Consider the following 230,686-nt stretch of genomic DNA (forward strand, 5'->3'; position numbering starts at 1 on the left):
GCCGATATGTCGATCCGCTTCCACCATGTTTTTTACTTCAATGTTGTCGAAGATAACAGGCAGTGGCAGATACCTTGGTACCGTATGGAATGCCTCAGCGAACAAATGAACAATCTCAGCGGCATACGTATTGACATGGGAGTGGCTTACGCCCCCCTTCAATTGCACGACTTCGACACCTTTAACCTGCTTCGGACGAAGTTGACGTGCTACAGCATGCATGGTTGTCCCCCAGGTCACCCCAATGATATCTGCATCCTGAACCGTCTCCTGAAGATAATCCGCTGCTCGTTTGCTGATATGCTTCTGTATTTCCTCATCACTCTTCAACGGGGCAAAACACACAAGTGCCGTATCCAGATCATATTTCGACTTAAGTTCTCCGGCAATGATATCGATATCCTCCAGCGGGTCCATAATTTCAATCCGGACGTATCCGCGATCTTTGGCGTACTGAAGTAACCTTGATACGGTTGGACGCGACACGCCCAACCTTGCGGCGATATCCTGCTGGCTATAATCGGACTGATAATACAATTTCGCTGCTTCAATGCTTAATCGTTGCTTCTCCAGGTCCATTCCCATGTGCGCTCATCTCACTCATCCTATTGTCTTTGGAAAATAAATACTCGTCCTGTATATTATACATGGATTGAGTATCTGGTCACTACATAGCATCCAATTCAGTATCATGATCAATCCATTCATATCCCTTTCTGACGTATAAAACGGGAGAAACGATGCATACTACTGCGGTCGCTTCATCGTTGCCAAGAATGCTTCACCCCATTAATCGCACAGAGAGGAAGAATTGTATGTCTACCTTATTGTATATTACTGCCCATCCTCATGATCATGAAACCTCCTTCAGCATGGCTACGGGCAAAGCATTTATTGATGCTTATCGTGAAAGTCACCCTTCTGATGAGGTTGTTCACCTCGATCTGTATCGTTCGGATATTCCGCATATCGACGCGGATGTCTTCAGTGGTTGGGGCAAACTGCAATCGGGCAGTGATCTGACTGCCGAAGAACAGACCAAAGTTAGCCGTTTGAATAAACTGTCGGATCAATTTGCCTCAGCAGATAAATATGTTTTTGTAACCCCAATGTGGAACTTCTCGTTCCCTCCAATTCTGAAGGCTTATGTCGACTCGATCTGCGTAGCTGGCAAAACATTTCGTTATACCGAACAAGGTCCTATTGGACTGTTGTCCGACAAAAAAGCGTTGCATATTCAGGCTCGCGGTGGCATTTATTCCGAAGGCCCAGCGGCTCAGATGGAATCCGGTCATCGTTATCTGAGTATTATCATGTCTTTCCTTGGCGTGCCGAAGCTTGATGGCATTTTTGTTGAGGGGCATAACCAGTATAAAGATCGAGCGGATGAAATCAAGCAACAGGCTATAGAGCAAGCACGCACTTTCGCAAAACAGTTTTAAGAGAGGTAGTTCAAAAAGTCCGCTTTTGATTACGAATGATGCCTAGTGGCATCATTAGCAGTGTAGTAAACAATTAAATTAGAGCAAAAATAAAACCCGCGTGCGACCTTGGGGATAATCCCAGGAAACACGCGGGTTTTCAATGTATAATCAACCTAGAGCTTATTGATGTCCAGCGCTGGCACGGCTCATGGTTTCAAGTTTACGTGTGATCGCATGACGGTCCACTTTTAATCCCCAGATCATTTCAATAATCTGCTCTTTCTCCTCAGGACTGTCAGCATGCTTCAGTTGCATTAACAGATCATGCATTTGTTCATTGATGCCTTCAAATTGAATCCATAAATCCTGTCTTACCTCTTTAGAATCCAGATGATGATTCGCGTCGACTTCTTCCTTCAATGCTTGCAGAATAGCATCTTTCCATTCGTCATCACCTAGCTGTTTCGCAATGTTCAGGAGATCCAGATAATCGTCAACAAGAAGTGAGTTCAATTCAGCATGTGTTTTCATCGTTTATTGCATCCCCTTTTCGTCTATTTACCAAGTATTATACTCGGTATTTCAGGATATGCAATAGCTGTCGGAAAAAGTTGATTTATGTAACCTGTCCCTTCAACCTGTGAACAAGCAAATTACACAAGACAAAACCGATCAAAACATATACACCGATCATCCCCACAATGCCTATCCATCCTAGATGACTGTAAAGTAGTCCACCTCCTGTTCCACTTACGCTTGAACCAAGATAGTAGAAAAATAAATATAACGCATTGGCCTGGGATTTGTGCTGATTAGCCACGAGTCCAACCCAACTGCTTGCGATGGAATGACCACCAAAGAAACCAAAGGCAAACAGGGCAAGTCCGATAATTTTGACCCAAAGCGCTGGATGAACGGTACAGACTGCACCCGCCAGAATAATGCCCAGCGCGATTCCAAGCACATGTGATCTACCGTAACGATCGGCAAGCCTGCCCATCCAGGTACTGCTCACTGTACCCATCAGATACACCACAAAAAGACTCCCAACGATGGACTGGCTAAGTTGATAGGGTTCTCCCGTTAATTCAAAACCGATATAGTTGAACAGGGTTACGAACCCCCCCATCAGGAGAAAACCGAGTCCATACAGGCATAACAGCCTTGGATTGCGACATTGTGACCACAAAAGAGGTATTGGATTTTTGAATCCGGGTGCAGCTTTGACAAAATGACGGGATGGCGGGATGACAAGCCAAAAAACAACTGCTGCACACAGTCCAAGAATACCAATGAAACCCACAGCAGCGCGCCAACTGAACCAATCTGTCACCACACCGCTGATGAAACGGCCAGCCATGCCTCCTATCGAATTGCCACTGATATATAGGCCCATGGCATAACCAAGACTTCTAGGTTCAATTTCTTCTGACAGATATGTCATGGCTATCGCTGGCAACCCTGCGAGTGCCACCCCCTGAAGAATACGAAGCAGAAGAAGTTCCGTATATCCCGAGCTGAACGCACTCAGCAAAGCAATCACAGAGGATATCACCAGCGCCGCTGTCATAATAAAACGTCTGCCCACAGAATCAGACAAAGACCCGATGAACAGCATCGTCAGTGCCATGGCGATCGTTGTTACCGATAACGTAAGACTGGCGTGTGCCGGTGTAATGGAAAATGTATCGCTAATGTCAGGCATCAGGGGTTGCAGACTGTAGAGCAAAGCAAAAGTGACAAAACCTCCGGCGAACAATGCAAGGCTAATGTTACGAAACGTCTTAGTTCCCTGCTGAATCATGGATGTTCCAACTTTCTCGGTAAGAAAGCTTCTTGGATCGGCTGTGGCCTGATCGCCGGTCAGTGAAGCCTTCCATTTATCGTTATTTAGTGAACAGTTTCCGCTCCATATGGGTCAGAAACTCATAACCATCTGGCGTTACAACAACGGTGTCCTCGATTTGGAATCCACCTGCACCAAGCTCGTAATAAGGCACCTCCACACATAACACCATACCGGGCTCCAGTACGCGATGGTCACCAGGAGAGAGCGTCATATCATCGTACAGTTCCAACCCGATGGCATGTCCGACATGCTGACGTCGATAATGCGGAATTCCCTCACGCTGCACACGAGACACTGCCGCATGGAATACTTCCGACGCCCTGACTCCAGGGCGCACGGTTTCAAGTGCCGTCTCCCATCCACTTTTGACTGCAGCAAAATGTTTTATCATCCAAGCGGTAGGCTCCCCTGCAACAACCGTGCGGCCCGTATCTCCCCAGTATCCTTCCAGCTGCAGGCAGAGGTCGAAACGAACCTGATCTCCGGTCTCAATCGTATGAAAATAATTTTCAATGAGTGGCAACGCACTACGTGGCCCTGCCCCTACCGCTGTCATTGCGGGAGTTCCACCTGCTCTCATCACAGCCATACGATAATGATCGGCAAGTTGCTTCTCATGAACACCTGCGGCAATCAGGTCAATTAGTTCCTGCTCAATCCGTTCATTTAATTGGGCAGCCTGACGCAGTTGCTCGATTTCAAAAGGTGTCTTAACCAGGCGGATTTCTCGGAACAACTTATATGCGGGTATTACCGGTCTGTCAGGAACCTCCTCCTTGATTCTCGTCAGAATGTCGGGTGCAATCCGCATCTCATCGATTCCAATCGGCTGATCTTCGATCTCAAGCTGTTTTAATGCTGCCTTGAGTGCTTCTGCCGGACCTGGATGAATAACCGTTGTTTGCAGGAGAGAATAGAACAGATCAATGTCGTCAGTGGAAGGTTTGCCTTCAATTGAACCTTCCACGAAGAAATCGCTGTAGGCAAATATATCTACCCCCGTAATACCGAACTGGGCCACAACGCCCAACCGATTCGTCGGAATGACGATACACGGCTTAGCAGATCTGTCGGCAGGTAAAATAGCATAAATCTGCATCGTCCAATTGCTTGCACGCAGCTGGGAACCGATGACATAATGAATGTTCTCCGGAGTAGTTGCGATCAGGGCGCTTAGCCCCTGAGCTTTCATCACTTCTTCCGCCCGGTCCCGGTTCAGACCTGAGCTATGGGATAGATGCTGTGAATTATTCATTTTGATCCAGACCTCCTTTTGTTTTCCTGCGACCAAACAAACTCTCAAGTCCTGGTACAGAGCGCAGCACTAGTTTAATCGTCATAAACAGAGCCAGCGCAAAAGCGATCAGAACTACAGACACCACGGCAATCGTTGGGTCCTGCCATTTCTCCATATACAGGAATAGCTGTATGGGCAACGTGTAGCTGTCCTGACGGAGCAACAGCAGTGCAGCCTCAACCTGATCGAAAGTGAAGACAAAAGCGATTGACCCTGACAGAAGCAGGGATAGTCGGAGCTGTGGAAGTGTAATCGTAAAAAAAATACGCATCGGCCCTGCGCCAAGGTCCGCGGCAGCTTCCCGATGAGCCGGGTGCAGATTGGCTAACGCACTGCCCACAAGAGTGAGCACAAATGGCAGCACAATGACCGCTTCACCCAAAATAAGTGCAAACAGTCCGCCTGCAATATGCATTTTCGAGAATAAAATCAGGTATGCGATACCCAGCGTAATTTTCGGCATAACCATCGGAGATACAAAAAATGCCCTTAAGATACCAGAGCCCGGGAAAGGGTATTGCACGATTGCTAGCGCAGCAAGTGTACCTGTAATCAACGCCAGCAGAACCGCCCCTGTAGAAGCAATGAGGCTGTTCTTGAATGCATCGAGAAACTGGGTCTGCTCACTCAGATTGGCATACCACTTCAAGGTCAGACCTTCTGGCGGGAATTTGCTGGCTGAACCTGAGCCTACAGATGTCAACATAATCATCAGCAGTGGCAGCAGCAAATAAATCGCTACGGCACCCACAAAGATATAGAGCAACAGCTTGGTGCCCCTATTCGACTTAACCATAAGCCTGACCTCCCTTACGGGAACGACGGAACATCAACGTTTCTGCTCCTTTATTCACAAGCAACGAGACAACAATGGAAGACACAAGTAAAAACAGGCTGGCAACCGCAGCCATCGGCCAGTTGGTGTCCAAGGTTCGCTGGTATATAAACACCGGAAGTGTCATGACTCTTCCGCCACCGATCAGTTGAGGTGTGGTGAATGCGGTGAGGCATAACGTGAACACAATCTGTACCCCGCTTGCAATACCTCTTGCCGATAAAGGCAGGGTAATGGTTAGGAAAGTTCTCCAGCTGCCCGCCCCCAGATCCTGAGCAGCTGCCTTTAAGGAAGCGTCACTTTGGGACAGTACATTCAGGATCGGAAAGACCATAAATGGCAGGAAAATATGGACAAGGGCCACAACAACACCTGTCTCGTTGTATATCATGCTGAATCCTTCCTCGGTAAGCCCCAACCGGATGAACAGCCAGTTCATGAAACCCTGTTTGGACAGCAACAGCTGCCATCCGTAAGAACGCACAACTGCACTGACCAGTAGCGGAAGAAACGTGAGCAGCAGCAACAATTGCTTCATGCCAGGCTTCTTTAGACCCGCAATGCAATAGGCCAGCGGATATGCAAGCAGAAGACTCCATAGCGTAACCTTGAAGGCAATGCGAAACGTTGTGCCAATCAACTTCCAATAATAAGGGTCGGACAGAAAAGCACGATAAGCTCCTAAATCCCAGCCCCGAATAAGCTTTCCATTCTCATACATATCAAAGCTATATCTGCCAAAGATCATCAACCCGCCCAGATACACGATGCCCATCAGAGCAAGCGCAGGCAACAGAAGCAGCAACCGGGTTACCCATGTGCGGTTTCCAAAGGAATACAGATTCACGATCCGTTCCGCGATCCGGTTCATATTCTTGCCCCCTGTACACGGTCATCAATGGGTTCGGATAACAAGAGCGCGTCCTCTGGGTCAAAGCCGATTTGTATTAGCTCACCTGGACTGTAACGTGAAGCTCCCCGCTGATGCAGCATACTGGCCTGAACTAGAAAACCCTCAGCAATTTGCACACTGTATCGAATATTTGCTCCGCCATACACCGCTTCAATCACATGTCCATCCAGCTTGTTCAGGCAGTGAGTTGCATCTTCTCCAAGTCGAATATACTCATTGCGGATCGATAAGGAATGTTGTGCTCCCGCTTTCGGTACAGCATTTCCATCACTGACTTTCACCAGTAATGGCTTGCCGAAGCATTCCACCCGAATTCCATTCACCTCATGTCCTAACACTTCCGTCTCAAAGAGATTGGTATCTCCAATAAACTTGGCTACGAAGCTATCAGCTGGTCTTTCATAGATTTCATCAGGGGTTGCATATTGAAGCAGCTTTCCGGCGCGCATGACGCCAATTCGGTCAGACATATTCATGGCTTCGCTCTGATCATGCGTTACAAAGATAAACGTTCCGCCAAATTCACGCTGTATCCGTTTCAGTTCGCGCTGCATATCGAGACGCAGCTGCATGTCCAATGCAGAGAGAGGTTCGTCAAGCAGCAGCACTTCCGGTCTGTTAATCAGTGCGCGAGCAATGGCGACGCGTTGGGCCTGACCCCCGGACAACTCGGATACAGCACGCCTGCCATAGTCTCCGAGCTGGACCAGATCAAGCATTTCACCTACCTGCCGTTGGATATCGGCTTTTGGTAACTTCTTCACCTTTAGCCCATACGCAATGTTGTTGAATACATCCATATGAGGGAACAGCGCAAGCTGCTGAAAAATCATGTTGCTGTTACGTCCATAGGCCGGAATGCCGGTAACATCCCGGCCTCCCAGCATAATGGTGCCCTGATCCGGTTGCTCAAGTCCGCCAAGCATGCGCAGCAGTGTTGTTTTGCCACAGCCACTCGGACCAAGCAAGGAAACGAATTCTCCCTTTTTCACTTGCAGTGTTACTTGATCAACGGCGACTCGTTCACCATAGGTCTTCGTGACTTCCTTTGTTTCAATGGATATGGTCTCTTGTCCACTGCTCATCTCTGATTCCCTCCCATCGATTCCGGGTCCAGAGCAGAACCCGGAATCGTTGTGTTTCTGGCAACAATCCTTTTTATTGAAGCTTTGTTTTCACGAGACGGTCCCATAGTTCTTTCCAGGAAGAACTGTTCTGTGCAAGCACATCCCAGTCTGGATTAATGCCGTTACTTTGCGTTTCGACGGAGAATGAAGGATCATCCTTGTACTTGTCCGGAACTGCAGCTGTCGTACTGGTTACTGGCGTACCCGTTGCTTCCGCGTATTGTGACAGCGCCTCTGCGCTCAACAATTCGTTAATAATTTCGTTTGCAACACGTGCCTGCTCAGGTGTCGAACCCTTCACGACCTGAAGTGTGTACGGGAAGGAGATGGCACCTTCACTCGGATATGCTACGGCCAGTGGAGAACCACCATCAATCCATGTCTGTGCAACCTGGGCACTGAATGGGGCAATGAGAGCATCACCTGACTCCAGAAGCGCCTTCAGCTGATCATTGGATGAAACCAATGTGCCAATCTGGTCACTGCGATCTGCCCAGAACTGGAAGGCTGGCTCGGGATTATCATAGGATGCGCCAATCTCCTGACCTTTGGTAGCAATCAGTGGAGAGATATAGGAATAGAACATGTAGTCCCAAAGCGCAGTTTTTCCTTTGAACTCCTCGTTATCCCATAGATCGTTCCAGCTGGTAGGCGGCGTTTTCACCAGGTCTTTGTTATACACCAGGGCAAAGCTCGAAACGCCCCAGACCACACCTTTATTATCAGGCTTGTGGAAGGATTCCGGGATATCCTTGATATTGGTCACGATACTTGTATCCAGCGGCTCCCACATGTCATCATTCAATCCTTTTGCCGTCGCATCTGCATTGAAGTAACCGAAGTTAACCACCGGATTGTTGGCATCAGCCTGCTTGCCTGCGACCATTTTTGGGTACATTACCGAATTGGAGGATTCCTCAAAGGTGACTTCAACGTTGGGATGTTCTTTCACATACTCGGCAACCACTTCTTTGGGTACAACATCCTGATTGGAGCCAGCCCAGATAAACATCGTCAGCTTAACTTTGTCTCCGCTTGCTCCTGAAGAGTCGCTCTCTCCGGCAGTATTACTTGAGCTGCCTGCTCCACCGCAGGCCGAAAGCACCAATATACCGGCCAGTGTCAGAGAGGCGAGGCTGAGAAAGCGTTTTTTATTGGATTTGAACATACAAATTCCCCCATCCATGTAGTTGGTTTTACCGATATGACAGAACTAGATAGTCTCCATACACTTGATCAATGCAACCCTATTTGCTGGCGTAAACCTTCCATAATGTCGGATATCTCCCGTGGATCTACAGACAGGGAATCCTTATACTTCTCCTCTACAACGCCCATGGTCTGACGCTTCAGGTAGTCTCTCAGTGCAAGCGGAGCATTCAGCAAGGCCTGATTTAGCGTTACCTGCATCTCATCGCTCCATATGTCTTCAAATTGCTCCCGCGCTTTGCCATAGGCGAATCCCTCCTGCTGGCGTGATCGCTTGGCTCGCATTTGTTCGGTTTTTCTCTCGTTCAGCTCCAGGCCGTCAATCACAACACCGTATAACTCAAGAGCTTTCTCCGTGGATATTAGCCCTCTTCTTACATCATCCAGAACTAGGCGTGGGTCACGTTCAAGTGGATCACCATATCCGCCTCCGCCTTGCGACAAGAACGTAACCGTTTCTCCAGGTTGAAGCAGCAGCTCATCAATTCTTCCCAGATGATGCTCACTTGCGCGCCCAGCATTAAGAATCGCTTCTCCATGTGAACCTACGCCACCACCGAGCCTGCCCCAAGGCTGGAACTCCATACGCTCCATGTTTCTGGCCGTCATCACCGTATCCGGTGTTAGAATTCTGACACATAAATCAATTCCGCTTCCGCCACGGAAGGTTCCTGCACCTGCCGAGTCGGCACGAAGACCATAATGTTCGATCAACACAGGCATCTCGGATTCTACCGTTTCCGCAGGAATATTCCGAAGATGACCGACCGCAAAATCCATGCCATCAATGCCGTCTTTCATCGGCCTAGCTCCCGAACCTCCGCAGATCGGCTGAATTACTCCCACCTTTTTCTTGCCATCGGATGCATCTGTCATCGCCATCATGACGATGCAGGCCTGTCCAGCTCCTGCAGCGGGAACCATACTGCCCTGAGCTTTCCCCAGTGCTCCCGTGATAACGTCCATCAGCCGAATAAAGGTCGCGGCGCGTGCCCCAACAGCTGCCATCGGCTCCGGGTTGAGTACGGAAGCAGGCGGCGCGTAATTTCGCACCATGCGGATCATGCCCGAATTCCACGGAATCGTTGGATCGAGCGTACGGAAATAACGAATAAGTGCGGGCACCAGCATATAATGCCCCTGTTGGTTGTGGGTAGGAATGTTGAAGGAAGCCCTGACCTGAGGATCGGTGCCGCTAAAGTCCAGATGAATGTCAGTGCCTGCGATCGTCATTTTGCAACGCAACCGGATAGGATAACCCCCTGGTCCTTTCTCCAGATAGTCCCAGAAGTCATAGGAACCGTCCGGGATATCCTGCACGATGGCACGTGCCTTCAGCTCGGCGTATTCCAGCAAATGTTCGATGCCCTGCTCGATTTTCTCCACACCATATCGTACAATGAGTTCCCCAAGCCGCTGCTCTCCCCGATTTAATGCAGCCATAAGCGCCTTGAGATCACCGAGATTTTGCTCCGGAATTCGGCTGTTGTCCAGAAACATGCGCAGGATCTGTTCGTTCAGAACACCAGCTTCATACAGCTTGACTGGTGCGATTCGAATGCCTTCCATATGAATATCGTAGGCGCTGGGAGATACGCTCCCCGGTACCTTGCCGCCCACATCGGATGAATGAACAAAGCACATGCCGTAAGCGATGATTCGCCCTTCGTGAAAATAAGGCTTGATGAGATGAATGTCTGGAAGGTGTGTGACCATGCCTTTAGTGGAATAAGGATCATTACATATGACGAGATCCCCTTCTTTCCAGTCTTCTATGCTGTTAATGGTCGTAGCAGCAGGGATGCCCAGAGACAGATTGTAACCCGTCTCCAGCGGTGACCCGAACGTTTCCCCGGATGGAGATAAGAGGTAGGTTCCAAAATCGCCCGTTTCTTTCACAAAAGCGGTGAATCCTGTGCGCAGAACAACATTCGCCATTTCTTCTACGGCAGCTTGAATTCGGTTGTTAAAAATCTCAAGAAAGACCTTGTCGCCGATCATGCTTCTACCTCCCCAATCACGTTCCCGTGGCCATCCCGGTATACTTTATATCCAGGCGGGATAAAGATCGTTGTATCATATTCCTCCACAATAATGGGCCCGGGGATGGGAGCATCCACCGATGGAATCTGTCCCCTTTTCAGTACCTTGGCTGTCTGCTGTACATGGTCAAAGGTTATGATCCGTTCTTCCGCTGTACTCTCATCGAATGGCAAATTTGCCGGATCTACCGTGTTATGGGTAGGCAAAACACCAACAATGGTCGCTCTCAGACTTACAAACATAACCTCTGCCTCTGGCTGACTGATGCCAAACACGTTTTGGTAAGACGTATGGAATTTAATCCCTGCCTTCTTGGGATCTTCAATTTCTTCCAATGTCAGCGTGACCTCTATATCAAAGGCCTGTCCCTCATATCGCATATCGGCACTGTATAGGCAATAAATATTGTCCAGCTTGACACCACCACGAGCTTCCTCAACGACCCAACTACGTCCCTGGTTTTCCAATTCAGTGAAAAGAGAGCTTAATTCACCAGACTCCAGAGTTTGGGTACTTTTGTGTAAAGTATGAACGAAATCATTGCGGAGATTGGCGACCGTGCAGCCCATGGCACACAGTGTTCCCGGAGATGGCGGGATCAGCACTCTGCCGATACCTACCTCGCGTGCCATCAGAAAAGCATGCATCGGGCCGGCTCCGCCATATGCGAGCAACGTAAAATCTCGAGGATCAACTCCCTTGCGGGCCATTAGAGGGGAAAACTGGGCATACATATTGGCGGTTGCCACATCGAGAATGGCTTGCGCAGTCTGTTCGGCATTCAGTCCAAGCTTCTCTCCCAGGTTGCCCAGAGTACGCTCTGCAAGTTCGGGATACAGACGCATTTGTCCGCCAAGGAAACGGTCAGCATGCAGGATACCAAGCTGTAGATAGGCATCTGTGGTTGTCGGCTCTTCTCCCCCGCGCTGATAACAGGCTGGACCGGGATTGGCTCCCGCGCTGCGCGGTCCAACCTTGAGTACGCCTACGGAATCGAGCCAGGCAATTGAACCACCACCTGCTCCTATAGCCGTTACATCAACAGCAGGAATGATGACAGGAAAATCTCCAACCTTGTTCTCAGATGAATAGGCCGGTTCTTTGTCAATGAGGGCAACGTCAACGCTTGTCCCACCCATGTCAAATGTGATGACCTGATGAATGCCAGCTCGTTCAGCGATATGGGTCGCGGCGATTACACCGGAAGCAGGCCCGGACAGAAGTGTACGTACCGGCTCATTAGCCGCTCTGGCAGCCGTCATAATTCCACCGTTAGACATGGTGGACAGCAAGTTGGCTTTGAGGCCGTATGCCTGAATCCCTTCTTGCAGACGCAGGAAGTAAGACCCCATCCGGTCACCTACATAAGCGTTCATGGCCGTTGCGAGTGTTCGTTCGAACTCACGCTGTTGTGGCCAGATGGCGCTGCTTCGGCAGATGAACAGTTGCGGATAACGTTCCCTGATCAGATCTTCGGCAAGCTTTTCATGAGCAGGATTCACATAAGCATGTAAAAAACTGATCGCCAAAGCAGTAACACCATCCTCCACCAGCTCATCCACCGCTTGCAGCAGCTGTTCCTGATTCAGTGGCTGAAGTATTCCCCCACTTGCAATCACCCGTTCATCAACTTCCTTGACACGATGTCTCGGTACTAACGCATCTGTTTTGTCACCGTATAGATTGGTTGTATCCTCAAGTCGCAACCGCCGGATTTCAAGAATGTCACGGAATCCTTTGGTCACCAACAGACCTGTAATTGCACCATTTCGTTCGATTAACGTGTTTACGCCAAGCGTGGTTCCATGCACAAATAGATCAATCTCACGAATGTTCACACCATTCGCCTTGAGTTGATCAAGTGCATTAAAAATCGCCTGTTCTGGAGCTGCTGCAATCGATGGCGTCTTGAGCGCCGTAACCACCCTGCCCTGATGGTCCATCACCAGCGCATCTGTGAAAGTACCTCCGATATCTATGCCTAAACGGTAGATCGTGTCCACAAGCTCAACTCCTTTATCACAGGGTCTCATTCTAAGGAATGTTATTGGTTTTGCATGGCGAAATAACGTTTGACATCATCAATCATTTGGTTGATATGATTCACCATTGCCGCTTCAGCCTGCTCCGGAGAGCCCGCTACAATAGCATCCAGAATCTGCTGATGATCCACAACTAATTCACTTCCTACTCTCCGGCGAATATACGCTGTCTCCAGAAAATCGCGGCTTGTCTCCCACACCAGTTCAACCGCATGCAGAAGAATTTGGTTTTGCGCAGCATAAGCCAGTAATCTGTGGAACTCCCGGTCCTCCTCGTATGGTATAATATTCTTGGAAAGCAATTCATGCTGGTTCGCAATCGATGCTTGCAACAGAACTATGTATTCTTTCGAGGCACGCTGTGCTGCCAGGGAAGCGATCTCCCGTTCAAGAGCCCTTCTGGCAACGAGAACATCCAACAGAGCCTTTTCCCCAGAATGGTTGAGCATCTGAATTAACTGTGAATTCACGCTTTTTTGCTGCAAATCTCTTTCCAACGTCTTCATTCGATCCAGACCTTGCTCGGTCAAAGTCCTTCCCTTGCGACCTTCCAGAACTGTAAAACCTTCAACATCCATCTCCATAAGTCTTCTTCCGATGGTTGCCTGACTCAGACCATACGTTTTGCCCAAAGTATGAACCAACGTACTGGCCCCGATGGGAGCGCTCGCGTCTCGAAGCTGCTTCAGCAGTTCGTATTCCAACTCCATTTCGTTTAGCTCAGGACCCACAACATTTCACCCCTCTTAGTTACTTAATTATTATCTAATTGACTTCTTCGTAGTTGTTACTCATTGATGATTAACGATAGTATAACTTCAAAACATCGCAATTTCAATAATTCTCATCAAATTAGTGAGATTTATTTTTTCAGCTAAATTCTGATCATTTCAAATTCAATATGAAGATTAAAAAAGAGCATTTCACATCCTTTATGCCAGTGTTTAACTGGCGGATGCAATCTGCCCTTAACGTAGGTAGCATTCTTTTAAAATCACGAATCAGTTATCAGGACTTGAGTTGTTGCAGCAACTGCACACGGTAGGCTTCACTTTCAAGGGATTGGATTTCCTTATATTCTTCAGCAGTTAACACTTTGGGTTCCCCCGCTGCCTTGGCGATCATATATACTTTTGCGCTCTCTTCCACCACCTGGGTGCGGTAATAGGCTTCGCGGAGGTTTTTACCGGTTGTGACCAATCCGTGATTGACGAGAATGAGTGCCGTATGTTCTTCTACCTTTGCTGAGACCGCATCCGCAAGAAGTTTCGTCGTTGGCAGAACATATGGAACGAACCCGATATCGCCCACCAATGCAGACTGATCAGGGAACAAGTGTGGCAATTCATCGAAAACAAGACTGAGTGCGATCGTATATGCCGGATGCGTATGCACAATGGCTTGGATATCAGGATTCACACGATAACTATACAGATGCATTAATACTTCGGAAGAAGGGCGTGTTGCTCCCGCACGAGTCTCTCCTGTCTCGATATCAATGGCGATCCATTCGTCAGGCTCCAGATCCTCAAGTGCATAACCACTCGGAGACAACAACATCGTTCCCCCAGAGCGAGCGCTCAGATTCCCACCGGGTCCTACCACTAGCCCTTGGGCAACTGCTCTGCAAGCATATTTCGTCAACTCTTCCCTTATTTGCTGTTCAGACATGTTGCTCACCACTCCTCATACTTTTCTTTTTAGCATTTTGCGTTAATGCTCATTGCATTGAATCTGTTCATTACCTTTTGATTTGATTCAGACTTTGGTAGTTTTCATAAGCTTCCTGCCACAGCTCTGTATCCTCAGGTTCGTAGGTCTCGGGGGAAAAGGAAGCAGCCATGACCTCCCGTACCTCGGCCAAGCTACTCACTTCACCATGTGCAAGGAATTGCAGCATGCAATTCCCGGCTGAAGTCGCCTCTGCCGGGCCTGCCACCACCGGGACACCGGCTGCATTGGCTGTAAACTGGCATAATAGTCGATTGTGTACACCGCCACCAACCATATGAATGACACGAGGTCTTGTACCTGTAATCAACTGCAGTTCATCCAGCGTCTGTCTGAATTCCAGTGCAAGACTTTCCAGAATACAGCGCACAATCGCTCCAGTCGTTTCAGGCACAGTCTGTCCGGTGAGACTGCATTGTTGCCGTATTCGTTCAGACATATTTCCTGGCGCCAAATACACGCCATCTCCCGGCGATACATAACTTTGATGCGGCGTTGCCAAGGTAGCCAATTGAATCAGTTCTTCATGTGTAAAAAGTTGATTCTCCCGCTCCCATTGCCGTTTGCATTCCTGTAGCAACCACAACCCTGAACGATTTTTCAGGGTGCGCACTTTCCCACTTACCGTCCCTTCATTGGTGAATCCCCATGCACGACTTCGGTCATCCAATACAGGTGCATCACGCTCCACCCCCATAAGAGACCAGGTACCACAGCTGATAAAAGCGAAATCTGAATCCATCGCAGGAATTGCTGCCAAGGCAGATGCGGTATCATGTGAGCCCACAGAGACTACCTGCATCGGTCCAGTCCGTAACTCCGCGCACAACTCATTTGTTAAATCGCCCAGCACGGTACCCGGTTGAATGAGCTTTGGAAATAATGTTTCCGGTATACCGAGACGCCCGATCAGATGTTCATTCCAACGCGCCTCGCCTGCATGCAACAGCCCGCTGGTACTTGCAATCGTATACTCACAAGCCTGCTGACCAGATAGATAATAGTGAAATAAATCCGGCATAAATAACATGCGCACATCCGGACGCAAAACTTCGGCCTGCTCTCGTACACTGCCTAGCAGTTGGAATACGGTATTGATCTGCTGCGGCAAAACGCCGGACATGGCATACAGTTCTTCTTCTTTCACAAGGTGCAGAACTTCTTCCATCCACTGTGCATTACGCGCTTCCCGGTAGTGACGTGGGTTCGAGCACAACCTTCCCGCACCATCCACCAGTCCATAGTCCACTCCCCACGTATCCACTGCTATAGAACGGACCGATGGAGAGATGCCTTGCGTCCCTTTCACAATGCCTTGTTTTAATTCATGAAAAAGTCGCAAGAAATCCCAATACAATCCGTCCCCCAGCTGCACGGGTTCGTTGTTGAATCGATGCACTTCTTGTAACGAGAGTCTGTTTCCATCAAAAGAACCCCAGACTACGCGTCCACTACCGGCGCCGTAATCGGCAGCAAGCACATGTGTTGCTTGATCGCCCATTCTTTCATGCCTCCTTAACTCTACGCGATATGCCGTATTCGAGTTCTGAACACAGCTTTCAAGAGAACGCCATGTTACCTCATTTCACAAGGAACATGGCGTTTGACAGGAATGAAACTTTATTTTAACGATACAACGGGCCAAACACACTGCAAGCACGGTAGTCTGCGCTCTCCGGCTCACTTGTACCGAACAATCCCCATGCACGCGGACGGAAAATTTCCGTTTCAGGTACATTATGCATATTGACCGGAATGCGAAGCATGGAAGCGAGCGTAATCAGATCAGCACCGATGTGTCCATGCGAGATGGAGCCATGGTTAGCGCCCCATTGGTTCATGACTTCGTATACGGAAGTAAACGCTCCCGATCCGGTTAGAACTGGTGCAAACCAGGTGGATGGCCAGGTTGGATCTGTCCGCTGATCCAGCGTATCATGCACATCTTCAGGCAGATCGACCGTGTAACCCTGAGCGATTTGCAACACGGGACCCAGTCCTTTGATCAGATTCAGACGTGTCATCGTTACAGGCATGCCACCTTTGGTCAGAAAATCCGCTGAATAGCCGCCCCCGCGGAAATATTCTACGGATGCCGGTCTCCACGATGTTGCTTTCAGACAGTCCTGAACTTCCTCATCTGTAATTTCCCAGAAAGGTTTGAGGACAGGCTTCCCGTCTCTGGACTGTTGTCCTGTGCCATCCAAAGCTGCGGAACCGGAGTTAATCAGATGCAGGATGCCATCCTTCGCGTTTCCTTCCAACTGGTGTCCCGTCACACGCTGTACTGAATCTGGACTCCAATACGTACGCACATCAGCAAAGATCTGTGCCGTATGTGTCAGCAGCGAACCAAACAACATGGACACTCCATTCAAGCTATCATTCTCTGTTGCAACCAGATAAGGCGCACGTTTGCCATTCCAGTCAAAGGAAGAGTTTAATATCGACTCCAGAAAATCTCCGTTCGGAGAATGATCCGTCCACTGCCGTTGTCCCTGGAAGCCGGATACAATCGCGTGGTGGCCCATCGATTCCTCTGTAAACCCAAGCTCTGCCAATCTTGGGTTGCCCACCATGAGGTCACGCACAATTTGGGTCATTTTCACAACCGTTTCCCATTCATACTCTTTGCGTTTACGATCTGTTTGCAGATGGGCAGCGTTGTTGTCCGGACCTTCGCTACAATTCTCCTTCACCCATGCCAGTGCGAGCTTATACTCCTCAGGGTCATAGATTTCTTCTTCGATACGACGAGTGAGTTCACTCATATCCACGTATTCATTGCGCATGCCCAGATACTCCTGGAAAAATGAATCGTTCACAATCGAGCCTGCGATCCCCATGGATACCGATCCAATGGACAGATACGCTTGCCCTTTCAAGGTAGCGGCTGCAAGCCCCGCACGGCTGAACCGGAGCAATTTCTCACGCACGTCATCGGGAATTGTTGTATCCCCGCCGTCTTGCACATCCTCTCCATAGATTCCAAAGGCCGGAATCCCCTTCTGTGCATGGGCAGAGAGAACTGCCGCCAGATAGACTGCACCTGGACGCTCAGTCCCGTTAAAACCCCAGATGGCTGTTGGAATGGATGGTGACATGTCCATCGTTTCCGTACCATAACACCAGCATGGTGTCACGGTGATCGTTACGCCAACGTTGGAACGGCTGAATAGTTCTGAGGCTGCGGCCGCTTCGGCCACTCCGCCAATACAGGTCTCGGCCACAACACACTCCACCGCGGAGCCGTCAGGATAACGCAGTTCGGCTGCAAGCAGTTCCGCAACAGATGTCGCCATCCGCATCGTTTGCTCTTCCAGTGACTCCCGAACACCCTTGCGTCTTCCATCAATCGTGGGACGAATACCAATCTTGGGGAAAGCCTGCTTATAACGATAATCCTGATGTGTCATACTGGAATGTCCTCCTTCAATTCGTTTCATAGAATTTGGGTTGAATTGAGAAACCTTCTGTCTGATTCATATGCATTGTTTGGAATGAGATAATGACGGAGATAGAACCGATACCCGGGTGGCACGCAAGAGTTGCATACACAGATTATCAAAAGCACTACTTGAGTGTTGAATGCGTTTACATATTTTAAAAATGACAATAAACCACTTCATTAATTAGCTATGTATGTAGTTCCTCTATTCGAGATAATGGAACGTGCATGAGCGAATTTAACAAAATGGTTTATGTAGTAAAGACGTTCAGAACCCTTTAGGGTTATCGGTAACCCTAACATAGCATGAGCCTATCTTGCTGTCAATTGGCATTATCCTATAGAATGGTAAGACTATGTTGCGGAAAGGTTAGATTCTAATGATTACCATTTACGATATTGCCAAAAAAGCCAACGTCTCCGCCATGACGGTCTCCAAGGTCATTAACCATACAGGCCGCATAAGTTCCGCGACACGTGAACGTGTGCAACAGGTGATCGACGAACTGGGTTACATCCCAAACTCCAATGCACGCAGCCTTGTGCTTCAACGAACGCAGATGCTCTCCCTTCTGATTACGGATATTACCAACCCTTTTTATACAACACTGGCGCGTGGTGCTGAAGATGCAGCCCATCTTCGGGGGTACCGTCTTTTATTTGGCAATAGTGACGAGGATTACAATAAGGAAAAGGATTACGTAGATGCGATTCTGTCTACTCGCGTGGATGGTGTACTCTATGCCCCGGCGGGAGATCGTTCTCTCCCTCATCTGAAACAATTGCAGGAACGTCACATTCCGTTTGTCTTTCTGGACCGCACCGTACCTGGCATTACGTCAGATATGATTGCCGGAGATAGCCGGGAAGGCGCGATTGAGCTGATCCGCTATCTGGTGCAATTGGGACACCGGCGCATTGCACTGGTCAATGGTTCTTCGGAGGTTTCTACCGCCAGACTGCGGGAGGAAGGATATGTAGCGGGTTTACGTGAGGCCGGAGCTGATATCGATCCCGAGCTTGTGCTTCGTACCGGGTACCGGGATTTCAGCGATGTAGAGGGACTGGATCGACTGCTTTCACAACCGGATCAACCAACAGCCATTTTTGCCGCCAACAACATGCTGGCGATTGGGGTCATCCGGCTTTTGCGCAAACGTGGACTTCGTGTGCCAGAAGACATCTCCGTCGTGTGTTTCGACGATCTGGATCTGGCTTCTGCTTTTGATCCTTTCCTGACTGTAGCTGCACAGCCCGCGTATGAATTTGGGTTTCAGGGCGTACAGATGCTGATTGACCGAATTGAGGGAAAAGCCCCTTCCGAAGCCCAAACCGTCATTCTACCGTCAGAACTGCGTATACGGGCTTCAGCTACTGCTCCACGTGAGCAAGAATAGAGTTAAGCACCAGAATTGACTAAATAAGTGGACCAAAAATTATTTACACTGACACTACGATAACAGAACAACCTTCCAATCGCTGTTATCCCCAGATTTTTTCATTCCCTTTTAAAGGGGAAATCCGGAGATAGCGTATGCTTCCGATGTAGCTTTCTTGCAGAAAGCTTGTAGGCGAACGCTTCGCTTTTTCAGGTTTTTTCTGTCCTCTCCGTTATCGTGTAAATGATTAGTCCCACTTATCTGGATTAGGTCCCGTTCAAATTAGAAAAATGTACAACATAAACAGGGTGCACCGGAGATTACCCTCTGGTTGCACCCTGTTTGATGTTCATTCGTTAGAATGACCCGTTTGTCCGGTCCGATTGGTTTGTCAGGTTCATTCAGGTTCGTCGTTTCATTCAGTTCCATCCATGCCGATATTTCTACCGCTCCGACTGTAATGCAAGAGCGACCTCACGAACGAGTCCCGGGAACCATTCCATCAGAGGTTCGAACGTATATCCCGCTTGTTCAGCTTTTGTCGTCTCCATCGTCCATGATTGCTCAATTCCGAAGGGTGACATGTCTTCTTTTACGGTTTCCGTGAGGATCTGGGACTGCATGCCCGTGACCGTCTCGATCAGATGAATCATGGCTGACAGCGTAATCGCGCCCTTGGAAGCTGCATTCACCGGACCGGTAATGGACGAATGTCCAAGCCAAGCGAGAAATCTTGCCGCTTCGGTGGAATTGATAAATCCAATCTCCGCTTCCGGATTTGGCATGCCGATCGGTTTTCCTTTTTGCACATGTTCAATATGAAAATGAAGTCTTCTCGTATAATCATCAATCCCGAGTACAATGGGAATGCGCATCGCCACAACCGGGAAATCCGCTTCCTGGAAAAATACAGCCTCCGCAAGCCGTTTGCCTTCTCCATACGAAAAATCGGCCGCACTCCCATACTGTAATGGATATGTATACGGGTCAAAATCCGTTTCCTTAAATCCAGGTCTTGGATCACCGTACACCGAGAGTGTGGATGTCAGAACGTATCTTTTGGTGCGACCTGCAAAAGCTTCACATGCCGCTTTCGCCGCATCTGGGGAATAACAGATATTGTCGTACACAACATCCCACATGTCTGTCTGCGCAACCTCTGCCAGTGATTCCGGGTCTTCACGATCCATCTTAATTCGATTCACTTCGGGACCGAAATCGACATCCGTTTTACCACGAGTTGCGACTGTGATCTGAGACTTCCCTTCCCACAGCAAGTGATCTACCAGACGTTTACCGAAAAAACGTGTACCCCCAAGTATAAGAACTTTATTCATCCGAAAAACCTCCTATCATGTTCGATTATGTTTAACAATTTGAAGCATGGTGTTAGCGTTCCGTTGAAACTCATATGAAGTTGGTTCTTCGGATACCGTGTACCCACGCTCTTCAAGTATTAATTTTAATTCATCCATGTGTTTGTAACGTTCGCCAGACAGATCCACTGTTGGAAAAATGCGAACCTCTCGTTTGGTCACACGCAGCAGTTCCATCACGGTTGCAACATGAAAATCAACATCCAATCGATCCGCATACGTAAACAGGAAATGGGCGGATAACGTCAGATCGAATTGTTCATCCGCAAAGGGTAGATCCGGGAGCACAGACGCCACATAACGGTCAGGAAACATTCTCATATCTGCGACGCAATCTGTAATGGCACGAGTTCGCTCTTCCTTTAACCCCTGGATTGATCCAAATTGATCCCACACATATATGCTTTGCACCGGTTCCATCTGTTTCATCGTATGCTCAATGTCCTGAAATCCCTTTACTTCAAGCTCGTCGATCTCATATTCGTAGGCCATATCCACGGCCATGGGGTTGGCACCCAAGTTGCGCGCCTGGCTACTAAATGAACAAGCACCGCCTGGACAATCCAGAATGGACTTGCCTGTAAGATCCTCCACCGTCAGGTTGAACATCTTCATATATTCCTCGAAGGTTCTTCCGATGAAAACAATCTGTGACAGTTCCAAACCACCAGAATCATTGGACTGCTGATCTTCTCCGCTGTTCTTCAGCTCATCTCTATTGTTGCTCTGCTCATCTCTTCTCATCTCGTCTCAGCTACCTTTCCTGCTCTTGAATCAATCGTTAGGGAACACAAGTCCAATCTGCTTCCGAATCTGATCCATGACCTGCATCGTAACATAAGAGCGTTCATACGTGTTCATGTCAGATTCCTTTTTGCCTTCATGAACCAGATTCACGAACTCCTCCACTTCATAATACATCGCCGGATGGTTTTGTTCGACTGTGAGCTGCTCCACCGTACCGTCATTGTATCGTATCTCTGCATGTTCTGGTGAGCCAATCTTGTCAATGATGATGCTGCCCAGTTCCCCCATAATTTCGCTTGGTACATGAGAATTGGAGATTTTGGAGTATGTAACGACCGCATCCATCCCATCATAGTCCAGCAGCACACTGCCCTGTCCATCCACGCCAGATTCCAGCATCATCGCTTGGGACTGAACCCGGTTAGGTGCACCAAACAACGTAATCAATGGGTAGAGACAATATACACCGAGATCCATTAACGCCCCATTAGCGAGTTCAGGCTTGAATGCGTTCAGGACAATCCCCTCTTTGTACTTGTCGTAACGCGAAGAATACTGAGAGTATCCTGCTACATATTTACGGACAGGACCGATTTTATGCAGGCTCTTCTGCACCATTTTGAACTGGGGAACAAGGGTCGATTTCATCGCTTCCATGAGCAGAACCTGATGTTCTCGTGCTGTATCGATAATACTCCGAACTTCGGCGCTATTTGCAGCCAGAGGTTTCTCGCACAATACGTGTTTACCGTTTCTCAGAAAAAGCTCAGCCTGCTCTGCATGAACCGTATTTGGTGTTGCAATGTAGACTGCATCAATCACATCACTTGCCGCCAACTCTTCCAGATCGGTGAAGCGGTGTTCAACATCATATTTATCTGCAAATGCGTTAGCCTTATCTTCAGTTCTTGAATACACGGCGGTTAATTTGAATCCTTCAACCTGTGCTGCGGCTTCCAGAAGCCTTTCCGTAATCCAGTTGGTACCCACTACGCCAAAACGAACCATGCCTACCTACCTCTTTCATCTATAAATTTCATTTGAGTTCTATATGAGTTCAACTAAAGAATATTTACACTTACCACTCCGATGACAGAACAACCTTCCGATCGCTGTTATCCCCAGATTTTTTTGATTCCGCTTATAATGGGGTAAATCCGGGGATAGCGTATGCTTCCGAAGCAGCTTTCTTTCAGAAAGCTTTTAGGCGAACGCTTCGCTTCTTCACGTTATTTCTGTCCTCTCCGTTCTCGTGTAGAAAGTTTTAGTTGAACCTATATAACCTTTATACCATCCTGTATATTGTAGCTCATATTTCGTTCAGATTGAAGGAAGGTACTTTATCCCAAATATCGATATCTTGCTTTTTAAGTTGAAACTTCGTCAATCGCTTGGAATCAGGGGTATAATTAAAGATGAGGTGATTACCGTGGAAAGTCCAGATCAAGATCGCATACTGCCCGAAGCTATAGATGAAAAATACTGGCATGCCATCATCCACAACGATAATTCTTATGATGGAACGTTCTTTTACGGCGTGCAGACAACGGGCATTTTCTGCCGACCTTCCTGTAAGTCCAGAGCACCCAAAGCTGAAAATGTGCTGATATTTCAACATGTTGAAGAAGCATTGGCACGAAGGTTCAGACCCTGCAAACGTTGTAAACCTACAGGCGAGCGGGTACCTGATCAGGAGTGGATATACGGGATCACGGATTACATCGAACATCATTATGCCGAACCTCTAACCTTGGATGTCCTTGCCACCGTAAGTCATGGCAGTCCTTATCATCTGCATCGTGTGTTTAAGAGGATTACAGGCCGCACACCGGTTCAATATATACAGGAAAAACGAATCACCGAAGCCCGGAAGTTGCTTGAACATACCAGACACACCGTCACCGAGATTGGCCGCCATGTCGGTATACCCAACTCAGCTTATTTCATTACTGTATTTCGCAAATATACAGGTCTCACACCTGCACATTACCGTGAAAGGCATGAGAACTTATGAAGACGAACCTTACTTACAAAGTACCCAAAACGTTACTCAACAAGGGGACAGGGTTCCTTAAAGGCTATACACATACGCTAAATCCTTACACAGGCTGCGCCTTTGGTTGTTCCTATTGTTATGTCAGACAGATGCCTGTCTCCTTGTTTCGCAAAGAGGATTGGGGAAGCTGGGTTGATGTGAAACAGGAGGCCTCCCAAGTGTTCGCAAGAGAATTGCAGCGTGCCCTGAGGAAAGGGAAAGTCACTCTTTTCATGTCATCCAGTACCGATCCATATCAACCCGCTGAGTACAAGGAGTGTATCACGCGTTCATTACTTGAAACGATGGTACAGCATCCACCCGATTTTGTATTAGTCCAGACCCGCAGTCCACTCGTTACACGGGATATAGATCTGCTACAGCAGTTAGGTGACCGGGTTCGGGTCAGCATGACGGTGGAGACGGATCTGGACGATATGCGCAAGCATTTCAGTCCTTCCGCTCCCCCGATTGCAGGCCGATTACGTGCACTGGAACAGTTGCGGGATGCCGGAATACCCACGCAGGTTGCGATTGCTCCCGTGTTACCCAGCAGTGAACAGTTTGCAGCCATCTTGAGACCTCTGGTTCAGCGTGTATGCATTGACGATTATTTCATGGGCGATGGTAGCGAGGGCAAGCGCACCCGTCGACTCGGTATGGAGTCGCTCTATCAGCAAGTAGGGATGGAGCACTGGTATCATCCAGATGCGTATCAGACTGTGGTTCAGCGGATGAAAGACTATTTTGCCGAGGATGAAATCTGGATCAGTCAGGCGGGATTTGAGCCCTAAATGGCTATATAAATTGAACTAAAGAATATTACACTGGACATTCCAATGACAGAACAACCTTCGATCCGCTGTTATCCCCAGATTTTTTTAATTAATAAAAAACAGCCCCTTTCCTGGTTTAAAGGAAAAGGGGCTGTTCGTCATGATATAAAGAATAATGGCTATCTTACTTATCCAATGTATACAATGGCAGGTCCACCGGCAATGCAGCCGGGCGCTGACAGGAGCTTTTCATCTGGTAGAACGTCTGCTCATCTGATGAATCGTGGAATGCCCACATGGCCTCAAGAACATGGTATGCCAATTCCCCGCTCGCCCGGTGTGCACGTCCGCTGTGGGCTGCATAGGCCATATCTGCCACACCGATGCCGCGTGTATTTTCCTGATATCCTGGGAGAAGTGGAACTTCCGTCCATTCATGTTCACCTAACAAACGGTAACGAACGGGACCGCCGAAGGTATTGGGGTCAGGTACCTGCAATGTACCGTGCGTGCCATATATCTCAATCGGTGGCAATGCACTTCCGCCAAATACGTCAAAACTCGTAATCAGTGTGCCAATGGCTCCCTGTTCAAACTGTAACAGACCGGTAACGTGAGTTGGAATTTCGACGGGAACCGTCTGGCCTCTCTTTTTCTCACTCGTAATCGTACGCTCTTCCATGGCTTTACCTGTCATGCCTGCGATCGACTTGATCGGGCCCATCAGTTGGATCAATGCCGTGAGGTAGTACGGACCCATGTCAAACATTGGCCCACCACCAGAGGCGTAATAAAACTCCGGATCAGGATGCCAGTGCTCATGACCACGGCTCATCATAAATGCGGTCGCCGCTACCGGCTTACCGATGACCCCTTCCTCAACCAATTGAAGTGAAGTCTGGATGCCTGAACCAAAGAACGTTTCTGGTGCACAGCCCACGAGCAATCCTTTACGCTTGGCTGTTTCGAGCACGGCCTGCCCTTCTTCACGGGTAACAGCGAGTGGTTTTTCTACATAAACATGTTTACCAGATTCAAGCGCACGCAAGCATACATCCGCATGAACGGAAGGAATGGTCAGGTTGATGATCAGCTCAATCTCGGGATCAGCCAAGATTTCGTCGACGCTGTATACGTTAGGCACGTTATAGGCTGCTGCCTGCTCCTCGGCACGTTTCCGGTCGAGATCCGCAACAGCAACAAGTTCCAGCACCTCGAACCGGTGACAGTTTTCCATATAAATTCCACTGATTTTACCGCAGCCAATAATGCCTACTTTCATTGTTTTCATACCTGGGGCTCCCTTCGCCGTGGATCAGAAATGGTTTATCCATTGAGGATGAATGGTTAACACTGAAGTTACGTTTGCAATCAAACTACAATCTCATTAGTTCTGGTTGTCCGCCATACCTGTGTACACTTCGGTTGCTGAACTTACTCGACTCTTGGCAAGTTCTTTACCTGCTGCTGTCCATTTGAATCCACTGCGCATCATTTCAGTCACGGGTTTCATGTCTACAATGTCTGAATGGTGTCCCAGTGAGTTGTAGAATACACGCCCAGCGCCCCAGCGTTTCGTCCAGACAACCGGCATATCTACCGGTCCATTCGCCGCATGCGGCCCTGTCACCACTGGAAAACGAGTTGTTGCCAGCACTTCCACTGCCGGGTCTACGTGCAGGTAGTACTGTTCACTTTTCACCTGAAAATCTTCAATATGATCCAATAACGGGCTAGAGCCACGCTTCATGTTCACCATATACTCCACACCATCATTGCCTGGATGAGCAACCCATTGTCCACCCGTCATAAACTGCCAGTCTACATTATTTCGGAAGGCATCACACATCCCGCCATGAAGACCAGCCAAGCCCACACCGCTCTGAACAGCCGCGGATACGTTATTGACGAGTTCTTGCTCAATCTGTCCCATCGTCCACAACGGCACGATCAGATCCAGACCCAGAAGCTTCTCTGCATCCGCATAAGAATCCAACGTATTTGAGACTTCAACCTCAAACTGCTCTTCCTTCAAAATACGCTCAAAAATCGCTGCTACCTGCTCCGGTTCATGTCCATCCCAGCCGCCCCATACAATCAGTGCTTTACTCATCGTTTATTCACTCGCTTTCGCCTAGTTTAGTTGTGTTCAACCCTATTCCTGACATCACTGTCTTGCTTGCTCACATCTCTTCAAGCGTCACCCAGCGCCGTTCTGTTACCGAACGTTCTACCGCTTCCAGTACAGCCTGACAAGCGACCCCATCGTGGAAACTCGGTGATGGTTGTCGTCCTTCAGAGATCGCTGTCACCAGCTCCAGCATTTCATGGGTGAACGTGTGCTCGAATCCAATCGTATGTCCGGCAGGCCACCAAGCTTCAGCATATTTATGTGCCGGATCGGTTGCCAGTACACGGCGGAATCCCTGTACGTCCTCTTCATCCTTTGTAAAGTACACTTCCAGTTCGTTCATCCGTTCAAAATCAAAGCGTACACTGCCGAGGCTGCCGTTAATCTCAAACGAGTTTGTACTACGATGCCCCGCTGCAAAACGTGTAGCCTCGAAGCTGCCCAGCGCACCTCCTGCGAATCGTGCCAAGAACAACGTCGCGTCGTCGACGGTCACTTCTCCTTTCGGTGCATCCGCATTTGAACTGCCCTTTGCACTCAGCCCGGTCATCTCGGCTGCAAGTGGTCGTTCTTTGATAAAAGTTTCGCTCATGCCGATAACTTCCTGGAATTCACCAACAAGGAAACGAGCCAGATCAATTAGATGCGCGCCCAGATCCCCATGGGAACCGGAACCAGCCACTTCTTTTTGCAAACGCCATACCAGCGGGAACGAAGGGTCCATGATCCAGTCCTGAAGGAAAAACGCACGGAAATGATAGATTTTACCCAATCGTCCGCTCTCTACCAGATCTTTGGCCAACTGCACCGCTGGTGAGAAACGATAGTTGAACCCGACCATATGGGCGACTCCAGCATCCTCTGCTGCCTGAAGCATCTCACGCGAATCCGCAAGCGACAGGGCAAGTGGTTTCTCACAAAACAGATGTTTGCCCTGACGAGCTGCTTCCAACGCAATTTCCTTGTGGGCATCACTTGGCGCGTTAATATCAATCAGATCAATATCATCCCGCTTCACTAGTTCACGCCAATCAGTCACACTCTCGGACCAGCCGAACTGACTTGCTGCCTCCTGCACTCCCTGCTCGTTACGTCCACAGATCACAGACATCTCAGGCTGCAGCGGAGCAGACGGGAAAAACATCGGCAGACTGCGATAGGCATTACTGTGGGCCTTCCCCATAAATTTGTATCCAACCATTCCGACACGAAGACGATTTGACATGATCATTTCCTCCTTTGGAATAATAAAAAGTCTTTCAATATGTGCACCAATAAACTATTGACGGATAGAAGAAGCACGGATGATCAGTTCGGTAGGCAGCAACGCTCTTGCTGATTCGGTTACCGCTACAACAGAGTTATTCGCTTTATGCGTGTCACCCACAGACCCATGCATAAGCTTTGATGCTGCAAGTTCACCCATCTCAAAAAACGGAACCCTGACGCTGCTCAGCGGCGGAACCGCCATCTCGGCGGCATCGGAGTCGTCATAACCCACAAATGCCGGAAAATCCTCCACCCGGATTCCCCGCTCACGCAAACCATGCATGACCCCAATAGCCATCCGGTCATTGGCCGCAAATACAGCATCAATCTCATGTAACCGATCTGCTACAATCGATGCCGCCTCAATGCCACTCCGTCTACTATAATTCCCCTCAAGCAATAGACTCGGGTCCAGCTCCATACCTGCTTCTTGTAAGCCAAGACGGACACCTTTCATTCGCTCCTGGCTGTTGGAATAGCTGTCCGGACCATTGAGAAAAGCGATTTTGCGATACCCTTGATCCGTAAGATGACGTATGGCAAGCCTGCTTCCTTCCACATGATCCGCATCCACTTCCGTGAACGATTGGCCCTCAAAATGCTGATTCATGACACAGAACGGGTGTCCTTCCCGGTGAAGCTGCTGCATAGCCGCCAGTTCTTCATGATCATCTCTGGCACCAAGGATAATGCAAGCGTCCACTTTCTGACGCCGGAACAGATCCGTATAATTCATTACTTCACCGGGTGTCCGGAACATAACCAGCAGGTCCATGCCATTGTCTCTGGCTTTGCTTCCAATCCCACTCAGCATTTCCGAGAAAAAATACGCCGAGAACAGATGCGCCTTCGGAACATAAGGCAATACTACGCCAAGGTTCCCGCTTTTACTTCTGGCAAAACTGCGAGCAAGAGCGCTGGGCACATAGCCTAACTGTTCGGAAGCTTCAAGAACCTTGCGGCGTGTCTCTTCTTTAATAGGACCTACCCCATTAAGCACCCGGGAGACCGTCGCCTCGGAAACACCCGCAAGATCAGCCACTTCTTTACGAGATGCCATGAATTTCACCCCCTTTTATATAAATTAAACTAAAGATTATTTACACGGGCACTACGATGACAGAACAACCTTCCAATCGCTGTTACCCCCAGATTTTTCGATTCCTTTTTATTAAAGGGGAAAATCCGGGGATAGCGTATGCTTCCGATGCAGCTTTCTTCCAGAAAGCTTTTAGGCGAACGCTTTGCTTTTTCAGGTTTTTTCTGTCCTCTCCGTTATCGTGCAAATGATTAGTTCAACATATATAGCTCATCATTTAATCATAAAATGGTTAAAAATCGATATTTATGTACGCGCGTACATTTTCTCATGCCATGTAACCGTTGTCAATGCTTTTAACATAAAAAATAATGAGGGCTTGGGTTAATCCAAGCCCTCATTATTATCTTGCCAGAGATGGTACTTTCATTGAATCCGTGCCCTGTAACCTTAGGGGTTCAAGGTACTTATCAAAGTCACTACAACGATTTCAGTTGATCCTATTTGTTCAATAATGGGGAGTGCAGCTCACAACGTCGTTGTAACGCCAAGATCAACGGAGGATTGACTAAACTCAGCCTGCTCCATTGTTTTCACATGACTGGGAATGCGATCCGAGGGTTCTGGCGTGGATTGGAGCTGTCTTACTTTGTGCAGCACTTCTTTGTTAGGCAGGAAGTGTTGGGAACGAATAAACCGAATTGTTTTGGTTTTGGCACGCATAACAATCGAATCCGTCTCGGCTCTATCATCCGCAAGATATCGTACCCCTCCCAAGATCTCACCTGGCGTCACACCTGTTGCGGCAAAAATGACATCCTCTGTGCCGATCATATCCTGCATCGTTAACACTTTGTAAGGATTATCAATTCCCATCTGCAAGCAGCGCTGGAATTCGTCTGCGTTGGCAGGCATCAGACGACCTTGAATCTCACCCCCAAGGCAAGATAGCGCTGCGGCAGCCAGCACACCTTCTGGCGCTCCTCCAGATCCGACATAGAGATCAATACCCGCCTCGGGGAAGGCCGGTGCCATCGCACCCGCAACATCACCGTCACTGAGGAACTTGATCCGCACGCCAACCTTGCGCAGGGTCTTAATTGTGCTCTCATGTCGTACACGATCCAGAATCATCACAGTGAGATCCGAGATGTTTTTGTTCAATGCGGCAGCGGCTTTCTCCAGTGTGACTTCAACCGGGTCTTCAATGCTAACTTTGCCTACAAGTGCAGGCCCTACCGCCAGTTTCTCCATATACATGTCCGGTGCGTGGAGCAGGTTACCTTTTCCCGCCACTGCAATAACCGATAGAGCGTTGTTTAGTCCTTTGGCCACGATTTCTGTACCTTCGAGCGGGTCTACAGCCACGTCAACCTCAGGCCCCTCAGCGTTGCCCACTTCCTCGCCGATGTACAACATGGGTGCTTCATCCATTTCTCCTTCACCGATTACCACCGTGCCGCGAATGGACACGGAATCGAACATGGCGCGCATGGCCAAAGTAGCCGCTTCATCTGCACTGTTCTTGTCGCCTCGTCCCATCCAGGGTGCTGAAGCTAACGCAGCCAATTCTGTTACTCTGACAATTTCCAACGCCAGTTCGCGTTCCATTTTTCCCACTTCCTTTCCAATTTCCAAAAGCATAACGTGAAAGCGGTACTAAATCCATCGCAAATCCATATGAAATTGATCTATAAAAGGCGTAGTAGCGCCTTTCGAACGCTTTATACCTTATTTATCCAATTAATATTTTGATCAATTTCACTTTTTTTTCGGCTGGTTTTAAGAGTCCAATCCTCCTGATTTATTACTTGAAATATTAATTTTATTTTCCATTTTCCGCTCTAAAACTAAATAATTCAACATGGTGGATTAACACGTCCGTTTCATGTGCAAAAAGTTCTTTTAACATGAGGTATATACAACTTATATACTGATTATTAAGAACGTAACGCTATCTAATAGCCTACAAACGAAAACGATTTTCGACTGGCTGCCCCAACGCAGAAATAAACTAATAAACTGCAATGATAATCCTTGAGATCAGCCTGCTCCCTTGACGGTTATTGAGCTAATTTATACAGTCAATTATGTATTAATCAGGCCTTTAACTTTTGCTAAAGCCATAGATGCAGCTTATGAGGGGCATCGAAAATAATAAGTTTACATAATATTTATTATGTATTATTTTTCGTCGATTTCTTCATTTAATGATTCAACGGTTCTGGCAAAACATAAAAAAGCCCGAAAGAATTCTGCTCAATAGCATTTTTCTTTCAAGCTTTTCCCTCGATGATCCAGTTACAGTAGCGTTTTGGTCATTATAAAATCAATCTGTTTCTCATCTCCCATGTAAAAAGCATGAGCTCCTGTCTGTACAAACCCCATCTTTTCATAAAATGCGATGGCATTTTCATTTTTCTCCCACACGCCTAACCATATATTCGTTTTGTGATGTTCTGTTGCCATCTCTATGGCTTTATGGAGTAGCACTTTACCAAGCCCATGTTTTTGGAACTCTTTCTTGATGTACACCCGCTCGATCTCAAGGGATTCCACGCCCATCTTCTCAGACTGAGCATCATTGATATTCACCTTCATGTACCCGGCAAGTTTATCGTTGACATAAATAAAAAGAAATTGTGAATCCACAATGGACAGTTCCGTTTCCAATTGCTCCCCATTAAACGCCTTTTCCAGATAAGCTTTCATATTTTCGGGTGAATTTTGCGCTTTAAACGTTTCATTAAACGTCTCATAACTAATCTCCTGTAGTTCACATACATGTTCAATGGTACATATCTCTATACGAATCGTCATCTATATTCACATTCCTTTAGCAAGTTAATCATGAATCATTTGTTGCAAATGCAATAAAAAAGGGCTACATTGAATTTAGCTTAATTTTGTTGTATTTGCAACATAATATAAAAAAAGAGGTTGAATGAATTTGAAATATGTACTTTTTGTCGCAGGTATTCTAATCTTAACACTTGGCATCTCCCTTACCATCCAATCTGAACTGGGCACCTCACCGTTTGATGCACTTCTGGTTGGGCTGTCCCATCATGTAGGGCTAAGTGTAGGTAGCTGGGAGGTCATCATTGCTTTCCTGTTAATTGGATGCAATTCGCTTTTGAAGCAGCATAAACCCGAGTTTATGGGGCTCGTCACCGCATTCATTACTGGTGTGGGGATTGATATATGGCTTTATGTATCTGATTCCTTGATCACACCCGAAGTTTGGTACAGCAAATTAATGACTTTTGTCATTGGTTTAGTGATTATAAGTATCGGCACGGCAATCTATTTACAGACCAATTTCGCACCCATTCCGATTGACCGCTTAACATTAATCCTGCATGAAATCACTCGAACTCCCTTATTTGTATCGAGAACATTGATTTACTTTGTATTTTTGATGCTGGCATTCCTGCTTGGTGGACCGATCGGGCTTGGTACATTATTAACCGTATGTTGTGCAGGTCTACTTCTTCAGTTCATCATGGGCCATACGAAAAGGATAATAGATCGCATATTGACAGACATGGATACATCGTCACACACTGAGCATGAAAAAGAACATTCGATCTAGCGAATGTACACCATCTACACCATAAAAAGGCTGGATCAGAGGTTCAATCCCTGATCCAGCCCATTAACCGTTCTCTCTTCCTTACGGCTCAATTCCCCACACAAGCTGACCGTTCACATACCCGGTAACCTTATCATGGTTTGCGAACTGACTACCAGATGCCTTGAACGAGTAATCGTTAGTCTGTGTGTAATTCGTCCAATTGTTTTTGGAAAAGCGTGCTTGAACCTCTGCGCTCTGGCCCGCATTCAGTGATCCCGCCGCACTTGTAAAGCCCACTTCAAGATAATGATCCGCACCGGCAACTGGAGTCGCCAGTTTAACGAATTGGCTGGTTACATTCGCACTACCCATACTGGCCCAGTCGGACCAGAAACTCTGAGCTTCCTCCCCGTCAATTGTATAGTAATACCGGATTTTTACATCACTTAACGGAATAGCCGAATTGCCTGAGTTGACCAACTTAAACTTGGGTGATACGCCGTTGGTCGATGCACTTGTATTGCCGTTAAAAGCTTGAATCGTCAAATCCCCTGCTGGCACAGTAACCGTGCTGTCTACCACATTCACCGTTAACACAGCGTTATTTCCTCCATTGAAGTGAAAGGTCAACACGTTCTGGCCCAGCGGAAGCGTGGCAAGATAGGATTTGTTCAGAACTACAGCAGAGCTGGATGCTGTATAATTCTGACCTGATACAAGCGTAACATTCCCCTTTGTGATGCTTGTAAGCTGACGGCCGTTTAAGGTGAGAGATACGGTAATATCCTGTGCGGGATTCATCGCTTTATCAAATGTTGCATTCACAGGTGAAATCACAGCATTTGTACTCGGTGTTGAATCCACGATTTTGACTTTTAACACAGGGTCCTGGCCTTGATTAAAATCCAGAACAATCGAATGCTCACCAACTGGCAGGGTTGCCAGATAAGCTTTTTTCAGCAGCAATGTGCTTCCGTTCAAGGTATAGTCTGTCGTTGCGGTCAATGCATTGTTGCCTGCCCGGAGAGCAGTTAGCATATTGCCGTTTGCATTCACGGTTACGGTTTTATCGCTTTGATTGGGTGTGTATTTGTCAAATTCAACGTTTCCAGGTGTGATGGATGCACTGGGGTTGGGATTGTTAACCTTTAGATTCGGCAGCTCATCCAACGTAATGACATAATCACTTTGATAAAGCGTTTTCAATGTTGCCGGGTAATTAAAAGCTGAACTCATCAGATGCTCGCCATACCAAGGGCAGAAGTACAGCCATCCTGATTTCTCCTCGGTCAGATTTTTCACGCTTGGAATCGTGTCGTTCTCCGTCATGGCTACCATTTTCGTACCACCTGTCAACTCAACAAGCTTATAGAAAATCGAGGTAATCGCATCCTCATTCGGTACGCCAGACAAACCGTCATAACGGTTGTAGATCGTATTGTATTTATCATATCCCACCAGATCTACCTGATCATCACCCGGATACCAGGCAGGAGAAGTGCTGTATACGTAGCTGTTGTATGTCCAGATCAGATTATGCAAGCCATACGTCTCGGTCAATTCGGTATATAGCAGATCCCATAGCTCTTTGTACACTTCTGCGCCTGCCGAAGCCCACCAGAACCATGCACCTTCCCCGTTCAGTCCGCCGTTGCCTTCTGCTTCATGATATGGACGGAACAGAACCGGCACGTTGTTGTCCTGCAAAATTAACAGTTGTTCTGCCAGATCCTCAATGGTCATCATCACGTATTGGTACTCTTTCGTACCGGGAATTACCGCATTGGCTGTATTAAAATTCGTTTCTGTTGGCTTGTAGGTAGCCTCTTTCCAATCCACAAAGTCCCCGAGCTCATACGTATTGAAATTACGAGGCACATTGATATGCCAGGAAGCTGTTGCAATACCTTCACGGTTATTCACCCAATCAATCATGCGATCGGTTGTACCGTCCTCCCAACCATACAACGGATTATAGTTCATCAGATCAAAGCCACGGATTGCCGGATACTTTCCGGTCAGATCATGAATCCATTCGAATTCAAGCTCCGAATCTCCGTCATTCCCACCTCCATAGATTTCTTGCTGACCAGAAATAATATTGTTTCCGTATACCTCCGTTAAATAATTCATCAAAATTTGAGTTTCCGGTGTAGCTTCAGGATCACTCAGAACTGGTTGTACATTCAAGGGGTCCAGATCCGCATAATCCACTGTGAAGGTGTCAAAATACGCGAAGCCCCATCCAGCCTTCAGCTCAATCGTGTTGGCACCCTGATTCAGCTTGTGAAAGCCAAAATCGAAGTCTGACCATGTTGTTGTGTAAGGCAGCATATACGCCCCTTTCGTAACACCATTTACGATTAAATTTTGTGACCTGCCATCTGCACTGAGCTCCTGCATATATCGTGTGGAGATCGCGTACATGCCGGTTTCCGGGACAGTAACTGTGAAGGTTAGTGTGCCAGAGTTCTGCATCCAGACAAATCCGGCCCCTGAGAATCCGGGCTTGGGTTGCCCATAGATTGAAGTAACCACTTGAAGATCCGGGGTGAGCTGCGCATCTTCGCTTTCGATGGTGAACAGTGGTGTGTCTGCATGAACGGGCGCTGTCATTAATCCAATCAGTAGGGCCAATGCCAGCATCATTGCGGTTGCCTTTTTGAGCAAATTTTTCATCAATTCCATCTTCCTTCCCAAGTGAAATATGATAATGAAATGTCAATGAACCCATTCATGATGGCGCTTTCATTTTAAACATAGCATGTGCATCAATTTTTGTAAATATATGGTGAATGAGAATGTTTGAAATTCTTTTGTACCAGTACTTTGAACGCCATTTGTCCATCGTCCTACCAATATTGAAGACAATTCGAAAACGATTCATTATCTAACCAGTTTCGGGCCTAAACTTCATCTCCCGTTAGATGAATGTACTTGGCAGAAAACCTACAAAAACAAAAAAAGCATTCCTGGATCGGATGCTTTTTCAAAGAACGTTTCTTCAATTCTCCTTGTTTTTTTGTCTACGTCCTGCGTCACGGCTCAACTAACGGTTTCCTCGGCAGACGTTTCCTTTACCACACAGCGTTCCCCTGCCTTGCGTACCGCCCGAATAATGCCACCGTAGCCGGTACAACGACACAAATTCCCACACAATCCCGTTTCAATCTGTTCTTGAGAAGGCTCAGGATGTGCATCCAGTAATGCCTTGGTTGAGATCACCATGCCCGGAGTGCAGTAGCCGCACTGGAAGCCACCTTCCTCCACAAAAGCCTGTTGAATCGGATGCAGAGTGCCTTTCTCCTCGCAATGCAGACCTTCAATCGTCATAATGTCACTGCCTTCACATTGATAAGCCATGACAAGACAGGAATTCACGGGCTCTCCATCCATCAGAACCATACATGCGCCGCAGCGACCAACTTCGCAGGATACTTTGGTACCCGTTAGTTGCAAATGAGTCCGAAGCACATCGACAAGTCGGGTCGTTTGCGCGATCTCAAGATGTTTCTCTTCGCCATTCACAACGGCTGTCCAGTGATTCTCAAGTGGTTTACTCATGATGGACTCACTCCTTCCTGCAAAGGTACATTCAAAGGTCTGACCAGTTGTTCCCTCGGTACAGGAAGACGGTTAACCCATACACCTGTCGCCTGATGAATTGCGGCTGTAATGGCTGGCGCAAGCGCTACGGAACCAATCTCACCAATCCCCCTCGGTCCAAACGCATCACCTTCGGGCAAGTCTTCAATAGCTTCAACCTCCAGATTGGTATGAATATCCTGAATGGTTGGGATCAGATACGTATCCAGATTAGTGGTTACATAACGGCTGTCCTGCATGACCGCATCCTCGGTCAACGTGAATCCAAGTGCCATGACACTGCCGCCTTCAATCTGTCCGATAAAGCCCATAGGGTTGATCACCGGGCCTGCCGCTACAACATGGCGTGTATCCAGCAACTTGGTTTCTCCGGTCAAAGTATTCACTTCCACCTCTGCCGCAACCGCCGCATACGTATACAAATAATGCCCGCCTACCACATTGTCAGGCGTAGTTGGGTAATCAAACTTTGTATCAAAAATCCATTCAGCGGCTTTGCCCTGCGTCGCGAGTTCAGCATACGAAACTATAAAGCCTGATTCTGATTCTACTTCTGAAGTTTCGGCAGGAAGCTGGCCTTTACGCCATATACCACCAGGCCCTGTCACCAGTTCATCTGCCGGAATGCCCGACATTTCAGACGCAACAGTGAGAACACGTGAACGAAATGGAGTCTGCAAACGTTGAAGAGCCATCCAGGCCATCGTTGTTGAACGTGAAGCTGTACTTGATCCGCTGTGTGGCACGCGATCCGTATCTCCAATGATGATACTGAGATCCGATGTACTGCATAGGAACAGATCACATAACATAATTTCCAGCGTTGCAATGAGCCCTTGACCGAATTCCTCGTAGCTGAACGCCACTTCAATCTTGCCTTCGTTATTCAGGGACAGACGACCTCCCGCAGGGTCCGGAATCCCGTATCCCAGCCCTGCACCGTGCATGGCGATGGCTGCTCCGACTCCACGCTTGATCCATGGCGGCAGAGCAGGATCTGCCGGGGGTTGCTGATGTTTTTGCCACAGTTCGGAGCGATCCAATGCCTCCCATACTTGGGACAGTCCATCCGTGACCAGAATCCGTTGATTCAGCGGTCCGGGATCATTCTTTTCCCGCATATTACGTCTGCGGAACTCCCAAGGGTCCATGTTCATGATTTCTGCAAGCCGATCCATCTGGCCTTCCATGGCAAAAATCGCCTGGTTCCCGCCAAATCCGCGAAACTCACCTGACAGCCCGTTATTGGTATACACAGACACACCTTCCACATCCACATGAGGGATGGCATAGGGTCCAAGGCAATGCTCAGTACAGAAGTTCAGCACCGGTGCACCCAGTGTGGCATACGCTCCCGTATCTGCTGTAATACGGACACGATGCGCTTGGATGATACCTTCTCGACTCATGCCAGTTTGCATTTCAATCTTCATTGGGTGCCGTTTCAATCCTGCATGTACAGATTCTTTACGTGAATTATGCATTTTCACAGGACGCCCGCATCTCAAGGCCAGCAGTGCACCATAGGGCTGTACGTTGAGTTCATCTTTTCCCCCAAATGAACCACCAATCGGTGAAGACACCACCCGGATATCTTCTTCAGGACAGCCAATAATGCGCGCAAGCTGCATCCGGTCTTTATAGCCATGTTGCGTTGCCGCGTATACATTCAGCCTTCCCTCTTCATCCGGGACAAACAGGCCACCTTCTGTCTCCATATACGCATGCATCTGGCGAGGCGTATAATACGTCTCAGTCACGATATGATCACAAGTGGCAAAGGCTTGCTCTGCGTCTCCACGTTTGATCTCCGTGCGATGCAGCACATTACCTGGACCGTGCTCATGCAGCTCTGGTGCGCCGGGAGCCAACGCAGCGTCTGTACTATTCAGCGGAGTGAGTTCCTCATACTCTACGCGAATCGCGTCCAGCGCAAGTGCCGCAAGTTCCGGAGAATCCGCAGCAACTGCTGCAATGGCGTCACCAACATAACGCACAATATCCTCGCAGAACACGGGCTGATCCGGGGTCGCAATACCAAAACGATTCAGACCAGGCACATCTTTGGAGGTCAAAACCGCATAGACACCTTCCAACGCCTCAGCTTCCGAAGTATCTATAGACAATATCCGTGCATAAGGATATTCGCTTCGCAATACTCTGCCATGAATCATGTCAGGTAGCGTCATATCCGTCAGATAATGAAGCTGGCCTGTTACTTTGGGTGCCCCATCTGGCCGCAGGTGCCAGCGTTTCCCGCTCTGTTTCCGATTCAGCAGCATGATCCCTCTCCCCCTGTGCTTGATCCCATCAATCTATTCGTGAAGTACCTCCCATAGCCCGGCGCCAAGCATGTTGGCTGCGGTCTGTTTGCGATAATGTTCTGTTGCAAATGCATCACCATAAGTCGTAAATTCGCTAGCCACTGCAGCTGCAAGAGTCGCGGCTTGCATGACAGTAGCTTCACTACCAAGAAGCTGTTGTTCCGACTCCAGAAGTCGCATCGCCATGCCTGAACCCCCGCCCGCAGCAATCGCAATCTTGGTCCAGCGGTTATCCGAATCAATCTCTCCATACAACGCAACCGTCACCAGCGATGCACTGAACGTCTCCCGTCGACCCAACTTGCGGTAAAAGGAAACTTCTCGTACAGCAGGCCTATGCCCACTGTCCACATTAAGCAGAGAGGACGGTATCATCGGGATATGAATCGAGATTAATACATCCCCTGGATTACGGCTGCCATCCCGTCCACCCTGAAGCCAGGAAGACACACTGCGGATCTCAATTCCGCTATCCGTCAACCAGTGCAGCTTCGCATCATATACAAGCAAAGCAGGCAGCGTATCCCCTACTCCGGACACAATATTCCCGCCAATGGTTGCCACATTACGAATGGAAGGGGCCGCAATTGCATTCACCGCTTCTTGCAGGATCGGCAGTTGATGCAGCAACGCTTGTGCAGCACATTCCTTTAATCGGGTCATTGCTCCAATGACAATCTCATCTCCAAGAATAGATATACCGCTCATTTCAGGAATACGAGCCAGGCTTATCATGTGTTCAGGCGCTGGAACCAAGCCGCCCTCCCACTGGGTTCGTAGCAATGTTCCACCTGCGGTGAAACAACATATCCCCTTGAGTCTACTTCTCAACGTGTGCAGTTCTTGCAGGTTCTCAGGTTGCCATACCGATGGCAATGCTCCAGAACCGTATGCCGGTGTTACCATCGCTGCATCCCCTTTCTCTCTCTTCCTTGGGCAGGAAATTCAACCGTCTGATCCAGATAATTCTTCAAATCATATGAGAGTTCAGCAGCAACGTCAATTACCTTCACATCGTTTTGGATAAATGTATAAAACCTGCGTTCTATTTGTGCTTGATGCATTATGATCTATCGAAAGCTAACACAGACTCTCTTTCATCACATGATAAAAGAAGACAAACAGGCCAACCAGACTGCCTGGCTGACCTGTTCATGTCATTAAATTAAACATAATTATTCATCTTCTCCTGTTCATGAGTCTGTCTGCTCCGATTCATATACATGATTCAAAATGCGTTCCAATTCCGGTTCTGTATCCGCATCCCAGAAACAGGACTCAGACAGTGGTACATGTACACCGGAATAGTTAGCGCTGCGCATAATCTTGCGTGCCCCCTCATCTCCATGCAGAGACAACAGAGGTCCGAACATATGGGAGCGAAAAGCAACGGGCGGCTTGCCTCCCTCACCGTCTGTAGCTGCGACATAGTCACACAGTTTGTGGGTAGCCAGTGCTGTGGTCACCCGATTAATATCCTGCGTTTGTAATAAAGGCTGATCACCCAGTAACATGAGAATGCCTTCCGGTTTGTACTCCATAGCCGACAATACGCCAGAATGAAGAGAACTGGCCATGCCGCAAGCATAGTCTGCACAGGCCACAATTCGAAGTCGTGCTGTGGCATGATAAGCATATGCGGCTGAATCAACCCATTTTATAGGCAGCCATGCCAATGAATCTTCCGGTTTGACTACACAGATCACTTGATCCAGCTCCGAATTCAGTGCAGCTTCCAGTGACCATGCAGCCAGTGACCTGCCGTCTGGCATGACAACCGAGAGTTTATCTCGACCAAGGCGACAACTCTTACCTGCCGCCAGAACTATGCCCGTCATTCGCATGTGCAACGCTCCCCTTCTGCCCGAACTCGGAACTTAAGGAAGAAACCTTATGTTTACATGCGATCAATTCCGCTGCAATGCTGATGGCGATCTGTTCCGGACCGTCCGCTCCGATGCTCAAACCAACGGGAGAATGCACATATTTCAACGGTGGTAAGCCCTCCAGTAGACGGGCTGTTCGTGTTTTGGAACCCATGATGCCAAGATAGGCATAATCACAGTCCACTAGCATCTCTAACAGTTCACGTTCGCGGGGGAAATTGTGACTCATCAGAATCAGATAATCTCCGTAGTTTATGTTTAACAGAGGCATGATCTCACGCGGGAAACCCAGCACAAGTTCGGTTCCTGGGAACCGGTCCGAGGTGCACAAGGACTCTCGCCAATCGGCTACCACTACACGGAATCCTGCAGACCAGGCGAGTCTGGCAACAGGAATAACATCATTCCCGGCTCCGATGATAACAAGGCGAGGTTTAGGTTTGTACAGCGAAGTGAGTTGTTGCGGAAGGTCCCAGGGATTCGTTGAAACCGTATCGTTTGTCGATATTTCAGCCTCAGCATCAGAGATATGTTGTGAATCACCGGATAGATGGGAAGATTGAGATCCATTTGACGTAGCAGGTACCACTTCAGGTACAAGCATAAGGTGAGGTATATCCGGAGAATGTTGTGTTGATCCCGTATGTTCATGCTTGGTATTTCCACTGCTATGCTGTACATTAACCTGCAATGAAGCTGGATTATAATCCGCCACGCGATCATGAGGAGGGACGAGCGAAGGACGCAAGATTGGCTGGCGCCCGGTACCCGCTGGTTCAATCCGTCTCAAGCCATATTGAACCCTTGTGTAATCATTTTGGAACGTTCGGGTTAACGCTGTTGAAACGCCGGATTGAAAACACTCATGCATCTTCTGTAACGTATGTCGGAGTTCACCACACACAGGTTCAAGCAGCACAACAACAAGTCCACCGCAGCCAACCGTCTCACCCCAGGACAGATCATCCTCGGGACGCATGTCGTACTCCGCAAATTCCATTTGCAGTGTATCCAGCACATGGCTTACCCGGGCCTGAAGATCACTCTCCAGGCATCCCGGACTGATACTGCCATACATTTGCCCATCCTCAGTCAACAGCATAGAGACTCCCTGCTTACGGTAAGCATGACCCTCTACCTTGATCGCTGTTGCGAGCACGCAGCGCGTATCACGGGCTGCGATTGCACACAGATCATGCATTTCCATATCGGTCTCCATCCTTTCTGGAATCGCATAAGTTTCCTTCGATCAGATGCGCTTCATCAATCTCGCAATGCTCTTATCCGACTCACGCAGCACAATGCCACGATCAATCGTCTGAATCTTACGATTTTTGAGTACAATGCTGCCATCGATAATAACGGTGTCCACACAGCTACGTGTTGCCGAATAGACCACGCGAGAATAGACATCTGTCTCATAGGAAGGGTACGTGTGGAAATCATCCAGATCCAGCAGCAGCATATCTGCCTTTTTGCCCACTTCGAGACTGCCAATTTCCTTCGACAAGCCGAGCACCTCTGCACCACCCATGGTAGCCATACGTAATACGGTCCGGGCATCCATCACCGTTGGACCATGAGGAATCTTCTGCATCAGAGCGGTGAGGCGCATTTCCTGAAACATATCCAGATTGTTGTTGCACGCGGCACCATCGGCCCCGATTCCAACCGCGATCTGACGATTCAGCAGATCTGGAATATCCGCTACCCCGGAGGAAAGTTTCATATTTGATCCTGGACAGTGAGTGACTTTGACACCACGTTTACGGATGATCTCTTTCTCTTCCTCACTTAGCCATACACAGTGGGCCAGCACCAATCTTGGGGTAGCCAGACCGATATGATCAAGGTATACAATGTTGCGCATTCCGCGTTCGTGTTCTACCAGTTCGATCTCTCCACGATTCTCGGAGGCATGGGTGTGGACTTTGACATGATATTTATTAGATAAGTCGCGCACCTCTACCAGCAATTCTTCGGTACACGATACAACGAAGCGTGGGCAGAAAGCATATTGAATGCGACCTCCGCCAAACCCGTTCCATTTCTCCAGCAGATCCACACTCTGTTGCAGCGAAGTTGCTGTATCCTCACGCAGGGGTTCCGGAACCTCGTCCCCATGATCCATCATCACCTTGCCAGAGATGACCCGGATGCCGCTCTGTGCCATCGCCTGAAACGCCGAGTCCGTGTGATGTACCGTCTCCATGTCCAGAATGGTCGTGGTTCCGCTGGAGATCAATTCGCCCAATCCGAGCATTGCAGAATAATAGACGGACTCCTCGTCATGTGCTGCTTCCAGCGGCCAGATACGTTGACGGAGCCAATCCATCAGTTCCAGATCGTCCGCACGTCCACGGAATAAGGTCTGACACAGATGAATGTGCGTCTGGATGAAGCCTGGCAACAACACTTTGCCGCGAGCATCAATGATTTGGTCAGCCTGAACGTCAATGTGATCTGCAATCTCCTTAATTTTGTTATCCTCGATTAACAGATCTCCAATGAACACTTCCTCTTCTGCATTCATCGTCACAAGCTGTGCGCCTTTCAGCAGGATTGTTCCCATGCCAATCTCCCCTATCTGTGTCTGTCTATATCGTTCAACTCATACCTATTTACACCTGCACGCCGATTACAGACTAACCTTCCGACCGCTGTTATCGTGTAAATATCTAGTTGAGTTTATAAGTGTTCTTATAGCTGTTACCACCCAATAGCCATGCCATCGCCTCTCGGATCTGCCGCGCCGCTAATCATGCCGTCCTCACGAATGACAATGCCTTGCGACTGTCCCATAATCCCATCCCACGGGGCTCTGGCTTCAACGTTGTGTCCCCACTGGGCAAGGGTTGCACATACGTCATCATGATATCGGTTCTCCACACGCATCGTATCACCTTCTTCACCCCAGGTACGTCCGTACACCCAACGCGGCAGGCTGATCGCTTCCTGAATGTTCAGCCCGTAATCTAGCACTCCGGTAAGCACCGATAATTGTGTTTGTGGCTGGCCTTCTCCTCCCTGCGTACCCACGAGCATATAAGGTTTACCATCTCGTGTAACGAGGCCCGGCATGAGGGTATGGAATGAGCGTTTATTCGGTTCCAGTACATTGGCATCTCTCGGATCTAAGGAGAAAAAAGATCCCCGGTTCTGCATGATAACCCCCGTATCCCCTGGTACATACGCTGCACCGAAGTCAAAATACAGGCTTTGAATGAAGGAAACGGCATTGCCTTCGCTATCAACAACCGCAGCATACGCCGTGTCCTGGCCTATTGTTTTAGACAAAAACGGTTGTGCCACAGGTGGAGCAGACTGAATCTCATTCCACAATTGGTCTCCGTAACTCTTGGATAACAGAAGATCCAGCGGAATGTCCCTGAAATCCGGGTCCGTCAGATAACGGTCACGATCACGAAACGCCTTTTTCACCACTTCCGCCATCAGATGATAGAATTCCGGTGAGGTACGTGCTACAGAGGACAGATCCGTATGCTCCAGCATATTTAACATCATCAGCATCGAGAATCCCTGCGAGTTGGGCGGCATCTGATGAACTTCATAGCCACGATACTCCGTGCTAACGGGTTTCACCCACTCGCCCCGATGCCCTGCAAAGTCTGCTGGTGCAAGCATGCCCCCATCCTCACGAATAGCCGAAGTCAGACGATCCGCAAGTTCTCCTGTATAAAAAGTATCTCGCCCTCCCGTCTGAATCAGACGAATGGAGGCAGCAAGATCAGGTTGGATCAGCAGCTCGCCCTCCTGCAAAAGTCTACCCAAAGGCGCAAATACCGCTCGCAGCGGTGTATGCCCCATAATGAAATCTTCATCCCTTTCCATCCACAGGCGGAGATTCCGGGATACAGGGCATCCTTTTTCCGCATACTGCGCGGCAGGTTCAAGCAGTTGCTCCCACGGTAACTTCCCGTATCGGGACCATACTTCCCACCAGGCATCCACCATTCCCGGAACCGTGATGGCACTAAGCGCACCACGCTGAGGGATCGCACTCATGCCCATCGCTTTGAACGTCTCCGCATGAATGCCTGCTGCTGAGCGACCACTTCCGTTATAAGCGGTAATCTCACCGCTGGCTCCGTCATGAATCAGGAAGAAGGCATCCCCGCCAAGTCCGGTCATATGCGGATATACCACACCTAGTGCTGCACTGACCGCAATAGCCGCATCATAAGCATTCCCGCCTTGCTGGAGGATGGAGCTTCCTACTGCACTCGCCAGATAATGAGGAGTGGTGACCATGACCTCCCTTGAGATTGGCATCTGGTTTAACATAAAGCGCCCTCCTTCCCTGCATACACATCCAATGCGGCCTGCACTGCTTCACCGGCAGGTAGTACATGACGATGACGGAGAAGAACAGCTTCCAGCGCTCCCAGCACATGAAGTACGTTCTTGCGTTGGCAGCTGAATCCCATTGTACCGATCCGCCAGATCTGCCCTTTCAACGGGCCGAATGAACTGGCAATCTCAATGCTGAAATCGTTCAGCAACATGCTGCGCACCGACTCACCATCAATCCCCTCCGGAATCGTGATACAAGTGACCACCGGAAGTTTACTGGACATATCCCCATACAACTGCAATCCCATTCCCTGAATTCCAGCGACCAACGCACGTTCATTGACCAGATGTCTCTTGAACCTGGCCTCCAAACCTTCTTGCAACAGAATACGTAATCCTTCGTGAAGACCATAGAGCATGGAGGTTGCCTCCGTATGGTGGTTCAGCCGGGCCGAACTCCAGTAATCCTGCAATTGGCTCAGGTCAAAATAATTGCTGGCAATGGTGCGGCCTTCTGCCCGCGCACTGGTTGCATCTCGGAGTCCGCGTTCAACTGTTTTGCGGCTCATCAGTTTCTGTTCCACACGACTGTTGTACGTGAGAGGTGCCATCCCTGAAGGAACGGACAGGCATTTCTGCGTGCCACCCATCACCGCATCCAGATGCCAGGCATCCGTCTCCACCGGAGTCCCGCCAATGGTTGCTACAGCATCCACGACGAGTAAGATATCAAGGTCGCGACAGGCTTTGCCAATCTCGGCAAGGGGCTGCATCTGACCGGTGGAAGTTTCACCGTGAACCATCGCAACCAGACTTGGTTTATGGGTATGAATCGCCTTGATCACCTCTTCCGGATCAAATACCGTTCCCCATTCCGTTTCAAAAAAGACAACCTCGGCACCGCAGCGTTCCGAGATTTCAACCAGCAGATGTCCGAATCGTCCGTAGATCGGGACGAGAACTTTGTCACCGGGCTGGATCAAACTGACCAACACAGCTTCAATGCCTGAACGGGATGTACCATCGACTGGATAACACCACTCGTTATCTGTCATATATAACTCACGCAGCATCGCCATCGTCTCGTTCATTAAGGATGTGAACTCCGGGTCAAACTGCCCCAGGATCGGAAAGGATAATGCTCTGAGTACACGTGGATCAACTTCAACCGGTCCCGGGGTCATAATGGTCCGCAAGGACGGAGATAACTCTTTATAGGTGGACATCTTCATTCAACTCCCGTAACCGTATTTATAGAGTAGCCGGACCAGAACCCGAAAACCGTGCATCAGGTCTGCCTCAGCTGTATATTCAAGTGGATTATGACTGATACCGTCCTGACTCGGTACAAATATCATGGCTGTTGGACAAGCCGGCTGAAAAATCTGCGAATCATGTCCCGCGCCGCTTGGCATTAGCCAATAGGACAACTGCTCCTGCTCACAGGTATCCTGAATGTCTGAGATCATCTCTGCATTCATAGGAATGGGTGTTACCGACAGATGTTCTTCCCAGTCCAGTCCGAGCTGCTGCTCGGCTGCGATTCGACTAAAAGCCCGAAGCATATCCTGCCAGCAGCGATCAATACTCTCCTGCCGGATATGGCGGATATCCAATGAAAACACCGCCCGTGCTGCAACCACATTCCCAACACCCGGATCGGCTGTGATTCGCCCAACCGTGGCTACCAGCGGTTCTCCTGCTTCCAATGCGATATTCCTTACTGCAGTAATCATCTCGGCTGCTCCGGCAAGTGCGTCTTTGCGCCAGGACATCGGTGTCGTTCCCGCGTGATTCGCTTCACCACATACAGTAATACTGAACCGCTTCTGACCTACAATGTCGGATACAACTCCGATCGAATGTCCGAGACGTTCCAGAACTTGACCTTGCTCAATGTGAAGCTCAATAAAGGCACCGTAATTTTTCGCGGCAGGTCTATATGCACTATCAGGTCCAAAACCCGCATCCCGGATCGCTTGTGCAAATGTAACGCCGTCTTGATCCTTCAAATGCTCTACGTCTTGGAGAGCTGTCATTCCTGTTATACTGCGTGAACCCCAATACGCAAAAGGGAATCGGCTTCCCTCTTCCTCACATAGGGATACCACTTGAAGTGTTCGCTTCGGTGCTCCAAAATGCTTCTGCAAATACTCCAAAGCAAGAACACCCGCCACCACACCGTAAGCACCATCATATTTCCCACCATACACCACGGTATCCATATGTGATCCGGTCACTATCGGTAATTCTTCAGTACCCGTCGCTGATTCCTCACCCTCGCCCTTCAGTGTGCCATACAGATTACCGGACTGGTCGAACTCGGGAGACAGCCCTTTCTCCTGCATTTTGGCAGCAAGAGCACCTTGTGCTTCACACCAAGCCGAATTATACAACAGTCGTGTGACGCCACCCTGTGCATCCGCACCATAGGTCGACAGCCAGTCAAGCATGGCTTGCAGCTCCACCTGTTCCACATCTGGCAAAGGAAGAGGTGCGTTATTTGTACCGGATGACCGGTATACTCCAGACTCATTCATGACGTCTCCTCCGTTCCCGCTTCGATGGGACTAGCAGAGTAAGCCGCAATGTGTTGCCCGATAGGCACAGGAGATAACCCGGATTCCGAGTTGTAAACGCGCTGACCACGGCAAAATACGTCTGCAATCTGACACTTAAATGTACGTCCCACATAAGGGCTCTGTTTATGCGTATAGAGAAGATCCTCCGTGTTCAGGATTGTGCTCTTCTCCCAGTCAATCAGGACCAGATCTGCATCTTTGCCAATGGCAATCTCCCCTTTACTCTCCAGACCAAGCCTTTTGGCAGGTTGCAAGGAGAGAACTCTTCCGAGCAAGGGGAGGTCGATATTACGCTGAAGATGTCCATCCTCCAGCATGATTAGCAGTGTGCTTTGTGCCCCGGATATACCGCCCCAGATTTCAAAGAAGTTATCAGATTGTTTCATGGATGGCGGACATGGAGAATGATCTGAGGCAATAACATCAACCAATCCTGAGGTCAGTGCATCCCATAACTGCTCCTGCTCGGAAGAGCTGCGAAGCGGTGGAGCACATTTCGCCACTGCACCCAATCGGACCACATCCTGCTCGGTCAGCGTCAGATAATGAGGGCAAGTCTCCGAAGTTACGTCTTGCCCACGCCGCTTGGCCTCTGCAATCAGATCTAGCGCTTCCCGGGTACTAATATGCACAAAATGCAGCGCACACCCAGTCTGTTCACCGTATTTCAACGCTCGCGCAACCGCGACGACTTCGGCTTCCACAGGACGGGACTGGACATAGTCCATCGGTTCCGTCTTTCCCTCAGCAATGCTTTTCGCGCCGAGTTCGGCAACGATGCCTTCGTCCTCTGCATGAAGTGCCAGCACACGTTTTAATGTTGCAAGTTCATGCATTCCGTCCAATAGCGTATGATCATCGGCTCTGGCAAAGATATCTTCCCCTTCGCCTCCCGGCTCGGACATAAATGCCTTGAATCCGGCAGCACCCAGCTGTGACACTGGAGCAAGTTCCTCACGGTTGCCGGGAACCAAGCCTCCCCAGAACGCATAATCAACATACGATTGGTTTGCCGCTGCTTTCATTTTCATTTCCCATGCTTCCGGCCTTGTGGTTGGCGGTACGCCGTTAAGTGGCATATCGACATAGGTGGTGATTCCCCCTGCGGCAAGGGCTGCCGAACCCGATCGGAACCCCTCCCAACTGGCGAGTCCAGGTTCATTGAAGTGTACATGAATGTCCACGACACCCGGCATCACTGTAAGCCCCTCAGCTTCTATGATGCAAGTCGCTTCACCAGCAGTCAGCCGCTTGGACAGTTCCGTTATTTTCTCACCCGTAATGCCAATATCCAGTTGCTCTACCCGATCTCTCAGCACCACCCGGGCCCCCCGGATGATGGTATCAAATGTTGTCATGTGGATGACCCTCCCCCCTGAATCAGAACCGGATGTGTGCATATTCAGCTTCCCCGGTATGTACTGTAACCTCCTGGAGCAATCAATAACGGAATATGGTAATGGCTTGAGGCATCAGATACGGCAAAACGAATCGGAACAATCGTCCATAATGCCTGCCCCAGCTCCTCCAACGAAAGCTGTGCGTAATAACTCTCGACATGGAATTGAAGCTCATATATCGCTGGCTCCAACTTGCCTCCATCCAGCAACGGTGCATTCAAACGTCCATCCGCATTGGTCACCGATTCAGCGACTTTTGTCTTGCTTTCCTGCTCTCCATCCCTCTTCAGGGTATACAGCTCGATCCGAACACCCGCAGCAGGGACGCCTTTGGATGTATCCAGCACATGTGTTGTAATTCGCCCACCAGATATCGACATTAGACGTCACCTTCTTTCCCGGAGTCTCGGCCGTCTGTTCCCAGATCATCCCTTGTCATCGAGAAACCCTGGAATCCATAAGGTGGTCTCGGCTCGGTAAATACTTTGCCTTCTCCCTCTTTCACTTCCTCCAGCACTGTCTCCCATGTCCGATTGTTGGATTCAAATGAAACCTCACTCAGTTGCTCAAATCGACTTAACAACCTTCGTCCAATCTGGTAGATCAGATGTTGAATGGAAGCGGATCGACACTCATGAAATACCGCAGCAGCCAAGTCTCTAACCTGTTCCGCCGCCACATACCGTCCACGCTGATCATCCATGCCATCTCTCGGATCTTCGTAACGCCAATTGATGTTCAGGAAAATAAATAACGGTCGATCCCATGTCTCTGGAAGAGTGGTATATTCATCCTGCATGAATCCGGCAAATTCACTGCCTTTGACCTTAATCAGTCTCAGATCCGCTAAACCACTGAAATGGTTGCTGAGTTCAATCGAGTCTCCTGTTCGTTCCGCTTCCACGGCAGCTGTCGCACGATCATTCTGCGAATAACGAAATACGAGTGCACTCGGTCGATAACTTCCTTCCAATCCAATGGGTATATCTTCAAAAGGAATCTGGTCCGCTGTCATCTGAACCTTGCTCATCTGCGGATACGTCTCCAGGAAACGCCGACTTACCAGCGCAAGAAATCCTTCCACCGTCGCCCCTGTGTAATCCGCTGCATGTTTGAGAATGAAATTTTTCATCGAATCGGTTGCGACCACCAGCGAATTATCCCCTTCTGCAAAAGAAGGCAAGAATTCATCCCCCTGCACAGCCACCTTGATGTTCAATCCAAACAGAATATTGCTGCGTCCCATGAACGGAGATTCCGGGATGGACTGTATACCCGTCAACGGTTTGGCGTAGGAACGGTACATCCACACATCCCCTTTGCCGTAATACATGGTCCGCTGCTGCACTGCGGCTGGCTTGCTCACGAACTCATGTTCATGACCGATCTGTGCAAGCCACTGCTCCAAACGAATGCCTGCAATTTTGAATACTTCCTTCAATGCAGTCTCGAATTCTTCTTCCCTGCCTCGGCGATGACGTTGCCTCATGGATTCAAGGATGGAGCTTGCGGTATGGCCTTTAACGGCCAATATGAAAGGAAAGCCAAATTGGCTTGTATATGCTTTGTTTAATTGTTGAAGTTCGTTGTATTGCTCTTGTGAGAGGGAATCAAGTCCTGCACCAGCCTGCTCCTGAACGGAGTTGCTGCTCATGCTGATTCGCGCTCCAAGATCCGGGTGATTTCGAAGTAACTGCAACTTCACCTGGTCATCCGATGCCTGAACCACGTTTTTCATCACTTTCATCATTTGTTCAAATGAATCGAAAGGTCTTAAAAGCCCGGCCCGCTCAGCCACCCATGGTGATTCCTCAAATAAGCCGCCAAACGTATGCACAAACTGTGTGATAGACCAGTTGTTAACAAGTTTAATTAAGTCGCTCATGTTAAAACCTCCGGTCTGTTGTGGATTATTGTTCTTCATTCTAAGTGTCGTTCAATGTCGCGACAACAATATTTACGCAATTTTGTAATATAACATAACATCAGAGTTGTGATTTGTTTGCTGTGCACGGGAAGATCAGCTTTTGTGGTCCTTAAACATGAAAGAACCGCACTCCATCAAGGGAATGCGGTTCTTGGGGGTCTGACCCGGTAGCATTGTCATGTTGCACAATGTGCGGTCTAAAGTTGAACATTGTGCGGTCTTGCAGCTGCTTTGTCCCGCACAAACTTGCGGAAGGTGAATACCAGCTTTAATTTAAGCAGATCATTCGTTTTCTTAAAGTCCATTTGCAGCAAGCTGCCAACTTTCTCCATCCGATAAGTGACCGTGTTGCGATGCACAAACAGCTGTTTGGCAGCTTCATTGATCAGTCCATCATTTTCTATAAAGGACTCCAATGTATTCATCAGCACCTGATTGGGATCACCGTCCCTGGCAAGTAGTGGTTCGAGTACTTTATTGCAGTAGTTCTCCATGATGTTATCCGGTACGTGTTGGAACACATAGGCAAATTCGAGCATTTCAAATTGCAACGCACGGTCTTTCATGCCGAATCGACGAGCCAGTTGTCGTGTATCCAGACACTCCTGGTATGCTTCACGGAGCGATTTGGGTTCATGTTTCATTTTGCTGATCCAGAAGCGTGGAGCCGGTGCCCCTTTTGCTTCTTGCGCTGCCAGAACATCACCGAAACGGCTTAACAGAAAACCTGACAGTTCCTCTCCATAATCTCGCCCTGTTGGACAGGTATAGATGGACAGAATGCCATCTTCGATCTGAAAATGCTGTGAGGCCGTGAATTGCATCAGCGGATTGTATTGCAACTCACGATGAATCTGTTTAAGCAGCTTACCCTCGGCAAACAGAGTCGGCTCAAGCGTGATCAACACGCACTGATAGGTTCCCTGGAACAGATGGATTCCTTTGTTTTCACTCAAGGTGGTCAATTCCTGAACAGTCATTTTGTTATCCAGATACTGTGAAAGCAGTGTACGCATCTCATCTTGCACGGTCGGATTAATATGCTCACGATAAGTCATATCCATATAAAATGCCAGTACATCGGCAGCCTGCTGGAACAGTTCTTCTTCTGCTCGAAGCGATAGGGCTGAATCGGTAAACACAAGCAACGATCCGTATTCTTCATCATTTTGCTTGATGGGTACGCGATGACAACTTCCCTGATTCCATTTCACTCGGTGCATGACGGATTTCCAAGGCCAGCCCTGTGTTACCGCATCTCCCGCAATGCCTTCACTGCCATAAAGCACATGCCCACGAGAACCAATAACGGCAAGCGGATAGTTCAACACTGTGGCAAGTTCTGCAAACACATTCCGGTGTGGCTGCTGTTGCAGTGCAAACTGCATTAATTTCTTCTGCTTCTGCACGACCTCATGCAGCAATCGGTTACTACGTTCATGTTCAGCCTTGAACAAGGCATTCATCTGGTCCGAGAAGGTGAATTGAAAAGGAAGTTCAAGTAATGGTAAACGAAGTCGATCAGCTTCCTCGACAATACCCTGGGGAATGGACTGCCAGAAACGTCCCAGCTTGATGCCGAGTCCTGCACAGCCACGTTCATTCAAGCGTCGCATCAAACGCAGTGCATCTGTTTCACTGTCTTTCATAATAAAAGCGGTGGTGAACAACATTTCTCCGGATTTGATCCAATCCGCGATATCAGGAGCGTCCATGACATTAACGGATTTCATCATCCGTGAAGTCCCTTCTCCACCCGCAACCAGTTTGGCCTCTGACAACGGGTATACCTGTAAAGCCTCTTTAACCGTAAGTTGCATGGACACTACCTCCCATATATATAACACGATATTATGTCATTCTGATTACTATAACTAAATTTCGCATTATTTTTCGAATTAAATCCATATTCAGTCGTTTAACTTTTATTGTTGTTAAGTATTATAACATCAATTTTCTAAATAAAGCTTACACGGCAAAAAAATAAAACCTATGACCTAATTACAGCGCAATTTCCTGTAATCGGCATAAGTTTTATAAGTTACTATGATCCACATAATGTTGAAGTAATCCATTTACACGATAACGGAGAGGGCAGAAAAAACCTGAAAAAGCGAAGCGTTCGCCTTTATCCCCGGATTTTCCCCTTTGAAAAAGGGAATCGAAAAAATCTGGGGATAACAGCGATTGGAGGGTTGTTCTGTCATCGTAGTGTCCGTGTAAATAATCTTTAGTTCAACTACAATCAGATTTCCATGGTTTCGGGATTCATCCATAATTTCATACGGGATAATACATCTTTGATATTCAGCGGTTTGCTGAGATAGTCCGAAGCACCTGCAGCAATACATTTCTCCCGATCCTCTTTCATGGCCTTGGCTGTCAGTGCAATAATCGGAAGCTGAGTCATGCCAAGCCGTTCACGGATCTGGCGAGTCGTCTCATAACCATCCAGTTCCGGCATCATAATATCCATCATGATAATATCAGGCTTGACTCCTCCACGCTCCAGCAATTCCAGACACTCGTACCCATTCTGAGCTGAAATGACATTCATGCCGTATTGCTCAAGAGCGTTAGCCAGCGCATATACATTTCGTATATCATCATCAACGACAAGCACTTGCCGACCACTGAGCAAAGACTCTTCCAGAGGTGTCAATAAAATATCCGATTGTTCGGAAGTCATTGAAGGAAGCTTATTAATCTCAGGTGCAGTGCTAGCCACCTCATTCAGGAACAACCGCGATACATTCATAGCCTCAGGTTCATCTCTTCGCAATGGCAGGAACAGCGTGAACACACTGCCATGTCCTTCACGACTTGTTGCCGAGATTGACCCCCCCAGCAAAGTTGCAAGCGATTGAGAGATCGACAGGCCAAGCCCTGTTCCGCCATATTTACGTGCCGTAGCCCCATCCGCCTGTTTGAATGCATCAAAGATCTGTAGAAGTTTGTTTTCCGCTATGCCAATCCCTGTGTCACTGACGGAGAAAGCAATCACGTCGGTCTCTTGGTCTTTCACCTCAGGATGAGCCAGACTCATTCTGGAGATCGTTAAGGCAACTTCACCCTCACTGGTGAACTTGAATGCGTTCGAGAGCAGATTTCGGAGAATCTGATGCATTCTCATCTCGTCAGTCACGATGGTTTCCGGTAAAGGACTTTGGAGCTGAATTCGGAAATCTATTTTTTTCTGCTCAGCTGTTTTCAGGAAATATTGATTCATGACTTCAGGCAGACTGCTCAGATAAACATCATCAAAATCCACTTCCATCTGCCCGGCCTCTACCTTGGATAAATCAAGAATATCATTAATCAGATTCAGCAGGTCTTTACCTGACTTGTGAATGACCGAAGCATAGTTCTGCTCTTCACTATTCAAGTGTTGATTTTTATTTTCAGACAAGATTTCGGATAAAATCAGCATGCTGTTGAGCGGTGTCCGCAGTTCATGAGACATGTTCGCCAAGAATTCGGATTTGTATCCCGAGCTTGTTCGTAACTGATCCGCCACAACTGCAAGTTCATTGGCTGATGTCTCAGCAGCACTCTTCTGTATTTCCAGGCGATCATTAAGCATATGAAGCTCTTCGGTCTGCATTTGCAGTTCTTCCGTCTGAGACAGCATCTCTTCGGTCTGAGCCTGAAGTTTCTCTGATTGTGCCTGTAGTTCTTCATTCAGAACTTGTGACTCATCATATAATTGCTGTAATTCCATGCGGGTGACGGTCGAGTGTAGTGAAACACCAAAAATGTCCGTCAGTTCTTGCATCAGCTTCATATCATTCTCTTGCAATGGCTTCATTGAAGCAAGCTCGATTACCGCAATCGTTCTGCCTTCGAACAGGATCGGTACTACAGTAAGTGATGTGGCAGATGTATACCCGAGCCCCGAAGAGATCCGGATATAGTTCTGCGGTAGATCATTCATGCGTAGAACTCGCTTCTCGACAGCACTTTGACCTACAAGCCCCTCACCCGGGGCAAGCGACACTTTACCGAGCGAACGTTCTTTCTCTCCATCCCCAGCATATGCAGCCACGCGCAGCAGTCGATTGTCTTTCCAGTAATATAAAACGCTATAGGGAACTTCAAACAACTTGGCAAGCTCGTTCAGGAACAAGCGGGACAATCCCTCCAGATTGGTCGGGTTCTGTAAGAGTGTGGCAATGCCTGTGATCTGGTCCTTGACCCGATTCTGTTCCTGTACTTCATCCAGTAATTTGTTGGTTTCGTGACCCAGGTCTCCTACTTCATCATGTGTCCGAACCTGGATCCGCTGCTTCAGGTTTCCACCTTTGGAGATATCACTGATGGTTTGCATAACATCTCGCAGCGTTTTGACGATATTTCCTGATATCACAATCGCAGCGGCAATGGATAATGCTGCAATAATACCCCACAGCGTGTACATAATCGTCAGTAGTGTGGAACTGCGTCTGGCAAGTTCAGTAACCCTCGCCTCGGTCAGAGCGATCTCTGTGTTACGGAAGGTTGTAAGTTGAGATCGCAGTAGATCAATTTCAGTTTTACCCGGATCAGATTGAAAGAATGCAACAACTTTCGCTTGATCCCCTTGCTTTTTCAAGTCCACCAACGGCTCCCCAGCAATCTCAATCCAGCGTGTAATATGAGCTTTGATGTTTTGCAGACTCTGCTGTTGTGAAGGATTATCGCTAATGAGAGCATTCAACTGATCATAGTTGGAACTCCACTGGGATAGGCCTTGGGAGTAAGGCTCCAAGTAACTTTCATTGCCTGTAATCATGAATCCACGCTGTCCTGTCTCCATGTTCAAGACATTTTTTTCAATCGCGTTGGTCAGATTATGTACTTCCAGATCATGATGGGAGATAAAATCATTTTCCTTCTGTAACACATTAATTTGGGCCGTCAGCACTAGCAGAACAGCACCAAACAAAAGCACAACCACAAGATAGCCCAATAAAATTTTGGAGCGTATCGTAAATCTTCTCGTTTTTGACAACGCGGAAACCTCCAAATATATACGAATCCATTCAATTAAATTAAAACGGTGCATATGTAGTTTATATGTATACGTATAGTCTGACAAGCTTTAAGTTCATCGATAAGCATAAGAAAAACGACCTACTTCAGCAGGTCGTCCTCATCATTGATCTATATTACTCATTTTAGCTTATTTTAGGCCTTTGGAGCGATCATTTTGGCTGGATCGACATATTGATCAAATTGCTCTTCGGTAAGCAGACCCGTTTGTAACGTCGCCTGTTTCAAAGACAAGCCTTCTTTATGTGCAAGCTTCGCAATTTTGGCTGCATTCTCATAACCAATATGCGGATTGAGCGCTGTAACCAGCATGAGTGAATTGTTCAGATTATGTTCAATCTGATCCAGGTTAGGCTCGATGCCTACGGCACACTTGTCATTAAACGCAATAATGGAGTCCGCCAGGAGTTGCACGGATTGTAAGAAGTTATAGATAATAACCGGTTTGAATACATTCAGTTCAAAATTACCCTGACTTGCCGCGAAACCAATCGCTGCATCATTACCCATGACCTGCGTAACCACCATAGTAATGGCCTCACTCTGCGTTGGGTTGACTTTACCCGGCATAATCGAGCTGCCTGGCTCATTCTCAGGAATACGGATCTCGCCCAATCCACTACGAGGCCCACTGGCCAACCAGCGGACATCATTGGCAATTTTCATCAAATCAGCTGCAAGCGCTTTAACCGCACCGTGCGCATATACAACTTCATCATGACTTGTAAGTGCGTGGAATTTGTTTGGTGCAGATACAAAATCTTTCCCCGTATGTTTGCCAATCTCCTTGGCAGTGAAGTCCCCAAAGTCCGGATGCGCATTAATGCCCGTTCCGACAGCTGTACCGCCGATTGCAAGCTCCTTCAGGTACTGTACACTTTCACGGATCATACGCTCACTCTTGCCCAGCATGGCTTCCCAACCACTGATCTCCTGACCAAGCGTAATTGGTGTTGCATCCTGGAGGTGGGTACGTCCAATCTTGATAATATCCTTGAATGCCTCCGACTTGTCTGCAAAAGTGGCTTTTAATACCGCAATGGCCGGCAAGAGTTGATCCTCAACAGCCAGAACACCTGCGACATGCAGAGCCGTTGGGAATGTATCGTTGGAGCTCTGGGACATGTTCACGTCATCATTCGGATGCAGACGCTCTTCCTTGCCCTTTTGCTCCAGCAGTTGGTTCCCCAGATTCGCAATCACTTCGTTCACGTTCATATTGGATTGTGTTCCGCTACCAGTCTGCCACACTACCAGTGGGAAATGGTCATCAATTCGGCCTGCAATAATCTCGTCTGCTGCATAAGCGATGGCATCGGACTTAGCCGCAGATAATTTACCTAATTTATGGTTACTGGCCGCAGCACTTTTTTTCAAAATGGCAAGGGCACGGATCACTTCCATCGGCATATGTTCACTGCCAATCGGGAAGTTCTCCTTGCTGCGCTGCGTCTGAGCTCCCCACAGCCTGTCGGCTGGTACTTTCATTTCGCCTAACGTATCTCTCTCAATGCGGTATTCCACTTGCTTGTCCTCCTCCAAAAAGATGGTTTGGGTCTCTACAAAGCTTGTGTATCTCGTCATATTATACATGATTTGCGAGCAGGTTTTCACCTTTTCGACAAAATTGTAAGCGTAGCGCAAAACGAGCGTGAATTATTTTTGTAATGCAATTGGATACAATCGGCTGCTTTGTTCGAATAGTTCACCTGGTTCCAGACCGACCAATCCGATTTCTTCTGCCGGGATGCCTTCAACATTAGGAGCGTTAACCAGGTTCATCTGTGGTTCAGGACAGAAGAATTCGCCACCCATGTTATTATTCCAGATCATCCAGTGCTTGTAGGATGTACCCACATCATATACCAGTTTGTCTCCAGTACGGTTGTCCGTAAGTTCCATATAGTTACGTCCATTCTGCGGTTCCGCAGTGTAATGGTTATCCATCGCTGCAAAGAACGGACTAACCCCGTCTTTCTTCAATTGTTCTTCCTCAGGTGTAAGCGGTTGAAATTGTCCTGTTGGCAGAGAACGCTCGTTCAATTCACGACGTTGTCCAATGGTAACTTTGGCCGTGTAATCCGAGGCTTGACTATCCGGTGCAAAAGGTACAGCAATTGCCGTATGGAATGCAAACAAATTCGGCATGTATTCCTTCCCGTTGTTGCGAACGATCAATTGTTGCTGAAGTCCTTGGCTACTCAATGAGTAACGAAGCGTCACCGTGAATGTAAACGGCAGGTACTGATGGAATGTATGTCCTTCTTTCACGTCCTGGCTAAGCAAGACATAGCTCTCTAGCTGGTCAGAACCATATCCCTCGACCTTCCACTCGGCATCATGCAAAAATCCATGCAAATGGTTACCTGTAGCCGGTTCGTTCACAGGCAACTGATAGACTTTACCATTCCAAGGGAAACGTCCATCCTCATAACGGTTCGGTGGAGAAAGAATCGGAATTCCATAGACCGCTGGTGCAGCCATAAACTCATCCATCTGATCCTGATTCGGCTCTCTCAAATAACGGAAACCCTTTTCTGTATCACGGAAAGCAACGAGGTTGGCACCCACGCTTGGAATAACTGCCGCTTCAAACTGATTAAAACGAAGCCAAATGGCCGGAATCCCTCCAAATTGTTCTTCAAATGCTGCATTTTGCTGTGTCATCGTTATATGTACCTCCTGCATACTAAGGTTATATTATACGGCTCGACTATATCATGCCCGAGCACAAAATACCAATCTATGATAGAGAACAAATTCATGATATAAAGACAAAAAAGACAGCTGCAATCCGCTGCGGCTGTCTCTGCTTGCTTTCATATGTTGGTTCAATTAATCCACATATTTGCCGTGATCCGGCACAGTGCTCTCTTCAAAGTCCAGATCAAGCCGCTTCAGGGATTCACTCAGCATATCTCCGCTCAAAGCATGCCCATGCCCGGTAATTGCAAGTTTCGGCTCCAGATGCCTTATATGCTGGACAGATTGATGAGCAGCCTGCCAATCGGTTGTAAAATAGGAAGGTGGGCCATGCAACTGTTTGTCCTGAAGCAACACACTCCACAGCGACTCCTGCTTCACTGTGATGATTGCGTCTCCCGCAATTAACAAACGGTCTGCTTCTCGAAACAGCGACACATGTCCAGGCGTATGACCTGGCGTGTGCACCCACTCCCATCCTGATAGACCTGGAACGGAATGATTTTTGGGTAAACTGAATATCCGATCATCCAGATTGATTGCCTCATTAGGATAAGCGAATGACAACCTGGACATTAGACCTCCACCTACAGAAGGGTCCGCTGGCGGGTAATCTTTTAATCCCGTTAAATACGGAATTTCAAGCGGATGAGCATACACTGGCACACCCCAGAATTGTTCCAGCTCAATAACGGTTCCTACATGGTCGAAGTGACCGTGTGTCAATATGATTGCAGATGGCGGACCTTGAAAACGTTCGCTTGCAACCTGAACAATATGATCTGTGAACCTCGCCATTCCGGTGTCCACGAGGACCCAGTTCCTGCTTCCTGGCTCTCCGATGAACACGACATTAACGAATAGTGTACGTAGACTGAGAATATCGGGCGCGACTTCTTCAAGTCCCGTCAACCCTTCTGTAATCAGATTGTCAGATGCCATTCACGGTTACCTCCCATTAGGCGGATTGTCTCTCTGGTTCCATCATCTCGTAGACTTCCCTTTTCTGGATCATCTATTCAACATTTCCAATAAAATAGACGGTATACACCCTGTTTCGGGCATACACCGTCTAGTATAGTCATCGACACAACACAATAGAACAAGAACATCTCGGCCAGTTAAGCCGGAAATGCCTCCAGAGCAGCATCGAGCAATTGATTGTACAGATCGTCATCATTCTCAAGCAGCTCGTCCATACGAAGTAACTCATCTTCATCTCCAGATTGCTCCGTGAAATGCAAGCTATAGTCCCAATCTTTTCCGTTCTTGCTCATGAAGGTAATTTCATATACTGACTTTTCGCCTTCTGTGCGGTAAACGGTATTTCCCACGTATCCTTTTTCACCTTCACGGCGCATTTCAGCACTTATAATTTCAATATTCACTATCATTCTCTCCTTTAATCTTTCATCTACAGTCGGTCTCCAACATTTCTGGTAAACCTAGTTTGGTAATTATTATTGGTTAATTGTACAATATATAACGTAGCAACGTATACCTTATTCAATGAAGGAACCATTCTGAGTCCTTACATAGTTGTAATGAGGATTATAATACGTGTTCAAAAGGTCCGTTATCAGTACCATAATAGCCAACAAGCTACGATATTATTATCACATTGGAGGAAAAAATAGCATGAATACTTTTGAAACGAATCTGCAGCAATATGCTGAACTGGCTGTACAAGTCGGTGTCAATGTCCATCCTGGACAGACACTTGTGGTTAACGCTCCAATCTCGGCAGCACATTTTGTACGACTGATTGTTAAAGCGGCTTACGGAAAAGGTGCGAAATTGGTCAAAGTAAACTGGAGTGATGAAACTGTTACACGTCTTCATTACGATCTTGCCCCTGATGAAGCCTTCTCCATTGAACCAAAATGGTTTGCAGCCGAAATGACTGAACTCGTTGAAGAAGGTGCCGCTATTCTGCACGTCATCGCTGAAAATCCGGATTTGCTGAACGGTGTAGCTCAGGAACGGATTGTTACCAGCCAAAAAGTGCGCGGCAAAGCGCTCGAAAAATATCGTTCTTATCAGATGGCTGACAAATTCAGCTGGTCTATCGTAGCCGTTCCTTCTCCTGAATGGGCAGCTAAAGTGTTCCCGGATCTGCCGGAAGCGCAACAAGTGGACCGCCTGTGGGATGTCATTTTCAAAACAGTACGGATCGGTGAACAGGATGCTGTTGCCGAATGGAAAACCCATTTGCAAAACCTGGATTCCCGCGCCGATCTGCTGAACAACAAGAAATACAAGAAGCTTCACTATACAGCTCCAGGCACAGACTTGACCATCGAACTTCCAGAAGGCCATATCTGGGTATCAGGTGGAAGTGTGAATGAGCAAGGACATGTCTTTATTGCCAATATGCCTACGGAAGAAGTATTCACGGCTCCGCTGAAAACGGGTGTTAACGGTACAGTGCGCAGCACGAAACCACTGAGCTACGGCGGCAACCTGATTGACGGTTTCTCACTAACATTCGAGAACGGCCGAATTGTTGACTATACCGCCGATCAAGGTCTCGATGCACTCAAAAACCTGATTGAGATGGATGAAGGTGCACACTATCTGGGTGAAGTTGCTCTCGTTCCACATCAGTCCCCAATTTCCGATACCAATATTTTGTTCTACAATACTTTGTTTGATGAAAATGCCTCCAACCATTTGGCGATTGGTAATGCCTATGCCTTCTGTCTGGAAGGTGGTAAAACGATGTCCAAAGAAGAGCTGATTGAACGTGGCATGAACTCAAGCCTCACTCATGTAGACTTCATGATTGGATCCGGAGAAATGAACATTCACGGCGTGACCTCCGAAGGCGCGGAAGAGCCGATCTTCCTGCAAGGAAACTGGGCATTTTAATCCCGTTTGATGTGATTTAGGAGAGAGGAGATTACTCCTCTCTTTTCCTGTGTCAACAGGTCAAAAATTCAACAATTGGAGGGAACTCATATGTTAAGTTTTGAACAAAAACTGGATCGTTACGCTGAACTGGCTGTAAGAGTAGGTGCTAACGTGCAACCAGGGCAAGTATTTGTCATCTCTGCTATGATTGATACCGCTGAATTCGTACGTTTGCTGGTACGTAAAGGATATGAAGCTGGAGCCAAGCAGGTGATTGTAAAATACGGAGATGAAACCGTCAATCGATTGCGGTTTGAGATGGCCCCTGAGGAATCCTTCCAAGAGCCGCCGAAATGGCATGCAGCGGAGCTTGAAGAATTGGCAGCCAATAATGCAGCCTTTCTGACCGTATTGTCATCCAGCCCTGACCTGATGAAAGGTATTGACCCTGAGCGGATCTCGACCCATCAGCGTACATTTGGTCAGGCGATGGCCAAGTACCGTCAGTATCAACAGGCGGATAAAATGAGCTGGACGGGTGTGGCTTGTCCTTCCCCCGATTGGGCAGCCAAAGTATTCCCGGATCTCCCGGCAGCTGAGCAGGTTAGCCAGTTGTGGGAAGCTATTTTTGCTGCGGTGAGAGCCGATCTTGAGGACCCCGTAGCGGCCTGGGAACAGCATATTGAACGACTGGATACCAAGGCTGTTGCACTGAATAACAAAAAGTATCAAGCATTACATTTCCTCTCTCCGGGGACGGATCTTACTGTAGAGCTTCCAGAAGGTCATATCTGGGCGCAGGCGGGTAGCGTGAATGAGCAAGGCACCCCTTTTGTTGCGAATATCCCGACAGAGGAAGTATTCACCGCTCCAGCCAAGCATGGCGTAAACGGCAAAGTGTCCAGCACCAAACCACTTAGCTATGGCGGCAGTATCATTGATCGTTTTTCACTCACATTCGAGAACGGACGTATCATTGATTTTCATGCTGAAGAAGGTCAGGATACGCTGGAAAGACTCATTTCCATGGATGAAGGATCTCATTACCTCGGCGAAGTCGCTTTGGTTCCCTTCCATTCACCGATCTCTGAGAGTGGTATCCTGTATTACACTACATTGTATGATGAGAATGCGTCTTGCCATCTTGCGATTGGCAGTTCCTATGCATTCAATATCGAAGGTGGCAAAACGATGTCTCCTGAAGAACTTGCAGCCCGTGGCATGAACACCAGCATCACCCATGTGGACTTCATGATGGGCTCTCCCGAGACGGACATCTACGGTATTACGGCAAACGGCGAACGTGAAGCCATCTTCCTTAAGGGAGACTGGGCATTCTAACTGATCACGGAGAGTTATCTCCTGTAATGTATACTCTCTGAACAGTCGAAAAGGCTGTCTTGCAACCATGTATTCATGGTTCGCGAGACGGCCTTTTATTAATTTTCAGTAAACTTTCCCGCATGTTATACACACTTCCCTCATCTGGTTTTTCCCGGACCAACCTCCCATTGTATCGTTTCCATATTATGTTGTAAAATGTAATGATACCAATGTTTGTGGATTGTTCACCAGAAAGGAGAACATCATGGCCAATCGGCTTCAGTTACTACTAGCCTCAGATTTCCATAATTTAGGCTCTGCACTTCAAGAAGAAGTGTATTATGAATATTATAATATGGTACATGGTCTTATCGTTTATATCATCAAGGAGCGTGCTGCAGCAGAAGATATTATTCAGGAAGCTTTTATCAAAATCATTAAAAACAAACCCATCTTTGAAGACGAGGTCAAACTGAAAGCCTGGCTCAAGGTCGTCACGCGGAACACAGCTATTAATTATCTGAGAAAAAATAAAAATAACCGTAACCAAGTGGATACGGATAGTGTTTTTATAGATATGGAGACGATGAATCAGACGGCAGCTTCCGTGGAAAGCATGGTAGAAACGCAGATGATGGAAGAGTCCATTGAATATTATCTCAGACAGCTCAAACCGGAATATCGTGTATTGGTGGAGTTACGGTGGAAAAAAGGTCTCTCCTACCGAGAAATGGCCGAACTGCTGGATACCTCCGAAGACATTGTGAAGCAACGCTTGTTCAGAGCCCGTGGCAGTATCAAGAAGAAATTACATAAGGAATGGGGTGGAAGCATTGAGCAAAGGCAAGTCCGATAAAAACGTGGAGCGATTCGATTCAGAGCTGGAAGACGAATATTTCGACGCTGCGTTTGACCTGGCTTTTGATGAAGCTTTCCATCAGGCCGTCTCTGCCCCTTCCGCCTCCCATACCGAATCCATGCAGCAATCCTGGCAGAAGGTACACAAGGAAATTAACAGAATCGGTTTACGTAAAAAAAGAATACGTACCTTGCGACTTTCAGTTGTCGTTGCGGCTTCCGTGACCATCGGGGCCGTTATTTTCAGCCTGCCGTCCGGTACGCAAGCGGTATCCCCATTTGTGCAATCCATCAAGGATTGGGGTAATGGCATGAAATCCATTGTCATCGAGGATCGCACGACCCATCTGGGGGCTGATCCGTCAACAGCCAAAACGCCTCCACCACCGGAAACCAGCTTAGACGACATTCTTAAAGTACAAGAAGAAGAGGCTCTTAATACACCTTCGTATGAGTTATCGAGCCATCTATTTCGTCCAGTACTTGTTACGGAAGAGATTGCACGCGAAGGGTTCATGGGTGACTTTCTGTTATCCAAGGCCATTCCCGAGCGATTCAACAAGGTCAAATTCGAACTCGTGCTCGATACTGAAAACCCTGTGAATCCAGACGATTATTATGAGTCCACACAAATGAGAGTTCAATATACCAGTGAAGGCAAGAGCATAGAGGATGAGATCATCCAGTTTGATTATGTCTATGTCATGCCTGGGGAGAAAATTGAAGGGGCCATGCTTCGTGATATGAGCACCGTAAAGCTAGCGGATGGCTCGGAAGCACTGATGTATATCGGCCCACCCTATAACTCCTTTCAGTGGATGATGGGTTCCAACAATATGAGTCTTTTTGGCACCCTTTCGGAAGAAGAAATGACTGCTATTGCCAACGATTTTCAAGAGCAGAAGTTTCCCGGCAGCACCCGTCGATAAGATCAGAATAACACGGTGCCAGAGACATGTTTGCTTGTTTCCGTGGTACTTCCATCATACGCTGTATGAATACTGGTAACGCGATAATAATATCCTGGCATAACGGTCCAATCCGATGCGGCATTAAGTAAGTTTGTATTCGTTGCATTGTTGGAATTCGTTTTAAAAGTTACCCATGCTGTTCCTGTCCAGCGCTCAAGTCGATAATCTACGGAAAGTGTCTTCATTGCTGTATATGTCATGGTCTTGGTATTGACGATAGCCGATAGTCCACCCCCAGGAATGAGTGCACCGACCGCTTGATAGATATGTCCAAGTTCTCGAGTGGTAGCAAGCGAATGGATGGATGGTTCTGGCGGTGGCGGAGCTGTAAGGGCACCAGAGGACACGTTGATCATCGGGCTTGCAACGGCTGGTTCGGACGTAGGTATAGCCAGGATTGTTGGCACCATTAACAAGGCAACAAAGGTTATTTTTAGCATAGATGCTGCACTCTTATTATTCATTTTCCGCATATTGATCCATCCTCCGCTTCCATACTTGATTTTGTGTAAGGGTATAAACGGACGGATCAGGTGACAGGTTTCAAAAAAAAATTAGACGCTCCGATGTTTCTGTCGGCAGCGTCTTTTGTCTTTGCATGCATCTCCAGCATGGTTGAAACCTAGATTATTCCAGCCCGTATGTATTGGGTAATGGATACACGAAACCATATTAACCAATAAGATTTGCAAATGAGGTATGTAACTTGAGTAAATTTCAATCCAAATCCAAAAGGCATCGTCACAGCTCCAATCCGAATGAACTACATATCGAAGTTTCCGGCTCGTTCAAACGTTGGCTTGTTATCTTGGTGAGTGCGCTTACCGCAGGGACCTTAATATATTTATTGGCTACAGCCCGTGAAAGCTGGATAAGTATGGGGATTGACCGCTATGTATTGCCCTTTATGATCTGGGGACTTGTACTGTCTCCCATCCTTGCTTTTCTTTTCCTCAAGCAGAGCGGTCGCACCCTCTCCCATGTCCAATTTTTACGTGTTTTCGGGATTGCTTTCTGCCTTCTGCCTCTGGTACTTCTGTTTTATGTGTTACCTGTAACATTTGGCATGGTGAATGATCACCTAACCCAGTATAAGCAAAATCCGGTGTTATCCACTACTAAGGTGGGGGACTACAATTCTTACGAGGTTACTTTCGTTGATATGTACGACATCATTACTATTAAAACACCAACAACAACCCAATCCACTCGAAAAAAGCTGAATATCCAGCATGATCTCGCTCCTGGAGAGAATGTTTACGTCACTTATAAGCGAATTGATATCAAAAATAGCTTTGTCACGGAGAACCGTTATGCTGATATTGTCATTCATGCACCCAAAGAATCATGAGTATGCAAAGAAGCTGTACGTTGACCATTACGTCACCATACAGCTTCATTCGTTACAATTTCGATCTGGCTACGCGCCTTCTTCTTCAACCAACAGTTCCAGCTTAATCACATTTACTCGGGAAATCCGCTTATGCTCTGTCTCTTGAATGACAAATACATAACCCCCATACTCAACCGATTGACCGACCTCAGGTGGAATGGCATCTACTCTGGAGTATAACCAGCCCCCGATTGTATCGTAATCGGCACGATCCATCTCCAGTCCAAATCGTTCGCTGACTTCTTCAATCAACATCAAACCATCAATGGAGTATTCCATCTCATCCACTTGCTCAATGGCAGGACGCTCTTGGTCGAACTCATCCTGAATCTCACCAACGATCTCTTCCATGATATCTTCAAGCGTGACAAGCCCGGAGGTTCCGCCATATTCATCAATCAGAATCGCAATCTGTGTCTTGCTACGCTGCATCCGCTTGAGCAGATCACTGATCAGGGTGGTATCTGGCACAGCCAGGATGGGCCGGATTACGGAGATGGTATCCGTAAGTTGGGATCGCATCAGATCCTTAATGTGAATAAAGCCGATAATATGATCCTTGTCTCCGTTATATACCGGATACCTTGTTCGCATACTTTCGCTGGCAATCTCCAGATTCTCCAGCATGGACTCATTGGCATTCAGACAGATCATTTCCGTCCGCGGAATCATAATTTCACGGGCGGTTGTATCCGTAAAATCAAATATATTATCAACAAGTGCTAATTCAGTGTTATCAATTAAACCGCTCTTATTGCTTTCTTTCATGAGAATACGTAATTCATCTTCACTATGCGCGTCGTCCATCTCCGAAGCTGGTGCCATTCGGAACAGTCTCAACAAGCCGTTAGCCATACCGTTCAGTGCCCATATGAATGGATACATTAACTTGTAGAAGAACGTTAGCAAAGCCGCAGACCACAACGTGATCGTCTCAGACTTTCGAATCGCCATCGTTTTGGGAGCAAGTTCTCCCAGTACAATGTGCAAGATCGTAATAATCACAAATGCAATGGCAATAGAGATTCCATGAACGTAGACTGGTCCCAGTCCAAATGCGGTAAACATGGGCTCTAACAGATGTGCAATTGCCGGTTCTCCCAGCCACCCGAGTCCCAGTGAAGCCAAAGTTATACCTAGTTGGCAAGCTGATAGATATGCATCCAGATTACGTACGATATTGGAAGCATAGATGGCATTTTTGTTGCCTGTTTCCACCAAAGCCTCAATCCGGCTTCCACGAACTTTCACCATCGCGAATTCCGCCGACACAAAGAAACCATTCATTAATACAAGTAAACCAATGATTACTAAATTTAAAATACTCGGTAAGGGGTCACTCAAATTTTCATCCTATTTGCCGTCATTCTTCGGCAAATAGGTCCACCTCCTTCGAAAATGTAGGATATTTGCCATTCTGCCGCTCATATGCAATTTCAACTTCCCAATGCTTCCACCTCCATCTTGTTCTGTCGAATAAAAAAGATATGCTTCTTTTATTATATAATTCTACACTACACAGTCAATCCGTGTCCTATGACAACGAAATGGCACAAACGCCTTATTTCTTTAACAAAAGTCTCAATTACGCTGTTTTTTTAACATTTCACAAACAATGATCTACCATAACCAAACCAAAGAGAGCATCCTCGCTCATGCTTCGACATGGCTGGATACTCTCTTTTTGCAATACTTTATTTTCTCAGATTCTATCCACTGATTACGATGTCGACTCAATCTCCACTACGGTTTCCGAAGCGGGGTTCCAGCGCCACTTGGCTTGTTTCCCGCTTGCGTTATGCAATCCACCGATCCAGAATTCATCCTGCTTCAGCAGTGCCCAATCGACTTCTTCATTCAACACCTGAATTCCGAGTTCCGTTAGCGACAGGACTCCGTCACGGAATTTTTCATCATGCTGCTTGAAATCAGGGAAAGTTGTTGCACCGCTCATCTGAAGTAAAGCATGAGGTCCTTCTGTCATCCGCTTCAGATGTGCCCAGTATTCAAGATCACCCATCCCGAGAATATGCAGCTTGTCCCCTACCTCGCGAAATAATGGATACGGATGCTCTACCCCTGCTCTAATGGTCTCCAGTGTGGTCTGCTCAATCAGCCCCAGACCGTTCGATACAGATGGCAGACGGGACAAATGTGCCTTAAAGGCAGCTTTCGCAAAGGGTAGTGCAGAAGTGTCTGCCTGCAAGTAATCCAGATGATGCCGGAAATCAGTCGACGTATAGGCTTCCCAGAACTGTGCACCGGCTTGTAACTCGTTTCTCTCAATCACATGCCAACTGCCGGACAGACGTTCAATCTGTGTGGAGGTAAGCTGTCCCAGTCCTCTAAAGTGCTCAATCTCTGGATACGAGTCAATACAGAGTAAATTCAGTTTCGTATTCTGGAGTGCTTGTCCTTTGAAATAATGCAATAGATAAGATAACATCGTCTGATCATAGAGATCGTATTCGAACCATAAGACAATTTCCTTGTATTGTTGAAACGAATTCAACTTACGTTCAAGTTCCTCAATCTTCAAGTATTCCGCCTGTGGAATGCCCAACTGCTGCTCTAACACCGATGCCCGAGTCTGCCGCTCCTTCGTATCTCCCATCTCTTTGGCTACCGGGCCGAACGTGTACAACTCTCTCCATACCAGGATGTCTCCCTGAATTCCACTCTCTCTTAAACGATTGGCAGCGTGATCCCCATTCATAATGTGTAACAATCCTTTTCCTCCTTCATACAAGTCACTGAATACAGAGACCAGATCCTTTACAGGCATAGAGCGCTTGAGTTTGGATCGGGCATCGAACAGTCTTTTCTTTAATGTAGGTACCTTGACCCCAAGGAAATCCGATATTTCCTTGAGCGAGTATCCTTCCAAATAAAACAGTTCAACAGCAATCCGCATCGATGATGGCAGTATTGCAATGGAATCACGCAGCGTACGACGCATTTCATTTTGCACCGCTTGTTTTTCCGGATTATGCGCCTGATCCTCTTCATGGAATACATGCTCCAGCTCCTGAACTGGAATCATGGTATGTTGCTTGCGTCTTAGCCAGCGATAACACTGCCTCTCCACGATCACCTTGAACCACCCGGGAAAAGCCTCAGGAGCTTCCAGCTTGGACAGATTGCCAAAGGCTTCAGTAAATGCTTCCTGTACGACATCTTCAGCCCAAAATGTATCCCCCAGTCGGTGATAGGCAACAGCAAGAGCCATCCCGCGATATTGAGACATCAGTTGTGCGTAAGCTTCAGGTTCGCCCTTCATCGCTCCTTCAATCCATGAATTCAATGCTATGGACTCCCTTCATATAAGCATGCTGCTTGTTCTATTCATGTATAAGTGCCATGTTATCGCCAAAAGGTTACGTATGACTCTAAACCTAGAGTAACCTTCGTATATATGTTTATGTAAAAAGCTGTCCTGTCTGCGGATTACCTCCACATTCAGGACAGCAAAGTGTATCAGTATGTGTTAGACATGTCAGTTATCAATCAACATGATGAGGTGCCAATGATTATCTGCTTGGAGCTTGCGGGTAATTGCCTACCACTCCTGGATATTGATACAACAACGGCTCATCAAATGTAGCATAGTCGAAGTTGACCATCAACAGCATGATCCGTCTTCCTGTCTTCGGGTCACTGATGATAATATGGTCACGGCCCGCTGCTTCAATAATACCTTGGAATATGCGAGCGTTCCATTCTTTATTGCCTTCATATGTCATGTAGAACGTACCGAATTTACCAAGGTTCAGACGTAAAATATTCTCAATGTATGACTGCTCAAACTGTGGAGCTGTTGTTGTAATCACTGCACCCGTTGGTGTCATTGGGCTTCCACTGGATACGAGTGGAGGTACACTTGTCGAGCTTGGTGATACCATCCCTGGCGTTGGTGACATGGCAGGCATTCCGTTACCAATTTTGTAAGACGTACCTTGAACCTGAGAATTGGCTTGTTGACCCAACACGGAATTCGATTGCTGACCCAGTGTTTGAGTCGTTGGTTGATAAGGCTGATTGATCATGGTGATTCCTCCCAAAATTTAATATACTTCCGGACAGTCATCGCCTGTCGGACTGAAGAAACAATGCGCTTTGAAACGTCCTGTATTTTGCTGGTCATACCACGTTGGTGGGCAGTCGCCCACAGGTCGGAAAAACCACAATGAATTGCTCGCTGGCCAGATGCGCTCTCCATTGATCACCCGTTGTGCGAGACGAATCTCGGACTGTCTTGCCCGTTGGTAAAAGTACCCCTTCTGTGTTGACTCGTAGCCTCCTGGATTCTGGAATACCATACGATTGATATCGCGAATATCCTTAAAATCCAGACAATCCACCAGCACCCGGTTCACACCTACATTGCCCACAAGCAACATACCCTGATCGCCGTCACCTTCAGCCTCTGCCCTCATGAGCCTAGCCAGCAGCTTGACGTCCTCTGAGTTGGCTTTAATAACAGCCATAGTCTGTTTCCTCCCTTGTTTCAGCTGTTCATCACCGTACATCGTATTGTGCAGGAGCCCATTCGGTGACACGATTCCATCTTTTTTCCATAAAAAAAAGCCCGGAACCTCACCCAAGGTGAAGTCCCGAAGCAACTCGTTTCTTATAATACTCGCCTGTTTAAGGCTTGGCTTCAATCCAATAATCGTAGGCATGAACAATGTTGCCTTGGTAAGCCTGATGTTCGGCCAGCAGATCCGGAAGCTTGGCAAGCTGAAGTTCCATCTCCGCTGCCCCTTTTTCATAAAAAGAAATATGAGGACCTTCATGGTTCTGCTTCATTTCTACCGAAATCATCAACCTTTTTCCCAAACGATCCGCGATCTCCATCTCCTGACTCACAACAGCAGCAATCCCATTGGAACCTTCGGCGTTGTTACGGAAAGCCATCAGCGACACATGATCGAGTGTACGGATCATAAACTCCGCTACAGATGTATCTTTTCCTGGCAACGCGAAGCTATCCAGCCATACAGCAAGGTCTGCGCTTGTTTCAAGATCACTGTCCTTCTTTGTTTCTTCCTGGAAAAATGTAATGTTGGCAGCCCATTCGGTCAATAAGGTGTCCCGACTATTCTCCCACTCTGGCAAAGTGTACGGCTCAATATCCAGATGGATGCCTTCAAATCGTTCATCCGGCTCGGATTCAGCATTATAGTTTTTCACATAATCAATCAACCGCTGAATGCGTGGACGATTCTCCTTTTTGCCCCAGATCGGGTGTCCACCCATCGCGTGGATCTCAATGCCCTGCGCTTTTGCCCGTTTCACAAAACTGCGATAACTGGAATAGGGTTGATCCAGGTCCAAACGGACATACAACCAGTTAATATTCTGCTCTCTAGCAAACGCTAGTATGTGCTCTCCCCCGTCATTCGTCACCTGAGAGGCCTCCCAGATATATGTTCCCCGAATCTCTGGCTGATTGGATGGAATCTCCGGTGATGGCAGTTCTGACGGCTCCAGTTGTCCCCAGTATACGATGTCATGTACAGCAGAACCGGCGTAAGAAGTATGTCCGCTGAATGCGGAGGCAACTTCTTCAATAACACTTTCCAGTTGTGCTGCACCTTTACCAGCAAATGTCGTGAACTCCTCGCCAGGCATGGGCTTGGTGTTCAACCCAACCGTGACGCTCACATTGCTAGCATCTGCCCAGTTCATTTCCTGTTCAATCAAACGTATGACACCATTGTTCCCTTGCGCATTATCACGGTAAGCGAGTAAAGTGACATGCTCCACTCGTTCAATGAACCAACGTGACAATGGTTCGTTATCTGCATCCTCAGAAACTCTATTTCCTGTGACGGTGTACGAATCCAGCCAAAATGGCAGGTCAATATTCACTGCAACTGCGCCATCCTGTCTCACTTGCTCAAATAACAGATTCATATTGGCTACCCAGGATTGCACCAGTGGCTTGGCATCTTCTTGCCAGGCTGGTAACACATAGGGCTTGATATCCAGATGTATGGCATCAAATTGCTCGTTGGGCTCAGCAGCTTGATTGTAATCACTTACCCACGACGCTAATCTGAGCATGGGGCCTTCACGGCCACTGAGTGCCCAGGATGGATCGCCTCCCAGCGCTTCAACCGCAATACCCGCACGGCTTGCTTTGGCTATAAACGTCTGGTATACCTCCTTGGACAGCGTCATGTCTACATTCACGTACAGCCTGTTTATCTTATGTTTAGCTGCATTGGCCAACAGCTCATCTCCGTTGCTAACAGACTGTGCCTGCCATACCCAGGCCGCCCGTATATCTGCGCCGTCTGCTTCAGCAGGTGACTCATTCCCTATCATTATCATCCCTCCGATCAGCAGTAACAGCCAAAATACCTTCCGGGATTGTTTCCCGAACATATACTCCCTCCATTCCTCTACTGTTGTAAAATCACATTTATTATAGCAACCGAGTTATTAAAAACAAATAAGCCCAAGTGCTTAACTTGGGCTTATTACTCTTATGTTGGAAAATCTTAGGGGTCGCCCGGCTCAATCCCGGTTCTAGTCCTCATATATCATTTTTCGGGTCATACCTCCATCAATAACGAGGTTGGTCCCTGTGACAAAGGTATTGCTTGGGTCAGATAAATATAAACAAGCACGGGAGATATCCGAAGGAACACCCACACGACCGGAGGGATGCTGTTCATGATCCTCCTTTTTCAATTTCTCCACGTCTCCTGTCTCAATCCATCCCGGACTGATACAATTGACCCGAATTTGGTCCTTGCCCAGTGAGACCGCCAGCGCATGCGTCAGAGCTACAATCGCTCCTTTGGATGCGGCATAAGCTTCGGTATCCGGTTCAGACATCAGTGCACGGGTAGAAGCCATGTTGATAATGGCACCTCCATGTTCATTGCTTTTCATATGTTTGGCTGCTTCCCGACTCGCCAAAAAGCAACTTCTCACATTGGTATTGAGCACATCATCCCATTCTTCCAGCGTTAATTCATAGGGGGACTTCCATTTTGCGAGTCCTGCATTATTCACCAGAACATCAATTTGTTTGAATTCTTCCACGGTTGTCCGAAAAAGATTCGTAATATCCTGCTCGCTCCGAACATCACATTGCACAAAAATGGCTTCTCCGCCTTCATTACGAATGGAAGCTGCGGCTGCGGCACCCTCGGCTTCCTTGTGATCGGCAAGTACAACTTTGGCTCCAGCGACCGCATAAGCCTCAGCCACACTTCGTCCTATTCCCTGAGCGGCCCCGGTTACAACAACGACCTGATCTGTAAATGACATATTGATTGCCTCCTCTATTGTAATGATCCTTCGATCATAATCTTATAAGCCTCTTCTTATATAAAAACACGTTAGGCCCATTAAGAAACGCTTGTCCAACAAATAATCAAAAAAAACTCACGCCATTCTGGCGTAAGCTGCTCAGTTTAACCACGTAGGCGTTCGGAATATACGCGATTATATCGCTCGAAGCCTACATAACGCGTTCCTTTGAACGAGAGCCGTCCTTCGTCCCCCTCAGCACACAAACCATACTCTTCGCCATTGACTCTGAATTCGAGCCGATCTCCACTTTCTACTTCAAAGGTGACGTAATATAACGTTCGTGCTGTACTGCCTGGTTCAGATTGCGACTGACTCATCTTCATCCGTCTGCTGGTGATTCGTGAAGGCACGGTCAATAGCGGCTCCGAGTTGTTGCGTCCCCACCTCCATACCTCCTTTCCCATCGACAGAAGGACTATACCTATAATCAGAACAAATACAACCGGAAAGACGGTTCCAAACAAATCAAACATCCAAGATGATTCAATGCCCATGTCTCTCCCTCCGTTCATACAACTTAGGACAGCCGGAGTCTTGACCCGTCTCCTGTAATGTATATGCACGTAAACAAAGAACTTGTTATCCGGATTGAAATCGAACGGTGTGAGGGGAAAACCCTCCGGCAGAATACCGAAGGGTTGCCTCATACGAAAATAAGTACTATTTCATTATCTAATATTCTACTGCCTAGCAACCATGTTTTACTTAAAGGTTGTTGCAAATCGTTGATCCGACAATATAACCTGATTAACCTGTCCCTCTTTTGTCAGCATGAACGATGCACGATAGATAGCCAAATCATCTTTTTCCGCTTGCAGCGACTTCTCATCCAGGAATGTTTCCTTCTGAATATGATAGGCATAATCGATATTACGTTCAGATTCGACCAAAACATGTTCCTTGCCATACAGATCGAGAATCTCTTGATGTGTCATCCCCGCCTCTGCCCCGCGAGCCGTCTTAAAGTACCCTTTCGAGTCCTTATTCAAGATGATACTAACGACTTTGGCATCCCTATAACCAATCGTGATCCCGTTATTGTATTGATAGGATTGACCCACACCGGTTGATGTTCCCTGACCGAGGATTTTCTCCGCTTCTTCCTGACTCATTCCATACGCAATCTTATCCTCACTGTCGGTTTTCGTCACAGCCAGATCCTGTTCTGAAAATTCGTTTGGATTGAATTTGCTATTGCTGCAAGCCGTGATCATGATTAATAATAATGCCGCAACAACCCATGTTATTTTTCTCCAGTGTCCATTCTTCATGTACTCACCTCTGAGGTTTTTCCAATATTTTATCATATTAACAACTGAAAAAATAATTAGTGGTGACGTTTTCACCATTCCTCACAAAACAAAAAGGGTATCCGATATGTAGTTACTCCTGTACCATTATCCGCTCCAACTGAGATAACAGCTTCAAGGAAATACTGTTATCTCAGTTCAAGCAAACCCATGTTACCATTGTGGATGCATATTTAATAAAGCTGAGGACAATTAGCCTAGCCTATTACCGGATTCACGCTAATTGTGTGATCACAAGATGTGCCGATACAGGTCTAGTTCCGCCTGCAAGTGGCGTAATTGTTAATGCAGTAGCATTACCAGCCGGGTTCCGCACGGTCAGAATAGAATTAATTACGGTTGTCTGCACCAAAGCCATACCAACAATCTGAGACGTTCCCGTTGCTCGCCCAACTACTGTGGGAGCCAGATCTGCCCCATTGAGGGTTAAGATTAGTTGACCCGCTTCATCGATGCTCACTTGGAACAAAATCTGATACGTACCAATAGCTGCCAGATTGAAGGAACTAGGACCCGTGCGTGAGATAGTTGTTCCACTTGTTGGCCCATCCTGAGGGAAGCTTACATCTGTACCGGGAGCAACCGTTGCTGCATTATCAGGTGGCATCAGCGCGAAAAAGTCAGCGAATCCCAGTACGCTTCCGGCTGCTCCTGTTGCACCTGTAGCTCCCGTGGCTCCAGCAGGACCCGCTACTCCTGTCGCACCTGTCGGGCCTACTGCTCCAGCAGTACCTGCCGCTCCTGTTGCACCGGCTGGGCCTGCCGGGCCTACTGCTCCAGCGGGTCCTACCGCTCCTGCTGCACCGGCCGGGCCTGCCGGGCCTACTGCTCCTGCAGCTCCTGTCGCACCCGTCGGCCCAACAGCTCCAGGAAAACCTTGAGGCCCAATTGCTCCAGCAGGTCCGGGATTACCTTGCGGACCTTGTGGCCCTACAGCCCCTGCTTCTCCCGGAATCCCCTGTGCTCCCATAGGTCCAGCAGGTCCGACCGGACCTTGAGAGCCTACCGCTCCAGCAGGACCAGGCTGTCCCTGAGGTCCTTGTGGTCCAGGTGGCCCCCCCGCTGGTCCTTGAGCTCCAGGTGGCCCTTCAACCCCTTGTCTACCTGGAATACCTTGTACGCCCTGTACGCCTTGTATACCTTGGGGTCCTGTTGGGCCAACAACAGTAGGGGTAGATATATTCACTTCTGGAGGCGGACATTTTACTCGAACAAACTTTTTGACCACTTTTAATCGGCGTTCTTTTCTTTTAACTTTACACGGATGTAATATTGCCTTTTTTCTCTTCATACGTTTCTTCACTTCTGAATGACTCACAGTGTGGACACCTCCCTATAGACATGGTTTAACGTACGTATGTAGATGAAAAGATGCGTGGACGAACAACCATTTTAACTAAAAAACTCCGCTAATTATCTGGTAAAACAATAAAATCAGTAGCAACTGCCTATACGTTTGATCTATTTTGTTCATAACCATTAATTGAGTCGAGCTGGTTTACGTAACGATAGTTGTTCAAAAAAACTCATGCCATTTGGGCATGAGTTGCTTGATTTAACCATGCAGACTTTCCGAATAAAGCAGATTAGTTCGTTTAAAGCAAATATATCTTGTCCCTTGAAAGAGGACCGTCTTAAATCTGCGTCGGATGGACGACGATATATGAATTTTGACAAAAGGGCAACCATGACCTCCATAACATGTTGAGTTCACTAATGCTGATTTTTCGATTGTAATATTCTTCATCACAATTAATCTTGTGGTCTAACGATTCTGCCAAGTAAAAATGTGTTTCATCATAGCCAACGACGGGAACAAAATGCAAATAACGTTGTTTGGGATGTACTCTAATAAATAAAATAACAGGCACACCCTGGCTGATCTGTCTTTTCAACGTATTCTCATTACCACGTAAGTACATTACCTGATATCCTAGCTTCCTAAAAAAAACAACGACCGCTTTGGGATATACGGTTCCATCCAGTAATTTGCGAGGATAGGTTTTATAAATCTTTGTTCCGTTGGACTCCACCCCGAAATGTCTCAAGACAAACGCACTGGAAAATGCAGCGCATTCGTAGTTTTTCTGAATATCCAACCGATTTGAAGATTGAATGTAATATGTGCTCGGCACATTGACTGTGTACATGCGATCTTTCTTAGGAAAACTGAAATACAGGGAGATCACCCAGAGAATAATCAACCAAAGTAATACATTGAGAAACAATTCGTGACCTCCTTCGTCTCATCAAGATGACGTACTCTACCGTTTAAGTATGCCATTCACTAGACAATAAACTATAAGTCACAATATTCTCATAATGATCATAGACCCATTGAGCTTCTCTGGATGTACCCTCATTTGTAAATCCGATTTTCTCAGGTATTGCTCTGCTTTTAAAATTGTTTTCTGCACATTGAATGATTACACGATTTAACTTCAACTCGTTAAAGAGATATTTAAGCAATTGTTCTATTGATTTGGTGATGATTCCTTTGCCCTGTGCTGACTCAGCTAAAAAATATCCAATGCTCGTTGCTCTATTGTTCCAATCAATATAATGCAATCCTAACATCCCAACCAATTGTCCATTGAACCATATTCCGGAATCAAAACCGTTCCTCTCTTCATAATTATGTGTCCATACTTCTATTACAGAATCTAAATCGCTGGGCGATTGTCGTTTATCAACCCAGAGTAACCACGCTCTCAAGTACTTTCTATTCTCATCAATTAAGGCATACAACTCATCTCTATCTCGAGATTGGATCAGCTTTAATACAATAGATTCATTCACTTGAAAAGGCAGCATCATGTTCCTCCACTCAATCTAACTATCAGGTTATTTTAGGTGTTCATTCCTCGCACCAGTTCTTTAAAACCCATTCTTTAACTTGTTCAGCTACTCCCACTGCTGTAAGTTCTGTCGTATCAATTGTTTGCATTGGCGGGTCAAACGCAGTTTCCGAATTCTGGAGTAACCAATTTGCAAAATTCTTGTGATCTTCAACCAGGTTCTCGTCTTAAACGCGTCTCGCGTGTAACATCGTCACAATGTAAATTCATATATAGAATTCGATCAACTCGATCTATGTAATCGGATGATGTAATATTTTCCGGCACCATCGTTCCGCATAAAACAGTCCCTCGTCCACTTAGCGATATGTTATACGCAATCCTCAACCAATTCTCTTTGGCAATCTGCCAATCCACGTTATCGATGATATCCATATCAAAGACGTCAAATTCGGGAAGTTGCTTGCGAACAAGCGAAGAGATCGTTGTTTTTCCTGTTCCACTTGCGCCTGTCACTACAAAAAGCGGTAATTTTCTCATAACAAGCCCCTTTAGTTAAAATAAATTTTGATTTATTACGTTCTCCATTGATCTGCTTTTAAGCCATAAATAATCCTGTTTAAATATGCACCATTAATATATTCGTAATCTCTTAATTCACCTTCACGTTGAAAGCCTAATTTTTCAGGAATTGCGCGGCTTTTGAAGTTGTCTGTTGCTATGCCAATTTCAACTTTATTTAATTCAAGTTCATCAAATGCGTGAGCAATTAACACTTTAATCGATTTTGTAATAAGTCCCCTACCCTCATATTCCTGACCTAGCCAATATCCTATTTCAGTCTTCTTGTTTTCTTGATCAATGTATAAGTATCCAATAGAACCAGCAAGCTCGTCTCCGCACCAGATTCCTAACCAATAACCATCATCTTGAGCATAGCGTATACGTGTTCCCTTGATGAAATTTCTTGAATCATCTTCTGTTAATGTCATACTGGGGAACTTCAACCACGCTCCTATATGATCCCTGTTTCGATCGATCAAATTATATAATTGGGGTGCATCTTTCATTGCCAATAGCGATATATAGGTAGCAGTATCCATTTGATATTTAAACATAACCCACTCTCCGATTCATTTCATTTAATCACCACTTATCTATCTTTGATAAGCTTTTCATAGCAAGTATGGAAGTAATATTAGAACCCCCCCTTGAATAAGGCCATATTCGGCTTTATTCCTAGACCCATGTCTATGATGAATCTGCGATCAAAGGTAATAATAGGGAGACACAATAATATGTACCACGCTTCTAGGGAACTTTTAAATATTATTCTTATCACTGAACTCAATGCAAAAAGGTTGCATCTCAGGGTTTAAGCAATATTCTATTCTTTCTCTGAAGTTTTTCCATTCGACTTTTAAAATGGCTTCTTCAATCGGAAAGAAACCAGACTCTAAGCTCTCCGTTGATGTGATTAATTCTCCTCCTAATGGTTTGGCTAGAAATAATGTGTTACATATTGAATTCTCGATATTTTGAAATATTCCACAGAATTTGATGATTTCGATGTCGATTCCGGACTCCTCTTTTGTTTCTCTGATTGCAGCTTGACTTAGAGATTCTCCTTCTTCCACTTGACCACCTGGCATTTCCCATCCTCTTCGTGGTCCTCTAATAAGTAATAATTCATTTTGTTCGTTGATCACAATTGCAGCGGCAGATAAGATATGTTTTGGAGGGCTCATTTATTCGACTCCTTCTAAAGAGATTGGATATGCGTTTGAGTAATATGATTTACAGCCATACTAAAAGAAATTATATATCCCGTCTTCATAATAACTGTATTCTTCATCCGTTATTCTTAACTTTCCGTACCCGTTATAAAATATTTCTCTATCTCTTTCATTATCAAACGCGTTCTGTTTCGGTCTAATGGCTAATGCTACATCATATCTTGGATCGCCATAAGCGGCACCTGCCCAGTCAATAACTCCAACAATATTGCAATCATTAACTAGCACATATCTATAGTAAAATCTCCATGAATGAAAGTGTTATCTATTGGTTTTGGTCTTGCTTCTTTCAACTGTTGAAGTAGTTCTGCTGATCCGTCTACAGCAAAGTGAGTAAGATTATATTCTGCTTTATTAAGCATTGTCTCTAACCAAGGAGTGTCATTGTTCAATAATTCAACAGGACAAGAGCATTCATGTATTTTCTTTAAACAAAGCCCAAAGTTAAAAATCGCTTTTTCTTTACTTTGGAGGTCAGGCATCGTAGAGAGAATTCTCTTAAACTTATTCCGTCGATATAATCCATCAGAAGCCATCTCGATGTGTCCTCAATATGAAATAAATATGCCTTTGGAACAGGGAGTCCCGTATGGTAAAGGTATTGGAGCACCTTATATTCATCTAATAACCATTCATTATAAAGATCGTTTTCTGTCTTCTTGATGACGTACTTTTGATCAAACGTATCCAGTATAGCCACAGTAGAAGTATGACCTTGCTTAGGAAAAGTGATTTTCTGGACTTCCCCTATATGTTCTTTTATTTCAATTGGGAGATCTTGAATATTCATAGTTTTATTCTTTCTGCTATTTCAGACCTTTATCACGAATTCCACATTTTGAGTGATTTACCTTAATTATTTATATAATAACCCATACTGCAATATTTGCGTAGTACATTTAAAAGCGCATACATTTCTCTCCAAATCAAAAAGAACCCTCCCGCAGGAGCGTTCTCTGTGAATGATCCGTGAATCATAAGCCTATGCGTACATCAAGTCCATAAACCCGCGAGTTACTTCTCCACCTTCGGCTGGTTCGGGCTGGTCTGCCTGAGCGTGTTCTGCCATGCAAGCCTTCACCGCTTCCTCTGTTGTACAACGATTGGCATCGTCACATGTGTAGCATAATTGAAGCATATATCTGGTTAAATCGTCCGCCTGCGTGAATTGAGTCTGACCGTTGGTTCTCATCTTCATCACTCCTTCTCTTGTTGAGTTAAATATATCACCTTTTAACAGATTAAATTGTGATTTATTTCACAAACTAAACAAAAAAAGAAAAGGAACCCTCTGGCTCCTCACTTTCCTTATCTATTCACATCTACAACACTCTACTTTTAAAGCACTTTCCAATGTACACCACCGTCCACCGTTTGCAATAACAACGATCTTTTAGCATCTGTATTTTCAACCAGTATCCAGCCAAGCTTGGAGGTAACCATCTGCATCTTCACAATTTCAGGATAGTCTTCGAGAATTTTCTCCAGTACACTACTTGAAGGAAGAGCGCTCCATGTTTTTCCCGCATCCTTGGTGTAGTAGGTTATGCCCTTTTGCATCGCCCAACCTTCTAAAGCGTTCAGAAATACCGGTGAAAGGTTACGATTCGGACCCGTTTGTTTGTTTAAAGTGAAATTGGACAGCTTCCAGCTCTTTCCTCCATCGGTGGTAAAGAATCCATTGAATGTCGTGCTCTCCCCTTGGGAACAGGACATTGATATCCAGGCTGACTGCGCTTCACGTCCAAAAAATTGTGGTGAACTAACACTGAAATTACCACACCCGTTGAATTTGTTTCGATCAAAAAAGGATGGTCCAGTATCCCAGTTCTCTCCGCCGTCTGATGTTACATACAACTTCGGTGTACCGAACTCAAGCGCTGTTAAGAAACCATGCTTTGGATCCGAGAAAGTCATCCCCGTTGTGTATCCACGTTTGGAAATCTCTTCTGCTTCCTGTTTGCCGTCTTCATCACTGGATGACATGCGGTTCCAAGTGATTCCACCGTCCTCGGTGAAGTAAAGTTTCTTGTCCTGTTTACCAATAGCGGTATCAACCGTGGTGAGAATCCAGCCTTTCTCAGGAGATACAAATGAGATCGCGGTCACTTTATCCGTTTTGGACAGAGAAGACAGGCTCCAAGTTACGCCCCCATTGTTGGTGCGAAGCACCATGGTATCTGTTCCACCCATGCCTTCACGAACAATCCAACCATGTGCACGATCTACAAAATAAATGCTTTGTCCATATTTAGGGTTAGCCGGAAATTGTACATTTTCCGAAGGTGAAATATTGGTCCAGGTCTTTCCCTGATCCTGAGTGTAGTACAGACGCAGCGCATTCCGCGTCACACCCCACGCCAATCCTCCGTTGTCATTGAGCAACTGAAAATCGGTCAAACGGGTCTGTATTTGGTACTTGGCCATATCTGCAGCTTCTGTACTGTTCACAGGGGGAACGACAGTTAATGTCTGCCCTGTATTCCCGGCGTCCTCCTGCTGCTGCGGAGGTTCTGCTACCGGAGGTTGATCTGAGTCGGTGCATGCAGCCAATAAAGCTGCTATACCTATAGACAGCAATGCTGTCTGCGCGATTTTAATCCATTGCGAACGCAAGTGGGTTCCACCTCTCTCATCCAATATACAGGCGCGCATGCCTGTCCTATGGCGTTTTATTTACGATTCATCAGAATCCACTGCTCCTATTCTACCACAAACCTTATGTAAAAGGCTCATTGGCTACGTATGCGCTGCCCGCTCCCTTTTTCCAGCTGATGCTCTAGGCTAGATGTCGCACATTTATTACCATTAATTTTATCCTAAACTGTTTTTCGACGGAATAATTGGTAAAAAGACATGAAATGTGAACTATTTTATAGACAACACTCGCTTTATACTCTCTAATCCCTTAATATGGATGGGAGTATAACCCAAAAAGGAGAGGATATGAACATGACAAATAGTGCAGCTCTGAAACCAAGTCGTGTCGTGATTGTAGGCATGGGTGCGGTGGGAACAACAACGGGATACACGCTAATGTTGAGACAGCGTTCGTCCGAGTTGGTATTTGTGGATGTGAATCATGATAAAGCAACAGGAGAAATGCTCGATATGAACCACGGTCTTCCATTTACGGGAGGCGTGAAAGTATGGGCTGGCGATTATTCCGACTGCAAAGATGCAGATATCATTATTATTACAGCGGGTGCTTCCCAGAAGCCGGGCGAAACCCGGATTGATCTGCTGAAGAAAAATGCAAGCATTTTCAAAGATATCATTGAACGTATTACTGAAGTGAATTCTCATGGTATTTTACTGATTGCAACCAATCCTGTAGATATTTTGTCCTATACTTCATGGAAACAAAGTGGATGGCCTGCTTCCCGTGTCATCGGTTCAGGTACATTGCTCGACAGCGCACGTTTCCGTTACCTGATTGGTAAGAATAAAGGGATCGACCCGCGTAGTATTCACGCACATATTATTGGTGAGCATGGAGATTCCGAAGTACCGGTATGGAGCCTGGCTAACGTTGCAGGAACAGATCTGGAATTGGATGAAGAAACACAACAGGATATCTTCGACCGTACCAAAAATGCAGCGTATGAGATTATTAATGCCAAAGGAGCAACTTCCTATGCAATCGCACTTGCTCTGGACCGCATTGTAGCTGCAATTCTCGGCAACGAAGGCTCCGTTCTGAACGTATCCACGTTGCTTGAAGATTACAATGGCGTATCGGATGTTTATCTGGGTGTTCCATGTGTAGTCGATCGCAACGGTGTGCGCGAGATTCTGCCTCTTCCGTTGAATGAATCCGAGAAAGTGGCTTTCCAGGCATCTGCTAACAAATTAAAAGAACAGATCGCTGGATTGGAGTAATCCACGTATAAAAAATAACCACCTGTATTCCTGTATTAAGGAGTATTCAGGTGGTTATTTTTTTTCTAATTTTTATTTAGTTTACATAACATTTATTCCGTCAATTCTAATCTTTGAACATTTTTTTGATTTCTGGATTTTGAATCATTCAATGTCTACAGCTACAGGGTATTACTAATTACTAATTACCAACTCTCAGTTACTCTAAATACCACATCAACTGTGTTCGAGCCTGGACCACCAATATTCGATACGGCTAAAGTTACAACCTGATTTTCCGGAAGAGTGAAATCCAAAAGTTCTGAAGAGGCCAATATTTTGGTATTCCCTGCTCCCCCTCCTGTAATGCCTTGAAACACCACTTCTCCACCTGTAATTGTTGTAGAGGTATTGTTGACTAGTAGTGCGGTCTCGCTATCAGGAATAATCGTTGTAGCTGTGGGAAAATTAACAAAAGCTCCATTTAACGTCCCTCCCACAAGCACTTGGTAACTTAGATCTACGGATGAAATAACATTGATTTCTTCCAAATTCACCTGAACCGAATTCGTTCTAGCCGAACCCGCTGGAAACACAGCTTTTCTTGTAAATGAAATTACGGGTGTTAACGTTGATGTAACATTTGTTATTCTTCTTCTTTCGGAAGTGACTCTATAGGTTGGTTCATATTTGCCGATAATACTATATTGTCTTCCACCCACAAATATACTATAAGCAGCACCGGTTCCATTATTAGCAACTTGTGCTCTTAACGGAAGATTTGGATCAACAAAGCTTGTTTGCCCTGTTGGGGAGAATCGATGAACGGTAATTACCTCTTGGGCTAACGTTACGGGATCAGGGATAACCACTCTAAATTCAATCACTCCGTAACCATACCATGTAAACACAATTTGGTATATGTTCCCTTTTGATAAGTTTAGTGTAGCTCCGCTTGGTCCTGTCCCGTTTAATGGATCTACATTCCATAAGCTTTGAGGAACTGTCGTATCAACTCCTGCTCTACGCACGGTTACAAACACCGTAGTACTGTTCACTCCAAAAAAGGCTCCGTTTTGAGTATCAAATAATCCCCATTGCGCCACTTGGTTACCTATTGGCAGAGAAGGAATTCGAACCCCTATCCCCGCCTCTCCTGCATAACCCGGTTCATATCGTCCTCGCAATACACTTTCTAAAATGGCTGAGTCTACGCCACTGGCAGTGTTGCTCAAATTATACTCAGTCGCGTTATTTGTAACCGTGCCAGCACCAGTAGTCGTAACTGCATCTCTAAGGATCGATAAACCATACACAGAGGTTAGCTCCACAATTGGAGTTTTTTGTGCTACACGCAACTCATCGAATTGCGAACTGACATTTGGCCCAATATTGGAGATGATAATATCTGACAATGTTTCTCCTCCTTTGCAGAAAGAGGGAGAAGAAGTAAATATTCTTCTCCCCGCTTTTATTAACTACCATTCTTCAGTGACACTAAAGGTTGCGGTGACAGAATTCGTACCACCACTTAAGTTAGCTACAGCCAGCGTGACAAATTCAGTGTCTGGTAATTGAAAATCCAATAATGACGCAGAAGCTAAAATTCTGGCACTGCCTTCTACGCCAGCTGCTAAGCCTTGTAGTAGTACCTGACCTCCAGTAATTGTCGTTAGCGTGCTATTTACTAACAGACCTGTCTCCGAGTTTGGAATATTCGTCGTTGCCGTTGGATACGTCGCAAAGGCTCCATTAATGGTTCCGCCTAATATGATCTGGTAGTATATATCGTCTGAGGTTACAAGGTCGATCCCTTCAAGTTTTACACTGACTGAATTCGTTCGGCCTGAACCTGCCGGGAAAGTTGCTTTTCTTTGGAAGGACAAAATTGGTGTAAGAGTCCCGGTTGCAGTTACGGTTCTTCTTTCAGAAGTAATTCTGAATACCGGACTATATCTGCCCACAATGCTATATTGTCTTCCTCCAACAAATAAATTAAGTGCAGATGCTGTTCCATTATTCGAGATTTCAGCACGAAGAGGAAGATTAGGGTCGGCCAAGCTTGTTTGCCCGCTTGGTGAGAATCGTTGAACGGTAATTACTTCCTGCGCTAAAGTCGTAGGATCAGGAATAACAACTCTAAACTCAATGACCCCATAACCGTACCAAGTAAATAAAATTTGAAATATATTCCCCTTAGCCAGACTAAGTGTAGCTCCGCTAGGACCGGTTCCATCTAATTTATCAACGTTCCAGGAAGCTTGAGGAATAATCGTGTCAGTTCCTGCTCTTCTGACTGCTACAAAAATTCCGTTTGCCACACTCTGGCCAAAAAACAAACCATTTTGGTCATCAAAAAGTCCCCATCTTACCACTTGTGTTCCTGTAGGGGCAACAGGCAATCGCACACCGATTCCCGCTTCTCCAGCATACCCTGACTCATACCTTCCCCGTTCTGAGCTTTGAAGTATTGCCGTATCTGCTCCAGATGCTGTCGTGGTTAGTTGAAACTCTGTGTTGTTGGTTCCAACCGTTGCAGCACCCAAAGTAGAGACGATGTCTCTTAGATTAGATAGGCCATATACCGAAGTTAATTCAATAATCGGTGTTTTTTCACTTGTTCTTAATTCACTAAATTCAGAACTAACATTTGGGCCTACTCCCACTATAGTTACGGTAGGGTCTACTGTACCAGTAGCTCCAGTTTCACCGGTTGCTCCAGTTACACCAGTATTTCCGGTTACACCAGTAACTCCAGTGACTCCTGTTGTACCAGTTACTCCAGTATCTCCAATTGCACCAGTCACTCCAGTCACTCCGGTAACTCCAGTTGCTCCAGTTACACCAGTTTCACCAGTTACTCCTGTTGCCCCAGTTGCTCCTGTGGCTCCAGTTTCTCCAGTTACTCCAGTGGTTCCTGTTGCTCCAGTTTCACCAGTTACTCCAGTAGCTCCAGTTACTCCGGTAACTCCAGTTACTCCAGTAGCTCCAGTTTCACCAGTTACTCCGGTTACACCAGTTACTCCAGTTACTCCAGTAACTCCGGTAACTCCAGTTACTCCAGTAACTCCGGTAACTCCAGTTACTCCTGTTGCCCCAGTTGCTCCTGTGGCTCCTGTTGCTCCAGTTACACCAGTTACTCCAGTAGCTCCAGTTACTCCGGTAACTCCAGTTACTCCTGTTGCCCCAGTTGCTCCTGTGGCTCCAGTTGCTCCGGTTACTCCAGTTACTCCAGTTGCTCCAGTTGCTCCAGTTTCACCAGTTACTCCAGTAGCTCCAGTTACTCCGGTAACTCCAGTTACTCCTGTTGCCCCAGTTGCTCCTGTGGCTCCAGTTGCTCCGGTTACTCCAGTTACTCCAGTTGCTCCAGTTGCTCCAGTTTCACCAGTTGCTCCAGTTGCTCCAGTTACTCCGGTAACTCCAGTTACTCCTGTTGCCCCAGTTGCTCCTGTGGCTCCTGTTGCTCCAGTTACTCCAGTGGTTCCAGTTGCTCCAGTTTCACCAGTTACTCCAGTAGCTCCAGTTACTCCGGTAACTCCAGTTACTCCTGTTGCCCCAGTTGCTCCTGTGGCTCCAGTTGCTCCGGTTACTCCAGTTACTCCAGTTGCTCCAGTTGCTCCAGTTTCACCAGTTACTCCGGTTACTCCAGTTACTCCGGTAACTCCAGTTACTCCTGTTGCCCCAGTTGCTCCTGTGGCTCCAGATTCTCCAGTGGTTCCTGTTGCTCCAGTTACACCAGTAACTCCAGTGACTCCAGTGACTCCTGTTGTACCAGTTACTCCTGTATCTCCAGTTGCCCCAGTCACTCCAGTCGCACCAATAACTCCAGTTACTCCAGTTACTCCGGTTACACCAGTTGCACCAGTCACCCCTGTAACTCCCGTGGACTCGTTTGCACCTAACAGTTCTGAAGATACAATACGATGGGGTGTTACAAGTTGCCCGGCAGAATTTTTTCCCCAAACTGATATTTCTACTTGCTGCTCTGCGAGACCACTTGTTGTAAAGATAAATTCAAATACATCCAGGTTTGCAAAGTAGTTCTTCGTTATTGCTTGATTCGGATTTATACTAATAAGTTCAAGTGCGTATAGAGTTCTGATTCCATTCAGATAATAACCTTGAATTAAGATACTCGCATTATTGACCAGATCTCTATTATCGATCTTAATCGTCAACTGTTGTGTTGGCCTTACGCCACTAACTGGATTATTCTCAATCGGTCCAGTTGATAAAGTAGCCATGTTATCCCCTCCCCTCACATGCAGTTTAATCTTTGGCATCCCCTAACTTCTTTACATAAAGTATTCCAATTCATGCCAGGGGTGAGAGGTATCGCATAATTCAGTATTTGAGAACTCAAAAAGCCTGTCACTTGGACAGGCTTCTCTAAATCTAATTATTCAATAGCTAATTGTTCAACCCAAATGCGGGAAGTTTAACGTCCAGCAGAGCCATAGCCTCTTCTTTCTCCCTACTGGTGACATGTGTATACACCGTTGTTGTTTGAATCGATGCATGACCGAGCAGCTCCTGCACCGTGCGCAGATCTGCTCCCCGCCGTAACATCATCGTTGCGAAGGAGTGACGTAGCTTATGACTGGAGTAGTTTTGACGTTGATTCGCCGGTGAATCCTGCTGGAAGCGTTCAAAGGTTTCCGTAGATATGAGCTGGATACTTCGAATCGACAGTCTCTTCCCTTTTTGCGAGACAAATAGTGCTTCCTCTTTCGGTCGCCAAGGATCCAGACGCTCAGCCATCGCTTGAGATAACACGTTTGCCACAGTCTCCGGTACAGGAAGCGAGCGCCATTTCCGACCTTTACCGAATACATCCAATGTACGCCGCTCCGCGTTATAGTCTTTGCAATCCAGAGCATGCACTTCTCCAACCCGTAATCCCATATATCCCATCAGCAGAAAAACAGCCAAATTACGTGTACGATACTTGCCTTCTACCGACTTCAGAAAACGTGTCAACCCACTTTCATCAAGGAAAACGGGCGCACGGTTTTTCTCGGTTTTGGATTTTTTGATCCCAAACGCCGGATTATTGGTTAACAATTCTAGTTCAATGAGGGACTTGTAAAAACAGTTCACCGCCGCATGTTTGCGATTTCTCGTGGCATCACTAACCCCACGCTCCCGCGCGCGGGACAGAAATGACAACACATGCAGCTTTTTGACCTGCTCCAGTGACTTTCCTTGAATGGAGACCAGGAATTCCACCACGTCACCCGTGTATGATTTTACCGTATGGCCTGTATATCCGGCGTCCTTCATCCATATGTGAAATGCTTCTAGCTCGTCCGCATATTGCTCCTGGATCTCCTCGGTCATCATCTGTCTACGTCACCTCGATTGGGTTAAAATTGACTAAGATTATTTACACGGGCACTGCGATGACAGAACAACACCTTCCAATCGCTGTTATCCCCAGATTTTTCTGATTCCCTTTTCTCAAGGGGAAAATCCGTGGATAAAGGCGAAGCGTATGCTTCCGAAGTAGCTTTCTTGCAGAAAGCTGTTAGCTTCGCTTTTTCAGGTTCTTTCTGTCCTCTCCGTTTTCGTTTAAATGATTAGTTCAATTTATATATTTATTATAAAACAGTGCTCTACGCTTCATCCACAATGACAACGTCAATCAGCGGAATGATCGCTTCGGGTTTGCCTTGACTACGGGTAAGTACAAACGATGGCAATGGATTCTCGTGCAGTCCATTCACGGATTCACAGATCTGAGTATACAGATCCATATGCAACGTCTCACCTTCACCAGCCACATCAATAACAGGCCAATCGTTCTGAACGCAAGCAGGCCAGTAAGCCAGTTCGTTCGCCGGCACAATGCTTAATTGTTGAATGGACGGATCAATACGGTAGATCCCTTGCCGTTCAGGTACATCGTCCAGCTTGTCCACAGCAAGTATTCGAGCAGACTGCTCATCTGGTGCAGAATAGAGTGAATAACACCACGGAGTCACGCCCCAGGCAATCGCCATCAGCCCCTTTTCCAGCAACGTATCCGACAGTTCCCCTTCCGCAAATTTTTCGATCAGATTATGGTTACCTGGTCCGATCAGTTCCTCCACACGCTCAGCGAGTCGAGGCAGGTCAGCGAGAATAAATCCTCCTCTCCCGTAGGAGTCAAACACATGATGGTTTCTGCTCCACACAGCTTGAGATGGTGAACTCAACGACGCTGCTTCTGCCGGGAAAAGCGATATATATACAGTGATAACTTGCGCGTACTTAACCATTGCAAGCTGTTCAGGTTCGAGTGCACCTTCAGCAATACGAGGTGTTTTCATATGCAGGGAGATTCGAAGTTCGTATTCCCCTTCTGCAAATGCTGACCAACCCAGATCAACAGGCTGTTCAACCCCCTCAATAGAAACAATGGAGATTGTGCTATCCGGTTTCAGGTTAACAGCATACTGCACGTATGCTAGCTCCTGACCATAGATGATATTGGCATCCTGACGATTGACGGGTGAATCCAACTGTTGTGCAATGACAGATACCTTACGTCCATCCTTCAGAAGGTGCTGCGGATCAATATCCAACTGCAATTCGTCTTCAATTCCTGGTTGTGAAACAAGTAATTTCGCCTCTGTGAGTACGGCTGAGTCAGCCAGAGCAAACCCAAAAGCTGCATTTTGATGATCTGAATTCGTATGTAATGGTGTGTTCATGATACATCCCCTCTCTTATGTCTGATGGCATGTCACATCCCCAAATATATTTCATATTTGTCTTAGCCGCAACCCCGACTCCTTGATTAAGTTGGTTACGCCCCTTATTACTTACCCATATATGAAGAAAATTCCAACCTTCCCCTGCTGTTATCATCCTTTATCTTTCTATATAAAAAAAATCCCCATCCCGCTTCGCCTAAGCGATACGAAATGAGGAAAAATGAAGATGTTCTCGGTTAAAGACTCGACTAATCTATTTATCCTTCGCTCTGAAAGCACTCGAGATGCGGCGTGCCGGATTCAGATGACTGTAATGCCGTCCATACGCAAAGTAAATGATCAATCCGATGATCAACCAAGCAAAAAACGTAATCCATGTCAGAACCGCAAGGCGTGTCATCAAGTATACACAACCCAACGCACTCAGAATCGGAATCAGTGGCACAAGTGGAACGCGGAATCCGCGTTTGAGATCCGGGTTATTTTTACGCAACACAATAATGCCCAGACTTACAACTGCAAAAGCAAACAACGTTCCGATGTTCGTAAGCTCCGCCAAATGTCCCAACGAAATGAACCCGGAGAACAGAGCCACGATAATGCCCGCAACCCATGTCCCTACAGCTGGTGTCTGACTCTTGCCACTAACTTTGGAAAAGACCGGAGACAGCAGTCCGTCACGAGACATGGAATAGAGCAAACGTGTCTGACCATACATCATGACCAGCAATACGGTCGTAATGCCGGCAATCGCTCCAAGAGATACAATCCAGGACAATCCCTTCAACTGGACAAATTCAAATGCAAACGCAACCGGATCACTTACATTCAACATGTTATACGGCACGATCCCTGTGAGGATCAACGATACAACAATGTAGAGAACAGTACAGATCGCCAGTGACGCAATAATCCCAATCGGCAAATCCCGTTGTGGCCGCTTAACCTCTTCTGCCGCAGTGGAGACCGCATCAAATCCGATGTAAGCAAAGAATACGGTTGCTGCTCCAGCTGTTACGCCTGAGATACCAAAAGGCAAAAATGGCTGCCAGTTGGTTGGCTCTACATAAAAGACACCTACACCAATAAAGATCAGCACGACAATAATCTTAATCGCAACCATAATTCCGTTCGCACGAGCAGCTTCCTTCACTCCTCGGGTAAGCAGGAAAGTAATAATTAACGTTATGACCGCAGCCATGATGTCAAAATAAGTCCCTTTTTCCGGGCTGAACGCACTCGTAAGCGCATGGGGTAACTCCAATCCAAATCCGGATAATAACGTTTGGAAATATCCAGACCATCCGCTGGCTACCGCTGCACTCGCGAATCCATACTCCAATATCAGATCCCATCCCAGAATCCAGGCAATCACTTCGCCAAAAGCCGTATAACTATACGTGTACGCACTACCCGATGCCGGTATGCTTGATGCAAATTCCGAGTAACACAATGCTGCAAATGCACATATGATACCTGCCAGCAAAAATGACAGTACAAGGCCCGGGCCAGCATACGTTGCGGCAGCTACACCGGTCAGCACAAAAATCCCGGTACCAATAATAGCTCCTACGCCAAGTGTGGTTAAGTCCAACGGACCAAGTGCCCGTTTCAATGCACTGTTGTTATCGCCCCCGGTGGCAATTGGTTTTTTACGAAATAATGAAGATCGTTGTTCGTTCTCACGCATAGTCATGTTCCTTTCGTCATGAATCTTGAATGTGCAATATGTGCTATGGATGTAGCAGAGATTGGATGGCTTCCCATCTGTTCTATGAAAAAGTCATTTGTTCTATCTTATCGATCACCTATAAAAACCTATCGAATTCTACACGTTATCGCGTTGCTTGGTTAAAATTATTTTTAAAGATCACTTATTTTGTTCTTTTTTCGCGAAAATTATCATGAACTGTTGCACGTGGATGAATATGAAAATGGATTTAAAACAAAACTGCGTATAATTTATATTATGCGCAGTTTTTATGAGCCTATTTTTACGTAAAAAATATCTTATATCCCTTGTTATCTGAAGTTAAGAGAAAGAGAGCTCTTTTCGTCTTTTTCTGCTGTCCCTTCCTACCTTATCCTGTCTAATTCGACGATATGCAGGCATGTAAAAGAGCCACATATCATTATGCGGCTCTTTATTTCTTACTATAGGTAGAGGTGTATATAAAAATACGAACTGACTTCATTTCAGGTTTTTATGAAAAAGTAAATTATGAAAAAGCGATTCTCTCCGCGTCCGACATCCGGTATTGGGATAACAAATAATCTTTGCTCTGCATCGCCGTATCCCGAATTGCGTCCAGATCAACATTCAACAGCTTACCCTCTCGCTTCACGAGTCTACCTGCCACAAAGACCGTATCCACATTGGATGGATTGGCAAATTGCACAACAGCGCCGATTGGATCATGAACGGGGAACATATTCAGATCGGTGGTACGAATCATGATCAGATCCGCTTCCTTCCCTGGGGTCAACGTACCCACCTTCTGCTCCAATCCCAATGCTTGGGCACCAGCTGAAGTAGCAAATCTCAGCACTTGGCTGGACTGCAAGTTCAACTCACCAGGCATCTCACCCTGCTGCAAAAGTTGTTCATTAGCTCTGGATCGTTCAGCCTGAAGTGCAAACTTCATCTGCGAGAACATATCTCCGCCTGTGGACGTCACTACATCTACACCAAGTGTAGGGGTTCCCCCATGTTCAAGAAAATAGCCGGTGGCTGGATATCCATGACCCATCATCATTTCAATCTCAGGTGTGACCGACAAGGAAGCGCCACTATCTGCCAGCATTTTGTATTCATCCATACCCATGGTGTTACCATGAACGATATTCACCCGTGGACTTAACAGTCCCGCTTCGTACAAGTGATTAATCGAGCGATCCACAGATCCCCAACTGCCAAATCCGGCATGCATGGAACAGATTGCATCCAGTTCTTGTGCTAGTTCGATCTCTTTCACGGTTGTATCCCAATGACTGAATTCTGGGCCACGAATGGCAAGCCCATAAGTAAGTAATTGATCCCGTGATGAAAAATAACGTTCTTTGACTCTTCTCACATCATTATTCGAATACGTGAGTTGACTATCCCGATTCCAGTAGTCCGTCTCACCAGGGACTCCATGAGCAAATACCGCCCGAATGCCAGCATCCTGAAGTCCGCGAATCAGTTCATCCGTATGGTCAGGGGAATACGGCATGCTCCAATCCATTACTGTCGTCACTCCTGCGTTAAGCGCTTCCAAGGAACCGAGCAGGTTGGCAATATAACTATCTTGTGGACGGAGCTTGCTTCCCATCGCACCATAATAGAGATTTTGCAAATAAACTGGTAACGACCAGTTGGTTCCCGCTGTTTTGACCAGTGATTCCCACATATGCCGATGCGTGTCCACCAGCCCAGGCATAATAATCATCGATGAAGCATCAATGACCTCCGCATCCGGAATATCCAGGTCGGGCTGGATCGCCATGATCAGCGAATCCTGAATCAGAACGTCCGCCCGCTTATACTGTCCAATTCGAGCATCCATCGACAACACACAGCCATTTTTCAACAGATAACTTGTCCGCACAAGACACATCTCCCATCTAATTTGGTTTGAAAGACGAACACATCCTGCTTACGAATCTGTACTGCTTCTGACTATTTTTTCGCTAGTATATATACATTATATAGTTATTGTTAGTATTTATCAATTTTGGGATTTGCGTTTCGCCCGAAATCTTCTAACCTTCATCAGATTGCCACACATCTTATCATCACAGTACTTCTGTGTTCTGCTTCGGGTATCATCATAGAACATCCAGCGACAATCCGAATTATCACAGACCCGAATCCTCCCCGCTTCTCCCTCCACCAAAGTCAAAGCAAAGTCAGCAGCCACCTCAGCCATAACCTGATGCCAATGTGCTTCTACAGTTACCAGTTGGAGTTTCAGTTCCTGATCAATTGTAGTCAAATTTCTTCTCACATGCCCTGCTTCCATAACGCCGTTCAACCATTGTTTTTCTATATCCGTTAGTGATGCTCCAGAAGACAACCGGGTTCCAAGAGCCATCAATTCTTTCCTGAAGTTTCTCATCGCCAACTCATCTTCCGGAGATGCAGGGACAGAGGCGTGAAGTTGCCATCGATCCAGAAAATCTTGCTGCCAGTTCGCCTTCCCGAGCCTGTCCTCCGATCGATCTCCCCCACGCCAGTCGTGATAATCGCTGTTTACAAAATCGGTCCATAACCTGTCCATATATACCTCCGTTCAGTGTAACCATCTAATTACATAAAGAAGGTTACAACTCATCTTTGATGTGTTATATTAAGTGTAACCTTATTAATCAGTTTTAGCTAGTTACATCACAAATCACAATTATACGCAAGGAGGAAAAGGCAATGACAAAAACAACAGCACTAGATGTGTTACTTATTCAAAAGGATGATACTTGGGATCAATGTAATTGGATTGTACCTTTGTCGAAATCCTTGGAGGGTCTTACAGCAGAACAAGCAGCCTGGATTCCACCTTCAGGGGGATTAAGCATCTGGCAGTTGGTTAACCATATGTATTATTACAACCATCGCTTATTATGTCGCATGCAAGGTAAGGAGCCTACCCTTCCTGCTGTAGACTCCAATGAATACACATTTGGGAATTCCGGAGATCCTACGGACGCAGTCGGATGGAATACACTGCTACAGGGTACAACTCGATTAGCCCAACAGTTGCGAGATCAATTAGCTGCACTACAAGAGTCAGATCTTGAAGCCGCATATATGGACTCCGAAGAGAAATGGGCACACGAACTGGCTCGCTGGGTACTCCATGATGCGTATCACGCAGGTCAAATCGTGCTCCTTCGCAGACAGCAAGGGAGCTGGAAAATCGTTTTCTAAAAAAAATGCTTGAACTGCTAGCGCTTACAGGAATAAGATGAACTTATTAATGTTACAGCTTGTTCAACACACTATATAATTGAATAGGATCTTCGGGGTAGGGTGCAATTCCCAACCGGCGGTGATGTTCTTCGGAACCAGCCCGCGACTCGCTAGTTGTTCTTAACGAAGGACATCTAGCGACTGACTTGGTGTGAATCCAAGGCCGACGGTACAGTCCGGATGAGAGAAGATCAACACATTGACATGCCGTTCACGGGAAGGCCTCTTTCCTGACGCATGTCCTTGGATGAGCCCCCGTTTATTTGGTATATACCAAAACGGGGGCTTTTGTCGATTTTGCCAACTGAAGATTCCGTGTTCTGACGAAGGAGTCCTGAATATGGAAAAGACATCAGCAGCATCACCTGTTTACCGCAAGGAACGAAGTAATACCGGATTCTGGCTTGTAGTTCTCGGCGCCGCCTTATGGGGTGTAGACCCACTCTTCCGCATTATTTTGCTAAACACGATGACATCCACGCAGATTGTACTGGTGGAACATATCATCGTCAGTCTTATTGCCATACCCGTGCTGTGGAAATTTCGGGCTGATCTGAAAAACCTGCGCGCTCGTCACTGGATTGCCGTGATCTTTATCTCATGGGGAGGATCAGCACTCGCAACGGTATTGTTCACCATGGCGCTTACACATAACGATCCGAATACGGTGCTATTATTGCAAAAAATGCAACCACTCTTCGCTATCGTGCTGGCTAAACTGTTATTGAAAGAAACATTACCACGTCGCTTCGGTGGATTGTTCTTCATAGCATTAGCAGGAACCTACCTGCTTACATTTGGCTTCACATTGCCATTAGGTAACTGGGACAACTGGATTCATGCTGGAAGCTTGTTATCCCTTGGGGCCGCTGCCTTATGGGGAGGTTCAACCGTTATGGGTCGATTGATGCTGGGGCAGGCGCGTTATGAAACGGTCACCTCCCTGCGCTTTGTCGTTGCTCTCCCGCTCCTGATCTTTATGACGTGGAACGAAGGTGCGGCATGGACGTTTCCATCCGGAACGGGTGAACAGACTGCTGTCATCCTCAACATTCTCGGTCAGGCATTGTTACCAGGTTTGCTCAGTCTTCTGTTGTATTACAAAGGTCTGTCGTCAACCAAAGCATCTGTTGCAACACTTGCAGAACTTAGCTTCCCGATGGCAGGTGTGTTGGTGAACTGGATTGCTTTCCGTACACTGATTACATGGGAGCAGCTGCTTGGTTTTATCCTGATCTGGGTGGCCCTCTTCGCCATTTCCAGACAACAGGAAAGATCATCAACTGCGGCCGATGCGGCTCCGAAGCTGCGTACAGAGTAAGTGGATTTATCTGAGGTTCACACATTAACCAATAGTCAAATATAAAAATAAAACCATTGCACATCACATTAGATGAGCAGTGGTTTTTTATTTCCATGACTCGATATTACTCCATCATTTTCTCAATTAGCAATATGAGCTATTAACCCTGTGCTTTATTTCTATATCGCAAATGCAAATGCCCCTCTTTTCCCTCTTCTCACATCGAATATCAAAATCATCGCGCTAAGTCTCTTCTATGTTTTGTCTTTTATCCAATCCGGTGGTACGATGACATATGGAATAAACAGATGAATTATATTCAGAGAGGAACGATTATGATGTCTTCATTCTCATATACCTCCTACGACGCCGTAGGTTTGGCTGAACTGATCCGATCCCGGGAAGTATCCCCGGTTGAAATGCTGGAAGCGGCGTTTGCACGCCTTGAAGAAGTGAATCCGCAACTTAATGCGGTTATTCGTACATATGAATCTCGCGCACGTGAGGAAGCCGGTTTGGTTCGCCCTGGAGAACAACCTTTTGCCGGTGTGCCCCTGCTCTTGAAAGATATTTCGCAATCCTTGGAAGGTGAATTTCTGACTTCAGGCTCCCGTTTGTTCAGCGAGCATCGTGCAATACGCAATTCCAATTTTGTCACTCGACTCCGTGATGCAGGCTTTATCTTCATAGGACATACCAATACGCCTGAATTTGGTTTGAAAAATATTACCGAGCCCCGTCTTCATGGTCCCACTCGCAATCCATGGAATATCAATCACTCCCCAGGTGGTTCAAGTGGTGGTGCCGCTGCCGCTGTAGCTTCAGGTATTGTTCCTCTTGCCGGAGCCAGTGACGGAGGAGGTTCGATTCGTATCCCGGCTTCCTTTAGCGGATTGTTTGGATTGAAGCCAACCCGCGGGCGCACACCTGTAGGACCGGGAGTTGGTCGTCAATGGCAAGGCGCATCGATTGATTTTGCCCTCTCTCGCTCGGTTCGGGACAGTGCTGCATTGCTTGATACGTTACAAGTCATTCAGCCCGAAGCTGCGTTCCATGCTCCACTCTTTCCAGGCAGTTACTTGGCTGATATGAGCTATCCACATCAACGCAAACTGAAAATTGCATACACAACGGATTCACCCGTGGGAACACCTGTCAGCGCAGAAGCCAAAGAGTCTGTATACAAACTCGTTCGCTGGTTGGAAGATCAAGGTCATCATGTTGAAGAAAAGCTGAGTCCGGTCAATGGAGTTCGGTTGATGGAGAATTATTACATGATGAACAGTGGTGAGATGGCCGCGATGATCTCTTCCATGGAACGATCCATGGGCCGGGCTCTGACCTCCGATGATATGGAGATCGAATCTTGGGTTCTGGCTGAAGCAGGCAAGAAGGTTTCCGCTGCGGAATTTGTACATAGCTTAGCTGAATGGGATGTAGCTGCAGCTCAGATGTCCACCTTATTTGAGCGTTATGACTTCTACGTCACACCCGTTAATGCTTTTCCTGCGCCTAAGATTGGTGAATTAACACCTCATGACGAACAGATCCGTAATCTGTTGCGAATTAGTGAATTGGACAAGACCCAGCAACAGCAACTCATCTATGAAATGTTTGAGCCAAGTCTTACGTTTACACCTTTCACCCAGCTTGCAAATCTGACAGGCCAGCCTGCGATAAGTGTACCTCTGCATATGACACCTGAAGGTTTGCCAATGGGTGTTCAAGTGATGGCAACCAAAGGACGCGAAGATTGGTTATTACATCTGGCTGCACAGCTTGAACAATCAGACCTCTGGATTGGGATGAAAGGTAATCCACTATTTCCAGCATAAAGACGTATTATGTGGTGTGTTAAATTTACCATTGGATGTTCCTGCCTGAGTACAGAGTGCATCGCCATAACAGTGCATGAAAGCTTCATCTGCTCCGCATACTGAAAGCAAACAGTAGCGGAGGAATGTGACAGATGAATACGAATCAGCGCCATAAACAGTCTTATCGTATCCCAGCCAAAACGGGTTATGCCTTGAAAGTAAGCAAAGGTTCTTTACTACGCATAACGGATTTGGAGGGACAGCAAGTCATTGATTTTGTGGCATACGATGCTACAGATGCTAACCATCGCTTGGACCCCGGCGTGACAATGGACGTATTGCGTACTTACCGAATTAAACCGGGACAGTTGGTGTATTCCAATCAATATCAACCTTTACTCAAGATTGTCCGTGACACCGTTGGGGTACATGATTTCTTCAACTCCGCTTGTCGTCCAGAGATGTATGAGGTGTTATACGACAAAAAGGATCACGCCAGTTGTTATCACAATCTGAACACGGCACTGGAACCCTTGGGGATTTTACCACCAGATCAACACTACCCATTTAACCTGTTTATGAAGTCCGTTGTAGACAGTGAAGGCAAAATTGATGTTGTAGCTCCCGACTCTCGAGCAGGTGATTATATCGAGATGGAGGCATTAATGGATCTCACAATTGGGCTCTCCGCCTGTCCTTGTGAAGAAAGCTCATGCAACGGCTACAACTGCACCCCAATTCAATTGGATGTGGAACTTTAACAGAATAACAAGGCCTTTACGCAATATGAGATAAAAGTAGTTTGTTCTAATTCACTCCTTGCGGGAATACGATGACTTGTACCCATTTTCTGTGACAACTGGTACAATTCATCGAACCCGTTAAGGAGTGAACGTGTTTATGTCTGTACTGTTCAGTTATATCATTCTGGGAATATCATTGTCCGCTCCAATTGGTCCGATTAACGCCGCCCAACTCGACCGTGGAGCCCGCCACGGTTTCATGCATGCCTGGATTCTAGGACTCGGCGCTATGTTTGCAGACTTGGTGTATATGCTGCTGATTTATTTTGGAGTTGCCCATTTTCTGGACACGCCGTTCATGCGCTCTTTTCTCTGGTCATTTGGCAGTTTTATTCTGATTTACACGGGAGTGGAAACGCTCTCGAAGCTGAAGCAAGGCATTCAAGGTACATCTACTGCGGAAGCGACTGTTCGGAAATCGTTTATATCCGGATTTTTGATGGCCCTGTCCAATCCACTGAATATTTTATTTTGGCTTGGGATCTACGGCTCTATTCTCGCGACAACTGTGAAGCATACGGACACGGCTCATTTGCTGCTCTACAGTTCAGGCATATTCATTGGTATTCTGGTGTGGGATGTCATTATGGCTGGCATGGCCAGTCGATTCCACAAACATAGCAGTGAGAATGTATTGCGCTGGATCTCTATCATTTCGGGAATCTGCCTGATCGGATTTGGTTTGTATTTTGGGTACGAAGCTGTACGTTCCATTTTTTTCTGACAACAAAATCAGGCTGGACAGTCACCCAACTTCCCCCACATTAATACTGTAACGGTATCATGTGGAATGGAGTTGGGAATCAATGGCGGAGCTGTATAGTGCCGACGAAATAAACACCTTGTTTGAGCGTCTTCCATCTTGGCAGCAGGACGCTTATTCGCAATTTGGTAAAATGATCGCCGACGAAGATAATACGTATCCATGTGTACCTGGACGAATGGGGTTTCTGTCAGGACATTTAAGGTATGGCTTTACGTGTGACCCCCGATCAGAACAGGCTGCCGAAGATATGGCGGATCTGCTTAGACAATATGGTCCTGTATCCAGAGACACCGGTCATTACGCTTCCATGGTGGTAATCTGTGAGACACCAAGCGATCTGAAAGATCACACAACGGTAGAGCAATATCAGACGTTATTCTGGCAAATGCTTAATCGGGTGACTTCACACGATACCGAGCCGTGGCCGGAACATATTTCAACGGATCCTCATGATTCAACATGGGAGTTTTGCTTTGGCGGAGAGCCTTACTTTTGTTTCTGTGCTACTCCTGCACATGAACTCCGAGCCAGCCGTCATTTTCCTTATCTGATGTTTGCTTTTCAACCGCGGTGGGTATTCGAATCCATTAATGACAACACCCCTCTTGGCCGTAAAATGAAAACCTTGATTCGCAAACGTCTCGCTGCGTATGATGCTGTACCTGCTCACCCTTCGCTGATGTGGTATGGTCAGCAGGATAATCTGGAATGGAAACAGTATTTCCTGCCTGATGATGAGCAGACACCTTCCAAATGTCCATTCATGCGGATGAAGCAAGCCCTAGGCAAGTTGACGAAATAATCTTAACGCACTCATTAATCTGTTGTACGACCTCCACAAAAGTTGCTGAGAGTTGCTTATGGTTTGGATGGCGCTGACTGCGGTGGTTTCGAGCCGCGTACCTTATGAACAACATACGTGATGATCCCAAGGAACACCAAAAGTCCCACACTTGCCAGCAGACCCGTTCTGCTGGCTTTTTCCATCGCTGTCCCAGCCACAGCAGCCACAATTAATACTATGGCAATCCACACTTTGATGCGATTCCACTTCACGGGCTTCATTTTCTTAATGTACGTGATGCAGATGAGTAGCCATGTATACATTAATACCAGACTACCTGCTGTCGTCACATATTCAAACAGACTCTTGGGCATCCATAATGCCATCAACGTAGACAGGAGTAATCCGGCCGCTGTGCAACACAATGCCTGAAGTGGCATGTCCTTTTTCCCCCAGGTCTTCGTGAACAGCTTTGGTGCATCTCCATCTTCTGCGAGTTTCACCAACATGGACGTAATGGCATATAACGAAGCCACCATCGTCGAGAATCCGGCTATAATCAGAATTCCATTGAGAATGTGGACCACAACGGTGAATCCAATAGTTGACATGGCTTTGACGAGCGGACTTTCATCTGGAGTTAACTGAGCTGAAGGCACAAGCAACAGGATCAACGCAATTGAAATCACATAGAGTGTACTCACCGATAACAGCATCACTCGACCTGATTTCACTGCATCTTTTGGTTCTTTCAGGTTAGCAGCCATCAAACCCATAACCTCGATCCCGGCAAAAGCAAAAAATGCATAGATGAAACCGGTCCATACCCCTTTACCTCCATGCGGGAACCATTCATTCTTCAATTGCTCTGGTGTCACTTTTACAGGTAACCAACCCAGACAAGCCGCTCCTGCTATAGCTATAAATGCAACCGTTGCAGCAAGTTTGATTACAGCAAGAATATTCTCCGTTTTGGTTAATCCCTTCGCTCCCAGTGCAGCAATGAACAGACCTATAGCGGCATAGATCGCGACAAATGCCCAAAGCGGAAACTTGGGAAACCAGAATTGAGAGAACAGCCCAAGTGCCGTTAATGAGCTGCCCATGATGAGCATTTCAGAGAACCAGTACATCCATCCACTACCAAAACCAGCCCAAGGTCCGAATGCTTCGCCCGCGTACGTTCGAAAAGCGCCTTCCTTAGGATCATCTGCGGTCATCTGTGCCAGCGCACCAAATACAAAGTAAGTACCTGCTGCCGCCAGCACCAACAATATAAGTACGGATATGCCGGCCCAATGGATCGCCAGACTGGTCCCTAGAAAAAATCCCGTTCCCAGTGTGCAACCCGCGCCAAACAAAGACAGGCTGACCCAACTTAGTTTTTCGTCGTCGTTTTTACGGTGTTGCTGACTTTTCATGAAGCTCCTCCTTCTGCCTTATCCCCTTACGATTTACAGGTCATGGAGGTTTTATGTCTGTATTGCCAAAAGAATTGTTATTGGTTTACATAATAATTAATATGTTAATATTATTCTGATAATGAATTTAAGCTGTATGCTTTTACGCATCATTCATAAAGATATATTCCCAATCCTATTTAAAATCCGCAAAAAAAGTATTGACTTAAATTGCTTAAAATGGTTTTCCTTTTAAACTTGGTGGTGCGTCAATGTGACTATATGAGAGATGGTAACTAGGGTGAGAAAATGATCTTTCTATTATGAATTTTTCATATGTTGAAATATTATAAAATAAGTCGTTATTTCTTTTGAATTGAACGTAGACTGCCTCTTTTTCGTATTTTTCGTATTATCTCAATAGCTTTATCGTTTTTTATAATTATAGTTGTTTTAAAGAAGGGCTAATTTCTAGGATTTTTCCTCTTTCATCCTCTTTTATCCTTTTTCACCTGTTTTCAGACTAGGCTGACGTATAGGCATAATTATCTAGTATTCTTAATAGTCTCTTTTCCAATCATTGTTGTGAATTTTTCATATGTTGAAAATATTTTATGTTGTCGTAAAAAAAGCCGCCATAATGGCGACTTCGCGAATATTTCCAAATTAAGTCCGGCCAGTCCAATCTGCTCCGGCGATTTCTTTCCATCGTGCTCTAATCTCATCATACAGTTCCTGCGGAAGTGGCCCTTTAGCCACAAGGTCGGCATTTTGCTGCCAGCGATTGGGCTTGGCTGTTCCTACAATAGCCGTATCTACACCTTCGGTACTTAGTGTAAATCGCAGTGCTGTCTCCACTGATGCCTGGGCATCTTCACCCAGAAAACCATAGTTAAGTTCGCTTAAGCGCTTCCAGTATATAAATGGATAAGCCTCTTCCGAAAGTGTTTCATACGTCCAGGCCGCATTGGCAATAGGTCTTTTCGCGATAACACCCATGTTTCTCTTTCTCGCCTCAGGCAACGTAAGATCAATTGCTTCCTGATCTGCGATATTTAATGAAGTCTCAAGGCTGTCAAATACTCCGGTCTGAATCGCATATAGCGCATCTGTTGTATCACCACTATATCCGATAAATCTGGTCTTTCCTGCTTCCTTGGCACGCTGTAGCACTTCGATTACTGCTCCTTGTCGGAGTACTTCTTCGGAGCAGCTATGCAAATGGATAACATCCACATAGTCCGTTTTCAGCCGCTTCAGACTACGGTCAATTGTTTGCTCCAGTACTTTGGCATCCCAATCCGGACCTTCGATCCCGGCAGCATGTCCACATTTGGTGAACAAATAGTAGTCATCACGTCGATGTGACAGCACCTCACCGATTAATTCCTCGCTGTCACCGTAACATTCAGCTGTGTCAATTACGTTTAATCCCGCATCCAGGGCACTATTCAGCAATGTCGCTACATCCGTTTTGGATACATTTTTGCCTATTTCCGCTCCGCCAAATCCAAGTGTACTTACGTTCATGCCAGTATTACCGTACTTGCGCGTTTCCATGGTTATCTTCCTCCAAGTTCAGTGAATTGGGTACAGATAAATAGAAATACAGATTAACTTTTTCCCTATGTTATTACCCAAGAGTTGGTTATGCCACCCACTTTTCCATTACAACCAACTTCATTTATTTAGAAGCCATAAATGGACATTCCACCGTCAACCAGTAACGTCTGACCCGTTATGTATCCGGCTGCATCCGATGCCAGGAACACGACCGGTCCTACCACTTCCTCCAGTTCTCCAACGCGCTGAAGCGGTGTGCGGCTTACAATTTCCTGCAAATACTGGGGATCATCCAGCAGTTTTTCAGTCAGAGGGGTTCGGAAATACCATGGCCCTACTGAATTGACACGGATTCCATACTTGCCCCATTCCAGTGCGAGCACTTTGGTCATATGAATTAACGCAGCTTTGGTCGCGCCATATACAACCCCTGTCCGCAAAGCCGTGTGACCGCCTACCGAAGAGATATTAATGATCTTCCCGGTCCCACGTTCTTTCATATGCTGACCCGCCAATTGCGAAGCGAAGAAAGCCGATTTTAAGTTTGTCTGCATGATGGTCTCCCACTGCTCGTCCGTCACTTCAAGTGCTGGAGTCCGTATGTTCATACCTGCGTTATTCACCAGAATGTCCAGACTACCCATCTCCGATATTGCCTCTTGAAACGTCTCTTCCATTTGTTCTCTTGATGTCACATCCGCCGTCAGAGCTAGCGCTTTACGCCCTGTCTGTTCATAGATATAGGCGGCTGTCTCCTCAATTTCTTTCATTGTTCGGGATACAAGTACAACGTCACTGCCTGACTGGGCAAGTCCAATCGCAATTGCTTTTCCGATCCCTCTCCCTGCACCTGTCACCAGTGCTGTCTGTCCATCGAGATGGAATGTGGGTACGTTCATATCACTCACTCCTTCATCAGATTTATAAGTTGAACTAAAGATTATTTACACTGACACTACGATGACAGAATAACCTTCCAATCGCTGTTATCCCCAGATTTTTTGATTCCCTTTTCTGAAGGGGAAAACCCGGGGATAAAGGCGAACGCTTCGCTTTTTCAGGTTTTTTCTGTCCTCTCCGTTATCGTGTAAATGATTAGTTCAACTTATATCGCAATCATGCAAATGCTTCTATATGTAGGTAAACCCTGATGGGAATCAGGTTACAAAATACTGGCTTGGATTGCCCAGTTCCGGATGGAACTTCTCTCGAAAACGGCCTCCGGTATAATCCCCTATAATTTTCCGCCAGAACGCTTGGGCAATGACATTGTTACGAACCTGGGTCACTTTCCATCTTCCTGGAAAACGTTTAAACAGCTCATAAGCTGCCCGAGTGCCCACCCCACTGCGCCGATATTTTTGCATTACAAAAAATTCAGTCAAATAGTAGTCGTTATCCTTACTTCCGGGCTCCAATTTCTCCACCAGAGCAAACCCTGCAGGTGCCCCATCACTTGTAATCAAAAAAGGAAACTTGCGGTCCTCTTCTGCCCAGAATGCCTCCAGACCGGGATATTCCGGAAAAATGCCGTTACTGTCTACATCAATATTCAGATATTTGGTAAAATCATATAGATAAAATTGCATTAAATGCCGAATCACCTGACTGCGTTCCCGGGGAACCAGTTCTATTTTCATATTCATCCGGTTCACCTCCTCTGCTCTACGTATACTGATTACTTTAAAGGTTTACGCGCCGAAGGGCAAGGAAGCATACCCTACTTACTGCCTGCTTTGGTGAACAAGCTGTGAGCATGTAAATTATGGTACACTAGAGCATAGAATACTAATTCATTAAATATTAATTTTATATGTTTTTCACATGGAGGTGTCGAACTTGACCAACGTGCAAAAAGAGATTGATCGACGCAAGCTGGATGACAAACTACCTTCCATGCCTTGGTTCGTTCAGCAATTCATGGACTACAAGCTGCCTGACCTGTCCCCCTCTACCCTGCTCGAATATCTGAGAGATTACGAAGCTTTCTTCGGTTGGTTGCGAGCAGAAGGGCTGTCCGAGGCAAGCTCTAATAAAGAAGTAACTTTGAAGGAACTGGAAGTCCTTCGCATGGATTCGGTTACCGCCTATAGGTTATTTCTCACAACCAAACGGGAAGGAACCAATTCCAGAATCACCGTCTCTCGCAAACTCTCTTCCCTTCGCTCCCTTTTTCATTACCTGAGCCAGATTGCGGAAGATGAAGACTTTTATCCTTTGCTGAAGCGGAACATTATGGCCAAAATCGAGATCAAGCGTACCCATAAACCCAAGGACACCGCTGCCAAACTCAAAGGTAAGATTCTGGAGGAAGAGGAACTGCTGGAATTTATCGGCTATATCCTTGAAGGTTACGCTGTTGATATGGAGAAGAACAAACAGGCACTGTACTCCCATGAAATCAACAAAGAACGGGACGCCTGTATTGCCAGCCTGATTCTGAATTCCGGCTTACGGGTGTCGGAAGTTGTGAACCTGAACGTCGATGATCTCGATCTGAACAACAAACTCCTGTATGTTTATCGTAAAGGTAACAATGATGAGACGTACAAAACACCCGTTTATTTCAGGGAACAAGCCAAGGACGAACTCGCAACTTATATGAACCTGCGGCAATCACGTTACCGTACGCCCAAGCGGGAGAAAGGTCTGTTCATTGCTTTGCGTAACGGAGATTCAGAAGGCAGTCGAATGACCAAAAGAGCGATTCAGGCCATGATCATGAAATACGCCAAGCGCTTTGGCAAACCCTACTTGACCGTGCACAAATTACGCCATTCATTTGCAACCGATTATTATTTGCAAAATGATATTTACAAAACGAAGGAGCAGCTTGGACACGCTTCTACGGAAACAACCGAGATCTATGCTCATCTTACCGACAAAACGATGTCCGAAGCCATCGAACGTCGTACTGATGACGGGATGTAACATCCCGAACAGAATAAAAGCAGCAAGCCACATCAAGGATTTCGATCCGAGAAAGGTCTGCTGCTTTTTTGTTTTTTTGCATCATTCAAGAAGAAAAGCATAAGTAGAAATGATTATAGTTTACATAATAAATATTACGTTATGTTTAAAAAAGAATCAATCACGCTCTCTATGCATTCAATCATGTGTAGCCACCATAATATCCCACTTCTTGACGTTTCCACGATTCGAATTCACGATTCTGCCTTCACTCGCTCTCAACCATCGCTAACAACGCTTTGGCTATATCCTCCGTTTCATGAACCGAGTACCATGTTATATCTCTGCTTACGGTGCTCCGCTCTATAAACTGCTCTGAAGGTAACCATGAGATCATACCCACTACCCCATCAAGCTGATCAACCAAGGTCAGATCTTTCTCTTCTCGAACCATCACGAATTTGGGATAAGAAGCATCCTTAAATCCTTCAATAACAATCCAATCATAACCGGACAGATGACTTAACATATCCTCCAGCTTGGTTGCCTGTCGCTCCATAATCGCAGTACGTTTTTCTGACATGACAACCACCGCCGAGGCCCCAGCCTCTCCAAATTGATACGAATCCGTTCCTTCTTGATCCATCTCAAAATGGTCATGTCCATCATGCTTAATCGCAGCTACCTTAAGTCCCAAGGAAGAAAAGTGCCCGATCAACGCGGCTGTCAGGGTTGTCTTGCCCGTGTTCTTGTATCCAACAATCTGTATGATATGTGGTTTTGTATCACTCATTGTAGTCATCTACCAACTACCTCACATGACCTGTGGGAAGTTTAATAATACGTACCTGCTCACCCGCAGGAATACCTTTTTTCTCAGGTGGAACAACAATCAGGCAATCACTGTCCTTAATGGTGATCATCACGCTGGATTCATCTACACGGGCGGCAGCCGGTATCGCGTACACCATGCCGTTGCGGATCTCTGTGCGTCCACGAACGAATCGTGTAAAATTGTTCACTTTGGTGTACTCTTCTTCCAAGATCGCAGTCCATTCTTCCAAATAAGGATGAGCATCCGCCTGCATGGAACGAATGGTTGGACGAACAAACAAACTAAAGCCCACAAAACAAGCCCCAGGGTTACCGGAAAGTGCAAATAGCAATTTATCTTTATATACAGCAGCTGTGGTCACACTGCCTGGTCGCATCGTCACTTTGTTAAACAACATCTCCACATGCTCTTCCAGCACAAGTTCGCCCATAATATCATAATCCCCGACGGATACACCACCTGTGGTCACCACGATATCATTATCTTGAATGGCTTCTTCCAGTTTGGCCCTTGCTGTATTCACATCGTCCGCAATAGAACCGTACATCACAGGCTCTCCACCTGCTTCAACAACCAGAGAGCGCAGCATGTAACTGTTGCTGTTTCGAATCCGACCTGGTTGCAATGGCTCATCTACATCAAGTAATTCCGTGCCGGTTGCGAATATCGCCACCTTTGGACGTTGAAATACGGGAACTTCTGCTATGCCAAAAGTAGCTAACACGGACTGCTCTCCTGCCCTGATGATCGTTCCTGCTTCGAGCAGTTGCTGTCCCTCTTGGACTTCCAGTCCAATTGGGGTGATGTTAGCACCCGACAATATGTGCCGTTTCAATGCAATCCATTGTTCTCCGTTCTCTACCTTGCTCTCGGTCATCTCCATCATGACTACCGCATCTGCACCTTCTGGAACCTGTGCACCGGTCATTATTCGAGCCGTCGTACCTGAAACAATGGTGTGGTCCGAGGTGTAGCCGCAAGGAATTTCATCAATTACTCGAAACCAAACTTGATGATCACTCGAAGCATCTATGGTATCTGTACTTATAATCGCGAATCCATCCATACCCGATCTCCGGAAGAATGGATACGGATGAGGTGCCTGAATGGTCTCTGCAAGTGTGCGGCCATGAGCAGATTCAAGATGAACTTTCTCTATGGAGCCAACAGTAACTCTTGCAGCTATTTTGGCCTGAGCATCCGGTACCTGTACAGCTGTACGATTGAATTTGGCAGTTGTCATATCATGTGAATGTGAGTTCATTTTCAAAAGTATTCTTACCTCCTAGAGACATAACATCTTTTAAGAAAGTGTAGCCCGAATACTGTAAGATAACAAGTGCATCACTTATTGAATCCTGTGACAAACTCTTATTTCTTACAGGTGTAACATTCCTTGACCTTTGTTCAACATGAAAGGCATCTTGTCTGCCCATAATATAATTGACAAAGGGAGGCGATGATCATGAGTAAACGATGTGAATTATGCGGAAGAGAACCTGTGAATACGACCGTTCATCATCTGACACCCAAAGAAATGGGAGGAACATTTCTGCCAACGGCCAACCTGTGCATCCCCTGTCACAAACAGATTCATTCGCTATACACTAATCGCGACATTGTAACGCTTGGACTCACGGACCTGCAATCCTTGAGACAGGATGAACGAATGATTCCATTTATCCGCTGGATTCGTAAACAGCCTGCTTCAACGATTCCCCGTGTGCGCAAATCCAATCATGTTCGAAAATCGTAAACCAAAAAGAACAGTTTCAAGGTCATGTGCCGACGAGGTGAATCCGCCTTCCCTTTTCACTGTTCTTAAATGAACTATGCGATTGGCAGCCATCCTTATGATTAGATGTTTATTATCTTCGCCTCTTAATTCGGCCGCCGCCCACTCTGGTTTTTGGTTTTTTGTAGGATTTCTTAGGTGAATCAAACAACCCGCCCAGGCCACCACTACTTTTGTTACGATCAATGGTTCCCTTGCTCTGATCCTTGTTGCGGTTGAATAATCCTCCGCCAGATCCCACGCTTGAATCTTTATCGCTTCCGCGCCTTGTAATCGTACCTTTCCGATCAACAGTAATAGGCGGAGCAAGCTTCTTGTCATTACTTGTTGGTGTACGATAAGATCCTGCACTCGGTTTATACGTATCTTTATTGGTATATCCTCGATAGTTGCCATAACCTCGCCCGCCAAAAGAATCGAACAGATTACCAATTAATGTAGCAGTGAGGTAACCTTGTAAAAAAGATGAATCGTAGTTCTGCCGAACATATTCCTTGGAGTCCACCTCAACCAATGTATCCTCCGGCTTGTTCGGGTCTTGTTGCAGGTGATAATACTCGTCCTGATACACGAGGAACATACGCTCTGTGTTCTCTGCCGAGATCTGATCCGGTTGCCGCTGGTCAGACAAATCCTGAGCCACTTCCGGAACGGTACGGTCCGAAGCCCGGTACACATAGGACGTTGAGTTACCACTCCCGTTAACCGATTCAAGCGGATATGTGTCCTGAACAGAAGGTGCTGCTCCGCACGCGGACAATAGAGACATCACAAGGCTGAGGACCAGCATTAATTTTAATCCATGTGCCAAGCGTTTTTTCATTGGAACCTCTCCTAGCTCGAACGAATCACTTTGATATCCGCAGGAAGAATGGACTCACCCTCATACAGTGTAAATCTTCTGTCTTGCCACTCCACCCGAAGAAGCATATTATCATCCGACTGATACTGCCATACCAATTGTTCTCCGGCCTGGCCATATGGAGTTCTACCTGCCGTTGATACCATGCCTCCATACTCTTCCTCCAGATGATATGCGCGTCCATCCAGGTCCAGCAATGTGGGCACCTCATCAGGTGCATCAAGCCTGCCATCAATTGGTGTATATAGAGCGTAACGTGTGAGTTCCCGTTCTTCGATATGCAAATATCGAAATGCGGTACCATCCTGCAGCGTGAGCACAACTGCATTTCGAGCACGATTTTGTACCCGACCAACAACTTCATAAGTGACCAGAGAAACCTCACAGATATCACCAGGTGCAAGCTGAAGCATCGTTTTCTCTGCCTGCGGTGGTTCAGGTTTCGTTAGTATTCCTTTAATTCGTTTCCATACACTCATGAGAATTACTCCTGTTCCTTATCTTATAAACAAGCTGCAATAATCAGTGCGCCCACGATATGTAAAGCGCCAGAGAACAACCCGTATCCTGTCTTCCCTTGCTGAATTCCCGTATCCAGATCCAGATTGGCCCATTTGCGAATCATAAAGTGTACAACACTCTCCAGAATCAACAAAATGATAAAGGATACAACGGAGACCAACAATGCTTCTCCAAGATGACCAGCCGTAGAAATGGACGTAGCGAGTACATACCCTTGTGCAAATAATTTCATCACCATACGTGTGGTTACTGCCATATTGCCAGCCTTAACTTCAGCAAAATCCTTATATTTCGTGAACAGTGAATCTACATACATCAAGACAAACAGCAAAACCGAACCAGAACCGGTCCAGACCAGCATCGCCAAAATATTCAAATCCATTTACACAGCCCCCACATATCAACATGAACCGCATTTAAAAGCGAAGGAGAAATACTCTTCTCCTCCGCTGGTTAACCCTGCTGACAACCAAGGTATTAGTTCTTATTATCGTACTGTTTCATCAATGCTGCGAGTTCGTCTTCAACAGCCTGATCTTTACCCAACTTCTCGAACTCTTCATCCAAAGACTTGCCTTTGGAAGACATTTCGTTGCTTGCTTCTGCCTGTGCTTCCATCTGCATCATTTTCTCTTCCATACGCTTCATACCAGCACTTGCAGTATCAGAGCCAAACCCATTCAACGCTTTGTTGATTTCCGTTTGGGCTTTTGCTGCATTGTAGCGGGCTACCAGTGTTTCGCGTTTGTTCTTCATTTGAGTCAGTTGCTTACGCATCTCGTCGAGCTTGCCACGCAGGTTATCTGCAGAAGCCTTGTTTTGGTCATAGCTGGTTTTGTACTCAGCCATCTTCTCTTCAGCGGCCTTTTTCTCTTCCAGAGCACGTCGAGCCAAATCCAGATTCTGAGCACGTGCCGCCGTATGCGCCTGCTCTTCACGTTTCTTCACAAGTGCTTCCTGCTCTTCGAATAACTGCTTGAACTTCTTCTCAATGGCGATCTGTTGAGCTACTGCTTTCTCCGCATCTTCCAGATCCTCTTGCATGTCACGGATATATTGGTCCGTCATCTTGATTGGATCTTCCGCCTTGTCAATAATGGCGTTAACGTTAGACATTGTTAAATCACGCAATCGTTTGAAAATGGACATTATGTTATTCCTCCTAGTCGATATTACATCGTATATAAACATACATACGTAACAATCTACAACTCGTTTCAATTTTAGCAAATAAAATCAAAACATGCGATTGCTCTTTATGTTAGGAAGATCTTTTATCGTTGTTCAGATGATCCTCCATCAGCCTCTCTGCAGTCTGCACGATTTCGTCGATCTGCATCCGCGTGATGGAATCAAAATGGATACCCATGATCACCGTAACGGTTACTTTCAGCTGCAGGGCAGCCTTTCGGGCAAGCCGCTCACACAGCTCTTGTTCCTTATGCCCAGGAATATGTACCGTCGTCCCGCTTACGCGCTCATGATCCACGTAGAACGTGGCTACGGCGCCAATATGCGCCTTTCCTCCGGTAACGAGAAAAACCTTATCCTCTCCTGCTTCAATCACCTGTAAACGTATGGATTTCAAATCATATGTACTCATATCCTATCCACCTATCCTTTTCTATATGTTATATATGGAGGAATTATGGCTGTCATAAGCTAAATCCGCAATGAAACTTCTCACACTACGCATATTTTATGGAACCCCCGGGCATACCAAGGAGAACGTCATTTTGGAAAAGGAGGCTGTTATTATGCGCGTACGCCTCATTATGCTGATGGTTATCGTTATTTTTCTCGGGGGATATCATGCTCCAGTTTCATCGCGGGATGTTTCAAGCCCGTCAATTGAATCAGTATCAGGTTCGGATTCTGCTGAAGAAGAACAACTGACATTGGGACAGTTACGTCAAAAATATGCCGATACGTTCAAAACCAATGGTCCTTCAACAAAGAAGGTTGCACTGACTTTTGATGATGTACCTGATCCACGGTTTACTCCACAAGTGCTGGATGTATTGAAGAAATACAATGTCAGAGCTACATTCTTCATCGTGGGTAGTCGTGCTGAGAAACATCCGGATCTGGTGAAACGCATCGTTAAGGAAGGGCATATGGTTGGTAATCACAGCTACAATCATCCTGAATTCAGTAAGCTGTCGATGAATGCCTTTCGCAAACAAATTTTACATACCGGGGATATTATTCGACATTTAGCGGGATATACGCCCAAGATGATTCGGCCGCCTTATGGAGACATTAATGAAGAACAGCTGCAATGGGCTGCTAGACAACACTATAGCATTGTGAACTGGAATGTTGACTCACTGGACTGGAAAGGCCTCTCCAAGGAAGAGGTGAAGGATAACATCCTATCTGCTGTGAAACCTGGCTCCATCGTTCTGCAACATGCAGGAGGCGGTGTGGGATCTAACCTGAACGGTACGATTGAGGCATTGCCTGAAATCATTGAAGAACTGCGTAACCGGGGATATGAACTGGTCACCTTGGACGAGATGTTGGGATTGCCAAAGGCCAAAGATTAGGATGACCGTGATAACAAATAAATGCGAATATTAAAAGGGTGCTGTTCAATCGCAGATTAGCGACTGGCAGACACCCTGTTTGAATTCATTTTAAATGTTATGATCTCTCTACTTCAGAATGTACAGCTCGATATCCTGAAAACCAAATGTGCTTACAGACTGTTTGCTACCCGGGATAAAGATATCAATCCGGTGACCCTTGATTGCACCGCCCACATCACGAGCTGTAGCTACAAAAGCCTGTTTTGGCAATCCCGGATGGCTGTGACCGGTTACCAGTACTTTGGTTCCGAGTGGAATCACACTTGGATCAACTGCGATCGTACCCAGTTCAAGATCATTGCCGAAGTAATCCACAGCACCCCATCCTCCATTTTCAGACGGATCTGCAGAGTATGCCGTTGCTTTTACGTTCACAGCTTTGCTGTAATCGAATGTTTTACCCCAAGCCTGAACAACTTTGTTATCTGTGTTAACGTCCAAGCTTGCTGTAGTAACAGTCTTCGCTTGGGTCTTGCTCTCCGTTGCCGCAGCTGCTGCTACATTGTTTGCCTTACCGGGAATCGTAATTTTCAAACCACCATAAATGTTGTAAGGCGAAATGTCGTTGTTCGCTTTAACCAACGTGTTGATTGCTACTCCATATTGTTTTGATAAGGTGTAGAAGGTATCCCCTTCTTTGGCCACATGAACTGAATCGGCGTGAGCCGGAACGGCTTGAATGAGCATTGCTGTTGTCAATAATGCTACTGCTGTTTTGGCTATACGTTTCTTGTTAATCATGGTCTTCCTCCCTCATTGTGCCTGCGAAGTTAGTTGTCGGATTCGGATGAGGAGCCCACCCTATAGGTTCTTCATTACATTTGAAACGTTATGTACCCCTAATTCACCCCAAGCAGTGTGCTGTAGATCTTCCCCCTGCACAATCTGCATCGTTACATCCCCCGCACTTCCTGTCCGGAAGTTTCGGCAGAGTTCAATATATCACAATTTTGTAACCTGAACTTGTAGTAATTCTTACCAAATGGTTTTAACATGTAAGCATATGTAAGAATACAGGATACTTTAGAAATGTTGGACGACCCGATTCCTTTACATTTGGTAACAGAAAAGTTACTTTTCAAATCTATAAGTGATTAATACGCACAAAAAAATAGCGTTACCGACTCGAAGTCAGTAACGCTATTTGACACTTCATTTAGAGTACTTTGGCAAGAAAATCACGTGTACGTGAATTTTTTGGAGCTCCAAATACCTCATCAGGTGTTCCCTCTTCCACAATAACCCCGCCATCCATGAACAGGATTCGGTCTCCCACTTCACGTGCAAAACCCATCTCATGTGTTACGATGACCATCGTCATCCCGCCTTCTGCAAGACGTTTCATGACATCCAGCACTTCGCCAACCATCTCGGGGTCCAGTGCCGAAGTAGGCTCGTCAAACAGCATCACATGCGGCTGCATGGCCAATGCTCTAGCAATGGCGATCCGCTGCTTCTGTCCACCGGACAGCTGATTCGGGAATGTATCTTTTTTATCGTACAAGCCCACGGTGTTAAGCAGATCAGCGGCAATTTTCTCCGCTTCCTGAGTGGATTGTTTCTTCACTTTAATCGGAGCAATCGTGATGTTTTGCTGTACCGTTTTGTGTGGGAACAGGTTGAAATGCTGGAACACCATGCCCATTTTCTCACGAGTTGCATTAATGTTGTGCTTGGGGTCCGTAATTGACACACCTTCAAAATCAATCTCTCCTGAGGTAGGCTGTTCCAGCAGATTCAGACAACGCAAGAAAGTACTTTTACCTGAACCGGAAGGACCGATGACCACGACAACCTCACCTTTGCCAATTGTCACGTTAATGCCCTTAAGCACATCGTTATTACCATAAGATTTGTGTAATTGTCTAACGTCTATCACTTGCACTCAACTTCCTTTCCAGTCGTCCCAGCAGCTTGGACAAAATGAACGTTAATACAAAGTAGATGGCTGCTGCAATCAAAAATGGACTCAAGCCTTGATACGTAATGTTTTTGACCACACTTGCCTGATACATAATGTCCACCATACCGATAACCGAGATAATGGAGGATTCCTTGATGATGGTAATGAATTCATTACCGATCGCAGGTAATACAGCTTTGAAGGCCTGTGGCAATATGATATAACGCATCGCATCGCCTCTTCCCATACCTAAGGAACGAGCTGCCTCCAACTGACCACGATCCACACCTTGGATACCTGCACGGAAAATCTCCGCCAGATAGGCACCACTATTGATTGAAAGTGTAATGATACCTGCCTGAAGTGCAGTAAAGTTAATGCCAAAGCTCAGAGAAAAACCATAGTAAATAATCATTAATTGTACCAGCATCGGTGTGCCACGAATCACTTCAACGTAAGCTGTACCAATCCAGCGCAAGATTGCGGCGTCATGCAAACGGAACAAACAGATGATCAATCCAATAATTACCCCGAAGATAACCCCAAGTGCAGACAACAGAAGTGTGTATCCTACACCTGTAGCATAGAAACTTTTGTACTCCCAGAATACTTGGAAAATATTTTGTGATTTGTTCGCTTTATCCGCCATCAAGAGGCTGGCGTCCGTCACCATCTGATTGATTTTATCTTCACTTTTCAGTCGCTCCAGTGTTCCATTTACTGCAGCTAGCAGCTCGGTATTACCTTTACGAATCCCGATTGCCGCTTCTGCTTGCTCTTCGTCCGGAACAGCAGCAGCAAGTCCAATGATATCGTCCAGATAACCTGCAGCAACGGTATCTTCAACGATTGCCGCGTCAATGCGTTTTGTTTGCAGTTGAAGCACAATATCCGAGATTTTATCCAGCGCAGTAAGCTTCGCTCCTGGAATACTCTGTCCGATCGTTTCCTGAATGGAGCCTTTCTGAACGCCAATCTTCGCATTTTCAAGTTCTGCCATGGTTGGATATTTGTCTTTATCCACATTGCGAACCATAATCACTTGTTTTGATTTATAATAGGTGTCGGAAAAATCGATACTTTTCTTCCGCTCATCCGTCGGCGTCATACCTGAAATCACCAGATCAACACGCCCGCTCTGCAATGAAGGCAGAAGACCGTCGAAGCCCATATCCTCAATCACAAGCTCAGCGCCAAGATCTTTGGCAATCTCTTTGGCGATCTCAATATCGAAGCCGACGATTTCATCTTTGCCATTAATCACTTTATGGAATTCGTATGGTGCAAAATCGGCACTTGTACCGAGCACCAGTTTTTTACTGCTTGAATTATCTGTAGTTCCACTTGCAAGTGCCACAGGAACGGCAGTCGTCAGTAGAACAACAAAGGTCAACAGCATCATGGTGTAACGACTTATTAATTTCAACCTTGTTCTCTCCCCTTACAATACTTTGTATGCTTCTCTCATGTTGATGACTGAGTCATTATAAAGTACAATGCATGATTATGCAATGCATTTTGACATTACAAATCTTGACTTGTTTCTGAAAAAATAAAGCAAACATGATATAATCAATGAATTATTTTCATTTTTGCATAAGGAGTTTACTAATGACATCTAACAAATCACAGATACTGACGGTTATTGATCAATATGCTTCCCGTTTTAAAGCCATTTCATCATATATCGGTGCCAATCCCGAACTGGGAAATGAAGAGTTCCTTGCTTCTGCTCGTCTAAAAGAAGAACTGGTCTACCACGGTTTCACTGTAGAGGCTCCAATCCTTGGACTGGAGACAGCCTTTATCGGAACCTATTCAGCCGCCAAACCCGGCCCTACCATTGCTTTATTGTGTGAATATGACGCCTTGCCGGAGATCGGTCACGCTTGTGGTCACCATCTGATCTGTATGATGAGTCTTGGAGCTGCTGTTGGGCTGAAATCCATTCTGGATGAAGTAGGTGGAACCATTAAAGTGTTTGGTACCCCTGCTGAAGAGACACGTGGTGCCAAAGTACCGATGGCGGAAGCAGGTTTGTTCGATGACTGTGATGTCGCTCTCATGGCGCATCCGTATTATGCCTACGAAAAGTCCGGCAGCTCACTGGCTATTGATGCTGTGCAATTTGAATTCCATGGCCGATCTTCACATGCTGCTGCAAGTCCGCACGAAGGTATTAATGCTCTTGATGCCGTCATTCAAACGTTTAACGGAATCAACGCATTCCGGCAACAAGTGAAAAGCACCGTTCGGATTCATGGTGTGATCAACAACGGAGGTCAGGCAGCAAATATCATTCCTGACTATGCTTCTGCGCAATTTTATGTACGTGCAGCAACTCGCAAAGAATTGAATATCCTCACAGAACGTGTGATTCAGATCGCTGAAGGCTCTGCTTTGCAGACAGGTTGCAAGCTCGTGACATCCAACTATGAAACGTCCTATGATGAGATGGTTACCAATGAAACATTCTCAGCTGCGTTTAGTCAAAATCTGATGGAACTTGGTATCCCGCAAGAAGAGATTGTGAGTGGTAATGATCACGGCTCTATGGACATCGGTAACGTTTCCCTGAAATGCCCTGCAATCCATCCCTACATTCGTGTTGTAGACGAGGTGCATACCCTGCACTCCATAGCCTTCCGTGACCTTGCATTACAGGAGCGCGCGCTGGATGGCATGATTCTGGGAGCAAAGGCACTTGCTTCAACAGCCTATGACGTACTGAGCCAGCCAGAGCTGCTTCAAACCATCCGCACGGAGTTCGAGCAAGCTATTCGCTAAAATTCACTTTCAACATGTTATATAGGGGTGCCCTGAACAATCTTGAATTCCAAGCTGTTCAGGGCACCCTTTTTCTAAATTAGCAGTAAGTATAATCAGCACAAAGCTGGAAATGCTGTGAAAGAAACCTTTGAAAACGATGAAAATAATACATTTTATTACAGTAAATGTGATTCTTTGCTGGCTAACTTGGTTAAATATAACTATAAGTACGTGTTCTAAAGACCGGTTTTCAGTACCGAGAAGATGGGATGAAGCTAGAAATGGAGTAGCGGAGCGTAGGCAAAACTACGTGAGCAACGGACATTTCGGCTGAATTCCATATTCGATGCCAATGATGCCGATAGGCATCACTTGTAATCAAAAGCGGGCTTTTGAACAACCTTTATAACTTATCCTATATTCAGGAGGTGCTGTCATGCTTATCGAAGCCATGTATCATGTTCCTCGTGACAAGTGGGCTTATGCCTATAATTCTTCTACCATACATCTGCGCGTACGAACCAAACGTAATGATGTGCAATACGTGACCGCACTGACCGGAGATAAGTACGATTGGAACGGAACGTACAAGGAAATTCAATTGGAGAAGGCTGCTTCTGATAACATGTTTGATTATTGGGAGGCTGCCGTCAAGCCACAATTCAAACGTCTCACCTATATATTTCGGATAACTGCCGGTTCAGAAGATGTTTTCCTAGCGGATAATGGAATTCATTATGAGACCCCCTATCCCACCGGAGGATATTATGAGTTCTCATATATACACGAAATCGATGTGTTTAAGGTGCCCGAGTGGGCCAAAGAAGCCGTCTTTTATCAGATCATGACGGAACGGTTTGCTAATGGAGATCCCAAGCTCAATCCACAAGAAACCCATGATTGGGGTGGCAAACCTGAGTTAGACAATTATTTTGGTGGAGATCTGCAAGGTGTGCTGGATCATCTGTATGACCTAACTGAACTTGGCGTGAACGCCATTTACTTTACCCCGTTATTCCAGGCCAATTCCTACCACAAATACGACACGATTGACTATAAAAAAGTCGACCCCCATTTCGGTGATAATGCCCTGCTCAAACAATTGACAGAAGAATGTCATCGCCTGGGTATCCGAGTAATGCTGGATGCTGTGTTTAACCATTGCAGTGAAGACTTCCCTCCTTTTCAAGACGTGCTCCATAATGGAAAAAACTCAAAGTATGCCGGTTGGTTCCACATCAATGAATACCCGGTTCAGATCAAGGACGGCATACCTACCTACGATACATTTGGTTTCTATGGCAACATGCCCAAGTTTAATACAGCCAACCCTGAGGTTAAGGCATATCTACTTGATGTAGCAGAGTACTGGATCAAGGAAATCAAGCTGGACGGCTGGCGGCTGGATGTAGCAAATGAAGTGGACAACCATTTCTGGCGTGATTTTCGCAAGGTTGTGAAAGCGGCGAATCCTGAAGCCTATATTGTTGGTGAAGTATGGAGCGACTCCTTGACCTGGCTTATGGGAGATCAATTCGATTCGGTCATGAATTATCCATTTGCTGACAAAGTGCTTCAGTTCTTTTGCGGTTCAATGGATGGTTATCATTTTGCCAACGAGATGGGTTCATTGATTATGCGATACCCACAACAAACGAATGAGGTCATCTTTAATATGCTGTGCAGCCATGATACCCCTCGCCTGCTCACCCGGTTAGGGGAAGACAAACGCCGATTAAAGTTGTCGGTTGTATTTCTTTTCACCTATATCGGTACACCTTGTATCTTCTACGGCGACGAAGTTGGGATTAGTGGTGATGCTGACCCGGATTGTCGAAAATGTATGGAATGGGACCCGGGCAAGCAAGACAGAGAATTGTATGATTTTTATCGTCTGATGATCGATTTACGCAAAAGCAATGAAGCGCTGCGCAAAGGACGCTTCCGTTTTCTCAAGGCTGATCCTAATGATCCTTGTATCGTGTACGAACGTGTAGATGACAACCTCCACTTTACCGTATGGATGAACAATACACCTCAAGAACGTACGCTTTCTCATCCCATGGAAACAAAAGACTGGAAGGATGCATTAACTGAAGAGCCTGTGTTTCCAACCGATGGAATGATGAATATTAAGCTTGACCCCTATGGGTACCGCATTTTGTACAGACAGATTGATCAGACAACCATCCAACACTACTGAGGTTTAAATTCAGCAGTCATATAAAAGAAAAACACTTCCACCGTCTCAGATGATACTTCATTCTGAACTTTGGAAGTGTTTTGTTTATTTGATTAAAAAAAGCCACAGCATAATTTGCTGCGACTTATTCAGGAGTGCATCAGTTCACAGGCTCAAGTGTGATCCGGCGATAAATGTCCATATATTCTTCAGCTGAGACGTTCCAGCTGTATTCTCCGCCCATTGCATTTTTCACAATTTTCTTCCAGTGTTCTGGCTGTTTGTAGATCTCCTCAGCACGCCGAATGGTATTCATCATGTCATGTGCATTAAAGCTTGTGAATGAGAAACCATTCCCTTCTCCAGTAAACTCATTGTATGCCTGCACAGTATCGTTCAGACCGCCTGTTTCCCTTACGAGAGGCACACTACCGTATCGCAGAGCTAGCAGCTGACTAATACCACAAGGTTCGAACCTCGATGGCATCAGGAAGATATCACTGCCTGCATAGAAACGGCGGGATAATCCATCGTTAAACGTGATCTGGGCAGACATTTTGAGCGGATAACGATTAGCGGCTTCACGGAACCAGTGTTCATACATAGGCTCTCCTGTTCCCAGTACCGCGAATTGAATGTCATCATAGTACAGCAATTCATCAAGGATACGGCAGACCAGATCAAGCCCCTTAGAGTCGACGAGTCTTGTCACCATCACCATGAGTGGTACATCAGGACGAACAGGAAGTCCAAGTTCCTTTTGCAGCTCAATTTTGTTCTCCGTTTTCTTGGACAGACTTGTTCTGTATTTCACTGGAATTTTGGTGTCCGTTGCCGGGTTGTAACTCTTGGTATCAATTCCGTTCACAATCCCGCTGAAACGATCTCCAAGTGAACTGAGCAGTCCGTCCAGGCCGTATCCATAATAAGACGTTTGCACTTCCTGTGCGTATGTTGGGCTTACGGTTGTCACATGGTCAGCATACACAATTCCTGCTTTCAAGAAATTTACATTACCATAATATTCGGCTCCATCCACGGTGAAATATCGATCGTCCAGCTCAAGGATTTCACTGAATAACTCATGCGGGAATACCCCTTGGTACAACAAGTTATGTATGGTGAATACCGTACGAATATCACTGTAGAATGAATCGTGTCTGTAATGGGCTTCAAGCACCAAAGGAATCATTCCTGCATGCCAGTCATGACTGTGCAGCACGTCAGGTTTGAACTCAATCTGTGGCAACACTTCGAGAACCGCACGGTTGAAGAAGGCGAAACGCTCGCCATCATCCATATACCCATACACCCCATCACGCCCAAAATAATACTCATTATCCACAAAATACACTGGAATTCCATCATGAACCAGCATTTCAATCCCACAATAGGGTCTGCGCCAGCCAAGAGGCACATCCGTTGTAATTACAGGCTGTAACGCGTCTTTATACTCATCGGGAATCCCCTTGTACTTAGGCATAATCACCCGCACATCTGCCCCGCTCTTCTTCAATGCAAACGGGAGAGCACCGATTACGTCAGCAAGGCCTCCTGTTTTGATAAATGGATGTACTTCAGCAGCAGCAAATAGAATATTCATGCCTTTGTCCTCCTCTTCGGTTTGAGCGTGTTGCTTTCATTTTTATTCTTCGTTTTTGAACTAACGGAAGTGATACTCGCAGGTGATTCATCCGTTTTCCGACGCGTGTTCTTTTTTAGAATCACAATGCTCAGCGGAGGCAATACCAATTCGAGACTATGTGGATGCCCATGAAAAGGAATCTTTTCGGTAGGCAGTTGCATATCATTAGTAATGCCTGAACCGCCGTAAACGGAATGGTCACTGTTCAGTACTTCGGTATACATACCGGGACGCATGACACCAATCCGGTAACGCTCCCGCTTGACCGGCTGAAAGTTAATGAGCACAAGGAGTGTATCCGCAGGTTTTTTTCCTTTGCGTACGTATGAAATGACACTCTGGTCCTGATCATCCGGAGTGATCCATTCATAACCGTCCAAGGAATGATCAAGCTCCCACAAAGCTTTTTCACTCAAGTAAAGGTTAGACAGCTCACGCTCAAACTTATGCAAATTGCGGTGACTGTCATAATCCAGCAAGAACCAATCCAGTTGATCCTCATCTTTCCATTCGATGAACTGGCCAAAGTCTCCACCCATAAACAACAGCTTTTTCCCTGGGAAAGTCATAAAATAGCCCAGAAAAGCACGCATGCCGGCAAATTTCTGCTCATAGGTTCCTGGCATCTTGTCGAGGAGCGACTTTTTGCCATGAACAACCTCGTCATGTGACAGAGGTAGCACATAATTTTCAGCAAAGGAGTATACGACCGGGAAAGTCAGCAAATGATGTTTGGAAGGACGCTCATGAAAATCAGATTCCATGTAATCAAGCGTATCGTTCATCCAGCCCATGTTCCATTTGTAATTGAAACCCAGACCACCTTCATCTACAGGTAAAGTCACCATTGGCCATGCACTGGATTCTTCAGCCATCATCAATGCATAAGGGAAATACTTGAACACCGTCTCATTCAGCTGCTGCAAAAAGGCTACAGCTTCCTTGTTCTCAAGACCACCTTCATCATTGGTACGATATTGTCCTGGCTGCTTTTCAAAGTCAAGCCGAAGCATACTCGTAACCGCATCAACACGGAGTCCGTCAAAATGATACATCTCCATCCAATATAACGCATTGGAGATCAGAAATGAACGAATCTCAGGTTTCGAGTAATCAAAGCTGAGTGTACCCCAGCCCGGCTTCTCTGCTAACATCGGATCTGCATACTCATACAAAGGCGTACCATCAAACATACGCAACCCATGAGCGTCTTTGGCAAAATGTGCAGGAACCCAATCCAGCAATACGCCAATTCCAGCCTGATGTAGTGTATCCACCAGGTACATCAGATCTTTTGGATGCCCATAACGACTGGTTGGCGCATAAAAGCCTGTGTTTTGGTATCCCCACGAAAGGTCATAGGGATGCTCACTGAGGGGCATCATCTCAACATGTGTATATTTCATTTCTAATAAGTAAGGAACGAGCAAATCAGCTATCTCGCGATAACTATAGAGGCTTCCATCTTCTTTGCGCTTCCAGGTTCCCATGTGCATTTCGTAAATATGTAGAGGTTTGTTATACATGGCACGTTGTTTGCGTCTCCAGGCTCCATCATTCCATTTATACCCTTCGATTGAACTGGTGACAGAAGCTGTCTGAGGTCGAACCTCCGCTTGAAACGCATATGGGTCCGCTTTGAGCAATTCTGTACCATCTTCCGTTAGTATACGGAACTTGTATAAAGTTCCTTCACTGATTTCCGGAAAAAAACGACTCCAAAATCCTGATTCGGGTATCTTATATAAAGGTTCCTTTTCGCCTTTCCATTCATTGCGGTCCAGAGCCAGTCCTACTTCTGCGGCATTTGGTGCCCATACGGTAAAGCGATACCCCTGACGGCCATCGCAAGTCTCAGGTTGCGCGCCCAACATTCGATAACTGTGATGAAGGTTACCTTCATGAAATAAATAAATATGCTCCGGCAATAAGTCCGGGTGTGCTAACGGTTGAATGGCCAAGAGATCACCTTCTTCTCAAGAAAATAGATATAACAGTTACCATTACCCCATTCTAGCCAAGTTGAAAAGAAAAATGCGGTGGTTTAGAAAATGTTGTCTTTTTTCTGAATTTTTACAGTAACAATAGTTTCATTTGCTCTACTTTGCGTTAATGATGTACTACAATGCACAATATTTTGGGAGGGAAACGATTATGTTTAATAAAGATTGCATCGCTATGCTGTTGGCGGGAGGAGAAGGGAAGCGATTAGCCCCTTTAACCTCGAGTATCGCAAAACCCGCTGTACCGTTTGGCGGGCACTACCGGATCATCGATTTTCCTCTCAGTAACTGCGTAAACTCAGGGATCGATACTGTAGGAGTATTGACGCAGTACCAAGCGGAATCGTTACACGATCATATCGGTGGAGGAGAACCATGGGGACATGGCAACTCAAGTGAGGCAGGAATTTCCTTACTTCCATCTTATCATACAGGAAATGACGAATACTTGGGAACGGCGGATGCTATTTATAAAAATATCGACTATATTGATCAACAAAACCCCGAAAATGTTCTAATTTTGTCGGGTGACCATATTTATCATATGAATTATCGTGATATGTTGGAGGCTCATCAGGCTAATAACGCAGCAGCAACGATTTCAGTTATGGAAGTTCCATGGGACGAAGCACATCGCTTTGGGATTATGGCTGCCGATGCTGATCTGCGTGTAACGGAGTTTGCCGAGAAACCGGCTGAACCAAAAAGTAATCTGGCTTCAATGGGCATTTACATGTTCAAATGGGAGTATCTGAAGCGCCATCTCTTGGAAGATGCTGCTAATCCTGAGTCCAGCCATGACTTCGGTAAAGATGTTATTCCACAGATGTTGAACGAAAACAATCCCCTCTTTGTCTATAACTTTAATGGGTATTGGAAAGATGTAGGTACAGTTAAAAGTCTGTGGGATGCACATATGGATCTGCTCTATAACGAGGAAGACTGGAGTCTGCAAAAAGAAAACTGGCCGATGTTTACTCGCGGCTGGCGCTCCAAGCCAAGTGCTTACAAAGCACGAAATACAAAGATCGAACATGTTACTTCCATGATTCACGACTCTTGTGCAATCGAAGGTCGTTCAGAACGTTCCGTTATCTTCTGCGGCGCAGAAGTGGGTAAAGGCTCTGAAGTTAAAGACAGTGTCGTTATGCCTAACGCACGCATAGGCCGTGGGGTTCACATCGAACGCGCCATCATCGGTGAAGGTGCAATAATCAAGGACGGTGCAATCGTTAAAGGTACGGCGGATGAAATTGTGGTCGTTGGACCTAACGAGATCGTCTCTGCCAAACCGGCTGTCCGTACGCAACCTGTTCGTATGTTGAAAGAAGTATATGAGAAAAGTGGGCGCTTGCGCGCTGGTGAACTTTCTTCATAATGAAGTAAACATAATATGAAAAAGGCGAGCCTCAGATGGCTCGCCTTTTTTGGTGTTGATATGGATGTTATAAAGCGTACATGCTCGAGCATCAGGTAGAAAAATCTCTTATCTTTTAAAACCTTAAGACTTTTCTAGATCCGATTTTGCCTCGCTTGCTGTTCGCTCATCTGTGACTTCAGCATCCCCAGATTGTGTTACAGATTCTTCTGGAACCATTTCCTCAGACACAGCCGGTAATGTAACCGTAACGGTTGTACCAGATCCAAGTTCACTCTGCATCGTGATCGTTCCCTCATGCAGTTCTACCAGTTCTTGTGTAATCGCAAGACCCAATCCCGTTCCCCCATTTTGATGATTTACTTGGAAGAAGCGGTCCCGTACTTTGATTAGGTGTTCTTCACTAATTCCGATACCGGTGTCCTGAACAGCTACAATGATCTGACCATTCTCCTCTTTGACGGACAAGAAGATCCAGGAATTCTCATGTGAAAATTTGATCGCATTATCCACAACGTTTAAGAAGACTTGTTTTAGTCTATTGCCGTCTCCATGGACATTATAAGCACGAGTCTCGTCCGTTTCCAACTTGAGATGGACCTGTTTTTGTTCCGCTTTGGCCCAGACATTCAACATCGTTTCCTGTACAATTTCACGAATGTTGACCGTTCCTTTGACCAGCTTCATCTGATTCTGCTGCAATTTGGAGAAATCCAGCATCTCTTCAACAAGTCCAATCAGTCGTTCGGTTTCCTTGGAAATGATACCCATACCGATACGGGTTTCTTCCGGATCATAACCGCCCGAATCCAGTGTCTCGCTCCAGCCCTTAATACTGGTAAGAGGTGTTCTTAATTCATGTGAGATCGAAGAGATAAAATCATCTTTGATCTGATTACTGCGCACAATCTCATGTGCCATGAAGTTAAGTGTTGATGCCAATTCGCCCAGTTCGTGCTTATAATTCCCCTTAACCCTGACATCCAGCCGTCCTCTGGCCATTTGGGCAGATACTGCCGTGATGTTGTTGATTGGACGTACAATGGAATTTGCCATACCAATACTGATGATCAACACTATAGCAAGCACGCCAACACCGACCGCAGCGGCGAGTAGTCCCATATTCAACAGCTTTGAATTCACATCTTCGAGTGAAGTCAGATATCGAATAACATAAGTATTTTCGCCGCCCAGATCAAACTTGTGTGAAACGGCCATGACGGATTCTCCAGTACCTGGTTGTCTTCCAATCCAGCGTCCCATATCCCCATTCAGAGCCTGCATAATATCACTGGTTTGCAGCACAGCACGGTCAGATTCAAAAGCAGTCGAACTCGCCAATACGCGCCCGTTCAGATCCAAAATTTCCAATTCAGTATTGGACAATGCCAAGTTCACAAGAAGTCTGGACAGATTATTGCCATCCTCCGTATTATTTTCACGGGCAATCGGCTCGAAAAAGTCCTTTGAATTAGAAATGTGGGTACTAATCGTATTGTAGATACTTTCATAATAATACCTTTGTACTGCCAACATAAATACGAATTCGACCAACAGCAGAGCGAGAAAAACTACAAAGAAATAATGTAGTACGATCTGCCGAGTAATGCCTTTTTTAATCATTGCTCCCGGCCCTTCCATTTGTACCCGTGACCCCAAACTGTCTGCAGGTATTCGGGCTCGGAAGGATTGTTCTCAATTTTTTGACGTAAACGACGAATGTTGACATCCACAATTTTGGGATCACCCATGTACTCTTTTCCCCATACGTGATCTAACAACACATCGCGGCTAAGCGGTGTATTTTCTTTTTCCAGGAAAAACTGAATCAGGGAAAATTCCGTTGGAGTCAACTCAATGGCTTCATTCTGTTTCTTGAATTGCTTCGAGATCAGATCCAGTGAAAATGGCCCCGACTGGAACGTAACCTTCGCCGCAGTTTCCCGATGCACGTTCACACGGCGTAACAATGACTGAATACGTGCAATCAACTCTGTTGGGCTGAAAGGCTTGCTAACGTGATCATCTGCACCAACGGAGAGTGCGTACACTTTATCCTGTTCCTGAACTTTCGCGGTCAAAAAGATAATGCCCAGACGTTCATTGGTTTCACGGATCCGTCGACACACCTCGAATCCATCAATACCTGGTACCATAACATCCAGCAGAGCCAGATCAATATCCGGTACCGTCTGTAGTATGCGAAGCGCTTCATGACCGTCACCAGCTTCAAGCACTTCGAATCCGTTTCTCTTTAAATTAATCACTATAAAACTGCGGATGGATTCTTCATCCTCAAGAATAAGTACTTTACTCATTAAGTTCTCCCTTTCTATTCAGCTGGGAAGTATTGCTCAGTGCATCTTTACCCGCCTCTGATTGTGCTACTCGTGAAGCAATAACCCGATCTTTGGTACGCGTAATTTCCTTCCAGCTTTTACCCTTCTCCTGTTCCCACTTGGAAAGGGTGAAATATTTGATCTCTGCCACGGTTTCGTCCGTATCAATCATTTTAAATCGAATATATTTTTCCTTCTCCGATTTGGTGTCAATAGTGATCTTACCGTACCACTCTGGTTTGAGATTTAGGTGAAATAAATCAGCATCATCCCGGAATTGGAATGAGACAAATTTCTTACTGTCTTTGCCATCCCACTGATAATAGGTGTAAAACCACAACCGAGAGTCAAATACGTAATGCTCCCAACCTTTTGGAGTCTCTTTAAGTCCAAACTCAATAATACCATCATTATCAACATCACCGCTTAAAATTTTGTCATCTCTATACGTTTGATCCGGTGATTTGAAAGCATTGACTAACTTGTTATCTTTAACATACATAATTTGCGAGAAGGAACTCCGATCATCCAGCTCGGCATCCAGTACAATGCCCATCTGTCCTTTGGCGATCTCTCCGCCCAGAGCATTATAAACTTCTTTAACGGTATAATCGGTCTGCACCCGATCAACTTCCTTGAAGCTGCCATCTTCGTACTGGTATAACGCAATCGTTGCAAAGCCGCTGTTGTTCAGCGAAATGATAACAAAATCACTTTTACCATCTCCGCTCAAATCCAGCGTGTTCCCCTGCGCATCATCAATGATATATTGATTATACGGAACTCCACCCAATACCTGCTCCAGTGCCCCGCCCTTGTAGGAATATGCAGTCAGGGCTTTCTGCTCCTGCAGACTTACACCAAGAATAATATCCGGATTTCCGTCATTCGTAATATCCAATACTTTAAAGGATTGCAGCTCATTTCCCGGCACATCAAATGTAAGCTTTTTAACCCATGTGCCTCCCTGCTCTTCCAAAATCATGCCATGGATTCGCACATTCTCATTTGGCGTCTCATAAAAAACAATCGCTTCCCGAGTTCCATCCCCGTTCAGGTCTTCCACCCGAATCATGCTGGTATTATTCATATCCTTGGGACGAATCAACGTGCTCTCTGGCGGCAGTTTAACCTGAACCACGTTGTACAGTTTCTCCTTATCGGTGGACATCATTGGTTTTCTCATCAAACCCTTGGGGTCACTTATGACTGTGCATCCGCTTAGAACAGAACCAAGCATAATCGCCATAGTTCCTGCTGCTACAAAGCGTCCCCACCGTGAATTAAACAATCTCATCACTCTTTTCAATAGTTTAAATCTGGTTTTTTTCTTGCTGTGTCAGTCTTCGTCCACGAATATCAAAAGCAATCTTGCCTTCTGCCAATCCCCAGATCCGTGTGGCATGTTTCTCAGCAAGTTCAATAGGCAATACTGCAATGACAGTTGCGCGTTCTTCTTCACATAATTTGCGCAGCGTTTCCAGCACCGAATCTGCTGTGTGAGGGTCAAGACCAATCACTGGTTCATCAGCCAAAACCACTTTGGCACCATGAGCAAGTGCTCTTGCAATAGCAACACGCTGCTTCTCGCCACCGCTGAGCTTCTCTGCTATTTGATGTGCTTTATCAAGTAATCCCAATCCTTCGAGATAATCCATCGCACCCATATAATCATCGGAACGTACCATACCGGTTACCATTCTCCATACGGGAGTCTGACCCGATCGTCCGATTAATACATTTTTAAGAGCCGTACGTCTGGGAAATAATTCTGGATTCTGTTCCAAGTATGCCCATTCCCGTTTAATTTTCCGTTTTCCGGACCAGCCTTCTTTCAAAATCTCGGCACCATCCACCGTAAACCGGCCGGAATCCCATTTTTCCATCATGGCCAAACATTTAAGCAACATGCTTTTACCGCTACCGCTTGAGCCAACTACAGCTATCATTTCACCCTGTTGCATATCAAATCGAATATCCCGTAGAACGGGAACGCGGTCCACGCCAACGGATTTACTCAAGTTCTCTACTCTGATCATCGCGATGTCTCCTCTTGTCCATGTTTTTCCCTACCACTAGTGTACTCGGAAATGGACATCAATTTCCATGCGAACACCAGCTTCTATTTTAACACAGATTCGAACTCAGGTTTACGACGAAATAATATACCTGCCACGCCGAAAAGAAGGTACAGGATTCCGAGCAAGGTGAACATGCTTCCGGGTGAAATCCAGTTGATCATCTGACCACCCAGATTCGGTCCAATAATACTTCCAATCGTGAAATGGAAGGATGCCACAACGTTGGCTGCAGGCAGCAACACTTTAGGCAAAATGTCTGCGGCATAGGCCAGGCCCAGTGAGAAAAAGGAACCGACCAGGCCACCTGCGATGGTTAACAATACAAGCGTCCACCAGAAATGTGTACCTGAGACTGGAACCAGCATGAAGATGATTCCCCCGCTGATACCCGCAAACATCAATATCTTCTTACGCCCATACCGGTCACTCAACATTCCGAGAGGCAATTGAAGGAACAAACCTCCAATCCCGATAAAAGGAAGCAACGACGAAATCTGATTGGTATCGAATCCAATCCGCAGCCCATACACAGGGAAGTTACTATTCATACCTGCTTCCATATATCCGTATAAGAGTGCTGGTAAAAGTGCATACCAGGCCCATGCCAGACTACGACGGAAGCGACGTTCCGGCAGTTGGCCATGCTCTGCTTTTTCCGGTTTTGTATCCGGAAGCTTCATTAATACCAGCATAAGCACTGCTGCAATACAGATGAACAAAACCCAGAAAGGGACAGCATCACCGAAACCAAGCAGCTTGATTCCCAGCGGTCCAATACTGAATCCCAGCCCGTAGGACATGCCATATAGTGATATGTAGCGTCCACGTTTTTCAGGTGCGGTTACAAGCAGTACCCAGAGCTGGGCCGCATAATGAAGTGCACTGTCTCCTATTCCAACGATCAGACGCAAAATGAACCATATTTTAATATCTGGTAAATACGGAAATAGTATTAAAGGGACCATGACTAATATCAGGCCACCTACAATCAGCTTTTTGAACCCGAATGCACCCAGTAGTCGCTCCGCAACGAGAGTCATGCCAAAAGAGCCAATGTACAACGCGGCGGCGTTTAATCCGTTTAAACCTGGTGAAACCCCTTTTTGCTCCAAAAAAATCGAAAGCACAGGCAGCAAAAGCCCCTGACTTATTCCCGCCACCACAATAACCGCAATCAAAATGAGATAGTTGGCTGTCGAGTGTGATAGTTTGAGGCGAGTAATCAATGACACGAATTCATTCCTCCTGCGAGCACACAAAGAAAAATCGCCATCGCTGACGACTTTTGTATGTTATACATATGGTTTTAAACTGCTATTTAAAGATCGGGGCTTTGCCCCGGACTTGAACATTATAGTGGACAACGCCCTGCAAAACAAGCCATAATAGAGGTTGTTCAAAAAGTTCACTTTTGATTACGAATCATGCCTGGTGGCATCATCAGCTTCGAAGATGAAAACCAGACTTTTTGAACACGCACTAATCGTACTTAAGTCGCTGCGTACATTTAGATGTGACGGGAGGATTCTGCAACATTATGGCTTATCATGTGAAAATTGATGTTTCACCGATATATGAAATGCTTAACAGCTTTCTGGTTTATGTCACGAAAAAATGGATTCAGCATCTGGATATTGGTCCTGAATGGATCGTTGAAGTGGAAGGCAAACTAAGTTCCAATGTACGAGCTGCGCTCGCACCTGCTGCCACTTGGCCTTTTGATGATTTTGATGTTTTGTTTGCATGGGCAGCATATCAAAATGATACATCGGAGAATCGTGATTTCCTGGACATGCTTGCCGGAATGACAGCGGAAGACCTGTTTGCGCGTGTGTCTCCTCTTCTGCCCGCTCTTTCAATAGAAGAATCTACGCGCATTCGGAACAGTTATGTCCCATTATTGCGACTATGGGATGAACACTACTGTCAGAATATGAGCGAAGATCAGCGTGTGTGGCTGGAAGAAGATGCCGAAGAAAAACGCATTTTGCTTGATAAAATGGGCCCAGAACTGCTTATTGAATATGCTACAGCGGGCGTTCTTGTTGAACCGATGCCTGGACTGAACGAAGTCATCCTGTTTCCAACGGTACACAATCGCCCTATTAATATGTACTGCTTCTATGAGGGTATGATGATCATGCAGTATCCAGTAGATGCACCAGAAGAGAACGAAGACCAGCCACCAACATGTCTTTTACGTTTCACCCATGCACTGGCTGATCCCGAAAGACTTCGCCTGCTTCGTTACGTATCGGATGAACCCAAATCCCTCGCTGAGATGTGTGAAGAATTGGGTAAAGACGAAGACACGGTCAAAGATCAGGTAATGGCGCTACGCATCGCAGGTCTGCTACGGACCCACCTGCTCGGAAGTAACCGTAAAGAGAAATACAGTATTCGGCCGGATGGCGTATCTGAATTGAATATGTTCCTGGAATCCTACATTCGCATTTAATTTAGTTGAACCATTGTGGAGTTATTGGCTACAAGGAGTGAGTTAGATCATGAAAATAATGAAACAACATATTTTATTTGACCTTGATGATACACTCGTATATTGCAACAAGTACTTCAACCTGATTTTGGGTGAATTCTTTGAGAATATGCAAGAGTGGTTTGATGGACATTCTTTGACAACGCAAGAGATTCGCGAAAAACAGCTGGAGATCGATGTAACTGGAGTGAACAAGCTTGGTTTTGCAAGTCATCATTTCCCGCAATCTCTGATTGATACCTATCGTTATTTTTCCGGCAAGTTCGCCAGGTTAACCTCTCCCAGAGAAGAGTCTTATCTGAGCAAGTTGGGTATGAGTGTGTACGATCAGGAGGTTGAACCCTATCCTCATATGGTTGAAACGCTTGAGAACCTCAAAGGTGCTGGACATTCCCTCTACTTATATACCGGCGGCGAAACCGTGATCCAGCAACGCAAGATTGATCAGATGAAACTCTCGGCTTATTTTGATGATCGGATCTATATCCGACAACACAAAAACGTCGAGGCACTGGAAGGCATTCTGTCTAATGGTCCTTTTGATCGTCGTGCAACATGGATGATTGGCAACTCACTGCGGACAGATATTATGCCCGCGGTAAAAGCCGGAATACACAGCATCTACATCAAACAACCGAATGAATGGCAATACAACATCGTAGAGCTTCAGCCTAATCCGGAAACGTCGATGTATACCATCACTGCACTGGAAGAGGTACCAAAAGTAATACACGAAAATATACAACAGCAGCAACAGAAAAGGACCCTTGGATAAGGGTCCTTTTACTTTATGATGAATAAGATCAAGCATCCTGTTTCTCACCAGATAACTTGCCTGTTACCACGTCTTGCAAAATAATACGTGCCTTCACCGTACTTCCGTCTTTTCGTTTGAACGATAGTACCTGGGTACTCCCCTTCTCAATCAGCGATTTTAACATCGTACTGGTGATTTTCTTGCCCGCATACTCTTTCCAGACCACAAACGAACAGCCTTCCTTGAAACGTGAGCATCCATAACCCTTCTTGCCCTCTATGATCTGGCCTGTACAGCCGGGGGAAGGACAGGGTGCCAGTAACTCTCTCACTCCGGATGGGCTCGCAGTTGAAGATGGCGTCTTGGTGGTCGTGCTTTTCCCACTGCCAGTTCTTGATGAAGATGCCGAAGTCTGACGGGACGTTTTTACAGCCGAACTGCCACTGGATGTCTTGGCAGATGTCCTTGTATTGCCGCCCTGGGTTCTGGCTCCTTTACCTTTCCCCCTGCCTGCGCGTGAATCTTCTCCAAAAGCATCTGCTGGCGCTGGGGCTTGTACACGCACTTTCTCAATGATGGACAACGTGAATTTCTTAACGTTCTCCATGAACTTGTCCTGCCCCGCCTCACCTTTGGAAATCTGATATAACCTTCTTTCCCATTGCCCAGTCATCTCAGGTGAGGTTAACAGATCTACACCCGCGCGGCGAATCAACTCAATAGCCGTTCTGCCTTTGAGCGTTAACTGCATTTTTTTTCCCTGTAGCGTAATATAACCTACGTTTTTGAGGCGCTCAATCGTAGCAGCACGTGTAGCCGGAGTACCCAAACCACTGTCTTTCATCGCATCTCGCAGCTCTTCATTCTCGATCTGCTTGCCTGCACTTTCCATCGCTTTGAGCAATGTTCCCTCGGTATAACTTTTGGGAGGCTGGGTCGCCTTCTCTTTGAACTCACTTTTCGTACATTGAACAGGCAATTCAGGTTGTACACTAAAAGCCTTGTCCGTCCACTCTTCAGCTTCCTCTTCCTCATTGCCGTTTTTCTTGCTCTTTTTCTTGCCTGCACCGCCCTGTTCCTGATCTCCAGAACCGAGAACCACTTTCCATCCGAGGGACAGTAGTTCTTTGACAGATGTCTTAAACTGATGTTTCTCCACTTCGGTGAGCACGGTATGTTGCTTATACTCCGCCGGAGGATAAAAGTGAGACAAGAAACGTCTGACAATCAAATCATAGATGTTTTGCTCATCCTTGGATAAGGTACCTGGTCGCTTTAATGTAGGTAAAATCGCATGGTGATCCTCAACCCTGCTTGGATTACATACCCCTTTATTATTCTTATGAACAAGCTCCTGCTTGGCCCCTTGCGCAAGCTCACTATAGGTACCATTTTTAAGCAGGTTTAGCGTTTTGTGCATACCTTCAATATTCTGTTCAGTAACATAGTTGGAGTTTGTCCGCGGATACGAAATTACCTTGTGTTTTTCATACAAGGCCTGTGCGATATCCAGTGTTTTTTTGGCACCATATCCGAACTTGGCATTGGCTTCACGCTGTAAAAGGGTCAGGTCATACAAACGATACGGATACTCCTTCGTCTGCTTCGCTTCGTATTTGGTAATCTGCCCTGTCTTGCCCTTCACACTGGCTGCAATGGCCTCTGCTGCCTCCGCATCGGTCAACTTATCTCCCTGACGCAGTCCCCGGTACTCGACACCTTCTTGCCGAAACCAGGCGGCTACTTCATAAAAGGTCTGTGACTGGAACGCTTCAATCTCTATTTCCCGATCGTAGATTAGCGCGAGTACCGGCGTCTGCACACGGCCTACAGACAACAATGCATTATGGCGGGTTGTAAACGCCCGTGAGGCATTCATGCCGATCAGCCAATCGGCTTCACTTCTGGCGCGAGCAGCATGGGTCAGATTTTCAAATTCAGAGGCATCCTTCAGACCATCAAAACCACGTCTAATGCTCTCTGCCGTCAAATCCGATATCCATAGACGCTTTACAGGCTGACGCAGCTTCAATTGCTGTTGTATGAGGGCGAAGATGTACTGACCTTCTCTCCCTGCATCACAAGCATTAACGATCGCTGAAGCCCGTTTCGCCAGTTCTCCAATCATTTTAAGCTGATCTTTTGTCCTCGGATTGGGTACAATCTTGAACTGATCGGGTATGATCGGCAGGTCCGCTATATTCCAGCGCTTGTACTTTGTATCATAGGCATCCGGTTCAGCCAGTCCAAGCAAATGCCCTATCGCCCAAGTGATGATGTAATGCTCACCCTCCAGATACGTGCGATTGTTCTTGGCCTTTGGTTCTATGACGGCGGCAATGGTTCGACCCATGTCGGGTTTTTCCGCTATAACCAGTGTCTTCATCCGTCCATCTCTCCTCCTTCACCGTCCGCATGACGGCAAAAAGGGGCATTCCGCCGACGGAAGCCCCTTGCTTCTGAAACTCATTATATCAGATTTTGGATTCGGGAGCACCTTCCCGAAATGAATTATCCTGCTGCCTGTTCCTTTAATACATGTTTTTGTCTGCACTCTTTGCATACACCCTGGAAATCCAGACGATGATCCGTAACAGCAAAGCCATACTGACGCTCGATTTGTTGTTCCAAACGAAGCAGCCCATCTTCCATAATCTCTTCCACTTTACCACATTCTGTACAGATCAAATGATGGTGGTGATGGGAACCGTCTGTACTTCGTAGATCAAAGCGCGCAGCGCCGTCACCAAAGTTAATTTTTTCAACGACCTGAAGGTCACTCAGCAGTTCGAGAGTGCGGTATACGGTAGCCAATCCAATCTCAGGGAACTGCTCCTTCACCAGGAGAAATACTTCCTCTGCGCTAAAATGATCCTTTTCATGTTCAAGTAATACACGTACAGTAACTTCCCGTTGTTGTGTTAACTTATATCCTTTTTCAACCAATTGATTTTTAATGTGAAAGATCTGTTCTGAAATGGACTTGTCCCGGTTACTTGCCATAGCAGGTCGCACCTCCGATTTATATTCATTAAACCTTACTTTTATCGTACGGATTCTTGGTTTCAGTTAATCCTTATTTATAATTATTATAATATAATAATAAATCTTTATCACTTAAAAAGCAATGATATTGCTCACACTTACATGAAATATGTAGTCAAATTGGTTAAAATAACAGCAAACAACCCTCGCTGATCGCGAAGGTTGTCATTTATATCTTGTTCTATACTTTTACACCAGAACCGAAGCACCCATCAAGTATTTGTCCACTTCACGAGCAGCCTCACGGCCTTCATTAATTGCCCATACAACCAAACTTTGACCACGACGCATGTCACCTGCTGCAAATACTTTATCCACATTGGTGTTGTATTTGCCGTAACGTGCCTTAACGTTTGTGCGACGATCTGTTGCAAGTCCCAGTTGCTCTACCAACGTTTGTTCCGGTCCATCAAAACCAATGGCAATCATGGCCATCTGAGCCGGGAATACACGCTCTGTACCTGGAATCGGCTGATAAATCTTGCGACCAGTCTCATCCACAATACGCTCGATCTGTACGGTATGCAATTCTTTAAGGTTCCCCTCATCGTCTCCGACAAATTTCGTTGTCATGATGGAGAACTCGCGCGGATCTTGACCAAACAACGCTTTGGCTTCCTCTTGCGCATAATCAAGAGTGTATACGTTCGGGAATTGCGGCCAAGGGTTGTTAATGCGATCACGTTCCATAGGCGCTTGTGTATGCGTACCGAATTGAGTAATCGTACGACAACCATGACGCAGCGATGTAGCTACACAGTCAGATCCTGTATCACCGCCACCAATGACGATAATATCTTTATCCTTAGCGGACAGATATTGACCATCTTCCAGATTGGAATCCAGATAACTCTTAATGCTACCATTCAGGAAATCCATGGCGTAATGAACGCCTTTCAAGTCACTGCCTTCAATATTGAATTCACGCGGCTTCGTTGCACCACCACACAATACAACAGCATCATAATCATCTACGAGTTGTTGTGCTGCAATATCCTTACCGATCTCGGTATTCGTGATGAATTGAACGCCTTCTGCTTCAAGCAGATCAACACGACGTTGAACTACCTTTTTATCCAATTTCATCGTTGGGATACCGTACATCAACAATCCACCGACACGGTCCGAACGCTCATATACGGTTACCAAGTGGCCTGCTTTATTCAACTGAGCCGCAGTAGCCAATCCCGCTGGACCTGAACCAACCACAGCTACACGTTTACCCGTACGTTTTTCAGGAGGTTGGGGAACTACCCATCCTTCTTCAAAACCTTTTTCAATAATTGCTTCTTCAATCGTTTTGATGGTTACAGGCTGACCGATTAAGCCAACTGTACAAGATCCTTCGCAAGGAGCTGGACAGACGCGACCTGTAAACTCTGGGAAATTATTCGTTTTGTGAAGGCGCTCAAGTGCTTCTCTCCACAGTCCGCGATATACAAGATTATTCCATTCTGGAATCAGGTTATGCACGGGGCAACCTGACGTGCCGCCAATCATATCTATACCTGTATGGCAATACGGGGTACCACAATCCATGCATCGTGCACCTTGTGTTCTGAGCTCTTCTTCAGCCATATGTTTATGAAACTCTTCCCAATCCTTAATCCGCTCCGCTGGCTCACGATCTGCTGGCAGTTGACGTTTGTATTCCATAAATCCAGTAGGTGTAGACATCTTACGTTTTCCCCCATCCGTTCTTGTCTTAATCCCTTCATGTGCATGGTTCTATATGAAATGGATTACTCATTACTTGAGTTTTTGTCTATTGTATCACAAAATCTTCTCGAAGATATTTCAATTATAGTAGCATTTACTGTACTGAATATTAAATGGATTATCCGCATAATTATTTGTATTTTATACATCATATCTTTCAAGTCTACCCATGGTCAATACCCTTATTTTGGTGTTAAATGTGGTTTTGAACTGCGAAATCTGGTGTGTGTTAAAGAAATAAAAAGTCGAAACGTTAAGTAAATGTTAGATAATTTGTCATGAAATCCAACATATTCTGCTATAAATCGTTCTTAATTCCGAATATCAGACTTGTTTTAGGGCTTCACAACGTTAAAACCTCAAAACTTTTACACTTTTTTACTGTTTAATGCTTGGTTACATGTATATTATACATAAATATCAATTACTCATGTTATATTAATGTTATATGTATTCCAATCTAAACAAGTGACTCATTTTTTTTATAAAAGAAAAGACGCTGTTCACGAATATTTCGCAATCAGCGTCTCTCATTATACAAATACGACCCAAGTCAGGAATTTCTTATGCCATATTTACCGTTTACGTTCATAAAATTCGAATGTATATGCATGAACATTTTTTTCATCCTGTTCGCCTTCAATCTGTTCAATCAGTTGCCATTCGGACCAATCCACTTCGGGAAAAAACGTATCTCCCTCAAAATTCTCATGAATTTTGGTCACCACTAGACGATCTGCAAGTGGCAAGAACTCGCGATACACTTGGGAACCCCCAATTACACACAGTTCCTCACCTTTGGTTACACTCAGACCCTCTTCAATCGTATGTACGATTTCAGCCTGTTCCACCTTGTAGTTCAGATCTCTAGTCACCACAATATTACGGCGCTGAGGAAGGGGCTTACCACCAAAGGATTCCCACGTATTACGTCCCATGATAATCGTTTTATTTAACGTACGTTGTTTGAAAAAGGCCATATCCTTGGGTAAACGCCATGGAATCGAATTGTTTAATCCGATCACACCGTTCTCCCCCATTGCCCATACTAGTTCAATACTCAAGGGTAATACACTCCTTCAATCCAAGTCTCTTATCGAGATTGAACACATAATTAGACTGCAATTGGAGCTTTAATGCCCGGATGATGCTGGTAGTTCTCAAACTCAAAATCTTCAAACTTATAATCAAAAATAGAATCCGGCTTACGTTTGATTACCAGCTTAGGTAAAGCATAAGGTTCACGCTCCAGCTGAGTTTTAACCTGATCAACATGGTTAGAGTAGATGTGAACATCCCCTCCAGACCAAATGAAGTCACCCACCTCAAGATCACATTGCTGAGCAATCATATGAGTTAAGAGCGCATAACTCGCGATGTTAAACGGTAACCCGAGGAACGTATCCACGGAACGCATCGTAAGCATACATGATAATTTACCCTCTGCAACGTAAAACTGAAACGCAAAATGACAAGGTGGAAGCTTCATATTATTAATCTCAGCCACATTCCATGCGCTGACAAGGTGACGACGTGAATCCGGATTATTTTTGATCGAATCAATAACTGCGGCGATCTGATCAATTTTTTCTCCGTTTGGTGCTTCCCATGTGCGCCACTGCGAACCATATACCGGTCCAAGATCTCCATTTTCGTCCGCCCAGTCGTCCCAGATCTTCACACCGTTTTCTTTCAGATAAGATATATTCGTATCGCCACTCAAAAACCATAACAGTTCATGAATAACCGATTTGAGATGAATTCGTTTGGTTGTTACCAGCGGAAATCCTTCGGACAGATCATAACGGAGCTGTCTGCCAAATACAGATTGTGTTCCTGTTCCTGTACGGTCTCCTTTATGCACGCCGTTGTTCAGAATATCCTGTAATAAATCGAGATAGTTTTTCATGTTGATATCCCCTCACTAAAGAATATTTACACTTACCACTCCGATGACAGAACAACCTTCCGATCGCTGTTATCCCCAGATTTTTTTGATTTCCTTTTCCAAAGGTAAAATCCGGGGATAAAGGCGAACACTCCGCTTCTTCAGGTTCTTTCTGTCCTCTACGTTCTCGTGTAAAAGATTAGTTTAACTTCAATACTAATTACATAGACCGTGATTGGCTTGGAGCCACATCATAACTGATCATTACTACAGTGTACCACAATTGTGTTGTTGGATAAAATCAATTCACTAAAACTTGTGAGCATGTAAATTTTCATCATATCACATACACGAGTATCTTAAATTATTCGGATCTTGCTCAAAAAAAAAGAGACGAATAACGCGTTAACGTCATTCGTCTCTTCTGATATACGTATAATGCCGGACGGATCCGAAGCTTAGACGATCTTAACGGGAGATGATGTGGATCGGGTGACCCATAACCAATTCCGCAGCTTCCATCACGATTTCGCCCAAAGTTGGGTGAGCGTGAATTGTGAGAGCCAGATCTTCCAATGTTGCGCCCATTTCAATTGCCAAACCAAGCTCAGCAATCAAGTTGGAAGCTTCCAGACCTACGATTTGGCAACCCAATACAAGGCCGCTTTCTTCGTCAGCTACGATTTTCACGAAGCCTTCAGCGTGGTTCAAAGATACAGCACGGCCGTTACCCGCATAAGGGAATTTACCTGCTTTTACTTTGTAACCTTTTTCTTTAGCTTCTTTTTCAGTGTAACCTACGCTGGAACACTCTGGATCTGTGAACACAACAGCTGGCATACATTTGTAGTCAACTACAGATGGTTGTCCTGCGATTGCTTCAGCAGCCACTTTACCTTCATAAGAAGCTTTGTGTGCCAGAGCCAGACCAGATACGATGTCACCGATAGCAAAGATGTGAGGAATGCTTGTACGACCTTGGTGGTCAACTTTGACAAATCCACGCTCGTCAACGTCAACACCAATCATGTCGAGACCAAGTTCTCCATCTGTGTTTGGACGACGTCCAACAGTTACCAGCAGGTAATCTGCAGTTACTTCTTTGGACTCACCATTTACAGAGTACTTAACAGTTACATCTTTATCCGTTTGCTCAGCACTTTCAGCTTTTGCACCCGTTACGATTTCGATGCCTGTTTTCTTCATGTTTTTAGCCACGAGGCTAGTCATGTCTTTATCGAAACCTGGCAGTACTGTATCCAGACCTTCGATGATTGTTACTTTTGCACCGAATTTGGAGTACATTTGACCAAGCTCAGCACCGATATATCCGCCACCGATAACGATCATGCTTTTTGGTACTTCAGGCAAGTTCAGAGCTTCTGTTGAAGACAGAATGCGTCCGCCAAACGGGAAAGGTTTCAGTTCGATTGGACGGGAACCTGTTGCAATAATTGCATTTTTAAATTTGTAACGTGGAGACTCGTGGTCATTGAATACACGAGCTTCGTTTTCGTTGATGAACATGCACTCACCGTTGAAAACTTCAACTTTGTTGCCTTTGAGCAAACCAGCTACGCCGCCAGTCATTTTCTTAACAACGCCGTTTTTGAATTCTTGAGTTTTGCTGAAGTCCACTTTTACGTTCTCAGCAGAGATACCAAAAGCTTCACCGTGAAGTGCAGACTCATATTGGTGTGCAGCAGAGATCAGGGCTTTGGATGGAATACATCCACGGTTCAAACAAACACCGCCCAGTTCGGATTTGTCTACGATCAATACGCTTTGGCCCAGTTGAGCAGCGCGGATGGCAGCTACATAGCCGCCAGGACCCGCACCAATTACTAATGTGTCGATATTGAGAGAAGCGTCGCCTACTACCATATCTTACACCTCCATAACAAGCAGCTCAGGGTTAGCGAGCAGCTGTTTAATGTAATTCATAAAGTTTTGTGCTGTTGCGCCATCGATGATACGGTGGTCAAAGCTCAGGGAAAGAGCCATTACAGGTGCTGCAACTACTTCGCCGTTTTTGATCACTGCTTTTTCGCTGATGCGTCCTGTTCCGAGAATAGCAACTTCAGGGAAGTTGATGATTGGAGTGAAGAACATACCGCCAGCAGAACCAATGTTACTGATGGAGATTGTGCTTCCTCTCATTTCATTCGCGCTCAATTTGCCGTCACGACCACGAGCAGCCAGATCACGGATAGAATCAGCGATCATCCAGATGGATTTACGATCAGCATCTTTGATAACAGGAACGATCAAGCCGTTGTCTGTATCTGTAGCGATACCGATGTTGTAGTATTTTTTGTAAACAATTTCGTTAGCTTCTTCATCAATCATAGCGTTCAGAGCCGGGAATTGGCGGGAAGCCGCAACCAATGCTTTAACGATGAATGGCAGATAAGTAACTTTTGTTCCTTTTTTCTCTGCAATTGGTTTCATGCGAGTACGGAAAGCAACCAATTCAGTTACGTCCACTTCGTCCATGATTGTAACGTGAGGTGCTGTGTAAGCCGATTTAACCATTGCATTAGAGATCGCTTTACGGATACCTTTGAATGGTACGCGCTCTTCTTCAAGGTATTGATCAGCTGCAGCCGCTGCTGGTGCTGCGGATTTTTTCTCTTCTTGAGCCGGAGCTTCGGAAGATGCCGCTGCGGAAGAACCGCCACCGTTTTTGAAGGATTCAACATCTTCTTTGGTTACTTTACCATTGTTGCCAGTCCCGTTAACCTGAGCGATGTCTACACCTTGTTCACGAGCAAATTTGCGCACGCTTGGTGTTGCCAGAACGTCTTTGGCAGGTACTGCCGGAACGCTGTTGTTGCCGCCTTCTTTAGCTGCATCCGAGCTGGAAGCTGCTGCAGAAGAACCGCTTGTGTCAGCTCCGCCTTGAGCTGCATCTTTCTCTTGCTCGCCTTGATCGCCAGCAGGAGCGTCGTCTTGCTCAGGAAGTTCGCCTTCTGCATCGATGATCGCTACAACTTCACCAACGTGGCAGATTTGACCGTCTTTAGCGAATACTTCTGTAACTGTTCCGTTAACCGGACAAGGTACTTCCACAACCGCTTTGTCGTTCTGTACTTCCATGATGATGTCGTCGTCAGTTACTTTGTCACCGACTTTGATGTGCATCTTGATGATTTCGCCTTCGTGTAGGCCTTCGCCCAATTCAGGGAATTTATATTCAAATTTAGCCAACTGAAAAACCTCCTTGATTATGTGCTCAATCCTGAAAACAACCCTTAACTCCAAGAAACAACTGTTACTGCTAATGCAAATAACTGTTACTCAAGGGGCTAATGGCTGTTTACAGTGCAGCTTGCGCTGCGGTGTGAATCACCATACTGCGCCTTGCGGCATGTCAGATGATTAAATTAGAAATTAACGACTTTATTAACCGCAGCAACGATACGTGCTGGGTTAGGAAGCCAAGAATCTTCGATTTGTGCAAAAGGATATACAGTATCCGGACCAGCTACACGCAGAACCGGTGCTTCCAAGTGCAGGATTGCTTTTTCATTGATTTGGGCAATGACTTCAGCTGCAACACCTGCGCTCTTTTGAGCTTCCTGTACAACAATTGCACGGTTTGTTTTCTTAATAGAAGCAACGATGGTATCGATATCGATCGGACTAACCGTACGAAGGTCGATAACTTCAACTTTGATTCCTTGTTTTTCGAGTTCCTCTGCTGCTTTCACAGAAGTATGAACCATCATACCGTAAGTAATGATTGTTACATCGGAACCTTCACGAACAACGTTCGCTTTACCCAATTCAACAACGTAATCTTCTTCAGGCACTTCTGCACGGAAAGCATGATACAGGTTCAAGTGCTCCATGAAGAATACAGGATCGTTATCGCGAATGGAAGCGATCATCAGACCTTTTGCATCGTAAGGGTTAGAAGGAACAACGACTTTGATACCTGGTGTTTGCGTGAGCAGACCTTCCAGGGAATCTGTATGCAATTCTGCCGCTTTTACACCGCCACCGAATGGTGTACGGAATACGATTGGAGAATTGTATTTTCCACCAGAGCGGAAACGCATACGAGCAGCTTGCACTACCATTTGGTCAAGGGCTTCAAAGATAAAACCAACGAATTGGATCTCAGCAACCGGACGGAAGCCTTGTACACCCAGACCTACAGCCAGACCACCAATAGCGGACTCAGCCAGTGGTGTATCAAATACACGCTCTTCGCCAAACTCTTTTTGCAGACCTTCCGTTACACGGAAAACGCCGCCTACATTACCTACGTCTTCACCGAAGAGCAGAACGTTAGGATCACGTTTCAACTCCACGCGAAGCGCATCACGGATTGCTTCTTTCATGTTCATTTGTGCCATTTGCTTCATTTCCTCCTTAAACATTGACAGTTCACATTTGAATTCGTACATGTATACCGGGACATTAAAGTCGCGGATGTTTATGCTTTATCGGAAAAAACTTATTGGAAATCAGCTTTTTGCTCTTCCAAGTGCTTAGGCGTTTGTTCGAACATGCTGTCGATCAAGCCTGAAATTGTCATTTTCTCGGTTTTTTCCGCTTTTTTGATTTCTTCATTTACTTTAGCTTTTGCTTCTTCTTTCACACGTGCTGTATCTTCTTCAGTCCAAAGACCTTTTTTCTCCAGATATTTAGCGAAACGTGCGATAGGATCTTTAGCAGACCATTCTGCCTCTTCTTCTTTTGTACGATACTTGGAAGCATCATCCGAAAGGGAGTGAGGACGGAAACGGTATGTTACTGCTTCGATCAATGTTGCGCCTTCTCCGTTACGTCCACGCTCAGCAGCTTCCTGAACAGCTTTGATAACAGCGAAGATGTCCATACCGTCAACTTTAACACCTTTGATACCTGCCGCTACCGCTTTGTGAGCGATGGACAGAGCTGCTGTTTGTTTAGCAAAAGGAGTTGTGATGGCATAACCATTGTTTTGTACGAAGAAGATAACAGGCAGTTTGTATACACCAGCGTAGTTCAGACCTTCATAGAAGTCACCTTCAGAAGAACCGCCATCACCTGTGTACGTGATAACAACTTGTTTTTGTTTCTTCAATTTGTAACCCATAGCGATACCCATTGCATGCAGAATTTGTGCACCAATGATGATTTGTGGCATCAATACATTAACGCCATCTGGAATTTGTCCACCATGTTGGTGTCCACGGGAGTACAAGAATGCTTGATAAAGAGGAAGTCCATGCCATACGAGTTGCGGAATGTCACGATAGCCAGGACATACAAAGTCTTCTTTTTCAATTGCAAATTCACTACCAACCATTGTAGCTTCTTGACCAGATACTGGAGCATAGAAACCAAGACGACCTTGACGGCCCAGGTTTACTGCACGGTCATCCCAAGTACGGGTAAATACCATGCGGTACATAATTTCTTTTAATTGATCATCGGAAAGTGTAGGCATCATGTCTTTGTTAACAATTTCGCCGTCAGGAGACAGCACGGACAGAGCTTCTACATCCTCTGTATACACTTCATAAGGAACCTTGCTCATTTTTTTCTTCACCTCAACAAAAAATTTGAATATCAAGTTCCGCTGTTATAATATTATTATACACCTGTTTCACTCCATACGTCAAAGAAATCCGTAATTTTTTTATGTTTCCTGCCGGATTGTATGTATAACAGGGGCTTAATATTGGTATAACAGCATAATACATGATTGCGTGTTTGACCTAACCCCGCACAAGGGTAATCTTACCGTATTGCGCGGTCGAATGCAAAAAATTAACCGAGAAAGGTGACGTTTTATGACGGATTCCCGCTATTTGAAACGCACGATTGTGAAGGAAGAGATTGAAAGTCGCTATCTTGGAGAGAAGCGAACGCTCCGTATTTACCTTCCTCCGGGCTATAACGAATTACTTAGCTACCCTGTCGTTTATTGTCAGGATGGCGAAGAATTTTTTAATTTCGGACGAATTGCTACAACAGCTAACCAAATTATTCTAGACGAAGGAGCCGAACCTTTCATTATTGTAGGGGTTCAGGTCGATGTGTCTGTGAGAACACAGGAATATGCTCCATTTGGAGATCGGTTCAAGGCATATACCGCTTGCTTCGCTGAAGAGATTATTCCCTATATAGAAGAGAAATATCCTGTGCGCCGTTCTCCGCAGGAACGTATTCTTGCCGGAGACTCGCTCGGTGGCAGTGTTTCACTTCATCTTGCTCTGTTATATCCGGATCTGTTCACACGTGTTATTAGCATGTCTGGCGCCTTCTACTCTGCTTCTCAGGAAATCTATGCCGCAGCTGAAGACCTTTCTTGGCTCTCGATCTGGATGATCGTTGGTTTGCAGGAGACTGATTTCGAGGCAGACACGGGTACGTATGATTTTGTTCAATTAAATCGGGATACTCGAGAATTGCTGGAAAAACGTGGTGCCCTCGTCTCCTATCAAGAGAAAGACGGGAAGCACCAATGGGGTTTTTGGCAGAAGGAATTGCCCGAAGCATTACTTTATTTTCTCCAGGAAAGATAAAAGGACCACATTAACAGGCGGCTGAAATGCCGCTATTGTTTTCTACCCCGATGATACCGCTTACAATTGTAACCTGAAAAAGAAGCAGGATATCCTGCTTGCTTTAAGTGCTCTAATCCTGCTTCTTTGCCCGGTTACAAATTGCATATCAGATCATGTTTATTTACTAAGCTAAGGAATTTTCCGCTTCAATCTTTCTCAACAGAACATCGCAGCCTGCGTTAACCAACTCATATACCTCTTCAAAATTGCCTGTGTAATACGGGTCAGGTACTTCCCTGAGTTTTTCCTCTGGAAGCATGTCCATAAACTTGATGATGTCCGCCTCAGCTCCGCCTGGAACGTTGCGTACATTATCTGCATTTGAATTATCCATACATACAATGTAATCAAATTGAGTAAAGTCTTCGCTGGCGAATTGTCTCGCTGCCATGTTGGCATAAGAAATCTGGTACGAATCCAGCAATTTTCGAGTCCCTTCATGCGGAGGTTTACCGACGTGCCAGTCCCCTGTTCCCGCTGAGTCCACACGAATCTGGTGTTCAAGCCCCTTCTCCAGGACTTTGTGACGCAAAACGGCTTCAGCCATTGGTGATCTACATATATTGCCCAGACATACAAACAAAACGTGAATCATATTAATCCCCCTTGCTTAACGTACCTTGAAGTACCGACGATGTTGGCTGTGTCACAATGCTCTCCGGCTGAGGACTGACGTTGCCCGTCTCAGATGGCACCAACGAACGACGTGGCAGTTTCCATTTATAATGTACAGAACACATACGGAAAAACACAACGGCCGCGAAACCTAGCAATAATCCGGTATTCGTTGTTAACCAGCCCATACCTATGACAAAACCGGCTGTCATTGCCCATACAGCATAGATTTCATCACGCAATACAAGCGGTTTACGTCCAGCGAGCACATCACGAATAACGCCTCCACCAATACCGGTCATTACTGCTGCAACGATAACTGCGCTAATAGGATGTCCCATGTTCGCCGCGTACAGCGCCCCTTGAATTGCAAATGCTGCAAGTCCGATTGCATCAAATAACGCCTCTGTTCGCTTCCAGTGACTAATCCACTTGAGAGGCAATATAAACGCAACTGCTACAGATACTAAGGCTAACATAATAAGTGATCCCTGACTCCATAATGTCGTTACAGGTATACCTATAAGTACATTCCGGATAATCCCGCCTCCGAATGCGGTGACAAGTCCAAGCACCAGTACACCCAAGATGTCATACTCCTCTTCCATTGCCACGAAGGCACCGGACATTGCAAATGCGATAGTGCCTATAATGCTGAATACTTCAAAAATGTGTAAGTCCAACCTGTTCAAACCTCACTTTTCAAGTCATCTCCATGTCGCTCTACCCATTGTATCCGCGAGCACTGAAATTGTGCAACCACATTTTGTGGATTATACTGGTTTGGTGAATATATTTGTACAGGTTCCAACATTATATTTGAACAATGAACTATTTTTCTCTGAATTAGGAAGGATGAAATAAAATGACGGCGAAACGGATTGTTATTTTTACAGGCGGAAACTTATCTGTAGAATTACTTCAGGAAATACGAGAAGATGATATGATCATCGCGGCCGATCGCGGTGCATTATTTTTAATTGAACACGGCATTCAGCCTCACATTGCAGTTGGAGACTTCGACTCCATTACCGAAGATGAACGTATCATTGTAAGCAACAATAGCATTCGGTTCATTACATGTGACCCTGTTCATAAGGATCTTACTGATACAGAAATGGCTTTTGAGACAGCGCTAGATTACGAACCTTCTCACATCTTAATGTTAGGTGCTACAGGTACACGTATGGATCACACCCTCGCTAATGTACATATCATGGTTCGCGCGATGCAGCATCATATCTCCTGTGCCATTCAGGACAAGCACAACTACATGACACTGACCACATCCAAAGCTGTGGTTGAACACCGTGACTATAAATATGTTTCTCTGCTTCCCTTGACTCATGAAGTTGCAGGAATAACTCTGGATGGTTTTATGTATCCGCTAGATCAAGCCACCATTCGCATGGGACAATCCTTGGGTGTAAGCAACCAGCTCTTAGGCTCCTCCGGTACAGTCACTATCGATAGCGGCTTATTGCTGATTATTCAGAGCAAAGATTGAATCTATTCGTATGCTTCATAATTAATTATTACGTTTTTGTAACCAGTGATTCAACGAAGAAAATAGGTTCACACATAATAAAGACCCTTGATATTCAAGGGTCTTTGCTATTTCATCTTTATTGTTCATCCGTCAATGATTAATTTTTTGACATTTTTAATCATATTTTAATAAACATCCCCAAACCATTGTGGCCCAAGGGATTACACTTCCCTATCCAATTTCTAGGTTGTTACAAAGCTGTTATACTCGCTCTAGCAACTTAACGAAAACGAATTTTGGAGGTACTAACTAACATGAAAACAAACATCTTTGTCCAAAAGGCCGTAACCGTCGGGTTGTGCGCTACACTAGGTTTTGGAGCTGTATTAATGACTAACGCACCTGTTGCACAGGCAGCAACTGCTTCTGTATCCACAGGTCAACAGATTGTTAACTATGGTAAACAATTTACTGGAACTCCATATAAATTTGGTGCTTCAACCTCAACAACCAAAGTTTTTGACTGCTCTTCTTTTATGAAATATATTTTCAAAAAGTATGGTGTAGACTTGCCGCGCACTTCCGTGAACCAATCCAAAGAAGGTACAGCTGTATCCAAAGCTAATCTGCGTGTCGGAGATCTAGTATTCTTCTCCAGTGGTAGCCGTTCTACGGGCTCAAACGTTACTCATGTAGGCGTATATGCAGGGGACGGAAAGATTCTGCATACGTATGGATCTCCAGGCGTAACCCTCTCTGATCTGGACTCTGGTACTTGGAAAAGAACGTATGTTAAAGCTCGTCGTGTACTCTAGAATCACATTATAGCTAATCAGTAAGGACCGGAGGTTACTATCCGGTCTTTTATTTTTACCCTCTTTTTGCCACACTCTAAACTGGCGATTCATGGAACTAACTTTAGTAATCTAATTTTTTTCATGAAGCATATAACCGATCCCACGCACAGTATGAATCAGTTTCACACTTCTTCCCTTATCCACCTTAACCCGCAGATGTTTGATGTATACGTCCACAACGTTGGTATCCATCGCATACTCATATCCCCATACCTCCCGCAAAATATCACTCCGTGTACACGCTTCATTCACATGCAAGGCCAGAAATTCCAGCAATTCGTACTCTTTTGGCGTTAATGTCAGGTATTCACCCGCACGATTTACCCGCCTTGAACGTAAATTCACTTTAAGATCATGAACTATAATTACTTCTTCACCCTCTTGTGTTGCATTCGCAAAAACACGCAATAAGTTTCGTATTCTGGCGAGCATCACGTTCAGGTGAACGGGTTCCTCCATTACATCATTAGCTCCGTAATCCAGCCACTCCACGATGAATTGAGGAGATGCGTTAGACGTGATAACCAGTAGAGGTACAACCTGACCTTTATCTATCCATCGTTTCAACTCTAATTTCTGATCCTGGTCATGATGTGCTTCCCCCTCACTTCGGTCTACCAGAATGATCAGGTTGATGTGTGATAACGAATTCTTGGCGAATTGGTCTAGTTCAGGTCCTTCCTTTCGTTGCACCTCATACCCTTCGCTACATAAAACATCCTGAATAAGGCTGACCTGCTCTCCTGCTCCAATCAGCAAAATGGCTGTTTTCACTCTTTTTCACCCGGCCTGTCTCTATCCCCACTGCTCGCAGCAATGGTTGGTACAGATAGCATGCCGTAAAATGAAAAAGTCCATTCCCTCAAGGGAACAGACTTTGCTTCTTTCTTGCTTTAACCAAAGTAGCGATGGACGAGCGTACGTGCTTCAGCTGTGTCGTTTGTTCCGTGTACGAGGACACGTCCATCTTGGAAAATAACCATTCTATGGACTCCTGTTGTAAAAGAAACCAAAAACGGATTGGATTCCACTTTTCCTTCTTGAAGTCTATCCAGACGATCCGCCGTTTGTTGAAGATCCAGATTCATACGCCGTGCAGGTCGGATCTGAACGGTATCCCTGCCACATAACACATCGGTTTTCTCCAGATTGGACGCAGAAAGATATGGATACGTTGCCGAATCGCTGCAGGAAGGGCAATCTTGCTTTTTCGCACCATCCACATTGATGGATATGTATTCGTTCCTCCACACGTCAAATGACAACAACTTGCGTCTCAATGCATTTGCATTGCCACTAAGTAACTTCATCGCTTCTGCTGTCTGATTCGCCGTTACCATCTGTACCGCTTGAGGAATAATGCCAGACGTATCACAGGTATCGCCCCCCAGGGGGACTTCACCCAGCAAACAATTTAAACATGGCGTATCTCCGGGCATAAACGTGTAGGTGATGCCGTAACTACCCACACATCCACCATAAATCCAGGGAATACGGTGCTTCTGTGACATATCATTAATGAGTAGCCGAGTATCAAAATTATCCGTTGCATCCATAATCAAGTCTGCATGCTGAACGAGTTCTTCCAACTCATCTACTCTGACGTCCAACACTTTCCCTTCCACATGAACCGTGGAATTAATGGCAGATAAACGTTTTTCCGCCGCCATTGCCTTCGGTATCCGCTCAAGCGCGTCCTGTTCTACATATAATTGCTGCCGCTGCAGGTTACTCCACTCCACATAATCACGATCCACAATCGTTAAGTGTCCGACTCCTGAACGAACTAACGTTTCTGCAATTCCTGTTCCGAGTGCACCAGCGCCTACAATTAAAACTCTGCTGCCCTTTAATCTGGCCTGGCCTTCCTTGCCAAGTGGCGCGTACCGTTCCTGTCTGGAATAACGATCGGCCTGCTCGGAAGATGTTATTTGATCTGTCATGTATGAACCATTCCTTCCACCGGACTACTGGCTGCTGCATAACGCTTTACGGGAATCATGCCTGCCTCATATGCCAATCTACCCGCTTCTACCCCCAATCGCATAGCTTTAGCCATGCTCACTGGATCCCCTGATCCGGATACGGCTGTATTTAACAATACGCCATCGGCACCAAGTTCCATCGCATAAGCAGCATCTTTGGGGGAGCGCAATCCTGCGTCCACAATCACAGGTACAACGGCCTGCTCAATGATGATCTCAAGGTTATAGGGATTGATGATGCCTCTGCCAGCTCCGATGGGAGAAGCGCCAGGCATTACAGCATGTACGCCAAGCAATTGCAGCCTTTTGGCCAGAATGACATCATCTGAAATATAAGGCAATACCGTGAAGCCCTTTTCAAGCAAAATTTCGCAAGCCTTGTACGTTTCAATCGGATCTGGGAGCAATGTTATTCCATCTCCGATGACTTCGACTTTTATCATATCACAAAGTCCTGAAGCCCGCGCAAGCTCGGCAATCCGCACCGCTTCTTCCGCAGTGGAAGCCCCAGCCGTATTCGGGAGAAGCGTGTATTTGTCCAGGTCCAATGTATCCAGGAAATGCTTCTGGTTACGTTCCTCTAGATTCAAACGACGAACAGCAAAGGTTAAAACTTCCGTTTCAGATGCTTCCACAGCCTGACTTTGCACTTCCAGATCCGAAAACTTGCCTGTTCCGAGCAATAATCTGGACTCAAACGTATATTTACCAATATTCAACATCATCAACCGCCTCCTACAAAATGTACAATCTCAATTCGATCGCCTTCTCTTAATGCCGTTGACTCATGATACTCACGCGTTAAGATATGCCTGTTCAGTTCTACAACGACAGTCTTGACTTGCAGATCAAAAGATTTAAGCAGTTTGTCCACACGATTCAATCTGTCCTCAATCTCCATCCGTTGACCATTAACGATGATATTCACTGCACCACTCCCTTTCTGTTCAATCGCTCCGGACTCAGCGCCTCAATTCCGAGTTCTTCTGAGTTTTTGCCAGCGAGCAATTCAGCGATTAGCCTGCCTGTTATCGCACTAAGCAAGATACCGTTACGGTAATGCCCAAAGGCGGCGAACAGTCCGGGTATACTCTTGCATGCACCTATATAAGGCAGTCCATCGGGAGTTGCTGGTCTTACGCCTGCCCACGCTCTTATAAATTGCGCTTCTTTCATCCCAGGCACCCAGTTGGTAGCCGCTGTTAGCAGCTTCTGAACACCATGTACAGAAACGTTCAGATCTGTTCTGCCTGGCAGACTGGTTGCCCCAAGCCAAACTTCGCCATTGGCTTTGGGAACAATATAGATATCCTCTGCATACACCGTTCTGTCAGGTCTGTACCCTGCATGTTCATCCGAGAACTGAACGGCGGCTATTTCACCTTTTACCGACCACACAGGCAAGCTCAGATTCACATGTCTCATCAACTCTTCACTCTGTAAACCAGCCGCTATAATGACATGTTTGCATGTTATCTCACCGATCGATGTGGTGATCCCCTGCACGCCGTGTTCGTTTGCTCGCACGCGTATATCCTGTATGCCCTCCATAACCCGTGCTCCCAATGCTTGAGCGGATTCGGCGTATGCCTTCGTTAGATGGACTGGAAGAATCTCACTCTCGTAAGGCCTGTAGTAGGCTCCATACGTATCTCTGTTAATCCAAGATGCCTCCTGCTGCACAACGGAACGATCCCACCATACCTCATCAGCAAAAACAGACAACGCAGACCTCCGATTGTCCTTATAACTGCTTAATTCACTGTATGATCGAAAAGGGGTTAGGAATCCATGGCGTTGCAGGCCAGTCTCTACCTCACTGAGTGTAGCCATTAGCACCTGTTGCTCGATAAGTAACTGTCTACTCTGCCTGGCGAGCTTAGCCATCAAAGGATGAGCAAAATCCTCACTATCTGCCCCCAGCATTCCAGCCGCTGCGCAAGAAGTGCCTCCTGCAATCGCCGAACGCTCCAGCAACAGAACATCCTGTCCACGGGAAGCAAGCTCATATGCAATGGCACAACCAACAACGCCTCCACCTACAATAATCGTTTCTGCATGAATCTTGTCCGGATTATCAGTTACAATCTCTTTCATCCTCTCATCTCCTTTCAGTCGCGCAGACCTTCGGTAGCAACGATAGCCTGCCTTAATGATGCAGCGGCCCGATCCGGTGAATCGCTCGCCCATACATTCGAGATCACAGCAACTCCCTGTGCGCCTGCAGAGCGAATCGCGTGAATGTTTCCCGGTTCGATGCCACCGATCGCCATGACAGGAATGGAGACACTCCTGGACACTTCAGCAAGGGCATGTAATCCTCTTGGGTCAAGATCAGGCTTACTGTTGGTTGAGTAGACATGCCCGAAGAAAAGATAATCGGCTCCCCGTTCTTCAGCGATTTTTGCCTCATCGATGGAATGAACAGATACACCCAGACGAAGGCGCTGCACATTGCTTATAACAGCAGGGTTATAATTTCGTATCGCATCTTGCCCCCAATGTACACCGCCATAAATGTCATTCTGTGAAGGAAGTTCTGAACTATTGATAACAATGCGGCAAGATGGAATGCCAACGCTACGCAGACTTTGAGCCCAACCGATCTTGTCTTGCCATGTGAGTTGTTTTTCTCGTATGTGAATATAGTCCACCAAAGGCCAAACGTCCTTTGCAGCTTTTACAAAAGATGCCTGATCCCCTGCACCCGTAGATACAACATGCAATTCAAATGATTCTTGAACATGTTCATGAGAAATTACCGTACTGTTCATCTCCTTCCAGACTTGAATGCTATGAAAACACAAAAAAGCCACTCCCGTAGGGGAGTGGCTGCGTATTAATTATAGGACCAGATGACTGACTGATACATACAGTTCATTTCGTGCAATAAAGCTATAGACCTTATAGCCATAACGTTATACACGCAACTGCATGTTTCAATTTACTAAGCAAGACGGTTGAATTCTTTCGAATTGCCGTTTGCTCACGTCATTCACTGAAACGCGCTCGCCACTTCCCTACGCTGGTATGATCCAGATCAGGTGCAAAGGGTCCGGAATCGTATTCTTCCATCTCAGCCGCATCGTGCGGCCCCCCTAGTGTTCATATGAAGTTGTAGCCTATGTTACCATAGACGGATTTTTTTGTCACCGTCATTTCTGTTAAACATTGTCTTAAATCGTCTAGTTTTTCTCAGACCATTCTTCGACATTCCATGTTTTGGTAACCCAACCCTCGTAGAAATCAGGTTCATGAGATACCAGTAACACCGTTCCCTTGAATTCTTTCAAAGCACGCTGCAACTCCGCTTTAGCTGTGACATCCAGATGGTTCGTCGGCTCATCAAATAGAATCCAGTTGCTTTCACGCATCAAGAGTTTGCATAAACGAACCTTGGCTTGTTCTCCACCACTCAGCATATTAAGCGGACGAGTAATGTGCTCATTTTTCAACCCGCAGCGAGCGAGATGACCTCGGACCTCATTTTGGGTCAAATGTGAAAACTCATTCCAGACATCCTCAATCGGCGTGATATTCCCAGCACGAACCTCCTGCTCAAAATATGCCGTTTCGAGATAATCTCCTAAGAAAGTCTTTCCACTGAGTGGAGATATTTTTCCCAGGATGGTTTTCAACAGCGTCGATTTACCCACACCATTACAACCTACGATGGCAATTTTCTCACCACGTTCGATTGTCATTGTCATCTTAGGCAGCAAAGGATACGTATATCCAATTTCAAAATCAATACCCTCAAAGACCGTTTTGCTGCTCGCACGGGCATCCTTAAATTTGAACGTTGGTTTGGCCGCTTCATCTGGGCGATCAATACGTTCAATTCTGTCCAACTGCTTCTCCCGGCTCTTCGCTCGACCTGAAGTTGAAGCACGTGCCTTGTTACGCTGAATGAAATCTTCCTGCTTCTTGATGTACTCTTGCTGCTTCTCGTATGCATCAATATGCTGGGCTTTATTCATATCAGCCATCTCGAGGAACTTGTTATAGTTCGCTGCATATCTCGTTAATTTGGCAAATTCCAAATGATAAATAACATTTACGACTTCATTCATGAATTCCGTGTCATGGGAGATTAAGAGGAACGCGTGCGGGTAGTCCTTCAGGTAACGTGACAGCCATTCAATATGCTCTACATCCAGATAGTTGGTCGGCTCATCCAGTAACAGAGCTGTAGGTTTCTCGAGCAGAAGCTTGGCAAGCAGCACCTTGGTACGTTGTCCACCACTTAGAGCTGCGACATCCCGATCAAGACCAATGGCGGACAAACCAAGACCATTAGCCATCTCTTCCACTTTTACGTCAATCAGATAAAAGTCGCCCTGTTCCAGTTGTTCCTGAATATCGCCCATCTCTTCCAGCAACTGCTCCAGCTTATCTGGATCTGCATCTGCCATCTGGTCCGTAATATTCATCATTTCTTTTTCCAATTCAAGCAACGGAAGGAATGCATCTTTAAGCACGTCACGAATGGTTTTACCTGGCGTAAGCTTCGTGTGCTGATCCAGATATCCATAACGGACCTTGGGTGTCCATTCCACTTTTCCACTATCTTTAAGCAATTTACCGGTAAGGATGTTCATTAATGTGGATTTACCCACACCATTGGCACCAACAAGTCCTACGCGCTCTCCGGCAAGTAAACGAAACGATACATTTTTAAATAACGTGCGATCTCCAAAATTGTGACTTACGTTCTCTACTGACAATAAACTCATAAGATGAGGTTGCTCCTATCTATTAGACATTACTTTTGTGATTGTTCCGAAACCCTATTCTAGCACAGGTCCCGTCTTTTCTGAAAGTAATGTAAACATATCAGGAACCTCTTCCATAATTTTGTCATACAGGGTACCCTAACGGTTAGAGCATTTATATTCGAAATAGCCTTGTGCAGCTGCTTGTCTCGCGTCTGTGAACACCTCTTCAGCACGGTAACCATTACCACATGTGGAGGGGTAGTAGTACTTGATACCCGTTAAAGGATCTACCCCACCTACTATCGCCGTTTTCTTCACAAGTCTGCCTCCACCAATTGCGTAATTGTTGATCTTCTGGTCACCCACACCTATACCTTGGATAAAGGCCATAATCCCTGTATCATTTATGGAGTTGTACCAATCTTCCTGGGCAATCAGGGGCATCGTAAATGTATAGGAAATACCGTTCTTTCTGGCAAACTCATTATGGCGGTTAATCACATCAGCCAGATTATCCTGCACAGTAGTCACAATCCGACTTCGTCTAACTTGTTCAAATACGTGGGTATCCTGAAGTAAAGGAATCTGTGTGGTTGAAGCCAGTTCTTTTTGAAATCCTTCAATCCATTTCCCTGCGCTTGCGTCATAGGCATATACGTAGTCGTCCAGTGTAAAGTTAATACTGTTACCATTAGAATCTGAATATGTATAAGGTTTCTTGGGGCTCCATACTTGCCGGAAAGAATCTTCAAGGTTACCCGTCATCTCTGTTTCCGTGGAAAACATATAATAGCCATCATAATCCAGAATAACTACGGCAGGAATGTAATTAAACATGTTTCGAATAGCTGCGGGATCATCCTGAATGCCCATATTCAAAGCCATCGTCTGCGTAAATGTCAACAAGGCAAGCTCCTTATCGGCTTTAACAAACTTGGTTGAATCGTAACCTGCTTCATCATTTTGTTTCTCATTCTGATGCATCACTGCACCTGCATCCATGACTGCAGTTTGAAGTGCAGATCTGTATCGATGACCAAGATATTGAGCCTCTTCGGCATCTTGGGTATGCAGTGAGATGATCCAGAAGAGCGGAAAAAAGATCAGCACGAATACAATGGAAAGCTCAGTAATCTTCATTGAGGACCATACCTCCGTATGTTACAAATACCGCTGAAGCCTGAGCCGTACCACTTAACCATTCACGGATGAGCATGGAAGGTGTACGATTTGTATTTTGGAGCGTCACGGTGAAAAAATCCCCTGTCGTCAACGTATATCTTCGGCCAGGATCATCAACCGGTATCACACCTGAGGATGGGAATAGTCTTTCTCGAATCTGAGCTGCATAATATCCATCCTGCACTACCTCATAGGTCCCGTTAAAACTGTTATGGTCCATCGGGTCTGTATAATGAGGTACATATTTCTTATGTAAATGTTCCATCGACACCTCATACAGATTGCCCGTTTGGGCCAGTTGCTCCTCAAACTCAGCCAACATTCGAGGTGAAATATATCCTTTCGTTCGGACAGCATCAACAAAGCGTGTTACATTCTGAACAGCCGTCATACGTGCTATATCATCCTGCCGATCGGCTGTTTCAGCAGCTGGGTACACATAGAGCAGAAGGACTGCGAGCAATACGGCAAGCAGCTTGGATGCGGCATTAATCAATTCACACTGGTCTCCTTCCAAAAAACAATCTTGAGCAGTTCTCCAGTTTCATTTCGTATAAACTCCGGTCTGTAGGTGGCATCGAGCTGGACAGGAATCGTCGCTGTTTTGCTGACAAATGGATCGATCACATACGATGTTCCATCTACCTCCACATGGATGCCTGTGCCTGTCATCTGCCTCACGGTATGCAACACTTCCGCACCACTATATTGATAGGAATTGCTGGTATGCAGTGTTGTTGTCAGCCGACCTTCCATGCCTGCTGTTGTCTGTACTCTGTCGGTCAAGGCCGCAGACAATATCTTAACATTCTGTTGCCCGTACAGGCAGGCTGTCACAAACAGGACAACCGCCGTACAAAACAACATGAGATGCTGGGTATTCCGGGACATGTTAAACCAACTCCTGTCAGGATTGCTGGAAGATCAGCCCTCTTACCACGTTGGAACGGTCTTTTACGATAATGGCTTTGAATTTACCGCTTGGATTGACATATTGATTGTCTTTTTCACTCATGGTCTGGTTAATAATCCCCACTTTATCGTCAGGAGCAATAACCGAGCCGTAGTCGGCATTATTGAGATCCTGTGAAATGTTCAATTGATTGCCATACCATTGACCCGCTTTATTTTTACCTGTAATAACTTGAATACCGAACTGATCTTTGTCCGCGTATTTACGCAGCGCATTCGTTACCTGTGATCCACTGATGGTTGTTCCGTCATACACCGTAAATGCGGCTTGGGACAACTCGGTTTGGATATCAGCAAAATTGTTCTGGGCCGTCTTGGTTGCCTCCTGAGCCGAAATAAACAACAGAACTACAATTGTGATCAGAGCGATTGTTAAGAATATCCCTGCTGCCACCTTTAAAGCGCTTGATGCATTGTTCATGATAAATCCTCCCAAGTTATAAGTTATTAAACTATTTCAGGCTGTCACACAGATAAATTGTGCTACAGTTTCTGAATTTGTTCATAATAAATGTTCATCTGCAAGAAGCTCATACCAACCAATGGAATGACCAGATACAGAAAGATAAGGGCGTACATGGGTGTAAATCCGATGGTTCTGCCCCATGATGCTTTGACATCAATCATTTTGCTGTACTCCTGCTTGCGTTGTTCAAAATAAAATTCCATCATGCTCTCGAGATCATCGAAGGCTTCGCGTATTGAGATTTTGCCAAGGGCAAGCTGTAATTTATCAACCAGTCGCTGGAACTCGGGCAAGCCCACCTCTTCCTTTAATTGTTCAAGTGCAAGCTCTGGTCCATGTTCAAAATGCAACAAACATTTTTGCAGCGGGCGTTTGAAAATGACGGCAAATCGATTAAGCCACTCCAATATCTCCTCGACTGACATCCGGTCCATCTCACGCAAAATGGAAATCACTGTCTGGAATTGATAGATTTCATGTCGCATATCCAACCTTCGCATTTTCCGCTGAAATAACATGAGCCATACGGGCATGTAGTACCCTGCTGCACCCATGAGAATGGCTATAATCATTTCCCACCAACGTACATATTGCTTGTTATACACCTCAAGTTTCTGCATAATGCGCGTGATGGTCTCATTCTGGGTATCAAGGTCCATCTGAACGGGAGATAACTGCTGTAATGCGTTGGCGACTTCTTCGTATGTAGCTCCTCGGTTCATTTCTACACTTTCCAGCACGGATTGATCCAATGCTGTTTTTTCCTCAGCTTTCCTGAGATCCGCTTCAGCCATTGCACCAAACATTCGATCATCACGAATTGGATCATACAAGATGTGGTTACGTTCAACCTGATGCAACAACAAGATGCAACCCATTGTAAGGACCAAACAACCTGCGAATAACATCACTCTACGAATGGCAAGCCATTCATATTTCAACTCCGAGCTGCTCTCCCTCATGAGCCGTATCGTTTGACTGTACTGTGCACTGCCAGGTTTCGCTGCAAACAACATCGCCAATTTCCGTATGAAGGTCTGCCTGTACAGAAACTCATCCAACCATGAATGCTTATGCCCTGACCGGTAACGGGTCTCATCGTATTGCTGGAGCCTTTGCAGAAGCAAATAGGCAAGGATAATGATGACATAGATCGATATTTTGGTAACAAAACCGATTTTGCTGCGATAAAATTCATCCATCGTTGGGAAACTGACTCTGGCCCAACGTTCGATTGGAGCGGTGAACAATACCGGAGCAAGAGCGATAATATTAAGCCCTTTGAGCAGGTAATCCAATTTATCACGCCGCAAAATCTCCAAATGAATCTCCTGAGTTAGGTTACCAAGTCCTTTGAGATAAATAGAACCTTGTGCCCTGTCCTTATCCCCGAACTCCATGACCATATAGGAAACACCGGCGAATCCTTTGAGAAAACGGTTGGGAGCCACCTCATAATAACGCTCAAGTGCTTCATTCGGATCTGGAGAAGTTAGAGCTTCGTAGATCAGTCTTACTTGTTCTGCTGCTTCTCCTGTACCTGCTTCAGCAGCTTCATAGAGCGCTTCCTCAACTATGCCATGTTGATGATACCTATGCCTTACATCCGCAAAGAGATCCAACATCTGAACCAGCAACCTTTTCTCCATACGACTGAGGCACATATCCAATACCAGACTGTTTAACACCACAGCACAGAGAATGGATAGTATTACAAAAGCGATGCCCGGCTGTAGAAAAAACAGAATGACACTAATGCCTCCATAACCTCCAAGAATAATCAGAACTACTGTCATCGTCAGCCTGCGAAGTGAAGGCTCATCCCCAACATGGCGGAATGAAATACGCTTCTGCACCTGTAAAATATACGCTGATAACAGTGGGACCTTCATTCCAAGACGGTAGGATTGCAACAAGATTGATCCGAGTCCCTTGAGTCCCTTCCCGCTAGGAGCAAGAATAACGCTGTACTGACTTGCTGAACCACCTCCTCTGTGACGTAACATACTTAGAACCAGAAGTGTGATCAGCAGCCCTCCTGCACAAATACTTAATACGAGGAGCAGAATCCATTTAATTGTCATGCTGAATCACCCCAGTGTTGCTTCATAAACTGTTCAAATTTCTCGGCATCCTGTAATGTCATCTGGTCTCGCATATCCACCATGCTTCCAGAGGAGATTGGAGCTGTTGCAACATACGCTCCATTTCTGTACTCCACAACATTACGAAATGTAAAACCTGCCCTCTCTTCCACGCTATCACCTTGATTCGCACGAGGAAGACATTCCGTAATACGTTCGATATATCTTCGTCCCTCAGCATCTTTTTTCATGTGAACATCGAAATTGATGACACTCACAACCTGCTCCTCAGCAATATGCTCATGCTGGAACATACCTGTCTTGAGCAAGGAATTTCGGAGGGAGAAGACCAGATCACGAAACGTTTTGGCATGGTGGGTAAACAGGGTGAACAGACTGGCAACCTGAGACATTTGAATCATCCATGCGGCCACCTCATCACTCGCAACCTCACCGAGTATATTAACGGTACCATCCGTTTTTTTCTGCAAATCAAGCCCTTGTTGACCTGAAATGTGTTCAGTCTCTCGGAAACTCAAAATATTACGTCGGCTATAGATCCGTCTTAATTGAAGTTCAAACGCCATCTCCTGTACCCGAAGGGTGTACGATGCATAGATGTGTTTGACCATAGCCATAAGCAACGTTGTTTTACCAGAACCTTGTGCCCCGGTTACAGCTGTGATCCGGCTTCCTTTCATCAGGTATTGAAGCAGTGTTATTGGCAGATCTGCGTTGTTACCCGTAATCAACTGTTCAAGTGAAGCATTCGGAATATCGAACTTCCGGACGAAGAACGCCCATGATTCTGCAAAAGGAGGACGAACAACAACGACACGGGAGCCGTCTTTCATCTCGTTCACCTTGTATCCACTTGCTTCCGACAACTGTCCGGGATAATTGTATTTGTATATATTCTGGCATACCCTTTTTAGTTCACGGATGCTTCCGAATGACAGAAAGGATAGATGAATGGACTTACCTTTATAGAAAATCCAGACACTTTCCATGCCGCTAAGCGGTTCTTCATGTGCATCATCCTCCAGTCCTTGATCCAGCAAATCATTCCATGATGCCGGTTTTCGAAGTCCCATATTATGAACAGCATCAAGCATACCGCTGACACCACCACTAACACCATCAATACGCTGGTCCCTTATCTCATCAACAACCGAGAACCCTTTATAATGTTGGTAGATACGCTGCACGATGATATCCGTCTTTTCTCTGAAACCAAGCTCTCGATATTCGCACTCGAAAACATACTGAATATCCTCCTCAGAGATATAATAACTTCCTCCATCGTCCGTACCTTCCTCCATTCTCAATCTGCCAAGATCGTAGGTATCAATCATGCGGGAGAGTGCATCCACACCGAATTGCTGTCGGTACAGATAAAACACAATTTCGAATCGGTCCTGGATCGTCAACAAATCTGGTTCTGCAAACAAAATAACTTCATCTACATTTGATTTGTTCAGTCCTATGCTTCGGGTCAGCAGGTCCCCTATCAGATTTTTGACATACGTTTTGTCGCTGATACTGCCTGAGACACAGCCCTTCAGCGCTTTTCTCATCTCGGCACGTTGATTAATTCTTCGACGATATTCTTCTTCGTGCAGACCTGCATCCGCGAGTTGACTATGACTAAGCTCATGAAGTGAGTTCTTCACCTTCTCAATCAACATGTCTATCGTGAATGATTCCTGTTCAGGAACACGAGCATTCTTTTCACGAAGAAACGTTCTATACTTGAACCAGATATAAGTCAGGCACAGAATCAAAATTAAACTTATCCATATGGTATTCCAGAGCATCGGAGGTTCAGGCTCCCCTTTCCAGCCTCTTCAGAACTGTGCGCATACCTGCACCGTCCATAATCAGGCGAGCGAGTTCGCTCATGCTTGCAGCAAAGCTCCCTTTACGAATATCCTTATCCTCAGTCAAACTTTCCAACTGCAAGTATCTAGCAACATCTCGCCGATTCATTGCATCCAGGTATCCGGTTGTGTACGGGATCGCAGATATCGTGCCTTTGTATTTGAACTGGCGCCGAATATTGGAAAGCGTTGCACGGGAATGCAAATCGTATTTGTTAATTACAACATGTATATTCTTATTGTTCATTCGTTCTGGCAGGATCTCTTCAAAGAACAACTCCAGATTTCGCATATTTTGATCGAGATTAATGACAACATAGTCCGCCTGTTGCAGCTTGAGCTGAGCATCGACACCAGCATGATCCGCATCCAGAAGAACCAGATCATAATACTCGTTAGCTACATTTAGCAGCTTTTTCACAGTCTCACCATGTTCCTGCGGGGGACGTTCCATCTCATCCATTCTTCCGGTTAGGAAATCAAGTCTTTCTTTCAGAAGGGGCTTGGTATAATCCCTGAGATTTTGCTTATTCAGAATTCCGCTCGAATGCAGCCGTTCAATCGCATCCCAGCCACCCTCTTCGAAGGAGAACATATAGTCCGCTGAATTCGTATCATTGGATGGTAGAGCAGCTTCTGTGCCAGTTCCGGCAAGGCCTGTATTAACAAGTAACACTCTTGTCCTGTAGTGAAGTGCCATCGCATAAGCACTAATTAATGTGCTTGAAGTGCAACCCGTTCCCGCAAAAGGGCTCCAAAAGGTAATGGTGCTCATGCTCTCATCCTCTCTGCTTCTTTCATCGCACGGCGACTACGAACACTTTCCCAACCTGTTAACTGCTCGACCACGCGACACAACGATTTTTTGTAATTTCGTGACAAAGGTCCAAGATGAACTCGGCGATGATGCTCATTCTCAAGCTTAACCGCCGCTGTTAACTCATCCCATGGAAGCACTAAGGATTCTCCTGTCCATACAAACGGACTGCCCTCCAGATACGCCCACAGATAACGAGCTTCAAGCTTGCAGTCAACCCCGTTAATTAAGAGCCGCTGAAATGACAGCTCACCCGGCAATGACTGTTCTTCAAGCAACCGCTTCAACCAGCCCTTGCCACGTTCCAGATTGTAACGCTCATAATCACTCACCCAGACTCTTACATCAGCGGTTAGCCAGAGATTACGTGAAGCAAAATGTGAAGTCTCCATGTCATATAACACATAATCATAACTGTCCAATCGCTCTCCATTTACTTCAAGATGATTCTCTACAGCTGCCGAAGTGACAAAATGACAAGCGATATCAAATCCTTCAAATTCCGTAATTCGCAAAGACTGCTGACCGTCACCTACACCGTACCCATACTTCTGTTGTAAGGTTCCATCTACGAGCAAGACCTTGTTGCCTGTCGAAGCCAATATCTTGCAAAGATATAACATCAGATCATTCTTCTCACATAAACCCGCAAAGATCCATGTATACATAGATGTTACAACTCCCTTCTATTTCTTTAAACCTTTGTTATTTGAATTATCTTAATGTGAAAACCTTAGATTAATCTCTACTCTCCACCCGTTAGCAAGCTCTGCTGTTCTGTTTGTGAAGCTTCAGCAGGATCATTTACGCTTCCAGAATTAGCTCCTGCCCCGTTTCCTGAACCATCATTCCACATCACTCCATCCGATGTTACCGGATTATTTGCAGATGGACGACTGTTATAAGTAACTGAGGATTGGGCCACATCCTGTTCCACTCCTTTTGATGGTGCTGTCACGGAGGCGGCCAGTGAACTTTCAAGCGAACTTCGCACCTGTCTGGATAACTCCTGTTCGGCTCGTCGAACAATATTCGGATCACTCTCCAGCAGTTTCAACACTTCTGAATTGGCAGGATACGTCGGGATTGCAGGTGTCTGAAACTGTGGTTCTACATAGGTTAAGGCATAGATTGAAGCTTTATGTAAATAGGCATCTACAATTGCACTTGAGAGTGACAGAATCTCTTCCTCCGTCATCGTAATCCATAAGGTAGCTGCATTGAGTCGTTCCACTTTCTTCTTCGATAAAAGAACATAGTCTTGTCCGGTAGGGAATTGGATACGAACATCAATAATATCTCCCTTAACGAGTGAGGATGGCAGTAATACAACTTGCAGCTCTCGATTTCTTAAATCGGGCGGAGCCGGTGTATCCTCATATACCATCTCGGTGGTAATGGCTGTTCCTTTTTTTAACTCTATTTTGGCCACTTGGCCTTCCATTTGCTTGGTACTGGACCAGAGATTTCGTGGTGCTTGTGCATCCGGAACAGCAATGAGCTTCAGATCCTCCGGTAATATCGGTTCACCTGCTTCAATATCCCGAATCGTAACCCATCCTTGTGCGCCCGAATCCCATTGTTGCTTTAATTCAGCTTCCTTTTCCTCATATGCTGATAAATAACGGGCTTCTACAGCTGACCTAACATCACCCATCTTTTTGACATTGTAAATAACATATCCTCCGAACACCAACCCTACAGCTCCTGCTCCGATAAGTCCGGCATAGATCAGTTGACGGCTTTGTTTTCTTAATTTAGACAAAATAGGCTCTCCTTTCGTAATCTCTTCTAATCATGTACTTTCCTTCGTGAAAAGAACGAACGTTTCTTGGGCTGCTGTGCCATCATATGCATTAAAATATGTGAAAACACTTTATCCATCTGTGCGTCCTTATCAAAAGGGTCGATATGTAACGGCAGACCATATACACTCGATGTATCCAGAGCTTTCCGAATGCGTTGAACTGCTTCACTTGCTGCAAGGGGCAAACAATATATCCATTTCTCTCGTGGATACCGATGATGTGATCGAACAAAAGCGCCAATCTCCGCCTGTCTCCATTCGGCACCTGAGCCTATCACAATAGGCAGATCTGCACGAAGGAATTCTTCCAGCCGGTTCTGGTCTTGACCACTACCGAGATCCATCACAATGAACTGATAACTCCCCCCAAGCAAAGACAAAATATCCGCTCGCCCGGATTGTTTCCAATAATGCACACCATCCACTGCAAACTGTCTGCCTGCCGGTACCGGTTTACCCGCTTGAGCGATTTGTTGAATTCTTGCAAAGGATTGAGAGCGAGGTGACATTTCAATCACAGCTACTTTGAAGTTTTGCCTTTCGAGATAATGACTGATAGCTATAGCAGTGTGCGTAACCCCTACACCAGATGAAGCACCAGTCAAGGCAATAACTCTTGTTCCGCCATTCAAGGTCATGGTTGCATCTCCACCAGGCGTTATTCCACCGGGTATTCGGAGCAGTTCTTTCCGTACCTCATCGGCAGATTGGAATCGCTCCTCGGCATTATATCTCAACAGTCTCCTTGCCACAGGGATGTAAGTCCGTGGAACATCACTCCGGATAGAGCTTTCCACACCCTGAATCCATTCCGTATAGGCCCCACTTGTCATAAGATACAGCAGCAATGCTCCGAGTCCGTATAGATCTGAACGCGCATCAGTCTGACCCGAGCCATATTGTTCTGGAGCGGCGAAACCAGCTGTTCCCAACTTAACGGTATCTTCAGCACTTTGCGGTTTGTAACTTCTGGCGATGCCAAAATCAATTAATCTTACTTCATGTTCCGGCGTGATCATGATGTTTGATGGTTTCAGATCCCTATAGATCACAGGTGGATTCAGATTATGCAAATAACTCAACACATCCAGCAATTGAAGCATCAGCTCCGTCAACTGCTCCATCGGGATCTTCCCACGACACTGCTTGAAATACTCACTGAGCGTTAACCCGTCGATATATTCCATCACCAAGTATGTGTACCCATCTTCATCCGGGACAAAAAAATCAACAATTTGCGGCAATCTTGGATGGCGAAGTGATGTCAGAAGTGCGGCCTCGGTCTCCATACTGCCTTCATATGGCATAATCGTTACGCTTTCTTTAATTGCCCATATCTTGCCCGGTAACTTCAGATCCTCCGCCTCGTATACATGGCTCATTCCGCCTGTTCCCAGAATGGATACGATACGATATCTACCTCCCAGCAGGCTTCCGCGTTCCAGCCTGGCCGGATGTCTCATACCAATTCCTCCTTCAATACACAACAAAAAAGGGAAAGCTTCACCGAAGAAGAACAGACCGGATATCCGGTTTCGTTCACTTCGGGATGCTTTCCCTCAGGTTTGTTATGGTTAATATTGGTATCATTATAGTACAGGCAGGAATAGATTGTAAAGCACAAAATTTAATGAGCTTCATCGAATCAATTTCATAATATCTTTAGCTGCTTTAATCAAGAATAGATCTCTTAATATTTGACCATATAAAGCGTAATCTCTTCCCTGTTATGGAATAACTGCTTGGACCGTTGAATCTGCATCCGCGAACGCTCAAACGTATCGATAACATCTTTAATGAGCGCGAGCGGTTTTTTATGCAATAATTTCACGGTAACAATTGCTGTCCCCCCAGGCTGAAGGCTATATAGAAGATCCGATACAAGTCGGCTCATCAGCTTCGGACTCCAACTCATATCACATACGAGCAGATCGAATTCTCCTTCGCGGAAGCGCACATCCCCTGCGTTTTTCTTCAAGAAAGTCAGTTTTGGTGATGCCAGCAGTGTTGCATCCATCTTCGCCGGATCTACCGCCGTTACTTCAAGCCCGCGTTCAAGCAGGAACGAGGTCCATCCACCTGGTGCTGCACCAATATCAAGTGCTTTATGAAATGAAGTAAAGTCAATGCCAAACGTTTGCTCGGCTTCAAGCAATTTGAACTTAGCACGTGAGATCTGTCCATCTTCTTTTTGAAAACGTACGGCTCCCCCGCTCCAGTCTGACAGGTTCTGTTCAGGTCTGGATACGCCCGCATACAACATATCATTCGCAGCAAATACGGAAATGACATATTCAGCATCACGTACAACCCATTCACATCCCAGTTCATCCAGCTTTTCAGTCAGCAATTGCTTCAATGAGGCTGCATTTTCTTGCCAAAAGGACCCTTCTGTCTTCCGTACCTGCATTACGACAGAAGCACCGGTCAGTTCCTTATGATTCAACACAAATGCAATCAATCTCTCGATAGATTGCTCTGAATCTTCTGTATTCTCTTGAAACTGAACAGGTTGGATATGACGTAAAAACGTTGGATATTCTTCCAACAGTTTACCTGCAACTTCTTCCTCCGCTACAGGCAGACCCGCAAGCAAAATTTCTCCTGGTACGAGTACTGTGCTCTTGACCGCACCAAACGTACGGCGTAATTCTTCTTGTGCATAAGGGGCAAAGCCATGATTGGCTGTGCAGATAAAACGGGAGAAGTTGCCTTCTTCCCAAGACGATTGTGTACTCAAATTGTGTTACCCTCCAGAACGTACGCGTATCCACGGACGACCGTCATCCCACTGGATATCGACCGGGACATCGTACGTATGCTTAATTGTATCTTGTGTCAAAACTTCATGCTTGGGGCCAGCTGCCGCAATACGTCCATCGCGGATCAAAGCCACATGCGTAAATAAAGGTACGATCTCTTCAACATGATGTGTTACATATACAACTGTAATGTTACGCTGGCGCAGACGATCAATCTCAGCCAGCATCTTCTCACGTTCATATAAGTCTAGCCCGGCACAAGGCTCGTCCATAATCAGCAATTTAGGCTCAGCCATTAATGAACGAGCAAGCATGACTTTTTTGCGCTCCCCTTGGGATAACGTTCCAAGCGGGTTGTTAGCCAGATTGGCAAAGCCCATGTCATCTAACAAACTCATTGCCTTTGCTTTGACTTCATCAGGAATTGTCTGATAAAAACGCAAAAAAGCATAAGCTCCTGTAGCGACGACCTCCCATACCGGATCTCTGGGTGTAAGTTTCTCAATCAACGTTTGGCTGATATAACCGATTTCCTTACGAACTTCCCTGACGTCACATTGTCCATACAGATTACCGAGTACTTCAATGCGTCCCTGGCTTGGAAACATATATCCGTTCATCATTTCCAACAACGTTGTTTTGCCAGAACCATTCCGACCAAGAATAACCCAATGTTCGCCTTGTTCAATGCGCAAATGCACGTTATCCAAAATCTGATTCTCTTCTCGTCTAAGTGAGACATGTTCCATCGAGATTATACTCATTTCAGCACCGCCTTCCGGATCTCCGAGAGCAAATGCTCCACAGAGCTCATCCGATAAACCATCTTTGGAACATCTTGCTGGCCGTCAAATAGCATCACTGCTGGTACGCTTGAAATTTTAAATTGTTGTACAAGTTCAGGAATGTCATGGATGTTCATTTCGGATAAAATACCTTCTGGCAGCATGTGCTCTACTACTTCCAACATACGTCGTGCTGCCGCACATGTCCCACATAAAGGGGTATATATAAATACAGCCTGTGGCATGCCTTCCCATACGCCGCGCATTAACATTTTGGATGTAATTGGCTTCATTAACGTTCTTCTCCCGCAGCAACACGCAGCATGACCTCACCCGTCATAGGACCATTATGAATGGTTACCGAATCCGGTTTATTGCTATATAACATCTCGTACATCTGGCGTTTCCCAAACATACTGGACGTATGCAAATAAATCTCACGCGGAAATAAACCTTCTCGTACAATGGATGCCGCAACCTCTCCGCCATTAGGCGAATCCGGACCAAGCTCATAATCCAGAGACAAAATGTCCACGTCGCCTTCTCTTAGCAGCATAAGGCACTCTTCTGCATTCGTTGCCAGAACAAATCCTTTCGGACATGCCCGATAGTCATCCAAAAAAACATGCATACAATCGCTCCTCTCCCCATTATAGCCAGGAACGCATGAGCGCTATATCATCACGGTGCGTTCCATCTTCGCCCGTTTCTGTCTCGAGCACAACAACCGCTTTTTGGAACTCAGGCGCAGTTAACAATACTTTCATTGATTCATTTCCAATATATCCCTGTCCAATCCTCGCATGTCTATCCTTACACGAACCAGATGCATATTTGGAATCATTAAAATGTACAGCAGCAACATTATCCCAGTATCCGAGCATCCTGCCCTTATCAAGCATCGCCGCTTCGTTGCCTGACGACCACAAACCTGAAGCAAAAGCATGGCATGTGTCAAAACAAAAAGCAATATGCTCCGGATATCGGCTCAATTTGCGAATCTGTATCATTTCTTCCATTGTCGTGCCCATCGGGCCATGATCACCTGCCTGATTTTCAATCAGCACCTTCGAATGTCCATTCCAATTCTCCAAGGCGGTATCCAGACAATGAATGAGGTTCTGATAACCCTCCAGCGGATCGTTTGTTTTGATATGTCCAAAATGGACCACCGTCCCAACAGAACCGCAAGCATCCGAAATTTCAAGATCATTGCGTATAGAAGCTATTGTAGCATGAAAGCCCGCCTCTCCACGGGTCATGCCCAACGCCGGATTCGTAGGATAGGGTGAATGCGCAATCGAAGCCAGTCCATGCTGTTCACACCAATCCCTGCACTGCTCAGCATCCTTGAGATCCAAAGTTTTCAGACCAAGACTACGCGGGTTCTTCGGAAAATACTGAAACGCCGTTGCCCCCATCGCATGTGCTCTCTTGGCTGCCTGAAGAAATCCACCTCTCGTGCTGACATGTGCCCCGATTCCGGTATTAGGCCTCATGCTGGCATTTCGGACAGAAGAATGCTTTCTTGCCCGTAATTTCCACTCGTTCAATCGTTCCCCCGCAACGTGGACAAGTCTCGCCTTCCCGGTCGTACACCCGACATTGCTCGTCAAAGCTTCCGGTCTTCGTATCCCCTTGCATCAGTGGCATTTCCATATAACCACCCTCAGAAGCTGCTTCGCGCAACACGGACTGCATCGAATGGAACAAGCGCTCCGTCAACTCAGGTGAAGTCGCGATGTTCTGCGTTTTGGAGCTTGGTCTCAGACCAGCAGCAAAGGCAATCTCATCCGAATAACAGTTGCCAATCCCTGCAATGATATGCTGGTTTACCAACGTTGTCTTAAGTGTACCCCGACGACCTTTCAACAGGGAAGCAAAACGTTCCACGTTCATCCGTCGATCCAAAGGTTCAGGTCCAAGATCAGACATCGCCTCTTCCGTTTCTTTCGAAGTAAGCAGATGTAAATAACCCAAGCGCAGTCCAATAAAGAATAAAATGTGATCCCCAAACTGGATTTCCACCTGTGTGGAACGATTAGGGCGCTCCTCTTCCGTGCCCCAGAAAATCATACCGCCCAACATGAGGTGCAGCACCAGACGTTTGCCATTAGCCAAGTGGAAAATCAGATGCTTCGCTCGGCGCTCAACAAATATGATGCGATTACCTGTAAGTTCATTGATAAACAGATCAGGCTCCGTATTTATCGTTTTATCGCGATTAATCACAACACCTGTAATCAGTAGATCAAGTATTTTCTCGGACAGCAAGGTCCGGTAATTTTCCATTTCCGGTAGTTCCGGCATCGTACATTACCCCTTTTTGGAAGCTTGGTCTGCCTCTTGCGACAGCCACTCCATCAATTTATGCAAATCTTCAAACACATGATCAGGTCGAGCCTTGGCTGCTTGAATGTGTCCATCCATATTATCCCGTGTTGTCACACCGGTAAGTACCAACAGCGTCTCACACCCTGCTGCCACTCCGGCTGCAATATCGGTTCGCATATTGTCCCCGATCACTGCCACTTCATGAGACGCCAGGTTTAGCCGGCTAATGGCTGACTTCATTATAACACTCGATGGCTTGCCGATAACGGTAGGATGAACTCCGGTCGCTGCTTCAATTGCTGCTCCAATAGTCCCAGCCCCAGGTGTCAGTCCATCATCGGAAGGAAGCTGCAGATCCGGGTTGGTCATGATGAATTTTGATCCCGCATTAATCCACCGGAGTGCCTTGGTCAGTTTATGATAGGAGAATTCACGATCAATCCCCTGTATCACGTAATCTGGTGCATCTTCAGTCAACTGTAGTCCTGCTTCTTCTATGGCTTGTAACAGTCCTGCTTCTCCAATACATGCCACTTTTGCACCCGGGGTCTCTTCAGCGACGTATTCAGCAGCCGCCACAGCAGAAGTACATACTTGAGACGCGTCGGCAGGTATGCCCATCCCGTTCAGATGATCTGCCACACCTTGTGGTGTACGGGAAGAATTATTTGTTACGAATAAATACGGCTTTCCTAGCTCTTGCAGTGTTCGAATAAGCTGATCGGCTCCTTCGATACGATGTCTGCCATGATAGAGCGTACCATCCAAGTCAATCAGATAGGCCTTAATCACACACAGCACTTCCTTTCTTCATTCCATTAACATTTAATGTCCTTAATCATTTACCTCGAACTTGACCGCGAACCTATGTATTCAGGCAAAAAATAATGGCTTGCTGACATATGCACGCAACAAGTCGAACCGGATCGAACACCGACGGTTTAACTCGCGCGTCTTCTGTACAAGCTTGTCATTTCCTGCGCTTTCCCGGAAAATAATTTGAATCATTTCCCTCTTCATATTGCCCATCCTACACGCTTTCTGACCAGATTGCAAAAGGGACCGCGGGAGTTCCTCTCCCTCAGTCCCGTGCAATTACCCGGATCTTTATATGACGTGTTTAGCCGTGCACTGGTTCGCAATCAGGGTTAAGATTCTTGCTTGCGATGCACGACAGGAATAAGCTGGTGTTCGTTTGCAAGTCTGGTATTCGGGAATACGGACTGCGCCTCTTCCAAAAGTGGCTGAAGTTGATCCTCATCCTTATAGCGTGAACTGAAGTGAGTCATGATTAGTTGCCCTACATTGGCTGCTCTAGCCGCTTCTGCCGCTTGTTTAGAAGTACTATGATAGTACTCATGCGCTGTATCGGCCAAATCATGCATGAATGTAGCTTCATGCACAAGTACATCTGCATTGATGGAAAGTGGCTGTACGTTGTCACATGGACGTGTATCACCTAATATGGTGATCACCATGCCTCGTTTTGGCGCTCCCAATACATCTTCTGGACGAAGCGAATCACCGTTATCCAGCGTAATGGTTTCTCCACGTTTCAGCCGGCCGAACAATGGGCCTGGTTTCAGACCATATTCCGCCAGTTTGGCTGGGTCCAGGCTTCCTGGACGATCTTTTTCCGTAATCCGGTATCCATAGCTGTCAATCCGATGCTCAAGCAAAGCAGCTTCCACGATAAAACTGTCATCCTCGAACAGGACGCCGCCCGTATGTTCCACGATATTCAAATCATAGTTCACCCGGGATTGGCTAAGCTCCATTGTTGTACTGATCATTCGTTCCGTACCTGGCGGACCATATACGGTTAATGGTGTGGTGCCACCTTGATAGGCTCTGCTCGATAGCAGACCTGGAAGTCCAAATACATGATCACCATGCAGGTGAGTAATGAATATTTTCTCCAATTTGCTCAGTTTAAGCGGCGAACTTAAAATCTGGTGCTGCGTTCCTTCCCCGCAGTCAAACAACCACAAAGCTCTGCGCTCATCCAACATGCGTAGCCCAATGGAAGTTACATTCCGTTGAAGCGTAGGTACACCAGCATTAGTTCCCAGGAAATATAGTTCCATTCTGGATCGCACCTCTTTCTGTTGCCAGCAAAAAACCTCCGACAATGCGGAGGGCTTTGCCTGACACTCTACTGAATTTATGCCTTCTCTACATTAAAATACTTGGCTTGCGGATGGCTGAATACCATCGCTGATACGGAAGCTTCAGGTTCCATCATGAAACCTTCCGTCAATTCCACACCGATATCCTCAGGCTGAAGCAACTTGAAAAGCGGCCCTTGGTCTTCCAGATCCGGACAAGCCGGATATCCAAAGGATACCCTGATCCCTTGATAACGTGCACCGTGACGTTGCTTCATGGTCATCTGCGCAGAATCCGGGAATCCCCATATATCTCTCATCATATGATGCACACGCTCAGCTAATCCCTCTGCTACTTCGAGCGCTACGGATTGCAGAGCATGCGAGCGAAGGTAATCCCCTTGATCTTTCCATGCCGTGGATAGTTCACGCACGCCGTGTCCGGCCGTAACAACCATAAAACCAACGTAATCCATTTGACCGGATTCAACAGGTTTCAGGAAGTCGGACAGGCACAGGAATGGCTCGACTTTTTGACGTGGGAACGTAAATGTATGCAAAATATTACTCGTGTCCTTTGGATCATAGATAATAATGCTGTTACCACTGGACTGTGCCGGGAAGAAACGATACATGGCATGTGCCTGAATAATCCCGTCACGAACAGCCTCTTGCATAATATCGTCCACGACTGCTTTCAGGTCTGTAGCCTTCTTGTCACCTGAAGCAAGCAGTTGTTCTACTGATCCGCGCAACCCCAGATGATGTCCAAGCAACATCTGCATGTTCACGTATGGCAGGATATGTGATAATGGGTAGTTACGCATCGTATGCCGCTCCAGATCAGGCGGGACAAGAACCGGATGATCTACAGCAATATCCGAACGCTCCACTCGTGTAAGCTCTGGAAGAGCCTGAACAGCTACAGCACCTGAAGCATCAGCTTCTTTCTCAGCTTCCATCTCCAGTTGCATCGCTTCACGTGAAACGGGATTCATCAATTTGTTCGCCAGATCCAGACCGTCCATCGCGTCTTTAGCGTATACAACCATTCCGTTATATTCAGGACGAATACGATTTTTGGTGAATTTACGTGTTAGCGCCGCTCCACCAACCATAATAGGTACATCAATACCTGCTGTTCGCAAATCCTGAGCGGTCAGAATCATCTGCTGCGCTGATTTTACCAATAGCCCCGAGAGGCCAATCGCATCGACTTTTTCTTCTCGGTACGCCTCAATGATACGTTCTGGTGGTACTTTTATACCCAAATTAATGATCCGGTAACCGTTATTGGACAGGATGATTTCAACCAGGTTTTTACCGATGTCATGCACATCGCCCTTGACCGTAGCCAGAATGATCTTGCCTTTAACCGAAGTCTCGTTCTTCTCCATGAATTGCTCCAGATATGCTACAGAAGCCTTCATAACCTCCGCACTCTGCAACACCTCAGCTACAATTAACTCATTGTTGTTAAAGAGACGACCTACTTCCTCCATACCCCGCATCAGTGGACCGTTAATCACTTGAAGTGCTGTGTATTTGGCAAGTGCCTGTTCGAGATCTGGCAGCAATCCTTCTTTACTTCCTTCTACTACATATGAAGCGAGACGCTCTTCTAATGAAAGGTTCGAGATTTTTTCCTTCTTCTCAACCTTTTTGTTACGGAACGCCGCTACGAACGCCGCCAGTGTGTCATCATTCGTGTTATATAAAAGCTCTTCCGAGAGCCTGCGCTCTTCTTCTGGAATGGACGCATAACGCTCCAGTTTCTCTGTGTTCACGATGGCATAGTCGAGACCTGCTTTGGTACATTCATACAAGAACACAGAGTTCAGCACTTCACGACCTGCTTCAGGCAGTCCGAATGAAATGTTACTGATACCGAGTATCGTATGACATTCAGGCATCGCTTCCTTAATAACTCTTATACCTTCAATGGTTTCTTTGGCTGAACCGATGTACTGTTCATCTCCGGTACCAACCGGGAACACCAACGTATCAAAAATCAGGTCTTCTGGTTTGAGTCCATATTTGTTCACTAGCAAATCGTAAGAGCGCTTGGCTACGTCAAGCTTGTCTTCCCGACTAATCGCCTGACCTCGTTCGTCAATCGTTCCGACAACAACCGCACCACCATATTTATGAAGCAACGGCGTAATCAGCTCAAATTTCTCTTCGCCATCCTCAAGGTTAATGGAGTTAATTATCGCTTTACCTTGTGAGTACTGAAGGGCCAGATCAATTACTGAAGCATCCGTCGTATCAATCATGAGAGGAACCTTAACTTTTTTCACAACCAGTTCAAGGAACTTCACCATGTCTTCAGACTCTTCACGGTCCGGATCTTGTACACACACGTCAACAATGTGCGCTCCATTTTTCACTTGGGCACGAGCAATTTCCGAAGCTTCTTCATATTTGCCTTCTACAATGAGTCGTTTGAATTTCCGTGATCCCAGCACGTTCGTACGCTCACCAACCATGTATGGACGATTGTCCTGTTCAATGTAGATTGGTTCTATACCAGACAATGCAGGTGGATGTGTTCCGTTCATTTCTCTTGGGGGGTACTGGGCAAGTTTATCGCGCATTGCCCGAATATGTGCAGGGGTTGTCCCGCAACATCCACCAGCAATATTCAACCAGCCCTGTTCGGCAAAAGCACCAATCTTCTGAGCAAGCGAGTCTGGTGACTCATGGTAATTACCGTTCTCATCCGGAAGACCCGCGTTCGGGTAACAACTAACGGCAACCGATGCCATTCCAGAAAGCGAGCGAATGTGATCACGCATGAACTCAGGACCCGTAGCACAGTTTAGTCCTACCGAAATTGGGTTAAGGTGTTCTAAGGATATATAAAAGGATTCGATGTTCTGACCCGCAAGGGTCGTACCCATCGGTTCTATCGTTCCTGATATCATCAGGGGCAGTGTAACGCCACTCTGTTCAAAGGCCTGCTGAATTCCAATGCTGCCTGCTTTTACATTGAGGGTATCCTGTGAGGTTTCGAGTAGTAGCGCATCAACGCCTCCCTCTATTAAAGCAAGCGCTTGCTCCAAATAACTGTCGATAAGTTCCTGGAACGTTACTCCCCCAGTTACAGACAGTGTTTTGGTTGTTGGTCCCATCGCACCTACCACATAACGTGGAGATTCAGGTGTGGAGAAACGATCAACCGCAGCTTTCGCAATTCTGGCTGCTTCCAGGTTGATCTCACGTGCCCGATCCTGAATATCGTATTCAGCAAGCACGACGGATGTGGCACCAAATGTATTGGTTTCAATTAAATCAGCGCCAGCCTCCAGATATTCTTCATGAATGCGCTGGATCAGCTCTGGACGAGTAAGCACTAACATTTCATTACATCCATCCAAATCTTCGCCGCCAAAATCTTCGCCAGTCAGATCAACTTGTTGAATCATGGTCCCCATTGCACCGTCGAGGATTAATATTCGTTGTTTTAATGCATCGTGTAGACTAATCTTATCCAATATCTTCACCCCCGCAAAACGTTAAATCTTAGTTTAACAGAAACTAACTTAATGTGAAAGATCGGGTTTGGTCCCGAAAGATGGCGGGTTTGCACGAATATGAACGGAATTTGAGAATCGACAAAAACAAAGCAATCCGATATAATTCAATTAAACCAAGTGGAAAAGAGGGAAAGAACATGGCTGAAATTGTTATCCGAAATACGAACGAACGCATCACTGGTGACGAAAATGTTCGAAATTTCTTGAACAAATACGAAGTATTATATGAGAAGTGGGACGCATCCAAACTGAACACTGATCTGCAAAATAACTTTGGATTAACTGATGAACAGAAAACTGAGGTTTTGGAAACTTACGATTATGAAATCAGAGATTTGGCTGCACGTCGTGGATACCAGATCTGGGATGTCATCACGCTGTCCGAACAAACACCAGATATCGAAGAAAAGCTGGCCAAGTTCGAAGAGATCCACACCCACGCTGAAGATGAGATTCGTGCAATTGTCGCTGGTAAAGGAATCTTTGTTATCAAAGCTACTGATGATGTGGGCTACTTTAATGTAGAACTGTCTCCTGGAGACGTTATCTCTGTACCTGAGAATACACCGCACTTCTTCACTTTAATGGAGAATAAACAAATTATTGCTGTACGTCTGTTCATCGAAAAAGATGGCTGGATTGCAGATCCATACCCTGATCCTACTTTTATCAAACAAGCCTAACACTCTCGTGTTACAACTTGCTTAACCAAAACCCCTGTTCAATTGAACAGGGGTTTTCGCATATGCATATGGAGAGTATTATACAGCATCGTTGCATTATATAAAATAATGCGGGTATTTCGCCTTAATCGATTCCTGTTCAATAACAACTAGTCTAAGATGAGCTTCCATCACCTGAACAGCTTGCTCAGTCTGCCGCTCTGTGATAAGCCGATAAATCTCTTTGTGCTGGGAAATAATGACCTCCAGGTTGGAGTCCTCCGCAAGACGTAATAAACGCAACCGATTAAACGGAATATTCAGTTGTTGCAACATTTTCCATGTTCTCAGCTTACCCGTGCCCTGGAACAAAATCTGATGAAACTCTTCATCCAGTTCAAAAAGCCGATAGAAATTGTTTTTTCCTATACAGACTTCCTGCATTGCAATGTTGGTTTCAAGTCGAAATCTGAACTCTTCAGGAAAAGAAACACAAGCCAAAGTCACGATTTCCTTCTCCATCTTCTCCCGCATAAACCTGCCTTCTTCCACATGCTCCAGATTAATATGAGAGACGATCGTTCCACTCTGGGGAATAATGTCCAGCAGTTCTTCTTCAGCAAGCTTCATGAATGCTTCTCTAACGGGTGTTCTGCTCACCTGCAGTTCATCTGCAATCTCTTTCTCTGAAATCTTGGTACCCGGCTTAAGTTCCAGGTGAAGAATTCGTTCTTTTAACAGGTTATATGAATATGCCCGGGTCGAGCCTCTAATTTTTTGATTAAGTGACATGCATAGACCTCTTTCTATCAGCCGTATTCATTCATCTTAGCACAAATTACCGTTCCACTTATATATCGGTGTGAAACGGTAATCTGGCCAACATCCACTATATTATTGCTTGTTTTCTTTGTAGGCTTTGTACGTATCATTTGCCAGCTTCAGATAATTAGATAATCCTTGACTCTCCAGCTCTTTGGCAAATGTATCGAATTCGGACAAGTTCCGCTCACCCAAGATAAATTTAAGTGTATTTTGATCAGAGTAGTCTTTCAATGGTGTACTCAGAAGCGTCACCCGTTCACGGTCCTCAGAAGAGTATGGAATTGGTGGTTCTGCCGGGATCACTTCCTTGGTATCCTTCATGTCTTGTTGGAATTTCAACTCTTCTTCACTAAACATCGATTGCAACAGATCTGTAGTACCACCGTAGGCAAATACTCCACCAGAGAAACCAAAGTCAATACGCAGATCCTTCGTGCCTTTAGGATTCAAGCCATTGTAGTTCACATCTTCTACCAATTTACGTTTTCCGCCCTCTTTGGTAAATGTTTCGCCTTCAACGCCCCATTTGGCAAACTCTTGACCCTCATCACTGTAGTATAACCAATCCACAAATTGCATAATAGCTTTGAAGTTTTCGTTTTTTTGAATTTTCCCGGATATCATAACACCGTTTTCAAGTCTGGAGCCGGACATTAATTGCCCTTTTGGTCCACCAGGTACTGTAATCTTTGCAACTGAGTATTTATCTTCTCCCAGCGTTTTGTCCATATCATTTCGGTGCAGCACCACCGTTTGGGAATTACCATTAATCATGAATGATTTGCCGGATACAAATTTCTGTACAGCCTGATCATCATCCTGTGTAAAGCTCTCCTTATCGAGCAGCCCTTCGGATACCAATTTGTTAAAATACGTTAGCATCTCTTTGTATTCTGGTGTTGTAGCCGTGTACACAAATTCATCCTGATCTTCCTTATACGTCAATCCGTTACCAAAACCCCATCCAGCCTTGGTACCAAAGCCAGTAGCAGCGATGTTCAACGTACTATTAAATTGGAATCGGTCCGAAAACGGAATGGAATCCGGGTAAATCTCTTTTAGTTTTTTGGCTGCATCATACAATTCGTCCCATGTGGTTGGAATCGCGATGTTATTTTCTTCAAAAACATCCGTTCTTACGAGTAGTGTGTAATCTGGCCATACTTCTTCATGCAGACCCGGGAGTACATAGTACTTCCCATCTTCCTGTCGAAGTCCTTCAAGTTCATCTTCTAGACCCCATTTTTCCACTTTATCCTTGAAGTTTGGCATCAAATCAATATAATCGCTAATTGGCAAGATCGCACCGGAGGACACAAATGCAGCCTCTTCACCAGGGTACGTTTTAGGAATAACCAGAGGTGCATCACCGGAGCTAATCAACAGAGATCTCTTCTGAGGGTAATCACTCATCGGTACAATCGTTGGCTCAAGCGTAACACCCGTCAGTTCGGTAATTTTATTAAAAAGTAACCAGTCTTTTTTATATGGATAACTAGGTTGATCACTATAGAGTATGGAGAGATTAAATGGCTCGGTCGCCTTGAATGTATCCCCTACATTGTACGTCTCCATCGCTGCCTTGGTTTGAACTTCTGTGACGTCACCTCCAGCTCCGGTACCGCTGCTACATGCTGCCAGAACAACGGTCATCATTGATGCCAACACCATTTTACCAACAAACTTACGTGGCTTTTGATTCATTTAGGTTATCCCCCTGAATTTGGTTTAGGTTGACCTTGCCATAGAACTGCTACGTATTACTGTTTAACAGACCCTAACATGATACCGGTTACAAAGTATCTTTGGACAAATGGATAGATGGTGAGTATCGGCAAGATGGTTAATACCATCGTTACTGACTTAATATTGGCAGCAATCTGTGTCAGGTTATCAGCTGAGGTTGCACCGGCAGACGCCCCGCTTGTCGCTCCGGCAATCATATTGCGCAAATAAATGGTGACCGGGAACAGTTCTTTTTTGTCCAAATACAGAAAGGCTGGGAACCAGGAATTCCAATGACCTACTGCGTAGAACAGCACCATGGTTGCCATAACTGCTTTACTAAGCGGCAATATAATGCGTAACAAGATCCCGTATGTGTTCAAACCGTCAATGGAGGCAGCTTCCTCCAGTTCTTCAGGCATATTTTCAAAAAATGACTTCATGATCAGCATGTTGTATATGCTAATTGCGCCAGGAACAACAAGTGCCCACATGGTGTTGTTGAACCCAAGAGAATTAATCAACACATAGTTTGGAATCAATCCACCACTGAAGAACATGGTGAATACGGCAAACATCGTCAGAAACTTGCGACCCATCAACCTCTTTTTGGATAGGGCATATGCAAAAATGGTCGTCATGAACATGGAGATTAACGTACCTACTACAGTGTAGATAATCGTATTTTTATAATTCGTCCAGAACATGCTGTCACGTGAGATGGTTTTGTATGTCTCCACATTGAATCCTCTTGGGAACAGACTAACCTTGCCCGAATTAATATAGGACTCACTACTGAAGGATTGTGCCACGACATTTAAAAATGGATAGAGCGTTATAAATACCACGAACAGCAGAAAGATGACGTTGAATACTTTAAATACCTTATAAGATCTGGATTCCTGCATGATGCTCCTCCTTTACCATAAGCTTCTTTGTGTCAGTCTGCGTGAGATGGCATTTACGGAGAACACCAGAATCAGACCGATCAGCGATTCGAACAAGCCAATTGCGGTAGCATAACTGAAGTTACTGGATTCCAGTCCGACCCGATACAGGTAAGTGGAGATCACATCAGATGTCTCGTAGATCAGCGGATTGTACAAGAGTAAGATTTTTTCAAATCCAACAGCCAGGAAATTACCCATGTTCAAAATCAATAACGTCACAATCGTGGGCAAGATCCCTGGTATCGTTACATGAATCGTTTGCTTCCATCGATTGGCACCATCGATACGCGCAGCTTCATACAAAGAATCATCAATGGTTGTCAGTGCAGCCAGATACAGAATCGCTCCCCAACCCATACCCTGCCATACCTCAGAAGTGATATAGATTGTTCTGAACCACTCAGCCCGCTGCATAAAAGGAATATTGTCTCCGGTGAAGAAAGCCACCAGTCCATTAATGGAACCATTCACTGCTGTCAGCTGCAGGATCATACCCGCAACGATAACGATGGACAGAAAATGAGGCAGATAAGACGCGGTCTGTACAAACTTTTTGAATCGTTTACTCTTCACTTCGTTAAGCATCAAGGCAAAAATGATTGGAACCGGGAATGTAAAGAGCAACGCAAGTCCGCCTAACATCAGCGTATTACCAAATACTCTCCAGAAGGTAGGGTCCTCAATGAACATTTTGAAGTATCTTAATCCAACCCACGTTTCTCCAAATATACTTCCCCCTGGAACAAAACGTCTGAACGCAATCACATTACCAATCATCGGCCCATATTTAAAAATAAGGAGATAGATGATGGGAAGGATTAATAGTGAATACAACTGCCAGTCTTTGCGAAACAAGGTTGCTGCCGTTCGTAATCTGCTTTCTTTACGTAAAGATGTCATGGTTAACGTTGTTTTAGCGGTTTCCGACTCCATGTGTTTTCACTCCGATCCAGGACTTGATAAGTAAGAGTAATTCATGTACAACTCCCATCGTTTCTCCTCTTGTAGAAGACAACCAATCCTTCAACTTCACCCCCACTACGAAATAGACAATTGCCAAATGTAAGCGATATCAATTTGATGTATTATGTAGACTCACACAATCCAAGGTGCTTCACATCATTAATTAGCACTTACTAAGTGGTGTGATCTCCAAATCAAAAGAAGCTTTTTCAAAATATTAAGCGCTTACAATCAATATAAAATAATTAGCAATAACTCCCTGCTTCCATTTTAATGAAGTAAGTCAAAAAGAAATTGCTTTAGGACAATCTAAATACTAGTCATACTAGTATGTTAGTTATATTCTAATCCAGCATCCCCCTAATTTCAATAACTTTTAGTAAAAAAAAATGGAGATCTCTTTTAACAAGGTAATTTAGTCAACAAGCTCAAATAAAAAAACATTGGTAACTTCAAGAACGACATTATCGTTCATTGAAGCTTCCAATGTTTCAGGGTGCTGAGGAAAGATGTTATAGCTGATCTGCTTAGAAATTAGCAATAAGCTGATTTAATTCCGATAAATGCGTTATTTCATGGTCTGGCGCATACGTTTCATTGTTGGTCTTATGCTCACGGTTAATCCATACGGATTGGATGCCAGATGATAAAGCACCACGAATATCAGTCGTTAACTTGTCTCCAACCATCATGCTCTCTTCGGGTTTAACACCCAGTTTATTCAAAGCATGTTCAAATATCGACGGATCTGGTTTTCCTTTTCCGAAGTTACCCGAGATAATAATCTCATCAAAGAAAGGAGTCAATTCAGGTACACCATCCAACTTCTCTTGTTGCAAAGCAGGACAACCGTTCGTTAACAACAACAGTTTGTACTTTCCTTGTAACTGGCGCAAGGTATCCATCGTTTCTTCGTATACATGTGGTCTGGATCTCCGTTCTACTCCAAACTGTGCGGCCAGTTGTTCAGCAAGATCTTCCCGATCTATACCCAACTTCAACAAGCCACGACGCCAGGATTCTTTACGGTAAACTGGAGCAAGCTGTTCCAACTGACGGAACTCAGGTTGATCCCCACCAGTAAAGTTAGCCCAAAGGCCTTCAAACGGATTGATTCCAATCATTTTGGTAAAAGGAAAGGTTTCATATGATTCATACAGTCCACGTGCCTCATTACGAACAGCTTCTTCAAGTTCTTCTGGTTTAACCCCAGTCTCTTTCGCTGCGATTAGACAAGTCTCATGAAAAGCTTCTCGAACACTACGCTCATCCCATAATAAAGTATCATCTAGGTCGAACAAAATCGCTTTTAACGCCATTCCGATCATCTACCCCTTTATGCAATAATTACTTTTCGACGGTTTCCACGGTGATTTGGTGTGCTTTTGCAAACTTCAGCAAACGTTCTGCAATCGCATCTGTATCGTAACGGTTCAATAACTTGGTAAACACCCATCTTTTTCCGCGACTGTTATGTTCGATAACAACTGTACCTGGTTCAATTCTGAATTTGACAATATCGTCAACCCCGATTGAACGTTCACGATTACCCTTCGTCGTTATAATCCGATTACTGCTAATCTTGATGTATGGACGGCGAAGCATGAAGATGACTGCCAAAAATACGTAAAGCAGCATCGTCACCCAGTCCCAGGTTGTCATCGGAGCTTGCACAAGGAACGTGCTCATAAACAGATACAAAAAGGCGAGACCGATCAAAAATATAGGGAACAACAGGCTGCGTCCCTTAAAGACTTCTTCACCTGGTGTACCTGTGATTGGTTGACCACTTTTTTTGCGTTGCTGATTTAACTGCTTGGAATTTTTCTTAACCGTTCTCTCGAACGAACGCGACATGAGAATCCCCCTTATGTGTCTTTGTATCGGCTTACATAATTGCAAACCAACATTTCCCCCTATAAATTGCACACTCAAAATAACAGGAAGAAACCTAAATATCATAATGATATCATTAGGTTTCGTTAGTGTTTGAGTTTGCCTTGGTGGCCTTTGTCATTCTCATCATCAACAATCTCAATGGTATCCAGTTGTTGTCTGAAATTGCTGCGAATATTACTCAAATAAATCTCTCTTAGCTCGGCACGTTCAGCAAGTTCTTCCTCCGACAATCCAGTGGACTTTTGCTTACGAGCCAATTCGTTAATGCGTGCTACCAGACTATCTATATCCAAGCTTGTCCCCTCCAAAAATACAAAGTCATATTAACTTTGCCATGATAAAGGCAGCTTGTCAAGCTGACACGCGTTAACACTCATTGATGTGCATTTTATTCTGCAAATTGCGGTAGAGCTAGTACTTGTCCCACTTGGATGGAAGTTGTATGAAGTTGATTCACTTTCTTAATTGCTTCTATATAAATACGTGTATCCATATTCGTCGGTTTATGTTCCAAAGAAATACTCCATAATGTTTCCCCTTGTGAAACGGCTATCTTTCCTCCAGGTAGAACATCATTCTCATTGCCAGCAAATACAGTTAAAACAGTGCTGCATCCAATAAATATAATCAAAGAAGTAATGGCTACCTTTAACATCCATGAAGAAATCTTGAAACGTGCTAAAACCTTCTTGTAGTTCCCTATGTTAGACTTCACCAGTTCCGAATTCATTGGTTCATAAATGCTTTGATAAGTAGAATATCTCATTAAATACCCGCCTCCAAACGTTTGTTCCTATCTGTTGAAATCAATATAACACGAACACTTGTTTTGTTCAATAGATTTTTAGAACAATTGTTCGCTTCTTTTTTGAAGGAGAAATATCTTAATGAAGTTCTTTTGCAAAGCATTTGCAAAGTATTTGCAGTATTATGCTCTGCCTTTTGGACAAATTCGGTTCTAAAAGTTAAAAAATACTGATTTAATGCCATTTTATTTAGAACTTATGTTTGTACGAACGGAGGTTCTATGTTATAATTTTCCCAAACGTTACTAAAATGGGGTTGATACGGTATGTCGAAGATATCCAGCAGGCAGCAGGCTATTCTGGAGTTTATACGAAATGAAGTCCGGTTGAAGGGGTATCCTCCTTCCGTACGGGAAATTGGTGAAGCTGTTGGACTGGCTTCCAGCTCAACAGTACATGGACATTTGGATCGTTTGGAGAAAAAAGGTTTGATCCGACGCGACCCTACCAAGCCAAGAGCCATTGAGCTTTTGAGCCAGGAAGAATCTGAGCATTCTCATCAATTTGCTCATAGCGTTGCACGTATTCCTGTCGTTGGTAAGGTTACAGCCGGGGTTCCAATCACTGCAACCGAGAACATTGAAGACTATTTCCCTCTTCCGACACATTATGTAGGCGAACAGAAAGTGTTTATGCTTTCGGTAGTCGGAGATAGTATGGTGGAAGCTGGAATCGTTAACGGAGATTACGTTATTGTCCGTCAACAGCAAACTGCTGATAACGGTGATATCGTTGTTGCAATGACTGAAGACGATGAAGCTACAGTGAAAACGTTCTATAAAGAGAAAGATCACATTCGCCTTCAACCGGAGAATGCGACCTTCGAACCTTTACGTTTGAAACACGTTAGTATTCTGGGTAAAGTCATTGGCCTTTTCCGAGATATTCATTAATATTTAACATGAGCAACAAAACTAGATGTAATGAAATACGAAAGAGGTTGTCCTGATCAACAGGACAACCTCTTTTTTTTCATGTTTATGTTATTTTAACGGCTAATTATTCACTGCGTTTCAGAACACTCTTGTGGTGCGAGAACACATCAAAGCTCTGTTGCCCGTGATATGAGCCCATACCGCTCTCTCCTACACCACCAAACGGGAGATAATGTGATGTCATATGAGAAAGTGTGTCATTAATACATCCCCCACCGAAGGATACTTGATTCAGAACCTGTTCCTGCAGTTGCTCATCCTGTGTGAAGAGATATAACGCCAATGGTTTTGGCCGGCGAACAATCTCATCCAGCATAGGGTTCAAGTCACTGTACGTAAATACAGGAAGAATCGGACCGAAGATCTCTTCTTGCATTACAGCTGATTCCCAGTTCACATCTCCAAGTACAGTCGGCTCAATCAGCAACTGCTCACGTACAGATCGTCCACCTATCAGCGTTTTGCCATCTGTGAGGAATTTCGATAACCGATCAAAGTTACGAGCATTGACAATATGCGGGAAATCAGTGTTCTGTAACACATCATCTCCAAATTTATCTTTGATCTCTGCACCAATCAGATTGATCAATTCATCATGAACTTGTTCATGTACAAGCAAATAATCCGGAGCAACGCAAGTTTGGCCTGCATTCAGGAACTTACCACGAACAATACGCTGAGCCACCAGCTTCAGATCTGCATCGCTATGGACAATAGCAGGACTTTTACCGCCCAACTCAAGAGTTACAGGAGTCAAGTGCTCCGCAGCTGCCTTCATAACAATGCGACCAACACCTGTGCTTCCTGTGAAGAAAATATAATCAAACTTCTCTTTCAACAATGCTGTGCTGGCCTCGACTTCCCCTTCCATAACGGCGATATACTCCTGAGGGAAGATCTCCTGAATCAGATCATACGTTAGACGAGATACGGCTGGTGTTAATTCAGAAGGCTTGATAACTGCACAGTTACCGGCTGCAATTGCTCCAATCAGTGGACCGAAGGCCAATTGGAAAGGATAGTTCCAAGGTGCAATAATAAGCGCCACTCCGTATGGTTCAGGGTAAATGGTGCTCACCCCATCCGGCATAGCCGGATTGGTTGGGACTTGTTTAGGTGAAGCCCATTCCTGCAGGTGTTCTAATGCAAAATCCAGTTCACCCAAAACAATACGAATCTCTGAACCGTAAGCTTCCGCCTCTGATTTGTTCAAATCTGCCCGAAGTGCATCTTGAATCCGTTGCTGATACTTTTCAATTCCTTTTCTAAGCTGTTTAAGCGCATTAGTCCGATACTCGATATTTTTAGTTTGTCCTGTATAAAAAAATGTACGTTGTTCTGTCACTAATTGTTTTGCTTGATCCATATTAACATCTCCAATTAATTATTTAAAATTAAATTGCTCAAAATTTAATTAAAGTATACCTCTTCTATATGAAACTTTCAACATACAAATGAAACATCCATTTGTATATATTGGACGATGGTTGGAATTTTGAAAGAATGAATGATAGTACTTGCTACTATGTCGTGGCTATTAGAATTTCTAAGGAAGTTTGATTTAAATCTTTTGTTTCAGACAGTTTAATGCACTGTAAGAAAGAATTTTATTTTCAGTTTCTTTTTCATAGGTTACTAAATAAATGACAATCGTTTTGCGCTAAAACAAACATGAAGTGATACAATTCATCAGATGGGAGAGGTTTAGTTATCATACAAAAATACTCCCCTTTCATTAATGAAAAGAGAGTTTTACGGTTTGCCATTATCTAAATCGAACGAACATGTTTTTTTATACAAATGTAAATCTTGCTTACAGATAAAAACAGAAGTGTTATCTGAGCTGATGAGGAATACTCTAAGGGATTTTTAGGATATATTTGTAATGAATTTACTTTTAAGATAATCTTGTCCTTAAACGTCTACACTATAACAGCGAGCAGATTTTAATCCAACAACTACTCCTGCGAGCGGCCTTGAAAGAAAGGGTTAAATAATATCAAATCAACTGTACTACTTCTATTATAAGAGTCATCTAGTATCTCACTGATCCGCTGCATTTCATGATCGTCCAAATCTTTTTAGATTGGATATATTCTTAATTAGTTGGAAGAATTTTTGGAAGATACGTTAGTAGACCTGTAGGGTGTGAAATACAAATCACAACGTAATATATGTCATAATTTACATTTAATTATATGGTATTTTTAGAAAGTATAGTTCTTTTAATCCAAACATACTTTAACTAATCAAATATCCAGTAATTAAGGAGCCATGTATAGCTCCTATTTTTGTGTCCTGGATTCGTACTGCTTTCGGAAGTATCTACCGCCCGTAATCTTAATGGATAACACGATATATCCTTCTACTGGGGCGCCATAATCAATGAGTTCCTCAGGATCCACTTGAATTCCTGCAGATGGATACGCGTACCTGAGTTAAGGCTGCTGTGAGGAAGTCTATATTTGCGGATAATGTCTGATAGTATAATTGATCAATCACCTAAATCTATTATTTTACAATTGGATTTTTTAAAAGAACTTATTTTAATCAATTCAATAAACAGGGCATTCCAAAATAATAATTAAAAACCCAACATTTTACAATATTATTATTTACAAACAACAATTACATATGGTATATTTATCCATGGTTGGCCAACCTATTTATGCGAGAGCTCTTCGATACTTTTAATTTCAAATAATAACTTAAAACAGAATCTTACTCTATTGGTTCTAGTATATTTGGGAGGTTTGAAAATGAAAAGATTAAGAAAATTCTCTATTTCTGTTATGGCAACTGCTTGTTTATTGGCATTCGGTTCAAGTTCTGCATTCGCTAAAACCGGTTGGGCTGATTCCTTTGAGACAGCAGAAGTGATGTACTCAAGTGTTAGCCAGTCTTCCGGATTTAGCGCAACACAGTATTTAGATAGCATGAGCGACAACGATTTTTATGTGGTCGACAATACAAACGGTTCATCCGAAATCACATATTCTGTTATAGCCACTCCACCAGCTAACTTCGACATTGTTATGGGTGTTATTAAAATGAATGCAAGTGGTGCGATCCTATCCATTCAAATGGATAACTGGAATGGACGGGGATACCCTGAGGCAATTAGTTGGAATGCTAAACCTGGTGAGAAGGTTTACTTCAGAATCATGGATAACGGCATTAACAACTACAACGAACCTTATACAATTCAATTCACAAAAACTAGCTAAGTAATATTATAGTAGATGTTCAAATGGGTCCCCAGCTAATTTTGCAGGAGGGCCTTTTTTTATTTGCAGTACTTTGAAGGTATGGTTCATAAACTACCCGTGGCTCCATGCCAATGTTTTTTCTGTGAGCATCATTAATTTCATCAATTTCCATATTAACACTAATTTTTTCTATAAATATTATTACATAATCTGATAACTATTAAAACTGGGAAAGAACCCTATCAATTTGATAATAGAGTCCTGTTTTTTCTTCTTTGTACTAACTTTACCAATCTCCTCCTTCGAAGCTTTCACAAGTGATTAGCTATCGTCCACTGAAAAACAAAGAAGAATTATTCGGTGACACCAAGACAGATAAATCACAAAGAAAAATAAAAATTACTACAAATCTAGTAAATGACATCAAATTTCATAGAGAGTGGCAGGAACATAACAAGGGGATATTTGGGGATAGATACCACCATGACCTTGATCTGGTTCTATGTAGGGAAGATGGGAACTTCATGCCTAAATCATCATTGTTCAATGCCTTCTCCCGCATCTTACAACGTTGTGATCTCCTATCCCTCCCCATTCACTCTCTCCGACATACCTGCGCTGTTCTTTTAATTGAGTCCGGAGCAGATATGAAATTCGTTCAAGAACAATTAGGTCACGGAAGCATGCAGATCACATCAGATGTATATGCCCACATCTCTGGCAAGATCCAGAAAAGCAATATAGATAGATTTGAGAAATTCACTGAAGAAATTTTCGAATAGAAAAATATTTTGTGGGCATTTTGTGGGCACTTTGATTTTTCTTTAAATATATAGGTACTTGCCCACAAAAAGAAAAACCCCTCAGCGCTAGAGCGCCAAGGGATTGAGCTATTAGTACAAAGTAATATATTGATCGCGTTCCCATTGGTGGACTTGTGTGCGGTACATATCCCACTCAATTTCTTTCAGCTCATAGAAGTGAGCCAAGGCGTGGTCGCCGAGAGCATCACAGATGACTTCGCTGCGGATCAATTCATTCAATGCTTCTTTCAGGTCAGCTGGCAAGCTTGGAATGCCTTCTTCCACACGCTCTTCTTCTGACATGATGTAGATGTTACGGTCAATTGGAGCTGGTAAGGAAAGCTCACGTTTGATTCCGTCCAGACCTGCTTTCAACAGAACAGCCAAAGCCAGGTAAGGGTTAGCAGCCGGATCCGGGTTACGAACTTCAACACGTGTACTCAGACCACGGGAAGCTGGAATACGAATCATTGGGCTACGGTTACTAGCAGACCATGCTACATAACAAGGTGCTTCATAACCTGGTACAAGACGTTTGTATGAGTTCACAGTTGGGTTAGTAATTGCTGCAAACGCACGCGCGTGCTTCAGAGTTCCAGCCATGAAGTGACGAGCAGTTTTGCTCAGACCCAACTCGTCCGACTCATCAACAAATGCGTTCTCATTGCCTTTGAACAAGGATTGGTTACAGTGCATACCGGATCCGTTCATACCAAACAGCGGTTTCGGCATGAATGTAGCATGTAAACCATGCTGACGTGCAATCGTTTTAACAACAAGTTTGAACGTTTGGATCTGGTCAGCTGCTTTCAGAGCATCAGCATATTTAAAGTCGATCTCATGCTGACCTGGAGCTACCTCATGGTGGGAAGCTTCGATCTCAAAGCCCATTTCTTCAAGTGTGATAACGATGTCACGACGACAGTTTTCACCAAGATCCGTAGGCGCAAGGTCGAAATAACCACCTTGGTCATTCAGTTCGTTAGTTGGGTTCCCTTTTTCGTCTGTTTTGAACAAGAAGAACTCCGGTTCAGGACCAACGTTGAATGAAGTGAATCCCATATCTTGGGCTTCCTTCAGGTTACGTTTCAAGATGCCACGTGGATCTCCTGGGAACGGATTACCATCCGGAAGATATACGTCGCAAATCAGGCGTGCAACACGGTTCTCTGCTACCCATGGGAAAATAAGCCAAGAATCTAGATCTGGATAGAGGTACATGTCGGACTCTTCAATACGTACATAACCTTCAATGGAAGATCCATCGAACATCATTTTGTTATCCAGAGCCTTAGTCAACTGACTCACAGGAATCTCAACGTTTTTGATAGCTCCAAGCAAATCAGTAAATTGCAATCGAATGAATCGTACGTTTTCTTCTTTCGAAATGCGGAGAATGTCTTCTTTTGTATAACTCACTATAACCTCTCCCTTTCTTATCTGCGTATTTGGCTTGCCTGTTATATTTGTACATTAGAAAGTTCCACGGGTCAAGGAGTCTCACACCAAAAGTGCATGTTTTCCCCTCACTCGCCAAGTTATGCGAATTTACTTTTTATTAAAGAATCGGGAAAGCTCTCCCTGAATGAGAGATACTTGTCCTGGTCTCTTACCTGATACAAGCTGCTGCTTCAGCAAGCGGTGCAACTGCGTATCGGACAGCTCTCTGCGTTTAACTTCAGTATCTGGTGTGATAACTGTAGCTTCCTCGGATTCTTTTGAAACAGGATTCATCACTTGTTTGATGCCCGCGATGTTAACTCCTTTTTCAATCAAAGCCTTGATCTCTAGCAATCTCTCTACGTCATTAAAAGAGAATAACCGTTGATTACCTGACGTTCTCGCAGGAACGATCAAGCTGTGCTGCTCATAGTAACGAATCTGACGTGCAGACAGATCCGTAAGTTTCATTACAATACCAATCGGGAATAAGGCCATATTTCTGCGAATTTCATCACCCATGTTCATCAACCTTCCAGTCATCTATTCTTCACCCTATTGTACATTTAGTTATTACCAAGTGTCAATGACGTGTTAGATAAACTCACAATAATTTACGATCTTTCATAGTCTGTAACGCCATCAAAACGCCATATTTGACATGAGAGTACGTTAATCCGCCTTGCATATACCCGATATACGGCTCCCGAATAGGCGCGTCGGCTGATAATTCCAGACTTCCACCCTGAATGAACGTACCTGCCGCCATAATGACAGGGTGCTCATAACCAGGCATATCCCAAGGTTCAGGAACCACATGACTATCCACAGCTGCTGCACGCTGAATCCCCTGCACGAAGGCGATCAGATGCTCAGCAGAGCTAAACTGAACAGCCTGGATCAGATCTGTGCGAGCTTCATTCCAGGCGGGTTTGGTTACAAATCCGGATTCAGCAAACATCGCAGCAGCAAACGTACTTCCTTTGATAGCTTGTCCTACAATTGTCGGTGCCATGTAAAGTCCTTGGTAGATGCCACGTGTTGTTCCCAGCATGGCTCCCACCTCTCCCCCAATTCCAGGGGCTGTCAGACGATAAGCTGCCAGCTGTACGTACTGTTCCTTCCCACATATGTATCCACCGGTTTCCGCAATGCCTCCACCAGGATTCTTGATCAGTGATCCGGCCATCAGATCAACTCCGACTTCTGTCGGTTCACGTTCCTCCGTGAATTCACCGTAACAATTATCCACAAATACGATGATATCTTCCTTCATTGCTTTAACACGTGTAACCATCTCAGCGATCTCAGCAACACAGAAGGATGAGCGCCAGTCATAACCACGTGAACGTTGAATCCCGATGACTTTTGTAGCCGGTGTAATGCTTTTCTCAACTGCTTCCCAGTCCACTCCACCTTCAGCAGTTAAGGCCGTCTCCCGATAGCCGATGCCAAAATCGCGTAATGATCCTGTACCATCACCGGGTTTGCCAATGACTTTATGCAATGTGTCATAAGGCTTACCCGTGATGTACAATAATTCGTCACCTGGACGCAAAACGCCAAAGAGAGCTGTACTAATCGTATGAGTACCTGAAGCAAAATGAGGACGCACCAACGCGGCTTCCGCGCCGAAAACATCAGCATATACTTCATCAAGCACTTCACGCCCACGATCGTTATAGGCATAACCTGTTGAACCTGCAAAGTGAAAATCACTTACTTTTCGCTGTTGAAAAGCATTAATCACCTTCCATTGATTGTGATCTGTGATCCGATCAATCTGTTGCAGTTGTCCTTCAATCTGAAGCTCCACTTGACGTTGAAGTTCAGATATTTCTGAATCAAAGCTTACCATCTTACTTCATTCCCCTTCATAGCACGAATCTGACGTTGAATATCTATTATCGTGTCAACTTATCACACCAATATGTCATGAATATTACAATTCAATGAATTCTTCAAGCATATAACCAAATTTCTCATATTCACCTTTTTGCAATTCAACTTCATAAATTACATCATTCTCTTCAAAGCTGGTATCCACTACATCACCAATTTTGTAGAGTACCGACGTAAGATCACCACGTTCTGCCGGAATACGGAAGCGTTTCGTGTCACCTGTCAGCTCTGTCTGAATTAGTTCACGGATTTTAAGCAGATCCTCAGAGTCTAATGCGCTTACCTTAATATGACCTTTATCCAATGGAAGCATCTCAAGCTGCTCTGGTGTACACGCATCTTTTTTGTTATACAGGACTAACTGCGGCTTGTCCCCTGAACCAAGTTCTTGCAGAATCGTATTAACCGTCCGCATCTGATCTTCACGCATAGCTGATGAGGCATCCACTACATGCAGGATCAGATCCGCTTCATTCACTTCCTCCAGCGTTGCACGGAATGCCGCAATTAGATCATGCGGTAGATTTTGAATAAATCCAACCGTGTCGGTAAGTACGATTTCTTTTCCACTTGGAAGTTCCATCGTACGTGATGTTGGATCCAGAGTAGCAAATAGCTGATCTTGAATATACACATCTGCAGCCGTCAACTGTTTGAGCAAGGTTGATTTTCCAGCATTGGTATAACCAACGAGGGCCACCTGAACAATACCTGTCTTTTTGCGGCGTTCACGATGCAACTTGCGATGACGAGTCAATTCTTCCAGATGACGCTTCAGATCATCGATACGACCACGGATGTGACGGCGGTCTGTCTCCAACTTGCTTTCACCTGGGCCTCTTGTTCCGATTCCGCCCCCCAGTCTGGACAGGTTCTTGCCATGACCCGACAAACGTGGCAGCAAGTAGCTATGTTGAGCCAATTCCACTTGAATAATACCTTCTCTGGTGTTGGCACGTTGTGCAAAGATGTCCAAAATCAATTGGGTACGGTCAATAATTTTGAGATCGAGTGTTTCTTCCAGGTTACGAACCTGTGCACCTGACAATTCCTGATCAAAAATAGCTGTAGTTGCTCCGAGTTCCTCTGCAATCGCACGAAGCTCTTCCACCTTACCTTTACCAATGAACCATTTGGTATCACGTTTTTCCCTGTTTTGAGAAAGTACACTTAGCACTTCCACTCCAGCTGTCTCGGCAAGTTTCACCAGTTCCTCTAAAGAGTACTCAGGGTTGATACCTGTACGTTTTACATCATCCGTAACAAGACTCACCAAGACGGCGCGATCTTTTTTGACCATATCTGTATCATGCGTGCCATTTGTCATGTATATGTTCACTCCCTCTAATTACTATTCCGTTGATATACATTGCCACGAATATGCCATGGCATGCCTTAAGCCGAACCGGTTGGCCCGGCCGGCTAGTGTAAAAACTATATTATCGCTTACTTTCGCTCAAAGTTCAAATCCTCTGTCCGGATTGTCATCAGCTCCAGTTTCCCTGGACTGCCTTCTGAGTATTGTTCCAACAAACGAACCGCCTGATGCCTGATCGAACGCTCAATGGCATTACGAACGTATCTGGCGTTACTAAACGCATGCAGCGAATCATTTTTTTCCTGAAGCAAATGCTGCTTTAGCTTGAGTATAGTCTGAGGCATTAGAATATAATCACGCTCTTTGGCCATAATCTCAGAGATTTGAATCAACTGATCAATGCTATAGTCTGGAAACTCTACTTGAATGGGGAAGCGGGAAGGTAATCCGGGATTCGTCTGGAGAAAAAAATCAATCTCTTCCGAGTACCCGGCAAGAATCAGTATAAACTGATTTTTGTTATCTTCCATAGACTTAACAAGCGTATCGATTGCTTCCTTGCCAAAATCCTTCTCTCCCCCGCGGGCCAAACTGTATGCTTCATCAATGAACAATATCCCACCGAGAGCCTTCTTGACCAGATCTCTTGTTTTCTGCGCCGTGTGACCGATATATTCTCCAACCAGATCCGCACGCTCTACTTCAATAAGATGCCCTTTACTCAACACACCCATCTTCTGAAAGAGTTTGGCAACGATCCTCGCCACGGTGGTCTTACCGGTCCCCGGATTGCCTTTGAAGATCATATGATACACGTGCGCACCACTAAGTAAGCCTGCTTCGGTACGCATCTGAGCAATCTGTAGGAAAGCATAGATCTCAAATACCAGGTCTTTGATATTTTCAAGTCCAACCAGTTGCTCCAACTCACCCTGTATCTCCTGGAAGTGCGCATGTTTGGTTATACTCTTGGCTGCCTGTACTGCCGCTGCTTCATCTTTGACCAACATCTGAGGTTCCTGGTTACGCAACACAATATTAATTTGTCTGGATGGTCTGCCTCCTGGTTGCTCTCCTGCAGCCATGACCCGTCCGTTCATTCGCCATCACCTCTATTTTATCGGGCTGAACTCTCCTGATTATTAATGTATTCTATCAGGTGCTCCAATATTAGAAGGATCATGAAGAATTCTACGGATAGGTACATGTATCAAATCTGAATGTTTTTTCGAAACTCTCCGTTCTCAAACAAACTCTTCCTATGCTTCAGCGATAACTGAAAGTACGGAAATACATGTGCATCAATGGCATGCAGCAGTTCCTTAGCCGTCTTGTTCGCCAGGTCATAATCACCCGTTGTAATATGTTTCCGTGACAGCGCATCTTCAAGCTCATCTTCATCCAGCAAAAATACTTCTCCATCTTTCAGTACAACGACATCCAGATACAGGTCATCAAACCAAGGAACACCCTGATCGGTTATCCCCTGACTACGACATGTATCAATGTACCACTCTACAATCCGTTCCTGATCGTCAAACATCGCCGTTACAACAAAGTGCTCTCCCTTCGGATAGTATTGCAGCCAGGAATAACCTTTATCTGCGATACAGAAGGTACTGCCTCCATAAGTTTTCCACAGAGGTTCTTTCAAATCCTGTATGGTGTACAACGTAATATAACCTGTGAAAATTTTGGATTGAACGAACCGGCATGTGAATTGTCGGTTCGTAATCCGGCGCCAGTTCGCGCGGTCCCCGAATTTCCGTTTCATACGAACCCCTCTTTGCCGACTACAGGTCCGTGACCTGCTCTGATGTTATTGGTGAACAATGTAATAACGTCCGCCTGATGGATTCCAGCGCTCTGGGCCCGCCCTTGCACAACGTATTACGAATAGTTACAGCTTACCATATTTAAGGTTTACACTCAAAATCAAGCTTTGTCCCACCTATTTATCAAATCAGCTTCATTTGTGAGAACAAAAAAACTGCTTCACCGAAATTCCGGGAAGCAGTTTTTTAATGTAGCTATTTATTGATTCATTGGCTTAGCCGCCGGTTCCAGCTTGAGAATCTGCTGGTGCATCTGTTCCTCCAGTATCCCCACTCGTTCCGCTGTCTGGAGTTACAACCTCACCCGGCGTTGTTACGGCCCCATCATCGGAGCCTTCACCGGTACCGCCTGGCTCTGTTGTCCCCTGGCCAGGTGGGGTCGTGTTTCCTCCCCCAGGTTGACCGTTTCCTTGGCCGGGTCCACCGTTATTGCCACCGTTGCCATTGTTTCCGTTATTACCATTACCGTTGTTGCCATTTTCATTTCCATTACCGTTATTACCGTTTGAGTTGCCATTATCCGGTGAACCATTGTCCGGATTCTCCGTACCTGGCTGCTCAGGATCTATCTCTGTTCCAGGGTCTATACCAGGATCAGGTTCCTCCGGCGGCATTTCCTGTGCTTCAATCATCAAGGAAATAGTGTTGGAAGGATCCGTCTCAAGTCCTGATGCCACATCGTAAGCTGTCACATAGTACTCATATGTTAGACCAGGCAACGCACTTAAATCTTGTGCATTGGTCGCTCCTATTGCATCAATGAGATGCGTGAACTGGGCTTCGGAGGTTTCTTTACGATACACCCGATATTGCGTGCTCGCGTCCCCCGTTCCAGTCCAACTCAGTGAGACGGTTTGAGCATTTGGATCGTATGATCCACTCAGCCCACTAACGGACAGAGCTGGCTTTTCTGGTTCTTCTACTGGAGGAGGTGCCTGCCCTCCAGCTGGTGTTTTGAATTGCTTCACTGGAACACCTTTTAAAGCATCTCCCATGACTTTGGCAAAGAAAGCTGCCGACAGCTTACTGCTGTTCTTAAGCATGTGATTGGCATCCGGATTGTCATAGCCCATCCAGACTGCAGCAGTCCATTCCGGTGTGTATCCAACAAACCATACATCACGGTTGGCACTGTTGCCAGAGATACCACTTTGAACAGTTCCTGTTTTACCCGCTACCGGACGATCCAGACGCGCTGAACGTCCCGTACCGTCATTAACAACGTTCTGCAGCATCTGTGTAAGCTGATACGCATTTTGCTCGCTCATGACACGTGTTGTGTCCGAGTTATCGTGTTTGTACGTAGTTTTGCCCGCGCTATCCTTTATTTCTTTAATTGAATAAGCTTGTCGGTATTCTCCGAGGTTGGCAAATGCACTATAGGCTTGCGCCATTTCCAGTGTATTTGTACCTTTACTTAGACCACCGAGGGCAATCGCCAAGTTTTTGTCTTGATCTGTCAGCTGTATACCTACACTCTTGGCAAAATTAATGCCTGTGTTAACACCTATTTTATCAAGTAGCCAAACCGCAGGAATATTTTCCGATTTCGTAATGGCTTCCGTCATACTGATCGTTGAAGAATATCCATGCAAGTTACCAGGACAATAGTTACCAAAACATTGCTTTGCATTACTCAGCGACGAGTTGGCACTGTAATTTCCTGATTCAAGCGCCGGTGCATAAGACACAATCGGTTTAAAAGCTGAACCTGGTTGTCTTCGACTCTGCGTTACACGGCTATAACCTTTAGTCTGATAATCCCGTCCACCCAGGAGGGCAACGAGGCTACCATTCTCATGGTTCATAATAACCATGGAGCCTTGAACCTGTTGATCATCTTTACTTGCCTCGAACAGACTATCATCTGTGAACGCAGTTTCCATGGCTGTTTGAGCCTGAGCATCCATAGTTGTATAGATTTTGTATCCGCCGATATTCAGATCATCTTCCGTTTTACCTGTTACTCGTTCAGCTTCGCGGAGCACATAATCAATAAAGGCTTGATATTTCTGGTCTTTTTCTGGTCGCTTGTAGTTATAATCTACCGCTTTAGCTTTATCCATCTCTTCCTTCGTAATGTAGCCTTGATCATACATTAGCTGGAGAACAACGCCCCGTCGTGCCTTGGAATCGTTCGGATTGCTTACAGGATTGTAGGCAGAAGGCCCCTTGGGCATCGCTGCTAGTGTGGCAATTTCCCACAATTCAAGTTTATTCAGATCTTTTTCTCCAAAATAAAATTCAGATGCCGCTTTAATCCCGTAACGCTGATGGCCGAAGAAAATCCGGTTCAGATACATCGTCAGGATTTCGTCTTTTGTGTACTTGCGCTCCAATGCCATGGCAATCGATACTTCCGTTGCTTTACGGAAGAACGTCTTGTCACGGGACAAGAACATGTTCTTGGCAAGCTGTTGGGTTAGTGTACTACCACCTTCCACCATGGAACGAGCCATGACATCCTTAACCGCTGCACGCCCAATGGACCAGATATCCACACCTTGGTGATCGTAGAAACGTTTATCCTCCGTCGCAACAAAGGCTTGCTTCACAAGCTCCGGAATATCATCTTCTTTGACGGGCTCCAGCTTCTGAATGGATAGCTCCCCCATTAATTGGCCATTGCGATCATATACTTTTGAAGTTTCATTAATTGTAGTTTTGTCCTTGTTGGCTTTGAGCAGATTTTCACCACTCACCATAATAAATAAATATCCGCCTAGTGCACAGAATATGGCGATTGCCATTGTGAAAAACAGTGTCCATCCAACGCGTTTACCCGTAATTTTTTTCTTTTTAGAGGTCTTTGGCTTCGCTTTTTTGGGTGACTTGTTATTGTTGTTGCGATTGTTAGACCTCGACAACGGATCGTTTGGCATGTTACCTCCTGACTCCCTTTCGGTTGCATAATTTCTAATCGTCTGTAGGCCTAGGCATATATTAAACATATTTTGCCCGGAATGAAAAGAACAACCCTTTATTCAGGTTGCTCTGTTTCAATACCTATACTTGTAGACGAAATGGTTGGTGAAAAGGTTTCGTAATTTTTTTAAGCTTCGCCGCTGTTATCTTGCTGCATCAGCGATACGCTGCGTTGCGGCGTGAACGTGGAGATGGCATGCTTGTAGACCATTTGCTGGCGTCCGTCGCTGTCGATGACGATCGTAAAATTGTCAAATGCCTTGATCGTCCCGCGGATTTGGAAGCCGTTGGTCAAATAGACCGTAGCAGGAATATTTTCTTTCCGCAGTTGGTTCAAGAACGTATCTTGGATGTTGATGGACTTGTTCATTAGCCGTACCCCCATTGGTTCATTTGAATTCGTGTTCAAGTAATATTCAATATCGCTGAGTAGCTTTCGTGCTATTATATCATGAACAGTTTCATATAATCCACAAAAACCCCTTGTCTGCTATTTTACCCCCATTCTTGGCGAGGTGAACAAATAGAAGACTTATCCATTATACACCGCTTGTCTGTTTTGCAAAAGAGGGACGAAATCTTCATTTTAAAGCACACTTATTCGTTGTTTAGTGAACGCTTAATCTCTACCATCTGTTCTAGTGATAAGTAAAAACCTCTATCCTTTTGTTGACTAAAAGGTAGAGGTTTACATATCTTGATCTAATCGATGCCTGTCAGAAGAATACTAATAATCGCTCAAATCAATCAAATTTTCGTGTAATCAATTCACTTATCTGCTTGTATTTCCCTTCAAAATCCTGGGTATCCGTCATGTCCACCCATTCAATATCCTTCATATGGCGGAACCAGGAAAGCTGCCGTTTGGCAAACCGACGTGTATCCCTCTTCAACCACTCAACGGCAGCTTCCCAACTCACTTCCCCTTGCAGGAACGCTGCAATCTCCTTATACCCCAGCCCTTGCATGGAAATATGACCTCTGGCCACTCCGCGTTCCAACAGAGACTTCACTTCATCCACCAGACCTTGTTCGATCATCAGATCAATCCGCTCTTCTACCCGGGCGTACAACTTCTGCCGATCCATTGTCAAACCAACAATAAGAAGGTCATAAGGCGACTCTTTCTTCTGCACTGCCAGCTGATCAGACCACTTCTCGCCTGTGAGATGATGGATCTCAAGCGCACGTACAATTCGCCGCTGGTCATTCGGATGCAGACGATCCGCACTAACGGGATCAACTTCCCTCAATCGATCATGAAGGGCCTGTGCTCCATATTGCTCCGCATAGCTGAATTGTTCCTCTCTGAACGCTTCATCTGAACCGCTATCCGAAAATTGGAAGCCGTAACAAACGGATTCCACATACAGACCGGTGCCACCTACAATAAAAGGCATTTTTCCGCGTTCATGAATTTCACTTATCAATCGGGTGCAACTTTCCTGAAACTCGGCCACAGAATACGGGTACTCCGGTTCATGAATATCAATCAGATGATGAGGTACACCCTTCATTTCTTCAGTGGTAATCTTGGCTGTTCCGATATCCATTTCACGATATACCTGCATCGAATCTCCTGAGATAATCTCACAATTGAAAGCTTGGGCAAGCTCGATGCTCATTCTTGTTTTACCTACTGCTGTTGGCCCAACCAGCACAAGCAGTTTAGGTTTTGGTTTAACTTCCACTTTCAACATTAATCACTCCGTACAGGGTTTTTGCATTCGCCCGATCAAGTATTTCAAATCCGAGCCTGTCAAACTCCGCGCTGCCGCGCTTTTCTTTCATCACTACCCGTTTACGGGCAACCCGTTTCGCTTCCACAATACTCTGTTCATCCAGTGCGTGAGCATTTGCATAATCTCGCAAGGGCTGTATAGCACTTGAATCCATCATTGGTTCACGGAACATGGGGTCAAAATATACAGTGTCACAGCTTCGATCCGGCATGGAACTCAGTAACTCAAGATGATCCACATGCCGCAGATCTATGCGCCGAAAAGCCTCATCCACCATTGGCTGATTGCTCTTATAATGAGACATGCCTTCCAGCAGCAAGGTATAGAGCGGTTGAGAACTTTCACAGGCGATAACTTGTCCATTCTTCCCAGCCGCTACCGAAAATACCAGCGCATCTGAACCGAGTCCAGCGGTACAATCAACTATCGTGTCCCCCTCAATTACCGCACCAGCTTCTAGCATGGGATCAGCTTCACCTCTTAAAACACGTTTAGCGCGAACAAATCCCATACTGGGGTGAAACTCAAGCTCCGTCGCATCTTTGCGAAACAAACGCGCTCTGCCATTGAGCACAACCAGTATTTCGTTGATACCATAATGTTCAATCAGTCTGGGCAAAGACGTTCTATTGCGCGGTACGTAGGTACCTCCTGTCGTTTCGGCGAGCTTACGCGCACGCTCCACCTGAGAGGCAATCTCCTTGTCACCGGTTGTAATGTACATAATGTCCCCCTAAATAGCTACATCACTCGTTTAAATAATTTTTCCAGATCATACGTTGAAAATGAAACCACAATCGGCCGCCCATGTGGACAAGTGTAGGGCTGACGACATGAACCCAGACGCTGAATCAGCACTTCTGCTTCCTGATCCGTCAGTTTCTGGTTGGCTTTGATGGACGCCTTGCAGGAGCACATAATGGATGCAGCTTCTCGCATCTTGGCCACGTCTATGCTCCGTTCACTAAGAACCCATTCGGACATTTCTTCGATAATGTCTTTCTCGTCCCCTTTAGGGAACCAGAACGGATGGGAGCGCACACGGAACGTCTGTCCACCAAAATGCTCCAAATATACACCTGCCTGCTCGAACCAGGCCAGTCTTGTTTTCAGTTTTTCGGTCTCTGAAGGTGTGAACTCCAGCGTAATCGGCAGCAATAACTCTTGTGAGGCCTAGGCAGGATTACCAAATTTCTCGTAATAGTACTCATAATTCACGCGTTCATGAGCGGCATGCTGATCAATCAAATATAAACCTTGGTCATTTTGCGCGATCAAATACGTACCATGATGCTGTCCGATCAGACTCAGCTCCGGAAATGCGGGCATGGATGCATCCGATTTCATAGCAGCAGCAAGTTTAGTGGCATCAGGCAGATTTGAAGTTTTCCACGTTCGTTCACTTCGCATAACCGAAGACGGATTATACGATGAACGCGCTTCTTTAATCGGTGAAGTTACGGAATCGGAACGATAGGTAGCCGGTTTTCCTTCAGCCAGTGGTTTCTCTGTTGCTACACGCTCTTGAGAAAAAAGGGCCGCCGTTGGAGAAGTTTCGGAAGAACTTGTGCTTACATCCTTGGTACCTTCCTGCACATTAGCGGATGTCTGCCCCCCGTCAAGACTAGTCCCCTTCTGCAAACTATCCCCGTTCCAACTTTCTAACTGCTCAGGGGAGTGTGTAACCTCAGGTGGAGCTTCGGGCAACGGTACGGTCTGCCCCTGTTCAGATACTGGCTGTGCTGCAGACACATCCGCCGGAGCATCCAAATCCAGATCATCATCTTCTGCAATCAACTTCAACAATGCACTGGCAGGTTTCCCGAGTGGGCCTTGTTGTCCATAGCCTTCTGCATCAGTTGGATCTTTCAGCGGACCACGTGGAAAGAGAAATTGTTCCTGAATAAAGGAGCTATCATCTCCACGTCGGATCTGCTGTTTTTTGACCTGTGGAATCAATACCTCCTGCCGGAGTATCCCCCGTAGCGTCGTCTCTATAAATTCATATAGTTCTGGTTCCTTGCTGAAGCGAACCTCCAACTTGGCCGGATGCACGTTCACATCCACGAGAGAGGGGTGCATCTCCAACTGCACCACGACAAGTGGGAACCGATTAATGGGCAGCAAGGTATGGTAGGCTTTGAGAATCGCCTGATTGAGACCGTAATTGCGAACAAATCGCCCATTAACAATCGTTGACATACCATTACGATTCGCTCGTGTCCATTCTGGCAGGCTGATCAGCCCACTCACCCGGTAATCCAGACTTTCTCCCTGAATGGGGAGCATCGCCTTCGCTGCACTTGTACCATAGATCGCTGCAACCACTTGCAGCAGATCGCCATTTCCCAACGTTTGAAGCAACACATTCTCATTATGTCGCAGTCTGAACGAAATATTAGGGTGAGACATCGCCATCCGGTAAAGAACATCTGATATATGTCCCAGTTCCGTCTGGATCGTTTTCATATATTTGAGTCTGGCTGGTGTATTGTAAAATAGTTCTCTCACTGCAAAATCTGTACCTTGGGGTGAGGTTGCATCTTCATGAGAGACAAGATTCCCGCCTTCAATCACGATGCGGCGCCCCCGCCCATCATTGTCACTTGCCGACAATACCTCTACCTTGGATACTGCGGCAATACTCGCCAAGGCTTCTCCACGGAATCCAAGACTTGTGATCTGGAACAGATCTCGGCCATGGGCTATTTTGCTGGTCGCATGACGATAAAAGGCAGTTTCCATATCCTCTGGCTCGATACCTGAACCATTGTCTTTGACACGAATACTGAGGAGTCCGCCCTCTTCCACTGTTACTTCAATCTTGGTGGCGCCTGCATCCACCGAGTTTTCGAGCAACTCTTTGACAACCGAAGCAGGCCGTTCGACCACTTCACCCGCCGCAATCTGGTTGGCAATATGTTCATCAAGCACATGTATTTTCGCCACAGGTTTTCCCCTCCCTTATATTCAGGATAATTGCTGTGCCTTCAATTTGAGATCATTTAATATCTGCATCGCCTGAAGAGGCGTCATATTCATGACATCGATATCTTTCATCGTACGGATGAATTCTCGCGCTGGTTTATCCACCGCAACTACATCCGGTTTCGTTGCCACATTCGGCTCATCATCCCCAAAGATGGACAGTTGAACCACATCCGAATGGTTTGCACTGGACTGTACCTTGCTGTTTGATTTCTTGACATGTTGCTTCCCGACCGACTCTTCAATAGAAGGTGTGTACTCTGCACTCTCCACAATCTCGTGTTCCCGGATCAATGGTACTGAATCCGTGTGCTGGAATTCTCCACCTTTTATTTTCAAGCCTTCTTCCTGCTTCTCGCTACCGATATATTCACTGCCCACAGCTACTTGCGCGGCCGCATGTTCGAACCCATGCAATAGTCCGTTCGCGCGCTCAATAATGCTATCAGGCAGACCTGCAAGGCGTGCACAATAGATACCATAACTGCTGCTGGCTGCCCCGGCAATCAATTTGCGCAGGAAATTAACTTTGTCACCGCTCTCCTGTACCGCCATTGAGTAGTTGGCCAGCTTGTCCAGACTCTCCTCCAGATGAGCAAGCTCATGGAAATGAGTTGATACAAGAGCTTTGCAGCCGATGATATCATGTACATATTCAATAACAGACTGAGCAATCGCCATACCTTCACTTGTCGACGTTCCCCGTCCCAATTCATCGATAATAATCAGACTGCGTGGTGTGGCTTTGTCCGTCATGACCTGAATGTCGGCCATCTCCACCATGAATGTGCTCTGTCCACCAATGAGATCATCCGCGGCACCGATCCGTGTGAAAATGCGATCCATGATCGGCACCTCCGCCTGACCCGCTGGCACAAAGCAACCCACTTGCGCCAAAATGGAAATTAAAGCGACCTGTCGCATGTACGTACTCTTACCAGCCATATTTGGTCCAGTAATCAGCAGAATACGTGCCTCTTCCTTGGTCATTGCCGTATGGTTGGCAATAAATGCGCCATCTCGCATGACAGCCTCGACAACCGGATGGCGTCCTTCTTCCACAACCAGATCATAACCGTCGGTCAACGTAGGCCGTACAAAGTTTCGCTCAGCACTAATCACCGCAAAAGATTGATACACATCAATTTCGGCTACCTGTTCGGCCAGCTTTTGCAATCTTGCAATCTCTTTGTTCAGCCGCTCGCGCAGTTCCGCAAAAAGTCCATATTCAATATCAACCATTTTGTCCTGAGCTTCGAGAATTAGCGTCTCTTTTTCCTTCAACTCCGGCGTAATGTAACGTTCTGCATTGGCAAGTGTCTGTTTACGTTCATAACGTCCCTCTGGCAATGCGGACAGATTGGATTTGGTGATCTCGATATAATAACCAAACACTTTGTTATATCCAATCTTCAGCGATCGAATGCCTGTCGCCTCACGCTCTCGCGCTTCCAGCTCTGCAATCCACTGTTTCCCGTTGACCGAAGCCTCACGCAATTCATCCAGACGTTCATGGTACCCTTCACGAATCAGACCTCCGTCCCTTACCGATACCGGCGGCTCGTCCACAATGGCTTGCCCGATAGCTTCACGCAGATCATTGCAATCATCCATCGTTTCGGCAATATGCTGCAATGTTGCAGAAGATGATCCTGCGCAATGCTGACGTAGTCCTGGAATTTTCTCCAGCGATGACTTGAGCGCATTCAGGTCACGACCATTGGCATTACCAAACGCAATCCGGCCTACCAAGCGCTCCAGATCATAGATGTCTTTGAGTTCTGCCCGCAGATCCTCACGCAATATAAACTGGTTGTACAGCGTATCCACTGCTTCAAGACGCTCATTAATCTTCCCTTTTTGCAATAATGGCTTATCGACCCAGCGACGCAGCATTCTTGCACCCATGGATGTCTCTGTCCGATCAAGCAACCAGAGTAATGAACCTTTTTTGGAGCGTTCACGCACGGTTTCCACCAATTCCAGGTTCCGGCGGGTAAACGGGTCCAAGATCATGTAATGATCGGGCTCATAGGTAGAGATCTGAGTTAATTGCCCCAGAGAACGTTTCTGTGTCTCACTCAAATAGGAGAAAAGACGTGCAATGCATGCCTGACGTTCAGGCTCTAATCTTGCCCACACAGCCTCGCCAAACTGCTGACGGACCAGATCTTCCTTATTCTTTGTCCACGACGTGTAGACCACAGGGCGACCGATTGGAGACGCCTCGGCTTCTACCGTTTCAAGCAGTGCTGCATCCCCCACCAGCTCGGATGGTTCGTAGATGCCGATTTCATCCTTAAGCCATTCCTTGGAATAGGGCACGGATGTCACATACAACTCACCCGTTGACAGATCACAGGCAGCGAGAGCCAGCGTATTTTGATTACCTGTAAGACAGACCATGTAGTTGTTGGATTTATCCCCCAGCGTTTTGCCTTCCATCACCGTTCCGGGTGTAACCACACGTACAATTTCGCGTCGTACCATACCTTTGGTTACACTCGCATCTTCCATCTGTTCACATATCGCAACTTTATATCCTTTTTCAATCAGACGCTGTATGTAATTGTCAGCCGAATGATAAGGTACACCGCACATCGGAATTTTGTCATCCGTGCCTCCGTTACGTGCGGTCAGCGTGATCTCTAGTTCACGAGCAGCATTAATCGCATCCTCGAAGAACAGTTCATAGAAGTCACCCAGTCTAAAAAATAGAAAAGCATCTTGTGCTTCGGCCTTCACTTGCAAATATTGTTGAATCATTGGCGTATACTGAGCCATGATGAATATCCTCCATCCCGTTCCTATAATGTCAGGAAGAAACGCGTCCTGGAAGGACAATAAGACGGTCAGGCACTGTGTTTGCGCCTCCGCCTTATGTGTTGGCTAATCGCCACTTCCTTCAAGGGTTGCTGCTCCATATCTTCCGTAGCTATAACTTATAAAGGTTGTTCAAAAAGTCCGCTTTTGATTACGAAGGATGCCTAGTGGCATCATCAGCGTCGAATATGGCATTCAGCCGAAATGTCCGTTGCTCACGTAGTTTTCCTACGCTCCGCTACTCCATTTCTAGCTTCATCTCATCTTCTCGGTACTGAAAACCGTTCTTTTTGAACTCGCACTTATAAAAGACTTGTTTCTTATTATATCAAAAAAACGTCCGTACTTCATGAACCTGCCCGAATATTCCAGAGTTTGCGAATATCACGGCTCTCATCCCAGGTTCTTCCCAGTTTTAATTGAAGGAGTAACGGTGACGCATACCGTTCATAACGTGCATATCCCTCCAACTTCTTCAGATCATCTGCCAGAGCTGGAATGTATTCCTTGATTACTTCGCGCTTTCCTTCATAAAAAGCGGCATGAACTTCAGCTTTCTCCAACGGACGCTGCCGTAATTGAGTATACCCGCTCGCGATTAGACCTGCCAAGGCCACAACGCCCTTTGCAACAAGGGGCGACACAAGAAAGCTGGGTAAGGTACGATACTCAAACCCACCGTAGGATTTCAGGCGAAAATCCCCAAGTGCTCCATAACGTGGCCGTCTTCCGGATCCACGCGGGTCTTGCAGAAATGCCAGTGGCAATGCCAGATAATTGTCCAGTGCACGAAGCAGCTCCCCGGTAAGATTCACACCGCTAAAATGAATATGACCGCCTAGAGGTAACCCCCGCTGTGGCATCCCTCCTGCCTGCCAGATGAGCGAGTGATCACTAATGCTACGCGAGGCTGCTGCGAATGCCCTCATCAGATGGGCCAGCAGTTCTCGTGGTTCGGAGCTGGGAGCCGGTCTCAGTTCGGCAACAGGATATATGCGCCGTCCACCAATCGTCACGGAATCACAGCCTGCCATTCCGGTACGTTCAAGAAATTTGGAGGCGGGTACGATTTTAGATTCTGGCATCTGAACCAGAAGGAACTCGGGGTCCATGCCGAGTATTGGAATGGGTCTGTGACTCAGTTCCTCATCCAGCAGTTCCTGATGCTGCTTCCAGCTTTCCCTATAGGTAACAGCAAGGTTGCTCACCCCTTTCCACGGACTCGGATCGATCGAAATAACTGCACAACCGCCGTTCCCTGAGGATTCCATCCGAACAGCTCCATGATCCAGTCCTAGCGTATACAGCGTTTTGATCGCAAGTCGTTCTATGCGCTTGAACAAGGTTGAACTCAATTCACGTTCCAACAGAGTTTCCTGTGCCCCTCCCATGCCACTAGTATCCTTGCGCTTGATCCGGATCGCCTGCAGACAACTTATCTCTACATCATAGCGCACACGCAAGCCTGGTTCGCGTTTACGCCGATCGTGCAGTGACAATACTTCAATGCCTGCCTGTTTCAACCGTTCTGTACGTTCTCCAGAAGTCATCCTTTCATATCGGAGTAGTGCCTCCTCCGCTTGTTCTAACACCTTCATGACGTCCCCCCTCCCGGATCATGCAACTAAAATAAAAATAACCCCGCAATGCGGAGCCTTCCCGTGAAAGGTATTCCATGCATATTGCGAGGCTCGTTAACACCCATTTTTCAATATTTAAGAAGAAAGAGGGCTTACGCCCTCTTCATCGCGCCTTCTGGCGCATATGATACCTTAGGTTAACAAATACATGATGAATCAAACTCACAGCTCATCGTCGAGCAGATCGGGATCGAGATCGTCATAATCTCCATCGCCACTGCCAAAGTCATAGTCCTTGTCTTCGTAATCACCGCAACCATCTGTGCAGACCTTCACACAAACTTTAGTCTCGGCAACGAGTTCTACAGCGAATTCCCGTTCTACCCGGATAATTACACTGCTTCCACCTGCTGATACTGTGGCTTCCACACAGCTAGGTTCCTGCGTTGCATCCGCAGATACCTCCACTGTGGAAGTCCGGTGTTTCGGGTCCAGATAGGACAAAGGCACATGTTCTACATACGAGACCGTTTCTTTGGCTACATCCGTCTGAGAATTCTTGTCGTAGGAATACCAAATGTTGATATCGTAAGTACCAATAACTTCAATTCCGTCACCCGCTGATACGGCTTCATATTGGTGGTTGATAATCCAAGCCCCCAAAATACTTGTCGGACCATTTGGCGGAGTCACGGTATGTGTTACGGTAGAGAACTTACGACCTTTGCCGCAGATCGCCTTCGTGATAATCTCTCTACATTGATGTTTATGACTCAATGACATCTTTAAACCTCCTCCATACAATCATTCACTACAAGTGTATGCAGGGCATTCGTCTAGGGTGACAACTATTTTCTATTATTCGTTTGTAGATTGGGACCGGTCCGAGATTGGGGACGGCGCTTTGTCCTTCTTCGCGACTTTCAGATACAGCGCGAGTTCACGGCACAGCTGGAGAATTGCGGAACGAATCTCGAATTCTTCCCTTGTATCCGGCAGCTCCATACGTTTGAATTCTTCTTGCACATCTGCAAGAAGTTTTTCAGTTCGTCCGGTGTAGGATTCAGTAAGTACATCCTGACTAAGCTGATCGAACAGCTCCGATACCATTTCCGCATGTGGCATCTTCTGATAGATCTGGGACACCAGATGCATCATATGCTGGATGGAGTCCAGCTGCGTTTTGCGCATATAGAAGTAGACACTCCATTCCTCATTCGGATGAATCACCTGATTCTCCAGAGAACGCTTGGCTGCATCGATACCGCCAAGTATAGCTTTATCAGCTTCAATAAGCTCTCTCCCCGCCCATGCTTCATTGGGATTACGCAGCGTGGCTGCGAATTCCTTGAAAATCTTCGAGAAGAGTTCATCGATTCGTTTGCGAATGCGTAGCATCTGTGGATCAGCTGCCGGCATATAGGCCAGGTTAACCGCCATTGCGGAACCAAGACCAATTAACAGCAAAGCAATTTGTACGAGGACGACATGCACGTCCATTTCCCCGCCGCCGAACACCCGAAATACCACGACCGAACCTGTTACAATACCTTCCTTGAAGCCTACCCGGACAATAACCGGGAATGCGATCAATATGTATACGGCCAGCACCCAATAATGGAAGCCTAGAAAGTGAAAAAGTACACTTGCAAATAAAAGTCCAACTACGGAAGCAAAAAATCGAGCCGATATGGTGCGAATACTTCTTTTTCTCGTTACATCCACGCCAAGAATGGCAAGCAATCCCGCTGATGTTGGTCCCGGCAAGCGACACCAGTCCGCAATCAATACAGCCATTAATGCGGCGATTGCGGTTTTAATTACCCTAAAACCCATTTAACATTCCATCTCCTCTAAGCTGCAAAAAAATTCTTAGCCAGCTCGTCGCCTCATTCATTTATCATGACTAGTATGTCTCATCCAAATGTAAACTAGACGACATCAACCGACATGCGCATGCATGCCGGTCACAGCAACACGCCCCGAATGAGGGACGCTGGCAAGTTAGATCGTTGCGACAGAACCTCAAGGCCCTCTTCTCCAATCATCGCATTCATTCCGGATCTGCGCGGAATATTCATACTAAATATGGTACTTGATTTTACGGTATCGGGCAACGTGACACCCCTTGTGAAATTGTATACATATCATACCCGGTCACATTACGAGTAAAACACGTCCGAATCACCTGCGGCCAGCCAGCATTTTACGTTCTGCATAGACAACAAGTTGGTACATGGCTGTTGCAACGGCAGCAATAATTAACAGACTTGATAATACAAGTGTGAAGTTGAATACCTGAAATCCGTAGATAATGAGATAACCTAGCCCTTGTTTGGCGACCAGAAACTCACCCACAATTACACCCACCCAAGCCATGCCAACGTTCACTTTTAAGGTCGATACAATCGCCGGAAAAGAAGCAGGTAATACAACTTTCGTAAAAATCTCGGAACGGTCTCCACCAAACGTACGAATGACCTTAATATAATTGGGATCCACTTCATTGAAGCTGTTATACACCACCAGTGTTGTAATAATGACCGTGATGGACAGCGTAGTCATAACAATTGCCGTAAAACCAGCGCCAAACATAACAATAAAGATCGGGCCAAGGGCTACCTTTGGCATACTGTTAAACACAACCATATAGGGGTCCAGCACTTTGGACAAAAAAGGAGACCACCAAATTAAAACCGCAAGCAAGGTGCCCACCAGTGTTCCCAGTAAAAAGCCAACTGCCGTTTCCCCTACGGTTACCCCAACATGTGCCCACAACTCGCCACTAGCGATGTCCTTGCCAATCTGGGCAAAAACCTTACTCGGATAACTGAATAACAGTACATCTATCCAACGGAGTCTGCCTGCCACTTCCCATAGCAAAAACATACATACTAGCATAGATAACTGTACGGCAAGCACTTGATGTCGCCATCTGGCCACCTGCTGAATATGATTCCGATGCAGCTGCCCCATCCATTCGTCACGCTTTTCCTGCTTCGGATTCATTGGATTCACGCGTCTTCCTCACCTCCCCCGGACTGATCCAGTTCACTCCACAACGCCTGAAACAACGCATTAAATCCTTCTTGCTCCCTGGCATGAAACGGCTGAGATTTACGAATTACATCGGGAATGATAAATTCACGACGGATGCGGCCCGGATTGCGATCCAGTACAATGACGCGGTCACTGACCGCAATCGCTTCAGACAAATCATGGGTGACAAGTACGGATGTTTTACCAAACTGTTTTAACGTGTCCGAGACCAGATCCTCCAATTGCAACTTGGTTTGATAATCAAGTGCTGAGAATGGTTCATCCAATAATAAAATTCCCGGATCGGTTGCCAACGTGCGCACCAGAGCTACTCGCTGTCTCATGCCCCCTGAAAGCTCTGAAGGGTACTGATTCTCCGTTCCTGCCAACCCCATGCTTACCAGCAGTTCCCGTACACGCTCACGGCTCCGTTCATCCAGTCTGCCTGTCAGTTCAAGACCAATCAATGCATTATCCAGAATGGTCCGCCATGGAAACAGATAGTCCTGTTGAAGCATATAACCAATCTGTGCAGAGGGGCCACCAACGAGTTTGCCTTTAACCTTAACCTCTCCTCGGGTGGGTGTGAGCAGCCCGGCGATGATCGACAACAATGTCGTTTTACCGCATCCACTCGGTCCAACCAGACTGACGAACTCTCCTTTTTGGATCTCCAGACTCAAGTCTTCAATCACCAATGAAGCTTCCCGCTCGCTGACGTATACTTGAGAGATCCCCTCCAGTCGGATCACACTTTCGGATTCAGGCATTCTGCTCACTTCCTTTCCTGAATACCCATCACTTAGATTTCGTAACTTCTTCCGCATAGGCATTATCTACAATGGCATTCAAATTCACGCGTTCTTTCAACTCGCCGGCGGCACTCATGACATCAAGCAGATTGTTCCACTCTTCCTCATCAATGATCGGGTCTGTTGCGTAGCTGCCCTGTTCCTTATAACGGTTCACACTGCTTACCAAAATGGCTGGATCGATGTCTTTGAAAAAAGGAGAAATGACTTCAGCAATCTCTTCAGCCGTATGGGAATCCACCCATGCCTGCGCTTTGTGCAGACCATTCGTAAACTTCTGTACGACATCCTTATTGTCGTTAAGATAACTCTGTTTCGTCATGAAGACGGTGTAAGGCAGAAGACCACTTTCTGTTCCAAACGATGCAACAACCTTGCCCCGACCTTCTTGTTCAAAGATGGATGCCTGGGGTTCAAACAGTTGAACATAATCTCCCGTGCCTGAGGCAAAAGCAGACGCAATATTTGCAAAGTCCACATTTTGAATCAGCTCCAGATCACTTTGCGGATCAATGCCATGTTTGTTCAGTGCGAACTCCCCTGCCATTTGTGGCATGCCGCCTTTACGTTGACCGAGAAATGTGGAATCCCTCAGTTGATCCCATTCAAAGCTGCCTTCCGTGTTACGAGCGAACAGAAAAGTACCATCCGTCTGGGTGAGCTGGGCAAAATTAATGACCGGATCTTCCGCTCCCTGTTGATACACGTATATGGACGTCTCCGCTCCTACCAGGGCGATATCCACCGAACCTGCGAGTAATGCTGCCATCGTTTTGTCACCGCCAGCAGTCGTCTGAATGTCCACCTCAAGCCCCTGCTCCTCAAAAAAGCCTTGAGCCACGGCCACATACTCCGGTGCATAAAATACCGAACGAGTCACTTCGCCAATCGTAATTTTGGCTTCATTATCTTCCTTATTACAGCTGGTGAGCGCCACAATAATAATCAGCAGAATAACGATGCCCCGGACGAACCATGGCGTGTATTTCATGTTGTTTCCCTCCTTCACTGGTTTCAGCAGTTTCTCTCTATTATGGATATGCCGATGCCCAGCAAAAGGTTAAGAACTTGAATGCAAAAAAGAGCCGGGCAATAATACCCGACTCTTCAGCTCTTCTAAATGTTATTTAATATGTTATTTATAGGATATCTACAGCTTGTAAATCTCGGCATATTTGGCTTCCAGATAATCGGCCAGATAATCCGGGTTCAATTCTTCACCCGTTACGGCAACAATCAATTCGGAAGGTGTGCGACTTCTACCATACCGATAGATCTTGTCTGTAAGCCATTCCTTAATTGGAATCAGATTACCTTCGGCAATAAGGGTATCAAACTCCGGCATTTCCTTACGCAATGTATGTAGAATTTGAGCTGCATACATATTACCCAGAGAATACGATGCAAAGTAACCAAAGTCACCACCGGACCAGTGAACATCCTGAAGAACGCCATCTCCATCATTCGTTGGCATTATACCGAGGTATTCCTTGTATTTTGCATTCCAGGTCTCCGGCAGGTCTTTCACTTCCAGACCATCGTTGAATAACATTTTCTCAATCTCATATCGGATAATAATATGCAGGTTATAGGTCAGTTCATCCGCTTCAATCCGAATGAGTGAACTCTCTACGCGGTTGATTGCACGATAGAAATCTTCCAGTTCAACCTCGCTCAATTGCGGGAAATGCTGCTGCAAATCTTTGTAATAACGTGTCCAGAATGGCAGGCTGCGACCAATCATGTTTTCCCATAAACGGGACTGAGACTCATGAATCCCCATGGACGTTCCTTCGGCAAGAAGGGTACCCGCCAGACTGTCATCAATATTTTGCTCGTACAGGGCATGTCCGCCCTCATGCAACGAACTGAAGACTGCGCTTGCTACATCATCTTGCAGATAATGTGTTGTGATCCGCACATCCCCCGGGTTTAGACCCGTTGCAAAAGGATGAACACTCTCATCCAATCGTCCAGCTTCAAAGTCATAGCCCATTTGTTCCAGGATGAACAGACTGAATTTTTCCTGCTGTTTGGTGTCAAACAATTGATTCAGGAACTCTGTATTGGGCTTGTTTTCTGAAGCATTAATCTTCTCTTGTAGAGGCACCAAACGTGCTTTGAGGCGGGCGAACACAGCGTCCACTTTCTCAACCGTCAGATCCGGTTCATACATATCAAGCAGCGTATCATAACGGGTATCCTTCACACCCCAATAATCAATAAACTCTTGTTTGAGCTTAACGATATCTGTCAGATAAGGTGAGAACCCTGCAAAATCACTGTTATGCTTGGCATCTTCCCATGCCGTTTCCGACTTGGCTGTTAGCACGGTATAAGCTTGTACTTTCTCAGGTGGTACAGACTGACTGCGATCATATTCTTTCTTGCAATCTTCAACCAGACGACGATCTATATCTTCGAGCTGTTCCAATACCGCTGGAGTTGTTAATGCATCCAGGTAAGTCTTCATGTCAGCTGAGGTTTGCAGCTTGAATGCTTCGGTGGACAACATACCCAGCGTCTCCGAACGAGTCGGAACGCCTTTTTTCGGCGCACCTGTACGCAGATCCCAGTGAAGCAAACCAATGGCTTCATGGTAACTCTTGATTTTACGAGCCAGATTACGGAAGGATTCCAAATGTTCCTGTGTTTGTTTATCCATTGTTATCGTTCACCTCTTCAAAAAAAATGTTATACCCTATTGATGATACTTTTTGCATTGCGTATAATCAACTTTTAACAGATGAAAATTGCATTGTTCTCCTAAAGATACGTGTTCAAAAAGTCTGGTTTTCATTACCGAGAAGATAGAAATGGTGCTCAACTTCGATGCTGATGATGCCCTCACGCATCATTTGTAATCAAAAGTGGACTTTTTGAACAACCTCTAAAGGGTTGGAGTAATGCCATCTGCTGACCGTGAAATACTATTAAAGCAAAGGCGCGTAGGACAAGCTGCATCATATGCAAGTGGCCGTGCTCGTCGTATTGGATAACAGGAGGCAATGGACATGAACAACATTCAAGAGATTTTGGCTTACAACAAATCATTTGTCGAGACCAAAGAATACGAAAAGTATACGGCTGGCAAGTTTCCAACCAAAAAGATGGTTATCATCACTTGTATGGATACACGTCTGGTGGAAATGCTGCCCAAGGCCATGAACCTGAAAAACGGTGATGTGAAAATCATCAAAAACGCAGGCGCAATTATCTCTCAGCCTTTCGGGAGTGTAATGCGTAGTGTACTTGTCGCCATCTATGAACTGGGTGCAGATGAAGTCCTGGTAGTTGGACATACGGAATGTGGCATGGCTTCCCTTCACGCTGAGACCATGATTGGACATATGGTAGAGCGTGGTGTATCGGAAGAAGTCATGACTACTCTGGAGAATTCGGGCATCCGTTTGCAAAAATGGTTGCGTGGGTTTGACAGCGTCGAAGAAGGGGTAAAACATACTGTGGAAGTGATCAAGAAGCATCCTTTACTTCCTCCCAATGTACCCGTCCACGGCATGGTTATCGATTCTGCTACAGGTGAGCTTGATCTTGTCGCTGAGGGATATGGACAACAGGCATCTCTCTAAATGGTTTGGAGTGCGGACCTTATGGTTCGCACTTTTTTTTGTCTAAATTAAGGCAGTTGTTCTGTCAGGTTGTCAAACCATACAGTTTCAGTGTACACTTTTTATGAAAGCGGTCAAAGAAAGTAAAACCGATTGTTCTCTCTGACCTAGCCCTAATATTAAGGAGACATGTGCATGAACATACTTTCCTACGGATTGCTCGGGCTGCTTACCCGCGAGGAGTCATCGGGCTATGATCTGATGCTGAAGATCCAGCCGCATTGGCAGGCGAAACACAGCCAGATCTACCCACTCCTGTCCAAGATGGAAAACGATGAGTTATTGGCCTCCCGCTGGGTACAACAGTCTGACAAACCGGACAAGAAAATGTACGCAGTTACGGAAAAAGGCATTGAAAAGCTCTTGGAATGGATGATTACTCCTGTTACCGCACCGGTTACACGCGATGAATTTAATTTGCGTATTTTGTGTGTTGGCATAGCGGAAGACGGAAGCATGAGACGCATTCTTAACGAGCGTAAAAGCTGGTTTATGGAACGCATACGTTATTTCGAGGATCTGAAGTCACGTATACCTCAGGATAATCTTCGTGTAGGCAACCGAGATTTTGGAAGCTACATCCTGGTACAAAAAGGGTTAATGCATGCACAAACAGGCCTGGAATGGTGTCATTGGGTTACCCAATTGCTTGATGGCCAAGCTGCAATTCAAGACCCAAGTCCAAGCGTTTCAGAAATTTAATAAAATTTGAAACGTTCCTGCAAGTTGACCGTATTACATGAGTAAGGCCCATTTTTGGGCGATTCAAACAAATTAATCGGGGGGTTACGATCTTTACAATGAAGAAAAAATTCGGAGTTAAACATCTAATGATGGTATTTATGGCCTTTACATTATTGTTCGCAACAGTGGGAGTAACGAATCCGGATTCTGCAGATGCAAGACGTGGTGGCGGATTCAAATCCGGTACAAAAAGTTATACCAACACTCCTAAGAAATCCGACTCCAACAACAACGTGAATCAATCCAATTCCGGTAATAACTCCGGTACTGGTGCAGCTGCAACCCGTGGTGGTGGATTCTTCGGCGGTGGCGGAGGCTTCATGAAAGGCATGATGCTTGGTGGTCTTGCTGGTATGATGTTCGGCGGACTGTTCGGTGGCATGGGCGCCCTGGGTAACATCCTTGGATTGCTCGTGAACGTTGCAGCGATCATGTTGATTGTTATGCTGGCTATGGCACTCTTCAGAGCCATCTCCAATCGTCGCAAACCTGCAGCGGATGGTCGTTATGACCGTCGCAATGATCGTGATGATGACCGTAACAGAAACGGACGGTACTAATCTCTATGGTTCTGAGCATGGATGAAATTGTGAATGCAATCTGTATTCATATGGCAGAACGTAAGGGTGTACGTCCAACCGATGTGAATGTAGAACTGAGCTGGGAAGAAGATACAGGTTATTCCGCTGAAGTTTGGATCCAAGGACGCAGTCAATATCTGGTCGAGTCCAATATGATTGAAGCGATTCTTCGTTACCTGCACAGTGAATACAACATCCGGGCGTACCGTGAGAATGTACGACTTGATCTGGATGAAGAAATCACAGCGATCGTTAATCAATAAACTATAGGTCAAGCAATGACTTCTTATACTAAAGACCGTCTCCCTTCTGTCGCCTGACAGAGATGGAAGACGGTCTTTTTGTTTCTGTATTTGTATCTTTATTTGTGTGTCTATTTTAGTCTCTATACGTGCCTGTGTTACGTACTATTTCTAGGAAACTACGATTGAAGTTTGACCAGGCTGTAGTTCTTCTTACCTTTACGGATAATGATGAATTTACCGCCAATGGCATGCTCTGCCGAGACTGTAAATTCAAGCTCTGTGATTTTCTCACCGTTCATGGAGATTGCGCCTTTAGTGACATCCTCACGCGCCTGGCGTTTGGATGGCTCCAGCCCCAGATCTACGAGCCAGTCGACGATATTTTTCGCTTCGCCATCCGTCTCAAATGTTGGCATTTCCTTGAAGCCCTGTTCGATTTCATCAGCTGTCAGGGAACGGATATCACCACTGAACAGCGCCGCTGTAATACGTTTAGCCTGTTCGAGCATTTCTTCGCCGTGAACAAATTTTGTCATTTCTTCCGCGAGTGCTTTCTGTGCTTCACGTCTATGTGGCTCTGTCTCTACCTTTTCAGCCAAAGCTTCAATTTCTTCTTTGCTCAGGAAGGTAAAGTATTTCAAGTATTTGATCACATCACGGTCATCTGTATTTGCCCAGAACTGGTAGAACTCAAATGGTGTCGTTTTGTTTGGATCAAGCCAGATTGCGCCGCCAGCTGTTTTACCAAATTTCGTACCGTCGGATTTGAGCATGAGCGGAATGGTCAGACCGTACGCCTTCGCTTCAGATCCTTCTTTTTTACGAATCAGATCAAGACCACTCGTGATATTCCCCCATTGATCAGAACCGCCGATTTGAAGCTGTACATCTTCATTTTGGAACAGGTGCAGGTAGTCGAGAGATTGAAGGATCTGGTATGAAAACTCGGTGAACGAGATTCCGCCTTCCAGTCTGCTCGCAACTACATCCTTAGCAAGCATCGTGTTGAGGTTAAAGTTTTTGCCGTAGTCACGTAAGAATTCAATGACATTGATTTTGTGTGTCCAATCGTAGTTGTTCACCATGCGAACCTGATTATCACCGTCTGTTACGAACAACTTCTTCATCTGCGCTGTCAGTGCATCCACATTCTCCTGCACTTGCTCCATCGTTTGCAGAGAACGCTCTGTCTGACGACCACTTGGGTCACCAATCGTGCCTGTAGCTCCACCAATCAAAATAACCGGACGATGTCCTGCCAGTTGAAACCTTTTCAGCATCATGAAGGGAATGAGATGTCCGATATGCATGCTATCCCCCGTAGGGTCAACGCCGCAGTACAAAGAAACGGATTTCGTTTCAGTCAATTCACGTAGTCCCTCTGCATCCGTCTGCTGGTTAATGGCGTCACGCCACTGTAGTTCATCAATAATATTCATTCGTATAACCCCTTTTCTATCCTCAAGATTCAGTCATGATCTACGTTAAATTACGAAATTACACGCTGGAGCGGCTTTTTTGGACACAAAAAAATCGCCTCCTTGTCTTCATTAGACACAGGGACGATTATCATAACCGTGGTACCACCCAAATTGCATGGACAACACGTGATCTTAACACGTTATCCATACCACTTTTGGCAATATATCGTTTGCCCATCCGCTTGGCATTACCCAAGTACTCCAGAGTGTAATTCGCAGCCCTTGTATGTATCAGGTTCCATCAACCCCTGACTTTCTGTAACAGGGACAAAGCCGCTACTGCGCTCTATCAACGTGATTCATGTATTCAATTTATAGCAAGTATAGCCGAACGTTCCAGTCATTGCAAGGCCAAGTATGCAATCTTTGAACAGAACAACGGATGCATAATTGAAACCAGATTATATAATCATCATGTTCAATTTTCCGTGATAATAACCATAGGCTTTCTCCGCAATCTGATCCTCATTATTCCAAAATTGCTGATCCAGCGCATCTAACTGGTCCTCTTGTTCCTTTGTCAGTAATTTAGGAATATCCCACAGTTCGGTAAGCCTTTCATCCTCTTTCAGATGCTCCATGCAGCCGTATGCTGCCGTTATAATCTCCACGACTTGAGTCGCACCAATGGTATGTAATGCCCGCAACGCGTAACGGTATACCTCTTCCCCCCAGTTACAGAAAAACTGAATAAAACCGCCATTAAAGACATCCGCCTCTAAAAGCCATAAAGCAGCAATATCCTGCTCGTCCGAAGTCAACGAAGCCCAGCCCTGTTCAGATTTATTCTTTTTTTCGACAAATAACACAGCATAGTCATACCATACATCATTAATATCTTGCTCGCTCATGTAACACACCTCATTTTTATTTATTTCATGCCCTCTAACTCCTGACGTTTACCCGTCTGATACCAATGTAAGTACGGATCACCGATCTGCTGGAAGGCTTCCTGAACACCCCTGTTTAGTTCATTCATCACTTCATTTGTGTAGTTCAAATGCGTCTGTTTATTATCCACGCCATATCTTTCCAACAACCCTACATGCGTCGCGGTGAAAATAATATCCTCCAGCAGCCAATAGACGACTTCATCCGGCTGTTTCACCCGTTTCTCCAATGAGACGAGACCACGTTCGTATATTCGAACAATATACGCATCTTCTCCATTCTCTACATAGGGCACACCATCGCATTTAAAGGTCTCAAACAAGCGGTTAACATAGTTCTGCATCTGTTCCCTACGGAGAGATGTACGCTCTAAAAGCTGTAAAAGGATGTCTGCCAATTGTTGTTTGCTTAACATGTTGGACATGAATGCACCTGCCTATATAAAAATAACATCGATGACAGAATGAAAAAATGAAAAAGCTGCCGAAGGCAGCCTCTTCTTCCGTATTGTTCAATCAGGTCCCACAAAAAGTTTGGTACGAAGTATTGCATTGTGCAGGTAGTTCGGCATATTCAGCCTGCTCAGGTGAGTGCGCGAACGGATCTGAAAGAACTGCCAAAAGCTTCTCCATCACGCTAAGATCTCCATGATTCTCTGCTCGCTCAAGCGCTTCTTCGACCCGATGATTGCGGGGAATGACGGCTGGATTGCTTGTTCTCATCAACTGCTTAGAGACTTCCTTCTCCCCCTGCTGTCTGTCCAATCTCGCTTGCCACTGCTCATGCCATTCAGCAAATTCTGTCGTGCCAAACAAAGCTGTTCCTTGCAATGTATCAAAGGTCAATGCTAGGAACGTATTGGTGTAATCTGCACTATGCTTCTCCATGAGTTCAAGAAGCTCCTTGATCAAGGCCTCATCTTCGGCCTCTTCATCCAACAAGCCCAATTTGGCACGCATCCCCTTGAGCCAGTGATGATGGTACAATTCAGAAAATTGTGCGATAGCATCCTGCGCGAGTTGCACCGCCTGTTCTTCATCTTCATGCAACAACGGCAGAAGTGTCTCGGCAAATCGAGCCAAATTCCATCCTGCTATATACGGTTGATTGCCATAAGCATAGCGGCCTTGTCTGTCAATGGAGCTAAATACGGTCGAAGGATTGTACGCATCCATAAAAGCGCATGGACCATAATCGATGGTCTCACCACTAATAGCCATGTTATCCGTGTTCATCACGCCATGAATGAATCCAACATGCTGCCACTGGGCAATGAGAGCCGCTTGCCGCTTAATCACTTCCTGAAGGAGTAGAAGATAACGGTTTTTGGCCTGAGCAACCTCAGGAAAATGTCGATTCAACGTGTAATCAGCCAACGCTCGAAGATCGTCGATAGACCCCCATCTAGCTGCATACTGGAAGGTTGCTACCCGAATATGACTGGAAGCCACCCGGGTCAATATGGCCCCAGGCCGCTCTGTTTCGCGGATAATGTTTTCTCCTGTAGACACCACAGCCAGACTGCGTGTCGTTGGAATACCCAGTGCATACATCGCTTCACTAATAATATATTCTCGCAACATGGGCCCTACAGCAGCACGTCCATCTCCTCCACGAGAGTACGGTGTTCTCCCTGAACCTTTCAGCTGGATATCCACTCGCTCGCCCTGTGGCGTAATCTGTTCACCCAGCAGAAGAGCCCGTCCATCTCCAAGCATGTTAAAATTGCCGAATTGATGTCCTGCGTAGGCTTGAGCTAAGGGCTCGGCCCCTTCTGGAATCAGGTTACCTGCAAAAATTTGCGCTCCTTCCTCACTGTCAAGAGACTCCACATCCAGTCCCAAGCTGGATGCAAGCAGTCTATTAAAAATGATTAGCTTTGGTGATTCAACAGGTACTGCGCCCTGACTTGTAAAAAAGGGTTGCGGTAACTGCGCATAACTATTGTCCAAATTCCAGCCTTTGTTCGATGTCTCTTGTTGCATGGTGCTCACAACTCCTTTTCTGTACCCAGAGGATATCCCTTGGTTTTATTTTAGCCTTGTGAAGCAATGCTCATTTATGTAGTCGCATGGAAATTCAATGTAGGGAACATATAAAATGTTCTTGATGAAACTTTAGCATATTTGCATGCCTTTTGCATTCCTCATGAATCGTAAGCACAAAAAAATCCAAGAGGTTTCTTTGCCAAGTGGAGTCATGCCCTTTCATTCCACTTCCCAGAAAAACCGTCTTGGATCGATTCCGTTTACCCGATGACATGTCTGTTATTACAAGGATTACGTGTGTGCTTCCTGAACCTGTACTGGTTGTACAGGCAAGCTTTCTTTTTTGAAGGTAAGGTTAAAGAAGACATTAAGCAGGATAGCAGACAGGCTTCCCGTGATGATACCATCGCTAACAATAATCCGAATACTTTGAGGAAGCTGGGCAAACAGATCGGGTACAGCAGTAACACCGAGCCCAAGCGAAACGGAGCAAGCCACGATTAATAGATTGGATTGTTTGCCGAAGTCAACGTTTTGCAGCATTTTGATCCCGGATGAGACGACCATTCCAAACAGGACAACAGTTGCTCCTCCGAGGACAGCACTTGGAATAATGGTTGCAAAAGCAGCTACCTTTGGAATGAGTCCCAGAAAGACCAGGATACCTCCGGCTGCAACAACAACATTGGTCGTTTTCACTTTGGAGAGCTGAACCAAACCAACATTCTGTGCAAATGTATTATATGGAAAAGCATTAAATATGCCGCCCAAGACAAACGCGAGACCTTCTGCGCGATATCCCCGTGCCAGATCTTTTTCGTTGATCGGTTGATCACAGATTTTGCTCAAAGCCATAAATACACCTGTTGATTCGATGATAACGACTGTACCTACAATAATCATTGTGATGATTGGGCCGATTTCGAAAGTAGGCCATCCGAAGTAAAAGGGTTGAGGTAAATGGAACCAGGAGGCTTCCTGTACAGAGGCAAAATTCACTTTTCCCATGATGGCTGCGATGAGGGTCCCCACGATAATACCAAGGAGAACAGCCAGGGATTTAACAAAACCGCGAGCATATCGATTCAGGATTAGAATGAACAGTAATACACCAAATGAAAGGGCCAAATTGTCCAAACTTCCAAAATTCTCGCTGTTTGCTCCACCCGCCATGTTTTTAATACCGGTTGGAATTAACGCAAGACCGATGATCGTTACCACTGTACCAATCACAACTGGCGGAAACAATTTGACGATTTTGCTAAAAAACACAGCAAAGATGACGATAAATAAACCCGCTGCAATGATCGACCCATATATGGCAGGAATTCCGTATTGCGATCCAATCGCAATCATCGGTGTCACCGCTACAAAAGAACTTCCGAGCACCGCTGGCAGACCAATACCCAAGTACTTTCCTTTCCGAGCCTGAAGCCATGTTGCAATCCCACACGTTAACAGGTCAATGGATACCAGATACGCTAACTGCTCTGCAGTCAGATTTAGTGCTCTGCCCACAAGCAAAGGCACCAGAATTGCCCCCGCATACATCGCGAGTACGTGCTGAATCCCCAGTGAAAAAACTCTCATCTTTTTGGTTTCTTTCATCCCACGTTGCCCCCCTGAAATTAGAATCAACTGAACCGCTGCAAAATCATGTTATGTTGATTCACATTATATAAACTATTCAGGGAAGTTCCATGATTCATAACATAGAATTGTGATAAGAGATAAAGAGCCCAACTTAAATTGGGCATGTTATACAAAAGGTACTCTCATACCGTTTATGTCGCGTTATATAAGTTGACACGTTAATGCATAAGGGCTGAATATCACTTGTTTCATATTCTCAGCTTGTCCAGTTGAGAGGCTTAATGTTAAAACGTTGCTCCATTACCTCTCCGTTCTGGTGAACCTTCTCCGTAAAAAACACTTCTTCTCTGTTCATCAGAACAACGGATGAAGCTCTGGTCCCATAGTCGAATTTCTCACTTCTAACAAAGATTGGAGAAAGCAAACGCTCCCATTCCAATGGAACACCTGTATGGGGGAGAAGCTCATCCACTGAAGGGTCTGCCATTTGCAGCAAACCTAATATTTGCTCTGTCAGGGTAGCTTCGTCCTCCCCTTGGATGATTTTCTCCAGCCCTTCTTTCCCACGTTTCACCTTGGGCCAATCGGTATTAATCAAGTGATTACTAATCCCGTATATTCCCGGTTTCAACTTCATCACAACATTACCCACATTAGAATAATAATAGAGGTCGTCAGGATCACCCACTAACAAATTATAGCCAGGATAATCATTGCGACTTCTCTCCGCATGTTGTATATATTGCTCAGGTGTGGACGTTCCCTTCAAAAAATCAGCAACCAGATCTCCTCTTGAGCCCTTGGCATGTAAATCTTCATTTGGATCACGATAATTCGTGACAGCAGCCAGACGCCCCTCTGTGGTTACGCCCATCCAGGTTCCCATTTTCGACAAATCGCGGCCAGCCAATATATGAGGATGATCTTCCCAATAGTGTGCTTGAGCCGTAGGTCTGTGATAGAATTCATCCCTATTTGATCCCAATATAAGCGGATACTTTGGATGCATGTTGTAAGCAAATAAAATTAAACACATGGGAATCTTCAACTCCTATATTCGTTAACCCTCTGATATCGTGGCTTTATATCGCATAATCAACTACAATGACATCTTCCACCCAACCTTCGAGGGAAGCTACAAATGCCTGATGAGCAGGATGTGGGCCATAAGCTCGCAATGCCTCCTGATCTTCAAACGTCACTCTCAATCCAATGGTATAACCTTGAATACGGTCCGTTTCTTCCGTTGCATTGATCCCTGCGGTCAGCCCGACAATCCCCGGTATTTGTTCCTGTAACGCGAGCAATTGATCCACCCATTCCTGCTGTTTGGCTAGTGTGGTTTTATCGTTAAATTTAAAAACAACCAAATGTTCAAACATCTTGTTATTCCTCCTATGTCCATTCGAATAGTAAATGAAATTTCGTGAAATGAAGTTAATTCAACAATTCCAATCCGCCCATCATATAGGGGACCACTCTGTTGGCTAATTCAGCCGGAGATTCCTGTCCGCCCTCAATATTCCAACGATATGTCATTCCATAGATGGACCAGCTTAGCATGGTTGCCGTAATTTTCAGCGTTTTGGGATCTACATCCCCCGCTACTTTGCTCATTAATTCAAGAAGGAATTGCTCCAGCTGTGTCTTGATATTCTCTTCAATAATTGGTGCAACCGTCTCATATTTCTTGATGCATCCATTACTTGAGACGTGATAATCACATAATGAGAATATAAGCTGCTGTATGGTTTCGGCTGATAACCGGGCATCCGGGTCCACCCTTTTCGTTACATATTCCATAAAAGCATCCGATAACAAGGCTTCAAGCAGTGCATATTTATCCTGAAAATGGGCGTAGAAAGTAGCTCTGTTAATTGTGGCTTGTTCCGTAATGTTTTGAATCGTAATGCTGTTGAAATTTTTAAGATTTAATTGGTTTAAAAACGCATCAAGAATTAATTGACGCGTGCGGATTACACGTGGATCATCCGAGTTTGGAGACAATACACCAGACATGCCCCAATCCTCCTTTGTAAACAAAATATTTGGTTAGACTCCTTCATTATAGATAAGTGTTATTTGTTCAACAAGTGAAAGTAAGTGCAAAGACACCATACAATAATCCGTGTCTTTCGCTTAAGTAACAAAATGCTCCGATTGTTGGTTGAGCATGCCTATAGACCTTGTTAACATTGCACTCGTACCCACTGAGAGGTACAACATAATGGAGGTGTATATTTTGAGTAATCCACAATATAACATTATTTCTACAGAGCGTTTGTTTCAAACATACACTGTTTCAAAGCTAACCCTGTCCTCACGCATCGTCATGTCCCCCATGGCTCGTGCTTTTTCCCCGGACGGTGTCCCTGGCTCAGACGTAGCCGCATATTATCGTCGACGTGCCGAGCATGGTGTTGGACTTATTATTACCGAAGGTGCAACCATTGACCATCCCTCTGCATCAAGTGAACCTAGAATCCCTCATATGTATGGAGAAGCAGCTCTTCAAGGCTGGGCTGAAGTGGTCAAACAAGTCCATGAAGCCGGCGGCAAGATTTTTCCGCAGATTTTACACATGGGAATCGTTCGTCCTTCAGGATCTGACCCACACCCGGAAGCTGTATCACTGAGTCCATCGGGAGTTGATATGGAAGGTACTCAAGTAGGTGCGCCCATGACGGAGGCAGAGATCGCAACTGTGATTCAAGCCTATGCAGATGCAGCAGCCAATGCACAAAGTATTGGTTTTGACGGAATTGAACTTCACGGTGCACACGGTTTTCTAATCGATCAGTTTTTCTGGAAAACAACGAATAGGAGAACGGACCGCTATGGTGGTGACCTTAAGAAAAGAACTCAATTCGCGGTTGAACTTGTCATGGCAGTGCGTGCTGCGGTAGGTCCTGATTTCCCTATTGCGATGCGAATTTCCCAATGGAAGATGAATGATTATCAAGCCAGACTGTTCGACACACCGGAAGAACTGGAACAATTCCTTCGTTTGTTGGTTGATGCAGGTGTAGATATCTTCCACTGCTCGACACGACGCTTCTGGGAGCCCGAGTTTGAAGGATCTGATCTAGGATTTGCAGGGTGGGTGCGAAAGCTAAGTGGTCAAACCACGATAACTGTCGGTTCTGTAGGTATGACAGATGAGCCTGAAGCAGAAGGCAATGAAGTAAAACATCCAGGTATGAGCGAACTTATGAAGCGATATGAGCAACAGGAATTTGATCTGGTAGCTGTGGGACGTGCACTCCTTGGTGATCCGGCATGGGCTGCCAAAATACGCGAAGGACGCGTATCCGAGATACAGGCTTTTACACCTGAAGCACTCGCTACGTTACACTAAGAACAATTACTTATTGTTCCAGAGATTTTTTCTCCCCTATATAGGTTTGAACTCATGAATCAACTATACTAAGCAAAGGGCTCGCTTTCCCTCCGGGATTGCGGGTATTTTGTTTTTTGGAGATATCTGTCCAATCAGACACTTCGAGCAATAGCAATATCGTTCAAGAAAATTCCTTCTTTGCAACCTATAATGATCTTAACTTACCAGAAAGAAGGTGCATCATGACTCGGGAAGTCCGGACTGTCGTTTTTGATACCGACTTACAGCTAGAAGCTTATCAATTTGAAGGCATTATGCAGAAGTTTCCCAATCATTTTCATGACTATTACGTCATTGGATTTATTGAGCAAGGCAAGCGTCACCTCGTCTGCAACAACGAAGAATACATTCTGAATAGTGGCGACATGATTGTTTTTAATCCACATGATCCTCATGCCTGCGAACAGGTCGATGGCAGAACCCTCGATTATCGCTGTATCAACGTCCAGCCTGAGGTTATGCGAGAGTATGCAAGAGAGATTACTGGACAAGCTTACTTGCCACGGTTTACATCCCCCGTTCTCTACCAAAGTGAACTTGTGGGTTCCCTGCACGAGCTGCATCAGATGATTCTGGAGGAGCAATCCGATTTCTGCAAAGAAGAATTGTTACTCTTTCTGCTGGATCAATTAATGCGAGATTATTCGGATGCTGAACCGCCTGTATCCACGCAGGATGTTACCACAGAGATTAGACGCATATGTGATTACATAGAAGCTCATTACATGGAAAGCATCTCACTGAACGAGTTAGCCGATCTGACGGAGATGAGTAAGTATCACCTGCTGCGTTTATTCACTCGCCAGAAAGGCATATCACCTTACCGTTACCTGGAAACGATTCGCATTAATCAAGCCAAACGTCTGCTAGAACAAGGCCTGCTTCCCATTGAAGTAGCCGCACAGACAGGATTCAGTGACCAGAGCCATTTCACGAATTTTTTCAAAAAACTGATCGGGCTGACGCCGAAGCAATACAGACGTATCTTCAACCATGATACGGAATTGAAACGAACCATCGATAACCTCGTATGACGAGTCATCATAACACCAATGCCGCTACCGGACATTTGCTCGCCTTATTTACCATATTGATCTGGGGAACTACGTTTGTCTCGACAAAGGTCTTGTTGATTGATTTCACTCCTGTAGAAATTTTATTTTTCCGTTTCCTGATCGGGTATTTGGTACTGTTATTGATCTATCCACGTTCACTGCGGATCGCCTCATTCAGAGAAGAATGGTTATTTATCGGAGCAGGTTTATGCGGGGTGACGTTATATTTTCTCATTGAAAATATTGCGCTGCTTTACACAACCGCTTCCAACGTGGGTGTTATTGTCTCCATCGCTCCGTTCTTCACTGCCGTCCTCGCCAATTTCTTCTTGGATGGTGAGAAGTTAACGCGCCGCTTTCTGATCGGATTTGGGATTGCCTTGAGCGGCATCCTACTCATCGCGCTGAACGGCAGTTTCATTCTGCAACTGAATCCGGTAGGTGATCTGCTTGCTTTTATAGCACCTGCGGTATGGGCGATATATTCTGTACTAATGCGGAAAATTGGCCAACTTCGTTATCACACCATTGGTGCGACCCGCAAAGTATTCTTCTATGGCCTGATCTTCATGCTGCCAGCTCTGTTCCTGTTTGAATTCCATTGGGATCTCGGACGCTTCACGAATATGACCAATCTCCCCAATATTCTCTACCTCGGTCTGGGTGCCTCCGCGCTGTGTTTCGTGACCTGGAACCGGGCTGTGAATCTTCTCGGAGCTATCAAAACGAGTGTATATATCTATCTGGTGCCTGTCATTACTGTTGTGTCGTCTTCACTGATTCTTCAAGAGCAGATAACCTGGGTGATTGTACTCGGTGCGTTCTTAACCCTATTTGGCTCATACATTTCAGAGAGAACAGGAAACAAGCTTAACAACAAAAACACTAATCCGCATAGGGATTAGTGTTTGTTTCATTTTTTACTGATAAAACTGGATATCGTGGTTGGCCACGGTTGACATGAGCAGAAGTCATTCATTTTATCTCATTTAATTGAGACAGCAGAATCTCCAGTTCCTCTTGCTCCAGATGACGCCATTGCCCCCTCTCCAGTTGATCCAGCCTAATATTCATAATTCGGATGCGCTCAAGCTTCAACACTCGGTACCCCAAGGCTTTGCACATTCTGCGAATTTGAAGGTTGAGCCCCTGTGTCAGAATAATACGAAATACATTGTCACTTTGCCTATACACTTCGCAGGGCTTGGTCACCACGTCGAGAATTTCAACGCCTTCAGACATGGACTTTACAAATTCATCTGTTATAGGTTTGTCTACAGTCACTACATATTCTTTATCATGATTATGCTCCGAACGCATCATCTTGTTCACAATGCCTCCATCATTTGTAAGCAAAATTAACCCCTCAGATGCCTTATCCAGCCTGCCTATCGCAAATATGCGAGAAGGATAATTCATATATTGAATGATATTCCCTTCCACATGTGCTGCTGCTGTGCAAACAATACCGATGGGTTTGTTCAGAGCAATGTAGACAGGTTCGCTGTCATTATGAGGAATCTCCTTCCCATCAATGAGTACCACATCATGAGGTTCAACTTCCGCCCCTTTTTCACATACCCTGCCATTGATCGTTATGCGTCCGGCCGCAATTAATCGGTTCGTTTCCCTGCGGGAGCAGAATCCCGTTTCACTTATGTATTTGTTAATTAACATGTGTCACCACTTCTCATCTGTAATATTTCTGGTGGTTCGTTGAATTAATGATACGTTAATTTACTTCAAGCAAGAGTTAGTACCTTGTACTGATTCTCATTCCACATCATCTCATTTATACTGAAACGAAGCAATGAATGGTTATATGAAAACATATATAACGCTACATAGGAAAACCAAAATACACGCTGGAGGGAGTTTCTCATGTACAAAGTTACTCGATTTACAGTTGACCCCGATGATCCCAACCAAGACTCTGGCATGTGGATTGGTGGAGAAACGGCATACGTTTCCGACTGGCCACTCAACCCTGAGGGTCAGCCTTTATTACATCTGTTCTCCATCAATTGCAATACACTTTCAAAGCAGGCCCATATCCCACCTTTACCACAAGATAAATATATCTCGGTCTTCTCAACCTACTCCGCCTCCGAATATTTTCTGGATCAGGTAACCTATACGGGAGATGAGCTGGAATGGAACGAGAATATTCTTGCCGGATGCACTTATGTGTCGGTATCTTCGCATCCACTCACTTCCGTATGTCCCGTTCCACCCATTCCGTTAAGCGGCGTACGTTTGATTGAAATGGAGTTAGAAGATCAGGCATTCCCTGCATTTTCATTTTTCTCTCCCGCTTTACCAAACGGTGTGAAAGGAATTGACCATTTGCTAGAGGAATATCAACTGGTGTGTCAAATGTATTCCGGAGATTTTCCTGAGCCTTATCAGGATATATTGGGTCTTCCCGATGCAAACGGTTATTTATTTTTGCGAAGTGGTCCCGCGTCTGCTCACGCACCATTGGATGGAATTTTCTTTGTACAGACTGCTTAACAGCGATACGTTGAGATCAGTTATCATCATATAAACGGCTAATCAGAACGTTTCCCGTCTACCTAGACAGGGAACGTTTTTTTATATGCACGTTTTACTATTCTCGATCAATACAGATGCCAAACCCTGTTAAAAGGTCATATGAATTAAATCATATCTACCCTTTCGACACGAAATCGTTTTAGAAAAAACTTAGCACGAGAAATATTTCTACTCATCAAAATTTAACATTATTTTACAACAAAAAGCATGTACATTTGCACATTTATGGTATAAGTTATATATGAAATAAACATTTATTACATAATATAAAAATTTCATCCAACTAGGAGGCGGGCTTTTGAAAAGAATATTCGCTCTAAGCTGCGGTTTTTATCTGTTAATCGGCATAACCAGCGTTGTGCTCGGCGCACTTCTCCCTGTTTTATTGACATATTATGAGCGCGGTTACAGTGATGGCGGATTTTTGTTATTCCTGCAGTTCCTTGGATTTCTTGTCGGGGTTCTTGTCGCTCCTTCAATGACTGCCCGGATCGGAAGAAAAGTTATGCTACTGATTGCACTGGTCTGTATTGTAGCTGCTTATGCTGTTCTCGGACTTTTGCCATCTTGGACTAGCGTTCTTCTACTTACTATTCTCATCGGCTTTGGCTCAGGCATTATTGAGCCTTCCGTTGGAGCATTCACAATCGAATTCACTGAAAATCAGAAGGCTGTAGCGATGTCCAAGCTTGATGTGTTCTTTGCTCTTGGAGCACTTCTCATCCCCGCTGTCGCTGCTTTATTTATCTGGATGGATCTGTGGCATCTTACTTTTTATACAGTGGCCGTGTTGTCACTCGTTCTCATGCTGCTGTGGATCACTATGCCCCGTTCAGCCGCACTATATCTGGAACAGGCTGGCGAGAATACAGTGGCACACTCAGCAGGTAAAGGCCGATATTCTAGAAAACAGCTTGGTCTGCTTACGATCTTTGTCATCTTCTTTTTCATCTACATGGGACTGGAACTGGGATTAATGAACTTCCTGCCCTCCATTCTTGTAGAACGATTGCAGCTCCAGGAATCTGTCGCATCGCTAAGTGTCTCCATCCTGTGGATTGCGATGATCATCGGTCGTCTTTTCTCAGGGAAAATAGCGGAAGCCGTCAACTATATGCCTTTCCTGATCTGGAGTACGGTTGGCACGCTTTTGTTTACGGTCGCTATGGTATTTGTAACTGGACAGTGGGCAACGTATGTGCTCATCTTCGGAACCGGTCTGTTCATGTCAGGGCTGTTCTGTATCGCACTGGTCTACGCAAATGTTCTGATTCCCGGTATGACCGAGCGGACAACCAGTATCCTGATCGCATCGGGTGGTATTGGAGGTGCCATCTTGCAGTATGTGACTGGATGGAGTATGAGTACAGGGCCTGTCGTGAATACGATCTGGATTTTGGCCGGATTCTGTCTGATCCTGCTGCTCACATTGATGATCTCTCATCTATGGACTGTAAAAAATAATGCAGTACGTACTGCTCTCGCACAACATAGTAAGGAAATGTAAACATCGTTTCTTAAGGGAGGTGATGCCCGCATCATCCGGGATTGTTGAGCTTTGTTCGAGTTAGTACACCATTATATTGGAGGAAATCGTATGCAAACTTTAACCAACAACCGCTTCATAGCCGGAAAAGGGATTAAGTTGATTGACGATTCAGGTGTTGAATACCTGGATGGCGTGTCGGGCACGTTCAATCTGTCACTGGGCTATAATCACCCACATGTTGTCAGCAAAATTCAGGAACAAGTCGGCAATCTGACGCATATGTCTTCCTCCTTCACCGAACCGTACGTCAATGAAGTACTTGATCACTTAATCGAATATGCTCCAAACGACATTAATGCCGGATGGATGCGGGATATCACTGGTTCAACTGCCAACGAATGTGCAACCAAAATTGCACAGAAGTATACCGAATCAACAGACATCATCAGCCTGTATCTGTCCCATCATGGGCAGACCCAATTTGCCACCGGGATTTCGGGGAATGCCTTCCGGCGGAAACGGTTCCCCAATTCGGCTGTGGCTAACGCTGTCCATGTACCTGCCCCATA

The 230,686-nt window shown here is 45.7% G+C and carries 203 protein-coding genes, 1 pseudogene, 3 riboswitches and 1 other annotated feature (2 of these 208 cut by a window edge); of the genes and pseudogenes, 42 read left to right on the forward strand and 162 right to left on the reverse strand.

Annotated features, from left to right (window positions below):
• Window positions 1-579 carry the 5' portion of a sugar-binding transcriptional regulator gene (locus V6669_RS17010; RefSeq protein ID WP_062836066.1) on the reverse strand. The gene continues 360 nt to the left of window position 1, outside the view, so only the first 579 of its 939 coding nucleotides appear in the window; its start codon is at window positions 577-579; its stop codon lies beyond the left edge, outside the window.
• Between the two features lie 236 nt (window positions 580-815).
• On the opposite strand from V6669_RS17010, the gene V6669_RS17015 reads away from it, so the two are divergent.
• Window positions 816-1,442 (forward strand): FMN-dependent NADH-azoreductase, encoded by a 627-nt coding sequence (locus V6669_RS17015; RefSeq protein ID WP_338587089.1) that lies wholly within the window; start codon window positions 816-818, stop codon window positions 1,440-1,442.
• A 162-nt stretch (window positions 1,443-1,604) separates the two neighbouring features.
• Here V6669_RS17015 and V6669_RS17020 read toward each other — a convergent pair whose 3' ends face one another.
• The 13 genes from V6669_RS17020 to V6669_RS17080 form a co-directional block, all read right to left on the reverse strand.
• The gene (locus V6669_RS17020; protein WP_036613800.1) at window positions 1,605-1,955 is read right to left on the reverse strand and encodes a hypothetical protein; all 351 of its coding nucleotides are present in this window, start codon (window positions 1,953-1,955) and stop codon (window positions 1,605-1,607) included.
• Window positions 1,956-2,040: 85 nt separating this feature from the next.
• A complete protein-coding gene (locus V6669_RS17025; RefSeq protein ID WP_338587091.1) occupies window positions 2,041-3,228 on the reverse strand; it encodes an MFS transporter in 1,188 nt (395 codons plus the stop codon).
• Between the two features lie 82 nt (window positions 3,229-3,310).
• Window positions 3,311-4,528 carry a Xaa-Pro peptidase family protein gene (locus V6669_RS17030; protein ID WP_338587092.1) on the reverse strand — a complete coding sequence of 406 codons (1,218 nt, stop codon included), beginning with the start codon at window positions 4,526-4,528 and terminating at the stop codon, window positions 3,311-3,313.
• Window positions 4,521-5,366 (reverse strand): ABC transporter permease, encoded by an 846-nt coding sequence (locus V6669_RS17035; protein WP_338587094.1) that lies wholly within the window; start codon window positions 5,364-5,366, stop codon window positions 4,521-4,523. The genes V6669_RS17030 and V6669_RS17035 overlap by 8 nt, the downstream gene beginning before the upstream one ends.
• Window positions 5,359-6,276, reverse strand: coding sequence for an ABC transporter permease (locus tag V6669_RS17040; RefSeq protein WP_133385116.1), 918 nt, complete (start codon window positions 6,274-6,276; stop codon window positions 5,359-5,361). The genes V6669_RS17035 and V6669_RS17040 overlap by 8 nt, the downstream gene beginning before the upstream one ends.
• Window positions 6,273-7,403: an ABC transporter ATP-binding protein gene (locus V6669_RS17045; RefSeq protein WP_338587095.1), complete on the reverse strand. Its 1,131-nt coding sequence runs from the start codon at window positions 7,401-7,403 to the stop codon at window positions 6,273-6,275. The genes V6669_RS17040 and V6669_RS17045 overlap by 4 nt, the downstream gene beginning before the upstream one ends.
• 73 nt (window positions 7,404-7,476) lie before the next feature.
• Window positions 7,477-8,613: an extracellular solute-binding protein gene (locus V6669_RS17050; protein WP_338587096.1), complete on the reverse strand. Its 1,137-nt coding sequence runs from the start codon at window positions 8,611-8,613 to the stop codon at window positions 7,477-7,479.
• A gap of 68 nt (window positions 8,614-8,681) precedes the next feature.
• On the reverse strand, window positions 8,682-10,655 hold the full coding sequence (locus V6669_RS17055; RefSeq protein WP_338587099.1) for a hydantoinase B/oxoprolinase family protein: 1,974 nt from the start codon (window positions 10,653-10,655) through the stop codon (window positions 8,682-8,684).
• The gene (locus tag V6669_RS17060; RefSeq protein WP_338587100.1) at window positions 10,652-12,700 is read right to left on the reverse strand and encodes a hydantoinase/oxoprolinase family protein; all 2,049 of its coding nucleotides are present in this window, start codon (window positions 12,698-12,700) and stop codon (window positions 10,652-10,654) included. The genes V6669_RS17055 and V6669_RS17060 overlap by 4 nt, the downstream gene beginning before the upstream one ends.
• A 41-nt stretch (window positions 12,701-12,741) precedes the next feature.
• Entirely contained in the window at window positions 12,742-13,470 is a 729-nt protein-coding gene (locus tag V6669_RS17065) for an FCD domain-containing protein (protein ID WP_338587102.1), read from the reverse strand.
• A 277-nt stretch (window positions 13,471-13,747) separates the two neighbouring features.
• Window positions 13,748-14,410: a class II aldolase/adducin family protein gene (locus tag V6669_RS17070; protein WP_338587104.1), complete on the reverse strand. Its 663-nt coding sequence runs from the start codon at window positions 14,408-14,410 to the stop codon at window positions 13,748-13,750.
• A gap of 70 nt (window positions 14,411-14,480) precedes the next feature.
• Window positions 14,481-15,971, reverse strand: a complete 1,491-nt coding sequence (locus V6669_RS17075) for a rhamnulokinase family protein (protein ID WP_338587105.1) — start codon at window positions 15,969-15,971, stop codon at window positions 14,481-14,483.
• A 124-nt stretch (window positions 15,972-16,095) separates the two neighbouring features.
• Window positions 16,096-17,886 carry an L-fucose isomerase gene (locus V6669_RS17080; protein WP_338587106.1) on the reverse strand — a complete coding sequence of 597 codons (1,791 nt, stop codon included), beginning with the start codon at window positions 17,884-17,886 and terminating at the stop codon, window positions 16,096-16,098.
• 412 nt (window positions 17,887-18,298) lie between these two features.
• Here V6669_RS17080 and V6669_RS17085 point away from each other — a divergent pair, with 412 nt between their 5' ends.
• Window positions 18,299-19,315, forward strand: coding sequence for a LacI family DNA-binding transcriptional regulator (locus V6669_RS17085; protein ID WP_338587107.1), 1,017 nt, complete (start codon window positions 18,299-18,301; stop codon window positions 19,313-19,315).
• Between the two features lie 425 nt (window positions 19,316-19,740).
• On the opposite strand, the gene V6669_RS17090 is transcribed toward V6669_RS17085, so the two are convergent.
• Genes V6669_RS17090 through V6669_RS17100 form a run of 3 tightly spaced genes read right to left on the reverse strand, consistent with a single transcriptional unit; the run spans window position 19,741 to window position 22,428 of the window.
• Window positions 19,741-20,634 (reverse strand): NAD-dependent epimerase/dehydratase family protein, encoded by an 894-nt coding sequence (locus V6669_RS17090; protein ID WP_338587108.1) that lies wholly within the window; start codon window positions 20,632-20,634, stop codon window positions 19,741-19,743.
• 15 nt (window positions 20,635-20,649) lie between these two features.
• Window positions 20,650-21,417: an SAM-dependent methyltransferase gene (locus V6669_RS17095; protein WP_338587109.1), complete on the reverse strand. Its 768-nt coding sequence runs from the start codon at window positions 21,415-21,417 to the stop codon at window positions 20,650-20,652.
• Window positions 21,418-21,447: 30 nt separating this feature from the next.
• Complete coding sequence (locus tag V6669_RS17100) at window positions 21,448-22,428, reverse strand: Gfo/Idh/MocA family oxidoreductase (protein ID WP_338587111.1); 981 nt, start codon at window positions 22,426-22,428, stop codon at window positions 21,448-21,450.
• Between the two features lie 421 nt (window positions 22,429-22,849).
• Here V6669_RS17100 and V6669_RS17105 point away from each other — a divergent pair, with 421 nt between their 5' ends.
• Window positions 22,850-23,434: a bifunctional transcriptional activator/DNA repair enzyme AdaA gene (locus tag V6669_RS17105; RefSeq protein ID WP_338587112.1), complete on the forward strand. Its 585-nt coding sequence runs from the start codon at window positions 22,850-22,852 to the stop codon at window positions 23,432-23,434.
• Window positions 23,431-24,249 carry a radical SAM protein gene (locus tag V6669_RS17110; protein ID WP_338587113.1) on the forward strand — a complete coding sequence of 273 codons (819 nt, stop codon included), beginning with the start codon at window positions 23,431-23,433 and terminating at the stop codon, window positions 24,247-24,249. Before V6669_RS17105 ends, V6669_RS17110 begins: the two co-directional genes overlap by 4 nt.
• A 166-nt stretch (window positions 24,250-24,415) precedes the next feature.
• Here the strand turns inward: V6669_RS17110 and V6669_RS17115 are convergent, their stop codons facing one another.
• The 6 genes from V6669_RS17115 to V6669_RS17140 all read right to left on the reverse strand — a co-directional run bounded on the left by V6669_RS17115 (window position 24,416) and on the right by V6669_RS17140 (window position 31,490).
• Window positions 24,416-25,522 carry a Gfo/Idh/MocA family oxidoreductase gene (locus V6669_RS17115; protein ID WP_100527455.1) on the reverse strand — a complete coding sequence of 369 codons (1,107 nt, stop codon included), beginning with the start codon at window positions 25,520-25,522 and terminating at the stop codon, window positions 24,416-24,418.
• A gap of 96 nt (window positions 25,523-25,618) precedes the next feature.
• On the reverse strand, window positions 25,619-26,344 hold the full coding sequence (locus tag V6669_RS17120; RefSeq protein ID WP_338587114.1) for a ThuA domain-containing protein: 726 nt from the start codon (window positions 26,342-26,344) through the stop codon (window positions 25,619-25,621).
• A gap of 70 nt (window positions 26,345-26,414) precedes the next feature.
• Window positions 26,415-27,587, reverse strand: coding sequence for a Gfo/Idh/MocA family oxidoreductase (locus tag V6669_RS17125; protein ID WP_076217227.1), 1,173 nt, complete (start codon window positions 27,585-27,587; stop codon window positions 26,415-26,417).
• 54 nt (window positions 27,588-27,641) lie between these two features.
• Window positions 27,642-28,691: a LacI family DNA-binding transcriptional regulator gene (locus V6669_RS17130; protein ID WP_338587115.1), complete on the reverse strand. Its 1,050-nt coding sequence runs from the start codon at window positions 28,689-28,691 to the stop codon at window positions 27,642-27,644.
• A 507-nt stretch (window positions 28,692-29,198) separates the two neighbouring features.
• Window positions 29,199-30,281 carry a class II fructose-bisphosphatase gene (gene glpX / locus V6669_RS17135; protein WP_091029562.1) on the reverse strand — a complete coding sequence of 361 codons (1,083 nt, stop codon included), beginning with the start codon at window positions 30,279-30,281 and terminating at the stop codon, window positions 29,199-29,201.
• A 690-nt stretch (window positions 30,282-30,971) separates the two neighbouring features.
• A complete protein-coding gene (locus tag V6669_RS17140) occupies window positions 30,972-31,490 on the reverse strand; it encodes a GNAT family N-acetyltransferase (protein WP_338587120.1) in 519 nt (172 codons plus the stop codon).
• 130 nt (window positions 31,491-31,620) lie between these two features.
• Here V6669_RS17140 and V6669_RS17145 point away from each other — a divergent pair, with 130 nt between their 5' ends.
• On the forward strand, window positions 31,621-32,265 hold the full coding sequence (locus V6669_RS17145; RefSeq protein WP_338594979.1) for a YitT family protein: 645 nt from the start codon (window positions 31,621-31,623) through the stop codon (window positions 32,263-32,265).
• An 81-nt stretch (window positions 32,266-32,346) separates the two neighbouring features.
• Here the strand turns inward: V6669_RS17145 and V6669_RS17150 are convergent, their stop codons facing one another.
• The 19 genes from V6669_RS17150 to V6669_RS17240 form a co-directional block, all read right to left on the reverse strand.
• Window positions 32,347-34,926 (reverse strand): X2-like carbohydrate binding domain-containing protein, encoded by a 2,580-nt coding sequence (locus V6669_RS17150; RefSeq protein ID WP_338587122.1) that lies wholly within the window; start codon window positions 34,924-34,926, stop codon window positions 32,347-32,349.
• A gap of 366 nt (window positions 34,927-35,292) precedes the next feature.
• Window positions 35,293-35,811 carry a (2Fe-2S)-binding protein gene (locus tag V6669_RS17155; protein WP_338587124.1) on the reverse strand — a complete coding sequence of 173 codons (519 nt, stop codon included), beginning with the start codon at window positions 35,809-35,811 and terminating at the stop codon, window positions 35,293-35,295.
• Complete coding sequence (pucD, locus tag V6669_RS17160; protein ID WP_338587126.1) at window positions 35,808-38,135, reverse strand: xanthine dehydrogenase subunit D; 2,328 nt, start codon at window positions 38,133-38,135, stop codon at window positions 35,808-35,810. The genes V6669_RS17155 and pucD overlap by 4 nt, the downstream gene beginning before the upstream one ends.
• Before the next feature lie 33 nt (window positions 38,136-38,168).
• Window positions 38,169-39,083 carry an FAD binding domain-containing protein gene (locus tag V6669_RS17165; protein ID WP_338587127.1) on the reverse strand — a complete coding sequence of 305 codons (915 nt, stop codon included), beginning with the start codon at window positions 39,081-39,083 and terminating at the stop codon, window positions 38,169-38,171.
• 287 nt (window positions 39,084-39,370) lie between these two features.
• Window positions 39,371-40,021, reverse strand: coding sequence for a nucleotidyltransferase family protein (locus V6669_RS17170; RefSeq protein WP_338587128.1), 651 nt, complete (start codon window positions 40,019-40,021; stop codon window positions 39,371-39,373).
• On the reverse strand, window positions 39,987-41,270 hold the full coding sequence (locus V6669_RS17175; RefSeq protein WP_338587129.1) for an XdhC family protein: 1,284 nt from the start codon (window positions 41,268-41,270) through the stop codon (window positions 39,987-39,989). Before V6669_RS17175 ends, V6669_RS17170 begins: the two co-directional genes overlap by 35 nt.
• Before the next feature lie 42 nt (window positions 41,271-41,312).
• Window positions 41,313-42,635 (reverse strand): 5'-deoxyadenosine deaminase, encoded by a 1,323-nt coding sequence (locus V6669_RS17180; protein ID WP_338587130.1) that lies wholly within the window; start codon window positions 42,633-42,635, stop codon window positions 41,313-41,315.
• Window positions 42,636-42,772: 137 nt separating this feature from the next.
• Window positions 42,773-44,368 (reverse strand): gamma-glutamyltransferase, encoded by a 1,596-nt coding sequence (gene ggt / locus V6669_RS17185; protein WP_338587131.1) that lies wholly within the window; start codon window positions 44,366-44,368, stop codon window positions 42,773-42,775.
• Window positions 44,362-45,603, reverse strand: a complete 1,242-nt coding sequence (locus V6669_RS17190; RefSeq protein WP_338587132.1) for an alanine--glyoxylate aminotransferase family protein — start codon at window positions 45,601-45,603, stop codon at window positions 44,362-44,364. The genes ggt and V6669_RS17190 overlap by 7 nt, the downstream gene beginning before the upstream one ends.
• Window positions 45,604-45,609: 6 nt before the next feature.
• A complete protein-coding gene (locus V6669_RS17195) occupies window positions 45,610-46,917 on the reverse strand; it encodes a M20 family metallo-hydrolase (protein ID WP_338587134.1) in 1,308 nt (435 codons plus the stop codon).
• Window positions 46,914-48,317 carry an allantoinase AllB gene (gene allB / locus V6669_RS17200; RefSeq protein ID WP_338587136.1) on the reverse strand — a complete coding sequence of 468 codons (1,404 nt, stop codon included), beginning with the start codon at window positions 48,315-48,317 and terminating at the stop codon, window positions 46,914-46,916. Before allB ends, V6669_RS17195 begins: the two co-directional genes overlap by 4 nt.
• A gap of 44 nt (window positions 48,318-48,361) precedes the next feature.
• Entirely contained in the window at window positions 48,362-48,739 is a 378-nt protein-coding gene (uraH, locus tag V6669_RS17205) for a hydroxyisourate hydrolase (RefSeq protein ID WP_338587137.1), read from the reverse strand.
• Window positions 48,739-50,244: a factor-independent urate hydroxylase gene (gene pucL / locus V6669_RS17210; protein WP_338587139.1), complete on the reverse strand. Its 1,506-nt coding sequence runs from the start codon at window positions 50,242-50,244 to the stop codon at window positions 48,739-48,741. The genes uraH and pucL overlap by 1 nt, the downstream gene beginning before the upstream one ends.
• A 239-nt stretch (window positions 50,245-50,483) precedes the next feature.
• Window positions 50,484-52,106 (reverse strand): PucR family transcriptional regulator ligand-binding domain-containing protein, encoded by a 1,623-nt coding sequence (locus V6669_RS17215; protein ID WP_338587141.1) that lies wholly within the window; start codon window positions 52,104-52,106, stop codon window positions 50,484-50,486.
• Window positions 52,107-52,531: 425 nt separating this feature from the next.
• A complete protein-coding gene (locus V6669_RS17220; RefSeq protein WP_338587142.1) occupies window positions 52,532-55,276 on the reverse strand; it encodes a CHASE3 domain-containing protein in 2,745 nt (914 codons plus the stop codon).
• Window positions 55,277-55,452: 176 nt separating this feature from the next.
• On the reverse strand, window positions 55,453-56,841 hold the full coding sequence (gene fumC / locus V6669_RS17225; protein WP_074095411.1) for a class II fumarate hydratase: 1,389 nt from the start codon (window positions 56,839-56,841) through the stop codon (window positions 55,453-55,455).
• A gap of 132 nt (window positions 56,842-56,973) precedes the next feature.
• Window positions 56,974-57,984, reverse strand: coding sequence for an aldose 1-epimerase (locus V6669_RS17230; RefSeq protein WP_338587145.1), 1,011 nt, complete (start codon window positions 57,982-57,984; stop codon window positions 56,974-56,976).
• 168 nt (window positions 57,985-58,152) lie between these two features.
• Window positions 58,153-58,962 (reverse strand): MBL fold metallo-hydrolase, encoded by an 810-nt coding sequence (locus tag V6669_RS17235; RefSeq protein ID WP_338587146.1) that lies wholly within the window; start codon window positions 58,960-58,962, stop codon window positions 58,153-58,155.
• 179 nt (window positions 58,963-59,141) lie between these two features.
• On the reverse strand, window positions 59,142-59,408 hold the full coding sequence (locus V6669_RS17240; RefSeq protein ID WP_338587148.1) for a hypothetical protein: 267 nt from the start codon (window positions 59,406-59,408) through the stop codon (window positions 59,142-59,144).
• 250 nt (window positions 59,409-59,658) lie between these two features.
• On the opposite strand from V6669_RS17240, the gene V6669_RS17245 reads away from it, so the two are divergent.
• The 4 genes from V6669_RS17245 to V6669_RS17260 all read left to right on the forward strand — a co-directional run bounded on the left by V6669_RS17245 (window position 59,659) and on the right by V6669_RS17260 (window position 63,983).
• Window positions 59,659-60,891: an aminopeptidase gene (locus V6669_RS17245; RefSeq protein ID WP_338587150.1), complete on the forward strand. Its 1,233-nt coding sequence runs from the start codon at window positions 59,659-59,661 to the stop codon at window positions 60,889-60,891.
• Window positions 60,892-60,981: 90 nt separating this feature from the next.
• Window positions 60,982-62,214 carry an aminopeptidase gene (locus tag V6669_RS17250; RefSeq protein WP_338587151.1) on the forward strand — a complete coding sequence of 411 codons (1,233 nt, stop codon included), beginning with the start codon at window positions 60,982-60,984 and terminating at the stop codon, window positions 62,212-62,214.
• A gap of 247 nt (window positions 62,215-62,461) precedes the next feature.
• Complete coding sequence (locus V6669_RS17255) at window positions 62,462-63,052, forward strand: sigma-70 family RNA polymerase sigma factor (protein ID WP_338587152.1); 591 nt, start codon at window positions 62,462-62,464, stop codon at window positions 63,050-63,052.
• Window positions 63,030-63,983: a hypothetical protein gene (locus V6669_RS17260; RefSeq protein WP_338587153.1), complete on the forward strand. Its 954-nt coding sequence runs from the start codon at window positions 63,030-63,032 to the stop codon at window positions 63,981-63,983. The genes V6669_RS17255 and V6669_RS17260 overlap by 23 nt, the downstream gene beginning before the upstream one ends.
• Window positions 63,984-63,985: 2 nt before the next feature.
• Here the strand turns inward: V6669_RS17260 and V6669_RS17265 are convergent, their stop codons facing one another.
• Complete coding sequence (locus V6669_RS17265; protein WP_338587156.1) at window positions 63,986-64,498, reverse strand: hypothetical protein; 513 nt, start codon at window positions 64,496-64,498, stop codon at window positions 63,986-63,988.
• A 233-nt stretch (window positions 64,499-64,731) separates the two neighbouring features.
• On the opposite strand from V6669_RS17265, the gene V6669_RS17270 reads away from it, so the two are divergent.
• Window positions 64,732-65,376 (forward strand): hypothetical protein, encoded by a 645-nt coding sequence (locus V6669_RS17270; protein WP_338587158.1) that lies wholly within the window; start codon window positions 64,732-64,734, stop codon window positions 65,374-65,376.
• A gap of 69 nt (window positions 65,377-65,445) precedes the next feature.
• Here V6669_RS17270 and V6669_RS17275 read toward each other — a convergent pair whose 3' ends face one another.
• The 17 genes from V6669_RS17275 to V6669_RS17355 all read right to left on the reverse strand — a co-directional run bounded on the left by V6669_RS17275 (window position 65,446) and on the right by V6669_RS17355 (window position 81,270).
• Window positions 65,446-66,762, reverse strand: coding sequence for a hemolysin family protein (locus V6669_RS17275; protein WP_338587159.1), 1,317 nt, complete (start codon window positions 66,760-66,762; stop codon window positions 65,446-65,448).
• 376 nt (window positions 66,763-67,138) lie between these two features.
• Window positions 67,139-68,722, reverse strand: coding sequence for a sigma-70 family RNA polymerase sigma factor (locus V6669_RS17280; protein WP_338587160.1), 1,584 nt, complete (start codon window positions 68,720-68,722; stop codon window positions 67,139-67,141).
• A gap of 226 nt (window positions 68,723-68,948) precedes the next feature.
• Complete coding sequence (gene gerQ / locus V6669_RS17285; RefSeq protein WP_235193948.1) at window positions 68,949-69,347, reverse strand: spore coat protein GerQ; 399 nt, start codon at window positions 69,345-69,347, stop codon at window positions 68,949-68,951.
• A 135-nt stretch (window positions 69,348-69,482) separates the two neighbouring features.
• Window positions 69,483-69,905 (reverse strand): cell wall hydrolase, encoded by a 423-nt coding sequence (locus V6669_RS17290; protein WP_036613979.1) that lies wholly within the window; start codon window positions 69,903-69,905, stop codon window positions 69,483-69,485.
• A gap of 160 nt (window positions 69,906-70,065) precedes the next feature.
• The gene (locus tag V6669_RS17295) at window positions 70,066-71,751 is read right to left on the reverse strand and encodes a hypothetical protein (protein WP_338587162.1); all 1,686 of its coding nucleotides are present in this window, start codon (window positions 71,749-71,751) and stop codon (window positions 70,066-70,068) included.
• Window positions 71,752-71,955: 204 nt separating this feature from the next.
• Window positions 71,956-72,705: a glucose 1-dehydrogenase gene (locus tag V6669_RS17300; RefSeq protein ID WP_076250310.1), complete on the reverse strand. Its 750-nt coding sequence runs from the start codon at window positions 72,703-72,705 to the stop codon at window positions 71,956-71,958.
• Window positions 72,706-72,851: 146 nt separating this feature from the next.
• Entirely contained in the window at window positions 72,852-73,244 is a 393-nt protein-coding gene (locus V6669_RS17305; protein WP_338587164.1) for a DUF2500 domain-containing protein, read from the reverse strand.
• A gap of 207 nt (window positions 73,245-73,451) precedes the next feature.
• Window positions 73,452-74,021, reverse strand: a complete 570-nt coding sequence (locus tag V6669_RS17310; RefSeq protein ID WP_338587166.1) for a hypothetical protein — start codon at window positions 74,019-74,021, stop codon at window positions 73,452-73,454.
• Between the two features lie 253 nt (window positions 74,022-74,274).
• A complete protein-coding gene (locus V6669_RS17315) occupies window positions 74,275-75,378 on the reverse strand; it encodes a collagen-like protein (protein ID WP_338587167.1) in 1,104 nt (367 codons plus the stop codon).
• A 316-nt stretch (window positions 75,379-75,694) separates the two neighbouring features.
• Entirely contained in the window at window positions 75,695-76,288 is a 594-nt protein-coding gene (locus V6669_RS17320; protein WP_338587168.1) for a C39 family peptidase, read from the reverse strand.
• Window positions 76,289-76,331: 43 nt separating this feature from the next.
• Window positions 76,332-76,877, reverse strand: coding sequence for a GNAT family protein (locus V6669_RS17325; protein ID WP_338587169.1), 546 nt, complete (start codon window positions 76,875-76,877; stop codon window positions 76,332-76,334).
• 191 nt (window positions 76,878-77,068) lie between these two features.
• The gene (locus V6669_RS17330) at window positions 77,069-77,398 is read right to left on the reverse strand and encodes a hypothetical protein (RefSeq protein ID WP_338587170.1); all 330 of its coding nucleotides are present in this window, start codon (window positions 77,396-77,398) and stop codon (window positions 77,069-77,071) included.
• A 35-nt stretch (window positions 77,399-77,433) separates the two neighbouring features.
• Complete coding sequence (locus V6669_RS17335) at window positions 77,434-77,976, reverse strand: GNAT family protein (protein WP_338587172.1); 543 nt, start codon at window positions 77,974-77,976, stop codon at window positions 77,434-77,436.
• Window positions 77,977-78,180: 204 nt separating this feature from the next.
• Window positions 78,181-78,606, reverse strand: a complete 426-nt coding sequence (locus V6669_RS17340; protein ID WP_338587173.1) for an NUDIX hydrolase — start codon at window positions 78,604-78,606, stop codon at window positions 78,181-78,183.
• A 269-nt stretch (window positions 78,607-78,875) separates the two neighbouring features.
• On the reverse strand, window positions 78,876-79,190 hold the full coding sequence (locus V6669_RS17345) for a hypothetical protein (protein ID WP_338587174.1): 315 nt from the start codon (window positions 79,188-79,190) through the stop codon (window positions 78,876-78,878).
• 446 nt (window positions 79,191-79,636) lie between these two features.
• Entirely contained in the window at window positions 79,637-79,846 is a 210-nt protein-coding gene (locus V6669_RS17350; protein ID WP_338587175.1) for a hypothetical protein, read from the reverse strand.
• Window positions 79,847-79,992: 146 nt separating this feature from the next.
• A complete protein-coding gene (locus V6669_RS17355; RefSeq protein ID WP_338587176.1) occupies window positions 79,993-81,270 on the reverse strand; it encodes a hypothetical protein in 1,278 nt (425 codons plus the stop codon).
• 336 nt (window positions 81,271-81,606) lie between these two features.
• Between V6669_RS17355 and V6669_RS17360 the strand changes: the two genes are divergently transcribed.
• Entirely contained in the window at window positions 81,607-82,536 is a 930-nt protein-coding gene (locus V6669_RS17360; protein WP_338587177.1) for an L-lactate dehydrogenase, read from the forward strand.
• Window positions 82,537-82,721: 185 nt separating this feature from the next.
• Here the strand turns inward: V6669_RS17360 and V6669_RS17365 are convergent, their stop codons facing one another.
• The 7 genes from V6669_RS17365 to V6669_RS17395 all read right to left on the reverse strand — a co-directional run bounded on the left by V6669_RS17365 (window position 82,722) and on the right by V6669_RS17395 (window position 93,475).
• Window positions 82,722-83,930 (reverse strand): hypothetical protein, encoded by a 1,209-nt coding sequence (locus V6669_RS17365; RefSeq protein WP_338587178.1) that lies wholly within the window; start codon window positions 83,928-83,930, stop codon window positions 82,722-82,724.
• Window positions 83,931-83,993: 63 nt separating this feature from the next.
• Window positions 83,994-86,759: a hypothetical protein gene (locus tag V6669_RS17370; protein WP_338587179.1), complete on the reverse strand. Its 2,766-nt coding sequence runs from the start codon at window positions 86,757-86,759 to the stop codon at window positions 83,994-83,996.
• A gap of 166 nt (window positions 86,760-86,925) precedes the next feature.
• Window positions 86,926-87,858: a tyrosine-type recombinase/integrase gene (locus V6669_RS17375; RefSeq protein WP_338587180.1), complete on the reverse strand. Its 933-nt coding sequence runs from the start codon at window positions 87,856-87,858 to the stop codon at window positions 86,926-86,928.
• Window positions 87,859-88,130: 272 nt separating this feature from the next.
• Window positions 88,131-89,210, reverse strand: a complete 1,080-nt coding sequence (locus V6669_RS17380; protein ID WP_338587182.1) for a hypothetical protein — start codon at window positions 89,208-89,210, stop codon at window positions 88,131-88,133.
• A 256-nt stretch (window positions 89,211-89,466) separates the two neighbouring features.
• Window positions 89,467-90,903: an amino acid permease gene (locus tag V6669_RS17385; RefSeq protein ID WP_338594980.1), complete on the reverse strand. Its 1,437-nt coding sequence runs from the start codon at window positions 90,901-90,903 to the stop codon at window positions 89,467-89,469.
• Window positions 90,904-91,432: 529 nt separating this feature from the next.
• Window positions 91,433-92,812, reverse strand: coding sequence for an amidohydrolase family protein (locus V6669_RS17390; RefSeq protein ID WP_338587184.1), 1,380 nt, complete (start codon window positions 92,810-92,812; stop codon window positions 91,433-91,435).
• 111 nt (window positions 92,813-92,923) lie between these two features.
• Window positions 92,924-93,475 (reverse strand): CGNR zinc finger domain-containing protein, encoded by a 552-nt coding sequence (locus V6669_RS17395; RefSeq protein ID WP_338587185.1) that lies wholly within the window; start codon window positions 93,473-93,475, stop codon window positions 92,924-92,926.
• Window positions 93,476-93,618: 143 nt separating this feature from the next.
• Here V6669_RS17395 and V6669_RS17400 point away from each other — a divergent pair, with 143 nt between their 5' ends.
• The 6 genes from V6669_RS17400 (at window position 93,619) to V6669_RS17425 (ending at window position 99,652) form a co-directional block, all read left to right on the forward strand.
• A complete protein-coding gene (locus V6669_RS17400) occupies window positions 93,619-94,119 on the forward strand; it encodes a DinB family protein (protein ID WP_338587187.1) in 501 nt (166 codons plus the stop codon).
• Window positions 94,120-94,203: 84 nt separating this feature from the next.
• A riboswitch (FMN riboswitch) is annotated at window positions 94,204-94,357 on the forward strand.
• A gap of 144 nt (window positions 94,358-94,501) precedes the next feature.
• Complete coding sequence (locus tag V6669_RS17405; RefSeq protein WP_047843351.1) at window positions 94,502-95,482, forward strand: DMT family transporter; 981 nt, start codon at window positions 94,502-94,504, stop codon at window positions 95,480-95,482.
• Between the two features lie 320 nt (window positions 95,483-95,802).
• Window positions 95,803-97,299, forward strand: coding sequence for an amidase (locus tag V6669_RS17410; RefSeq protein WP_338594982.1), 1,497 nt, complete (start codon window positions 95,803-95,805; stop codon window positions 97,297-97,299).
• Between the two features lie 134 nt (window positions 97,300-97,433).
• Window positions 97,434-98,042, forward strand: a complete 609-nt coding sequence (locus V6669_RS17415) for an urea carboxylase-associated family protein (protein ID WP_338587190.1) — start codon at window positions 97,434-97,436, stop codon at window positions 98,040-98,042.
• A gap of 139 nt (window positions 98,043-98,181) precedes the next feature.
• The gene (locus tag V6669_RS17420) at window positions 98,182-98,808 is read left to right on the forward strand and encodes a LysE family translocator (protein WP_017688112.1); all 627 of its coding nucleotides are present in this window, start codon (window positions 98,182-98,184) and stop codon (window positions 98,806-98,808) included.
• Window positions 98,809-98,890: 82 nt separating this feature from the next.
• The gene (locus tag V6669_RS17425; RefSeq protein WP_338587192.1) at window positions 98,891-99,652 is read left to right on the forward strand and encodes a YqcI/YcgG family protein; all 762 of its coding nucleotides are present in this window, start codon (window positions 98,891-98,893) and stop codon (window positions 99,650-99,652) included.
• Between the two features lie 56 nt (window positions 99,653-99,708).
• On the opposite strand, the gene V6669_RS17430 is transcribed toward V6669_RS17425, so the two are convergent.
• The 4 genes from V6669_RS17430 to V6669_RS17445 form a co-directional block, all read right to left on the reverse strand.
• Window positions 99,709-101,055, reverse strand: a complete 1,347-nt coding sequence (locus tag V6669_RS17430; RefSeq protein ID WP_036673805.1) for an amino acid permease — start codon at window positions 101,053-101,055, stop codon at window positions 99,709-99,711.
• Between the two features lie 645 nt (window positions 101,056-101,700).
• Window positions 101,701-102,594: an aldo/keto reductase gene (locus V6669_RS17435; RefSeq protein ID WP_338587195.1), complete on the reverse strand. Its 894-nt coding sequence runs from the start codon at window positions 102,592-102,594 to the stop codon at window positions 101,701-101,703.
• Between the two features lie 128 nt (window positions 102,595-102,722).
• The gene (locus V6669_RS17440; protein WP_237174886.1) at window positions 102,723-103,496 is read right to left on the reverse strand and encodes a glucose 1-dehydrogenase; all 774 of its coding nucleotides are present in this window, start codon (window positions 103,494-103,496) and stop codon (window positions 102,723-102,725) included.
• 258 nt (window positions 103,497-103,754) lie between these two features.
• Complete coding sequence (locus V6669_RS17445; protein WP_076250273.1) at window positions 103,755-104,243, reverse strand: GNAT family N-acetyltransferase; 489 nt, start codon at window positions 104,241-104,243, stop codon at window positions 103,755-103,757.
• Between the two features lie 178 nt (window positions 104,244-104,421).
• Here V6669_RS17445 and xerS point away from each other — a divergent pair, with 178 nt between their 5' ends.
• Window positions 104,422-105,528, forward strand: a complete 1,107-nt coding sequence (gene xerS, locus V6669_RS17450; RefSeq protein WP_338587199.1) for a tyrosine recombinase XerS — start codon at window positions 104,422-104,424, stop codon at window positions 105,526-105,528.
• Between the two features lie 247 nt (window positions 105,529-105,775).
• On the opposite strand, the gene mobB is transcribed toward xerS, so the two are convergent.
• Window positions 105,776-106,309 carry a molybdopterin-guanine dinucleotide biosynthesis protein B gene (gene mobB / locus V6669_RS17455; protein ID WP_338587200.1) on the reverse strand — a complete coding sequence of 178 codons (534 nt, stop codon included), beginning with the start codon at window positions 106,307-106,309 and terminating at the stop codon, window positions 105,776-105,778.
• Between the two features lie 7 nt (window positions 106,310-106,316).
• Window positions 106,317-107,606, reverse strand: coding sequence for a gephyrin-like molybdotransferase Glp (gene glp, locus V6669_RS17460; protein ID WP_338594984.1), 1,290 nt, complete (start codon window positions 107,604-107,606; stop codon window positions 106,317-106,319).
• Between the two features lie 201 nt (window positions 107,607-107,807).
• Here glp and V6669_RS17465 point away from each other — a divergent pair, with 201 nt between their 5' ends.
• Window positions 107,808-108,098 (forward strand): HNH endonuclease, encoded by a 291-nt coding sequence (locus V6669_RS17465; protein WP_091029422.1) that lies wholly within the window; start codon window positions 107,808-107,810, stop codon window positions 108,096-108,098.
• Between the two features lie 112 nt (window positions 108,099-108,210).
• Here the strand turns inward: V6669_RS17465 and V6669_RS17470 are convergent, their stop codons facing one another.
• The 5 genes from V6669_RS17470 to V6669_RS17490 form a co-directional block, all read right to left on the reverse strand.
• The gene (locus tag V6669_RS17470; protein ID WP_338587201.1) at window positions 108,211-108,960 is read right to left on the reverse strand and encodes a DUF4247 domain-containing protein; all 750 of its coding nucleotides are present in this window, start codon (window positions 108,958-108,960) and stop codon (window positions 108,211-108,213) included.
• 11 nt (window positions 108,961-108,971) lie between these two features.
• The gene (locus tag V6669_RS17475) at window positions 108,972-109,478 is read right to left on the reverse strand and encodes a DUF4178 domain-containing protein (protein ID WP_076317633.1); all 507 of its coding nucleotides are present in this window, start codon (window positions 109,476-109,478) and stop codon (window positions 108,972-108,974) included.
• Between the two features lie 23 nt (window positions 109,479-109,501).
• On the reverse strand, window positions 109,502-109,903 hold the full coding sequence (locus V6669_RS17480; protein ID WP_036613690.1) for a DUF350 domain-containing protein: 402 nt from the start codon (window positions 109,901-109,903) through the stop codon (window positions 109,502-109,504).
• Window positions 109,904-109,998: 95 nt separating this feature from the next.
• Complete coding sequence (locus V6669_RS17485) at window positions 109,999-110,670, reverse strand: PspA/IM30 family protein (RefSeq protein ID WP_074095448.1); 672 nt, start codon at window positions 110,668-110,670, stop codon at window positions 109,999-110,001.
• 112 nt (window positions 110,671-110,782) lie between these two features.
• Window positions 110,783-111,124 carry a hypothetical protein gene (locus V6669_RS17490; protein WP_338587203.1) on the reverse strand — a complete coding sequence of 114 codons (342 nt, stop codon included), beginning with the start codon at window positions 111,122-111,124 and terminating at the stop codon, window positions 110,783-110,785.
• A 154-nt stretch (window positions 111,125-111,278) separates the two neighbouring features.
• Between V6669_RS17490 and V6669_RS17495 the strand changes: the two genes are divergently transcribed.
• Complete coding sequence (locus tag V6669_RS17495; RefSeq protein ID WP_338587204.1) at window positions 111,279-112,070, forward strand: polysaccharide deacetylase family protein; 792 nt, start codon at window positions 111,279-111,281, stop codon at window positions 112,068-112,070.
• Between the two features lie 108 nt (window positions 112,071-112,178).
• On the opposite strand, the gene V6669_RS17500 is transcribed toward V6669_RS17495, so the two are convergent.
• From V6669_RS17500 to V6669_RS17510, 3 genes are all read right to left on the reverse strand, one after another.
• Complete coding sequence (locus V6669_RS17500; RefSeq protein WP_338587206.1) at window positions 112,179-112,853, reverse strand: 3D domain-containing protein; 675 nt, start codon at window positions 112,851-112,853, stop codon at window positions 112,179-112,181.
• A gap of 2 nt (window positions 112,854-112,855) precedes the next feature.
• Window positions 112,856-113,052, reverse strand: a riboswitch (cyclic di-AMP (ydaO/yuaA leader).
• Window positions 113,053-113,268: 216 nt separating this feature from the next.
• Window positions 113,269-113,991: an amino acid ABC transporter ATP-binding protein gene (locus V6669_RS17505; protein WP_017688094.1), complete on the reverse strand. Its 723-nt coding sequence runs from the start codon at window positions 113,989-113,991 to the stop codon at window positions 113,269-113,271.
• Window positions 113,978-115,441, reverse strand: a complete 1,464-nt coding sequence (locus tag V6669_RS17510; RefSeq protein WP_338587208.1) for an ABC transporter substrate-binding protein/permease — start codon at window positions 115,439-115,441, stop codon at window positions 113,978-113,980. Before V6669_RS17510 ends, V6669_RS17505 begins: the two co-directional genes overlap by 14 nt.
• 185 nt (window positions 115,442-115,626) lie before the next feature.
• Between V6669_RS17510 and V6669_RS17515 the strand changes: the two genes are divergently transcribed.
• Together V6669_RS17515 and V6669_RS17520 are read left to right on the forward strand one after the other, a co-directional pair.
• Window positions 115,627-116,802, forward strand: a complete 1,176-nt coding sequence (locus tag V6669_RS17515; RefSeq protein ID WP_338587210.1) for a M20 family metallopeptidase — start codon at window positions 115,627-115,629, stop codon at window positions 116,800-116,802.
• A 418-nt stretch (window positions 116,803-117,220) separates the two neighbouring features.
• Window positions 117,221-118,987, forward strand: coding sequence for an alpha-glycosidase (locus V6669_RS17520; RefSeq protein WP_338587211.1), 1,767 nt, complete (start codon window positions 117,221-117,223; stop codon window positions 118,985-118,987).
• Window positions 118,988-119,126: 139 nt separating this feature from the next.
• On the opposite strand, the gene glgA is transcribed toward V6669_RS17520, so the two are convergent.
• Window positions 119,127-120,569 (reverse strand): glycogen synthase GlgA, encoded by a 1,443-nt coding sequence (glgA, locus tag V6669_RS17525; protein ID WP_338587212.1) that lies wholly within the window; start codon window positions 120,567-120,569, stop codon window positions 119,127-119,129.
• The gene (gene glgB / locus V6669_RS17530; protein ID WP_338587213.1) at window positions 120,566-122,572 is read right to left on the reverse strand and encodes a 1,4-alpha-glucan branching protein GlgB; all 2,007 of its coding nucleotides are present in this window, start codon (window positions 122,570-122,572) and stop codon (window positions 120,566-120,568) included. The genes glgA and glgB overlap by 4 nt, the downstream gene beginning before the upstream one ends.
• 193 nt (window positions 122,573-122,765) lie before the next feature.
• On the opposite strand from glgB, the gene V6669_RS17535 reads away from it, so the two are divergent.
• Window positions 122,766-123,992 (forward strand): glucose-1-phosphate adenylyltransferase, encoded by a 1,227-nt coding sequence (locus V6669_RS17535; protein WP_338587215.1) that lies wholly within the window; start codon window positions 122,766-122,768, stop codon window positions 123,990-123,992.
• 123 nt (window positions 123,993-124,115) lie between these two features.
• On the opposite strand, the gene V6669_RS17540 is transcribed toward V6669_RS17535, so the two are convergent.
• The 5 genes from V6669_RS17540 to V6669_RS17560 form a co-directional block, all read right to left on the reverse strand.
• Window positions 124,116-125,615 carry a HAMP domain-containing sensor histidine kinase gene (locus tag V6669_RS17540; protein WP_338587216.1) on the reverse strand — a complete coding sequence of 500 codons (1,500 nt, stop codon included), beginning with the start codon at window positions 125,613-125,615 and terminating at the stop codon, window positions 124,116-124,118.
• Window positions 125,612-126,310 (reverse strand): response regulator transcription factor, encoded by a 699-nt coding sequence (locus tag V6669_RS17545; protein WP_017688086.1) that lies wholly within the window; start codon window positions 126,308-126,310, stop codon window positions 125,612-125,614. The genes V6669_RS17540 and V6669_RS17545 overlap by 4 nt, the downstream gene beginning before the upstream one ends.
• Window positions 126,303-127,622, reverse strand: a complete 1,320-nt coding sequence (locus V6669_RS17550; RefSeq protein WP_143781232.1) for a hypothetical protein — start codon at window positions 127,620-127,622, stop codon at window positions 126,303-126,305. The genes V6669_RS17545 and V6669_RS17550 overlap by 8 nt, the downstream gene beginning before the upstream one ends.
• Before the next feature lie 22 nt (window positions 127,623-127,644).
• On the reverse strand, window positions 127,645-128,370 hold the full coding sequence (locus tag V6669_RS17555; RefSeq protein WP_036613671.1) for an ATP-binding cassette domain-containing protein: 726 nt from the start codon (window positions 128,368-128,370) through the stop codon (window positions 127,645-127,647).
• A gap of 83 nt (window positions 128,371-128,453) precedes the next feature.
• Window positions 128,454-129,644, reverse strand: a complete 1,191-nt coding sequence (locus V6669_RS17560; RefSeq protein WP_338587221.1) for an MFS transporter — start codon at window positions 129,642-129,644, stop codon at window positions 128,454-128,456.
• A gap of 305 nt (window positions 129,645-129,949) precedes the next feature.
• Here V6669_RS17560 and V6669_RS17565 point away from each other — a divergent pair, with 305 nt between their 5' ends.
• Both V6669_RS17565 and V6669_RS17570 read left to right on the forward strand, forming a co-directional pair.
• Window positions 129,950-130,870, forward strand: coding sequence for a helix-turn-helix domain-containing protein (locus V6669_RS17565; protein WP_338587222.1), 921 nt, complete (start codon window positions 129,950-129,952; stop codon window positions 130,868-130,870).
• 49 nt (window positions 130,871-130,919) lie between these two features.
• Entirely contained in the window at window positions 130,920-131,684 is a 765-nt protein-coding gene (locus V6669_RS17570) for an HAD family hydrolase (RefSeq protein WP_036613669.1), read from the forward strand.
• A gap of 28 nt (window positions 131,685-131,712) precedes the next feature.
• On the opposite strand, the gene V6669_RS17575 is transcribed toward V6669_RS17570, so the two are convergent.
• The 9 genes from V6669_RS17575 to pdhA form a co-directional block, all read right to left on the reverse strand.
• Window positions 131,713-134,052: a DNA topoisomerase 3 gene (locus V6669_RS17575; RefSeq protein WP_338587223.1), complete on the reverse strand. Its 2,340-nt coding sequence runs from the start codon at window positions 134,050-134,052 to the stop codon at window positions 131,713-131,715.
• Between the two features lie 125 nt (window positions 134,053-134,177).
• Window positions 134,178-134,669 (reverse strand): Fur family transcriptional regulator, encoded by a 492-nt coding sequence (locus V6669_RS17580; RefSeq protein WP_036613667.1) that lies wholly within the window; start codon window positions 134,667-134,669, stop codon window positions 134,178-134,180.
• 231 nt (window positions 134,670-134,900) lie between these two features.
• The gene (locus tag V6669_RS17585; RefSeq protein WP_289389509.1) at window positions 134,901-136,388 is read right to left on the reverse strand and encodes a glutamate synthase subunit beta; all 1,488 of its coding nucleotides are present in this window, start codon (window positions 136,386-136,388) and stop codon (window positions 134,901-134,903) included.
• Between the two features lie 617 nt (window positions 136,389-137,005).
• A complete protein-coding gene (locus V6669_RS17590; RefSeq protein ID WP_338587227.1) occupies window positions 137,006-137,494 on the reverse strand; it encodes a dihydrofolate reductase in 489 nt (162 codons plus the stop codon).
• Window positions 137,495-137,544: 50 nt separating this feature from the next.
• Entirely contained in the window at window positions 137,545-138,339 is a 795-nt protein-coding gene (gene thyA / locus V6669_RS17595; protein ID WP_036613661.1) for a thymidylate synthase, read from the reverse strand.
• 447 nt (window positions 138,340-138,786) lie between these two features.
• Window positions 138,787-140,202 (reverse strand): dihydrolipoyl dehydrogenase, encoded by a 1,416-nt coding sequence (gene lpdA / locus V6669_RS17600; RefSeq protein WP_036613658.1) that lies wholly within the window; start codon window positions 140,200-140,202, stop codon window positions 138,787-138,789.
• A 3-nt stretch (window positions 140,203-140,205) separates the two neighbouring features.
• Complete coding sequence (locus V6669_RS17605; RefSeq protein ID WP_338587229.1) at window positions 140,206-141,528, reverse strand: dihydrolipoamide acetyltransferase family protein; 1,323 nt, start codon at window positions 141,526-141,528, stop codon at window positions 140,206-140,208.
• A gap of 176 nt (window positions 141,529-141,704) precedes the next feature.
• Complete coding sequence (locus V6669_RS17610) at window positions 141,705-142,682, reverse strand: alpha-ketoacid dehydrogenase subunit beta (protein ID WP_074095465.1); 978 nt, start codon at window positions 142,680-142,682, stop codon at window positions 141,705-141,707.
• A 101-nt stretch (window positions 142,683-142,783) separates the two neighbouring features.
• A complete protein-coding gene (gene pdhA / locus V6669_RS17615) occupies window positions 142,784-143,851 on the reverse strand; it encodes a pyruvate dehydrogenase (acetyl-transferring) E1 component subunit alpha (protein WP_017688072.1) in 1,068 nt (355 codons plus the stop codon).
• Between the two features lie 256 nt (window positions 143,852-144,107).
• Between pdhA and V6669_RS17620 the strand changes: the two genes are divergently transcribed.
• Window positions 144,108-144,842, forward strand: coding sequence for an alpha/beta hydrolase-fold protein (locus V6669_RS17620; RefSeq protein WP_091020737.1), 735 nt, complete (start codon window positions 144,108-144,110; stop codon window positions 144,840-144,842).
• A gap of 166 nt (window positions 144,843-145,008) precedes the next feature.
• Here V6669_RS17620 and V6669_RS17625 read toward each other — a convergent pair whose 3' ends face one another.
• On the reverse strand, window positions 145,009-145,479 hold the full coding sequence (locus tag V6669_RS17625) for a low molecular weight protein-tyrosine-phosphatase (RefSeq protein WP_338587233.1): 471 nt from the start codon (window positions 145,477-145,479) through the stop codon (window positions 145,009-145,011).
• A gap of 1 nt (window position 145,480) precedes the next feature.
• The gene (locus tag V6669_RS17630) at window positions 145,481-146,182 is read right to left on the reverse strand and encodes a trimeric intracellular cation channel family protein (RefSeq protein WP_074095468.1); all 702 of its coding nucleotides are present in this window, start codon (window positions 146,180-146,182) and stop codon (window positions 145,481-145,483) included.
• A gap of 182 nt (window positions 146,183-146,364) precedes the next feature.
• Between V6669_RS17630 and V6669_RS17635 the strand changes: the two genes are divergently transcribed.
• On the forward strand, window positions 146,365-147,006 hold the full coding sequence (locus tag V6669_RS17635) for a thiamine diphosphokinase (protein ID WP_338587235.1): 642 nt from the start codon (window positions 146,365-146,367) through the stop codon (window positions 147,004-147,006).
• 296 nt (window positions 147,007-147,302) lie between these two features.
• Window positions 147,303-147,803, forward strand: a complete 501-nt coding sequence (locus V6669_RS17640) for a C40 family peptidase (RefSeq protein WP_338587237.1) — start codon at window positions 147,303-147,305, stop codon at window positions 147,801-147,803.
• Between the two features lie 111 nt (window positions 147,804-147,914).
• Here the strand turns inward: V6669_RS17640 and V6669_RS17645 are convergent, their stop codons facing one another.
• From V6669_RS17645 to metH, 26 genes are all read right to left on the reverse strand, one after another.
• Window positions 147,915-148,619 (reverse strand): response regulator transcription factor, encoded by a 705-nt coding sequence (locus tag V6669_RS17645; RefSeq protein ID WP_338587238.1) that lies wholly within the window; start codon window positions 148,617-148,619, stop codon window positions 147,915-147,917.
• A gap of 119 nt (window positions 148,620-148,738) precedes the next feature.
• Window positions 148,739-149,788, reverse strand: a complete 1,050-nt coding sequence (locus tag V6669_RS17650) for a ThiF family adenylyltransferase (protein ID WP_338587240.1) — start codon at window positions 149,786-149,788, stop codon at window positions 148,739-148,741.
• Entirely contained in the window at window positions 149,785-150,552 is a 768-nt protein-coding gene (locus V6669_RS17655) for a thiazole synthase (RefSeq protein ID WP_338594985.1), read from the reverse strand. Before V6669_RS17655 ends, V6669_RS17650 begins: the two co-directional genes overlap by 4 nt.
• 2 nt (window positions 150,553-150,554) lie before the next feature.
• Entirely contained in the window at window positions 150,555-150,758 is a 204-nt protein-coding gene (thiS, locus tag V6669_RS17660) for a sulfur carrier protein ThiS (protein WP_315935834.1), read from the reverse strand.
• On the reverse strand, window positions 150,755-151,927 hold the full coding sequence (gene thiO / locus V6669_RS17665; protein WP_338587243.1) for a glycine oxidase ThiO: 1,173 nt from the start codon (window positions 151,925-151,927) through the stop codon (window positions 150,755-150,757). Before thiO ends, thiS begins: the two co-directional genes overlap by 4 nt.
• 14 nt (window positions 151,928-151,941) lie before the next feature.
• Window positions 151,942-152,637, reverse strand: a complete 696-nt coding sequence (locus V6669_RS17670; protein ID WP_338587245.1) for a thiamine phosphate synthase — start codon at window positions 152,635-152,637, stop codon at window positions 151,942-151,944.
• Between the two features lie 193 nt (window positions 152,638-152,830).
• Window positions 152,831-152,940: riboswitch (TPP riboswitch) on the reverse strand.
• Window positions 152,941-153,015: 75 nt separating this feature from the next.
• Window positions 153,016-154,566: an ABC-F family ATP-binding cassette domain-containing protein gene (locus V6669_RS17675; protein ID WP_133385194.1), complete on the reverse strand. Its 1,551-nt coding sequence runs from the start codon at window positions 154,564-154,566 to the stop codon at window positions 153,016-153,018.
• 138 nt (window positions 154,567-154,704) lie between these two features.
• Window positions 154,705-155,688 carry a hypothetical protein gene (locus V6669_RS17680; protein WP_338587250.1) on the reverse strand — a complete coding sequence of 328 codons (984 nt, stop codon included), beginning with the start codon at window positions 155,686-155,688 and terminating at the stop codon, window positions 154,705-154,707.
• Window positions 155,675-156,226, reverse strand: coding sequence for a hypothetical protein (locus tag V6669_RS17685; protein ID WP_338587252.1), 552 nt, complete (start codon window positions 156,224-156,226; stop codon window positions 155,675-155,677). The genes V6669_RS17680 and V6669_RS17685 overlap by 14 nt, the downstream gene beginning before the upstream one ends.
• A complete protein-coding gene (locus tag V6669_RS17690) occupies window positions 156,223-156,621 on the reverse strand; it encodes a hypothetical protein (RefSeq protein ID WP_338587254.1) in 399 nt (132 codons plus the stop codon). The genes V6669_RS17685 and V6669_RS17690 overlap by 4 nt, the downstream gene beginning before the upstream one ends.
• A 16-nt stretch (window positions 156,622-156,637) precedes the next feature.
• On the reverse strand, window positions 156,638-157,123 hold the full coding sequence (locus V6669_RS17695; protein WP_062834890.1) for a hypothetical protein: 486 nt from the start codon (window positions 157,121-157,123) through the stop codon (window positions 156,638-156,640).
• Between the two features lie 62 nt (window positions 157,124-157,185).
• Complete coding sequence (locus V6669_RS17700; RefSeq protein WP_338587257.1) at window positions 157,186-159,252, reverse strand: hypothetical protein; 2,067 nt, start codon at window positions 159,250-159,252, stop codon at window positions 157,186-157,188.
• Window positions 159,249-161,069 carry an ATPase, T2SS/T4P/T4SS family gene (locus V6669_RS17705; RefSeq protein WP_338587259.1) on the reverse strand — a complete coding sequence of 607 codons (1,821 nt, stop codon included), beginning with the start codon at window positions 161,067-161,069 and terminating at the stop codon, window positions 159,249-159,251. Before V6669_RS17705 ends, V6669_RS17700 begins: the two co-directional genes overlap by 4 nt.
• 7 nt (window positions 161,070-161,076) lie before the next feature.
• Window positions 161,077-161,907 carry a hypothetical protein gene (locus V6669_RS17710; protein ID WP_338587260.1) on the reverse strand — a complete coding sequence of 277 codons (831 nt, stop codon included), beginning with the start codon at window positions 161,905-161,907 and terminating at the stop codon, window positions 161,077-161,079.
• Complete coding sequence (locus V6669_RS17715) at window positions 161,904-162,617, reverse strand: hypothetical protein (protein ID WP_338587262.1); 714 nt, start codon at window positions 162,615-162,617, stop codon at window positions 161,904-161,906. The genes V6669_RS17710 and V6669_RS17715 overlap by 4 nt, the downstream gene beginning before the upstream one ends.
• Before the next feature lie 77 nt (window positions 162,618-162,694).
• Window positions 162,695-163,714, reverse strand: coding sequence for an SAF domain-containing protein (locus V6669_RS17720; RefSeq protein WP_338587264.1), 1,020 nt, complete (start codon window positions 163,712-163,714; stop codon window positions 162,695-162,697).
• Between the two features lie 26 nt (window positions 163,715-163,740).
• The gene (locus tag V6669_RS17725) at window positions 163,741-165,219 is read right to left on the reverse strand and encodes a serine/threonine protein kinase (protein WP_338587266.1); all 1,479 of its coding nucleotides are present in this window, start codon (window positions 165,217-165,219) and stop codon (window positions 163,741-163,743) included.
• A 227-nt stretch (window positions 165,220-165,446) separates the two neighbouring features.
• A complete protein-coding gene (locus V6669_RS17730) occupies window positions 165,447-166,496 on the reverse strand; it encodes an SAM-dependent methyltransferase (protein ID WP_338587268.1) in 1,050 nt (349 codons plus the stop codon).
• Between the two features lie 6 nt (window positions 166,497-166,502).
• Entirely contained in the window at window positions 166,503-167,276 is a 774-nt protein-coding gene (locus tag V6669_RS17735) for an ATP-binding cassette domain-containing protein (protein WP_338594986.1), read from the reverse strand.
• A 2-nt stretch (window positions 167,277-167,278) separates the two neighbouring features.
• Complete coding sequence (locus V6669_RS17740; protein ID WP_338587269.1) at window positions 167,279-167,596, reverse strand: thioredoxin family protein; 318 nt, start codon at window positions 167,594-167,596, stop codon at window positions 167,279-167,281.
• Entirely contained in the window at window positions 167,596-167,934 is a 339-nt protein-coding gene (locus V6669_RS17745; protein ID WP_091029331.1) for a cyclic-phosphate processing receiver domain-containing protein, read from the reverse strand. Before V6669_RS17745 ends, V6669_RS17740 begins: the two co-directional genes overlap by 1 nt.
• Before the next feature lie 19 nt (window positions 167,935-167,953).
• On the reverse strand, window positions 167,954-168,802 hold the full coding sequence (locus tag V6669_RS17750; protein ID WP_338594987.1) for a deoxyribonuclease IV: 849 nt from the start codon (window positions 168,800-168,802) through the stop codon (window positions 167,954-167,956).
• Window positions 168,792-169,613 carry a DNA-formamidopyrimidine glycosylase family protein gene (locus tag V6669_RS17755; protein ID WP_338587270.1) on the reverse strand — a complete coding sequence of 274 codons (822 nt, stop codon included), beginning with the start codon at window positions 169,611-169,613 and terminating at the stop codon, window positions 168,792-168,794. The genes V6669_RS17750 and V6669_RS17755 overlap by 11 nt, the downstream gene beginning before the upstream one ends.
• Before the next feature lie 6 nt (window positions 169,614-169,619).
• Window positions 169,620-170,429: a TIGR01457 family HAD-type hydrolase gene (locus V6669_RS17760; RefSeq protein ID WP_338587272.1), complete on the reverse strand. Its 810-nt coding sequence runs from the start codon at window positions 170,427-170,429 to the stop codon at window positions 169,620-169,622.
• 356 nt (window positions 170,430-170,785) lie between these two features.
• Window positions 170,786-171,724 carry a ribonuclease Z gene (gene rnz / locus V6669_RS17765; protein ID WP_017688042.1) on the reverse strand — a complete coding sequence of 313 codons (939 nt, stop codon included), beginning with the start codon at window positions 171,722-171,724 and terminating at the stop codon, window positions 170,786-170,788.
• A gap of 77 nt (window positions 171,725-171,801) precedes the next feature.
• Window positions 171,802-175,242: a methionine synthase gene (gene metH, locus V6669_RS17770; RefSeq protein ID WP_338587276.1), complete on the reverse strand. Its 3,441-nt coding sequence runs from the start codon at window positions 175,240-175,242 to the stop codon at window positions 171,802-171,804.
• A gap of 179 nt (window positions 175,243-175,421) precedes the next feature.
• Between metH and V6669_RS17775 the strand changes: the two genes are divergently transcribed.
• Window positions 175,422-175,967, forward strand: coding sequence for a cupin domain-containing protein (locus V6669_RS17775; RefSeq protein ID WP_047843398.1), 546 nt, complete (start codon window positions 175,422-175,424; stop codon window positions 175,965-175,967).
• Window positions 175,968-176,063: 96 nt separating this feature from the next.
• Here V6669_RS17775 and V6669_RS17780 read toward each other — a convergent pair whose 3' ends face one another.
• From V6669_RS17780 to V6669_RS17815, 8 genes are all read right to left on the reverse strand, one after another.
• Entirely contained in the window at window positions 176,064-176,738 is a 675-nt protein-coding gene (locus V6669_RS17780; RefSeq protein ID WP_091020712.1) for a GntR family transcriptional regulator, read from the reverse strand.
• Window positions 176,739-176,840: 102 nt separating this feature from the next.
• The gene (locus V6669_RS17785; RefSeq protein ID WP_338587279.1) at window positions 176,841-178,475 is read right to left on the reverse strand and encodes an extracellular solute-binding protein; all 1,635 of its coding nucleotides are present in this window, start codon (window positions 178,473-178,475) and stop codon (window positions 176,841-176,843) included.
• Window positions 178,476-178,531: 56 nt separating this feature from the next.
• A complete protein-coding gene (locus tag V6669_RS17790; RefSeq protein ID WP_036613592.1) occupies window positions 178,532-179,404 on the reverse strand; it encodes a carbohydrate ABC transporter permease in 873 nt (290 codons plus the stop codon).
• 12 nt (window positions 179,405-179,416) lie between these two features.
• The gene (locus V6669_RS17795) at window positions 179,417-180,379 is read right to left on the reverse strand and encodes an ABC transporter permease subunit (protein ID WP_091029317.1); all 963 of its coding nucleotides are present in this window, start codon (window positions 180,377-180,379) and stop codon (window positions 179,417-179,419) included.
• A gap of 557 nt (window positions 180,380-180,936) precedes the next feature.
• Window positions 180,937-181,728 carry an HAD family hydrolase gene (locus V6669_RS17800; protein ID WP_091029314.1) on the reverse strand — a complete coding sequence of 264 codons (792 nt, stop codon included), beginning with the start codon at window positions 181,726-181,728 and terminating at the stop codon, window positions 180,937-180,939.
• Between the two features lie 28 nt (window positions 181,729-181,756).
• Window positions 181,757-182,266 carry a hypothetical protein gene (locus tag V6669_RS17805; RefSeq protein WP_017688037.1) on the reverse strand — a complete coding sequence of 170 codons (510 nt, stop codon included), beginning with the start codon at window positions 182,264-182,266 and terminating at the stop codon, window positions 181,757-181,759.
• A gap of 125 nt (window positions 182,267-182,391) precedes the next feature.
• Window positions 182,392-182,601: a DUF896 domain-containing protein gene (locus V6669_RS17810; RefSeq protein ID WP_017688036.1), complete on the reverse strand. Its 210-nt coding sequence runs from the start codon at window positions 182,599-182,601 to the stop codon at window positions 182,392-182,394.
• Between the two features lie 95 nt (window positions 182,602-182,696).
• Window positions 182,697-183,074 (reverse strand): LysM peptidoglycan-binding domain-containing protein, encoded by a 378-nt coding sequence (locus tag V6669_RS17815; protein WP_091020706.1) that lies wholly within the window; start codon window positions 183,072-183,074, stop codon window positions 182,697-182,699.
• Between the two features lie 306 nt (window positions 183,075-183,380).
• Here V6669_RS17815 and lexA point away from each other — a divergent pair, with 306 nt between their 5' ends.
• Window positions 183,381-184,007 (forward strand): transcriptional repressor LexA, encoded by a 627-nt coding sequence (gene lexA / locus V6669_RS17820; protein WP_017688034.1) that lies wholly within the window; start codon window positions 183,381-183,383, stop codon window positions 184,005-184,007.
• 106 nt (window positions 184,008-184,113) lie between these two features.
• On the opposite strand, the gene V6669_RS17825 is transcribed toward lexA, so the two are convergent.
• Window positions 184,114-185,415 (reverse strand): aldehyde dehydrogenase, encoded by a 1,302-nt coding sequence (locus V6669_RS17825; protein ID WP_338587284.1) that lies wholly within the window; start codon window positions 185,413-185,415, stop codon window positions 184,114-184,116.
• 1,393 nt (window positions 185,416-186,808) lie between these two features.
• On the opposite strand from V6669_RS17825, the gene V6669_RS17830 reads away from it, so the two are divergent.
• Together V6669_RS17830 and V6669_RS17835 are read left to right on the forward strand one after the other, a co-directional pair.
• Window positions 186,809-187,276 (forward strand): hypothetical protein, encoded by a 468-nt coding sequence (locus V6669_RS17830; protein WP_249912397.1) that lies wholly within the window; start codon window positions 186,809-186,811, stop codon window positions 187,274-187,276.
• Between the two features lie 299 nt (window positions 187,277-187,575).
• Window positions 187,576-188,040: a tyrosine-type recombinase/integrase gene (locus V6669_RS17835; protein ID WP_338587288.1), complete on the forward strand. Its 465-nt coding sequence runs from the start codon at window positions 187,576-187,578 to the stop codon at window positions 188,038-188,040.
• 111 nt (window positions 188,041-188,151) lie between these two features.
• On the opposite strand, the gene glnA is transcribed toward V6669_RS17835, so the two are convergent.
• The 19 genes and pseudogenes from glnA to V6669_RS17930 all read right to left on the reverse strand — a co-directional run bounded on the left by glnA (window position 188,152) and on the right by V6669_RS17930 (window position 213,130).
• Entirely contained in the window at window positions 188,152-189,480 is a 1,329-nt protein-coding gene (gene glnA, locus V6669_RS17840) for a type I glutamate--ammonia ligase (protein ID WP_091029299.1), read from the reverse strand.
• A gap of 129 nt (window positions 189,481-189,609) precedes the next feature.
• A complete protein-coding gene (locus V6669_RS17845) occupies window positions 189,610-190,023 on the reverse strand; it encodes a MerR family transcriptional regulator (RefSeq protein ID WP_056689944.1) in 414 nt (137 codons plus the stop codon).
• Between the two features lie 82 nt (window positions 190,024-190,105).
• On the reverse strand, window positions 190,106-191,359 hold the full coding sequence (locus V6669_RS17850) for a methionine gamma-lyase family protein (protein ID WP_338587289.1): 1,254 nt from the start codon (window positions 191,357-191,359) through the stop codon (window positions 190,106-190,108).
• An 84-nt stretch (window positions 191,360-191,443) separates the two neighbouring features.
• Window positions 191,444-192,730 (reverse strand): GTPase HflX, encoded by a 1,287-nt coding sequence (gene hflX, locus V6669_RS17855; RefSeq protein ID WP_076331536.1) that lies wholly within the window; start codon window positions 192,728-192,730, stop codon window positions 191,444-191,446.
• A gap of 119 nt (window positions 192,731-192,849) precedes the next feature.
• Window positions 192,850-193,821, reverse strand: a complete 972-nt coding sequence (locus tag V6669_RS17860; protein WP_062834999.1) for an AAA family ATPase — start codon at window positions 193,819-193,821, stop codon at window positions 192,850-192,852.
• Between the two features lie 110 nt (window positions 193,822-193,931).
• Window positions 193,932-194,495 (reverse strand): DUF402 domain-containing protein, encoded by a 564-nt coding sequence (locus tag V6669_RS17865; protein WP_091029289.1) that lies wholly within the window; start codon window positions 194,493-194,495, stop codon window positions 193,932-193,934.
• Between the two features lie 276 nt (window positions 194,496-194,771).
• Window positions 194,772-197,438, reverse strand: coding sequence for a PBP1A family penicillin-binding protein (locus V6669_RS17870; RefSeq protein WP_338587290.1), 2,667 nt, complete (start codon window positions 197,436-197,438; stop codon window positions 194,772-194,774).
• A gap of 170 nt (window positions 197,439-197,608) precedes the next feature.
• Entirely contained in the window at window positions 197,609-197,851 is a 243-nt protein-coding gene (gene hfq, locus V6669_RS17875; RefSeq protein WP_017687918.1) for an RNA chaperone Hfq, read from the reverse strand.
• A gap of 373 nt (window positions 197,852-198,224) precedes the next feature.
• Entirely contained in the window at window positions 198,225-199,181 is a 957-nt protein-coding gene (miaA, locus tag V6669_RS17880; RefSeq protein ID WP_338587296.1) for a tRNA (adenosine(37)-N6)-dimethylallyltransferase MiaA, read from the reverse strand.
• Window positions 199,162-199,947: a class I SAM-dependent methyltransferase gene (locus tag V6669_RS17885; protein WP_338587298.1), complete on the reverse strand. Its 786-nt coding sequence runs from the start codon at window positions 199,945-199,947 to the stop codon at window positions 199,162-199,164. Before V6669_RS17885 ends, miaA begins: the two co-directional genes overlap by 20 nt.
• Window positions 199,948-199,964: 17 nt before the next feature.
• A pseudogene (gene mutL / locus V6669_RS17890) lies at window positions 199,965-202,172 on the reverse strand (DNA mismatch repair endonuclease MutL).
• A 21-nt stretch (window positions 202,173-202,193) separates the two neighbouring features.
• Entirely contained in the window at window positions 202,194-204,995 is a 2,802-nt protein-coding gene (gene mutS, locus V6669_RS17895) for a DNA mismatch repair protein MutS (protein WP_338587300.1), read from the reverse strand.
• Between the two features lie 386 nt (window positions 204,996-205,381).
• Complete coding sequence (locus V6669_RS17900; RefSeq protein WP_338587301.1) at window positions 205,382-206,632, reverse strand: hypothetical protein; 1,251 nt, start codon at window positions 206,630-206,632, stop codon at window positions 205,382-205,384.
• A 204-nt stretch (window positions 206,633-206,836) separates the two neighbouring features.
• Window positions 206,837-207,397 (reverse strand): outer spore coat protein CotE, encoded by a 561-nt coding sequence (locus tag V6669_RS17905; RefSeq protein WP_062835006.1) that lies wholly within the window; start codon window positions 207,395-207,397, stop codon window positions 206,837-206,839.
• A 75-nt stretch (window positions 207,398-207,472) separates the two neighbouring features.
• Window positions 207,473-208,450 carry an aromatic acid exporter family protein gene (locus V6669_RS17910; RefSeq protein ID WP_315935873.1) on the reverse strand — a complete coding sequence of 326 codons (978 nt, stop codon included), beginning with the start codon at window positions 208,448-208,450 and terminating at the stop codon, window positions 207,473-207,475.
• A gap of 348 nt (window positions 208,451-208,798) precedes the next feature.
• On the reverse strand, window positions 208,799-209,623 hold the full coding sequence (locus tag V6669_RS17915; RefSeq protein WP_074096946.1) for an ABC transporter permease: 825 nt from the start codon (window positions 209,621-209,623) through the stop codon (window positions 208,799-208,801).
• A gap of 5 nt (window positions 209,624-209,628) precedes the next feature.
• Complete coding sequence (locus V6669_RS17920; protein ID WP_338587305.1) at window positions 209,629-210,423, reverse strand: ABC transporter ATP-binding protein; 795 nt, start codon at window positions 210,421-210,423, stop codon at window positions 209,629-209,631.
• Window positions 210,424-210,451: 28 nt separating this feature from the next.
• Window positions 210,452-211,456, reverse strand: coding sequence for an ABC transporter substrate-binding protein (locus V6669_RS17925; RefSeq protein WP_338587307.1), 1,005 nt, complete (start codon window positions 211,454-211,456; stop codon window positions 210,452-210,454).
• A gap of 159 nt (window positions 211,457-211,615) precedes the next feature.
• Window positions 211,616-213,130 carry a carboxypeptidase M32 gene (locus tag V6669_RS17930; protein WP_338587310.1) on the reverse strand — a complete coding sequence of 505 codons (1,515 nt, stop codon included), beginning with the start codon at window positions 213,128-213,130 and terminating at the stop codon, window positions 211,616-211,618.
• 349 nt (window positions 213,131-213,479) lie between these two features.
• On the opposite strand from V6669_RS17930, the gene V6669_RS17935 reads away from it, so the two are divergent.
• The 4 genes from V6669_RS17935 (at window position 213,480) to V6669_RS17950 (ending at window position 215,682) form a co-directional block, all read left to right on the forward strand.
• Entirely contained in the window at window positions 213,480-214,055 is a 576-nt protein-coding gene (locus tag V6669_RS17935) for a carbonic anhydrase (RefSeq protein ID WP_062835011.1), read from the forward strand.
• Window positions 214,056-214,229: 174 nt separating this feature from the next.
• Entirely contained in the window at window positions 214,230-214,796 is a 567-nt protein-coding gene (locus V6669_RS17940) for a PadR family transcriptional regulator (RefSeq protein ID WP_036613540.1), read from the forward strand.
• 98 nt (window positions 214,797-214,894) lie between these two features.
• The gene (locus tag V6669_RS17945) at window positions 214,895-215,398 is read left to right on the forward strand and encodes a hypothetical protein (protein ID WP_091029269.1); all 504 of its coding nucleotides are present in this window, start codon (window positions 214,895-214,897) and stop codon (window positions 215,396-215,398) included.
• Window positions 215,399-215,403: 5 nt separating this feature from the next.
• Complete coding sequence (locus V6669_RS17950; RefSeq protein WP_017687903.1) at window positions 215,404-215,682, forward strand: YxcD family protein; 279 nt, start codon at window positions 215,404-215,406, stop codon at window positions 215,680-215,682.
• A gap of 158 nt (window positions 215,683-215,840) precedes the next feature.
• Here V6669_RS17950 and tyrS read toward each other — a convergent pair whose 3' ends face one another.
• The 8 genes from tyrS to V6669_RS17990 all read right to left on the reverse strand — a co-directional run bounded on the left by tyrS (window position 215,841) and on the right by V6669_RS17990 (window position 223,636).
• A complete protein-coding gene (tyrS, locus tag V6669_RS17955) occupies window positions 215,841-217,103 on the reverse strand; it encodes a tyrosine--tRNA ligase (RefSeq protein ID WP_338587314.1) in 1,263 nt (420 codons plus the stop codon).
• A gap of 116 nt (window positions 217,104-217,219) precedes the next feature.
• Window positions 217,220-217,447: a binding site (T-box leader), on the reverse strand.
• A gap of 99 nt (window positions 217,448-217,546) precedes the next feature.
• On the reverse strand, window positions 217,547-217,996 hold the full coding sequence (locus tag V6669_RS17960; RefSeq protein WP_338587315.1) for a DUF4375 domain-containing protein: 450 nt from the start codon (window positions 217,994-217,996) through the stop codon (window positions 217,547-217,549).
• A gap of 20 nt (window positions 217,997-218,016) precedes the next feature.
• The gene (locus V6669_RS17965; RefSeq protein ID WP_338587317.1) at window positions 218,017-218,460 is read right to left on the reverse strand and encodes an Imm63 family immunity protein; all 444 of its coding nucleotides are present in this window, start codon (window positions 218,458-218,460) and stop codon (window positions 218,017-218,019) included.
• Between the two features lie 91 nt (window positions 218,461-218,551).
• The gene (locus V6669_RS17970) at window positions 218,552-220,021 is read right to left on the reverse strand and encodes a YdiU family protein (protein ID WP_338587319.1); all 1,470 of its coding nucleotides are present in this window, start codon (window positions 220,019-220,021) and stop codon (window positions 218,552-218,554) included.
• Window positions 220,022-220,315: 294 nt separating this feature from the next.
• Entirely contained in the window at window positions 220,316-221,632 is a 1,317-nt protein-coding gene (locus tag V6669_RS17975) for a nucleobase:cation symporter-2 family protein (protein ID WP_338587320.1), read from the reverse strand.
• Window positions 221,633-221,873: 241 nt separating this feature from the next.
• A complete protein-coding gene (locus V6669_RS17980) occupies window positions 221,874-222,653 on the reverse strand; it encodes an NRDE family protein (RefSeq protein WP_338587322.1) in 780 nt (259 codons plus the stop codon).
• Between the two features lie 46 nt (window positions 222,654-222,699).
• The gene (locus tag V6669_RS17985; RefSeq protein WP_338587324.1) at window positions 222,700-222,999 is read right to left on the reverse strand and encodes a Dabb family protein; all 300 of its coding nucleotides are present in this window, start codon (window positions 222,997-222,999) and stop codon (window positions 222,700-222,702) included.
• A 55-nt stretch (window positions 223,000-223,054) separates the two neighbouring features.
• On the reverse strand, window positions 223,055-223,636 hold the full coding sequence (locus V6669_RS17990; protein ID WP_338587325.1) for a TetR/AcrR family transcriptional regulator: 582 nt from the start codon (window positions 223,634-223,636) through the stop codon (window positions 223,055-223,057).
• 208 nt (window positions 223,637-223,844) lie between these two features.
• On the opposite strand from V6669_RS17990, the gene V6669_RS17995 reads away from it, so the two are divergent.
• The 3 genes from V6669_RS17995 to V6669_RS18005 all read left to right on the forward strand — a co-directional run bounded on the left by V6669_RS17995 (window position 223,845) and on the right by V6669_RS18005 (window position 226,977).
• Window positions 223,845-224,975 (forward strand): NADH:flavin oxidoreductase, encoded by a 1,131-nt coding sequence (locus tag V6669_RS17995; protein ID WP_338587326.1) that lies wholly within the window; start codon window positions 223,845-223,847, stop codon window positions 224,973-224,975.
• A 224-nt stretch (window positions 224,976-225,199) separates the two neighbouring features.
• Window positions 225,200-226,051, forward strand: a complete 852-nt coding sequence (locus V6669_RS18000; protein WP_338587327.1) for an AraC family transcriptional regulator — start codon at window positions 225,200-225,202, stop codon at window positions 226,049-226,051.
• Window positions 226,048-226,977, forward strand: a complete 930-nt coding sequence (locus V6669_RS18005) for a DMT family transporter (protein WP_338587328.1) — start codon at window positions 226,048-226,050, stop codon at window positions 226,975-226,977. The genes V6669_RS18000 and V6669_RS18005 overlap by 4 nt, the downstream gene beginning before the upstream one ends.
• A 70-nt stretch (window positions 226,978-227,047) precedes the next feature.
• Here V6669_RS18005 and V6669_RS18010 read toward each other — a convergent pair whose 3' ends face one another.
• The gene (locus V6669_RS18010; RefSeq protein ID WP_338587330.1) at window positions 227,048-227,749 is read right to left on the reverse strand and encodes a pseudouridine synthase; all 702 of its coding nucleotides are present in this window, start codon (window positions 227,747-227,749) and stop codon (window positions 227,048-227,050) included.
• A 204-nt stretch (window positions 227,750-227,953) separates the two neighbouring features.
• On the opposite strand from V6669_RS18010, the gene V6669_RS18015 reads away from it, so the two are divergent.
• The 3 genes from V6669_RS18015 to V6669_RS18025 all read left to right on the forward strand — a co-directional run.
• Window positions 227,954-228,586 carry a DUF1963 domain-containing protein gene (locus V6669_RS18015; RefSeq protein ID WP_338587332.1) on the forward strand — a complete coding sequence of 211 codons (633 nt, stop codon included), beginning with the start codon at window positions 227,954-227,956 and terminating at the stop codon, window positions 228,584-228,586.
• A gap of 340 nt (window positions 228,587-228,926) precedes the next feature.
• The gene (locus V6669_RS18020) at window positions 228,927-230,135 is read left to right on the forward strand and encodes an MFS transporter (RefSeq protein ID WP_338587333.1); all 1,209 of its coding nucleotides are present in this window, start codon (window positions 228,927-228,929) and stop codon (window positions 230,133-230,135) included.
• A gap of 90 nt (window positions 230,136-230,225) precedes the next feature.
• Window positions 230,226-230,686: the 5' portion of an aspartate aminotransferase family protein gene (locus V6669_RS18025; RefSeq protein ID WP_338587335.1), read on the forward strand. 778 nt of this gene lie beyond the right edge of the window; the window shows 461 of its 1,239 coding nt (coding positions 1-461); it begins with the start codon at window positions 230,226-230,228; its stop codon lies off the right edge, out of view.

It is taken from the genome of Paenibacillus sp. Y5S-9 (assembly GCF_036894235.1).
Classification (GTDB): Bacteria; Bacillota; Bacilli; order Paenibacillales; family Paenibacillaceae; genus Paenibacillus.

What these genes read in the sequence shown, in the direction of transcription:
- V6669_RS17015 (WP_338587089.1), top strand. Translation starts at nt 816, where the DNA reads ATGTCTACCTTATTGTATATTACTGCCCATCCTCATGATCATGAAACC.
- V6669_RS17020 (WP_036613800.1), bottom strand. Translation starts at nt 1,955, where the DNA reads ATGAAAACACATGCTGAATTGAACTCACTTCTTGTTGACGATTATCTG.
- V6669_RS17025 (WP_338587091.1), bottom strand. Translation starts at nt 3,228, where the DNA reads ATGATTCAGCAGGGAACTAAGACGTTTCGTAACATTAGCCTTGCATTG.
- V6669_RS17030 (WP_338587092.1), bottom strand. Translation starts at nt 4,528, where the DNA reads ATGAATAATTCACAGCATCTATCCCATAGCTCAGGTCTGAACCGGGAC.
- V6669_RS17035 (WP_338587094.1), bottom strand. Translation starts at nt 5,366, where the DNA reads ATGGTTAAGTCGAATAGGGGCACCAAGCTGTTGCTCTATATCTTTGTG.
- V6669_RS17040 (WP_133385116.1), bottom strand. Translation starts at nt 6,276, where the DNA reads ATGAACCGGATCGCGGAACGGATCGTGAATCTGTATTCCTTTGGAAAC.
- V6669_RS17045 (WP_338587095.1), bottom strand. Translation starts at nt 7,403, where the DNA reads ATGAGCAGTGGACAAGAGACCATATCCATTGAAACAAAGGAAGTCACG.
- V6669_RS17050 (WP_338587096.1), bottom strand. Translation starts at nt 8,613, where the DNA reads ATGTTCAAATCCAATAAAAAACGCTTTCTCAGCCTCGCCTCTCTGACA.
- V6669_RS17055 (WP_338587099.1), bottom strand. Translation starts at nt 10,655, where the DNA reads ATGATCGGCGACAAGGTCTTTCTTGAGATTTTTAACAACCGAATTCAA.
- V6669_RS17070 (WP_338587104.1), bottom strand. Translation starts at nt 14,410, where the DNA reads ATGTCTGAACAGCAAATAAGGGAAGAGTTGACGAAATATGCTTGCAGA.
- V6669_RS17075 (WP_338587105.1), bottom strand. Translation starts at nt 15,971, where the DNA reads ATGGGCGATCAAGCAACACATGTGCTTGCTGCCGATTACGGCGCCGGT.
- V6669_RS17080 (WP_338587106.1), bottom strand. Translation starts at nt 17,886, where the DNA reads ATGACACATCAGGATTATCGTTATAAGCAGGCTTTCCCCAAGATTGGT.
- V6669_RS17085 (WP_338587107.1), top strand. Translation starts at nt 18,299, where the DNA reads ATGATTACCATTTACGATATTGCCAAAAAAGCCAACGTCTCCGCCATG.
- V6669_RS17090 (WP_338587108.1), bottom strand. Translation starts at nt 20,634, where the DNA reads ATGAATAAAGTTCTTATACTTGGGGGTACACGTTTTTTCGGTAAACGT.
- V6669_RS17095 (WP_338587109.1), bottom strand. Translation starts at nt 21,417, where the DNA reads ATGAGAAGAGATGAGCAGAGCAACAATAGAGATGAGCTGAAGAACAGC.
- V6669_RS17100 (WP_338587111.1), bottom strand. Translation starts at nt 22,428, where the DNA reads ATGGTTCGTTTTGGCGTAGTGGGTACCAACTGGATTACGGAAAGGCTT.
- V6669_RS17110 (WP_338587113.1), top strand. Translation starts at nt 23,431, where the DNA reads ATGAAGACGAACCTTACTTACAAAGTACCCAAAACGTTACTCAACAAG.
- V6669_RS17115 (WP_100527455.1), bottom strand. Translation starts at nt 25,522, where the DNA reads ATGAAAACAATGAAAGTAGGCATTATTGGCTGCGGTAAAATCAGTGGA.
- V6669_RS17120 (WP_338587114.1), bottom strand. Translation starts at nt 26,344, where the DNA reads ATGAGTAAAGCACTGATTGTATGGGGCGGCTGGGATGGACATGAACCG.
- V6669_RS17125 (WP_076217227.1), bottom strand. Translation starts at nt 27,587, where the DNA reads ATGTCAAATCGTCTTCGTGTCGGAATGGTTGGATACAAATTTATGGGG.
- V6669_RS17130 (WP_338587115.1), bottom strand. Translation starts at nt 28,691, where the DNA reads ATGGCATCTCGTAAAGAAGTGGCTGATCTTGCGGGTGTTTCCGAGGCG.
- glpX (WP_091029562.1), bottom strand. Translation starts at nt 30,281, where the DNA reads ATGGAACGCGAACTGGCGTTGGAAATTGTCAGAGTAACAGAATTGGCT.
- V6669_RS17140 (WP_338587120.1), bottom strand. Translation starts at nt 31,490, where the DNA reads ATGACGATTCGTATAGAGATATGTACCATTGAACATGTATGTGAACTA.
- V6669_RS17150 (WP_338587122.1), bottom strand. Translation starts at nt 34,926, where the DNA reads ATGAAAAATTTGCTCAAAAAGGCAACCGCAATGATGCTGGCATTGGCC.
- V6669_RS17155 (WP_338587124.1), bottom strand. Translation starts at nt 35,811, where the DNA reads ATGAGTAAACCACTTGAGAATCACTGGACAGCCGTTGTGAATGGCGAA.
- pucD (WP_338587126.1), bottom strand. Translation starts at nt 38,135, where the DNA reads ATGCTGCTGAATCGGAAACAGAGCGGGAAACGCTGGCACCTGCGGCCA.
- V6669_RS17165 (WP_338587127.1), bottom strand. Translation starts at nt 39,083, where the DNA reads ATGGTAACACCGGCATACGGTTCTGGAGCATTGCCATCGGTATGGCAA.
- V6669_RS17170 (WP_338587128.1), bottom strand. Translation starts at nt 40,021, where the DNA reads ATGCGAATGACGGGCATAGTTCTGGCGGCAGGTAAGAGTTGTCGCCTT.
- V6669_RS17175 (WP_338587129.1), bottom strand. Translation starts at nt 41,270, where the DNA reads ATGGAAATGCATGATCTGTGTGCAATCGCAGCCCGTGATACGCGCTGC.
- V6669_RS17180 (WP_338587130.1), bottom strand. Translation starts at nt 42,635, where the DNA reads ATGGGAACAATCCTGCTGAAAGGCGCACAGCTTGTGACGATGAATGCA.
- ggt (WP_338587131.1), bottom strand. Translation starts at nt 44,368, where the DNA reads ATGTTAAACCAGATGCCAATCTCAAGGGAGGTCATGGTCACCACTCCT.
- V6669_RS17190 (WP_338587132.1), bottom strand. Translation starts at nt 45,603, where the DNA reads ATGTCCACCTATAAAGAGTTATCTCCGTCCTTGCGGACCATTATGACC.
- V6669_RS17195 (WP_338587134.1), bottom strand. Translation starts at nt 46,917, where the DNA reads ATGAATGAGTCTGGAGTATACCGGTCATCCGGTACAAATAACGCACCT.
- allB (WP_338587136.1), bottom strand. Translation starts at nt 48,317, where the DNA reads ATGACAACATTTGATACCATCATCCGGGGGGCCCGGGTGGTGCTGAGA.
- uraH (WP_338587137.1), bottom strand. Translation starts at nt 48,739, where the DNA reads ATGTCGATATCTGGTGGGCGAATTACAACACATGTGCTGGATACATCC.
- pucL (WP_338587139.1), bottom strand. Translation starts at nt 50,244, where the DNA reads ATGAGCGACTTAATTAAACTTGTTAACAACTGGTCTATCACACAGTTT.
- V6669_RS17215 (WP_338587141.1), bottom strand. Translation starts at nt 52,106, where the DNA reads ATGCAACTTACGGTTAAAGAGGCTTTACAGGTATACCCGTTGTCAGAG.
- V6669_RS17230 (WP_338587145.1), bottom strand. Translation starts at nt 57,984, where the DNA reads ATGACACAGCAAAATGCAGCATTTGAAGAACAATTTGGAGGGATTCCG.
- V6669_RS17235 (WP_338587146.1), bottom strand. Translation starts at nt 58,962, where the DNA reads ATGGCATCTGACAATCTGATTACAGAAGGGTTGACGGGACTTGAAGAA.
- V6669_RS17245 (WP_338587150.1), top strand. Translation starts at nt 59,659, where the DNA reads ATGAATACTTTTGAAACGAATCTGCAGCAATATGCTGAACTGGCTGTA.
- V6669_RS17250 (WP_338587151.1), top strand. Translation starts at nt 60,982, where the DNA reads ATGTTAAGTTTTGAACAAAAACTGGATCGTTACGCTGAACTGGCTGTA.
- V6669_RS17255 (WP_338587152.1), top strand. Translation starts at nt 62,462, where the DNA reads ATGGCCAATCGGCTTCAGTTACTACTAGCCTCAGATTTCCATAATTTA.
- V6669_RS17265 (WP_338587156.1), bottom strand. Translation starts at nt 64,498, where the DNA reads ATGCGGAAAATGAATAATAAGAGTGCAGCATCTATGCTAAAAATAACC.
- gerQ (WP_235193948.1), bottom strand. Translation starts at nt 69,347, where the DNA reads ATGCCTGCCATGTCACCAACGCCAGGGATGGTATCACCAAGCTCGACA.
- V6669_RS17290 (WP_036613979.1), bottom strand. Translation starts at nt 69,905, where the DNA reads ATGGCTGTTATTAAAGCCAACTCAGAGGACGTCAAGCTGCTGGCTAGG.
- V6669_RS17295 (WP_338587162.1), bottom strand. Translation starts at nt 71,751, where the DNA reads ATGATAGGGAATGAGTCACCTGCTGAAGCAGACGGCGCAGATATACGG.
- V6669_RS17300 (WP_076250310.1), bottom strand. Translation starts at nt 72,705, where the DNA reads ATGTCATTTACAGATCAGGTCGTTGTTGTAACCGGGGCCGCTCAGGGA.
- V6669_RS17305 (WP_338587164.1), bottom strand. Translation starts at nt 73,244, where the DNA reads ATGGGCATTGAATCATCTTGGATGTTTGATTTGTTTGGAACCGTCTTT.
- V6669_RS17310 (WP_338587166.1), bottom strand. Translation starts at nt 74,021, where the DNA reads ATGAAGAATGGACACTGGAGAAAAATAACATGGGTTGTTGCGGCATTA.
- V6669_RS17325 (WP_338587169.1), bottom strand. Translation starts at nt 76,877, where the DNA reads ATGATGCTGCCTTTTCAAGTGAATGAATCTATTGTATTAAAGCTGATC.
- V6669_RS17330 (WP_338587170.1), bottom strand. Translation starts at nt 77,398, where the DNA reads ATGAGAAAATTACCGCTTTTTGTAGTGACAGGCGCAAGTGGAACAGGA.
- V6669_RS17335 (WP_338587172.1), bottom strand. Translation starts at nt 77,976, where the DNA reads ATGTTTAAATATCAAATGGATACTGCTACCTATATATCGCTATTGGCA.
- V6669_RS17340 (WP_338587173.1), bottom strand. Translation starts at nt 78,606, where the DNA reads ATGAGCCCTCCAAAACATATCTTATCTGCCGCTGCAATTGTGATCAAC.
- V6669_RS17345 (WP_338587174.1), bottom strand. Translation starts at nt 79,190, where the DNA reads ATGGCTTCTGATGGATTATATCGACGGAATAAGTTTAAGAGAATTCTC.
- V6669_RS17350 (WP_338587175.1), bottom strand. Translation starts at nt 79,846, where the DNA reads ATGAGAACCAACGGTCAGACTCAATTCACGCAGGCGGACGATTTAACC.
- V6669_RS17360 (WP_338587177.1), top strand. Translation starts at nt 81,607, where the DNA reads ATGACAAATAGTGCAGCTCTGAAACCAAGTCGTGTCGTGATTGTAGGC.
- V6669_RS17370 (WP_338587179.1), bottom strand. Translation starts at nt 86,759, where the DNA reads ATGGCTACTTTATCAACTGGACCGATTGAGAATAATCCAGTTAGTGGC.
- V6669_RS17375 (WP_338587180.1), bottom strand. Translation starts at nt 87,858, where the DNA reads ATGATGACCGAGGAGATCCAGGAGCAATATGCGGACGAGCTAGAAGCA.
- V6669_RS17380 (WP_338587182.1), bottom strand. Translation starts at nt 89,210, where the DNA reads ATGAACACACCATTACATACGAATTCAGATCATCAAAATGCAGCTTTT.
- V6669_RS17385 (WP_338594980.1), bottom strand. Translation starts at nt 90,903, where the DNA reads ATGCGTGAGAACGAACAACGATCTTCATTATTTCGTAAAAAACCAATT.
- V6669_RS17390 (WP_338587184.1), bottom strand. Translation starts at nt 92,812, where the DNA reads ATGTGTCTTGTGCGGACAAGTTATCTGTTGAAAAATGGCTGTGTGTTG.
- V6669_RS17395 (WP_338587185.1), bottom strand. Translation starts at nt 93,475, where the DNA reads ATGGACAGGTTATGGACCGATTTTGTAAACAGCGATTATCACGACTGG.
- V6669_RS17400 (WP_338587187.1), top strand. Translation starts at nt 93,619, where the DNA reads ATGACAAAAACAACAGCACTAGATGTGTTACTTATTCAAAAGGATGAT.
- V6669_RS17405 (WP_047843351.1), top strand. Translation starts at nt 94,502, where the DNA reads ATGGAAAAGACATCAGCAGCATCACCTGTTTACCGCAAGGAACGAAGT.
- V6669_RS17410 (WP_338594982.1), top strand. Translation starts at nt 95,803, where the DNA reads ATGTCTTCATTCTCATATACCTCCTACGACGCCGTAGGTTTGGCTGAA.
- V6669_RS17415 (WP_338587190.1), top strand. Translation starts at nt 97,434, where the DNA reads ATGAATACGAATCAGCGCCATAAACAGTCTTATCGTATCCCAGCCAAA.
- V6669_RS17420 (WP_017688112.1), top strand. Translation starts at nt 98,182, where the DNA reads ATGTCTGTACTGTTCAGTTATATCATTCTGGGAATATCATTGTCCGCT.
- V6669_RS17425 (WP_338587192.1), top strand. Translation starts at nt 98,891, where the DNA reads ATGGCGGAGCTGTATAGTGCCGACGAAATAAACACCTTGTTTGAGCGT.
- V6669_RS17430 (WP_036673805.1), bottom strand. Translation starts at nt 101,055, where the DNA reads ATGAAAAGTCAGCAACACCGTAAAAACGACGACGAAAAACTAAGTTGG.
- V6669_RS17435 (WP_338587195.1), bottom strand. Translation starts at nt 102,594, where the DNA reads ATGGAAACGCGCAAGTACGGTAATACTGGCATGAACGTAAGTACACTT.
- V6669_RS17440 (WP_237174886.1), bottom strand. Translation starts at nt 103,496, where the DNA reads ATGAACGTACCCACATTCCATCTCGATGGACAGACAGCACTGGTGACA.
- V6669_RS17445 (WP_076250273.1), bottom strand. Translation starts at nt 104,243, where the DNA reads ATGAATATGAAAATAGAACTGGTTCCCCGGGAACGCAGTCAGGTGATT.
- xerS (WP_338587199.1), top strand. Translation starts at nt 104,422, where the DNA reads ATGGAGGTGTCGAACTTGACCAACGTGCAAAAAGAGATTGATCGACGC.
- mobB (WP_338587200.1), bottom strand. Translation starts at nt 106,309, where the DNA reads ATGACTACAATGAGTGATACAAAACCACATATCATACAGATTGTTGGA.
- glp (WP_338594984.1), bottom strand. Translation starts at nt 107,606, where the DNA reads ATGAACTCACATTCACATGATATGACAACTGCCAAATTCAATCGTACA.
- V6669_RS17465 (WP_091029422.1), top strand. Translation starts at nt 107,808, where the DNA reads ATGAGTAAACGATGTGAATTATGCGGAAGAGAACCTGTGAATACGACC.
- V6669_RS17470 (WP_338587201.1), bottom strand. Translation starts at nt 108,960, where the DNA reads ATGAAAAAACGCTTGGCACATGGATTAAAATTAATGCTGGTCCTCAGC.
- V6669_RS17475 (WP_076317633.1), bottom strand. Translation starts at nt 109,478, where the DNA reads ATGAGTGTATGGAAACGAATTAAAGGAATACTAACGAAACCTGAACCA.
- V6669_RS17480 (WP_036613690.1), bottom strand. Translation starts at nt 109,903, where the DNA reads ATGGATTTGAATATTTTGGCGATGCTGGTCTGGACCGGTTCTGGTTCG.
- V6669_RS17485 (WP_074095448.1), bottom strand. Translation starts at nt 110,670, where the DNA reads ATGTCCATTTTCAAACGATTGCGTGATTTAACAATGTCTAACGTTAAC.
- V6669_RS17490 (WP_338587203.1), bottom strand. Translation starts at nt 111,124, where the DNA reads ATGAGTACATATGATTTGAAATCCATACGTTTACAGGTGATTGAAGCA.
- V6669_RS17495 (WP_338587204.1), top strand. Translation starts at nt 111,279, where the DNA reads ATGCGCGTACGCCTCATTATGCTGATGGTTATCGTTATTTTTCTCGGG.
- V6669_RS17500 (WP_338587206.1), bottom strand. Translation starts at nt 112,853, where the DNA reads ATGATTAACAAGAAACGTATAGCCAAAACAGCAGTAGCATTATTGACA.
- V6669_RS17515 (WP_338587210.1), top strand. Translation starts at nt 115,627, where the DNA reads ATGACATCTAACAAATCACAGATACTGACGGTTATTGATCAATATGCT.
- V6669_RS17520 (WP_338587211.1), top strand. Translation starts at nt 117,221, where the DNA reads ATGCTTATCGAAGCCATGTATCATGTTCCTCGTGACAAGTGGGCTTAT.
- glgA (WP_338587212.1), bottom strand. Translation starts at nt 120,569, where the DNA reads ATGAATATTCTATTTGCTGCTGCTGAAGTACATCCATTTATCAAAACA.
- V6669_RS17535 (WP_338587215.1), top strand. Translation starts at nt 122,766, where the DNA reads ATGTTTAATAAAGATTGCATCGCTATGCTGTTGGCGGGAGGAGAAGGG.
- V6669_RS17540 (WP_338587216.1), bottom strand. Translation starts at nt 125,615, where the DNA reads ATGATTAAAAAAGGCATTACTCGGCAGATCGTACTACATTATTTCTTT.
- V6669_RS17545 (WP_017688086.1), bottom strand. Translation starts at nt 126,310, where the DNA reads ATGAGTAAAGTACTTATTCTTGAGGATGAAGAATCCATCCGCAGTTTT.
- V6669_RS17555 (WP_036613671.1), bottom strand. Translation starts at nt 128,370, where the DNA reads ATGATCAGAGTAGAGAACTTGAGTAAATCCGTTGGCGTGGACCGCGTT.
- V6669_RS17565 (WP_338587222.1), top strand. Translation starts at nt 129,950, where the DNA reads ATGGCTTATCATGTGAAAATTGATGTTTCACCGATATATGAAATGCTT.
- V6669_RS17570 (WP_036613669.1), top strand. Translation starts at nt 130,920, where the DNA reads ATGAAAATAATGAAACAACATATTTTATTTGACCTTGATGATACACTC.
- V6669_RS17575 (WP_338587223.1), bottom strand. Translation starts at nt 134,052, where the DNA reads ATGAAGACACTGGTTATAGCGGAAAAACCCGACATGGGTCGAACCATT.
- V6669_RS17580 (WP_036613667.1), bottom strand. Translation starts at nt 134,669, where the DNA reads ATGGCAAGTAACCGGGACAAGTCCATTTCAGAACAGATCTTTCACATT.
- V6669_RS17585 (WP_289389509.1), bottom strand. Translation starts at nt 136,388, where the DNA reads ATGTCTACACCTACTGGATTTATGGAATACAAACGTCAACTGCCAGCA.
- thyA (WP_036613661.1), bottom strand. Translation starts at nt 138,339, where the DNA reads ATGAAAAACTATCTCGATTTATTACAGGATATTCTGAACAACGGCGTG.
- lpdA (WP_036613658.1), bottom strand. Translation starts at nt 140,202, where the DNA reads ATGGTAGTAGGCGACGCTTCTCTCAATATCGACACATTAGTAATTGGT.
- V6669_RS17610 (WP_074095465.1), bottom strand. Translation starts at nt 142,682, where the DNA reads ATGGCACAAATGAACATGAAAGAAGCAATCCGTGATGCGCTTCGCGTG.
- pdhA (WP_017688072.1), bottom strand. Translation starts at nt 143,851, where the DNA reads ATGAGCAAGGTTCCTTATGAAGTGTATACAGAGGATGTAGAAGCTCTG.
- V6669_RS17620 (WP_091020737.1), top strand. Translation starts at nt 144,108, where the DNA reads ATGACGGATTCCCGCTATTTGAAACGCACGATTGTGAAGGAAGAGATT.
- V6669_RS17625 (WP_338587233.1), bottom strand. Translation starts at nt 145,479, where the DNA reads ATGATTCACGTTTTGTTTGTATGTCTGGGCAATATATGTAGATCACCA.
- V6669_RS17635 (WP_338587235.1), top strand. Translation starts at nt 146,365, where the DNA reads ATGACGGCGAAACGGATTGTTATTTTTACAGGCGGAAACTTATCTGTA.
- V6669_RS17640 (WP_338587237.1), top strand. Translation starts at nt 147,303, where the DNA reads ATGAAAACAAACATCTTTGTCCAAAAGGCCGTAACCGTCGGGTTGTGC.
- V6669_RS17650 (WP_338587240.1), bottom strand. Translation starts at nt 149,788, where the DNA reads ATGACAGATCAAATAACATCTTCCGAGCAGGCCGATCGTTATTCCAGA.
- V6669_RS17655 (WP_338594985.1), bottom strand. Translation starts at nt 150,552, where the DNA reads ATGTTGAATATTGGTAAATATACGTTTGAGTCCAGATTATTGCTCGGA.
- thiO (WP_338587243.1), bottom strand. Translation starts at nt 151,927, where the DNA reads ATGAAAGAGATTGTAACTGATAATCCGGACAAGATTCATGCAGAAACG.
- V6669_RS17675 (WP_133385194.1), bottom strand. Translation starts at nt 154,566, where the DNA reads ATGAGTTTATTGTCAGTAGAGAACGTAAGTCACAATTTTGGAGATCGC.
- V6669_RS17680 (WP_338587250.1), bottom strand. Translation starts at nt 155,688, where the DNA reads ATGAAGATTACTGAGCTTTCCATTGTATTCGTGCTGATCTTTTTTCCG.
- V6669_RS17690 (WP_338587254.1), bottom strand. Translation starts at nt 156,621, where the DNA reads ATGTCCCGGAATACCCAGCATCTCATGTTGTTTTGTACGGCGGTTGTC.
- V6669_RS17695 (WP_062834890.1), bottom strand. Translation starts at nt 157,123, where the DNA reads ATGAACAATGCATCAAGCGCTTTAAAGGTGGCAGCAGGGATATTCTTA.
- V6669_RS17700 (WP_338587257.1), bottom strand. Translation starts at nt 159,252, where the DNA reads ATGACAATTAAATGGATTCTGCTCCTCGTATTAAGTATTTGTGCAGGA.
- V6669_RS17705 (WP_338587259.1), bottom strand. Translation starts at nt 161,069, where the DNA reads ATGCTCTGGAATACCATATGGATAAGTTTAATTTTGATTCTGTGCCTG.
- V6669_RS17710 (WP_338587260.1), bottom strand. Translation starts at nt 161,907, where the DNA reads ATGAGCACCATTACCTTTTGGAGCCCTTTTGCGGGAACGGGTTGCACT.
- V6669_RS17715 (WP_338587262.1), bottom strand. Translation starts at nt 162,617, where the DNA reads ATGTATACATGGATCTTTGCGGGTTTATGTGAGAAGAATGATCTGATG.
- V6669_RS17725 (WP_338587266.1), bottom strand. Translation starts at nt 165,219, where the DNA reads ATGAGACATCCGGCCAGGCTGGAACGCGGAAGCCTGCTGGGAGGTAGA.
- V6669_RS17740 (WP_338587269.1), bottom strand. Translation starts at nt 167,596, where the DNA reads ATGAAGCCAATTACATCCAAAATGTTAATGCGCGGCGTATGGGAAGGC.
- V6669_RS17745 (WP_091029331.1), bottom strand. Translation starts at nt 167,934, where the DNA reads ATGCATGTTTTTTTGGATGACTATCGGGCATGTCCGAAAGGATTTGTT.
- V6669_RS17750 (WP_338594987.1), bottom strand. Translation starts at nt 168,802, where the DNA reads ATGAGGCCTAATACCGGAATCGGGGCACATGTCAGCACGAGAGGTGGA.
- V6669_RS17755 (WP_338587270.1), bottom strand. Translation starts at nt 169,613, where the DNA reads ATGCCGGAACTACCGGAAATGGAAAATTACCGGACCTTGCTGTCCGAG.
- rnz (WP_017688042.1), bottom strand. Translation starts at nt 171,724, where the DNA reads ATGGAACTATATTTCCTGGGAACTAATGCTGGTGTACCTACGCTTCAA.
- V6669_RS17775 (WP_047843398.1), top strand. Translation starts at nt 175,422, where the DNA reads ATGGCTGAAATTGTTATCCGAAATACGAACGAACGCATCACTGGTGAC.
- V6669_RS17780 (WP_091020712.1), bottom strand. Translation starts at nt 176,738, where the DNA reads ATGTCACTTAATCAAAAAATTAGAGGCTCGACCCGGGCATATTCATAT.
- V6669_RS17785 (WP_338587279.1), bottom strand. Translation starts at nt 178,475, where the DNA reads ATGAATCAAAAGCCACGTAAGTTTGTTGGTAAAATGGTGTTGGCATCA.
- V6669_RS17790 (WP_036613592.1), bottom strand. Translation starts at nt 179,404, where the DNA reads ATGCAGGAATCCAGATCTTATAAGGTATTTAAAGTATTCAACGTCATC.
- V6669_RS17795 (WP_091029317.1), bottom strand. Translation starts at nt 180,379, where the DNA reads ATGGAGTCGGAAACCGCTAAAACAACGTTAACCATGACATCTTTACGT.
- V6669_RS17800 (WP_091029314.1), bottom strand. Translation starts at nt 181,728, where the DNA reads ATGGCGTTAAAAGCGATTTTGTTCGACCTAGATGATACTTTATTATGG.
- V6669_RS17805 (WP_017688037.1), bottom strand. Translation starts at nt 182,266, where the DNA reads ATGTCGCGTTCGTTCGAGAGAACGGTTAAGAAAAATTCCAAGCAGTTA.
- V6669_RS17815 (WP_091020706.1), bottom strand. Translation starts at nt 183,074, where the DNA reads ATGAGATATTCTACTTATCAAAGCATTTATGAACCAATGAATTCGGAA.
- lexA (WP_017688034.1), top strand. Translation starts at nt 183,381, where the DNA reads ATGTCGAAGATATCCAGCAGGCAGCAGGCTATTCTGGAGTTTATACGA.
- V6669_RS17825 (WP_338587284.1), bottom strand. Translation starts at nt 185,415, where the DNA reads ATGGATCAAGCAAAACAATTAGTGACAGAACAACGTACATTTTTTTAT.
- V6669_RS17830 (WP_249912397.1), top strand. Translation starts at nt 186,809, where the DNA reads ATGAAAAGATTAAGAAAATTCTCTATTTCTGTTATGGCAACTGCTTGT.
- V6669_RS17845 (WP_056689944.1), bottom strand. Translation starts at nt 190,023, where the DNA reads ATGGGTGATGAAATTCGCAGAAATATGGCCTTATTCCCGATTGGTATT.
- V6669_RS17850 (WP_338587289.1), bottom strand. Translation starts at nt 191,359, where the DNA reads ATGGTAAGCTTTGATTCAGAAATATCTGAACTTCAACGTCAAGTGGAG.
- hflX (WP_076331536.1), bottom strand. Translation starts at nt 192,730, where the DNA reads ATGACAAATGGCACGCATGATACAGATATGGTCAAAAAAGATCGCGCC.
- V6669_RS17860 (WP_062834999.1), bottom strand. Translation starts at nt 193,821, where the DNA reads ATGAACGGACGGGTCATGGCTGCAGGAGAGCAACCAGGAGGCAGACCA.
- V6669_RS17865 (WP_091029289.1), bottom strand. Translation starts at nt 194,495, where the DNA reads ATGAAACGGAAATTCGGGGACCGCGCGAACTGGCGCCGGATTACGAAC.
- V6669_RS17870 (WP_338587290.1), bottom strand. Translation starts at nt 197,438, where the DNA reads ATGCCAAACGATCCGTTGTCGAGGTCTAACAATCGCAACAACAATAAC.
- hfq (WP_017687918.1), bottom strand. Translation starts at nt 197,851, where the DNA reads ATGAACAAGTCCATCAACATCCAAGATACGTTCTTGAACCAACTGCGG.
- miaA (WP_338587296.1), bottom strand. Translation starts at nt 199,181, where the DNA reads ATGTTGAAAGTGGAAGTTAAACCAAAACCTAAACTGCTTGTGCTGGTT.
- V6669_RS17885 (WP_338587298.1), bottom strand. Translation starts at nt 199,947, where the DNA reads ATGTACATTACAACCGGTGACAAGGAGATTGCCTCTCAGGTGGAGCGT.
- mutS (WP_338587300.1), bottom strand. Translation starts at nt 204,995, where the DNA reads ATGGCTCAGTATACGCCAATGATTCAACAATATTTGCAAGTGAAGGCC.
- V6669_RS17900 (WP_338587301.1), bottom strand. Translation starts at nt 206,632, where the DNA reads ATGAAGGTGTTAGAACAAGCGGAGGAGGCACTACTCCGATATGAAAGG.
- V6669_RS17905 (WP_062835006.1), bottom strand. Translation starts at nt 207,397, where the DNA reads ATGTCATTGAGTCATAAACATCAATGTAGAGAGATTATCACGAAGGCG.
- V6669_RS17910 (WP_315935873.1), bottom strand. Translation starts at nt 208,450, where the DNA reads ATGGGTTTTAGGGTAATTAAAACCGCAATCGCCGCATTAATGGCTGTA.
- V6669_RS17915 (WP_074096946.1), bottom strand. Translation starts at nt 209,623, where the DNA reads ATGAATCCGAAGCAGGAAAAGCGTGACGAATGGATGGGGCAGCTGCAT.
- V6669_RS17920 (WP_338587305.1), bottom strand. Translation starts at nt 210,423, where the DNA reads ATGCCTGAATCCGAAAGTGTGATCCGACTGGAGGGGATCTCTCAAGTA.
- V6669_RS17925 (WP_338587307.1), bottom strand. Translation starts at nt 211,456, where the DNA reads ATGAAATACACGCCATGGTTCGTCCGGGGCATCGTTATTCTGCTGATT.
- V6669_RS17930 (WP_338587310.1), bottom strand. Translation starts at nt 213,130, where the DNA reads ATGGATAAACAAACACAGGAACATTTGGAATCCTTCCGTAATCTGGCT.
- V6669_RS17935 (WP_062835011.1), top strand. Translation starts at nt 213,480, where the DNA reads ATGAACAACATTCAAGAGATTTTGGCTTACAACAAATCATTTGTCGAG.
- V6669_RS17940 (WP_036613540.1), top strand. Translation starts at nt 214,230, where the DNA reads ATGAACATACTTTCCTACGGATTGCTCGGGCTGCTTACCCGCGAGGAG.
- V6669_RS17945 (WP_091029269.1), top strand. Translation starts at nt 214,895, where the DNA reads ATGAAGAAAAAATTCGGAGTTAAACATCTAATGATGGTATTTATGGCC.
- V6669_RS17950 (WP_017687903.1), top strand. Translation starts at nt 215,404, where the DNA reads ATGGTTCTGAGCATGGATGAAATTGTGAATGCAATCTGTATTCATATG.
- tyrS (WP_338587314.1), bottom strand. Translation starts at nt 217,103, where the DNA reads ATGAATATTATTGATGAACTACAGTGGCGTGACGCCATTAACCAGCAG.
- V6669_RS17960 (WP_338587315.1), bottom strand. Translation starts at nt 217,996, where the DNA reads ATGAGCGAGCAAGATATTAATGATGTATGGTATGACTATGCTGTGTTA.
- V6669_RS17965 (WP_338587317.1), bottom strand. Translation starts at nt 218,460, where the DNA reads ATGTCCAACATGTTAAGCAAACAACAATTGGCAGACATCCTTTTACAG.
- V6669_RS17970 (WP_338587319.1), bottom strand. Translation starts at nt 220,021, where the DNA reads ATGCAACAAGAGACATCGAACAAAGGCTGGAATTTGGACAATAGTTAT.
- V6669_RS17975 (WP_338587320.1), bottom strand. Translation starts at nt 221,632, where the DNA reads ATGAAAGAAACCAAAAAGATGAGAGTTTTTTCACTGGGGATTCAGCAC.
- V6669_RS17980 (WP_338587322.1), bottom strand. Translation starts at nt 222,653, where the DNA reads ATGTGTTTAATTTTATTTGCTTACAACATGCATCCAAAGTATCCGCTT.
- V6669_RS17985 (WP_338587324.1), bottom strand. Translation starts at nt 222,999, where the DNA reads ATGTTTGAACATTTGGTTGTTTTTAAATTTAACGATAAAACCACACTA.
- V6669_RS17990 (WP_338587325.1), bottom strand. Translation starts at nt 223,636, where the DNA reads ATGTCTGGTGTATTGTCTCCAAACTCGGATGATCCACGTGTAATCCGC.
- V6669_RS17995 (WP_338587326.1), top strand. Translation starts at nt 223,845, where the DNA reads ATGGAGGTGTATATTTTGAGTAATCCACAATATAACATTATTTCTACA.
- V6669_RS18000 (WP_338587327.1), top strand. Translation starts at nt 225,200, where the DNA reads ATGACTCGGGAAGTCCGGACTGTCGTTTTTGATACCGACTTACAGCTA.
- V6669_RS18005 (WP_338587328.1), top strand. Translation starts at nt 226,048, where the DNA reads ATGACGAGTCATCATAACACCAATGCCGCTACCGGACATTTGCTCGCC.
- V6669_RS18010 (WP_338587330.1), bottom strand. Translation starts at nt 227,749, where the DNA reads ATGTTAATTAACAAATACATAAGTGAAACGGGATTCTGCTCCCGCAGG.
- V6669_RS18015 (WP_338587332.1), top strand. Translation starts at nt 227,954, where the DNA reads ATGTACAAAGTTACTCGATTTACAGTTGACCCCGATGATCCCAACCAA.